The sequence below is a fragment of the Hydrogeniiclostridium mannosilyticum genome (assembly GCF_003268275.1).
Classification (GTDB): Bacteria; Bacillota; Clostridia; order Oscillospirales; family Acutalibacteraceae; genus Hydrogeniiclostridium; species Hydrogeniiclostridium mannosilyticum.
This window is the reverse complement of the sequence record NZ_QLYR01000001.1, coordinates 345,840-576,525: the sequence shown is the minus strand read 5'-3', so window position 1 is coordinate 576,525 and position 230,686 is coordinate 345,840. Positions and strand designations below refer to the sequence as shown.

General features: G+C 52.3%; 206 protein-coding genes, 3 tRNA genes and 1 pseudogene (2 of these 210 only partly in view). 161 read left to right on the top strand and 49 right to left on the bottom strand.

What is annotated here, in order from left to right; genetic code table 11:
* From DPQ25_RS02695 to DPQ25_RS02680, 4 genes are all read left to right on the top strand, one after another.
* On the top strand, positions 1–186 hold the final stretch of the coding sequence (locus DPQ25_RS02695; RefSeq protein ID WP_330409832.1) for an AAA family ATPase. 783 nt of this gene lie to the left of the window's left edge; only the last 186 of its 969 coding nucleotides appear in the window; its start codon lies off the left edge, out of view; it ends in the stop codon at positions 184–186.
* A complete protein-coding gene (locus DPQ25_RS02690) occupies positions 183–1,301 on the top strand; it encodes a DUF58 domain-containing protein (RefSeq protein WP_112331625.1) in 1,119 nt (372 codons plus the stop codon). Before DPQ25_RS02695 ends, DPQ25_RS02690 begins: the two co-directional genes overlap by 4 nt.
* Entirely contained in the window at positions 1,298–2,530 is a 1,233-nt protein-coding gene (locus DPQ25_RS02685; RefSeq protein ID WP_112331624.1) for a hypothetical protein, read from the top strand. The genes DPQ25_RS02690 and DPQ25_RS02685 overlap by 4 nt, the downstream gene beginning before the upstream one ends.
* A gap of 280 nt (positions 2,531–2,810) precedes the next feature.
* Positions 2,811–4,175 carry an MATE family efflux transporter gene (locus tag DPQ25_RS02680; RefSeq protein WP_112331623.1) on the top strand — a complete coding sequence of 455 codons (1,365 nt, stop codon included), beginning with the start codon at positions 2,811–2,813 and terminating at the stop codon, positions 4,173–4,175.
* Positions 4,176–4,228: 53 nt separating this feature from the next.
* Here DPQ25_RS02680 and dapA read toward each other — a convergent pair whose 3' ends face one another.
* Positions 4,229–5,194 (bottom strand): 4-hydroxy-tetrahydrodipicolinate synthase, encoded by a 966-nt coding sequence (dapA, locus tag DPQ25_RS02675; protein WP_112331622.1) that lies wholly within the window; start codon positions 5,192–5,194, stop codon positions 4,229–4,231.
* Positions 5,191–5,577 carry a hypothetical protein gene (locus DPQ25_RS02670; protein ID WP_112331621.1) on the bottom strand — a complete coding sequence of 129 codons (387 nt, stop codon included), beginning with the start codon at positions 5,575–5,577 and terminating at the stop codon, positions 5,191–5,193. Before DPQ25_RS02670 ends, dapA begins: the two co-directional genes overlap by 4 nt.
* 718 nt (positions 5,578–6,295) lie before the next feature.
* On the opposite strand from DPQ25_RS02670, the gene DPQ25_RS02660 reads away from it, so the two are divergent.
* The 5 genes from DPQ25_RS02660 to DPQ25_RS02640 all read left to right on the top strand — a co-directional run bounded on the left by DPQ25_RS02660 (position 6,296) and on the right by DPQ25_RS02640 (position 16,860).
* Complete coding sequence (locus DPQ25_RS02660) at positions 6,296–10,858, top strand: discoidin domain-containing protein (RefSeq protein WP_112331619.1); 4,563 nt, start codon at positions 6,296–6,298, stop codon at positions 10,856–10,858.
* Positions 10,859–11,009: 151 nt separating this feature from the next.
* The gene (locus DPQ25_RS02655; protein ID WP_112331618.1) at positions 11,010–12,311 is read left to right on the top strand and encodes a hypothetical protein; all 1,302 of its coding nucleotides are present in this window, start codon (positions 11,010–11,012) and stop codon (positions 12,309–12,311) included.
* A gap of 57 nt (positions 12,312–12,368) precedes the next feature.
* On the top strand, positions 12,369–13,106 hold the full coding sequence (locus DPQ25_RS02650; protein WP_112331617.1) for a tyrosine-protein phosphatase: 738 nt from the start codon (positions 12,369–12,371) through the stop codon (positions 13,104–13,106).
* Positions 13,107–13,122: 16 nt separating this feature from the next.
* Positions 13,123–15,354 carry a glycoside hydrolase family 95 protein gene (locus tag DPQ25_RS02645; RefSeq protein WP_177576802.1) on the top strand — a complete coding sequence of 744 codons (2,232 nt, stop codon included), beginning with the start codon at positions 13,123–13,125 and terminating at the stop codon, positions 15,352–15,354.
* Between the two features lie 39 nt (positions 15,355–15,393).
* The gene (locus tag DPQ25_RS02640) at positions 15,394–16,860 is read left to right on the top strand and encodes a sulfatase family protein (RefSeq protein ID WP_112331615.1); all 1,467 of its coding nucleotides are present in this window, start codon (positions 15,394–15,396) and stop codon (positions 16,858–16,860) included.
* A gap of 159 nt (positions 16,861–17,019) precedes the next feature.
* On the opposite strand, the gene ispE is transcribed toward DPQ25_RS02640, so the two are convergent.
* The 5 genes from ispE to DPQ25_RS02615 all read right to left on the bottom strand — a co-directional run bounded on the left by ispE (position 17,020) and on the right by DPQ25_RS02615 (position 22,247).
* Complete coding sequence (gene ispE, locus DPQ25_RS02635; protein ID WP_112331614.1) at positions 17,020–17,898, bottom strand: 4-(cytidine 5'-diphospho)-2-C-methyl-D-erythritol kinase; 879 nt, start codon at positions 17,896–17,898, stop codon at positions 17,020–17,022.
* An 18-nt stretch (positions 17,899–17,916) separates the two neighbouring features.
* On the bottom strand, positions 17,917–19,056 hold the full coding sequence (locus DPQ25_RS02630; RefSeq protein ID WP_112331613.1) for a DUF362 domain-containing protein: 1,140 nt from the start codon (positions 19,054–19,056) through the stop codon (positions 17,917–17,919).
* Positions 19,053–20,249 (bottom strand): pyridoxal phosphate-dependent aminotransferase, encoded by a 1,197-nt coding sequence (locus DPQ25_RS02625; RefSeq protein ID WP_112331612.1) that lies wholly within the window; start codon positions 20,247–20,249, stop codon positions 19,053–19,055. Before DPQ25_RS02625 ends, DPQ25_RS02630 begins: the two co-directional genes overlap by 4 nt.
* A complete protein-coding gene (locus DPQ25_RS02620; RefSeq protein WP_112332014.1) occupies positions 20,221–20,706 on the bottom strand; it encodes an Lrp/AsnC family transcriptional regulator in 486 nt (161 codons plus the stop codon). Before DPQ25_RS02620 ends, DPQ25_RS02625 begins: the two co-directional genes overlap by 29 nt.
* Before the next feature lie 143 nt (positions 20,707–20,849).
* A complete protein-coding gene (locus DPQ25_RS02615; RefSeq protein WP_112331611.1) occupies positions 20,850–22,247 on the bottom strand; it encodes an AI-2E family transporter in 1,398 nt (465 codons plus the stop codon).
* 288 nt (positions 22,248–22,535) lie between these two features.
* Between DPQ25_RS02615 and DPQ25_RS02610 the strand changes: the two genes are divergently transcribed.
* The 21 genes from DPQ25_RS02610 (at position 22,536) to DPQ25_RS02510 (ending at position 44,195) form a co-directional block, all read left to right on the top strand.
* Positions 22,536–23,867, top strand: coding sequence for an MATE family efflux transporter (locus DPQ25_RS02610; protein ID WP_112331610.1), 1,332 nt, complete (start codon positions 22,536–22,538; stop codon positions 23,865–23,867).
* A 253-nt stretch (positions 23,868–24,120) separates the two neighbouring features.
* Entirely contained in the window at positions 24,121–25,833 is a 1,713-nt protein-coding gene (locus tag DPQ25_RS02605; protein WP_242978194.1) for an alpha-L-rhamnosidase-related protein, read from the top strand.
* Positions 25,834–25,975: 142 nt separating this feature from the next.
* Entirely contained in the window at positions 25,976–27,859 is a 1,884-nt protein-coding gene (locus DPQ25_RS02600) for a beta-N-acetylhexosaminidase (RefSeq protein WP_112331609.1), read from the top strand.
* Between the two features lie 290 nt (positions 27,860–28,149).
* On the top strand, positions 28,150–29,619 hold the full coding sequence (locus DPQ25_RS02595) for a rhamnulokinase (protein WP_112331608.1): 1,470 nt from the start codon (positions 28,150–28,152) through the stop codon (positions 29,617–29,619).
* Between the two features lie 242 nt (positions 29,620–29,861).
* Positions 29,862–30,683 (top strand): class II aldolase/adducin family protein, encoded by an 822-nt coding sequence (locus DPQ25_RS02590; protein ID WP_112331607.1) that lies wholly within the window; start codon positions 29,862–29,864, stop codon positions 30,681–30,683.
* A 59-nt stretch (positions 30,684–30,742) separates the two neighbouring features.
* Complete coding sequence (locus DPQ25_RS02585; protein ID WP_112331606.1) at positions 30,743–32,410, top strand: propanediol/glycerol family dehydratase large subunit; 1,668 nt, start codon at positions 30,743–30,745, stop codon at positions 32,408–32,410.
* Positions 32,411–32,424: 14 nt separating this feature from the next.
* Positions 32,425–33,117, top strand: coding sequence for a propanediol/glycerol family dehydratase medium subunit (locus tag DPQ25_RS02580; RefSeq protein WP_112331605.1), 693 nt, complete (start codon positions 32,425–32,427; stop codon positions 33,115–33,117).
* The gene (locus tag DPQ25_RS02575) at positions 33,110–33,613 is read left to right on the top strand and encodes a diol dehydratase small subunit (RefSeq protein WP_112331604.1); all 504 of its coding nucleotides are present in this window, start codon (positions 33,110–33,112) and stop codon (positions 33,611–33,613) included. Before DPQ25_RS02580 ends, DPQ25_RS02575 begins: the two co-directional genes overlap by 8 nt.
* 97 nt (positions 33,614–33,710) lie before the next feature.
* Positions 33,711–35,525: a diol dehydratase reactivase subunit alpha gene (locus tag DPQ25_RS02570; RefSeq protein ID WP_112331603.1), complete on the top strand. Its 1,815-nt coding sequence runs from the start codon at positions 33,711–33,713 to the stop codon at positions 35,523–35,525.
* A gap of 41 nt (positions 35,526–35,566) precedes the next feature.
* A complete protein-coding gene (locus DPQ25_RS02565; protein ID WP_177576801.1) occupies positions 35,567–36,589 on the top strand; it encodes a cob(I)yrinic acid a,c-diamide adenosyltransferase in 1,023 nt (340 codons plus the stop codon).
* Positions 36,590–36,622: 33 nt separating this feature from the next.
* On the top strand, positions 36,623–38,065 hold the full coding sequence (locus DPQ25_RS02560) for an aldehyde dehydrogenase family protein (RefSeq protein ID WP_112331601.1): 1,443 nt from the start codon (positions 36,623–36,625) through the stop codon (positions 38,063–38,065).
* A gap of 36 nt (positions 38,066–38,101) precedes the next feature.
* The gene (locus tag DPQ25_RS02555; RefSeq protein ID WP_112331600.1) at positions 38,102–39,304 is read left to right on the top strand and encodes a zinc-dependent alcohol dehydrogenase; all 1,203 of its coding nucleotides are present in this window, start codon (positions 38,102–38,104) and stop codon (positions 39,302–39,304) included.
* A gap of 43 nt (positions 39,305–39,347) precedes the next feature.
* Positions 39,348–39,677, top strand: a complete 330-nt coding sequence (locus DPQ25_RS02550) for a BMC domain-containing protein (protein ID WP_112331599.1) — start codon at positions 39,348–39,350, stop codon at positions 39,675–39,677.
* 40 nt (positions 39,678–39,717) lie between these two features.
* On the top strand, positions 39,718–39,996 hold the full coding sequence (locus tag DPQ25_RS02545; protein WP_112332012.1) for a BMC domain-containing protein: 279 nt from the start codon (positions 39,718–39,720) through the stop codon (positions 39,994–39,996).
* Positions 39,997–40,056: 60 nt separating this feature from the next.
* Positions 40,057–40,335, top strand: a complete 279-nt coding sequence (locus DPQ25_RS02540; RefSeq protein WP_112332011.1) for a BMC domain-containing protein — start codon at positions 40,057–40,059, stop codon at positions 40,333–40,335.
* 55 nt (positions 40,336–40,390) lie between these two features.
* On the top strand, positions 40,391–40,678 hold the full coding sequence (locus DPQ25_RS02535; RefSeq protein WP_112331598.1) for a BMC domain-containing protein: 288 nt from the start codon (positions 40,391–40,393) through the stop codon (positions 40,676–40,678).
* 256 nt (positions 40,679–40,934) lie between these two features.
* Positions 40,935–41,207 (top strand): BMC domain-containing protein, encoded by a 273-nt coding sequence (locus tag DPQ25_RS02530; protein WP_112332010.1) that lies wholly within the window; start codon positions 40,935–40,937, stop codon positions 41,205–41,207.
* A 52-nt stretch (positions 41,208–41,259) separates the two neighbouring features.
* Positions 41,260–41,979: a phosphate propanoyltransferase gene (pduL, locus tag DPQ25_RS02525; protein WP_112331597.1), complete on the top strand. Its 720-nt coding sequence runs from the start codon at positions 41,260–41,262 to the stop codon at positions 41,977–41,979.
* A 20-nt stretch (positions 41,980–41,999) separates the two neighbouring features.
* The gene (locus DPQ25_RS02520) at positions 42,000–42,257 is read left to right on the top strand and encodes a EutN/CcmL family microcompartment protein (protein ID WP_112331596.1); all 258 of its coding nucleotides are present in this window, start codon (positions 42,000–42,002) and stop codon (positions 42,255–42,257) included.
* A 55-nt stretch (positions 42,258–42,312) separates the two neighbouring features.
* Complete coding sequence (locus tag DPQ25_RS02515; protein ID WP_112331595.1) at positions 42,313–43,638, top strand: 4Fe-4S dicluster domain-containing protein; 1,326 nt, start codon at positions 42,313–42,315, stop codon at positions 43,636–43,638.
* Positions 43,639–43,649: 11 nt separating this feature from the next.
* Positions 43,650–44,195: a BMC domain-containing protein gene (locus DPQ25_RS02510; protein WP_112331594.1), complete on the top strand. Its 546-nt coding sequence runs from the start codon at positions 43,650–43,652 to the stop codon at positions 44,193–44,195.
* Positions 44,196–44,773: 578 nt separating this feature from the next.
* On the opposite strand, the gene DPQ25_RS02505 is transcribed toward DPQ25_RS02510, so the two are convergent.
* On the bottom strand, positions 44,774–46,219 hold the full coding sequence (locus DPQ25_RS02505; protein ID WP_112331593.1) for a helix-turn-helix domain-containing protein: 1,446 nt from the start codon (positions 46,217–46,219) through the stop codon (positions 44,774–44,776).
* Positions 46,220–46,620: 401 nt separating this feature from the next.
* Between DPQ25_RS02505 and essC the strand changes: the two genes are divergently transcribed.
* The 18 genes from essC (at position 46,621) to DPQ25_RS02420 (ending at position 65,283) form a co-directional block, all read left to right on the top strand.
* Positions 46,621–51,159 (top strand): type VII secretion protein EssC, encoded by a 4,539-nt coding sequence (gene essC, locus DPQ25_RS02500; RefSeq protein ID WP_112331592.1) that lies wholly within the window; start codon positions 46,621–46,623, stop codon positions 51,157–51,159.
* Positions 51,152–51,418, top strand: coding sequence for a methyltransferase (locus tag DPQ25_RS02495; protein WP_112331591.1), 267 nt, complete (start codon positions 51,152–51,154; stop codon positions 51,416–51,418). The genes essC and DPQ25_RS02495 overlap by 8 nt, the downstream gene beginning before the upstream one ends.
* A 59-nt stretch (positions 51,419–51,477) precedes the next feature.
* Positions 51,478–51,780 carry a hypothetical protein gene (locus tag DPQ25_RS02490; RefSeq protein ID WP_112331590.1) on the top strand — a complete coding sequence of 101 codons (303 nt, stop codon included), beginning with the start codon at positions 51,478–51,480 and terminating at the stop codon, positions 51,778–51,780.
* A gap of 24 nt (positions 51,781–51,804) precedes the next feature.
* Positions 51,805–52,194 carry a hypothetical protein gene (locus DPQ25_RS02485; protein ID WP_112331589.1) on the top strand — a complete coding sequence of 130 codons (390 nt, stop codon included), beginning with the start codon at positions 51,805–51,807 and terminating at the stop codon, positions 52,192–52,194.
* A 1-nt stretch (position 52,195) separates the two neighbouring features.
* Complete coding sequence (locus DPQ25_RS02480) at positions 52,196–52,663, top strand: hypothetical protein (protein ID WP_112331588.1); 468 nt, start codon at positions 52,196–52,198, stop codon at positions 52,661–52,663.
* Positions 52,660–53,223: an FHA domain-containing protein gene (locus DPQ25_RS02475; protein ID WP_112331587.1), complete on the top strand. Its 564-nt coding sequence runs from the start codon at positions 52,660–52,662 to the stop codon at positions 53,221–53,223. The genes DPQ25_RS02480 and DPQ25_RS02475 overlap by 4 nt, the downstream gene beginning before the upstream one ends.
* 85 nt (positions 53,224–53,308) lie before the next feature.
* Positions 53,309–54,067, top strand: a complete 759-nt coding sequence (locus DPQ25_RS02470) for a hypothetical protein (protein ID WP_112331586.1) — start codon at positions 53,309–53,311, stop codon at positions 54,065–54,067.
* 63 nt (positions 54,068–54,130) lie between these two features.
* The gene (locus DPQ25_RS02465; protein ID WP_112331585.1) at positions 54,131–56,191 is read left to right on the top strand and encodes a serine/threonine-protein kinase; all 2,061 of its coding nucleotides are present in this window, start codon (positions 54,131–54,133) and stop codon (positions 56,189–56,191) included.
* Positions 56,192–56,204: 13 nt separating this feature from the next.
* Positions 56,205–56,372 (top strand): hypothetical protein, encoded by a 168-nt coding sequence (locus tag DPQ25_RS14575; protein WP_177576800.1) that lies wholly within the window; start codon positions 56,205–56,207, stop codon positions 56,370–56,372.
* 65 nt (positions 56,373–56,437) lie between these two features.
* Positions 56,438–58,591 carry a leucine-rich repeat domain-containing protein gene (locus DPQ25_RS02460; RefSeq protein ID WP_112331584.1) on the top strand — a complete coding sequence of 718 codons (2,154 nt, stop codon included), beginning with the start codon at positions 56,438–56,440 and terminating at the stop codon, positions 58,589–58,591.
* Positions 58,588–60,906: a vWA domain-containing protein gene (locus tag DPQ25_RS02455; RefSeq protein ID WP_112331583.1), complete on the top strand. Its 2,319-nt coding sequence runs from the start codon at positions 58,588–58,590 to the stop codon at positions 60,904–60,906. The genes DPQ25_RS02460 and DPQ25_RS02455 overlap by 4 nt, the downstream gene beginning before the upstream one ends.
* Positions 60,903–61,313, top strand: coding sequence for a zinc-ribbon domain-containing protein (locus DPQ25_RS02450; RefSeq protein ID WP_112331582.1), 411 nt, complete (start codon positions 60,903–60,905; stop codon positions 61,311–61,313). Before DPQ25_RS02455 ends, DPQ25_RS02450 begins: the two co-directional genes overlap by 4 nt.
* Before the next feature lie 314 nt (positions 61,314–61,627).
* Positions 61,628–61,930 carry a WXG100 family type VII secretion target gene (locus DPQ25_RS02445; RefSeq protein ID WP_112331581.1) on the top strand — a complete coding sequence of 101 codons (303 nt, stop codon included), beginning with the start codon at positions 61,628–61,630 and terminating at the stop codon, positions 61,928–61,930.
* Positions 61,931–61,947: 17 nt separating this feature from the next.
* Positions 61,948–62,250, top strand: coding sequence for a pore-forming ESAT-6 family protein (locus DPQ25_RS02440; RefSeq protein ID WP_112331580.1), 303 nt, complete (start codon positions 61,948–61,950; stop codon positions 62,248–62,250).
* Between the two features lie 150 nt (positions 62,251–62,400).
* Entirely contained in the window at positions 62,401–62,712 is a 312-nt protein-coding gene (locus tag DPQ25_RS02435) for a WXG100 family type VII secretion target (protein WP_112331579.1), read from the top strand.
* 53 nt (positions 62,713–62,765) lie between these two features.
* Positions 62,766–62,957, top strand: a complete 192-nt coding sequence (locus DPQ25_RS02430) for a hypothetical protein (RefSeq protein WP_146740512.1) — start codon at positions 62,766–62,768, stop codon at positions 62,955–62,957.
* 16 nt (positions 62,958–62,973) lie between these two features.
* Positions 62,974–63,633 carry a hypothetical protein gene (locus DPQ25_RS02425; RefSeq protein WP_112331577.1) on the top strand — a complete coding sequence of 220 codons (660 nt, stop codon included), beginning with the start codon at positions 62,974–62,976 and terminating at the stop codon, positions 63,631–63,633.
* Between the two features lie 6 nt (positions 63,634–63,639).
* Complete coding sequence (locus DPQ25_RS02420) at positions 63,640–65,283, top strand: Mbeg1-like protein (RefSeq protein WP_112331576.1); 1,644 nt, start codon at positions 63,640–63,642, stop codon at positions 65,281–65,283.
* Positions 65,284–65,375: 92 nt separating this feature from the next.
* Here DPQ25_RS02420 and DPQ25_RS02415 read toward each other — a convergent pair whose 3' ends face one another.
* Positions 65,376–66,443: a uroporphyrinogen decarboxylase family protein gene (locus DPQ25_RS02415; RefSeq protein ID WP_177576799.1), complete on the bottom strand. Its 1,068-nt coding sequence runs from the start codon at positions 66,441–66,443 to the stop codon at positions 65,376–65,378.
* Between the two features lie 107 nt (positions 66,444–66,550).
* Here DPQ25_RS02415 and DPQ25_RS15175 point away from each other — a divergent pair, with 107 nt between their 5' ends.
* From DPQ25_RS15175 to DPQ25_RS02390, 6 genes are all read left to right on the top strand, one after another.
* A complete protein-coding gene (locus DPQ25_RS15175) occupies positions 66,551–66,682 on the top strand; it encodes a hypothetical protein (protein ID WP_256556944.1) in 132 nt (43 codons plus the stop codon).
* On the top strand, positions 66,663–67,532 hold the full coding sequence (locus DPQ25_RS02410) for an AraC family transcriptional regulator (protein ID WP_112331574.1): 870 nt from the start codon (positions 66,663–66,665) through the stop codon (positions 67,530–67,532). The genes DPQ25_RS15175 and DPQ25_RS02410 overlap by 20 nt, the downstream gene beginning before the upstream one ends.
* A gap of 51 nt (positions 67,533–67,583) precedes the next feature.
* A complete protein-coding gene (locus DPQ25_RS02405; protein WP_112331573.1) occupies positions 67,584–68,525 on the top strand; it encodes a hypothetical protein in 942 nt (313 codons plus the stop codon).
* 111 nt (positions 68,526–68,636) lie between these two features.
* Entirely contained in the window at positions 68,637–70,778 is a 2,142-nt protein-coding gene (locus DPQ25_RS02400; RefSeq protein ID WP_112331572.1) for a hypothetical protein, read from the top strand.
* Between the two features lie 160 nt (positions 70,779–70,938).
* Complete coding sequence (locus tag DPQ25_RS02395) at positions 70,939–71,859, top strand: class I SAM-dependent methyltransferase (protein WP_112331571.1); 921 nt, start codon at positions 70,939–70,941, stop codon at positions 71,857–71,859.
* A gap of 126 nt (positions 71,860–71,985) precedes the next feature.
* Positions 71,986–72,936 carry an aldo/keto reductase gene (locus tag DPQ25_RS02390; protein ID WP_112331570.1) on the top strand — a complete coding sequence of 317 codons (951 nt, stop codon included), beginning with the start codon at positions 71,986–71,988 and terminating at the stop codon, positions 72,934–72,936.
* 131 nt (positions 72,937–73,067) lie between these two features.
* Here DPQ25_RS02390 and tpx read toward each other — a convergent pair whose 3' ends face one another.
* The 3 genes from tpx to DPQ25_RS02375 all read right to left on the bottom strand — a co-directional run bounded on the left by tpx (position 73,068) and on the right by DPQ25_RS02375 (position 76,639).
* The gene (gene tpx, locus DPQ25_RS02385; protein ID WP_112331569.1) at positions 73,068–73,574 is read right to left on the bottom strand and encodes a thiol peroxidase; all 507 of its coding nucleotides are present in this window, start codon (positions 73,572–73,574) and stop codon (positions 73,068–73,070) included.
* Positions 73,575–73,891: 317 nt separating this feature from the next.
* Positions 73,892–75,787: an ADP-ribosylglycohydrolase family protein gene (locus DPQ25_RS02380; RefSeq protein WP_112331568.1), complete on the bottom strand. Its 1,896-nt coding sequence runs from the start codon at positions 75,785–75,787 to the stop codon at positions 73,892–73,894.
* A gap of 273 nt (positions 75,788–76,060) precedes the next feature.
* Positions 76,061–76,639 (bottom strand): uracil-DNA glycosylase, encoded by a 579-nt coding sequence (locus DPQ25_RS02375; protein ID WP_112331567.1) that lies wholly within the window; start codon positions 76,637–76,639, stop codon positions 76,061–76,063.
* 266 nt (positions 76,640–76,905) lie between these two features.
* Here DPQ25_RS02375 and DPQ25_RS02370 point away from each other — a divergent pair, with 266 nt between their 5' ends.
* The 11 genes from DPQ25_RS02370 to DPQ25_RS02320 all read left to right on the top strand — a co-directional run bounded on the left by DPQ25_RS02370 (position 76,906) and on the right by DPQ25_RS02320 (position 89,621).
* The gene (locus DPQ25_RS02370; protein WP_112331566.1) at positions 76,906–77,475 is read left to right on the top strand and encodes a PduL/EutD family phosphate acyltransferase; all 570 of its coding nucleotides are present in this window, start codon (positions 76,906–76,908) and stop codon (positions 77,473–77,475) included.
* Between the two features lie 437 nt (positions 77,476–77,912).
* Entirely contained in the window at positions 77,913–78,575 is a 663-nt protein-coding gene (locus DPQ25_RS02365; protein ID WP_112331565.1) for a hypothetical protein, read from the top strand.
* Between the two features lie 251 nt (positions 78,576–78,826).
* Complete coding sequence (locus DPQ25_RS02360) at positions 78,827–80,239, top strand: undecaprenyl-phosphate glucose phosphotransferase (protein WP_112331564.1); 1,413 nt, start codon at positions 78,827–78,829, stop codon at positions 80,237–80,239.
* A 96-nt stretch (positions 80,240–80,335) separates the two neighbouring features.
* Complete coding sequence (locus DPQ25_RS02355; RefSeq protein WP_177576798.1) at positions 80,336–81,394, top strand: EpsG family protein; 1,059 nt, start codon at positions 80,336–80,338, stop codon at positions 81,392–81,394.
* A 37-nt stretch (positions 81,395–81,431) separates the two neighbouring features.
* On the top strand, positions 81,432–82,742 hold the full coding sequence (locus DPQ25_RS02350; protein ID WP_112331562.1) for a hypothetical protein: 1,311 nt from the start codon (positions 81,432–81,434) through the stop codon (positions 82,740–82,742).
* 13 nt (positions 82,743–82,755) lie between these two features.
* Positions 82,756–83,571: a glycosyltransferase family 2 protein gene (locus tag DPQ25_RS02345; protein ID WP_112331561.1), complete on the top strand. Its 816-nt coding sequence runs from the start codon at positions 82,756–82,758 to the stop codon at positions 83,569–83,571.
* A gap of 2 nt (positions 83,572–83,573) precedes the next feature.
* On the top strand, positions 83,574–84,347 hold the full coding sequence (locus DPQ25_RS02340; protein ID WP_177576797.1) for an ABC transporter permease: 774 nt from the start codon (positions 83,574–83,576) through the stop codon (positions 84,345–84,347).
* 13 nt (positions 84,348–84,360) lie between these two features.
* Positions 84,361–85,089, top strand: a complete 729-nt coding sequence (locus tag DPQ25_RS02335; RefSeq protein WP_112331559.1) for an ABC transporter ATP-binding protein — start codon at positions 84,361–84,363, stop codon at positions 85,087–85,089.
* Positions 85,076–86,239, top strand: coding sequence for a glycosyltransferase (locus DPQ25_RS02330; RefSeq protein WP_112331558.1), 1,164 nt, complete (start codon positions 85,076–85,078; stop codon positions 86,237–86,239). Before DPQ25_RS02335 ends, DPQ25_RS02330 begins: the two co-directional genes overlap by 14 nt.
* Positions 86,236–87,549: an Ig-like domain-containing protein gene (locus tag DPQ25_RS02325; protein WP_112331557.1), complete on the top strand. Its 1,314-nt coding sequence runs from the start codon at positions 86,236–86,238 to the stop codon at positions 87,547–87,549. The genes DPQ25_RS02330 and DPQ25_RS02325 overlap by 4 nt, the downstream gene beginning before the upstream one ends.
* Before the next feature lie 41 nt (positions 87,550–87,590).
* Positions 87,591–89,621, top strand: coding sequence for an HAD family hydrolase (locus tag DPQ25_RS02320; RefSeq protein ID WP_112331556.1), 2,031 nt, complete (start codon positions 87,591–87,593; stop codon positions 89,619–89,621).
* Positions 89,622–89,755: 134 nt separating this feature from the next.
* Here the strand turns inward: DPQ25_RS02320 and DPQ25_RS02315 are convergent, their stop codons facing one another.
* The 14 genes from DPQ25_RS02315 to deoD all read right to left on the bottom strand — a co-directional run bounded on the left by DPQ25_RS02315 (position 89,756) and on the right by deoD (position 107,808).
* A complete protein-coding gene (locus DPQ25_RS02315) occupies positions 89,756–92,074 on the bottom strand; it encodes a glycoside hydrolase family 2 protein (RefSeq protein ID WP_112331555.1) in 2,319 nt (772 codons plus the stop codon).
* Positions 92,075–92,308: 234 nt separating this feature from the next.
* Positions 92,309–92,716, bottom strand: coding sequence for a DUF4368 domain-containing protein (locus DPQ25_RS02310; protein WP_177576796.1), 408 nt, complete (start codon positions 92,714–92,716; stop codon positions 92,309–92,311).
* Positions 92,625–93,926, bottom strand: a complete 1,302-nt coding sequence (locus tag DPQ25_RS02305) for a recombinase family protein (RefSeq protein WP_112331554.1) — start codon at positions 93,924–93,926, stop codon at positions 92,625–92,627. The genes DPQ25_RS02310 and DPQ25_RS02305 overlap by 92 nt, the downstream gene beginning before the upstream one ends.
* 79 nt (positions 93,927–94,005) lie before the next feature.
* Entirely contained in the window at positions 94,006–94,185 is a 180-nt protein-coding gene (locus DPQ25_RS02300) for a hypothetical protein (protein ID WP_112331553.1), read from the bottom strand.
* Between the two features lie 190 nt (positions 94,186–94,375).
* The gene (locus DPQ25_RS02295; protein WP_112331552.1) at positions 94,376–96,067 is read right to left on the bottom strand and encodes an LPXTG cell wall anchor domain-containing protein; all 1,692 of its coding nucleotides are present in this window, start codon (positions 96,065–96,067) and stop codon (positions 94,376–94,378) included.
* 281 nt (positions 96,068–96,348) lie between these two features.
* Positions 96,349–96,945 carry a recombinase family protein gene (locus DPQ25_RS02290; RefSeq protein ID WP_242978193.1) on the bottom strand — a complete coding sequence of 199 codons (597 nt, stop codon included), beginning with the start codon at positions 96,943–96,945 and terminating at the stop codon, positions 96,349–96,351.
* A 197-nt stretch (positions 96,946–97,142) separates the two neighbouring features.
* Positions 97,143–98,114, bottom strand: coding sequence for a hypothetical protein (locus tag DPQ25_RS02285; protein WP_112331550.1), 972 nt, complete (start codon positions 98,112–98,114; stop codon positions 97,143–97,145).
* An 838-nt stretch (positions 98,115–98,952) separates the two neighbouring features.
* Entirely contained in the window at positions 98,953–99,351 is a 399-nt protein-coding gene (locus tag DPQ25_RS02280; RefSeq protein WP_177576795.1) for a zinc ribbon domain-containing protein, read from the bottom strand.
* Between the two features lie 94 nt (positions 99,352–99,445).
* On the bottom strand, positions 99,446–100,405 hold the full coding sequence (locus tag DPQ25_RS02275) for a uridine kinase family protein (protein ID WP_112331549.1): 960 nt from the start codon (positions 100,403–100,405) through the stop codon (positions 99,446–99,448).
* On the bottom strand, positions 100,368–101,873 hold the full coding sequence (hemZ, locus tag DPQ25_RS02270) for a coproporphyrinogen dehydrogenase HemZ (protein ID WP_112331548.1): 1,506 nt from the start codon (positions 101,871–101,873) through the stop codon (positions 100,368–100,370). Before hemZ ends, DPQ25_RS02275 begins: the two co-directional genes overlap by 38 nt.
* Positions 101,874–101,984: 111 nt before the next feature.
* Positions 101,985–102,614: an MBL fold metallo-hydrolase gene (locus DPQ25_RS02265; RefSeq protein ID WP_112331547.1), complete on the bottom strand. Its 630-nt coding sequence runs from the start codon at positions 102,612–102,614 to the stop codon at positions 101,985–101,987.
* 18 nt (positions 102,615–102,632) lie between these two features.
* Complete coding sequence (locus DPQ25_RS02260) at positions 102,633–104,813, bottom strand: RelA/SpoT family protein (protein ID WP_242978192.1); 2,181 nt, start codon at positions 104,811–104,813, stop codon at positions 102,633–102,635.
* A gap of 4 nt (positions 104,814–104,817) precedes the next feature.
* Positions 104,818–106,875 (bottom strand): single-stranded-DNA-specific exonuclease RecJ, encoded by a 2,058-nt coding sequence (gene recJ / locus DPQ25_RS02255; RefSeq protein ID WP_112331545.1) that lies wholly within the window; start codon positions 106,873–106,875, stop codon positions 104,818–104,820.
* Positions 106,876–107,067: 192 nt separating this feature from the next.
* A complete protein-coding gene (gene deoD / locus DPQ25_RS02250) occupies positions 107,068–107,808 on the bottom strand; it encodes a purine-nucleoside phosphorylase (RefSeq protein ID WP_112331544.1) in 741 nt (246 codons plus the stop codon).
* A 269-nt stretch (positions 107,809–108,077) separates the two neighbouring features.
* On the opposite strand from deoD, the gene DPQ25_RS02245 reads away from it, so the two are divergent.
* Positions 108,078–108,497 carry an Hsp20/alpha crystallin family protein gene (locus DPQ25_RS02245; protein ID WP_112331543.1) on the top strand — a complete coding sequence of 140 codons (420 nt, stop codon included), beginning with the start codon at positions 108,078–108,080 and terminating at the stop codon, positions 108,495–108,497.
* Between the two features lie 73 nt (positions 108,498–108,570).
* Here the strand turns inward: DPQ25_RS02245 and trmB are convergent, their stop codons facing one another.
* A complete protein-coding gene (gene trmB, locus DPQ25_RS02240; protein ID WP_112331542.1) occupies positions 108,571–109,230 on the bottom strand; it encodes a tRNA (guanosine(46)-N7)-methyltransferase TrmB in 660 nt (219 codons plus the stop codon).
* Between the two features lie 305 nt (positions 109,231–109,535).
* On the opposite strand from trmB, the gene DPQ25_RS02230 reads away from it, so the two are divergent.
* The 15 genes from DPQ25_RS02230 to DPQ25_RS02160 all read left to right on the top strand — a co-directional run bounded on the left by DPQ25_RS02230 (position 109,536) and on the right by DPQ25_RS02160 (position 120,458).
* Positions 109,536–110,618, top strand: coding sequence for an FAD:protein FMN transferase (locus DPQ25_RS02230; RefSeq protein ID WP_112331540.1), 1,083 nt, complete (start codon positions 109,536–109,538; stop codon positions 110,616–110,618).
* A gap of 3 nt (positions 110,619–110,621) precedes the next feature.
* Positions 110,622–111,008 carry a NusG domain II-containing protein gene (locus tag DPQ25_RS02225; protein ID WP_112331539.1) on the top strand — a complete coding sequence of 129 codons (387 nt, stop codon included), beginning with the start codon at positions 110,622–110,624 and terminating at the stop codon, positions 111,006–111,008.
* Between the two features lie 14 nt (positions 111,009–111,022).
* Positions 111,023–111,568: a Gx transporter family protein gene (locus tag DPQ25_RS02220; RefSeq protein ID WP_177576794.1), complete on the top strand. Its 546-nt coding sequence runs from the start codon at positions 111,023–111,025 to the stop codon at positions 111,566–111,568.
* 14 nt (positions 111,569–111,582) lie between these two features.
* A complete protein-coding gene (gene rsxC / locus DPQ25_RS02215) occupies positions 111,583–112,923 on the top strand; it encodes an electron transport complex subunit RsxC (RefSeq protein WP_112332008.1) in 1,341 nt (446 codons plus the stop codon).
* Complete coding sequence (locus tag DPQ25_RS02210) at positions 112,923–113,870, top strand: RnfABCDGE type electron transport complex subunit D (RefSeq protein WP_112331537.1); 948 nt, start codon at positions 112,923–112,925, stop codon at positions 113,868–113,870. Before rsxC ends, DPQ25_RS02210 begins: the two co-directional genes overlap by 1 nt.
* The gene (locus DPQ25_RS02205) at positions 113,867–114,421 is read left to right on the top strand and encodes an FMN-binding protein (RefSeq protein WP_112331536.1); all 555 of its coding nucleotides are present in this window, start codon (positions 113,867–113,869) and stop codon (positions 114,419–114,421) included. The genes DPQ25_RS02210 and DPQ25_RS02205 overlap by 4 nt, the downstream gene beginning before the upstream one ends.
* Position 114,422: 1 nt before the next feature.
* Positions 114,423–115,112 carry an electron transport complex subunit RsxE gene (gene rsxE, locus DPQ25_RS02200; RefSeq protein WP_112331535.1) on the top strand — a complete coding sequence of 230 codons (690 nt, stop codon included), beginning with the start codon at positions 114,423–114,425 and terminating at the stop codon, positions 115,110–115,112.
* The gene (locus DPQ25_RS02195) at positions 115,109–115,732 is read left to right on the top strand and encodes an electron transport complex protein RnfA (protein ID WP_112331534.1); all 624 of its coding nucleotides are present in this window, start codon (positions 115,109–115,111) and stop codon (positions 115,730–115,732) included. Before rsxE ends, DPQ25_RS02195 begins: the two co-directional genes overlap by 4 nt.
* Positions 115,733–115,744: 12 nt before the next feature.
* Positions 115,745–116,563 (top strand): RnfABCDGE type electron transport complex subunit B, encoded by an 819-nt coding sequence (locus DPQ25_RS02190; protein ID WP_112331533.1) that lies wholly within the window; start codon positions 115,745–115,747, stop codon positions 116,561–116,563.
* Positions 116,564–116,731: 168 nt separating this feature from the next.
* Complete coding sequence (rplU, locus tag DPQ25_RS02185; protein WP_112331532.1) at positions 116,732–117,040, top strand: 50S ribosomal protein L21; 309 nt, start codon at positions 116,732–116,734, stop codon at positions 117,038–117,040.
* Positions 117,040–117,360 carry a ribosomal-processing cysteine protease Prp gene (locus tag DPQ25_RS02180; RefSeq protein ID WP_112331531.1) on the top strand — a complete coding sequence of 107 codons (321 nt, stop codon included), beginning with the start codon at positions 117,040–117,042 and terminating at the stop codon, positions 117,358–117,360. The genes rplU and DPQ25_RS02180 overlap by 1 nt, the downstream gene beginning before the upstream one ends.
* 3 nt (positions 117,361–117,363) lie before the next feature.
* Positions 117,364–117,648, top strand: coding sequence for a 50S ribosomal protein L27 (gene rpmA / locus DPQ25_RS02175; RefSeq protein ID WP_112331530.1), 285 nt, complete (start codon positions 117,364–117,366; stop codon positions 117,646–117,648).
* 69 nt (positions 117,649–117,717) lie between these two features.
* Positions 117,718–118,989 carry a GTPase ObgE gene (gene obgE, locus DPQ25_RS02170; protein WP_112332007.1) on the top strand — a complete coding sequence of 424 codons (1,272 nt, stop codon included), beginning with the start codon at positions 117,718–117,720 and terminating at the stop codon, positions 118,987–118,989.
* Positions 118,990–119,117: 128 nt separating this feature from the next.
* Positions 119,118–119,504, top strand: a complete 387-nt coding sequence (locus tag DPQ25_RS02165) for a Mini-ribonuclease 3 (RefSeq protein ID WP_112331529.1) — start codon at positions 119,118–119,120, stop codon at positions 119,502–119,504.
* A 21-nt stretch (positions 119,505–119,525) separates the two neighbouring features.
* Complete coding sequence (locus DPQ25_RS02160; RefSeq protein WP_112331528.1) at positions 119,526–120,458, top strand: YitT family protein; 933 nt, start codon at positions 119,526–119,528, stop codon at positions 120,456–120,458.
* 100 nt (positions 120,459–120,558) lie between these two features.
* Here DPQ25_RS02160 and DPQ25_RS02155 read toward each other — a convergent pair whose 3' ends face one another.
* Positions 120,559–120,756, bottom strand: a complete 198-nt coding sequence (locus DPQ25_RS02155) for a hypothetical protein (RefSeq protein ID WP_112331527.1) — start codon at positions 120,754–120,756, stop codon at positions 120,559–120,561.
* A gap of 158 nt (positions 120,757–120,914) precedes the next feature.
* Between DPQ25_RS02155 and DPQ25_RS02150 the strand changes: the two genes are divergently transcribed.
* The 15 genes from DPQ25_RS02150 (at position 120,915) to DPQ25_RS02075 (ending at position 139,815) form a co-directional block, all read left to right on the top strand.
* Entirely contained in the window at positions 120,915–122,243 is a 1,329-nt protein-coding gene (locus DPQ25_RS02150; RefSeq protein ID WP_112332006.1) for an RsmB/NOP family class I SAM-dependent RNA methyltransferase, read from the top strand.
* A 111-nt stretch (positions 122,244–122,354) separates the two neighbouring features.
* Positions 122,355–123,425 (top strand): branched-chain amino acid aminotransferase, encoded by a 1,071-nt coding sequence (locus tag DPQ25_RS02145; protein ID WP_112331526.1) that lies wholly within the window; start codon positions 122,355–122,357, stop codon positions 123,423–123,425.
* A gap of 107 nt (positions 123,426–123,532) precedes the next feature.
* Complete coding sequence (locus DPQ25_RS02140; RefSeq protein ID WP_112331525.1) at positions 123,533–124,438, top strand: RluA family pseudouridine synthase; 906 nt, start codon at positions 123,533–123,535, stop codon at positions 124,436–124,438.
* Between the two features lie 118 nt (positions 124,439–124,556).
* A complete protein-coding gene (locus DPQ25_RS02135) occupies positions 124,557–125,363 on the top strand; it encodes a transporter substrate-binding domain-containing protein (protein WP_112331524.1) in 807 nt (268 codons plus the stop codon).
* 85 nt (positions 125,364–125,448) lie between these two features.
* A complete protein-coding gene (locus DPQ25_RS02130; RefSeq protein ID WP_112331523.1) occupies positions 125,449–126,159 on the top strand; it encodes an amino acid ABC transporter permease in 711 nt (236 codons plus the stop codon).
* A complete protein-coding gene (locus DPQ25_RS02125) occupies positions 126,146–126,880 on the top strand; it encodes an amino acid ABC transporter ATP-binding protein (protein WP_112331522.1) in 735 nt (244 codons plus the stop codon). The genes DPQ25_RS02130 and DPQ25_RS02125 overlap by 14 nt, the downstream gene beginning before the upstream one ends.
* A gap of 90 nt (positions 126,881–126,970) precedes the next feature.
* Complete coding sequence (locus DPQ25_RS02120; protein WP_112331521.1) at positions 126,971–127,489, top strand: zeta toxin family protein; 519 nt, start codon at positions 126,971–126,973, stop codon at positions 127,487–127,489.
* Between the two features lie 122 nt (positions 127,490–127,611).
* The gene (locus DPQ25_RS02115; RefSeq protein WP_112331520.1) at positions 127,612–128,502 is read left to right on the top strand and encodes a zinc dependent phospholipase C family protein; all 891 of its coding nucleotides are present in this window, start codon (positions 127,612–127,614) and stop codon (positions 128,500–128,502) included.
* A gap of 22 nt (positions 128,503–128,524) precedes the next feature.
* A complete protein-coding gene (locus DPQ25_RS02110; RefSeq protein ID WP_112331519.1) occupies positions 128,525–128,983 on the top strand; it encodes an S-ribosylhomocysteine lyase in 459 nt (152 codons plus the stop codon).
* 341 nt (positions 128,984–129,324) lie between these two features.
* The gene (locus DPQ25_RS02100) at positions 129,325–131,031 is read left to right on the top strand and encodes a M23 family metallopeptidase (RefSeq protein ID WP_112331517.1); all 1,707 of its coding nucleotides are present in this window, start codon (positions 129,325–129,327) and stop codon (positions 131,029–131,031) included.
* 250 nt (positions 131,032–131,281) lie between these two features.
* Complete coding sequence (locus tag DPQ25_RS02095; RefSeq protein ID WP_112331516.1) at positions 131,282–132,565, top strand: UDP-N-acetylglucosamine 1-carboxyvinyltransferase; 1,284 nt, start codon at positions 131,282–131,284, stop codon at positions 132,563–132,565.
* A gap of 61 nt (positions 132,566–132,626) precedes the next feature.
* The gene (locus tag DPQ25_RS02090; RefSeq protein WP_112331515.1) at positions 132,627–133,421 is read left to right on the top strand and encodes an MBL fold metallo-hydrolase; all 795 of its coding nucleotides are present in this window, start codon (positions 132,627–132,629) and stop codon (positions 133,419–133,421) included.
* Positions 133,422–133,429: 8 nt separating this feature from the next.
* Positions 133,430–133,915: a 23S rRNA (pseudouridine(1915)-N(3))-methyltransferase RlmH gene (rlmH, locus tag DPQ25_RS02085; protein WP_112331514.1), complete on the top strand. Its 486-nt coding sequence runs from the start codon at positions 133,430–133,432 to the stop codon at positions 133,913–133,915.
* 352 nt (positions 133,916–134,267) lie between these two features.
* The gene (locus DPQ25_RS02080; RefSeq protein ID WP_112331513.1) at positions 134,268–138,041 is read left to right on the top strand and encodes a glycoside hydrolase family 71/99 protein; all 3,774 of its coding nucleotides are present in this window, start codon (positions 134,268–134,270) and stop codon (positions 138,039–138,041) included.
* A gap of 397 nt (positions 138,042–138,438) precedes the next feature.
* Positions 138,439–139,815 (top strand): family 43 glycosylhydrolase, encoded by a 1,377-nt coding sequence (locus DPQ25_RS02075; protein WP_112331512.1) that lies wholly within the window; start codon positions 138,439–138,441, stop codon positions 139,813–139,815.
* Between the two features lie 73 nt (positions 139,816–139,888).
* On the opposite strand, the gene DPQ25_RS14570 is transcribed toward DPQ25_RS02075, so the two are convergent.
* Positions 139,889–140,047 carry a hypothetical protein gene (locus tag DPQ25_RS14570; protein WP_177576793.1) on the bottom strand — a complete coding sequence of 53 codons (159 nt, stop codon included), beginning with the start codon at positions 140,045–140,047 and terminating at the stop codon, positions 139,889–139,891.
* 332 nt (positions 140,048–140,379) lie between these two features.
* On the opposite strand from DPQ25_RS14570, the gene DPQ25_RS02070 reads away from it, so the two are divergent.
* Both DPQ25_RS02070 and DPQ25_RS02065 read left to right on the top strand, forming a co-directional pair.
* Positions 140,380–141,552 (top strand): NAD(P)-dependent malic enzyme, encoded by a 1,173-nt coding sequence (locus DPQ25_RS02070; protein ID WP_112331511.1) that lies wholly within the window; start codon positions 140,380–140,382, stop codon positions 141,550–141,552.
* 10 nt (positions 141,553–141,562) lie between these two features.
* Positions 141,563–142,447, top strand: a complete 885-nt coding sequence (locus DPQ25_RS02065) for a serine hydrolase domain-containing protein (protein ID WP_112331510.1) — start codon at positions 141,563–141,565, stop codon at positions 142,445–142,447.
* Positions 142,448–142,454: 7 nt separating this feature from the next.
* Here DPQ25_RS02065 and DPQ25_RS02060 read toward each other — a convergent pair whose 3' ends face one another.
* Entirely contained in the window at positions 142,455–143,093 is a 639-nt protein-coding gene (locus tag DPQ25_RS02060) for a Crp/Fnr family transcriptional regulator (protein ID WP_177576792.1), read from the bottom strand.
* A gap of 144 nt (positions 143,094–143,237) precedes the next feature.
* Here DPQ25_RS02060 and nrdD point away from each other — a divergent pair, with 144 nt between their 5' ends.
* The 4 genes from nrdD (at position 143,238) to DPQ25_RS02040 (ending at position 147,683) form a co-directional block, all read left to right on the top strand.
* Positions 143,238–145,397 carry an anaerobic ribonucleoside-triphosphate reductase gene (gene nrdD, locus DPQ25_RS02055; protein WP_112331508.1) on the top strand — a complete coding sequence of 720 codons (2,160 nt, stop codon included), beginning with the start codon at positions 143,238–143,240 and terminating at the stop codon, positions 145,395–145,397.
* 57 nt (positions 145,398–145,454) lie between these two features.
* The gene (locus DPQ25_RS02050) at positions 145,455–146,618 is read left to right on the top strand and encodes an FprA family A-type flavoprotein (protein ID WP_112331507.1); all 1,164 of its coding nucleotides are present in this window, start codon (positions 145,455–145,457) and stop codon (positions 146,616–146,618) included.
* Between the two features lie 24 nt (positions 146,619–146,642).
* The gene (gene nrdG / locus DPQ25_RS02045) at positions 146,643–147,170 is read left to right on the top strand and encodes an anaerobic ribonucleoside-triphosphate reductase activating protein (protein ID WP_112331506.1); all 528 of its coding nucleotides are present in this window, start codon (positions 146,643–146,645) and stop codon (positions 147,168–147,170) included.
* 177 nt (positions 147,171–147,347) lie between these two features.
* Complete coding sequence (locus tag DPQ25_RS02040; protein WP_112331505.1) at positions 147,348–147,683, top strand: HEAT repeat domain-containing protein; 336 nt, start codon at positions 147,348–147,350, stop codon at positions 147,681–147,683.
* Between the two features lie 116 nt (positions 147,684–147,799).
* On the opposite strand, the gene DPQ25_RS02035 is transcribed toward DPQ25_RS02040, so the two are convergent.
* Complete coding sequence (locus tag DPQ25_RS02035) at positions 147,800–148,759, bottom strand: RluA family pseudouridine synthase (RefSeq protein WP_112331504.1); 960 nt, start codon at positions 148,757–148,759, stop codon at positions 147,800–147,802.
* Positions 148,760–148,977: 218 nt separating this feature from the next.
* Between DPQ25_RS02035 and pyrE the strand changes: the two genes are divergently transcribed.
* Both pyrE and DPQ25_RS02025 read left to right on the top strand, forming a co-directional pair.
* Entirely contained in the window at positions 148,978–149,559 is a 582-nt protein-coding gene (pyrE, locus tag DPQ25_RS02030; RefSeq protein WP_112331503.1) for an orotate phosphoribosyltransferase, read from the top strand.
* Positions 149,559–150,272: a JAB domain-containing protein gene (locus tag DPQ25_RS02025; protein ID WP_112331502.1), complete on the top strand. Its 714-nt coding sequence runs from the start codon at positions 149,559–149,561 to the stop codon at positions 150,270–150,272. The genes pyrE and DPQ25_RS02025 overlap by 1 nt, the downstream gene beginning before the upstream one ends.
* Positions 150,273–150,327: 55 nt before the next feature.
* On the opposite strand, the gene DPQ25_RS02020 is transcribed toward DPQ25_RS02025, so the two are convergent.
* Entirely contained in the window at positions 150,328–151,476 is a 1,149-nt protein-coding gene (locus DPQ25_RS02020; RefSeq protein ID WP_112331501.1) for a Gfo/Idh/MocA family protein, read from the bottom strand.
* 184 nt (positions 151,477–151,660) lie between these two features.
* Between DPQ25_RS02020 and uxaC the strand changes: the two genes are divergently transcribed.
* The 6 genes from uxaC (at position 151,661) to DPQ25_RS01990 (ending at position 161,195) form a co-directional block, all read left to right on the top strand.
* A complete protein-coding gene (gene uxaC / locus DPQ25_RS02015; protein ID WP_330409836.1) occupies positions 151,661–153,067 on the top strand; it encodes a glucuronate isomerase in 1,407 nt (468 codons plus the stop codon).
* Positions 153,068–153,099: 32 nt separating this feature from the next.
* Positions 153,100–153,939: an MBL fold metallo-hydrolase gene (locus tag DPQ25_RS02010; protein ID WP_112331499.1), complete on the top strand. Its 840-nt coding sequence runs from the start codon at positions 153,100–153,102 to the stop codon at positions 153,937–153,939.
* 190 nt (positions 153,940–154,129) lie between these two features.
* Positions 154,130–156,934 carry a glycoside hydrolase family 38 N-terminal domain-containing protein gene (locus tag DPQ25_RS02005; protein WP_112331498.1) on the top strand — a complete coding sequence of 935 codons (2,805 nt, stop codon included), beginning with the start codon at positions 154,130–154,132 and terminating at the stop codon, positions 156,932–156,934.
* Between the two features lie 16 nt (positions 156,935–156,950).
* Positions 156,951–157,895 carry a carbohydrate kinase family protein gene (locus tag DPQ25_RS02000; RefSeq protein ID WP_112331497.1) on the top strand — a complete coding sequence of 315 codons (945 nt, stop codon included), beginning with the start codon at positions 156,951–156,953 and terminating at the stop codon, positions 157,893–157,895.
* A gap of 25 nt (positions 157,896–157,920) precedes the next feature.
* Positions 157,921–158,469 (top strand): D-lyxose/D-mannose family sugar isomerase, encoded by a 549-nt coding sequence (locus DPQ25_RS01995; RefSeq protein WP_112331496.1) that lies wholly within the window; start codon positions 157,921–157,923, stop codon positions 158,467–158,469.
* 62 nt (positions 158,470–158,531) lie between these two features.
* Positions 158,532–161,195: a glycoside hydrolase family 38 N-terminal domain-containing protein gene (locus DPQ25_RS01990; RefSeq protein ID WP_112331495.1), complete on the top strand. Its 2,664-nt coding sequence runs from the start codon at positions 158,532–158,534 to the stop codon at positions 161,193–161,195.
* Positions 161,196–161,619: 424 nt separating this feature from the next.
* Here the strand turns inward: DPQ25_RS01990 and DPQ25_RS01985 are convergent, their stop codons facing one another.
* The 3 genes from DPQ25_RS01985 to metF are packed head-to-tail and all read right to left on the bottom strand — an operon-like array spanning position 161,620 to position 165,565.
* Positions 161,620–163,980: a homocysteine S-methyltransferase family protein gene (locus DPQ25_RS01985; RefSeq protein WP_112331494.1), complete on the bottom strand. Its 2,361-nt coding sequence runs from the start codon at positions 163,978–163,980 to the stop codon at positions 161,620–161,622.
* The gene (locus DPQ25_RS01980; protein ID WP_177576791.1) at positions 163,974–164,669 is read right to left on the bottom strand and encodes a vitamin B12 dependent-methionine synthase activation domain-containing protein; all 696 of its coding nucleotides are present in this window, start codon (positions 164,667–164,669) and stop codon (positions 163,974–163,976) included. The genes DPQ25_RS01985 and DPQ25_RS01980 overlap by 7 nt, the downstream gene beginning before the upstream one ends.
* A 2-nt stretch (positions 164,670–164,671) precedes the next feature.
* Complete coding sequence (gene metF, locus DPQ25_RS01975) at positions 164,672–165,565, bottom strand: methylenetetrahydrofolate reductase [NAD(P)H] (protein ID WP_112331492.1); 894 nt, start codon at positions 165,563–165,565, stop codon at positions 164,672–164,674.
* Between the two features lie 359 nt (positions 165,566–165,924).
* Here metF and DPQ25_RS01970 point away from each other — a divergent pair, with 359 nt between their 5' ends.
* The 5 genes from DPQ25_RS01970 (at position 165,925) to ileS (ending at position 172,531) form a co-directional block, all read left to right on the top strand.
* The gene (locus tag DPQ25_RS01970) at positions 165,925–167,193 is read left to right on the top strand and encodes an aminoacetone oxidase family FAD-binding enzyme (RefSeq protein WP_112331491.1); all 1,269 of its coding nucleotides are present in this window, start codon (positions 165,925–165,927) and stop codon (positions 167,191–167,193) included.
* A complete protein-coding gene (locus tag DPQ25_RS01965) occupies positions 167,172–168,743 on the top strand; it encodes an NAD(P)/FAD-dependent oxidoreductase (protein WP_112331490.1) in 1,572 nt (523 codons plus the stop codon). Before DPQ25_RS01970 ends, DPQ25_RS01965 begins: the two co-directional genes overlap by 22 nt.
* Positions 168,744–168,892: 149 nt before the next feature.
* A tRNA-Gln gene (locus DPQ25_RS01960) sits at positions 168,893–168,966 on the top strand.
* A gap of 3 nt (positions 168,967–168,969) precedes the next feature.
* Positions 168,970–169,046: transfer RNA gene (locus DPQ25_RS01955), tRNA-Pro, on the top strand.
* 371 nt (positions 169,047–169,417) lie between these two features.
* Positions 169,418–172,531, top strand: a complete 3,114-nt coding sequence (gene ileS, locus DPQ25_RS01950) for an isoleucine--tRNA ligase (RefSeq protein WP_112331489.1) — start codon at positions 169,418–169,420, stop codon at positions 172,529–172,531.
* 178 nt (positions 172,532–172,709) lie between these two features.
* Here ileS and DPQ25_RS01945 read toward each other — a convergent pair whose 3' ends face one another.
* On the bottom strand, positions 172,710–173,828 hold the full coding sequence (locus tag DPQ25_RS01945; protein WP_112331488.1) for a uroporphyrinogen decarboxylase family protein: 1,119 nt from the start codon (positions 173,826–173,828) through the stop codon (positions 172,710–172,712).
* Positions 173,829–174,068: 240 nt separating this feature from the next.
* Between DPQ25_RS01945 and DPQ25_RS14565 the strand changes: the two genes are divergently transcribed.
* Positions 174,069–174,206: a hypothetical protein gene (locus DPQ25_RS14565; RefSeq protein WP_177576790.1), complete on the top strand. Its 138-nt coding sequence runs from the start codon at positions 174,069–174,071 to the stop codon at positions 174,204–174,206.
* A 21-nt stretch (positions 174,207–174,227) separates the two neighbouring features.
* On the opposite strand, the gene DPQ25_RS01940 is transcribed toward DPQ25_RS14565, so the two are convergent.
* The gene (locus tag DPQ25_RS01940; protein ID WP_112331487.1) at positions 174,228–174,476 is read right to left on the bottom strand and encodes a helix-turn-helix domain-containing protein; all 249 of its coding nucleotides are present in this window, start codon (positions 174,474–174,476) and stop codon (positions 174,228–174,230) included.
* 185 nt (positions 174,477–174,661) lie between these two features.
* Here DPQ25_RS01940 and DPQ25_RS01935 point away from each other — a divergent pair, with 185 nt between their 5' ends.
* Entirely contained in the window at positions 174,662–175,591 is a 930-nt protein-coding gene (locus tag DPQ25_RS01935) for a hypothetical protein (RefSeq protein WP_112331486.1), read from the top strand.
* 225 nt (positions 175,592–175,816) lie between these two features.
* Here DPQ25_RS01935 and DPQ25_RS01930 read toward each other — a convergent pair whose 3' ends face one another.
* Positions 175,817–176,833 (bottom strand): PhoH family protein, encoded by a 1,017-nt coding sequence (locus tag DPQ25_RS01930; RefSeq protein WP_112331485.1) that lies wholly within the window; start codon positions 176,831–176,833, stop codon positions 175,817–175,819.
* A 332-nt stretch (positions 176,834–177,165) separates the two neighbouring features.
* On the opposite strand from DPQ25_RS01930, the gene DPQ25_RS01920 reads away from it, so the two are divergent.
* The 18 genes from DPQ25_RS01920 to DPQ25_RS01835 all read left to right on the top strand — a co-directional run bounded on the left by DPQ25_RS01920 (position 177,166) and on the right by DPQ25_RS01835 (position 192,282).
* Positions 177,166–177,900 (top strand): TrmH family RNA methyltransferase, encoded by a 735-nt coding sequence (locus DPQ25_RS01920; RefSeq protein WP_112331483.1) that lies wholly within the window; start codon positions 177,166–177,168, stop codon positions 177,898–177,900.
* 391 nt (positions 177,901–178,291) lie between these two features.
* Positions 178,292–178,798: an rRNA maturation RNase YbeY gene (ybeY, locus tag DPQ25_RS01915; protein WP_112332005.1), complete on the top strand. Its 507-nt coding sequence runs from the start codon at positions 178,292–178,294 to the stop codon at positions 178,796–178,798.
* 3 nt (positions 178,799–178,801) lie between these two features.
* Positions 178,802–179,287: a diacylglycerol kinase family protein gene (locus DPQ25_RS01910; RefSeq protein WP_262510497.1), complete on the top strand. Its 486-nt coding sequence runs from the start codon at positions 178,802–178,804 to the stop codon at positions 179,285–179,287.
* A 63-nt stretch (positions 179,288–179,350) separates the two neighbouring features.
* Positions 179,351–180,292, top strand: a complete 942-nt coding sequence (gene era, locus DPQ25_RS01905) for a GTPase Era (protein WP_242978190.1) — start codon at positions 179,351–179,353, stop codon at positions 180,290–180,292.
* A gap of 235 nt (positions 180,293–180,527) precedes the next feature.
* Positions 180,528–181,286, top strand: a complete 759-nt coding sequence (recO, locus tag DPQ25_RS01900; RefSeq protein ID WP_112331482.1) for a DNA repair protein RecO — start codon at positions 180,528–180,530, stop codon at positions 181,284–181,286.
* A 76-nt stretch (positions 181,287–181,362) separates the two neighbouring features.
* Positions 181,363–183,723 carry an endonuclease MutS2 gene (locus DPQ25_RS01895; RefSeq protein WP_112332002.1) on the top strand — a complete coding sequence of 787 codons (2,361 nt, stop codon included), beginning with the start codon at positions 181,363–181,365 and terminating at the stop codon, positions 183,721–183,723.
* 11 nt (positions 183,724–183,734) lie between these two features.
* On the top strand, positions 183,735–184,424 hold the full coding sequence (locus DPQ25_RS01890; RefSeq protein ID WP_112331481.1) for a DUF2140 family protein: 690 nt from the start codon (positions 183,735–183,737) through the stop codon (positions 184,422–184,424).
* 111 nt (positions 184,425–184,535) lie between these two features.
* Positions 184,536–184,910, top strand: a complete 375-nt coding sequence (gene ylxM / locus DPQ25_RS01885) for a YlxM family DNA-binding protein (protein ID WP_112331480.1) — start codon at positions 184,536–184,538, stop codon at positions 184,908–184,910.
* A 39-nt stretch (positions 184,911–184,949) separates the two neighbouring features.
* Entirely contained in the window at positions 184,950–186,269 is a 1,320-nt protein-coding gene (ffh, locus tag DPQ25_RS01880) for a signal recognition particle protein (protein ID WP_112331479.1), read from the top strand.
* Between the two features lie 68 nt (positions 186,270–186,337).
* On the top strand, positions 186,338–186,580 hold the full coding sequence (gene rpsP / locus DPQ25_RS01875) for a 30S ribosomal protein S16 (protein WP_112331478.1): 243 nt from the start codon (positions 186,338–186,340) through the stop codon (positions 186,578–186,580).
* A 14-nt stretch (positions 186,581–186,594) separates the two neighbouring features.
* On the top strand, positions 186,595–186,828 hold the full coding sequence (locus tag DPQ25_RS01870; protein ID WP_112331477.1) for a KH domain-containing protein: 234 nt from the start codon (positions 186,595–186,597) through the stop codon (positions 186,826–186,828).
* A gap of 76 nt (positions 186,829–186,904) precedes the next feature.
* A complete protein-coding gene (gene rimM, locus DPQ25_RS01865; RefSeq protein ID WP_112331476.1) occupies positions 186,905–187,420 on the top strand; it encodes a ribosome maturation factor RimM in 516 nt (171 codons plus the stop codon).
* Complete coding sequence (trmD, locus tag DPQ25_RS01860) at positions 187,410–188,150, top strand: tRNA (guanosine(37)-N1)-methyltransferase TrmD (protein WP_112331475.1); 741 nt, start codon at positions 187,410–187,412, stop codon at positions 188,148–188,150. Before rimM ends, trmD begins: the two co-directional genes overlap by 11 nt.
* 265 nt (positions 188,151–188,415) lie before the next feature.
* Complete coding sequence (locus DPQ25_RS01855; RefSeq protein ID WP_112331474.1) at positions 188,416–188,679, top strand: HPr family phosphocarrier protein; 264 nt, start codon at positions 188,416–188,418, stop codon at positions 188,677–188,679.
* A 95-nt stretch (positions 188,680–188,774) separates the two neighbouring features.
* Complete coding sequence (gene uvrC / locus DPQ25_RS01850; RefSeq protein ID WP_112331473.1) at positions 188,775–190,634, top strand: excinuclease ABC subunit UvrC; 1,860 nt, start codon at positions 188,775–188,777, stop codon at positions 190,632–190,634.
* A gap of 134 nt (positions 190,635–190,768) precedes the next feature.
* Entirely contained in the window at positions 190,769–191,317 is a 549-nt protein-coding gene (gene rsmD, locus DPQ25_RS01845; protein ID WP_112331472.1) for a 16S rRNA (guanine(966)-N(2))-methyltransferase RsmD, read from the top strand.
* A complete protein-coding gene (gene coaD, locus DPQ25_RS01840; protein WP_112331471.1) occupies positions 191,318–191,821 on the top strand; it encodes a pantetheine-phosphate adenylyltransferase in 504 nt (167 codons plus the stop codon).
* On the top strand, positions 191,818–192,282 hold the full coding sequence (locus DPQ25_RS01835; RefSeq protein ID WP_112331470.1) for an SPFH domain-containing protein: 465 nt from the start codon (positions 191,818–191,820) through the stop codon (positions 192,280–192,282). The genes coaD and DPQ25_RS01835 overlap by 4 nt, the downstream gene beginning before the upstream one ends.
* Before the next feature lie 170 nt (positions 192,283–192,452).
* On the opposite strand, the gene DPQ25_RS01830 is transcribed toward DPQ25_RS01835, so the two are convergent.
* Positions 192,453–193,835: a YcxB family protein gene (locus tag DPQ25_RS01830; RefSeq protein WP_112331469.1), complete on the bottom strand. Its 1,383-nt coding sequence runs from the start codon at positions 193,833–193,835 to the stop codon at positions 192,453–192,455.
* Between the two features lie 434 nt (positions 193,836–194,269).
* Here DPQ25_RS01830 and DPQ25_RS01825 point away from each other — a divergent pair, with 434 nt between their 5' ends.
* The 10 genes from DPQ25_RS01825 to DPQ25_RS01780 all read left to right on the top strand — a co-directional run bounded on the left by DPQ25_RS01825 (position 194,270) and on the right by DPQ25_RS01780 (position 201,415).
* On the top strand, positions 194,270–195,910 hold the full coding sequence (locus tag DPQ25_RS01825) for a CPBP family intramembrane glutamic endopeptidase (RefSeq protein ID WP_177576789.1): 1,641 nt from the start codon (positions 194,270–194,272) through the stop codon (positions 195,908–195,910).
* A 14-nt stretch (positions 195,911–195,924) separates the two neighbouring features.
* A complete protein-coding gene (locus tag DPQ25_RS01820; RefSeq protein ID WP_112331467.1) occupies positions 195,925–196,440 on the top strand; it encodes a nucleoside deaminase in 516 nt (171 codons plus the stop codon).
* A 57-nt stretch (positions 196,441–196,497) separates the two neighbouring features.
* Positions 196,498–197,148: a hypothetical protein gene (locus tag DPQ25_RS01815; RefSeq protein ID WP_112331466.1), complete on the top strand. Its 651-nt coding sequence runs from the start codon at positions 196,498–196,500 to the stop codon at positions 197,146–197,148.
* Positions 197,149–197,290: 142 nt separating this feature from the next.
* Entirely contained in the window at positions 197,291–197,752 is a 462-nt protein-coding gene (locus DPQ25_RS01810) for a GNAT family N-acetyltransferase (RefSeq protein ID WP_112331465.1), read from the top strand.
* 168 nt (positions 197,753–197,920) lie between these two features.
* The gene (rpsU, locus tag DPQ25_RS01805) at positions 197,921–198,097 is read left to right on the top strand and encodes a 30S ribosomal protein S21 (protein ID WP_112331464.1); all 177 of its coding nucleotides are present in this window, start codon (positions 197,921–197,923) and stop codon (positions 198,095–198,097) included.
* A gap of 80 nt (positions 198,098–198,177) precedes the next feature.
* Positions 198,178–198,696 (top strand): YqeG family HAD IIIA-type phosphatase, encoded by a 519-nt coding sequence (locus DPQ25_RS01800; RefSeq protein ID WP_177576788.1) that lies wholly within the window; start codon positions 198,178–198,180, stop codon positions 198,694–198,696.
* Entirely contained in the window at positions 198,686–199,129 is a 444-nt protein-coding gene (aroQ, locus tag DPQ25_RS01795; RefSeq protein ID WP_112331462.1) for a type II 3-dehydroquinate dehydratase, read from the top strand. Before DPQ25_RS01800 ends, aroQ begins: the two co-directional genes overlap by 11 nt.
* Before the next feature lie 42 nt (positions 199,130–199,171).
* Complete coding sequence (locus DPQ25_RS01790) at positions 199,172–200,260, top strand: M24 family metallopeptidase (RefSeq protein ID WP_112331461.1); 1,089 nt, start codon at positions 199,172–199,174, stop codon at positions 200,258–200,260.
* A gap of 103 nt (positions 200,261–200,363) precedes the next feature.
* A complete protein-coding gene (efp, locus tag DPQ25_RS01785) occupies positions 200,364–200,921 on the top strand; it encodes an elongation factor P (RefSeq protein ID WP_112331460.1) in 558 nt (185 codons plus the stop codon).
* A 59-nt stretch (positions 200,922–200,980) separates the two neighbouring features.
* The gene (locus DPQ25_RS01780; RefSeq protein ID WP_112331459.1) at positions 200,981–201,415 is read left to right on the top strand and encodes a CD1247 N-terminal domain-containing protein; all 435 of its coding nucleotides are present in this window, start codon (positions 200,981–200,983) and stop codon (positions 201,413–201,415) included.
* Positions 201,416–201,718: 303 nt separating this feature from the next.
* Here the strand turns inward: DPQ25_RS01780 and DPQ25_RS01775 are convergent, their stop codons facing one another.
* A complete protein-coding gene (locus DPQ25_RS01775; protein WP_112331458.1) occupies positions 201,719–202,183 on the bottom strand; it encodes a DUF4358 domain-containing protein in 465 nt (154 codons plus the stop codon).
* Positions 202,184–202,211: 28 nt separating this feature from the next.
* Positions 202,212–203,093 (bottom strand): GDSL-type esterase/lipase family protein, encoded by an 882-nt coding sequence (locus tag DPQ25_RS01770; protein ID WP_112331457.1) that lies wholly within the window; start codon positions 203,091–203,093, stop codon positions 202,212–202,214.
* A 403-nt stretch (positions 203,094–203,496) separates the two neighbouring features.
* Here DPQ25_RS01770 and DPQ25_RS01765 point away from each other — a divergent pair, with 403 nt between their 5' ends.
* The 3 genes from DPQ25_RS01765 to DPQ25_RS01755 all read left to right on the top strand — a co-directional run bounded on the left by DPQ25_RS01765 (position 203,497) and on the right by DPQ25_RS01755 (position 206,988).
* On the top strand, positions 203,497–205,557 hold the full coding sequence (locus DPQ25_RS01765) for an RNA polymerase sigma factor (RefSeq protein ID WP_112331456.1): 2,061 nt from the start codon (positions 203,497–203,499) through the stop codon (positions 205,555–205,557).
* Positions 205,558–205,653: 96 nt separating this feature from the next.
* A complete protein-coding gene (locus DPQ25_RS01760) occupies positions 205,654–206,217 on the top strand; it encodes a zinc ribbon domain-containing protein (RefSeq protein WP_112331455.1) in 564 nt (187 codons plus the stop codon).
* 18 nt (positions 206,218–206,235) lie between these two features.
* Positions 206,236–206,988 (top strand): zinc ribbon domain-containing protein, encoded by a 753-nt coding sequence (locus DPQ25_RS01755; protein WP_112331454.1) that lies wholly within the window; start codon positions 206,236–206,238, stop codon positions 206,986–206,988.
* A gap of 212 nt (positions 206,989–207,200) precedes the next feature.
* On the opposite strand, the gene DPQ25_RS01750 is transcribed toward DPQ25_RS01755, so the two are convergent.
* Together DPQ25_RS01750 and coaBC are read right to left on the bottom strand one after the other, a co-directional pair.
* Positions 207,201–207,515 (bottom strand): DUF1540 domain-containing protein, encoded by a 315-nt coding sequence (locus DPQ25_RS01750; protein WP_112331453.1) that lies wholly within the window; start codon positions 207,513–207,515, stop codon positions 207,201–207,203.
* 60 nt (positions 207,516–207,575) lie between these two features.
* Positions 207,576–208,784 (bottom strand): bifunctional phosphopantothenoylcysteine decarboxylase/phosphopantothenate--cysteine ligase CoaBC, encoded by a 1,209-nt coding sequence (gene coaBC, locus DPQ25_RS01745; protein ID WP_112331452.1) that lies wholly within the window; start codon positions 208,782–208,784, stop codon positions 207,576–207,578.
* Positions 208,785–209,057: 273 nt separating this feature from the next.
* Between coaBC and DPQ25_RS01740 the strand changes: the two genes are divergently transcribed.
* Both DPQ25_RS01740 and DPQ25_RS01735 read left to right on the top strand, forming a co-directional pair.
* The gene (locus DPQ25_RS01740; protein ID WP_112331451.1) at positions 209,058–209,702 is read left to right on the top strand and encodes an ECF transporter S component; all 645 of its coding nucleotides are present in this window, start codon (positions 209,058–209,060) and stop codon (positions 209,700–209,702) included.
* An 84-nt stretch (positions 209,703–209,786) separates the two neighbouring features.
* Positions 209,787–210,560: a type III pantothenate kinase gene (locus tag DPQ25_RS01735; protein ID WP_112331450.1), complete on the top strand. Its 774-nt coding sequence runs from the start codon at positions 209,787–209,789 to the stop codon at positions 210,558–210,560.
* Positions 210,561–210,733: 173 nt separating this feature from the next.
* Here DPQ25_RS01735 and DPQ25_RS01730 read toward each other — a convergent pair whose 3' ends face one another.
* The gene (locus tag DPQ25_RS01730) at positions 210,734–211,699 is read right to left on the bottom strand and encodes an ATP-binding protein (protein WP_112331449.1); all 966 of its coding nucleotides are present in this window, start codon (positions 211,697–211,699) and stop codon (positions 210,734–210,736) included.
* A 5-nt stretch (positions 211,700–211,704) separates the two neighbouring features.
* Entirely contained in the window at positions 211,705–212,712 is a 1,008-nt protein-coding gene (locus DPQ25_RS01725) for a DnaD domain protein (protein WP_112331448.1), read from the bottom strand.
* A 521-nt stretch (positions 212,713–213,233) separates the two neighbouring features.
* Between DPQ25_RS01725 and DPQ25_RS01720 the strand changes: the two genes are divergently transcribed.
* Both DPQ25_RS01720 and asnA read left to right on the top strand, forming a co-directional pair.
* A tRNA-Gly gene (locus DPQ25_RS01720) sits at positions 213,234–213,309 on the top strand.
* Positions 213,310–213,422: 113 nt separating this feature from the next.
* On the top strand, positions 213,423–214,433 hold the full coding sequence (gene asnA, locus DPQ25_RS01715) for an aspartate--ammonia ligase (protein WP_242978188.1): 1,011 nt from the start codon (positions 213,423–213,425) through the stop codon (positions 214,431–214,433).
* A 64-nt stretch (positions 214,434–214,497) separates the two neighbouring features.
* On the opposite strand, the gene DPQ25_RS01710 is transcribed toward asnA, so the two are convergent.
* Positions 214,498–214,908 (bottom strand): BofC C-terminal domain-containing protein, encoded by a 411-nt coding sequence (locus tag DPQ25_RS01710; protein ID WP_112331446.1) that lies wholly within the window; start codon positions 214,906–214,908, stop codon positions 214,498–214,500.
* Between the two features lie 154 nt (positions 214,909–215,062).
* Here DPQ25_RS01710 and DPQ25_RS01705 point away from each other — a divergent pair, with 154 nt between their 5' ends.
* From DPQ25_RS01705 to DPQ25_RS01665, 9 genes and pseudogenes are all read left to right on the top strand, one after another.
* Positions 215,063–217,378: a transglycosylase domain-containing protein gene (locus DPQ25_RS01705; protein WP_177576787.1), complete on the top strand. Its 2,316-nt coding sequence runs from the start codon at positions 215,063–215,065 to the stop codon at positions 217,376–217,378.
* Between the two features lie 48 nt (positions 217,379–217,426).
* On the top strand, positions 217,427–218,671 hold the full coding sequence (locus tag DPQ25_RS01700) for a homoserine dehydrogenase (protein WP_112331444.1): 1,245 nt from the start codon (positions 217,427–217,429) through the stop codon (positions 218,669–218,671).
* 33 nt (positions 218,672–218,704) lie between these two features.
* Positions 218,705–219,601, top strand: coding sequence for a homoserine kinase (thrB, locus tag DPQ25_RS01695; RefSeq protein WP_112331443.1), 897 nt, complete (start codon positions 218,705–218,707; stop codon positions 219,599–219,601).
* Between the two features lie 176 nt (positions 219,602–219,777).
* Positions 219,778–220,998 (top strand): aspartate kinase, encoded by a 1,221-nt coding sequence (locus DPQ25_RS01690; protein WP_112331442.1) that lies wholly within the window; start codon positions 219,778–219,780, stop codon positions 220,996–220,998.
* Positions 220,999–221,189: 191 nt separating this feature from the next.
* Complete coding sequence (locus DPQ25_RS01685) at positions 221,190–221,705, top strand: AAA family ATPase (RefSeq protein WP_112331441.1); 516 nt, start codon at positions 221,190–221,192, stop codon at positions 221,703–221,705.
* 188 nt (positions 221,706–221,893) lie between these two features.
* Positions 221,894–223,628: pseudogene (locus DPQ25_RS01680) on the top strand (ABC transporter ATP-binding protein).
* Complete coding sequence (locus tag DPQ25_RS01675) at positions 223,625–225,373, top strand: ABC transporter ATP-binding protein (RefSeq protein WP_112331440.1); 1,749 nt, start codon at positions 223,625–223,627, stop codon at positions 225,371–225,373. Before DPQ25_RS01680 ends, DPQ25_RS01675 begins: the two are co-directional and overlap by 4 nt.
* A 319-nt stretch (positions 225,374–225,692) precedes the next feature.
* Complete coding sequence (locus DPQ25_RS01670; RefSeq protein WP_112331439.1) at positions 225,693–226,538, top strand: transketolase; 846 nt, start codon at positions 225,693–225,695, stop codon at positions 226,536–226,538.
* Positions 226,538–227,482, top strand: a complete 945-nt coding sequence (locus tag DPQ25_RS01665; protein WP_112331438.1) for a transketolase family protein — start codon at positions 226,538–226,540, stop codon at positions 227,480–227,482. Before DPQ25_RS01670 ends, DPQ25_RS01665 begins: the two co-directional genes overlap by 1 nt.
* A 125-nt stretch (positions 227,483–227,607) precedes the next feature.
* Here DPQ25_RS01665 and spo0A read toward each other — a convergent pair whose 3' ends face one another.
* From spo0A to DPQ25_RS01650, 3 genes are all read right to left on the bottom strand, one after another.
* The gene (gene spo0A, locus DPQ25_RS01660; protein WP_112331437.1) at positions 227,608–228,375 is read right to left on the bottom strand and encodes a sporulation transcription factor Spo0A; all 768 of its coding nucleotides are present in this window, start codon (positions 228,373–228,375) and stop codon (positions 227,608–227,610) included.
* 180 nt (positions 228,376–228,555) lie between these two features.
* Positions 228,556–229,791, bottom strand: coding sequence for a SpoIVB peptidase (spoIVB, locus tag DPQ25_RS01655; protein WP_112331436.1), 1,236 nt, complete (start codon positions 229,789–229,791; stop codon positions 228,556–228,558).
* A 166-nt stretch (positions 229,792–229,957) separates the two neighbouring features.
* Positions 229,958–230,686, bottom strand: the 3' portion of a protein-coding gene (locus tag DPQ25_RS01650) for a tetratricopeptide repeat-containing glycosyltransferase family 2 protein (RefSeq protein ID WP_112331435.1). It continues 348 nt past the right edge of the window; the window shows 729 of its 1,077 coding nt (coding positions 349–1,077); its start codon lies off the right edge, out of view; it ends in the stop codon at positions 229,958–229,960.

Here is a 230,686-nt window from a genome sequence, read left to right as displayed (position 1 = left end):
TTGGCCCTTGTGCGGGGGCGGGATTTTGTAACGCCGGAGGATATTAAGGAGCTGGCGGTCCCAGCCCTGGCGCATCGGCTGGTTTTGCAGGGAGGCGCTGCCGAGAGCGGCGAGGCTGAGCAGTTGGTTCGCTCCATCGTCGGAGAGCTTCCGGTGCCGACTGAGGATTGGGGAAAACGGTCGTGAGCGTTCTATTAGTAATTGCGGCGGCGCTCATCGTCCTGTTTTTTCAGCGCCTGATCTGGAAGCGTGTGTGGAACCGCGGGCTGCGGGTACAGGTTTCGTTTGACCAGCAGGCGGTGACGGAGGGGGAACAGTGCCGTTTGACAGAGGTTGTGACAAACAGGAAAATCCTTCCGTTACCTGCGTTAGAAATTAAGTTCCGGGTGAACCGGGAGCTTTGTTTTTTGGACAGTAAAAATACAAGCACGACAGACCTTTCCTACCGCAGCGATGTTTTCTGCATGCTGCCTTATCAAAGAATTACCCGGAAAATGGAGGTCGCCTGCAAGAGAAGAGGGTATTATACCATTTCAAAAATAGACCTGGTTCCCGCAAACCTGCTGCACCCGCAGCTTTTATCAGAGGGGCGGAGCTGTAGAGCGGAGCTTTATGTTTACCCGCAGCGAAGCGCCTTAAAGGGGCTGGAAATTCCCTTTAACCAAATGATGGGGCAGTGCCTGACACGGCGGTTTTTATATGAGGATCCGTTTGAGTTTCGTGGTATACGGGATTATGTACCGGCAGACGGCATGAAAAGGATCAACTGGGCCGCGACGGCAAAAACAGGAGAATTGAAGGTTAACCAATATCAGGACACCAGCCAGCAGCGCGTGACGCTGCTTTTAAACCTGGAAACAGAGGGAACCCATGTCTACCGTGCGCTGCAGGAAGAGAGCATCCGTATTGTCAGAAGTCTGACGGAATGGTTTTGTGCACGCGGAGTTCCGGTGCGCTTCCTCTCCAATGCACGGGATGCGGAGAGTGAGAACCCGGTTCAAAGCATGTTTGGCACCGGCAGCGCTCATGCGCTGCACTGTAAGCGCCTGCTGGCACGTATAGAATTGGGAAAGGGCCAGCAGGATTTCGCAAGGATGATGAGAAATTTTCAATTTGAACGCAGTGATTTTTGGGTTTTGATTTCCACAAGCCAGAATAAGCAATTACAGGCGGCGGCCCGGCAATGTGGAACCGGCGGCGGAACGCCTCAGTGGATTGTGCCACTGCACCCGGAGATGCAGCGGCGGCTTGAGCTGCCCGGTGTGAAGCAATATTATTTTGAAGTGGAGGCCCGCATATGAAAAAGCAAATGAGCTTTGCAGGCTTGCGGGTGCTAATAGAGGCAGCGGGGTGGGCTCTTCTGCTCTATGCCGTTCAGCTTTTACAGCTCGCGTTGTTTAAACAAACGGGGAAAAACCTGTTTTTGTCCTTTTGCCTGCTGCTTTTGCCAGCCCTTTTGTGCCGTCTGGCCTGGGCGGCCGGCAAAAAATTCTGGCAGTTTGTAGCGGGCTGGTGCGGTGCGGCTGTTTGTTCCATAGTGGCGGCTTTATTCCTGGGGGGATGGATGGCCGCATTTTGGAGCGGCATTGCCTGCCTGGCTATGCTGTTGCTGCGGCTGGCTCCGGGCCTGGAAAACTGCCTGGAACCCGGCTGGATTAAGCTGGGCCTGATGGCTGGAGTTTTTATTTTTCTCAGCGCATTGGAGGAAACGACCGCACGGTCGCTGTTTTACGGAGTATTCGCCTATGTATTGTTAAAATTTCTCTATGATTCTTTGAGTGCGACAGATGGCCTAATTTCGGATATGGCTGAGAAAGCCTATTTACCGCAAAAGCAGATTCGTGCGGTAGGCGGTGGAATGACGGCCCTTTATTTATTGCTAACGGCTGGTATTATGCTTTTATTTTCCCTAATTCCGGCAGGTGGTTTTCTGGCAGGACTGGGCGGGGCCCTGAAACGTTTTTTGCGCTGGTTGTTTTCCTTTTTTTCGTTTGGGGAGCAGCAGCCTGTCGAAATCCCCCCACCGGAAAATCATTTTTCACAGGGATCAGCCTTGATGGGGGAAAATGTAGAGGCGAGCTGGCTAGCGGTGCTGCTGCAACAAATTTTTCTGGCGCTTGCCGTGGTGGCGTTGGTTGCAATAATTATCGCGGTAATCGCTTATATTATTTACCGTTTTTATAAACATTTTTATGAGATTCCCGAGGGCCGTACAGAGCAGAGGGAGTTCGTTTTGCCGTTTATGAAAAAAGATGCGGCGGAACGCGAAAATATGCGGGCGCCAAAGGCAGCGGGCCGCGACCCCGCAGCACGTATAAGACGGGTTTATCGAAAAAAGCTCCATGCGAGGCTGCCGGCGAAGCAGAAGCTCTCGCCCGCGCTGACGCCGTCCGAGCAGGTCGAGCAGGCCCGGCTGGCTGATATTCCGGAGCGCGAAGGATTCCGGCGGTTATATGAAAAGGCGCGCTACAGCGCAGAGGTGTCGGAAGAAGAGGCGGAGAAAATGCGTTCCATGGCCGAAAGGTTATAAGAATAGAAGCCGTTGCATAAAAAGGCCATATGCGGATTTACAGTTGAATAAAAGCGATTTTCGTTATATAATAAAATAGTTTGAAGAAAGGGAAGAGGGCCAGGCGCCTTCAGGCCCTTTCTTTTTGTGAAGATAAAATTAGGGGCTGGCAGAGTTCCTGTAAAGAACCATTATCATCCCAAAGGTGAGCGCCCGGGGGCCCTCCTTGGAGGGCCGCCAGGGCGTTGTTTGGGCAGATTACTTTTAAGAAATTTGATGGCAGATATTGAGAAGGTAGGCTATGGTAAAGGATATGACGGCCGGCTCCCCGGCTAAGCTAATCGTCCGGTTTGCGCTGCCCCTAATGTTGGGCAACCTGTTTCAGCAGTTTTATTCAATGGTTGACGCTGTGATAGTGGGGCGCTATCTGGGCAAGAACCCGCTGGCAGCAGTGGGTTCCACAAGTTCGCTGAATTTTTTGATCATCGGCTTCTGTCTGGGTCTATGCGCAGGCTTTGCCATTCCGGTGGCACAGCGCTTCGGCGCGAAGGAAACGGACGAATTGCGCCGTTTTGTCGGCAATATCGTTTGGCTTGCGGTGGGCTTTTCGGTGCTGCTGGTGGCTTTGACCGTGGCGCTTTGCAGGCCCATGCTGCTGGCAATGAGCACGCCGCCGGATATTATTGACGATGCTTACCGGTATATCGTGATTATTTTTGCGGGGATTCCGGCGACCTTTTTCTATAATATCCTGGCCAGTCTGCTGCGGGCACTGGGCGACAGCAAAACACCGGTATTTTTTCTGGTTTTGGCAGCAGTGCTCAATATTGGGCTGGATTTACTTTTAGTGGTTGTCTTACCGCTCGGCGTATCCGGTGCGGCAATTGCGACGGTGGCATCTCAATTTATTGCGGGAGCAGCCTGCTTTGTTTTTATTGGCAAAAGATTTGAGCTTCTCCATATTAAAAGGGAGGATCTGAGGCCGCGCCCCGCTTATCTTGGGCGCTTGGCTGGCATGGGGATTCCCATGGGCCTGCAAACCTCGATTACGGCTATCGGCAGCATTCTGCTGCAAAGCTCGGTCAACGCACTGGGCTCTGTGGCAGTGGCGGCGGTTACGGCTGGATCGAAAATATCGATGCTTTTTACAACGGCCTACGAAGCAATGGGGGTGGCGATGTCCACTTATGGAGGGCAGAATATTGGAGCAGGCAAAATACGCCGGTTGGGGCCAGGACTGCGCTCGGCCATTGTAATGGGAATAATCTACGGCATAGCCGCCTTTATTGTGGTTTTGCTTTTTGGACGCCCGCTGGCCTCAATGTTCGTAGAGACCGCCGAGGCGCAGATTATTGACTATGCCTACCGGTATTTACTAATTACAGGGGCCTTTTACTGGATGGTGCCGTTTGTCAACATCCTGCGGTTTCTGCTTCAGGGCATTGGCTACAGTAAAGTGGCGGTCTTTGCCGGGGTTTGTGAGATGGCGGCCCGCAGCCTTGCGGGGCTGGTGGCGGTGCCGCTTTTTGGCTTTACAGCTGCGTGCCTCGCCGGTCCGTTCGCCTGGCTAATGGCGTCGGCTTTTCTGATTCCGGCAAGCGTTTGGGTGCTGGGGAATATAAAAAGAAGCTGCATGGAGGGGAACGGACAGCCGTTGCCGGAGTGAAAATGATTGAATAAAAAACAGGTAAGGGCCTTTGTGCTCTTACCTGTTTTTTGTTAGCGGTTTTTACGCCAGAGTAAGGTGTTTTTGGGACGGTGAATTGTTACAGAACCGGGACGGTATGGCAGGTCTGACGTGCAAAGCCCATACTTTACCAGTACCGCATGGAGATGCTCGGCGGCGGCAGCCTCCATATCACAGAGGGGAAGCCGGCAGGAGCCCACGTTATACCCCATATAGCAAAGCGCTTGCTTGACCGGAATGGGGTTGATGTCGCTGAATAGGGCCTCGATAAGCTCCAGATAATGAAGCTGCAGGCCGTCGCTTTTAGACGGGTCTCCATCAAAAAAGGCCTGACATAGCTGATGGGTTTCCTTTGGAACGAGATTGGAGAGTACAGAAATAACGCCTTTAGCGCCGAGTGCAAGTGCAGAAGTAACCTGGTCGTCGTTACCTGAATATAAATAGAGGTCATCACCACAGACAGAAGCAATCTTAGCCATTTGAGAAAAATTGCCGCTTGCTTCTTTTACGGCGATAATATTATCTATCCTGCTGAGCTGTTTGTAGGTTTCCACACTGATGTTGACGCCGGTGCGTGAGGGCACATTGTAGAGGATAATGGGGAGCTTTGACGCTGCTGCACAGGCCTCAAAGTGCAAGAGCAAACCGCGTTGCGAGGCTTTGTTATAATAGGGCGTCACATGCAGCAAGGCGTCCGCCCCGGCCCTTTCCGCTTCCTTGGATAGATGGACGGCATGGGCCGTGTTGTTACTGCCGGCTCCTGCTATAACGGGAATTCGGCCATGGACACGCTTAACAGCATAACGGATGAGTTCAATGTGCTCTTCATCCGTCAGGGTGGCGCTTTCCCCGGTGGTGCCGGCCACAACAATGGCATCGCTGCCCTGCTGAAGCTGTTGGTCCAGCAGCTCCCCGAAAAGTTCGTAATGAATGGAGAGGTCATCTTTCATAGGCGTAATAATGGCTGTACCACAGCCATTAAAAAGTACAGGCTTCATGCTTCCATCCTCCTTCTTTTTGCAGTTTGTTTTTGCGGCAAAGTGGCAGCGGTGGTCTCCAGCATGGGTAAAATCATCAGGCCGGGCTGTTCAAATTCAGCTTCAATAAAGCTTTTTTCACAGGGAATGTGGTTTTCCATCAGGCGGCGGGCGAGTCGCCAACCGCCGGCGGTGCTGCAGAGGATGGAGATATGGTTCTCACAGTGCTCAGCAACATACCGCATCAGCGCTTGTGCGCATTCTTCTTCAGCGTCCTCCTCGTACGCAGCAACAATGAGAAAATAATCGCAGAATATTTTCTCCAGTGCCTGAATCGGGGCATGGCCGTCCTCGATTAGTAAAACCGTAGGATTTTCTCGGTCGCCGAATTCCTGAATTTTCATTAGGTTTCAAACTCCTTTGCTATACCTGTAATTCATTTTGTCGATGGGATGCGTATTACCCCAAAGGCATTAGGAAAAGATGGAACACCGGCCTTTAGCGCCGCCCTTATTGGCCGGGTGTTGTTTTTGCCTTTCATAATACGGGATTGCTACCATTATAGAAGCTTACTCTGAAAAGGCAATAGGGAACGGCATTAAGATTAGCGCTTTTTCATTAAGATGAGATAAAGATTGCGAAAATGCTGCAATGGGTCCGCGCTAGGCTGCGGCTTATGAAGCAGTTACCGTTAGCCAGCCGTTTTTTGAAAATTCCGATTTAGAATTTATTTATAATATATAAATTTTTTTAATATAATTATAATAATATACAAATGAAGAACGGGATATTGCAAAACATCGCAATCAGATTTATACTATAACTGGAATTAATAATCATTTATCTATAAAAATGGAAAAATTCTTTCAAAAAATGTGAGCTTCCGGCAGCTTCGCCATTGTTCTTAATCTATAAAAAGAGTAAAGCAGTATTTGCCATACCCGGTACCGGCAATATATTGCCACTGTGTTTCTATATGGCTTCACGGCCAGGAACGAAAACGGATAGCCTCGGTCATCGCTCATTGCCATGGTACGGCGCTCTGTTTTGGCGCCGTTTATGGAATAATGCCCGAACAGCTCGCGGGGCTGTTCAAACATCTTATTTGATGAGGAGGATTCAATGAAAAAAATCAAGAAGGGGCTTTCATTGTTGTTGTGCGCACTGCTGGGGCTTTCATGCCTGGTTATGCCGGCTTCTGCGGCGCCTGCAAACAGTGCTGCTGAAAAACTCAGGTTCATTTCAGTAGAGGCATCCAGTACAGCATTGCCGGAAATGAGTGCAGACTGGCTGATTGACGGCGAGGTAGGCGTCGCGGAACGAACGAATTTCTGGTCGTCCGCACCGGTGCCCGAGAGGGAACCAGAGGAAGGCGAGTGCGCTTATGTGGACCTTCGCCTGGAGCAGAAGTCCAAGGTGAGCGAGGTCAAAATCGCGCCGCGTGCGTGGAACCTCTGCTACCCCACAGGGCTTACGTTTTACGGCTCTAATGATGGAAAGAGCTGGGAAGTAATAAAGGAATACACCGGGCTTCCCATGCTGGCGCAGGAAGGAACTACGCCGATCACCAATAAGGATCCGATCATTCAGACCTATACGTTTGACAATCCGGTTGAGATTTCCTATTTAAGAGTGATGGCCACGGCCTATACAAAGGATGACAGCGGCAGCGGTTTTTATTTTCAGATGAGCGAGGTCGAGGCGTATGGAGAACCGCTGGAGCAGCAGGTAGAACAGCTGACGATTACGGAGGCGTCGGGCAGCAACGATTGGCCGGGCCATACGGCGGACGTCCTTTATGACGGCGACCTGACAGAAGCGTTTTGGGCAAGCTACCCCAACCCGAACCCGCCGCTCAGCGAGAGCAACCCCAATTACATCACCCTGACGCTGAGCAAGCCGACCAAGACGGTGTCGGAGCTGGTTTTATATCCTCGCCTGGGTACAGCCTCCGATGGTACTACGCAGCCCTTCCATTTTCCGAAGGATTTTGAGATCCAGTATCTGGACGAACAGGAAGAGTGGCAGACAATCGACGCTTATCAGAATTATCAGGCTACGGTGGATCCGCAGAAATTTAGTTTTGATCCGGTTGCCACAAAACAGCTGCGCATCAAAATCACCGGCGTACCGGCCGTGGACCCGGAGGGTTCTACGGACCAGTATGCGAACCTGATGGAAATTAAAGCCTATGGCACCCGGTCCGCCGGCGGGGACATTCCCGTTGAGGAGGAGAAGGGCGTCAGCCCCATGGCGATTTTGACGGGTTCTGAGCGCGACAGTGACACGGCGGTTGGTAACCTGGTGGACACGAAGCTGACCAATTACTATTCGTCAGAGGTTTCCGCCAGTGAAACGCCGGCGCAGGAAGAGTTTGTCGCGTTTACCTACTCGAAGAAATACCGGGTACAGAAAATTTCGTTAAGCCCGCACTTTAACGACGATATTATTCCCGTCGCCTTTCCGAAGGACTTCAAATTCCAATATAAGGATGCGGCCGACGGGGAGTGGAAGGATATTCCGGGCGCGGCATATACCGGCTACGAGGCGGACTCTGAAATACAGAAATTCACCTTTGACCAGCCTGTAGATGCCTATGCGGTTCGTGTGCTGGCGACCAAGCTGGGCCAGAACGAGGCAGAGGAATACGCGCTTGAGCTCTCCGGCATGACGGTCATTGCCGAGAGCCTCCCCTCCGATGCAAAAATGAAGAAAAAGGTTGCCATCCTTTCCGGTGAGGCGTCCTCAACGGTGCCGCATGCGGACGGCAGTATGACGGCGGACCACGCGGTGGACGGCAACAAGGCCACCTTCTGGTCCTCGGCGCCTTGGAATCATGAGGGTTTAGAGTACCCGGTCACCTACACGGTTACGCTGAAGGAACAGTCGCAAATCGACCGCATCGTCCTGACTCAGCGGTCCGAAGGCGGCGTGCTGGTTCATTTCCCGAAGGCATTTACCCTCTCCTATTCCAAGGATGGAGAAAATTGGACCGATGTGGCTTCCCGTGAAGGCTATAAGGCTGTTGGCGAGGAACAGATCTTTGACCTGCCGCAGACTATTACCGCGAAGTACCTGCGTTTAAGCGTGGATGAGTTCGGCGGCACCTATTGCCAGATCGCGGAGTTTACGCCTTATGCCGACCTTTCTACGGATGGCGGAGAAGAAAAGGACTTTGGCGAGAAATATTATTTTAACAATGAGGCCGACGACTCCGCTTATAACGAAGGCGTTTCCAACAAGCCTTACGGCGACCGCACCGTGAAGGTCGGCAGCGAAGGCAGCATGGTGATTTTCGGCAATGTGGACTTTGGCGACGGCGACGGGCGTGCGCTCTCTGTCAAGGCTAACTACGCCGGCTACCACCGGAACTACGGCCTGCTTGAAACCGCAGGCGTTAACGCGCTCTATGACTGGGGCTGCTGGGAGGACGCTTCTCTGAAGATTTACCTGGATAACCTGGAGAGCGACCCGGTTGCTAAGTTCTACATTGACTATGGCGACAACCGTGTAGACGCGGTTTACAAGGAAATGATTGCCGCACTTTCCGGGGAGATTACCGGAAAGCATGATGTTATTGTCCAGTTTAGCGATGACGCCAGCACTTTCGAGTGGATTCAGCTTACGACAGAGCAGGCTGGCCCGAATGAAATTGAGCAGAGAAAAGCGGAATATGAGAAAAATATTCCGGATATGAGCAAGATTAAGGACCTGCAAAGCGACACTTGGGCGGGTACGGATATTCTCGGCCGTGTCCTTTCCACCAATGAGGGAACAGAAAGCACGGTCAACGAGGAAAAGACCGTTGGCATGTTCTTCTGGAACTGGAATTACGGCGACAACTTCATGGACGGACAGGACAGCCCGCTCTATGACGTTTCCAAATTCCAGGCCGGTGAAGGGGAGCTTGGCCCCATCCATAGCGCACAGCACTGGGGCGAGTCGGTTTACGGCCACTACAGTGCGCTGGATCCGTGGGTTATCCGCCGCCAGGGCGAGCTGCTCTCCGATGCGGGCGTCGATGTGATCTTCTTCGATTGCACCAACGGCACGCTGACCTGGCGGAGCGCCTACCTGAAGCTGATGGAAACCTGGAACCAGCTTCTGCAAGAGGGTGCCGATATGCCGAAGGTTTCGTTTGTACTGCCGTTCTCCATGGGCTCGGATAATGTCAAGAGCCTGGAGAACCTCTACGAACAGCTTTATGAGCCGGGCCTGTATAAGGACTGCTGGTATTACCTGGATGGGAAGCCGCTGGTACTGAATGGCGTAGTAAGCACAACGCCGGAGCATCTGAAGGACTTCTTCTCCTCTAAGCCGGTGATTGCGACCTATAACAATGCCGCGCCCGCAGAGGGAACGGACTCCCTCACCTGGCTGGAGCTCTACCCGCAGAATAAGTATGTGGACAGCCAAGGCCGTTCTTACATGTCCGTGGGCGTTTCCATGAACTGGAACGGCGATTCTATGCAGATTGCCCCCATGAACGGCGACCATATCATTGGGCGCAGCACTACCCGCAACGAGGATGGCACCTGGAACTATGGCCCGAAGGAAGCGACAGAGGTTTCACTGGAAGGCCGCAATTTCCAGCAGCAGTTTGACCGCGCCATAGAAGAGGATGCGGACTTTGTGTTCATCACCGGCTGGAATGAATGGCTGGCCGGCCGTTTCGAGGAATGGGGCGGTGTAAAGGATGCGATTGTCGACCAGTATGATGCCGAGCATAGCCGCGACATCGAGCCGTCAAAGGGCATCCTGAAGGATGCCTACTACATGCAGCTGGTTGAAAATATCCGCCGCTTTAAGGGGCAGGATCCCATCCCGCAGGAGGACACCAGCCGTACGGTTAAGGTGGACGGCAGCTTTGACGATTGGGCCGGCGCAATGGAGTACCTCACTTATGAAAACGACGTTGAGGACCGCGACTGTGTCGGACGCGGAAGCAACAGCTATGTCAACACCAGCGGCCGCAATGATATTACACGGGCGAAAACGGCGGTTGACGGTAAAAATGTTTATTTCTATGTGGAAACAGCCAGCGACATTACAGGCCTGAACGAGCAGAGCTTTATGCAGCTTTATATCAACGCTGACCGCGACGGCTCCACCGGCTGGGAGGGGTATGATTATATCCTGAACCGTGTTTCACCGACCGCCGACACCATGACGCTGGAGCGCCATACCGGCGAAGGCTATGGCTGGGAGAAATGCGCGGAGGTTTCCTATAAGATCAGCGGCAACCAAATGGAAATTGCGGTGCCGAAGAGTGTACTGGGCGTAGAAAACAGCCGTGTAAACCTGGAGTTCAAGTGGATGGACAATGTCATCTCCAATGACAATCCCGATATTATGGACGTTTACACGGAGGGTGATGCTGCTCCGGGTTCCCGTTTCAATTATGTCTTTAAGACAACAGAGGATATTGCCTATCCCACCGTTCCGGATGAGGGCGAGGGCTCTGGATCCTCGAATGAATCCGACAAACCCGAATCCACCCCTTCGACCCCGCAGACTCCTGAAAACGGTTCCTCCACAGGAACGGACGGTACTACGTCGGAGGAATCCGGCAACGTGCAGACCGGTTCCATGTCCACAATCAGCATTATTGTGGCGGAGGTCGCCCTGGCGGTTATATCCGGCGTTACCCTGCTGATGATATGCCGCAGAAGAAAAAGAGCCTAAACAAGGTTAAATATTCCTGATAATGCGCCCCTATCCAACGGATGGGGGCGTATTTCTTTTTGAGAACAGAGATGAATAATACTTTACTTTTATGAATCAAAATGCTATGATGGGCTCAATCGTTACTCTTGAATTTGAAGGGGGAGTTTTTGTGCAAAAGGTTCTGGAAAAGAGCTGTGAAAAAGTCATAATCGGCGCTTGGAGTGTGCCGCTTTCTCAGGTGCTTTCGGACGAAGGCTGCCGGCGGCTCAAGGACCTCGGGTTGGATTTTATCTATCTTGACATCGGCGCGCGCCATGAATATGCCCAGCAGGCGCTGGACCAGTGCCGTAAATACGGACTGGGGCTTTTTGCCTTTGATGCAAAGGCCGCCAACACGCCGATGGACCGCTACTGGTCGCTGCAGGACTCCGTTTCGGACTATGTGGCGCATCCCGCTCTGTGGGGAACCGTCCTGCGCGATGAACCAGGAATCTATGATTTGCCGCGCCTGGGCCTGCTTGCAAAAGCTTATCAAGCGTTCAGCGCTGAAAAAATGCCGGTTATTAATCTGTACCCTTCTTATGCCAGCGAAAAGCAGCTGAACGGCGTAACGTACAGGGAATATCTTCAGCGCTATGCCGCTGAGGTGGATGTGCCCTATTTGTCCTATGACCATTACCCGCTGTATGGGGACGGTACGAAGACGTGGGTGCAGGACCGCTACCTGTCGGATTTTGAAACGGCCTCGGACGTCTGCCGGCAATATAACCGCCAGCTGTGGTATTTTATCCAGACGTTGGGCTTTAATAAAATTGTGCGGGAGCCTAACGAGCAGGATATTCGCTGGCAGGTATACTGCGCGCTGTCCTTTGGCGCTCGTATGATTCAGCTCTTTACTTATGGATCGCCCGGGGATGAGAATGGCAGTACAGGCGACGAAGTTTTTGAGCTGGGCCTGATAGACCGCCAGGGGGAGAAAACTCCGCGCTATGAGATGGTGCGGCGCGTACTGCGGGAGCTGCGTCAAATAGAGCCGGCTTATCTTACCTGCCGCCATGCCGGCAATATGGTTTATACCGGCGCTGCCTGTGCCGGAGGGGTGGAGGAAGAGGTGGATATTACCTTCCCCGGCAAGGTGGTAAAGGTCAAACGGCAAAAAAACTATTTGGAGCTAGAGCATCCGCTTAGCTCTTTTGGCCCTATTCTCGGCCTGACGGGAGAGGGCCCGGTCATGGCGGGCTGCTTTACCAGGCAGCCCGACGGGCAAGCTGCAGGCCGGGAGCGCAGGGCTTTTACACTGGTGAACATGGTGGATCCCGGTGAGCGGAAGCGGAACAGGGCAACCGTTTCTTTTGCCGGGCCGGTGCGCCTGCGCATCTGGTCCTATGGCGAGCCGCGGGAGCTGGAGGTGGAAAAAGAGTGGTCCCCCGAGCTCGACTGCGGCCAGGGAATTTTTGTGGAAATACTGTAATACTTTTGCCGGATAGGAAAATCCACAGCGAAAATTTAGAAGAACAGGAGTCTCAGCATGAATATCAATACCGATTGCCACTTGCTTCCCATGGAGGGGGCGTATAATATCCGGGATTTGGGCGGCTACCCGGCCGAAAACGGCGGGGTGACGCGCAAAGGCCTTTTTTTCCGGGCGGATAACACGGCAAACCTAACCCCAAAGGACGTTGATTTGCTGCGGGAAAAGGGTGTTTCCCTTTCGATTGACCTGCGCTCCCCCAAGGAGACGCAGGACTGGCCCTCCAAGCTGAAGGGATGCGCGGGAATGCGTTACGAGAACATTGTGATGCTGGATGAAATCAGCTCTAACGGCTTTCGGGGCAATTTTCCCGCCTCCATGGCTGAAATGTACATCCGCAATCTCGACGGTGCGCGGGATTCCTTCGTTCAGGTATTTCGGCTTTTGATAGAAAACAGCGGTGCTGCTCTTTTTCATTGTACAGCCGGGAAGGATCGCACGGGAATGGTTTCCATGCTGCTGCTGGAGCTTGCCGGGGCGCCGGATGAGGTGATTGTGGCGGATTATGCCGCGACAGAGCGGTATATGCAGCCGGTATTTGCCAAGCTGGTGGAGCAAATGAAGGGGATCGGTGTAGATGTTCCAGACCATGCCCTTCGTTCCGAGCCGGACAGCATGTGGCGGCTTCTGGCGCACCTGCGCGCAAAATACGGCAGTGCGCGGCATTATCTGGAGGCTGGAGGAATCGCGCCAGCGGAGCTTTCGGCGCTGATTGCCCGATTTGTGGAGTACTGATATTGGAGTGAATATGTTGGATAATAAATTGTGGTACAGGAAGCCGGCGCAATATTGGGAAGAGGCCCTTCCGGTCGGCAATGGGCACATCGGTGCGATGGTATTCGGCGGTGTGGAGCGGGAGCGCATAGCCCTGAATGAGGACACCCTTTGGTCGGGCTACCCGAAGGATAAAAACAACCCGGAGGCTCGCCTCTATGCGCGTGAGGTGCAGCGCTGCCTTAAGGAAGGCCGTTTGGCGGAGGCGCATCAGCTTGCCAACGCGCATTTACTGGGGCAGTGGACGGAATGCTATCTTCCCTTCGGAGACCTCCTTTTTTCTTTTTCAAATAAAGATACAAAAGTACAGGATTACCGGCGAGACCTGGACCTTTCCAGCGGTGTGGCAACGGTAAAGTATAGCGCGGGGAAAGCGCAGTATGAACGGACGGTTTTCTGTTCCGCGCCGGATCGGGTGCTGGTCCTGCGTCTTACGGCAAAGAATGGCGCCATGAATGGAACCGTTACCTTTGGCTGCCAGCTTCAGCACCGGGTTTGGTGCGAGGAGGGGCGGCTTATCCTCAGTGGAATTTGCCCGGAGGTCTGCTACCCGAATTATTGTAAATATGTGGACGACGTGCGGTATGGAACCTTTGAGGAAACAAAGGCGATCCGCTTTGAAGGCCGTGTTGCGGCGTATGGAAAAGGGGTTTCTTACGAGGATCAAGAAATCGTGTTAAAAAATTGTAAGGAGTGCACGCTGCTGGTTTCGCTGGCAACCTCCTTCCAAGGCTTTAACCGCTTGCCGGATGGCGATGCACCGGCGCGGGCGGAAGAACGGCTGCGGGCCGCGGAGCAGTATTCCTTTGAGGCTCTGCTTTTGCGCCACCAGGAGGATTTCACGCCGCTGTTTGAGAGAGTGGAGCTGGACCTCGGTGGTGAAAGTCGGGCGGATTTGCCCACGGACGAGCGGCTGCAGGCCTTTGCAGACCATCCGGGGGACCATGCCCTGACCGTCCTGCTCTTTCAGTATGGACGGTATTTGCTGATATCCTCCTCGCGTCCGGGTTCGCAGGCCGCGAATTTACAGGGAATCTGGAATGAGCACCTGCATGCGCCCTGGAGCTCAAACTATACCATTAACATCAATACGGAAATGAATTATTGGCCGGTCCATACCGCGAACCTGTCGGAGTGCGACGCGCCGCTGCTGGATTTAATCGATCATATCGCGGTCAACGGCGAAAAGACAGCGCAGGCTCATTACGGCTGCGGCGGCTGGGTCTCTCATCACAACTCGGATTTATGGGCCCAGAGCGCACCGGTTGGCGATGTGGACCCGGACACCTATTGCATGCCGTTTGCCATCTGGCCGATGTCCAGCGGCTGGCTCTGTGAGCATCTGTGGGAGCATTACCGTTTTACCGGGGACAGGGATTATCTGAGAGATAAGGCATTGCCGGTAATGCTGAAGGCCTGTGCGTTTTATCTGGACTTTTTGACAGAGGGGCCGGATGGCTGCCTGGTGACGGCGCTGTCAAGCTCGCCGGAAAATACCTATTTGGCACAAGGCCGGCCGTATAACCTGGACCTGGCCCCGGCGATGGATATTGAAATTTTACAGGAGCTGTTCCATAATACACTTCAAGCGCTTGAGGAAAGCGGGCAAGACTGGGAGCGCCGGAAGGAGCTTGAAAGCGCGCTCAGGCGCCTGCCGCCCTTAAGGATCGGCAGGAATGGCGCGCTGCTTGAATGGCATGAGGAATATGGGGAGCAGGAGCCGCAGCATCGCCATGTTTCGCTGTTGTACGGGCTGTATCCGTCCGACCGTATTACGCCTGAAGAGACGCCCGAGCTGGCTGGGGCCTGCGAACAGGTTTTACTTAATCGGGGATTTGGCGGAACGGGCTGGAGCTTGGCGTGGAAGGTTTGCTTGTGGGCGCGCTTGGGGAATGGTAACAATGCCCTGCGCCTGATACAAAACCAGCTGAGCCCGGTTCCTGCAACCGAGCGGGACTGTATGAGCGGCGGCGGGAGCTACCCCAATTTGCTGGACGCGCATCCGCCCTTTCAAATTGACGGGAATTTTGGTATTACGGCGGGTATTGCCGAAATGCTGGTACAAAGCCATGGAAAGACGCTGAAGCTGCTGCCGGCGCTGCCGGACAGCTGGCCGGATGGCCATGTCCGCGGACTGAAAGTACGCGGCGGCTGGACTGTAGATCTGGAATGGAGAAACGGAAAGGTGACCAATTACACAATCCGCTGACATGGTTGGACTGTGCTGCGGAAAATGGGGGAATGAACAGTGGTAAAAAAACCGAATATACTGATCATGGTGACGGATCAACAGCGCGGCGACACAATTCATGCGTTGGGAAATGAGTGGATACAAACCCCAAATTTGGATCGCCTGTGTGCGGAAGGGACGGCGTTTACCAGCGCATATACGCCGTCGCCTGTTTGCGTGCCGGGGCGCTGCTGCTTGTATACGGGGCAGTATACGCATCATAACCGCTGCTATGACAACGGTTACCCGATGCCGGACAGCCGCTTTTTGATGGAGGAATTCCGGGATGCGGGGTACGTTACAGAGGGGGTCGGCAAAATGCATTTTGCGCCAGACCCCGGAGCGTTGCACGGCTTCCAGCATCGGTACCGCCAGGAAGAGCTGGTGGAGCATATTGAGGATGACGATTATCTTATCTATTTGCGCGACAAGGGGTACCGCCATGTTTTTGAGCCCTATGGCCAGCGCAGCGAGCTGTATTATATTCCGCAGCTATCCCAGCTCCCGGCGCAGGACCACCCGACGCAATGGGCTGGGGACCGCGCGGTGCGCTTTTTGCAGGAGCGTGAGAGGGGGCAGCCGTTCTTTTTAATGGCGAACTTCATCCACCCTCATCCGCCGTTTTCACCGCCGACGCCCTGGAATAAGCTTTACCGTACGGCGGATATGCCTGGTCCATTGTCTGTGGAAAAACCTGAGGAATGCCTCACCTATTACAATCATTTTCAAAATATCTACAAATACCGCTCGCGCGGGATCGACGAGAATTTAGTCCGGACACTCCGGGGTTTTTACTACGCCTGTATATCCTTTGTGGATTACCAGGTAGGCCGGATTTTATCCGAACTGGAGCACCAGGGTATTTTGGACGATACCATTATTGTCTACACGTCGGACCATGGCGAGATGCTGGGGGATTACAACTGCTTTGGCAAACGCAGCATGCTGAATTCGGCCAGCAGGGTTCCCATGCTTGTGCGTTATCCGGCGTTATTTGAGCGCGCAGCGGTATGCAGGCGGCCTGTGAGCCTGGTAGATGTGGCGCCCACTGTTTTAAACGCAGCGGAAATCCATTTCTCCATGGAGTTGGATGGGGAGGATATGGCTGGAGTGGCCCGGGGTAAAAGTTCCCGCCGCTACGTAATGGGCGCACTGGAGAAGGGCCCTAGGGGCCTGTATATGCTTACGGACGGCGCCTGCAAATATGTTTTCTCCGCGCCGGATGGCCAAGCATATTTCTTTGATGGCGCTGAAACGGAGAATAAGCTGGAAGCCTGCCGGGAGCAGGCCGAGGTTTTCAGGCGCGAGCTGATTTCCATCCTGAAGACAGCGCCGGATTGTGAAGCCGTGGATGGAGATGACTTCAGGCATTATCCGGTTCTGCATGCCGTTGACAGCGACAGTGCCCTGCTGTTCCAGGATAACCCCGCCTTCCGGGATCAGGAGTTTTGCCTGCCCGCGCCCTATCAATTCAGGAGAAGGTAGCAAACTGCGGTCCAGGCTACAGAGAATAAAATATTGAATTGGCTATATGAAAAATAATATATAGCTAAAATAGATGCTCTGTATTGATAGCGCTGGGCTTGTTTAAAGGCAACGCCCCGAACCTTTTTATAGGGTTCGGGGCGTTGCCTTTTACTGCTTTTAGGGAGTATTTATCTCTAGCTCAGGAAAACAGTAGGCGGGAACCGGACGGCAAACGCAGGCAAACAAATCTTTGGGAAGAAGTTCCCTTGCCGCGGCAGCCTGCGTCCCGGTCGCGAACAAGGCAAAAACGGCCGAACCGCTGCCCGTCATAGCTGCACCTAATGCGCCGGCCTTCCGCAGAAGCTCCTTTAAATGGGAGACCGCGGCAATGGGGAGAATATCCTCGAAGTCATTACCGAGGGCCCGCCCCAGGGCGGGCAGATCCGACCGCTTCAGAGCATCTATGACGCCGCCGGTATAGCCGCGCGGCGGGGAAGGGCGCTGATCGGCTCGGCGAAAAGCCTCCGCCGTGCCGACTCCAATCGCAGGCTTGCAGACCACAATGGAACAGCCGGGCATATCAGGCAGTGGTGAGAGACGCTCACCGGTTCCTTCGGCTAGCTGAGAGCCGCCGACAACACAATAAGGGACGTCGGCGCCGATTTTGCTGCCAATGTGGCACAGCTCCGCCACAGTCAGAGGGGCTTTGTAAAGCTGGTTCAGGCCGCGCAGTACAGCGGCGGCATCCGAGCTGCCGCCAGCCATACCTGCCTGGGATGGGATTCGTTTCTCAATGTGGATTTCCACCCCTGAACTCCGGCCGCCGGCCGCATGCAAAAAAGCCTCCGCGGCCCGGTATGCAATGTTCCCTTTGCCGGAGGGAATACCCGGGTCATCGCACAAGAGTGTGACCCCGGCTTCCCGCGGGATCAGGGTGACAGTGTCATGCAGTGAAACGGATTGCATGACCATGCGCAGGTCATGGTAGCCGTCACTGCGCCGTCCAAGGATATCCAGGCTCAGGTTGAGCTTTGCATAGGCTTTTTGCTGTAGCATCCGTCATTCGTCCAATCCTTACAATTTAAACAGCGGCATCCGCTTGATGTCTATGACGTGCTGCGGGCACATCTCGTGGCAGCAGTAGCAGCGGATGCAATGGCTGTAGTCGATCCGTGCGCGGCGATTCTCAAGCTTAATGGTATGCTGCGGGCAGCTTTCGGCGCATTTTCCGCAGCCGACACAATCCTTGGCGCGGATTCGCGGCGCAGGGGTAGCCAGCCGCGCCGCCAGCGGCTGGAGAAACCGCGGCAGATGTTCAATAAAGTTGGAAGTCTTCGATTCCGGCTGAACAAAATCCGGCGCGATAAAGGAGCGATAGTTTTCTCCGATGATTTCCAAGCCGTCTATATCTGCTGGGCAGAGACCCCGGCTGTGCGCTGCCTGCAAATAGGGAATGTCGGCTGTCTTCATGCCAACCAGGCCGGCGCACAGGACGTCCAGGTAAAAAGGGTCGCGTGCGGACAGCAGGGCGCCGACAAAACGGGGATTTCCGCCGCTGGGGCCGTTTCCCTCCATAGCCGTAATGGCATCGACAACGCATAAATGGGGCCGTACGCCGCAGCACAGGTCGACGAGCATCTCCGCAAACGGTGCCTTTTCTGGAAAACGGCAGTGCAGTTCCGGTTTCATCAGGCCCGGCACAACGCCGAACATATTTTTGACGGCGGCGCTCAGGCCCATCATACAGTGCGTTTTCAGCTTGCAGACGTCGACAATCAGGTCCGCATCCAGAATCGGCGCAATCACCTCAAAGGTTTTAGAGACCGCACCGCCGGGGGTTTTCAGCTCCCGGCTGGAGCAATCCTCATTCAGGGCAAAGCCATGGCTCTTCGCCGCATCGGAGTATCCGCACGCGTGGTAACTGGACCGTAGGGCCCCAGGGGTGTACAGGCCGCCCGGGCTTTCCGCCACCAGAACCTCCGCGCCCAGCTCCTGCAAACAGCTGGCCACTGCGGCAACGACAAGCGGGTGAGTGACTACGGCGGCCTCCGGTTTTGATTTCAAGACAAGGTTCGGTTTGATGACCGCTTTCATACCGGGTTTGACAAGCTCTGCTGCGTTCAGCTGCCGAAATTGCTCCTGAATGACCGCATAGATCCGGCGGCTGTCATATTCCTCACAGCTGTTGATGCAAACACGGTTTTCCAGGCTCATGCGTGAAGCTCCTTCAAAAAATGCTCGATGCGTTTGAGCGCCTCGGTAATGTGCTTGATGGAGTAGGAGTAGGAGACGCGTACAAAGCCCTCGCCGCAGGCGCCGAAGGCAGGGCCCGGCACAACGGCGACACGCTCGGAGTAGATTAGCTTTTCACAAAACGCTTCACTGTCCAGGCCTGTGGATCGGATGCAGGGGAAGACATAGAAAGCCCCTTCCGGCTCAAAGCAGGTCAGCCCCATGCGGTTAAAGCCGTCTACAATCAAGCGGCGGCGCAAGTCGTATTGTTCGCGCATGGAGGCAATGTCCCCATCCCCGTTTTTCATGGCCTCAATCGCGGCGTATTGCGCAGTGGAGGGAGCGCTCATAATGGCGTATTGATGCAGCTTTGTCATCTGGCCAATGATTTCAACGGGGCCAAGCGCATAGCCCAGCCGCCAGCCGGTCATGGCGAAAGCCTTGGAAAAGCCGTTGACAACGACGGTGCGCTCCTTCATGCCGTCAATTTCCGCAAAGCTGACATGGGGTTCACCGCCATAGGTCAGCTCGCTGTATATTTCATCGGAGAGCACCATCAGGTTGTGCTTTTTCACAACTGCGGCAATGGCCTCCAGGTCCTTCCGGCGCATGACGGCCCCGGTGGGGTTGTTGGGGAAGGGCAGAACAAGCAGCTTGGTCTTAGGGGTGATCTTGGCCTCCAGTGCCTCAGGCGTCAGGCGGAAACGGTCCTCTGCTTTCGTCTCGACAATTACGGGCGCCCCGCCCACCATCTGTGTCAGGGGGACATAACAGACAAAGCTCGGCTGCGGCACCAACACTTCCTCGCCGGGATTTATCAGGGCGCGGATGCAAAGGTCAATGGCCTCGCTGCCGCCGACGGTGACCAGAACCTGGTTGTCGGCCTTGTATTCCAGGTGATATTTTCTCAAAAACCAACGGGCGATTTCCTCGCGCAGCTCGGCGAAACCGCGGTTGGGGCTGTACCAGGTTTTACCACCCTCCAGGGAGCGGATGCCCTCCTGGCGCACATGCCAGGGGGTGGTAAAGTCGGGCTCGCCGATGGAGAGGGAAATAACATGGTCCATTTCGTTGGCAATATCAAAAAATTTACGGATGCCTGAAGGGGGAATTTGCTGAACCTTTTGGCTGAGTATGGAGGTATAATCAATCACCGAACATGCTCCTTCTTTCATCAATTTCATCTTCGGATTCCATCGCCAGCCCGCCGTCCTTGTAGCGCTTCAGGATAAAATGGGTAGCCGTGGATAAGACCGAATCCATAGGGGATAGCTTTCGGGCGACGAACATGGCAATTTCCTGCATGCTTCGGCCGTTAACGCAAACAGCCAGGTCAAAGCCGCCGGACATGAGGTAGACGCTCTCTACCTCCTCCAGCTGCATGATGCGGTCGGCAATGTCGTCAAAGCCCTTGTCCGGCTTAGGGCTGACCTTTAACTCGATTAACGCAGATGCATGGTTGGAGTCTACCTTTTCCCAATTGATCTGTGTTTGATAGCCGCGAATGATGCCGGCCTTTTCATAGGCTGCGATTTCCTCCTGCACCTGTGCTTCGGTTTTATTGAGCATGGCTGCCAGTTGCGCGCAGCTGAGCCTCGCGTTTTCGCTTAGCAGTGTAAGTAGTTGATCCAACATCCATCTTCCTTTCGTTTCAATTTAAACCGGATAAATTTACCGGGACCTGCCCGCGGCAAAAAAATAATCTCCGGAAAATTCCTCCGAAGATTATTTTACCACACTTTAACGGCGAAGTCACGGCTTTAGCCAAAACAGAATCAGTCTGTTTTGTCCTTTTCGGCGGAAACATGCTCCTCTGTGGGAGAACTGGCGGAGGGATCAGCCTCTACAGCTTCAGCGGAGACCCCCTCTGCGCCGTTTTCAGGGCCGACGGTATTGGTTGACCTTTTACGGCCAAATAGGGAGCGTACTTTACTAAACACCGGTTTGACAGGGGGCTTGGCTTCCTCTTCCTCCGCCGGCTCCCAATCCGGGTCGTTGCGCAGCACCTGTTCATTGGTAATTCCCTTCTGCTGCAAGCTTTTGGCGGTCTGGCGGCGCAGCAGGGAATAGAGCACCGAGCAGGTGGGAATGCCGAGCAGAATACCGGCCATGCCCATCATGTTCCCGCCGACCACAATCGCAAAAATAACCCAAATTCCAGGGAGGCCGACCGAGCTGCCGACAACGCGTGGGTAAATGACATTGCCCTCAAACTGCTGTAGCAGCACCAAGAAAATAATAAAGTACACACTGTACATCGGGTGGACCAAAAAAAGGATAAGCGCGCCGGTAAAGCAGCCAATGTAGGCGCCCATGATGGGGATCAGGCTTGCCAGCGCGACGATCGAGGCAATCAGCAGGGCGTAGGGCAGCTGAAGAATGGACATGCCGATGTAGCATAGGCAGCCCAAAATGAGGGACTCTGTCATTTGCCCCCGGACAAAGCTGGAGAAAATCCGGTTGGCAAGGGAAGAAACATTTAAAATAGCCTTGGCCTTGCCCAGGGGCAGGAAGGCATAAAGCATGCGTTTGAGTGTGAGAATAAACCTTTCCTTTTTCGACAGCATGTAAATAGAGAAGATGAAGCTCATTACCAGCGTTACCATCGCGTTGGCAAAGCCGACGGTGAGGTTGCCGAGCGAGCCCATCACCCCGGACATCACGCCGGTGACCTTGTCAATAATTGACGACCAGTCCAGCTTCAGGTCGTTCAGCTGCTGCTGCGTGATGTTAAAGTCCTGTAAATAAGAGGTGACGGTGTCATAGAGGGACTGCAAGTACCCCGGCACGGCGTCGGTAAGTACTTTTAGGGAATTGATAAGCTCCGGGATAATAAAGAAGGAGATGGCGCAGATCAGGCCGGCCAGAACCAGGAAGGAGAGCAGGATGCAGATAGGCCGGCGGACCCTTTCCCAAAACTTCAGCTTTTTCTTGTTGAGAAACGAGAACACATGAAGCTCAAAAAGCCTCAGGATAACATTCATAACGAAGGCAACGGCAATGCCCAGCAGGAAGGGCCCCAGCAGCCACAAAACATATCCGCCGACCTGCTGCAGCGCGCTTACGTTGAAAAGAACAAAGATTAAAACGATGATGTAGGTGACAATCAGCAGAATTTTCCGTACGACCTTTTGCATAAGCTTGGGGTTATCCAAAAATTCTTCAAGCTTCATAAAGTCCTCCTTGTTTAAAAGTTAGTTGTTCGGGTTAGCGAAAGGTTAGCCTTGTTATTAACCTCCGGCAGGTGGGAACGAGCCCATAAAACACCCTATTATAGTAAGGATAAGTTTACCATAGCTCAATTTCGCTGTTCTGTCAATTCTCTGCGCATATTTTTGTCTAAAAACATGCGCGGGATTAAGGTGCGGCGGGGCTTGCAGTCCGGCGGTAAAGGGCGTATAATGATGGCGCTTGTTAAACCTGGGTTCAATTTTAATGATAGGCCAAAGGAGTTCCTGAGCATGATGTTTTCCAGAAAGGCTGTTTATGCATTGGTACTGCCGCTGATGGTTGAGCAGCTTTTAGGCGTGACCATTGGCATGGCGGACACGGTGATGGTTTCAAGCTGCGGGGAAGCGGCGGTCTCGGGCGTGTCGTTAGTAGATTCCATCAATATTCTGCTGATCCAAATCTTTGCGGCGATGGCGACGGGCGGTGCGATTGTGTCTGCGCAGTATTTGGGCCGCCAGAACCGTGAGAAGGCGAATTTGTCCGCTAAACAGCTGTTTTTTATTGTGGCGGTTCTTTCGTGTTTTATTATGCTGCTTTGCCTGGCTCTGAATAACCCGCTGCTGCATTTGATTTTCGGTTCCGCTGAGGAGAGCGTCATGGCAAACTGCGAGACCTATTTTTTCTGGTCGGCCTTGTCCTACCCCTTTATTGGCCTGTATAATGCGGGGGCGGCGCTGTTCCGCTCCATGAACAATTCAAAAGTTTCGATGCTGACTTCACTGGGGATGAATACTATTAATGTAAGCGGCAATGCGCTGCTGATTTTCGGCTTTCAAATGGGCGTGACCGGTGCGGCAATCGCGACCTTGGTTTCCCGGGTAGTGGGGGCCGCGGTTATGCTATTGCTGCTGCTGAGGCCGCATAATGTGATTTATATTGACACCTTCCGGCGCTTCCGCCCCGATTGGAGAATGGTGCGGACTATTCTCGCCATCGGGATTCCAAGCGGCCTGGAAAATGGAATGTTTCAAATCGGTAAGATTTTAGTCCAGGGCCTGGTCGCCTCGTTGGGAACCATCGCGATTGCCTCCAACGCGGTGGCTGGGTCGGTAGCCGGTATTCCTCAGATTCCCGGTGCGGCAATTGGGCTTGGATTAATCACCATTGTCGGCCGCTGTGTGGGCGCCAATGAGTATGAACAGGCACGAAAATATATCATCCGGCTGACGGGTCTGGCCTATGTTGCCATGGCGGTTCTGTCTGTCGGCCTGATTTTGGCAGCACGCCCGGTTATTCAATGCTACGGGCTCTTGGGCGAAACCTCGGACCTGGCCTTTGAACTGCTGGTTGCAAACTGTCTTGCCAGCATAGTCCTGTGGCCTGCCAGCTTTGTGCTGCCGAACGGCCTGCGCGCCGCCAATGATGTGAAATTTACAATGACGGTTTCCGTGCTTTCCATGTGGATTTTCCGCATTGGCTTCAGCTACCTATTGGTCTATGGCTTTCAGATGGGGGTACTGGGCGTATGGGTCGCCATGTTCATTGACTGGGGCGTGCGGATCATCGCCTTTGTGGCGCGGTTCCTCAGCGGAAAATGGACAGCGAAAAAATTAGCCGATTAAACGGTGTGTGAACCCGAAGGCCGATCGATAAAATCAATATGGGCTGATCGGAACGAAAATAAACGGCCGGGCTCCGAAAGCCTGCGTTCTGCCGCTGCCAAGGCGGCGGGGCCTTTGATAATCCGTAGCAGCGCCGAAAAATATTTTATAATGAAAGAATAAAAGCATTGCTTCTGAAGAGACATTTCGCTATAATACAACTGCAACGGTTCATTTAAAATTAAAGTGTTAAGCAATTAAAGGAGTACGAACAATGGAAATGAAAAATGGTTCCCATATCGCGGATGTGTTTGACGAACAGATCTGTGAAAAGATGGAGGCGGATGACCGCAAGCGTTTTTATATTGCGCCGCAGAAGGTGTTGTGGCAGAGCGGCTCGGTAACCAACAGCCAGGCGCTTGTGGAGAACAGGGCCGCTCAAATTACCGTTGAGCCCAAGGACGGCTGCGTCCTGCACAGCACGGCGGAAAACTGCGCTTCTGTTTTGCTGGATTTTGGTGCTGAAATCCACGGCGGTATCAAAATTTTTACCTGGCTGGCCGGCAGCAAGCACCATGCAAATGTCCGGGTTCGCTTTGGCGAATCCGCCATGGAGGCCATGAGCGAGCTGGGCGGAGAGCAAAACGCCACCAATGACCACGCTGTACGCGACATGGTGGTAGATCTGCCGGATATGAGCATGATCAGCGTTGGTGAAACGGGCTTCCGGTTTGTGCGCATCGACCTGCTGGATCAGGACCAGGATCTGGTGCTGAAGGGGGTAAAGGGCGTCCTGGTTTATATGGACCTTCCCTACGTCGGCTCCTTCCGCTGCAATGATGAACTGCTGAACCGGATTTGGAAAACGGGCGCCTATACGGTGCATTTGAACATGCAGAATTATATTTGGGACGGCGTTAAGCGCGACCGCCTGGTCTGGATTGGCGATATGCATCCGGAAACCTCCACCATTCAGGCTGTTTTCGGGCAAAATGAGGCAGTGCCGAGGAGCCTTGATTTTGTCCGCGAGGGTACGCCGCTGCCAAACTGGATGAACGGCTACCCATCCTATTCTATGTGGTGGATGATCATTCAGCACGACTGGTATGTACATACGGGCGACATGGAGTTTCTGAAACGCCAGATGCCCTATTATAAGGGGCTGTATCAGCAGCTGAGCACCTTTATTGATGAAAGCGGTAAGGACTGCACGCCGGAGCCCCGGTTTGTAGACTGGCCGACCGCGGACAATAAGGAGGCTATCGACGCCGGCTTGCAGGCTCTCCATGTGATGGCGACCCGCAGCGCCAAACGGCTTTTTGAGGCCTGCGGCGAAGCGGAGCTTGCAAAGCAGTGTGAGGCCGACCTTGAAAAGCTGATGAAATTCCGCCCGGCGGGCTACGGCGGAGCCAAGCAGGCGCTTTCACTGATGGTGCTGGCAGGCCTTGCCTCTGCCAGTGAGGCGAACGAAGCCTGCCTTTCTCAGAACGGCGCGCACAGCATATCCACCTTTATGGGCTATTATATCCTGCGTGCCCGCGCCGCCGCCGGTGACATTGAGGGCTGCCTGGAAAATATCCGCGACTATTGGGGCGGCATGCTTTCGCTGGGGGCAACCACCTTCTGGGAGGACTTCGACATAGATTGGCTGGAGAATGCCGCCCGTATTGACGAGCTTACCCCTGCGGGGAAAGTAAATGTCCACGGCGCCTACGGCAAATACTGCTACATCGGCTACCGCCACAGCCTGTGCCATGGCTGGTCCTCCGGCCCGACACCCTGGATGCAGGAAACAATCCTTGGCGTGGAGGTACTGGAGCCCGGCTGCCGCAAGATCCGGGTTACACCGCGGCTTGGCAGCCTGGAGTGGGCAGAGGGTTCCTTCCCGACACCGTATGGCCCGGTGTTTGTCCGGCATGAGAAAAAAGCTGATGGTTCTGTAGAAAGCGATATCAAAGCGCCCGACGAGGTAGAGGTCGTTCGCTGAAGGGGAACCTTCTTTTCACATTGTTATCCCGCGTCCGCCCGGTCCGGCGGCCTTTAGTGAAACAGGCGCGGGGTGGGGGTGCGCTCATCGTCAGGGCAGGTTTGCTTTGGCGATGAATTTTAAATCAGGGGAGGAAGTATTGATGAAGATTTTGTATTCAGCCCAGGCGAAACAGCAGGAGGAACGGCTGCTTGCCGAGTTGCTGCCGGGCCTGGGGCTTGAGGGCGCGGTACTGTCGGAGCTGGAGCTGCGCCCGGGTGAAGCCCTTTCTGTGTCTTGCGACGGAAAGGCCGCCTCAATTACATACTGTCAGCTGAATGAACTGGCACGCGGCCTCGCCCTGCTGAGCGAGGCTGCGCGGAACGGTGCGGCGCTGTCGCTCACCGAAAAGCCGGTGTATAATACGCTGGGGGTTATGCTGGATTGTTCCCGAAACGGCGTGCTGAATATGGCGGCTTTTAAGCGTATGGCACGGATACTGGCCAAAATGGGCTATAACCAGATTCAGCTCTACACCGAGGACACCTACGAAATCAAGGAGTACCCTTATTTCGGTTACCTTCGCGGCCGCTACACCAAGGAGGAGTACCGCGCGATGGATGACTACGCGGCGGCGCTGGGCATTGAGCTGGTTCCAGCGATTCAGACGCTGGCGCATCTGGCCCAGGCCCTTAAATGGGCGGCTTTCAGCGATATTGTCGATTGCAATGATATTCTGCTGGCGGCCGAGGAAAAAACCTATGCGCTCATCGATGCTATGTTCCGCACACTGGCAGAGAACTTGACCAGCCGGAAGGTCAACATCGGTATGGATGAGGCTGAAATGGTCGGACTGGGCAAATATCTGCACAAGCACGGCTTTGAGGAGCGCAACGGCATCATGGTGCGCCATTTCAGCAGGGTGATGGAATTGGCCCGCAAATACGGCTTTAAGCCGATGATGTGGAGCGATATGTTCTTCAAGCTGGCAACCGGCGGCACCTATTATTGCAAGGAATGCGATTTTAAGGAAGAGGTGGCCAAGCAGATTCCGGATGACATCACGCTGCTTTATTGGGACTATTATTCGACAGACCCGGCGCTCTACGATGCAATGATTTTCAACCACCGCAAGCTGACCCAGAATGTCGCCTTTGCGGGCGGCGCTTGGAAGTGGTTCGGCTTCCAGCCTGGCAATGCGTTCAGCATGCACATCGGCCAGATGGCCCACAACAGCTGCCGCGACAACGGCGTCCGTGATGTAATCATCACGGCTTGGGGAGATGACGGGGCAGAGGCATCGCCGTTCTCCATTCTGCCGTCCCTGCAGTTCTGGGCGGAGCTGTGCTATGAGGACAGCTCGGACCACCTGGCTGAGCGTTTCCAGGCCTGTACGGGCGCCTCTTTTGAAGATTTTATGCTGCTGGAGAGCCCCATGGGGGTGCCGGGTAATCCGGAACTGAAAAAGGCGGTGTGTAATCCCTGTAAGGACCTGTTCTACCAGGATATTCTTTACGGCCTGTTTGACTGGCATGTGCTGCCCGATGCCTACGACGCGCATTTCGAACGCTGTGCACAGGCCTTGCGGTCTGCCGGTGCACGCAACCGGGAGTGGGCCGTGCTCTTTGAGGTGCAGTCTAAGTTTTGTGAGGTTCTTGCGGCAAAGGCTTCTGTGGGTGTGCGGATTCGCGCGGCCTATAGGGCAGGCGACCGTGCGGCGCTGCAGCGGTATGCGGAGGAGCTGCTTCCGGACCTGATCGCCCGCATTGATTGTTTTGCCGCGGCCTACCGGAAGCAGTGGTCGGCAGATAACAAGATTTTTGGCCTGGATGTATTTGACCTGCGGGTCGGCGGCTTGAAGCAGCGCATTCAGACGGCGGCCGAACGGCTGAGGGCCTGGCTGTCCGGCGAGATCGCCGCCCTGGAGGAGCTGGAGCAGGATATTCTGCCCTTCGACTGTGTGGAGGCGGAGGAGGACCGGGACGGGAGCCGCCATCTTGCCGTTGCGTACGGCTGGCGGGCCATAGCAACCCCCTCTGCTTTCTAAAGGTAATTTCGTTAAAAATGCCGGACGGTTAGCGTACCGTCCGGCATTTTTAACTGCTTTTTTGACATGCCGGCACATAGTTGAGCCGGGGCGGAACGGCTGAGAAAATTTATTTGCAGGAATCAGTTGCTTTTAAGGCGGGTTTTGGTTGCAGAAATAATCAAAAGCCGTTATAATATAGACAAATCAATGGCCGGGCTTCCGATTGAGAAAGGTGAGAAAGGAGGTGTCTCCTTCAAGCGTTTTTAGGCAGAACCGGTCGAGACAATATCAGAAAAGGAGATGGCACAGTGAGTAAGAAAGTGCTTGTATTCGATTTTGGCGCTTCCAGCGGCCGGGCGATGCTGGCGGATTTTGACGGAAGCCGGATTGAGCTGACGGAGGTACACCGCTTTGACAATAACCCCGTCATGGTGTGCGGAACCTTCTATTGGGATGTTCTGGGGCTGTTCCATGAGATTAAGCAGGGCATTACAAAGGCAAAGGCGCTGGGGGATTTTTCCACCATTGGTATTGACACCTGGGGCGTCGATTTTGGCCTGCTGGATAAAAAGGGAAATCTGCTACAGAACCCCATCCATTACCGCGACACCCGTACGGCGGGGATGATTGAAAAGGCGGCAAAAGTTGTCGGCAAAGCAGAGCTGTATAAGGCCAGCGGCATCCAGCTGCTGGAGCTGAACACCATTTATCAGCTGATGGCCCTTGTGGAGCAGGACCCGGAGCTTTTGGAACGGGCTGACTGCGCCCTGTTGATGCCGGATCTATTCTGCTATTTCCTGACGGGGAAAAAGACCTCGGAGTATTCCATGGCCTCCACTACGCAGATGCTCAACCCCTACACCCACCAGTGGGATAAGCCCATGCTCAAAAAGCTGGGCCTTCCGGAGAACCTCTTCCCTGAAGTGGAGCCTGCCGGCAAGGTACTGGGTAAGGTTTCTCCTGAAATTCAGGCGGAGCTCGGTTTGGGTGATGTGGACGTAATTTCCGTGGCGGAGCACGACACGGCCAGCGCGGTGGTGGCAACCCCGGCGACGGAAGACGATTTCATCTTTATTTCCTGCGGAACCTGGTCGCTGTTTGGCACCGAGCTGCAGGAGCCGGTCATCAGCGAAAAAAGCCAGGCCTACAACATCACAAACGAAGGCGGCTACCAGTACACTACCCGTTTCCTCAAGAACATTATCGGCCTGTGGCTGATTCAGGAGACTAGGCGGCAGTACCGCCGCGAAGGCAAGGAGTACAGCTACAATGACCTGGAAAAGTACGCAGTGGCCTCCAAGCCCTTCCAGTATTTTATTGACCCCGATGCGCAGGACTTTGTCGCACCCGGCAACATTCCGGAGCGCATCCGCGCTTACTGCCGTGCGACCGGCCAGGGCGAGCCGCAGACCGTCGGCGAGATCATGCGTTGTATCTATGAGAGCATCGCCATGAAATACCGCTATGTGTTTGACGAGATCAAGGATTGCACCGGGCGCGACTATCACTATATCCACATGCTGGGCGGCGGAACGAAGGACGGCCTCCTGTGCCGGATGACGGCTGCTTCCACCGGTGTGAAGATTGTGGCGGGCCCGATTGAGGCCACCGCAATGGGAAATGCCGCGGTACAGCTGATGACCACCGGCGAGATTGCAGACCTGAAGGCCGCGAGGGCGATCATCCGTAATTCCTTTGACACGATTGAGTACACCCCGGAGAACCACGAGGATTGGGAAGCCGCCTACGGGAAGTTCAAGAAGGTCATTGAGGGCTAAGCTTATCCCGCGCGTTTCGTAAAAAAATTACCCAAAGATGGGCGGAGCATTTTGGCTATTTTTCAAGAATATTCCTTTTGTAATATTTTTGATTACATTCGATTATTTGACAACAAATGAACGCGTTTTTATCAATTTAAGCGCCATTTATAGCTTAATCTGCTCATTTCTGATAAAATGAAGCTAAGAAATCGGAATCAATCAATCCCGATAATTCAAAAATGAAAAAGGAGTTATCAATTATGGCAACAGCATTTGAAATCAAAAAAGAACTGTGCGATATTGGCCGCCGTATTTATCAGAACGGTTTTGTCGCAGCAAATGACGGCAACTTTTCCGTAAAGATCAACGACAACGAGTTCTACTGCACCCCTACGGGCGTTTCCAAGGGCTTTATGACCCCGGATATGATCCTGAAGGTAGACGGCAAGGGCAACATGCTGGAGCCCAATGCAAAGTATAAGCCCTCCTCCGAGTTCAAAATGCATCTGCGTGTGTACCAGGAACGTCCGGATGTCAATGCCGTTGTGCATGCCCACCCGCCGATTGCCACCGCTCACGCTGTTTGCGGCATGGCGCTGGACACCTACATCATGCCTGAGGCCATCATCTCCCTGGGCACCGTTCCGCTGACCAAATACGGCACGCCCTCCACGATGGAGATTCCGGACGCGATTTCCGAGGCTTTCCAGAACCATGACGCAGTCCTGCTGCAGAACCATGGCGCTTTGAGCGTTGGCGTCAGCCTGATCAACGCCTACTTTAAGATGGAGACCCTGGAGTACTTCGCCAAGGTCAGCTACTATGCCAAACAACTGGGCGGCGGCCAGGAGCTTACCTGTGAGCAGATTGAGAAGCTGCTGGAAGTCCGTAAGCAGATGGGCGTTCCGGGCAGACACCCCGGCTGCAGCAGATGCGCGCACCGCGGAACACCGGAGTGCCATTGCCTGACCCCGGACCAGAAGGCTACCTGCCAGTGCCATTCCGAGGCTTCCGGCTCCAAGGCTGCCAGCGAGGACCTGGTCAATGAAATTACCAAGAAGGTTATTGCCGCTCTGAAATAAGCGCGCATATTTAAATTTTGCTTGCGTTGAAACCGCAAGCGGAAAGGCGAGGTTATTACATGCCGCAAAGCAATCGCTTTAAAGTTTTATCGGAACGTCCGGTGAATAAAGACTGTTTTATATTGGATGATCCGGAAATGGGATTTGTGGCTATGGATTCGCCTTATGATCCGAAACCGTCTATCAAAATCGAAAACGGCGTGATTGTGGAAATGGACCAAAAGCGCCGGGAAGAGTTCGATTTTGAGGATACCTTCATCGCCGACCATGCCATTGATTTAAGTATGGCGGAGGAAGTCATGGCGATGAACTCCCTGACGATCGCCAGAATGATGGTGGACATCAACGTCGGCAAGGAAAAGGTTGCCCGCCTGGTGGACGGCATGACGCCGGCTAAGCTCTGTGAGGTTGTGGGTAAGCTGAATGTTGTGGAAATGATGATGTCCATGCAGAAAATGCGTGAACGCCTTTTCCCGGCGAACCAGGCCCATGTGACCAATGTGGATGATAACCCGGTGCAGATTGCCTGCGATGCGGCGGAATCCGCCCTGCGCGGCTTTGCCGAAATGGAGACGACGGTCGGCGTAGCGCGCTATGCCCCGCTGTGCGCCATCGGCCTGCTGGTGGGTTCGCAGTACGGCCGCCCCGGCGTGCTTTCGCAGTGCGCGGTGGAAGAGGCTACGGAGCTTATGCTGGGTATGCTGGGCATCACCACCTACGCAGAAACGCTCTCTGTCTATGGTACCGAGAAAGTATTTATCGACGGGGACGACACCCCTTATTCCAAGGCGTTTCTGGCTTCGGCCTATGCTTCCAGAGGCATTAAGGTCCGTTGTACTTCGGGCACCGGATCGGAGGCGCTCATGGGCAATGCGGAGAAGAAATCCATGCTTTACCTGGAGGCCCGCTGCCTGCTTGTCATCAAGGGCGCTGGCGTTCAGGGGACGCAGAACGGATCCGTAAGCTGCATCGGCGTAGTCAGCTCGGTACCTTCCGGTATTCGGGCGGTCCTGGCTGAAAACCTGATTGCCGCCATGCTGGGCCTGGAATGTGCTTCCAGCAACGACCAGTCTTTCTCGCATTCGGACATTCGCCGTACGGCGCGTATGCTGATGCAAATGCTGCCGGGTACGGACTTTATCTTCTCCGGCTACAGCGCGACCCCGAACTATGACAACATGTTTGCAGGATCGAACTTTGAGGCCGATGATTTTGACGATTATAACGTACTGCAGCGTGACCTGAAGGTGGACGGCGGTTTGCGCCCGGTCACCGAGGAACAGGTTGTGGAGGTTCGTTATAAGGCGGCGAAAGCCATGCAGGCCTTGTTCGACGGACTCGGCTTTGAGCCGGTCACCGAGGAACAGGTGGAGCAGTGCGTTTACGCGCACGGCAGTAAGGACATTACCGCTAAGCGCCGGGTGGACGAGGATTTAAAGGCCGCCAAGCGTGTTGTCGAGGGCGAGGTCAACGGCCTGGATATTGTTCGGGTGTTGGCAAAGGCCGGCCATGAGGATGTGGCGAAATCCATTTTGGAAATGCTGAAGCAACGGGTCTCCGGTGACTACTTGCAGACAGCGGCGATTTTGGATCGCGATTTCCATGTACACAGTTCAATTAATGATCGAAATTGTTATAAAGGACCCGGCACGGGCTACCATGTTGAGGGTGAAACGTGGGAGAAGATCAAGGCAATTCCCCAGGCGTTCGACCCCGAAACATTTTAAAGGAGGGACGGAAGATGGCATATGATGAAAAGCTGGTTGCTGAGATTACCCGCAGGGTTGTCGAAGCGCTGGCAGGCAAAGAGCCCGCTGCTGCTTCCTCCAGCCCGGCAAACGCCGGTTCGGCAGCTCCTGCGGCCGCCGCTGCCTCCGAGGATGGTTTTACCATCCGAGAGATTGGCGAGGCGCAGGTAGGAACTTACCCGGACGAGGTTGTCATTGGGCTTGCACCCGCTTTTGGGACGGCTCAAAAGAAGACAATTGTCGGGGTTCCGCATTCCCAGGTGCTTCGTGAGATTGCCGCCGGTATAGAGGAGGAGGGGCTCAAACCCCGCTTCATCAAGGTGGTGGATATCTCCGACGTTTCCTTCATCGCCCGCCGGGCTGCTACCTACAGCGGTTCCGGGATTGGGATTGGGATTCAGTCCAAGGGAACCACGGTCATTCACCAGAAAGACCTATTCCCGCTTTCAAACCTGGAGCTTTTCCCCCAGGCGCCGCTGATTACATTGGAAATGTACCGTAAAATCGGCAAGAATGCCGCACGGTATGCTAAGGGCCAGTCCCCGGTGCCGATTGAGGCGGAAAATGATTGTATGGTACGCCCGGCCTTTCAAACGAAGGCGGCAATTCTTCATATTAAGGAAACGCGGGAAATTCGTCCCGGGCAGGCCCCGGTTCAACTGGAGGTGAAATGGCGGGATGAATGAGAGCATTGAAAGCATTGTCGCACGGATTGCGGCAGAACTGAAAAAAAATGAGCTTTCCGGCAAAAGCGCCGCCGCCTCCAAGGAATATGACCTGAGTGATTATCCAATGCTTGATAAACACCGGGATGAAATCCGGACGCCGACTGGAAAGGGCCTTAAGGACCTGACGCTGGAAAAGGTGCTCGACGGCAGTGTGAATATCAAGGATATTCGTATTTCAAGCGACATGCTGCACGCCCAGGCACAAATTGCCGCCAGCGCGGGAAAGCCGCAAATTGGTGAAAACTTGAAACGGGCAGCGGAAATGACGCAAATCCCGGATGATGAATTGATTAAGATGTACGATATGCTCCGCCCCAACCGCTCAACAAAGCAGCAGCTGGTTGAACTGGCGCAGAAACTGGAGCAGCAGTACCAGGCAACTATTTGTGCGCAGCTCGTCCGTGAAGCCACGGAGGTGTATGAGCGCAGGGGGATTCTGAAAAAAGCTGACTGAGCGCTGCGGTGTTTGGACGGGCGGTTATCCCGTGTACTGCGGAAGCTTCATCCGCCCGGCTTATTAACTGAAAAATGATTTGGAAGGAGGAGAGGAAATGGCGTTTCCCTCAAAAATCGTAGCCGGTATTGATATCGGCAACTCGACAACAGAGGCCATTCTGATGGACAAGGGTGCTGAAAAGCCTGTATTCCTTTCTTCTTCTATGACCGCGACCACCGGCGTAAAAGGGACCTTGAAAAATGTTGAGGGCTGTGTAACGGCTTTAAACGGCGCATTGTCCTCGGCGGGCCTGACTGCGCGAGAGGTTACGGAAATCCGTATTAATCAGGCGGCGCCGGTTATCAGCAATCTCTCCATGGACACCGTCAGTGAAACGGTGGTAATCGGATCCGCGATGATTGGCCATAACCCGGATACTCCCGGCGGAGAAGGCCTGGCGCTGGGGCTCACAGTCCCGATTGAAAGGCTTGCGGGCCACACCGAGGAAGTGGTCGCCATCATTGACGACTGCCCTTATTACAGGGCGGCTACGCTGCTGAACAAGGCTTTTGCGGACGGCGTTAAGGTGGTGGGGGCCATTGTCCGCAGTGACGATGGTGTTCTAATTGCGAATCGCTTGACCCGGATCATCCCGATTGTGGATGAAGTCAAGGGGATTTCCAAGGTGGAAAAGAACGTGCTTGCCGCCGTGGAGGTGGCTGGTAATGGCGAGAGCATCAAGACGCTTTCAAACCCTTATGGCATTGCCGGGCTCTTTCACCTGACGCCTCAGGAGACGAAGGACAGCATCCCGGTTGCGCGCAGCTTGACTGGCTGCCGCTCGGGGGTTGTGATCCGTGCTCAGGGTGCTCAGGTGAATGCGCGAAAAATACCCGCTGGAACTATTCGCCTTACCGGCGACAAGAAGACAGAGGAAATCAACGTCAATGACGGCGCGGATGCCATTATGGCCGCGCTTGAGCGGGTAGGTACCCTGATGGATGCAACCGGCGAGGAGGGAACAAATGTCGGCGGGCTGCTCAGCTCCATCAAACAGACGATGGCGGAGTTGACGGAGCAACAGGCTGAGGATATGCGGATTTCGGGAATCCTGGCGGCCGATACCTTTGCCGCCACGAAGGTGGAGGGAGCCCTGGCCGGTGAGCACACGATGGAAAACGTCGTGATGCTGGCAGCCATGGTAAAGACCTCCCATCTCCATATGAACCGCATTGCCAGAGAGCTGCAAACCAGGATGCAAATTCCGGTGGTGGTTTCCGGCAAAGAAGCGGAGATGGCGTTGAAGGGAGCATTGACTACCCCGGGGTCTCAGACGCCGCTGGCGATTCTCGATTTAGGCGGTGGATCCACGGATGCGGCGCTGATTGATTCCGCCGGCCATGTCACTTCCATCCACCATGCGGGTGCGGGCGAGATGGTGACGCGGATTATCAATCTGGAGCTCAACCTGGATGACCGTGACACAGCGGAGCTGATTAAAAAGTTTCCGTTGGCCAAGGTCGAGGGGCTGCTCTACCTGCGGTTTGAAGATTCAAGCGTCAAGTTTGTTTCTGAGCCGCTTCCGCCGCAGTTCTACTCCCGGATTGTCGTGGTAACGGATCAGGGACTGGTGCCGGTTCGTTCTGATAAAAAGCTGACCATTGACAAAATTGCCAATGTGCGGCGCATGGCCAAAAAGAAGGTCTTTTTGGCTAATGCACAGCGGGCGCTGAAAGCGGTTGCCCCAGATGGGGAAATCCGCAGAATTGGCTCCGTGGTATTGGTTGGCGGCAGCTCACAGGACTTTGAGATTGCGGACATTCTCTCCGAATATCTCAATAATTACCGAATTGCCGCGGGCAGAGCGAATTTGCTCGGTTTCTTGCCGCCGCACAGTGCGGTGGCGCTGGGCTTGGCCCTGTCGGATTGACGGCAGCAAATAATTTTATGCAAAGGAGGAATGTCCCGCTCATGGATAGCCGCAAAAATATCTATACAAAAACCGGGGACTCCGGCTTTGCAAGCACAATGAATCGTAAGATGATTCCCAAAAACAGCCCGATTTTCTGCGTGTTGGGTACAATTGATGAACTAAATTCAACGCTTGGCGTGGCAAGAGAGAAGATGCCGGAGGCCACCGGCGAAATAGTCCGCTCTCTGCAAAAGGACCTGATTGCCTTTTCCGCCGAGCTGGCGGGCGGCTCACGCTTTGCTACCAAGGAAAAGGTAGCTGCCTTGGAAGAGTCCATCGACACGATTATGAAGTCGGTTCCTGAAATTAAGGAGTTTATTACTCCAGGGGATACAGAGGCGGGCGCGGCGTTGGATGTTTCCAGAAGCGTTGCCCGCAGGGCGGAACGGGAGCTTGTTTCCAGCAAGCAAACCGGCGGCATCAGCCGTGAGGCGATGATGTGGATGAACCGGATCTCTGATTTCATCTACGCTTTGGCCCGTCTGATGGATGCGGAGCTTGCCAGCCAGCAAGGGCAGAAGCCGGTGGCTGTGCAGGCCGCGGCTGCACCGGCGGCGCCGATGCAGCTGACGGTAGGCAATGTGGCTCTCATGCCCGCCAATTCCGATTTTTTGGACTTCAGCTTGTGGCTTTGCCGGGCGGTGCTCGACAAAGCGAAGGAGATGCACCTGCCGGTAGTAACGGCGGCGTGCGACGCGGGTGGCAACCCCACCGCGCTGATGAGGGCGGACGGCGCTTATATCGCCAGTGTCGATATTGCACAGAGTAAGGCGTTTACCAGTGTGTCGGTACAAATGTCGACGGAGAAGCTGGGCGCCCTGTGCCAGCCGAACGGCCCGCTATACGGGATACAAAATACCAATCAAGGGCGGATTGTGATCTTCGGCGGAGGGATTCCCCTCTACCGCAACGGCGTACTGATTGGCGGCTTTGGTGTCAGCGGCGGCTCTGCAGAGCAGGACACCGGCCTGGCACATTATGCCGAGGAGATTTACAAAAAGCAGTTCGGAGTTTTAGACTGAAGACTGCAAAAAAATATAGGAGGTATGGTGACTTTGGATATCAGCAACAAGGAAATTGAAGAAATAGTCCGCAAGGTTGTTGCGAACATGTCCGGTGATGAGCAGGATGCCCAGCCGGCAACCGTCGCCACTGGTGTGGTAATCAACGGAAAAACCTATCACGGCGTATTTAACGATATGAACGAAGCAATTGAGGCTGCTTACCAGGCGCAGAGAAAGCTTCGCGATCTGTCCTTTGAGGAGCGTGAGAAGTTTATCACCGTTGCCCGCCGTCTGATTATGGAAGAGGCGGAGGAAATGGCAAAGCTGGGCGTTTCTGAAACCGGCATGGGCCGTGTGGAGCACAAGATCTTGAAACACCGCTATGTAGCCATGAAGACCCCCGGCACGGAGGATCTGGTGACGGAAGCTATTTCCGGCGATAAGGGCCTGATGCTGCTGGAGATGGCGCCCTACGGCGTCATCGGCGCAATGACCCCGAGTACGAACCCCAGCGAAACAGTGCTGTGCAACTCCATTGGCATGATTGCCGGCGGCAACACAGTGGTGTTTAACCCTCACCCGAATGCCCTGATGACTTCCCTTTATGCGGTGGATCTTATCAACCGGGCGGCTATTGAGGCCGGCCTGCCGCAGAACATGTGCTGCGCGGTGGCGAAGCCGACCATGGAGACCTCGGACATCATGGTCAAGCACCCCTACATCAAAATGCTGTGCTGCACGGGCGGCCCGGGCGTTGTCAAGGCGATGCTTTCCTCCGGCAAGAAGGCCATTGGCGCCGGCGCCGGCAACCCGCCGGTTATTGTTGACGAAACCGCCGACATTGCAAAGGCCGGTAAGGACATCATCGACGGCTGCACCTTCGATAATAACCTCCCCTGCATAGCGGAAAAAGAAGTCTTTGCGCTGGAGGCTATTGCCGACGAACTGATTCACCATATGATTCAAGCGGGCGCTTACCTCATCAGCCGCGAGCAGATGCTGGAGCTGGAGAAGGTTGTTTTGGTCGACGGCAAGAACGGCAAGAAGACGATTAACAAGAAATGGGTCGGCCGCGACGCAAAGCTTATCCTCAAGCAGATCGGCATCAATGTCGGCGATGAAATCCGCTGCGTGCTCTGTGAGGCCCAGGAGATGGATCACTTCGTACAGATCGAGCTGATGATGCCCATTCTGGCCGTTGTCCGTGTGCCGGATGTTGACACGGCGATTAAGATGGCCGTTAAGGCTGAGCACGGCAACCGCCACACCGCTCATATGCACTCCAAGAACATTGACAATCTCTCTAAATTTGCCAGAGAGGTTGAAACGACCATCTTTGTTAAGAATGCTCCTTCCTATGCAGGCATCGGTGTAGGCGGTGAAGGCCACTGCACCTTTACCATCGCCGGCCCGACAGGCGAGGGCCTGACCTCCGCCAGAAGCTTCACCAGAAAGAGAAGATGCGTCATGGTGGATTCTTTCCGTATAGTGTAATCAATTATTAATTTCAATATAGGAGGTTTCGTTGAGATGGAAATAAATGCAAATGAAATTGCAAGCATTGTCCGTTCGGTGCTTAACGGCATGGAAAACGGCGGGGCGGCCCCGGCCAAGGATCTTCCGCCGGTTCCTGCAACGGCGCGTGTTGCCATGCTGACAGCCCCCAAGCACTTTGAGGTTAAAGAGTTTCCGATCCCTGAGATCGGCGACGATGACATCCTCGTAAAGGTCGAGGGCGCGGGCATTTGCGGCACTGACGTACACGAGTGGAGAGGCGACCCGTTCGGCTACATCCCGCTGGTCCTGGGCCATGAAGGTACTGGTGAGATCGTCCGTCTGGGCAAGAATGTCAAGACCGACACGGCGGGTAAACCGATCAAGATCGGCGACAAGCTGGTTACTTCGGTCATCTCCTGCGGTGAGTGCAACATCTGCCGCCTGCATCCGGGTGAGACGGAGCTGTGCGATAAACAGGGCGTTTACGGCTTGATTCCGGATAATGAGAAAAACCACCTCTGCGGCTGGTTCTCTACCTACATGCACATCACAAAGGGCTCCACGTATTTTGTCGTAAACGATCTTACCTTGGACCAGCGCATGCTGCTGGAGCTTGCCGCCGTTACCACTCATGCCCTGGAGCAGGGAAAGAAGACCGGCCGGCTGAACTTTAATTCCAAGGTTTTGGTTCAGGGCTGCGGCCCTGTTGGCCTGATGATGATTGCTACACTGCGCACAATGGGTATCGACCGCATTATCGCAGTTGACGGCAACGAGAACCGTCTGAATTTTGCCCGTAAGCTCGGCGCAACGGACGTTGTCAACTTTAAGGAGCTGCCGGAGCTTGCACAGCGTGTACAGGCGGTAAAGGACATGACGGACGGCGTTGGCGCGGACTTTGCTTACCAGTGCACCGGCAATACTCATGCGGCTTCCGACGTTTACAAATACATCCGCCGCGGCGGCGGTCTGTGCGAAATGGGCTTCTTCGTCAATAATGGCGAGTGCACCATCAACCCGCACTTCGACCTGTGCAACAAGGAAATTATGCTGGTTGGCTCCTGGGATTACAGCGCTGCTGAGTACCCGATTGCCATGGCCTTCCTGCGTAGGGCCAAGGGTATGGGTATTCCGCTTGAGGAGCTCATTACACACCGTTATCCGCTCGACCAAATGAATGAAGCTTGTGAGATGAACGTATCACAGCAGGGCATTAAGATTTGCTACATGGCTTGATTTGGGATAGCGCTATACTTAAAATGAACTGTGAGGTGTAGCTATGGCGCTGGGTATGATTGAAGTCTTCGGCTTTGCGACAAGCATCATTGTTGCGGACGCCGCTGCCAAAGCTGGCAATGTGGAAGTCGTTGCTTTGGACAAGAACAAACCAGCAAATGGCGACGCAGCCGAGGTTCCCCTCATCATGGTGGTAAAGCTGCAGGGCGATGTTGCATCGGTGGAGCAGGCTGTGGAGGCGGGGAGCAACCTGGCTAAGCAGCGCGGGCTCTTCATTACCTCTTACATCATTGCCAATGAAGCGGAAGACACCAAGAAGATGGCAAAGATTAATGCTGTTGGTCGCGATAAGTTTAACATTCTGGAATATTGATTTATAAACTTTATAAATTTCATTTACAAAGGAGATTATGATCATGGTAGAAGCATTGGGTATGGTAGAAACAAGAGGCCTCGTGGCTTCCATTGAAGCAGCGGATGCGATGGTCAAGGCTGCTAACGTAGTATTGATTGGCACAGAGAAGATTGGTTCCGGGCTCGTAAGCGTCATGGTACGCGGCGACGTAGGCGCTGTAAACGCTGCTGTAGAGGCAGGCGGCACGGCGGCTGCCCGCTTGGGAGAGGTCATTGCCACCCATGTCATTCCGAGACCGCATTCGGATGTTGAGAAGATCCTGCCGGTTATTAAATAAGAAAATACAGCGAACGCTGTGGCAAGCAATTTGTCGTAAAGATTGATAAAGGAGATTACGATTATGGTAGAAGCATTGGGTATGGTAGAAACAAGAGGCCTCGTGGCTTCCATTGAAGCGGCGGATGCGATGGTCAAGGCTGCTAACGTAGTACTGATTGGCACAGAAAAGATTGGTTCCGGGCTCGTAAGCGTCATGGTACGCGGCGACGTAGGCGCTGTAAAGGCTGCTGTAGAAGCAGGCGGCACGGCGGCTGCTCGTCTGGGCGAGGTTATTGCCACCCATGTCATTCCGAGACCGCATTCGGATGTTGAGAAGATTCTGCCTGTCATTAAATAAGAAAGGACTATGGTTGTGCCTTCCGGCACACGTCTGAAAGGCACGGTGAATAGTAGTGGAAAAAGCGATTGCACTTCTTGAGGTGCAAGGTTTGACAGCAGCAATTGAAGGACTCGACGCCATGCTGAAGGCGGCGGATGTCAGGCTGATACACATTGAGCGCAGGCTGGGCGGCAGGCTGGTAACCATGGTGGTTGACGGCACGGTAGCCGACGTACAGGCTGCGGCCGAGGCAGGCAAGGAAGCAGCCTCGCATATTGGAAAGGTCAAGCTCAGTGAGGTATTGCCCCGCCCGCACCCCGAGGTGAAAAAGTTCCTTTATACGAATGTAAAGGAGGAATAACATGGATACGCCTAAAACGACGGACGGAGCGAAAGCCGGGGAGGGCAAAGCCCAGGAACCGAAGGTCGTTCAATCCGTTATTGGCGCTACGGATCCTCAGGTTTTGAATATGGTCGAGAAATCGGCTGCGTCAGCCAGAGCTCCGAGAAGCACCAGAAAAAAATCAGAAGCGCCTCGCAGAGAGGCTGTGAAAGCCCCCGCGGAGGTTTTGAAGCCAGATTCAAACGATAAAACAGAAAAGGAGAGTTCTCATATTATGGAAGCATTGGGTATGGTAGAGACCAGAGGTCTCGTAGCATCCATTGAGGCGGCCGATGCAATGGTTAAGGCTGCAAACGTTTCTCTTATTGGTACAGAAAAAATCGGTTCCGGACTCGTAAGCGTCATGGTACGCGGCGATGTAGGTGCTGTAAAGGCTGCTGTAGAAGCAGGCGGCACGGCAGCTGCTCGTCTGGGCGAGGTTATTGCCACTCATGTCATTCCGAGACCTCATTCGGATGTTGAGAAGATTCTGCCTGTTATCAAATAAAAAAGCGGCGATTGCCCAAATTTGAGGAATAATCGCTACGGAGGCGGAATAAATGGCAGTGGATGAAAGATTAATAGAACAAATTGTTAAACAGGTTATCGAATTGAAGAAGGAGACGGCTGCTGCGGCGCCTAAGACGGCTTGCGCTGCGGCGCCGGCTCCCGCCTCTCAGGCGTCTAAGGACGATTTTCCGTTGATTCCGGTCGGTGTTTCCGCGCGTCATATCCATCTGAGCAGAAAAGATATGGACACGCTGTTCGGGCCTGGTTCCGAGCTAACCCCGATGAAGGAATTGATGGGCGGCCAATTTGCGGCTAAAGAGCAGGTTACTCTGATTGGCCCTTCACTGCGGCCGATCGAGAAGGTGCGCGTTCTGGGGCCGCTGCGCAAGCAGACCCAGGTTGAGATCTCCGCCACAGATACCTTTGTTTTAAAGGTACATCCCCCGGTTCGCCCCTCCGGCGATATTGAGGGGACCCCCGGCCTGACCATTGTGGGGCCTAAGGGTGTGGTAAAGCTGGAGAAGGGCTGCATTATTGCCAACCGCCATATCCATATGTCGCCTGCGGATGCAGCGCGCTTTGGTGTGAAGGACGGCGAGTATGTCAATGTTCTCGCCGAAGGTGAGCGTAGAACGATGATGTACGGGGTGCAAATCCGTGTGGATCCCAGCTTTACGCTGGAAATGCACATTGATACGGATGACGCCAATGCCATTGGCTTTAAAGAAAAGGTCGTTACGCTGCTGAAGCGTGAAGATTGCCCAAGGTGACGGAAAGGAATTAGAGGTATATGGTTAGCGGTAAGGTAGTTGGCACCATTGTGTCGACCCGCAAGGTGGATACCTTAGTAGGTTCCAAATTTTTAGAAGTCCGTCTCTTTCGGAACGGCGAGGACACCGACGAATATTTGATTGCAATTGATACGGTGGGTGCGGGCATCGGCGAAAAGGTGCTGATTACCACGGGGAGCGGCGCGAGGCTGGCCTTAGACGACCCCAAAACACCGACGGATGCAGTCATTGTCGGCATCATTGATGAGACGCTTTGACGTCGAATCGATTTAGAATTTAGGTATAAACTGATTTTATGAAGGGGATCATCCGATGGAAGTAGAAGCACTCAGGGAAAAAATAAGAGCTGCTGGGGTCATCGGTGCGGGCGGCGCTGGTTTTCCAACGCACATGAAGCTTGCGCCGAACATCAACACAGTTCTGGTCAATGCATCGGAGTGTGAACCGCTGCTTTATACGGATTACACGATCCTGAAGGAGCACATCGGCTTAGTAGTCTCCGGTGCTGAAGAGGTCGCCAAGGCGCTGGGAGCTGGGCAGGTACTGCTGTGCATGAAAAAGCACACCGCCAGTCGCCTGCATATCAGCGACGGCCAGGGATTTGGCGATTTCACCCAGGTTAAGCAATTGCCGGATGTCTACCCGATGGGCGACGAAGTCATTATGATTTATCAGGCGCTCGGGCGGGTGGTTCCGCCTGGGCAGCTGCCCGCGAAGGTGGGCGTGGTGGTCATTAATGCGGAGACGGCTTATAATATTGCGCATGCAGTACAGGATATTCCTGTTACCGAAAAGTGGGTGACCATTGCCGGGGATATCCCCGCTCCGAAGGTTGTCACGGTTCCGGTGAACAGCAATGTCAGGGACGTACTTCAGGCGGCGGGCGTGGCGGTTCCGCCTTCGCACGTCGTGCTGGACGGCGGCCCGGCCATGGGCAATATCATCGACCCCGGCACAGCGAAGATTACAAAGAAGACCAAGTCCTTATTAATTCTGCCGGACGATATCCCGGCGGTTACATTTAAGACGGTAAGGACCGAACGGGTGCTCGTGAGAACGCCTTCGGCCTGCTGCCAGTGCTTCAGCTGTACGGAGATGTGCCCCAGGCATTTACTGGGGTATCCGCTTCAGCCGCATAAGACCCTGCGTTATATGGGAATGACAGAAGAGGCCGGTTTGGGTGATTTCTCAACCGCCTCGCTCTGTAGCGGCTGTGGTGTTTGCACCCTGATGGCCTGCTGCCAGGGGATTGCTCCTTCCATTTCAATGACAGAGATGAAGAAGAAGGTTGGCAAGGCTCGTTTGGGCTATCGCTCAGAAACCCCGACGGTTCCGTCGCCGGAGCGTGAAAACCGTATGATCCCGATTGAACGGTTTATGAGCCGGATAGGTGTGCTTCGGTTTAACCGGGTACCTGTTTGGGCAGGAGCGCTTCCGGTTGCGCAGCGGTCGTATGACCTGCTGCTGTCACAGCACGTCGGTAAGCCGTCTGTACCGTTGGTACAGGCAGGGGACTTGGTGACAGCGGGTCAAATGGTCGCAAAAGCAGACGACGGCATTTCCGCATCGCTGCACACGCCGGTTTCCGGTAGAGTGACAGCAGTTACGGAGAAAGCGATTACAGTTGAGAAAGGTTGAGGTGAAATAGGATGCAGTATTCAGTAGGTGTGATTGAGCTAAAAAGCGTTGCCAAAGGCATTCAGGCTGCTGACGACGCTCTGAAGTCGGCCGGGATCAGTCTTATTTCTGCTCAGCCGATTTGCCCTGGCAAGTTTGAGCTGATCATTACGGGTGAACTGGCTCAGGTCAACGCATCCATGGAAAAGGTGAGAGATACCTATACCTCTTACCTGATTGATTCGGTGTTGCTCGGCCGTATTGACCCCACCGTGGTAAAGGCGCTGTTAGGCGCCCAGCCGCAGGCGGAAAGAGGCGCGATCGGCACCATAGAGACTTTTTCGGTGGCGAGTGCCATCTTGGCGGCGGATACCGCCGTCAAGTCTGCCAAGGTAGATATTTTGGAACTGCGCGCTGCTCGCGGCGTCGGCGGTAAGGGTATTGTCTATTTTACCGGCGAGGTTGCGGATGTGACTGCGGCTGTTGAAGCTGGTTCGCGCTATGCAAAGGAACAGGGCTTGCTGGTTGGCAGCTCGGTAATCGGTTCTCCGCATGAGGAGCTGTGGAATTACCTATAATGTTTCTTGGGCATCAAGGGTTGGTGTTTTTATTCAGCCCCTGAAATAGCTTAAAAATACACCCTGTCATTCGGCGTAGGCTTGGATGTAAGGGTGTGTTTTTTGTTATCACGCTTCTTCAAATTTGCCGAGGGAGGCTGTATTATATTAGGCCCTAGTCCCCGGGCAACGGGAGGCAATAATACTTGTGCTAGAAAAAGAAAAACCGCTTGTGGTGTAGGTTTTTAACTACACCGCAAGCGGTTTTTTATAGCGGGGCATTGCCAAATGGTATGTCTGATGGAAGCCACCCTCTCCGGATTGGATGCAAATCGACGGCGATGACAGCGCCGCCGGTATAGGCTGCGTTCTGAAATCGATACATCTTGAACGGGCCCGCCCTTACTAAATAAACTTGATGAATTTTTCGACTATACAGCCGGCCTTCAGAGGCGGAAGTGTTTCGTCAAGCCCCAACCGTAGAAAAGATAGATAATGATGGTACTCCTTTTCAATTATTGGCGCTAAGCAAGGTTGCAGCCAGTCCGGTGCAGCAGACGCACGAAGCCCTGGTGGCTTTTCTTTGTTTACGGCAACGGTTAGCCGTTGAATACCTGCTTCAGCCGGCTGCGCAACAGCGACTCCGATTCTTCCTTTGAGTAGACAAGCCCGGTTTCCCTCAGGTATTCAAAAAAATCACAGAAGGAATAAGCTACGCTCTTTTCATGAAGCTGAAGAGTGGTAAATCCGTGCAGCGGGTGTAGACAGGTACAGGTGACCTGCTGGGAACCGGTAGACAGGAAACCCAGCTTATCCGAAAGGCGGAACTTAGCAGTTTTGATCAAATAAGGCGTATAGCTTCCGTTTTGGATGCAGACCATCATCCGGCGCAGGAGCTCTGCCCGGTAGGCTTTGGGCAGAGGAGCATAGCTTCCCTCGGGAAGTTCGGCGACAAGGCCGGTTTCCAGAAAGCGGTCCAGCCCCTCCGGGGCAAAAAAGGAGGTGTTTTTACGGGTGCCCTCCAGCAGTGTAATTTGTTTTTGGCGCTGTTCTAAAAATGAGAGCAATACCTCACCCTGAGCGTGGTCGCGGTAAATTTGCTTTTTGGCCATGTCCATGGTAAAGAAAAAGCCAAGACAGGGTTCGAATTGAAGGGAGTAGGTCATCTCCTGCCGGAGGGGGGCCCAGCTCTCTAAATTCCAGTAATGCTGCCGGGCATTGTGCTCTAATACGGGAAGGCACTCTGTACGGATTTCTTCAAACAGGCCGGTATAAAGAGAAATGGCGTCCGGTGTGCTGACAATAAGGGCGCGCTCTTCGTCTTGGGATATAGTAAGCGCCCAGCCTTTTCCAAGGAGAATCCATGGGAAAAGGGCGGTCTTTCCACTTTTGGCAGAGATGGACTCATAGTAAAAGTAGGGAGAGTAATGACAGGAGCTGAATAAAAAGGAGAGCGCTCTTTGCAGGCAGTGCAGATTATATTTATTCTCTTTTTGGTATTGCAGTTCACTGTCAAAGCAGACAATGTGCTCTATGGAAAGCAGCGGGCAGGTGCGGGCATACTGAAGCAGTACGTCCGTAGCAGTGCACTCCGGCTGAAGCACAGCCTTTATACAAGGGGCCTCAGTGCCCAGCTCTTCCTCAATCAGCAGGCGCAGGGTGTCGGCAACAGCGGCCTTCCCAGTGAGGGGGAGCACGTCGGGGCGTTGAAAGCCCGGCGGGGAAAAGTGACTGCGAAGCACGGGCGGCTGCTGGATAAAGCTACCGCTTTCTTCAATTAGGCGCTTAACCAGTACCCGGCGGTAGTAGGTGGGCTCTCCCATTTTGGAGATGGCGTAGGCCTCGGAGAGAATACGGTGCTGAGAAGGCGTGAGCATCAATACCTCGCTGAGCTGCTGTAAAACAGCGGGGTCGCCCGGAATTCGTTCGCCGGTCAGCATCTTTTGGATAAAGCTTCGCTCGACACCACTAAGCTTTGAAAGAGCGGCAATTTTCATATTGGACTTTTGAATGTATTCCTGTAGCTTCTCAGAAAAAACAGACATGTTACAGCAGCACCCTTTCAAATGATAAAGCCTCTTAACCGGCATGAAAATATCGGGTAATAGTAGCAGGGGAAGACCCCGCCGCGCGGGAAGCGCGGGAGGGGCAGCGCCCCGAAAGGGAGGCTTCCCAGCAACAAGCCGAAAGCTTGTTGCCATTATACCATTTTAAGGGGAGGATGAAAACACTTTCTCGCCTTTTTTAGACGGCATCGGCAGAAAAGCTGCCAAAACCATCCTTCTAAAAAAGCTGTCACAAACTTTGTCACAGTTTGCAATTATGCAGGAAAGACTTTATACTGAAAATCGGAGGAATAGGTTGCTCCTTTTGAACTGGTATCTTTATCTTAGTTGAAACCGGCGGAAAAACATGCGCTGCTGTTTTTATGAAAGGATTATAGGCTATGCTGCTGACACTGGTTGAACAGAATAAAATTGCAACGCTGACGCTCCCCTCAAGGGTCAGCGGCCGTTATTCCCTGGGCATCGTCACAGTGGAAGGAGTCAGTGGAAGCTGGCTGCTGCGGTCGGGGAGAAAGGTGCATCTAGACTTGGCTGGAAATCATTCCGGTACGGCGGCGCTGGAGGATGGCGGCGTCTATCCTTTGCGGGAGGCTGAAACCGGGCGTAAGCTGCTGCTCTTTGCCGACCCAGAAACAGACGACCGCCGGGTGTTTTCAAAATTTGCTGTTCCGCTGTCGTTTACCGTACAGGTCGGCCGTGACGCGGAAAATGACATTTGTTACCGCCTGCCCTACGTTTCGGGACGCCATGCCCGCCTGGAGGGGCGGGACGGCCGGATGTTTATAATAGATCTGGGCAGCGCCAACGGTACCTTTGTAAATGGAATCCGCATCGATAACCGGGAGGTCTTTCCAGGGGATATTATTTATATCAATGGGCTGAAAATTTTGCCGGGCAAGGGCTTTTTAGCCATGAACAACCCGGATGGCCTGGTCCGCTGCGGCGGAAGCCTGCAGCCGTTTATTCCTGAAACCATTCCGCCGCTTCCAGAGGAATGCGAAGAGGAAGAAACACAGGATTATACAGGCGTATTTTACCGCTCGCCCCGTTTTAAGCGGGATGTGGAAACGGCCCGTTTTACAATTGACCCGCCGCCCTCACCCCCGAGCAGGGATACCACGCCGATGATGCTGGTTTTGGGCCCCTCCATGACGATGGGCCTGGTTTCGCTTTCAACCGGATTTTTTACACTTTACAATGTTCTGAATGCCGGTGGGAGCATGCTCAGCGCAATGCCCTCTTTGGTCATGTCGGTGGGGATGCTGCTGGGTACGGTTTTATGGCCTGTTCTGACAAAGCTGTTTGAAAAGCGGAGCCGTCGTAAAAAGGAGGCGGAGCGCCGGCAGAAATACCGGGCTTATATTGAAGAGATGCGCCGTAGTATTGAGGAAGAGTGTGTGCGTCAACGGACGATTCTTGGGGAGAATATCGTGACGCTGGAGGATTGCATCGACCGCATCCGTAGCACCCGGCGTAATCTTTGGGAGCGTACCTACCGCCATAACGATTTCCTTATGCTGAGGCTGGGCATCGGTTCCCTGCCTATGGATGCGGAATTTCGTTTCCCGGAAAAGAAATTTACGTTGGAGGACGACCCTTTGCAGAGGGAGCTTTACGCATTGTGTACCGGGCCGCACGAGATCCCGTTTGTCCCCATTTCCCTCTCCCTGCGCGATACGCCCATTGTGGGCATCATCGGTGGGCGTGAGGAAGCCTGTGCTTACGTGCGCGGGCTTGTGCTGCAAATCAGCGCGCTGCATAGCTATGATGAGGTTAAAATGGTGTTCCTGTATGAGGAGAAGGAGACGGCTGTTTGGAGTTTTGCTAAATGGCTGCCCCACACTTGGGATGCGGAGCAAAGCGTGCATTTTATTGCTTCCAGCTCCGGTGATGCCAGGGAGGTTTCTGTTCTGCTGGAGCGGGAGTTCGCGGCGCGCGGCGCCTCTGAAGGCCGGGAGGATCCAATTCCCTGGTATGTGGTGTTTGCGTTGGATAGGCGGCTGGGCAGCCAGACAGAGCTGGTACGCCAGATCCTTCAAGAAAAGGAATGCCGGGGCTTTTCTCTGGTGGCGCTTTATGATGAGCTACGCTTTTTGCCGAAGGAATGCGCAAAGGTTGTGGAGCTCCATGGACAGGAGGCGCTTTTATATGACCAGGATGACCTTTACGGCAGGCAGCTGCCGTTCACACCGGATATTGCCATGGACGCCTCCTGCCGGGAGCTGGCCGTAAAGCTGGGCAATACCTTCCTGCATACGGCGGCTTCGAAAAAGGAGCTTCCCAGCATGCTGACTTTTCTGCGCATGTTTGGTGTGGGTAAGGCAGAGCACCTCAATGTGCTTACCCGCTGGAAGGAGCATGACCCTACCCGGACCTTGGCGACAGAGGTCGGCGTAGATGAAAACGGTAACCTGTTCACCCTGGATCTTCATGAAAAATTTCATGGGCCCCACGGCCTGGTTGCGGGTATGACGGGCTCCGGCAAAAGCGAGTTTATTATTACCTACATTCTTTCGTTGGCAGTGAATTACCACCCCAATGAGGTGGCCTTTATCCTTATTGACTACAAGGGCGGCGGCATGGCCAAGGCCTTTGAAAGGCTGCCGCATACAGTGGGCATCATCACAAACTTGGACGGGGCGGCGGTCAATCGTTCCTTGGTTTCTATTCAAAGCGAGCTCAAGCGGCGGCAGGCCATCTTTCAGTCGGTAAGTAAACGCATCGGCGTGAGCAATATTGATATTTATAAATATCAGAAGCTGTTTCGAGAAGGAACCGTGGCGGAGCCTTTGCAGCATTTATTTATTATTTCCGACGAGTTTGCAGAGCTAAAAACACAACAGCCTGATTTTATGCGGGAATTGGTTAGCGCGGCACGCATCGGCCGGAGTCTCGGCGTCCATCTAATCTTAGCCACGCAAAAGCCCAGCGGTGTGGTGGATGACCAAATCTGGAGCAACAGCCGTTTTCGTGTCTGTCTGAAGGTACAGGAAAAAAGCGATAGCATGGATATGCTCAAACGCCCGGATGCGGCAGAGCTGACTAAGACGGGGCGGTTTTACCTGCAGGTAGGGTACAACGAGGTGTTTGAGCTGGGCCAGTCTGCCTGGGCTGGAGCGCCCTATACGCCCAGCGACAGACCGGAGGCGGAGAAGGACCGCTCGGTCTCCATCCTAGACGGGGTGGGCCATGTCGTCCGGCAGGCGTCGCTCCAGCGGAAGCGCAGCGGCGCCGCTAAGCAGCTGGACACCATCGTTCAATATCTGGCGGAGTTGGCCACGGCGGAGGGGATCCATGCGCGGCCCATGTGGATGCCGCCGCTGGAGAAAATGATCGTTTTGGATGACCTACTGAACAAGTACGGCGCCGCGGCATCGATATCCGGCGAGGGATTGACCCCGGTGGTCGGCGAGGCGGATGACCCGGAGAACCAGCGGCAGTTCCCGCTGACGCTTCCGCTTTCTGCGGAGGGCAACGCCGTGGTCTATGGCGCTGCGGGCGGCGGCAAGACGACGTTTATCACCACCTTACTGTACGGCTTGTTGCGCACACACAGCGCCCGTACGCTCCATGTATATTTGCTTGACTTCGGTTCAGAAACGCTGAGGGCCTTCGTTAAGGCGCCCCAGGTGGGCGATGTCCTCTTTTCCTATGACACGGAAAAAATGCAGAACTTTTTCAAAATGCTTACTGAGGAGCTGGAGCATCGAAAGCGGGCTTGTGCCGAATTTGGCGGGGATCTGGCCTGCTATAACCGGTCTTCAGGGAAAAACCTGCCTTATATTCTCACGGTCATTCAAAATTACGCCGGTTTCTGTGAAACCTACGAGGAGCTGGAGCCTCAGGTGGCGCTTCTGTCCCGTGAAGGTTCTAAATACGGCATTTTGTTTGTCATTACTGCGGTGAACAGTAATGCGGTACGGTACAGGACCTTGCAAAACTTTCGCCAATTGTTTGTACTGCAAATGAACGACTCATCGGATTACAGCGGAATACTGGGCTCTACGGGTGGAGTCGTCCCGGGGCGCTGCAAGGGAAGGGGCTTGGTTAAAACAGATAAGGTGTACGAGTTTCAGACCGCGTCTGTGTCTGAAGGGGATACGGCGCTGACAGTGCGGGCTTTCTGCGAAGCCCTTGCCGAATGCAGCAGCGGCTCCCGGGCGCCGCGCGTGCCGATTCTGCCTGAGCGGGTAACGCCTGCCTTTGTAGCGGATGCTATTGATGGGGAGCAGCTCCGGTATCCTGTTGGGGTGGAGAAGGAATCTCTGCGCACGGCGGTTCTCGCCTTGAAGAGCAGGCCGGTACACTATGTCTTGTCGCAGTCCGGGTGTACAGCGTTTATGCAGGCGTTGGCAGAAGTAACCGCGGGCCGCCGGGAGCTCCGAGTCACGGTTTTGGATGGATCGGGAGCTATCCATGCGCCCGGTTCGGCGGCCTGCCACAGCAGTGGGGAGGCCCTGAATGCGGCGGTGGTGGAGTTGTTTGGCGAGCTGGTGCACCGTCATAACACGGCAAAGGATATTCGTGAGCAGGGTGGTGAACCGCCGGTATATGAGCCCAGGCTTTATTTGGTGAATGGCGTCAATGAGGTGTTTAGCCTGCTGACGGAAGACGGTAAGGATAAGCTGCATGTCCTGCTGGAAAAGTGCGAGGTGCCGTTGGCTGTGTTCTTTGTCATGGCTGAAACCGCTGCCGGAGTTTCCTCTTTCTCCTTCCGCCCCTGGTTTAAAAAACAGGCGGTTTTTAACACCGCTGTTTGGGTAGGCGATGGAATTTCGGATCAGTTCCAGCTCAAAGTACGGCCCGGCCGCCAGCTCTATGAGCATGTTGGGGATGAATTTGGCTATTTGGTGGAGGATGGCAGGCCAGCATTGATAAAGCTGCTGGCCACCGAGGAAGGAGGCGCCGAGGATGCATGAGGAAAGCCGGGATAAAATTTTTGTAGAGCTCTTCTTTCCGGCAGGGGAGAAAATCTATGAAGCGCGCCTTCCCCTGGATCTCCGTATACATGAGATTACACTCCTGCTTTCTAAGCTGATGGAGGAAATTGTACCCGGCAGCTATAAGGCACGCGGGCCTGCCGTACTGTGCGACCGAAAAAGCGGCAGTATTTTCAGTGGGGTGAAAACGCCGAGAGAACTGGGGTGGAAGAATGGCATACAGCTTTTACTGCTGTAAAAAGAGGAGTCTTAACGCTCCTGAGGCTTGTTGGTTAATTAGAAAAGGGGTGCAGGAATTTGAGCTTGGATGCAGCGGCTGTGCACAGGCAGGAGCAAGAGCTCTTGGCCTGCGCGGAAAGCCTTCGGTCGGCAAAGCATAAGGCGGAGCTCTTGAAAAGCGGGGTTCATCAGGCTTGGCGGTCGGAGGAAACCGCTTATCTGTCAGCGGCTATTGATAAGGTGATTGCAGAGCTTGACCAGGAAATCCGGCGGACGGAGCAATTGGCGGAGGAAATTTCAACGGCGTGCACCCGGCTGCGGGTAGAGGCCGAACTGCTCCGGGAAGATTTATTTCTGGAGGATGGGGAGGGACTGTTTTAAAAAGCAGAAAGGTGGTGTGGCCCAATGGCGGGGCTAAAGGTACAAACCGGCTGGGGGGATGAGCTGACGGCAGAGGCTTGCGCTTGCTTGCAGCATATAAAAGAGGCCGAGACGTTGCTGGCGGGTTTGAGTCCGGACCCGGCACTGACGGCGGATTCCAATTTTCGGGCGAAATATCAGAGCCTGTGTGAAGGCGTGAAAGCGTCGGAAATAAAAATGAAAAAGATCAGCATGTTTATAGAAACCAGCATGGAGCAATATGAAAGAATGGAAATGCAGTTAACAATGGAGGCACAGAATTTGGGGATTGGAACGCTGCTGACCGGTACGCCCCAGATGGAGCACTTAAAAAATTTATTTGAAGATAATGCGGGTGTTACGGCGGCGCTGAATAAGACGGTAAGGAGTGAGTAGGTTGGATTTACAGTACAGTATTAATGAAAACGGCGCTGTTTTTACTGTCAGGCTGGAACCAGGGATGATTCTTGAGCTTGAACGGCAGGAGGTACTCGGCCAGGTCAATGGGGTGGTGTTTTGCCAGGCGGTTATCCGGGAGGGACAGCGCTTTCTGGATTATCCGGTTTCGGGCTGCCGCCCGCTGGAAGCCGTTTGCAGGGAGGTTATGACAAAGGAAAAATTTTTGAATATTGAGAAAAGGTTGACAGAGGCCGGCTTAGCGGCGGAAGCGGCAGGAATTTCTCAACAGCTTGCAGTAGAACCGGAAACGGCTTTTATTTCTGAAGGGGGCGCCCGCCTCTGCTATGTGCCGGTCCAGGGGTTTGCGGCGCCGGACTTCGCTATCTGCTGTTGGAGGTTATTTACAGGAGCTCCTTTTCAGGCGAAGAGGACTGCGCTTATGCTCAGACAGTGGTCAACTTTTTGAGGAACAGTGAGCCCTTTTCACTTCGGGACTTTCACAACCTACTGACAGGCTTGGAGACCGATCTGCCTCCATCTGTTCAGCGCGGCCCGTCAGGGACTTCCTCAGAAAAAGGAGGGACTGTCTTAATCTCTGAGGCGGTTCAACTTCGCGAGCAGGCGAAAGCGGAGGAAGAGGCCCGGCAGGAAGCGGAAGCGAAAGCGGAGGAAGAGGCCCGGCGGGAAGCGGAAGCCAAAGCGGCAGAGGAGGTTCACAGGGAAGAGAAAAAAAACGCGCCTATGAATCTGCTCCATGAGAAAACAGGTGCTCGGATCCCCATTATGCGTCCGGTATTGAAAATCGGAAAAAAAGCAGGGCTTGTCGATTATTGTATAGAGGGGAATCCTTCTATCAGCCGGCGCCATGCGGACATTGTGTCGAGGGATGGCGGCTGTTATTTGGTGGATCGAGGGTCGTTGAATAAAAGCTACGTAAACGGCAGGATCGCGGAGCCTGATCAGGAAATTCCCTTGCACTCGGGCGATAAAATCAGCCTTGCAGATGAAATTTTTACGGTTGAGTAGCAGCGTGGCCATACAATGGGCTGCCGGTTTCTCTGATTTTCAGCGAGGCTTTTAATAAACAGGTAATGAATGAGGAGGCAATAAAATGTTCCATTTGTTAGCAAATTCTTACAATTATTTCAACGGCTTTTCCGGGGCTTACGGAGGCGCCCAAGGACCCGGATCCATCAGTACCATCTGTGGAATTATTGCGCTGGCAGTGGCGCTTGTGCTCTTTTTCGCCTTTTTGTCCCCGCGCAACGAGGGTAAATTTCACGGGTTTTTAGGCTGGCTTTATGAATTTTTGCATTTTCGCAAACTCATGCTGGAGTCGGTTCTGCGGATTATTTATATGGCGGTCGCCGTCTTTTTGTTCCTTTTTGGGTTGGCTTACATATTCGTTGGCCCCGGGAATATTGGCCAGAATTCATTGGCGGGCCTGGGCATTGCTGTTTTGGGCAATGTAATCGTGCGCCTGCTCTATGAACTGCTTATGCTGTTTGTGCTGATCTGCCGCAATGTAGCGGACATCAATCGCAAGCTGGGGAGCGGCACAAACAGTCGTACCCGCCCACAGCCACCGGTTCAAATGCCCGTCCCACCGCAGCCCCGGCAGACTCCTCCGCAGAACCAGCCTGCTCCGGCGCAGGCACAGGCGCCGCAAGCGCAGAGCCAGCCGGTTCAGCAGCAAGTGCCCGTGCAGCCGGCAGAACAGCCGCCCCGGCAGCCGGGCGTGTATATCCCACCGGTGCAGGACGCCGCGCCTTCTCCCAATACCGCGGTGGTTTTCTGCCGGAACTGCGGCAAACAATTCCATGCGGACCAGGGGGCCTGCCCTTACTGTGGAACTGAGCGCCGGCAATAGGCTGGGGTTCCGGCCCGTTAGTGAGCGGGAAAATAGTTTGCAGGAAAGGAATGGTTTATATACATGTTGAACCGCGGCGACATTCTGGACCATGTGTATCAAATTGTCGGTGAAATTGGTGCGGGTGGCACGGGCATCATTTATAAGGCCTATCATCTCCGTCTGAAGCGGTATGTGGTGGTCAAGAAAATCAAGGACGAGGTAGCGGCAAGGGTTCACGCCCGTGCGGAGGCAGACATCTTAAAACGCCTGAAGCATACCTATCTGCCCCAGGTCTATGATTTTCTGGAAATAGACGGCGGCATCTATACGGTGATCGATTTTATCGAAGGACAATCGCTCGATTATTATATTAAAAACGGATATAAAATACAGCAGCGCCAGCTCATCATCTGGGCCCGCCAGCTGTGTGAAGCGCTGGCGTACCTCCATGCACAGGCGCCGCCGATCATCCACAGTGACATCAAGCCCCAGAATATCATGATTACAACGCAGGGCAACGTATGCTTGATTGATTTTAATATTTCATTGGACGGGCAGGGGAGCAGCCAGATCAGCGGGCTCAGTGCCGGCTATGCGCCTCCGGAGCAATATTTAAACCTTGAGCCCCTGCCGCAGGGGGACTCATCGGGCGCTACCTACCGGTTCCGTATGCACTCGCCCCTGGATGCGCGCTCTGATATTTATAGCCTGGGAGCGACGCTGTACCATTTGATTTCCGGGGTAAAGCCCGAAAAATCGACGGGTCCCGTCACCCCGCTTGCACAGTGGAACCCGCCGTACAGTCAGGCGCTGCTGGACGTGGTTGCAAGGATGATGCGCCCCGACCCCAACGACCGCTATCAGTCTGCGGCGGATTTGCTGCGGGTCTTTCAAAACCTTCGTAAGCTTGATAGAGCCTACATCCGTCACCATACGGCACAGCATGTAACCACCATTGTGTTCGCCGTTCTGCTGACGGGCTCGCTGCTGCTTTCGTTTTTTGGCTACCGCAGGATGGGAGCAGAAAAAGAGGATCGGTATACGCAGTTGGTACTGCAAGGGGAGGCCGCAGGGGAAAGCGGCGATTATGAAGCCGCAGTCGCCCTGTATGACCAAGCGATTGAGTTGTTCAGCACCAAGCTTCCGGCCTATTACCAAAAGCTGTTGGCCTACGAGCGGCAGGGGGAATACCAGGCCTGCGTGCAGTATGGCAGGGCAGTTTTAACCAATCCCGGTCTGGAGCCGGAAATGGCTAACAACCCAGAGCAAGCTGCAGATTTGTATTTTATGCTCGGCAACGCTTGGTTTGAGCAGGAAAATTACGTAAAGGCCGCCCAATATTATCAGGAGGCGGTGGCCCGCAGTGCTGCAAACCCGGAATACTACCGCGATTATGCCATTTCCCTGGCGCGCATGCAGCAGACGGACGAAGCAAAGACCGTTCTGGAGGAGGCGGTGGCCTGTGGACTGGATACGGATTCCATCAACCTGGTGAAGGCGGAGCTGGACCTGTCCGCGGGGCAGTGGCAAAAAGCAGCCCAGGCATTTATGGAGGTTGTCCAATCCACTGCCAGTGAAACTCTTCGCCAGCGCGCCTATATTCTCTGTGCTAGGGCGTACCGGCTTGGGCAGAATCCGGAGCAGGAAATTGCTGTTTTGGAGGAGGCCCGGGGGACAGTGGCGCCGGAAAAAAGCGGACCGGTGCTTACCGCTCTGGCCAGCGCCTACATGCGCCGTGCCCAGACGGAGAAGGGGGATCTTCAGGCAGATTGTACGAGGGCGCTGGAGTGTTACCAGCTGGTGCTGAGCCAGGGGAACCACTCGGCTGCCGTAAGGCTGAATATGGCAGCGCTTTACCAAATGCTGGCGCAGTATGAAGAGGCAGAGGCTATTTTACTGGAGCTGCAGGCTGAATTGCCGGAGGATTATCGCCCCTATATGCGTTTGGCGATCCTGTATGGAACAGAGGAAAACAGTAAGGCGGAGGGGCAGCGGGATTTTACTAAGGTACAGGAAAATTATGAGAAAGCAGTGGCCTATTACCAGAAGGCAAAAAATGAGGGAATCAGTGACGCTGAGATGCAGGTGTTGGAGACCATGATGCAGCAGGTTATCGACGGCGGTTGGCTGTACCGGGATTAAAGGAGGCGGTGTGATGACGCTGGGTACATATATGTTCTATGGCGGTTTGGCCTGCTTTGGCCTTTGTCTCGTCGGCCTGGTTATCACAAAGGCTGTTTTAGCGGCAAAGGGTAAAAAATTAAAGGCCCGGTTTGATGAGGAGTACGGCTCACCGGAGACGCCCGGCAATAAAGGGGGCTGAAATGGCTGTTTTCAGCTTCAGCCCCCGAAAAGAATAAGTGCTAGAAAAAGCAAGGAGGGACTCTTTTGAAATATTGTATGCGATGCGGGTATGAAAATCAGGATACAGCCCGTTTCTGTCAAAACTGTGGGGCGCCGCTTTCTGCGGCAGAGCCCCCAGCGGGGGCGGCGCCCGACAGCGAAAAGACGGCGCTGCCGGCAACCCCTGCGCCGGAGGTAAGCGGACAAAATAATGAAACGGCCCAGCTTTCTCAACCGGTTGACAATACCGCGGGGCAGGGGGATGAGACCGTGCTGCTGAATGCCCCCGCGCCGGAGCCAGCAGACGAGGATCAGACTGTTTTGCTGAATCATACGGCGGCGCAAGGGGCCGCTAACAATATGATGGGGGCAGCTTCGCCCGAAACTGAGCCCGCCGCGGCGCTCCAGGAGGATGACGCAACGGTTTTACTGGCTTCTTCCCCGTTGGCAGAGCCGGCAGAGGGCGGAGATGAAACAGTCTTGCTGGGCGGTCCAAGCGGGGAGGCGGCTTACACACCGCCTCCCCAGCAGGAGATACCGGCAGCCGTACCGTCTTCGGACAGGACGCCGACGGAATACCTATTCGCCGGCGAGCCAACCCCTGCTGCCGGACAGTCGGAATATATTCCGCCGGTTCAGCAGGGTGGGCCCGTGCCCGCCGGCAATGCCGCGCCGCCCTTTATACCGCCGCAAAATCCAGCTGTGCAAAAGGCGGGAGAGCCTGGGAAAAAGAAAAGGCGTGGCTTGTGGATTACGCTTATTTGCGTATTGGCGGTTGTGGTATTAGGCGCAGTAACGGCGGGCTATTTTTGGCTGCAGGGCGGCAATACCGCTTCCCCGTTGCAGGAAGCGTTGCAGCTGGGCGAAAAATATCTGGAAGAGATGGACTATGAAAACGCGGTGGTGGCCTTTACCGAGGCAACGGCGATTGACCCCAGCAGCAAAGAGGCCTACCTTGGCTTGGCTCAGGCGCATACAGGGGCCCGGGAATACGATGAGGCGGAGGCCGCTTACAGGCAGCTGCTGGAGCTGGATGCCTCGAACGCAGAAGGGTACCGGGAGCTGGCCGAGCTGTATATCCGGCTGGAAAAGCTGGAAGAGGCCAAGCAGCTGCTGGAGGCCGCGGTAAATGCCACGGATGACGAGAATATTCAGAACCTTTATAATGAAACCATGCCGAAGGCACCCACCTTCTCTTTGCAGGAGGGGTCTTACAGCCAGCGGCAGGAGGTGGCTATCGCCACAGAGAAGGACACCCAGGTGGTCTACTATACCACGGACGGGACGGAGCCTACGCAGGATTCCCAGGTCTATCAGGAACCCATTATCCTGAAAAACGGCCGTACGACGCTGAAGGCCATTGCCGTCAGTAGCCGGGGCTATCAGAGCGAGACGGCATCGGCCGCTTACCGGATTGATGTGGAGCGTACAGAGATTGTTTTTGAAGACCGGATGATCGAAAGTGCCGTGCGGGAGGCGCTGGGGGTAGGCTATGGCACCCTGTACAATGAGGACGTGGAGCAGGTCACAGAGCTGAATATTGTGGGCTATAGTGTTTACCGCCCGGGAATGTCCGCGCTGTTTACAGAGGACAGTTATTCCGTTCAGACCGGCGGCTGGGGCTATAACAGCTCGAGCCTGGGCAGGCTTGAGACGCTGGACGACTTGAAGTACATGCCCTTCCTAAGGCGGCTGCATATTGCCTTCCAGGAGGAGGTGGACATCACCGGGGTCGCGGCGGCAAAACGGCTGGAGGAGCTCTCGCTGATCCATGTAGGGGTTCAGGATCTGGAACCGGTTGCCGGCTTGACGAATTTGCAGAAGCTGTGCGTAGGCTGGAATGAAATTTCCGACATCAGCCCGGTAGCCAATCTGAGTGCCTTGACCAGCTTAGGCATTTGGAACAATAGGGTTACGGATATCAGTGCCGTGCAAAATCTCAAGGCACTGACCTATCTGGATTTTTCGGGCAACCGTGTGCAGGATATTTCTGCGGTCGCCGGATTGAACAGCTTGTCCAGCCTGTGGATGTACAGCAACAGGGTTTCCGATTTTACATCTCTTGAAGGCCTGACAGAGCTGAAGGTATTGATGATTCGGGATAACCCGATTGCAGATAAGGCTTCCCTGCAAAAGGTGTTTCCCCGTTTGGGGCGCACCGATGTGGATGTGATAGACAGAGGAGGGGATGCACAATGACCCTGATGCAATGGATTTTAATCGGCATTGGCGGTGTGCTGTTTTTAACCGGGGCCATTCTTTTGCTGATTGGCATTATCAAGAAAAAGTCGCTGGTGCTGTGGAAACTTTTGCCCGGCGCAGTAATTCTCTGCGGGCTGGTACTCGCTGGCATGGTCGGGTTGAATTTTATGGGGCAGCAGCAGCTGACTCAGCGGGAAAATTATGTTGCCAGCCGTCTGATTGAGCTTGAAAGCTACGCCCCCGCCCAACTGGCCGCAGAGACGGCCCTGAACCGTAGCCCCAATGTACAGTCCGCCCAGCTGGCGGTTCTGAGCTTGGCCTTAGAGGGCCGGTACAGCCAGGGAGAGCAGGCGGCCTCCCGCTATAACAACCGCTTCGGCGATGCGACGCTGGAACAGCTGGAGGCGCTTTGCCAGGAAGCAGCCGGCGGACAAAATAAGCGTGCAGACCTGCTGCAAATCCTCAAACAAATTAAAGCGCAGCTGCGCCTCTCGGATAACGACAGGAGCAAGGCGGAAAGCGTTGTGAATATCCAGATGGCGGTCAGCACCGGCGAAGGGGCGGCCGTTGCGGCGGATCTGGAAAATTTAGCAGGCGAAACCGACCCGCTGTCACTGAAGGCCAGCGCACAGGCCCGTATGGCCGGAGGGGATCCGCAGGCGGCCTTCGAGCTGTTGGAACAGGCGGCGCTGAAGGACAATTCCTTCCCAGCCCGGGCGGCGCTGGCACAAATGGCTGCCAATGGCTATAAACGAACGACGGACGAACTGGGCAACACAACCGACAGCGAGCAGGCAGCCCTTGAACAACAGATGACGCAGAAATATGAGCAGATTGATAAGCTGCAGGAGCGCCTGTATGAGCAGGCCGGCGCCAATGAGCAGCAACGGCTGCAGCTGGAAAAGCAGATTTCAGACCTGGAAGAGGAGATAGAAGAGCTTTATCAGGAAAGCAGCTCCATTCCGGTGCGCCGGGCTGTAAACTATATATTATCTTCCAATCCATCAGAGGATGACCGGCTGGCCTATAACCTGACGCTGGCCCAGCTTTATTTTCGCTCGGGCGCTCTGGACACTGCCCGCACCTACCTGGAGGAGCTGTTTACAGAGGCTGCCGCCGGGGAAAACAGCGGCTACCTTTCTGTAGAGTGTGCAAACCTGCTGGAGGCCTACGATAATAATCTGAAGGGAGCTGCCGCGGAGAACACCGGGGCACAGGACGGCGCTGAGGAGCCGCCGGTATTAAATAATGACCCCGCTGCCGCTGTGCAGAAGCTGCTTTCTGCGATGACTCAGTATACCGCGCAAGGAGATGTCAGCTATACCGAAAATGCTGCGGGCGCAGACGGCGAGGAAAATATGAAAACGGTCGTGTTCAGCCAGTTTTTGCTGGAAACCCTGCAAGATATCCGCGCGGGCATCCACATCGGACGGATTGACACCTCCAATTACCCGGAAATTTCCGTTACGGTCAATATTTCTCGGAGTAAGAAAAACCAGGAAACCTATCAAAAAGAGGATTTCACAGTTAAAGAGCAGGGGGCGGAGGTTTCCGATTTTGAATTGGTTGATACTTCTGCCGAAAATGCCGGCAGCAATGTCTGTTTGGTAGTCGACCACAGCGGCAGTATGACGGGGACGAACCTGGAGCAGGCACAGCGGGCAGTCAGCAGCTTTATCCAGACGGCTGGGTCTAAAATGAAGACCGGGCTGGTGGCCTTTGACGATGTTGCCGAGATGCTCTGTCCAATGACGGAATCCACCGGCATGGTACAGCGGGCGGTGGATAATTTGACGGCTGATGGCGGCACCCATATTGCCAACGGCCTGGTGAGCGCAATGAATGCCTTGCAAAACCAGTCCGGCAACCGGGTCATCATCCTTTTATCCGACGGAGAGGACAGCGAGGAATCCGCGAATCAGATGGATTCGGTGATTAATCAGCTGACCCAGCAGGGGATTGTCGTCTATGCGGTGGGCTTTGATTTTGCGGACTCTGCCTACCTCAGCCGGATCTGTGAGGCGACCGGCGGGAAATTCCTGCGTTCGGAAAGCTCCGAGGATCTCGGAAGTGTTTACCAGACCATTGAAAAATTTTTGTCTCAGGATTATGTAATCCGTTTCACGGTGTCTGAAGAGGCCGCTGCTTATGACCGCAATATCCATGTGTCCATTGAAAACGGTGTGTTTGACGAGCGCGATTATTTTGTCGGCGTTTCTCCCGAAAAGATAGAGGAGGAAGCCAATCTGCCGCCGCAGTCCGACCTGTTCCAGCAGACAGGCGGATCCGGTAATAAGGAGGCTGTGGAATGAAAAAATCATTTTTTGCCGGACTGGGCATCAGCCTGCTGGCTGTAATTGTGCTGGCAGTGGCAGGCTATGCCGCCTTTATGACGGGCGGTACGCGGCTGCTGTATGAAAATTCTGTGTGGGGAGCCTATTGGCGCTACTACCCATGGGCTTTTCTGGCGGGCGGAGTGCTGTTGGTTCCCGGCCTGATTTGTCTAAAGGCGGGCTATGTTCCCAAGGCCAAACGCCCGCGGAAGGTGAAAACGGTCGTGCGCTATGCGTCTGTAACACCGCCTGCGCCGGGTTCTGTGTCGGCAGCTCCGGCGGACAGGGCTTGCCCTGCATGCGGCAAGTCAAATACGGCGGACGCGGCGCTTTGCAGCCAGTGCGGCGCCGGACTGGAAACCGGTGATTCGGCCGTGCAAAAATAATAAAGAAGGCCGCCTGGCAAAGCGCCGCGTTCAGCGTTTGCCGGACCGCTTGAAAAGAGCGAGAGCAACGGTGCTTTCGCTCTTTTTGACAATAGGGCCTACTTAAAGAGGGAAGCTAGGCTTTTATATGGCTGAAACGGTGAGTGCGACAAAAATTGTGCGGAGAAAAGAAAAAGAAAGAACGGCTTTTGCAAAAAGCCTGTCACTGTTTTTGTCACAGCTTGCAGCGCGCTTTTTCTTCCGTTATACTGATGACAGTGACAAAAAACACCCGCTCCGTCCAGGGCGGAGGAGAAAACAAGGAGGAATATCGAATGGCTGTTTCCATTACAGTCGACCCCCAAAAGCTGGAGGCCGCATCTCAGCAGATCAGTACGGAGGCCGCAGAGTATGAGTCTATTTACCGCAACCTTTTCACCGAGGTGGACAATATGAGCGCGGCTTGGCAGGGCGCCGATAATTTGGCCTTTACCAACCAGATTAAGGGCTTTACGGACAATTTTCAGGATATGAAGAAGCTGATGGACCAGTACAGCGAGTTTCTGAAGAGCGCCGCACAGATGTACCGGCAAACACAGGATGACCGTGTAGCCCAAGCAAAGAACCTGACAAACTGAGAGGAGGATGCAACATCATGGCAGTAGAAGGAATTAAAATTTCACTGGGGGAAGTCAGTGCAACCGCTGGTACCATCCGCACCTTGAACACCAGCCTGAACGACAAGCTCCTGGCCATACAGAAGCAAATGAACGACCTGGCTTCCACCTGGCAGAGCCCGGCGGGCGAAACCATCCGGGAAAAGTTCAATAACCTGGTTCCCGCTTTCGAAAACTATAAGCAGATTATTGAAGCCTATGCGAAATTCCTGGATAATACCGTTTCCAGTTACGAGGCGACGGAGACACAAATCCAGAACAACGCCAGCGCTTTTAAATAAAAGCAGGCAGTCCGGCAAAAGGGGCGGACCGTACGGGTCCACTTCGCCCCTTGAAAAGCAGCCCGCGGCAAGGGCTTGACCTGTGGCAAGGCCCGGTAAGGCTGCTTTTCAAAGGGCGAAAAAAGTGAAGCGAAAAGGAAGGTGCACCCGATGGCTTATTATCAATCAAATCCGGTGCGGGTTCATATTGCGCGGCTGCAGTCGGCGGCTAAGCAAATGCGTGTACAGGCAGGCGAATACAGGCGTACTGGAAAGCAGCTTTTCAGCACGGTTTCTTTAGCGCGCGGCTGGGAGGGATCGGATGCGGAGGCCTTTCGCAGCCAGCTGAAGGGATTTGAAGATGACGTGGAGAAAATGGCAAAGCTGATGGAAAGCTACTCGGAGTTTTTGGACAAGGCGGCGCAGGCATACCGGCAGGCGCAGGATACAGCCGTGCAGCAGGCCCGGAATCTATGGCGGTAGCGTGCCGGCTCAGAGAGATTTGGGGGTTTCCCGGAAAGGAATCAGGTTTTATTATGGATGCAAATGCGAAAGCCCTGCTGGCGGATATTCTCAGCGACCTGCGTTCGGTTTCCCGTCAGATGGATCAAGCAGCGCAGGAGCTTAAACAGATGCGGGGTGTGGGCACGGAGCTGTGTGCCTCCAGGCTGGAGGTGCTGGCGGATAAATATGAGAGAGCCCGGGCTGAGCTTGGAAAGCTCAGCTAATGGGAGGAGAATATCCATGAAATGGCTGAAACTACTGCCGGCTGTGCTGGCTATAATGATAGGAGTGACGGGTTGTATGGCAAACCACCCTTCCTTTAAGGATGAAGCGCTTTTGTATATGCAGGAAAAATACGGCGAGGCGTTCACCTGGGTTGAGCCGGTGGACGGACAGTTCGGCAATGCCCAAAAGAGCGGGCATGTTGCCTCTCCGGCGTTTCCGGGCGAGCGAATCCTGGTGACCGGAATCCCGGGAGAACGGGAAAGCTTTTCCGATAATTACATTGCCTATCTGCGTCAGGAGGAAGCCACCCGGCAGCTGCAGGCGATAGCCTCATCGGTCGATGCAGACTGGAAGGCGTTCTGTGAGCCGGAAGAGGTGGGCCTTTTTCTCAGCGGTGATGCAAGCGCCTTGGATTATCTTCAATCGGGCGGTATTTTGCTGAAGCTCTTCGTCAGCAGCGAGGAATGGCAGGAGACCCGGGACGCCCGTATGGAAGCATTCCGCGCGGCCCTGTGGTCTCATCAGATCAGTGCTAATATTACGGTAAATGTGCTGGAACCCGGACAGCTGGCGGAAATAAACGAGGCTTCCTATGGAGAATATCTGTACGGCGGCGGCGAGGGCCGTTTTGTGATGGACCAGCAGGGAAACTTTACCGTGGCGAAATGGAGGTAATGGCAGATGGACGCTACGCTCCGCTCGAAAGCCGAGATTTGTGCGCTTTTAAATGAGTTTCTTTACTTGGGGTTTAAGGATGCCGGTGAAAACGATACGCTGGCAGACATCATTGCGGCCATCGAATCTAACCCGAAAAAATATGAAAGCTTTATAAAAAAGGATGAGTTTACAATCCTGAAGGCCAACCTGGACCGCATCGGGGATTATCAAATCGGCAACCAGAGCTGGAATCTGTCTCAGTTCAACTCCGGCACCGGGGCCTGTACGTTTACAGACCCCGATTCGGGCAAAATATATGTGGTGTACCGCGGAACCGGCGACGGCGAATGGCTGGACAATGGCCTCGGCATGACGCAGGCCTCCACCCGCCAGCAGGAGGAGGCGGCCCGTTATTTCGACTATGTGGTGGAGCACAACGGCCTGAATGGCTCTGACGACATCACGGTAACCGGGCATTCTAAGGGCGGCAATAAGTCGCAGTATGTGACCGTCAATTCGGAGTATAAGGACTATATCGATCAGTGCATCTCCCTGGATGGACAGGGCTTTTCCCCGGAGGCCATCGCTGCTTTCAAGGAAAAGTACGGGGAGGAGGCCTACCAGGCATACCTGGAGAAAATGTATTCAATCTGCGGGGAAAACGACTATGTAAACCCCTTGGGGGTCAAAATTATTCTGGACGGGCACACCTACTACATAAAAACCCCGGCAACAGATGACAACTTTGTAGCCGGACATGATTTGAAATATTATTTTGCCCTATATGATGAAAACGGCAATCCTGTTTTTAAGGACGGGCAGCAGCAGTTCGGCAGCAGTATGAATCCGGAGGCGGAGCGAGGACTGCTCGCTCTCAATGCCGAGGAATTGTCGAAGGCGTTGATGCGGCTTCCGCCGGATAAACGCCAGGATGCGGCAATGGTAATTATGCAGCTGATGGAAGCGACAGAAGGCGAGAAGATCGGTCTTTATGGGGAGCAATGCACCATTGAAAACATTATCGGTTTTTTGAAGGACGGTGTGCCGGTTATCCTGTTTACCCTGCTTACCACCCCGGAAGGGCTGGAATTGCTGGCGCATTATGGCGGCGAACTGCTTCAAAAGGCCTACGAGGAGCTTGGACCGGTCAAATTTGCCGGCGTTGTGGCGGCGGTGGTGTTATTGGCGCCGCTGGCGGTCAAGCTGATAAAAGGAGCCTATGTGGTGCTTGCCTTTTTAGACGGCGTAATAGATTTCATAGACAAGATGGGGGATTTCCTGGCGGATATTGGGACCTTTATCAAGACCATCTGCAGCGAGGCCAAGGTGCTTTATGAAAGCTGGCTGATCGGCCGGAAAATTGATAATCCGGCGAAATCTTATGTACCGGGTGACGAAATCGCGGTCAATACCGGACGGATCCGGCAGATTATCGCAACGCTGAACCATGTACAAAACAAGATCACCCGCCTGGACAACGAATTGAATACCCTGCGGAGAAACCAGGAATGGTATGAGGTTTTTAAAAAGCTTAGAATCGGCGCGATTGATTTTCTTTATGTCGGTTATGACGATGATCTGAACCGCTGCATCACCTATTTGAACAACCTTGCGGCAAGTTTTGAGAGTATTGAACGAAGCCTGAATAATGCGGCCTGTGGGTATTAGAAGCTGAAAAGCGTGCGCTGCCAAAGCAAGAAGCCTGGAAAAAATCCAGGCTTCTTGCTGTTCCTTTTTTTCGGATTCGCGCGGCGGTAATATCAGTATCTGCCAATTTCCTTGATCAGGTCAATAATAGCTTGCATGTTCTCAAGGCTGACGGAGTTGGGGATGGAATGGTCGGAGGAGAAAATATAGCCGCCGTTTTCCTTCATCTCGGGGATCAGGCGGCGGATTTCTTCGCTGATGGCGTCCTTGTCGTCCCATAAAACCGCGTTGACGCCGCCGTGGAACACCAGGTCGCTGCCAAAGCGCCGCTTCAGTTCCAGGGGTTTCATACCGGCCTTTACCTCCAAGGGGTTCAAGGCATCCAGCCCAATTTCCACCAGCTCGGGGACAATGGGCATGATGTCCCCGCAGGAGTGCAGATGCGCCTTGATTCCATGGTTATGAGCCCAGTCGATGGCGCGCTTGTGGACCGGCTTCAACAGCTCCCGGTAAATGCCGAGGGAGAAAAATTGTGTGTTTTTATAGCCCATATCGTCCCACCAGAAAATACTGTCAAAATGATAACCAGCCTTCCACACCTGGTCGAATAGGGCTATACACATGTCCAGGTAGGTGTTGAACATATCTACGGCCCATTCCGGCTCCTCCAAAAGGGCGATGAGCAGAGTCTCGGTCCCGACGGTCCAGGAATGTGTTACATCAAAGCCAAACCAAAACGGCGCTTGAATCCAGCGGCCCTCGGCCCGCCATTTTGCATAATTTTCCTCCAGGTATTTCCAGTTGATCCGGTCGGGGGTGGGCTGCATCCGCTTTTTGGCTGCCGCCCAGCATTCCGGGTTGGTAATGGTAAAATCGAGAAATTCCGGCGTGGAGTCTTCCAGCTTGAAGTTTTTCAGCGTAACGCCCCAGGGCGTTGTGGAGATGATGTAATCGTCCGTTTCCTCCAGGACTCTTTCCTCATAACGGGGGGTGATGTCCACCCCGATTCGTTCAACCTTATCCACGCCGAAATAGTCGCGCCAATCCACACCGGCCGGCATTCCCTCACGCTGCCAGCGGCGGACAGTACCTGCCCAGGGCTCGTCTATAATGGGAATGCGGTCCGCTTCCCTGTGTTCAAACATCCGGGTGAACCGTTCGTGTGTCGTCATCTCTTTCATAAAGGCCATTCCTTTCTTCATCAGCAAGAAAAGCTTTTTTACATGCTGAAGTGCTGCCGCGTTTTTTAATAGAATAACGCCGGGCCGGGGAGAAGAAAAGAGGTTTTATGCGTGATGATACGATTTCATCATTTTCCGATACAAAAGCAAAATTTTCTTCCGCTTTGAATGCAGGTGTGATAAAATATAGAAAATTAGGGAGAGCTGGAGGAGGGGCCTATGGAACAGGAGCAAAATAACCGCTATGACCGGGACGGCGCCTTTGGCAAGGTCCGCCTAATGGCCCACGCGCCGAGCGTGTTGGCGCGCCGGCTGTTTTACTGTGTGCAGTCGGGCGGCTGGCACCTTTGCAACGACCAATACCATATTCAGCGCGGGCAGGGCATTCTGGACTGCCTGCTGATCTGTACGGTGTCCGGCAGGGGTACCCTGCGTTACGACGGAAGGGAATACAGCCTGCTGCCGGGTTCGGTGGCGCTGCTGGCGCCCAACCGGCCGCACGAATATTTTACACCGGACCGGAGCCGGTGGGAGTTTTATTGGCTGCACTTTTGCGGGGCGGGTTCAGAGGGGTTCGCGGAATACATCCGACAGAAAAACGGTGGTGTGATCTGCGGCCCGGTAGCGGCGGGCTGCTTAAACAATATCCAGCAGATTTTGGAATTAAAGTCGCAGCGGGATCTGGATTTTGAAACGATTGCTTCAGAATTGATTGCGGTGATGCTGCACCAAATGGTTTCAGTGGCGCCGGCGGAAATTGCCGGGCAGGATGAAGTAGTTGCCAAGGCGCTGGACTTTATTCATACGGGCTACCGGCAGCATATCGAATTGGAGGACTTGTGCCGGGCGGTTTTTGTCAGCCGTGCGCATTTAGCCCGGGTTTTTGAAAAGGCCACCGGGTATACGCCTTATGAATATCTTTTGAAATATCGTATTTCCAAGGCAAAGGAGCTACTGCTGAGCGGCTCGGCTTCTGTGGCGGAAATTGCCGTGCGGGTGGGATTTTCCTACCCGGGTAATTTTATCAGCGCGTTCCGCAGGCTGGAAGGGGTTACGCCTGCCAAATACCGCAGGCAATATTTAGCATAATAGCCGCGAAGGCATGAGAATGAATATAAAGAGAAACAAGGAGACAAAAGGATGGACAGAGTAACAGGGGCGGCAAGATCGTTTCCGATTTTTGGACAAACGCTGACGGTGCCGGAGAGCATGGATGTTTTTAACTCTTACAGGCTGATTTTTCAGAATATCGCTTTTAAACTGTGCGATGCCGCTGAAGGTGCCTACCATGCCAATATCCGCGACCTGGACAGCTTTTTAGAGCACTTTATCAAGATTTATGACTGTATGCTGAACCCCGTGGTAAAGGAAGCGTTTAATATATTGATTGCAGAAGGGGTTTGGACGGTAAATTATGAAGCCTTCCTTGAACAGCATGTTGCGGATTTTCACCTGGCGATTGACGATTATAATGCGGTCATTGACCGGTTTAACGCAGCCATAGAGGAGAACCAGAGAAAGGTGTCCAATATGATGGGCTATGTGCCCAACCTGACCGGCGGCGGTTTTGGGCTGACGGGCGCACTGAAGGGAATTGCCAAGGCGACGGCGTTCAACCTGGTCAGAGACGGCATAGAGGCAAGTGTGCTGCGAAATGCAGATGTCAAGCCCGTTCAGCGTGTGGAGCTCTACCGGCAAATTAACCCGGATGTTTTGCTGGATCATGTTTTTATAGATTATTGGCACGTGTTTCTGTCGCTTGTCTGGGCGCTGATTCAGAACGGCCAGGCAATTTGGTGGCCGACCGATCAAGCTTATCAGCAGGCCAATAATATTTTTCACAATTTAACGCATCCGAATTTTCCGCAGGATAGAATTTTGGCGGCGCTGTTGGATGTGATTAGGACGGACCCCTATGATGCCGAGTATTATAAATTTATGCTTTCGCGTTTTGGCTACACAGATGAGGTGGTAGCCATCAAAATTATTTTGGCTACAATAATTTATAATTCTGCCGGGCGCTTAGCAGCTGTACAGCAAGGCTGCTCACTGGGGCGGAGAAACGTTTTTTTATTTGCATAAACGGCTTGAAAAACATTTTTCTGTCTGTTATAATTTAGGCCGTTGAAAGGTGCCCCCGGCGTTTTTAGCGGGTACTAATTTAGAGGATAATTTGGGGAAGAGGGATTTTATATGGATTTTTTCAGCTTGCCGTTTAAAGGAAAGCTTATGGCGGGGGACTGCCTCTATTTTACCGGGGGTTACCACTCCATACCAAACGGCTGTACCCCTTGGGGAATATCGAAGGATTACTACAACCGCTTTATCGGCGACAAAATGGGCTGGCTTTGTATTGCTTATGAGGATGGCAGTGTGGACCGGGTTCCGCTTATTTTGGGTTATACACTGTGGTTCAGAAATATTTGGGAAGAGGATTGCGCACCGTTTAAATCACAGGAGGCGGAGCCGCATATGACGGCGCTTCTGCAGGATACGCTTTATCTGAAGGGCGCCTTTGAGGGGGAAGAAGCCTGTACACTGTGCGTACAGGCTAAAAAAGGAACTGCTGTGTGCGCAGTTACCGTGGAGAAAAATCCTGAAAAGGAGGGGACGCCCGTCTTTACAGGCGTTGCCGCGGCTTCCGGTCAAATGGACGCGTTCTTTCAAAATCATACGGTTCTGCAGGGCGACTTTTACCCGCAGACGGTACAGGCTAAGCTCGATGAGATGAACGCCGCGTTGCTAACCTTTGAAGAGGATTACGCGAATGCGCCGGTATTCGATTATCCGGAGCGCGACCCAGGCTTCCGGGTTCGCTTTTCCGGGAACAGCCTGGCGGAGATTGCCAGCGGCGTGGTTTACCACAACTATTTTAATTTAGTAGACCGCGTGGAGGAAAACGGCCTGTTTCCGGCGAGCTATACGGGGGCGCCCTCCTGGCGCTATGACGGGTTCGGCCCCTGGGTGCCTAACGCAAACTCCTATTGCGGGTGCTTTTACTCCCGGGATGCGGGCCGGGCGCTGATGACGGCAAACGCTTTCAGCGAAAATCCGCTTGTTTCAAAATCATTGTCATATGCCAACCAATGTATGCTGTATTTTCCGCAAAATCAGTTGAAAATTAACGGGAAGGATATTCCAGGACATTATACGGTTATTATGAATAAGCCGCTGGTGTACTCAAAGGAGCTGCGCTATATCGGTTGGGCGACGCGCTATACGGAGGACCGTTTCGGCGAGGACTGTGACAACCTTGGCAATCAGGAGACGGATGGACACGGCCTGATGATGATGGCCCATTATTGCGCCTGGGAAAATGCCTCGGATAAGGAGCGTTTTATCGGCGAGCATAGACAGGGAATAGAGGAAGCGATCCGTTGGATTGACTGGTGCCTGAAAAACCCGGGGGTTTCCTTTGCAGAGGACGGCCTGCTTTATGCGGAAAGCGAAGGCGGCATGGGTGATTATACCCTATACTGCAATGTGCCCTGCTGCTTGGGACTGTACGGCTATGCGAAAATAGCGGAGTACCACGGTTGGAAAGTTGAAGCGGAGCAATGGCGTGCCATGGCGGACCGGATGTACCAGGCGGTTATGGCAAAGCTCTCCGCTGGCGGAAAATGGGACCTGAGGCATCAGGGCTTCCACCATGATCCGGTCGTGGTGATGATGGCGGATATTTTCGGCTATGATCTGCGTGATATGCCGGTGGAGTGGCGGACGCTGTCCCAGCGTACCTATGAAGATGATATGGCCCGTTTCAGAGGAATCGTGATTGACGGCGAGGGTGGGGTTGGCTATAACAGCGCCATGATGACGCAGAACGCCTTGCTGCAGGATCGCGTAGTGGATTATTCCAGGCTGGTGGATAATTTGAGTAGAATTTGCTATGCGCCCAGGCTGCCGGAGCCCTATTTCGTACCCGAAGGAATCTCCTATTCAAACCGGCTGAAAGCCGTGCGCCGTCAGGGAGATCTAGCCAACCTGGTTCAGCAGGCGGAGGCATTGAAGACGTTCCTGATTGTTGCGGGCGTTTCTCCGCTGCGAAATGGCGTGCTTAAGCTTATGCCCAGACTGCCCGAGGGCTGGCAAGTAGACTTACAGAATTTTAAGGTGCAGAATTCGGTGCACCACATTAACCTTGCGGCAGCTTATCCGGAGAATGGCATCCAGCGGATCGACGTCGCGCTGGAAAAGGGCTTTGAGGGAAAGGTTCTGATCCGTTTTGGCCCCTTTGAGCGTGCAGAGAATATTACCGCAGTTCTGAATGGAGAGGTTGTCTCCGGGCCGCCCTACCGCTCGGGCGATGCCTATTGGCTGGATGCTGAACTGTAAATCCACATTTATTAAGCTTGTTGAGTTGGCTCCACCGAAATGACAACCGGCCGTTTCGGTGGAGCCGCTTATTTTATCCGGGGCGGTATAAAGGGGATTGACAGCTTTTAGAAAGTCTGTCATACTGGATGAAATATTTCCGAAGGCGAGGTGGCGTGCCATGTCAAAGCAGTCCGAGCTCCCCCAGCAGCAGATGGGCGACCAAGTTCATAGTAGAAAGGAGATTGCGATGAAAACGATTGATAAGGATGTGTTGGCAGGGTACAACGCCGGGGTGGAAAAAGGCCGCCTGCATACAGATTTAGGGCTGATTGAGTTTGAACGGACCAAGGAGCTGCTGCTGGAGACACTGCCCCCGGCCCCGGCGGTTATTTATGATATTGGTGGCGGTTACGGTGAATATGCGTGGTGGTTGGCTTCTCTGGGCTATCGGGTGCATCTGTTCGACCTTTCTGAGACAAACATCAGGCTGTCTGCAGAACTGGCAGACGAATATCCGGGTAGCAGTCTGTGCGCGGCAGAAGTGGCAGATGCAAGAAGCATCGCCCGCGGAACAGAGACGGCGGATGCGGTGCTGTTGATGGGTCCGCTTTACCACATTGTGGACGCACCAGAAAGAGCGGCAGCGTTAAACGAGTGCTGCCGGCTGCTAAAGCCCGGGGGCCGGCTGTATGCGGCTGCAATTACGCGTTTTGCCACACTTTTGTGGGCAACCACCGTGTTTCGCACCAAAAATAAATTGCTGGAGGAGGATGCCTTTTTCAGCATGGTCAAGCGGGAGCTAAAAGACGGGGAGCATATTCGGCCGGAGTACTCAGAATACCGGGGCATCGGGCGTTCCCACTTCCATGCACCGGAGGAGCTTGAAGAAGAGCTTGCCTGCGCAGGCTTTGGCGGGACGGTAGTCCACGGCGTAGTAGGAGCCGGCTGGCTGGCGCCTAACCTAGATGAGCTTTGGGCCGACGAGCATGCCCGGGAGGCTGTGATGCGCTCGGTCCGGCTTCTGGACACGGAAAAGGATGTCCGGGGCCTGAGCACACACCTGCTGGCAATTTCTCGAAAAAATTGGAAGGCGAAATAGGAGGCTGTGCCTCGATCCTCTTGTTTTTGCGGAAATACGGGCAGATTATGAATTTGCGCGCGGGAAAACCCTGACCGGTGGCGATAGGGGCCCGGGGCGTATGAAGTAAGGCTATGGAGGGCGGAAATGAGAACAAAGAAAATAGAGGGTCTGCAGGTGCCTGTTTCCCGTTTTATTTATGGAACGGCAACAGCGCGGATGACAGCGGGGGAAAATGCGGACGATATTTTGGATGCGGTACTAGAGTCAGGGATTACGACCTTTGACACTGCCCGTCTGTACGGGACCGCGGAAAGGGTTCTGGGCGGCTGGATTGAGCGGCGTGGTGTTCGCAGCCGGGTTAATGTTCTGACAAAAGGCTGTTACCAGAACGAGGAACGAGCTCGGGTCAGCCCCGCGGATATCCGGTCAGACCTGGAGGAATCCCTGGAGCAGCTGAAGCTGAAGTCGGTTGATATTTATCTGTTGCACCGCGATGACCCTTCCGTACCGGTTGAGACCCTTGTTGACTGCCTGAATGAGCTGAAAAGAGCTGGAAAATTTAAGCTTTTCGGCGGATCCAACTGGTCTGTAGAGAGGCTGGTGGCGGCTAACCGTTATGCCGCAGAGAACGGCCTGCAACCCTTTTCTATTTCAAGTCCCAGCTACAGCCTGGCGGAGATGATCCGTGACCCCTGGGGCGGCAGCGTGTGGCTGTCCGGCCCTTCACGGGAAGCGGACCGCCGGTGGTATGCGGAGAATCAGCTGCCGGTTTTTGCATATTCCAGTCTGGCCCGGGGATTCCTCTCCGGAAAGTACCGGACGTCTCAGAAGGAGGAGATTCACAGCACGCTTTCCTGGGCGCCGGTAGAAGAGTACTATTGCGAGGATAATGTGGAACGGCTTCGCCGGGCTGAATGCCTGGCCGAGAAAAAAGGCGCCACGGTTCCGGCTGTGGTGCTGGCCTGGGCGCTCCGGCAGCCGATGAATCTGTTTTGTATTTTAAGCCCTTCCTCCAGGCAGCATTTGGAGGCGCTTCTGTGCGCGTTCCAGCTTTCGCTCTCAGATGAGGAAGCTGCATGGCTGGATTTAATGTAAGGCCAGCCGCCGGCCCGCCTTAAAAATACGCCTGAAAATTCCAACGGATAAAAAAGCAGCGGGGTTACAGAAAAATGTAACCCCGCTGCTTTTGTTTGCTTGAGACAGCATGTCCTCTATAGAAGCGTTTATCAGCTCGGACGGCCGATCAGTTTTTTGACAGCGGAGAGGGCGGCATCGTAGTCCGGGTGGTTGGTTACCTCCGGCACATACTCCGCATAGGCGATCTTATTGCCAGCATCTACCACAAAAACGGCCCGGGTAAGCAACCCAAGCTCATTTATCCTTGTGGCAGTGGACCTGCCGAAGGAATGGTCCCGATAATCGGACAGCGTCCGCACTGCGTTTACCCCTGCGGCGCCGCACCATCTGGATTGGGCGAAAGGCAGGTCCAAGCTGACGGCATAGATGGAAACGCCGGGTAAATCGGCGGCGGCTTGGTTAAAACGCCGGACTTCCTGGTCGCATACCCCGGTATCAAGCGAGGGAACCGTCAAAAAAATACGGGTACCAGACAGCTTCCTAGAATCAACTTCTTTGAGGTCCTGATCGATCAGAACAAAGCCGGGCATGCGATCCCCTGCATGAAGAGGCGATCCGCAGAGCGTTAGTTGGGCGCCTTTAAAGGTAATAGTCATTTGCAACATCTTCCCCTTGTTTTTTGTTTTATTATGGGTGAAAAGTAGTCTTGTTATCCCCCTGCGTGTTCAAAAAGATAATCAGGGTAAGAAAAGGCGCACAAGGCTGCGGTTGGTTTCCGCCTGAATAGGGTTAAAGCGTTGCCAAGCAGAATTTTTCAAGCTGCTTTTGCGATAGAACCCGAAACGAACTGGCGGCCCGATACAATAAATCCTCCCAAACAGCTCGGGAGGATTTATAAATACAGGCCTGCTGTGCGGCAGCCATCCATTTTTAGGATCGTGTTCAATATGGCCGCGATAAGGCGGATAAGGCGTTATTCACCCAAAGAGGTAATGTTGCAGATAAAGCGGCCGCGGTCCTCCCAGTTCCGGCAGAAGACGCTGAACCGGAAGGCATCTGTGCGCGAAAGCTTGAAGATTATCCGGTTTTTACCCGCTTTTAGACTTGCGGGGGCGGTGCAGTTGAAAATAGTCCACGCATAGTACGCTTGATTATCCAGAACTAATTCGCCATTGACCCAAATTTTGGCGGGCGCGTTGCAGCCAAAATGGAAGTGGCCGTTGGGGACGGCATGTTCCAGTGTAAATTCGTGGACAAGATAAACGCAAGCCGGGCCGCGGTAGGTAACGGCAGGCTCCAGGTCAAACTCGGAACCATGAATATTTACCCACTCAAAATCTTGCGGGAGCTGCTGGAAGTCCTCCGGAAGATATTCGCGGTTGATGTTGACAAAGCCATTGAACATGGCATGGATGTCGCCGTCGCCATTAGGGAGCTTTTGCATCTTTTCTTCATAGGGATCCTCCGGGTATTGCGTGGTGTCATAATTATCCCAATAGGGGCCGAAAAGCTTCATGCGCATAGCGCCGAAGAGGCCGAAATCCCGGGAAACGCCGCAGCAGGTGGCCTGAAACAGGTTTTTCATTGGCAACGCGCAAAGAGTTTCCGGCGCCTTTATATTCAGGGTAAGAGTGGTTTCCGCCTGGGGGCATAGTGTCAGGGATACGCTGGAAAGGGAGCAAACCAGATAATCCGGCCCGCGGATCTCCAATACGCCGGAGACTTCCTCCGGCGTATGATTTTTGACTGTCAGCAACAGGACGCTTTCTTCACCGATGCCGATTACCGGGGAACCCTGGTAGCAAACCTCAATGGACAGCGGCTTCTGCAGGGTCTCGGGCAGAGAGGGGACGGCCTCCGCCGGAATGCCGGTGAGCTGTACATCCCACAAACCGGCCTCCCTGAAGGAAAGCCCGGCCGCACAGGTGGCCTTGGCAAACGCCTCAATGGTGGGGTAGCGGCAGTCAATATCCACCGTACCGACTACCAGCTCGTTGCCGATTTTGTCCTTCCAGAACTGCGGTGTCCGCTCAGCGCCGGCCATAATGCCTAGGATAGACAATGCTGTAGCAGCGGTGCAGTCGGTGTCATAGCCGCCGTTGACCGCATATAGCAGGGTTTTGGTGTAATCGCCTTCTCCATAGAGGAAGGCCAGCATGGTCAGGCCCAGGTTTACCACGCTGTAAGAGGCATCCATGGAGCCGAATTTGCGTACGAGGCGATTCCGAGCGGTTGCCCAGTCGGTTTGCTCCCGGTAGCAGGCCAATGCAAAATGGATGCTCTTGTATTGGCGGCAATCCGAGGGAATCTCCTTGAGGGCTATTTCGATCAGCGCTTCCCGGTCCGTCTCAAAAAAGGCGGCGGCCTCAATAACTGCATTAAAGATTTCGCCGTAAATACTTTCACTGCCATGGTCGACACTTCCGTCCATTTCGGCGTAGCGCTTAACCGTCCGGAAGGAACCGGGGGCCAGCAGCGCCCAGATTTCGCTGCGGATCGGACAGCCCATAGAGTTTAAGAAATAGCTGTTGTCGTAAGTGCCGGATACCGGCGGCAGAATACCAAGATTGATATTGCGGATGGACACCGCGTATTCATTTGCCAAACAGACATTGTACTTGGCAAACAGCGCGCCGAAGTCCTCCCGTGTCATACCGACGCCAATTTTTTCCAGTCCCTCCTGCAGCCAGAGAATTTGCAGGTCTAGGTCGTCGTTTGGCGGAATGACCTCCGGGAAGACATTATCAATGGTATAGTGCAGGATATTCTTGTTGTTTTCCGACAAGGCGCCGCAGGCGCCGCCGATGCACTTGCCAAGCCAACCGCCCAGAACCTTGTCGTAATAGGTTGAATAGTTTAATACGTTCATATCTCCACCTCCAGAGGTATTATCCTTGATATCAACTGTAAAATCAAGAGCAATCTGCAAAAGGATTCTTTTTTGTGCGGGAACGGCAAACCGGCCCACAATTTTTGTGCAGATTATCGGCTGTTCTTTTTGTCAAATAAAAGAGCTCCTTTACAGCACTGTTGCCAATGCCATAAAAGAGCTCTCAGCTATCCATGAAAATAAGGCGCCTGTAAAAATAGAGCGGACGAAATCACTCACTGCTGTATAGGAAGCTTTTCTTTGGAGAAGGCGTCAGGCTTCCTTCTCTACAAGGCCGAGCTCTTCCATTTTTTCACGGAGCTTGATGAAGTCGTCGAAGGCGCCGGGCTTACTGGAAGGGTTGCGGAGCAGGGCGGCGGGGTGGAGCGTTGCCATGAGCAGAGAGCCGTTTTTTTCAAAAAAGATTCCATGCTCTTTGGTAATTTTAAAGTCCGGGCGTATAATCTTCATTGCGGAAATACGGCCCAGGCAAACGATGATTTTCGGATGCATCAGCGCTGTTTGATTGCGGAGCCATTCAATACACTGCTCCTGCTCTTCCGGCAGGGGGTCGCGGTTCTGCGGCGGCCGGCATTTAACAATATTGGCAATGTAAAGATCCTTGTGGCGGCTGAGGCCGACGGCATCCAGCATACGGTCCAGCAATTGGCCGCTGCGGCCGACAAAGGGCTTTCCCTGCACGTCCTCCTGTTCACCGGGCCCTTCCCCAATAAAGAGTACCTTTGCCTCCCGGTTGCCCTCTCCAAAAACCACCTGTGTGCAGCCCTCGCGCAGGCTACATTTCCGGCAGCTTTTACAGGCTGCCTCCAAGTCTTCCCAATGCTCGTACATGCTCTGATTCCTTTCTTCTGCTTATAATAATTCTCTAAAGACAAAATTTCTGAAAATGGCTGAATTTCAGCCCTGTATGCCGGCAGCGTCCTTATTGCCGCAAGGCGTTCTGCTGTTGAAAGACGCCGAATGCCCGCAGAATATTTTAATTTATTATAGCATATTGCCCGGATAGAAAGAAGAGGCTTTTCAGTTGAATTTTCTAAAAAAAAGAGTACAATAAAATCAGTCAATTATTTTTTAATAAAATGGGAGATGTTTGATAGATGAAAATTATGGTAGAGACGTCTGCACGCCATATTCATTTGACGCAGCAGGATTTAGATACGTTGTTTGGCCCGGAATATGAGCTGACCCCGAAAAAAAGCTTATCTCAACCGGGACAGTTTGCCTGCGTAGAAAAAGTTGAGGTAGTGGGGCCAAAGGGAAGCATTAAGCTTTCAATCCTGGGGCCTGTCCGCAAGCGTACCCAGATAGAGCTGTCAAAAACGGATGCCAGGTCTATTGGAATAGATGCTCCCCTGCGGCTTTCCGGTGACATAGACGGCACCCCGGGCTGTAAGGTGATTGGCCCGAAGGGGGCCATCGAGCTGGCGGCAGGCGTGATTGTAGCCAAGCGCCACGCACATTTTACGCCGGAACAGGCAGTGGATTACGGTGTAACCAATGGTGAGCTGATTGGAATCCGCCTGAATTATAATGGGCGTTCACTGGTATTTGGTGACGTCGTGGCGCGTGTCAGCGCGACAGCGGGTTTAGCAGTCCACATCGATACGGATGAGGCCAACGCGGCAGGCTTAACGGGTACCGTTGATGGGGAGGTCGTCAAGTTCTAAGAAGTTTTTTAGGCCGCCGGTCGATCTAAAATCGACCGGCGGCCTTTTCCTGAATTCTCGGAGCAGTGAGCTTTGCTTGAAGCGCTTCCGGGAAATAAGCGGAAGGAAAAACAGCCTGCGTTGGAGAAAGGCTGCAATGTCCAATTTTGTAAATTTATGACGGTTTTAAAAATCGATTGAATAATTATACAAATATTTGAATATTAGGTATACTTAAAATAAATTTGCTGAATGTATGCATATTGTATGGACAGTCAGCAATTAAACGGTATATTTAGTTTTGGAAAAACAGAAATAGTATTTATTTTTTTGTATAATTTAGTTAAAAATTTCCAATGTATAGTAGTTGACTTGAAGCAGCAGTTGTGCTAGAATAAGCTACAGTCAGGGCGTCAATAGAGGCGCTTAATCATTTTTTGAGAAGGGAAATGAGAAAAATGAAGTTATCCAAAAAAATCCTTACGGGTGTTCTCGGTGTAGCTATAGTTGCCATGACCAGTGTTTCTGCGCTGGCGGTTGCTCCGGGCTATTCTGATTACGGCGCCAGCGACGAGAAGGACGTAGTTGCCGGCGAGACCCTGGAGCTGACGACTACTGCCAAGACAGGCGTAACCGTAGAGGTTGCTGCCGACGTGCTGCCCGAGGGCGTCAAAAAGGTGAAGATGGAAGTTGCTGCTGTTGACAACGCAAAGGTTGCAGACGCAATTGCCACTGCCGAGAAAGACGGCTTCAAGAATGTTGCTGTTCTGGACATCGTTTTGAAGGACCAGGATGGCAACCCGATCGAGAAGCTGAACGGCAAGGTCACCGTTACGGTTCCCGCAGCCGGCAACCAGAACGCTGTTCTCTACATTGCCGACGACAACAAGGTCAGCGATATGGGTGCAAAACTGAGCAATGGTTACCTCAGCTTTGAGACCGACCATTTCTCCTACTACGCTGCTGCCGAGAAGGTCAACGGCGCTGTGGACGGAGGAAGTGACAATGTTCAGACCGGTGAGAACAATAATGTAACAATTGCTGTTGTTGCGGTTATGTTTATTGCTGCTGCCGGCATTGTTGTGCTGAGCGTTAAGGCAAAGAAAGTCCGTGCAAAATAATTTTGTAGGGCTGACCCAATAATGAACTGATGAAAGCCTTTCCCTTTTTTCGGGAAAGGCTTTCACAATAATTACGTTAAAATTTAACGGTCTGCGCCAGGAAAAATTTCCTCAGTGCGTGGAACGCATAGAAACTCCGCGTACTGAAAAGAATATTTCTCCTTTACTGAAGGCGCTGGCCTTGAACAGGTATGTGAGATGCGTAAGGCTTATAGCGGTGGACTCAGCCTATCGAATGAAGGAGAGCGGGTATGATCCGTCAAAATCAAAAATTACTGAACAGTTTTAATATAGTCCTCGATTTCATTGTCGTCATAGCATCGCTATTCGCTTCATTTTGGCTTGCATTTCGCTATTTTAATCAGGGAAACAGCGTATTCCTGTTTGGCGATAACGCGGTGGCGTCTGCCGGCATGTATATTTTAATCAGCTTAATGTATCTGGCGCTCTACAGTGCCTTTCATCTTTACCGCTCCTACCGTAATATTCCTTTTTGGGTGCAGGCGACGGAGCTGGCAAAAGCCAATTTAGTGGCTTATATTATTTTAGTAGCCTTTTTTTGTGCATTTAGCTCCTTCGACAGGGTGCAAGTGGGCATTACCGTTTTTTTCTTTTTAAGCACCTTCCTTCAGGTGTTATACCGGGGAGCCTTGCGGGAATTTTTATGGTTTGTGCGTAAGAAGGGCTATAACAAGAAATTTTTAACCGTTCTGGGCTACAATGAGGCCACAGAGGGGTTTGTTAAAAGGATTCGCAATTCGCCGGAGTTCGGCTATGAGATATCCGGTTATTTGGCGGCTGAGCAGATGCCCGGGGCGGCGATCCCCTTTTTGGGTAAATCTTCTACGCTGGAATCCTATTTGCAAAAAAATATTGTCGATGAAGTTTTTATCATGCTGAAAGAGGGGGAAAATGTTTCATTTTTAAATGAAATTATGATTTTGGAAAAATATGGGGTTAAATTCTCAATTATCCCCAGTATTTTTGCAAAATTGCCTTCCCGGGTCTATGTGACGAGCTTTGACAATATGCCGGTGCTCGGTATGCGGAAAATACCGTTGGACAGCCTGCTGAACAGCTTTGTGAAGCGTGCCTTTGACGTTTTATTTTCATTGCTGTGCTTGGTTTTATTTAGCCCTCTGTTTTTAATTGCAGCCTTAATGGTTAAACTGACCTCCCCGGGGCCGGTAATATTCCGGCAAACGCGAGTGGGGATTAATAGAAAGCCCTTTGAGATGTATAAATTCCGTTCCATGCGGGTGGAGACGGAATCCATTGTTCGGATGGCCGGCGCTGAAGACGACCGCTGTACCTCTGTGGGGCATTTTCTGCGAAAATATAGCATTGATGAGCTGCCGCAGCTGGTCAATGTGTTGAAGGGCGATATGAGTTTGGTTGGCCCAAGGCCGGAAATCCCACATTTTGTCAACCAATTTATGGAGTATATCCCATCCTATATGATCAAACATTATGTAAAGCCCGGCATGACTGGCTGGGCCCAGGTAAACGGTTTGAGGGGCGGGGACACTTCTATTGAAGAGAGGATTCAGTTCGATATTGATTATATAGAGAACTGGAGCTTCTGGTTTGACATTCGTATTTTATTCCGGACGGCCTTCAAGCTGTGCGCCGGGAAAAAGCAGAACAAGGAGGATGTGAAATAATTGGCGCTTTATCTGCTTAATGTCGGTTTGATTTGTGTTTGGGGCCTGCTCTGTTTTGGAATTTTTAAGAACAAAAAAATAGGAAAGCTCTTGTTTTTGGCAATTTGTTTTACACAGCTGCTCCTGCTGGTCTGTTTTCGCTACCGTATTGGCTTTGACTACGACATGTATGCCCAGGGATTTGTGCTGATGGATATGGAGGGTTTTTCTTCTCTGAGTTATTTGGACTGGGAGATCGGCTTTATTGTGCTGACAAAGCTGATCGGCCTATTTACCAATAATATTCAGGTTTATATTGGCTTAATAGCGGTGTTCTGCCTGTTTTCCTGGGCATTCTTCATTTACCGCTATTCACCCAATGTGTGGCTTTCTACCTTTTTGTTCGTCAACATGTATCTGCTGTATTTAAATATGAATTTTCTGCGCCAGGCGGTTGCGATTGCTATTACCCTTTTTGCCTGGCCCTTCATTAAAAACAGAAAATTTTGGCCTTTCCTTGGCATTGTAGTCCTGGCTGCGTTGTTCCACACGACGGCGCTGATTCTGATCCCGGTCTATGCAGTGCTTCGAATACGGCCGGGAAGCGGCTTGTGGCTGCTATATGCGTACGGCTTGCTGTTCTTTTACATCTCTTCAGAGGGGATTATCAACCTGCTGACGCTGGTGTTCCATCAGGAGTATGCCAACTCCGTGTTTTTAGAGGGGATGTCCTCTCTATATGCATTGATCCCCTTGCTGCTGTTAGTTCTGGTTTATCTTTTCCGTAAGCCAATGCAGGAGGCAAATGAATATAACCGCTATTTAATCGGCTTTTTATTCTTTGCCGCTTTTTGTATGATGATGATGACCCGGCATGCAATTTTAGAGCGGATCTCCTATTACGCATATGCTTATTTTGTCCTGGCTTTACCAGAGCTGACGAGCGCGCTTCGTACCGCTTTCCCCCAGGGGAAAAAAGCCGCTCTCCCGGCGGGGGGCATGCTGAAAAGAGGCCGGCGCTATGGAAACTATACCCAGAGTGCGGGGCCCGGCTATCGTTATTGGGTGGTCATGGGGATTATTATAGTCCTTACCTCCGGCTACCATATCATTGGCCTGCTGGAAAATGTACATGGTGTGGTTCCCTACGCCAGCCTGTTTGGTACGGTGTTTTAGAGCCCTGTAAGCGGACAAGGATGGTGGAGTACAGAGGATGAATGCAAAGGAGATCAACCGGGCGATTGATGAAGCCGCCCGTTTGTTTGCGGGGGAGGCCTCGCCGCCGTGGCGGAGGGTAACGGCCTTTTACAGCGCCCCGCTCTTATACGGCTTTTGTAGCTGGGTCATGGAACAGGCCCACAAGAAAGGGCTGAAACGGCTGTATTTTTTGGCGCGGGACGGATATGCCATGCATAAGCTTTGCCGGATGATTGCCGGGAAAAGGGCCTATGACATTAAATGCAGCTACTTATATGCCTCCAGGCTGGCCTGGCGTGTACCAGGTTATCATTTAATCGGTGATGAAGCCTATGAAATGATTTTTATGCGGGCCTACAGGCTCACCCTGCGCGGCATATTTCAGCGTTTTCAGGCGAGCGAGGACGAGTGCGTTCAATGTGCCCGGCTGGCAGGCGCGTCTCCTGAGATGCTGGACAGGCCTATGGCTGTTCATGAATTGGAACGAGTCAAGGATGTTCTTTCCGGCAACCCACAGTTCCGGTCGCTGGTAGAGGAAAAATCAAAGGCAGCCTATGGACCTGCGATCTCTTATTTACGGCAGGAGGGCTTGCTGGACGGGGATCCGGTGGCGGTGGTAGATACGGGCTGGACGGGTTCTATCCAGCGCTCCCTGCGGCAGCTGCTGCGCAGTGCGGGTGGAAACGGCGGAATTTCCGGCTTCTACTTCGGCCTGTACCAGGAGCCCAAGGACCCCGCGGACGGCGATTATATGGCCTGGTATTTTTCCAGGCGTTCTCCGGTTCATGACCGGATTCTCTTTAACAATAATGTGCTGGAAAGCATGTGTGCTGCGCCGCATCCGATGACCTGCGGTTACCGGGAACAGCACAGCAGTATTATTCCAATATGGAAAAATACTGCCGGAAATGCACAGGGCTCCAGCAGGGCGGAAAGCCAATGCCGGTTGATGCTGGAGGTCGGTGAAGCGCTGGAGGGGCAAGTTCCTGCTGGCGATGGCGCCGTTTTGCTGCAATGCCTGAAACGACGGATGAAAAAACTTTGTGTTCATCCGTCGGCTGATGAGGCGCGTGCTTTTTCAGAGTGCCTCTTTTGTGACGACGCTTCCGAAAGCTACCTCACACCGCTGGTTAAAGATATTAGCCAGGAGGAAGCACGCGCTTATTTTGTCCCTCGCAGGCTGCTGAACAGAAACAGGAAAAGGGTTAAAAAAAGGGCGGACCTTTTCTGGCCCTATGGCTGCTTTGCGGTTTCCAATATCCGCTGGAAAGCGTGGTACCGATTCAATGTCTACCTTTGGGATGTAGCTTGGAGTTTTCGGAAATGAAGGGGGTGGCGGCTTGCGGTTTACGGTGATCACCGGTGTCTACAATGAAGGGCTGGATAGGCTGCAGGAGGCTGCGGATTCCGTTTTGTCACAAAGCTTACAAGATTTTGAGTGGATCATCTGCGATGATGGCTCAGAGCAGGCGGTTCATTCCTTCCTGGAAGAGCTCGCAGGCCGTGACCAGCGAATCCGGCTATTGACCAACCCGGTAAACCGGGGGCTCGCCTTTTCGTTAAACCGCTGCGTGAAGGCAGCCACAACAGCGCTTCTGCTGCGGCAGGACACAGATGACCGCTCTGCTCCGGGGCGGTTTGAACGCTTGGTTCCCTTCATGGAGCAGCATCCGCAGTATGCGTTGGTCTCCAGCAATATCACGCTGTTCGATGAAAAAGGCGCTTGGGGAAAAATGGCTTACCCAGAGTATCCGGAGAAGCGGGATTTTCTGTTTTGTCTGCCCTTTATGCACGGCGCGGTGGGTCTGCGCCGTGAGGCTTTGATTCGCCACGGAGGTTACTGCACCGGTAAAAGGACGAGGCGGTGCGAGGATCTGGAGCTTTTTTCACGCCTGTATGCGTTGGGCGAAAAAGGATACACCATTCAGGAAGAGCTCTATGAATACCGCGAGGACGCAGCCGCCGGACGAAAGAGAAAATACCGCTACCGTGTAGATGAGGCATGTATAAAATGGAGGGCCTTCCGTTCGTTGGGGCTGCTGCCGCGCGGAATCCCCTATGTCGTCAAGCCGCTGGCGGTAGGGCTTTTACCGCCGGCTCTTCTAAACAGGCTGAAGGACCGTTACTATAAACGCCGCCGGAATCAGGAGGAATGAGGATGCAGGCGATCAGAGAATTTATGAATTATTTCAGCTTCCTGTATGAGCTGTTTAAAAGAGACTTTAAAAAGAAGTATTATAAATCCGTGCTGGGTGTAGTTTGGACGCTGCTCAACCCGCTGCTGATGATGACTGTCATGACAATTGTTTTTTCCACCTTGTTCCGCCGCTCGATTGAATATTTCCCGGTTTATTACCTGTGCGGATATGTGATGATGAGTTTCAACAGCATGACCACGACGCAGTCGCTGAACTGCATATTGAACAACAGCGGACTGATTCGGAAAATCCACGTGCCGAACTATATGTTTTGCTTGGCTACGGTCGGGGTAAACGCCTTTACCATGGTGATTTCCCTTATCCCTATGTTTTTGATGATTCTTGTTACAGGCGCCCCCGTGACCCCCTATCTGCTCCTTATTCCGGTCCCGCTGATCCTGCTGCTGATATTTACCACGGGGCTTTCATTAGCGCTGAGCATAACAGGCGTATTCTTTCGCGACATGAAGCATTTATACTCCATTATCACAACGATTTGGATGTATGCGACGCCGACCTTTTACCCGATTTCCATCATCCCGCAGCAGTACCGTTTTATTTGGGACCTGAATCCGCTGTACCACTATATTACCATGATGCGGGACTTAGTGCTCTACAGGACGATACCGTCGCAGCAAACGCTTTTTATCGCAACCTGTTACAGCCTGCTGATGCTGGTGACGGGGATTTTGGTCTTTAAAAAATATCAGGACCGGATTTATACGCACCTATAAGGAGGGAACGAAAATGAAACCGATTATCACCGTGCAGGACGTTTCCATGATGTTCCGCCTTAGTAAGAACAAGGAGTACCGGTTGAAGGAGTATTTTTTGAACGCTGTGCGGGGGCACTTGGCTTTTGAGGAATTTTGGGCGCTGAAGCACATTTCGTTTGAACTGAGCAAGGGGGAATCGCTTGGCCTGGTGGGGGTTAACGGTTCCGGAAAGTCGACGCTCCTAAAGCTGATTGCAGGCATTATGCGGCCAACCTCGGGCATGATAAAAACCATCGGCACAATTGCGCCGTTGATTGAAATTAACGGCGGGTTTGACCGGACGCTGACCGCCCGGGAGAATATTTATTTAACGGGCGCCATGCATGGGCACACGCGCGCCTATATGAATAAACGTTTTGACGAAATTGTTGATTTTGCCGAGCTGGGGGCCTTTGTCGATGCACCTGTTGCCACCTATTCGTCCGGCATGCTTTCCAGGCTTGGTTTTGCCATCGCGACCCTTACAAACGCGGATATTGTTATTGCCGATGAGGTGCTGGCGGTTGGTGACGCAAAATTCAGGAAAAAATGCGAGGACCGCATGAAAAAAATGTTGGATGCAGGCACGACAATCTTGTTCGTTTCCCACTCCACTCCACAGGTGAAAAAGATTTGCCAGAAGGCCGTCTGGCTGGATAAGGGCGTTGTAAAGATGATGGGGACATCGGACGAGGTGTGCAAGGCTTATGAGCAGAGTTGAACAGGCTGGAAGCGGGAAGAAACTTCTGATGACAGCTTCTCGCGCGTCGCATATCACGCAGTTTCATCTGCCCTATTTACAATGGTTCCAGGAGCACGGCTGGCAGGTGGACGTGGCTGCGCAGGGCAGGCGGGACATCCCCTATAGCGACCATTACTATGAATTGCCCTTTTCGAAGAAGGATATTTCATTTCAAAACATAAAAACAGCCTTTTGGCTGGCAAAGCTGATTCGCCGGGAACGTTACAGCCTGGTTATTTCGCATGCGACACTTGCCGGCTTTATTACCAAGCTGGCGGTTGTGCTGTCCGGCTGCCGATCGGCGCGTTATATTGCGGTTTGCCATGGCTATTTGTTCAAGGAGGACGGAGGGCTGAAGAACCGTCTGTACTTTTTTTGTGAGAGGCTGTTCCGCGGGCGGGTGGACTGCTTGCTGACGATGAACCGGGCGGACGAGGAGCTGGCGAAAGCCAACCGGCTTTGCCGCCATATAGCCGCTATCCCCGGCATGGGAATCTGTCCGGAGGCATTGCCCCGTTTGAGTGCGGAGGAAAAAAAGCGGGAAAAGAGCCGGTTATACGGGGAATGGGACCTTTCGGACCGGCAGACTCTTCTACTTTGCGTCGGTGAATTTTCTGTCAGAAAAAACCAGCTACGTTTGATAGAGGCGTTTGCCAATGTGGCGGGGCGGTACCCACAGGCCCGGCTGCTGCTGGCCGGGGAGGGAGCGCTGCTGCCCGATTGCCGCCGTTTGGTACAAGAAAAGGGCCTGGAAAAGAAGGTGCTTTTTTTGGGCCAGCGCAGGGATGTCGCCGTTCTACTGCAATGCTGCTGTAACGCATTGGTAACGGCCAGCCGCTCTGAGGGGCTTCCTTTTACCGTAATGGAGGCGCTTTACTGCGGAAAGCCTGTTTTAGCCTCAGAAGTAAAAGGACACACCGATTTGATTCAAGACGGCGTGAACGGCTTTCTATTTTCGCCGGACGACCCTCTGGAGCCGGAAAAAACACTGTACAGATTTTTGGACGGCTTCCATTTCGAACAGGAAGCGCTCCGGCTGCCGAGGCTTTATCTAATTGACCATGCCTTGCCGCAGGTGCTTTCCTGTTACCTCGGGCATGAGGCATATGTAAAGGAGGAATCCGATTGAAGAAACGATTCGGCTGCCTTTTGGTACTGATGGCAGTTTTTATAGGAGAGCTCTTGTTTTTTCCGGCTGGACAGGCGGAGGCGGTGGTACTGGAAAGAAATGAACTGCTGCTTTGCCAAGGACAGTCTTACCAGTTCGTCCACGGGGCCCAATATAGCTATACGGTTGACGATGCCAGTGTAGTAACCGTGAGCGAGCAGGGGGTTGTGACAGCCGGCGTACCGGGGAGTACGGTGATAGAAGTTATCGATGGCAGCGGCGGACGGGCGGAATGCCAGGTGACTGTGCTTTCGGGGACCGGGCCAAATTCCCTGATGATTGAAACGGATAATATGGTGCTGAAGCCGGGAGAGGAGCGCTACTTATATACCCAGGTTATCCCGGACAACGCTCAGAATAACCGAATTACCTTTGAAAGCAGCGATCCGGGCGTGGCCTCGGTGAACAACCTGGGGCTTATTACGGCGCACCGCGAAGGTGTTACCACTGTAACGGCGCGGGGCCAGAGCTCTCTGGCGGAAAAAAGCTGCGTTGTGACGGTTTCTGCTGGTGGTGTACAAGCCGTTTATGCCTCGGGAACTGGAAAATTGCTGGATGAGGACGGATTACCGGCCGGCGGAGTGCCGGTAATCTTACAGGGGGAACAGAACTATTCCCTTACCACGGAAACGGACGGCTCCTTTAGCCTGGCAGATGCCCAGGTTCCGGTAGGCGCTTACGTATTTGTCGTGGAATGGAACAGCCGGCGCTACACCGGCAAGGTTGTTTTTCAGGCACGGGGCGAAACTAGTTTTACAGCGAAACTGTCGGGAAATACGATACAAATTGACTATCATGAGGTTCAGGAGACAGTCGGCGCCACAGCGGACCCTCAGGAAAATTCCACCTCGCGGGAAATGACCGGTTTGGTGCTGCCGGTTGAAAATATTATGATTGACCCGGACGAGACCTACCAGCTGCTTCCATCGGCTCTGCCGGAGGGGACGGCTTTACCGGCCGTGCTTTATCAGTCCTCCGACGAGCAGGTTGCTTCTGTTCGCCCCAATGGCGCGGTCCTTGGCGTCAATGGCGGGACGGCGACAATTACGGTGACGACAGGGGACGGCAGATTTACGGCGGCTTGTACGGTAAAGGTTTCCGAACGCGAGTCCAATGAATACAGTTGGCTGATTATTGCAGCCGAGGGCGCTGTCCTGGCTGTGGTTTTGATTTTATTCACGGTTGTTTACCGGCACTTTATCAAGCAGAAAATAAAATGGGAGCTGCGCCAGTTTAAAAGTGATTCGGTCAATAAAAATCCTAAAGACTAGTTGCCGGCACGGCTGAAAAAAGGATTGAAGGAGGGAAGCCTGTGGGCGCCTTAAAGAAAATAAAGGACTTCTTTTATAATATCCTGGTCAGGCGGGTTCCCGAAATTCAGCGTTATTATGAAAGCTATGTTGATGCCGACAAAGAACGCCACCGAAAAAAGAGGGGACAATCTTGGGCATTGCTGCTCAAATGCAATTTCCACTATTATTTCCGGCGGCGGTTACCAGAGACGGCCGCCGGCAGAACAGAGGCCAAACGGCTGCATACCGGGGGCAGCGAGTCGTCGCTTTCGCTCCGGGAGACACCTGAACAGCTTGCGGAAAAGCTACGGGACTATGATGTAATTTCCTTTGATTTATTTGATACGCTGGTTTACAGGCCGGTTGCACGTCCGGCAGACCTGTTTTATTTTGTCGGCGCCCGTTTGGAATATATGGGGTTTCATCAGCTGCGTGTTCAGGCTGAACGGCGGGCAAGAAACAGGAAATACCGGGAGCAGGGAACCTGGGAGGTTACCTTGCAGGAAATTTACCAATGCCTACAGGATGATATGGGGGCGGAGGCCTGGACAGCAATGGAAGCAGAGCTACAGACGGAGCTGTCGCTCTGCTTTGCCAACCCCTATATGAAGCGCCTGTATACTCGCCTGCGGGAGCAGGGGAAAACGGTGATTATTATTTCTGATATGTACCTGCCTGCAAAGGTGCTGCGGAATATTTTACACAATTGTGGATTTGTGGAGCCGGAGCAGCTGCTTGTCTCCTGTGAGTGGGGTAAAAGCAAGCATGAAGGGACTCTTTTTCAGTTGGCGAAGGAGCGTTTGGGTACTGAAAAAAGCTTTGCCCATGTCGGCGATAATTTCGGAGCGGATGTTGACGCGGCCCGGAAAAACGGCTTTTTCGCCGTATACTACCCCAATGCGCAGGAAAAGGGCTTGCGCTTCCGGCCGGACACGATGTCCCGCATGGTGGGGTCAGCTTACGCGGGGACGGTAAACACCTGGCTGCACAACGGCGCCTCGGTTTATTCACCCCAGTATGAATACGGTTATATAGTTGGGGGATTGCTGGTGCTTGGGTACTGTACCTTTATACACCGTTATGCGGCGGCGCATCAAATAGACAAGATCCTTTTTTTGGCCCGGGACGGCAAGCTCTTACACGAGGTATACCGGCGGCTTTACCCGGAGGCTCGCTGCGAATATGTTTATTGGTCCCGGCTGGCCTCCGTCAAGCTGGCGGCAGAGCGGTATAAGCGCACCTATTTTACCCGTTTTGTCGAACACAACAGTCATGGTAGAATGACCTTGCATGAACTGGTGGCGGGCATGGAGCTGGAGGCGCTGGAGGAGCGGCTGCAACAACAGCTATCCAGTTCTATGTCGGAAAGGCTGACCCCTCAGAATGCCGGGCAGGTGGTTCAGGCCCTGGAAAAACTTTGGCCGGAGGTGCTGGCATGCTATGAGCAGCAGCAACAGGCGGCCCGCCAGTATTGGCAGGGTGTTTTGCAGGGCTGCCGGAGGGCCTGTGCGGTGGATATCGGCTGGGCTGGAAGCGGTGCGGTCTTTTTGCGCTACTTGGTCCAGCATAAGTGGCAAATCCCTTGCGAAATTATCGGCCTGCTTGCGGGTACCGATACCTTTTACACCGCAGAGGCCGATGAGAGCGTTTCGTTTCTGCAAACAGAAAAGCTGGTGCCCTATTTATATTCAGAGGGGCTGAACCGTGAATTTTGGAGTACGCATAATCCGGGCAAGCGGCACAATGTGTATCTGGAAATGCTGTTGACTTCACGGGAGCCGAGCCTGAAGGGGTTTGCTTTGGATCCGGATGGAAGCGTCCGGCTGGATTTTTGTGCGCCGGACCCCGTAGACGGGCAGATGGTTGCTGAGATTCAACAGGGGGTGCTGGATTTTGTTGAAAACTATTGCAGGCATTTTGCCGCATATCCGGAGTTGTTTACAATCCCGGGGCACGACGCCTACCTTCCGTTCAGGCTGGCGCTGAATAGCGAGAAGGATTATTTCAAGCTGGTATTTCCGGACTTGGACTTTAAAGAGAATATATTGTAATGGTTGTTAGAGAAAATATTGGCTCGGCTTAAATAATCAGCCGGGCTTTATTACATGCAGAAGGCCGCCCAGGAGGCGTTGCAGATTAAAATAAAAAGCTGCCGTTTTACAGCCGGCAGCTTTCTTGTGGCGGTTTAGATATTTGGATAATACCGGTGGAGGAAATCACGGTAAAATGCCAGCTCAAAGGGAGGATTACCGGCCAGATAGTGGTTTTTACCGCTCCTGTCGCCACAGGTCCATTCCAGGGTATAAATTTTCTTTTCGCCCTGGCTATAGGGAAGAGACGTCACTGTTTTGACCTCGCCGTCAATGGATATGATCCCCTCGTAAACGGTCCGGTTATGGCCCATATAATCATTGATCCGGCAGAAAATATCCTGCCGTGCGCCGGTGTCATTGACCAGCTTGACTTCACAGCACCAGTTTTTAGGCTCGGCTACACTGAGCAAGATCGGCTGCTGGACCTGTTTGATATAATAATAGGCCAGTTTTTTATTGAAGTAGTAATCCACAACGGCATCTGAGAACTGCGGCCAGCCGTCTATGAGGTTCCACCAGATGATTCCGGTACGGTTGGGCTTTCCGGTGCGGAAGAGCTCTATAAAGAACTTGAAGGCTTCTGCCTGTGAGATTTGGCTTGCCAGGATAAAATCTTCTAAATTGTCGGGCAGCGTACCGAAAAGCTCGCGGATCTGCTTTGCCATCAGTTCAATGCGGTAGGCGTAACTGCCGCCCGTGCCCTTTTCCGGTGAAGCGGCATGGATCATCCAGGCATCGTTATTTTGCCATGGCCAGAGTTTATCCGCCGGGAGAAATTTTTCCAGCGAATCCCGGGAAGGACATCCGTGGTAGCCGATTTCACTGGCAAAGTTACAGAGAGAGCCCTTGTAAAATTCACTTTTAAAATAATCACGCGGTCCCCATAGATGGCGCTCGGTTAAATAAGTGTCGTCTACCAGCCTGGCAGCGTCAGGGCCGACATATGGGGAGCTTGGAAGGTAGGGGCGGGTGGGGTCTTCGGCATCGATTACATCCTGCAATACCTGGCGGGTGATTCGGTTGCGGTTCGGGTCCCTGGGAAAGGCGCCGTATTGAGTAAACTGATCGCATTCGTTATCACCGGACCAAAGCATAATGCTGGCATGGTGCCGCAACCGGCGGACAACGGCTTCCGCCTCGTGACGGATAACACGGCAAAACTCCTCGTCTGTTGGATGTAGGGCGCAGGCCATCATAAAGTCCTGCCAAATCAGGATGCCCAGCTCATCACAGCGTGTGTAGAGGTAATCATCCTCGTAAACGCCGCCTCCCCAGCAGCGAATGGCATTGCAGCCAGAGTCATCCAGCAGGTCCATAACAGCGGGCAGGCGTTGCCTGTCCCTGGAGTGGAAGGCATCGATTGGGACAAAGTTGGTGCCCAGGATAAAGATTTTCCTGCCGTTTACTTCAAAGTGGAATTTTCCGCTGAAGAAGGCATCGGTGAGCCCGGTGCGTTCTAAGTGAACGGTACGGATTCCGCTGCTGTGCCGGATGGTATCCAGCACGGCTCCGTCTTTCTTGATGGAAACCGTTATTTGATAAAGGTCGGGGGCGCCATACCCCTTTGGCCACCAAAAGCGGACGTTTTCGGCGGTAAAATCTAATTTTCCTGCGGTAAACCAAGGCCGTTCCGAGGCATAAAAGCTGCTGTCTCCACAGCGGCCGGTGACCTCGATTTCATAGCGGGAGAGGTCTGCATCTTGCGTTTTAAAGTCATAGAAAAGCTGGAGATGCGCGGTTTTTCGATCAAGGTCGATGCCGGCCGTCATCAGGTAGGCTTGGTTTAGGCGTATGGTCGGACGGTATTCCAGGCGTACCGGGCGGAAGATACCGGCGGAAACGATGCGCGGCATAATGTCCCAGCCAAACATATGGGGAGCCTTGCGCAGGCGTAGTGCCTCATAGTTGTATTTCAGGGCGGTGTTACCGGCTGAAATTTTATTTTTCCTGGCCTCTATACAGGCCGGGGCAATATGAACGACCAGCTCATTTTCACCTTCTCGGAGCAGAGACTGGGCCGGAAATTCCTGTGGGATAAACATATTGTCGCAGGATCCGGTTTTCTTTCCATTTAGATAGATTTCCGCAACTGTGTCAATGCCCTCAAAGACAAGCCAGGGTTCCGTGCCTTCTTCTGTAGAATAGTCAAATTTTCTGGCGTAGAACAGGTGCATATCCTCCATTTTTTCGCTCTCCAGAAGGTTTTCACCATAGAAAGGATCCGGCAACAGGCCGGCCTCCACCATATCCAGTTCAAAATTTCCCGGTACCTTTCCGGTTATGAGGGCGGTGTTAAATTGCGCTACTTCGGTGTAAGTGACAGGATGTGCTGAAGCGTGGAGATAATCCGCATGCTTCTGAAGCGCGAGCCGGTATGCGCCGCATAGGTCTATTTTTTTCCAGGTGTTCATTGCTTTCTCCCCTTAAATCGTCCGCAAGCAATACTATCCATGCTTGCTTTTTGGGATCAATATAGCATGTTTGGCTTTGCAAGTCAATGAATTTTCAGAGCGAGTTGGGGCTGGTTTTGTGAAAGGGCAGGGCCGGAAACGCTCTGCCTAATATAAAAAAGCCGGGGAATGGCCCCGGCAAGATAAGGAAGTAACGATTTTCGGTAGAGCAGGACACGCAAAACGTGTCCTGCTCTATTGTATTGTCCCAATGTAATTAAAGTGAATATCAATCTTCTGTGTGTAAAACTTCTTCTTGTAAGCGCCGTCGCGCTCATGCACCGTAATGTGGTGGACAAACTCCCGCAGGATTTCCGGCGTCAGCTCCGGCACCTCTAAATGCCGGTCAACAATGGCGAGGAAGTTCCCCACGCTGTCCAACTCGTCCTGCTGTCCGGCAAGCTCGGTTTCCAAGAGGGAAATATGCCCCTTCAAGGCTTCCTGCTCCGCCAGATACCGCCCGTTCAACTGCTTGAACTGTCCGTCTGTGAGTATGCCGGTTGCCAGCTTCTCAAAGGTGGCGGCTATCAGGTTGTCCAGCTCTGCTTGCCGGTTTTTCGCCTGTTCCAGCTCCTTCCGCTTTGCCGCCAGCTCCTTTTTCAACTGCCCGGATTTCTTCGCCGTCAGATGGGAGATAAAGGCTTCCCGGTCTTTTTGCACCGCAGCGCAGGCGCTGTATGGCTTTCAGTACCGTTTCCCGCAGGTACAGGGCTTTTACCGTGTGGGGCGTGCATGTTTCCTTGTGCCTGTGATACCGCCCGCACAGATAGCTGTACTGGCTCTCGTCCCAGCTCCCGCACCGGCAAAGGTAATGGGTGCTGCCGCAGTCGGCGCACTGTACCATGCCCGCCAGCATATCCATTTCCCCCAGCTTGGTGGGCCGCCGCTTGTTTTCCCGTACCCGCTGCACAATGTCCCACAGCTCCCGGTCAATAATCGGCTCGTGGGCGTTTTCTACCTTGTAGCGTTTTTCCTCCGGCACCTCTACCACAAGGTCGCTTTTGTAGGACGGCTTGTGCGTCTTGCAGCTTGTCTGTATGCCGATATAGTCCGGGTTTTCCAGTATATCCGCTACACTGCTTCCCGACCACCGATAGGGAAAGTCCGGGTTGCGGCTGGAATGGTTGCGTCCAAACTTGCGGTAGGCGTATTCTGTAGGCACAAGTATTCTTTCCTGTTCCAGCCGCTTTGCAATCTGCTCCGGCCCCATACCGGAGGCGCACAGGTTGAAGATATACCGCACCTGTTCCGCCGCCTCCGGGTCTGGAATGATTTTGAACCTGTCCGCCGGGTCTTTCTGGTAGCCGTAAGGCGGAATGGAAGCAATCCGCACGCCCTTTTCCGCCTTGTGCTGAATAACAGCGTTAATCTTCCGGCTGGTCTGCCGGGGATACCACTCGTTAAACAGGTTGGAGAACATGGCTAAATCCTCGTCGCTCTCCGTGTTGGTGGCGCTGTCATAGTTGTTGGTGATGGCGATAAAGCGCACCTCCAGCGCCGGGAACACGATTTCCAGCAGGTTATTGGCTTCCGACTGGTTGCGGTACAGGCGGGTCAGGTCGGTCACAATCAGCGTAGCGGCCTGCCCTTCCCGTATCATGGCAAGCACCCTCTGAAAGCCGGGGCGGTTGGTCTTTGTCCCGGAAATGCCGTCGTCATACAGAAACAGGACGTTTGAAAAGCCCTGTTTTGCCGCATAGTCCCGCAGCATTTCCTCCTGGTGCTGTATGCTCAGGCTGGTTCCTTCCCGCTTGTCCTCGTTGGATAACCGGCCATAGAGCAACGTATATTTTTCTGTTTGGTTTCCCTGCATGTTACGCTCCTTTCCAGCAGGGGAAACCTGTCATAAGGTAAAAATATCATACCACAGGACAGGGAAAAAGGGAAGGGCTTCAGCCCTTCCCCTTCTCCTGCCGCTCCATATCCGCTTCCATCAGGCGCAGCAGGCGGCTTTTCAGGTTGCCCGTCCCGGTGGTAGGAAGATACAGGCTGACTTGAAACGTCACGCCGCCCTTCTTGACCTCTATGGTCTTGTAAAGGTACTCCTGCAGCGCCTTCCCGTTGTGTTCCATCTGGCCTCCTTTCCGCCGGAGATTTCCCTTGCTTCTGCGAAAAGGCCCGTCCTGTGTTACCCTGTCAGGCTTCCGGCTGATTGATTGAAGGCTTTGCCTTCTACCATCAGTATGACGGAAGCTGGACAGGGATAAGAAAAACCGGAGTACAGATACCGAATATCCGTACCCCGGCTTTGTGGGTCAAAAACTATCTGCTGTGCTTTCTCTTTCTGCTGTAAACAATGGTGCCCGCCATTCCAGCGCCGGCCATGAGCATAACGGCAATCCAAACAACCATATTGCTGTTGTCTCCGGTCTGAGGAACGTCGGTAGTCGGTTTATCTTCCGGTTTGGTAGGTTGTTCTGTTGTTCCGGTTGCAGGAATTTCTACCGCGACCTTTGCATAGCCGCAGACAGTGCATTCTTCATGCTTGGAACCCTTTTCGTTCGCTGTGGCTTCCTTGTCAGTAATCCATGCAAAAGTATGAGCGGACTCATCTGCTTTAGCTCCGCAGGAGCATTCGTGCCAATGGTTTGTGCCGTCAGATTTCCATTCTGTTCCATAGCTATGCGTGTGAGTCAGCATTGGGATTTCCTCGGTTGCCTTATAATTGCAAACCGTGCAGCTTCTCTCTCTGGAGCCTTTCTCTGTCTCAGTAGCCTCTTTGGTTACAGTCCATTCGCCCCAAATATGCGCTGCGGTATCGGCCGCTTCTCCACAGCTGCATTCATGCCAATGGTTGTCCTTGTCAGACGACCAAGTTTCCCTGTAACTATGTACGTGAGCATTGATTGTCTCGCCAACTTGGACAGTTTCACCATTCACAGTAATTTTACTGCCGGTTTGGTTTTCTACCGTTACTTTATCCGGTACTGTAATCGTATCTCCCTGGAGAACAGTAATAGTATCTCCTTCTTTTGCTGAATCAGCCATGATTTGTGCGTCACCGCCAGCAGCGTACTGGGTAGTTCCATTGTTTGTGAGTCCTATCAGTGCTGTATTGTCAGCGACAAAAGCAGAAGGGTCTGCGGTATAGCTACCTCCGGCAATCGTAACCTGATCTTGCGGCGTTACATTGCTGCCGATCTTGCCTACAACATTGGGCGCATTAAAGGTTCCGCCGTTAGCTGAGATGGTTCCGGCTACCGTGTCGTCTCCTTCCACCACTAAAGCCATTTTTTCAGCATTAACGACAGCAGTAGATGTCTCTGGGAATGTAATGCTTCCTGTTGAGCCATCGCCCGCCTTTTTCGAGACAACCCCATAGGCACCATTAAAGGTTCCGCTATTTACGGTCACATCTCCGTATGCAATCAACGCGCCTGCACCATTTCCATCAAAGACGCCGCCGTTGATCACTGTTTCGGTAGACGCTGCTGCGCTAATTGCCGCATTATAGGCTGCGCTGTTTGCACCATTGCATTCAAACGTGCCGCCTTCAATGGTCAGCGAATATCCAGCATTTTGAACAGCCGCCAGATATTGCCCGCCATCGTATACAACCTTTCCGGTCCCTTTGCTGTCCCGGATAATTAGATTTCCCATATTGCTGATAACAATAGTTTTTCCAGACACGGTAAAGCCATTTAAATCCAAAATCATGGTAGGCTGCTTTGCCCCGGCTGCATCCCTGTAATTCCCAAATGTGATCGGGGACGTTGCCCCTTGTTGCAGGGTAATATTCTTTTGCAGGGTCACAGTGTAGGTTCCGTCTGTATTATTCGTAATAATTGCTGCATCAATGGCCCACGTGTCAATGTCACTTTGTGTAGTGTCACTTGTAAAGGTCATTCCAGTAGATACTTCTACTGTATCTCCTGCCGCAAACGCCATTGTCGGCATCATTGCCAGTACCATGACAACCGCCAACAAACTTGCCAGCCATTTTCTTTTTTTCATTGTTTGCTTCTTCCTTTCGTTTTATTGATTGATGATTTGCCAAAGAACTCAAACAGGCTCGTCCCGTTCACAACTCATCTCCTTCCCCTCATGTATGCATTCAGATTTTCCGCTTTGCAATCGTCTACTTTTGCAAAGTCAGTACATGCCTAAATATACATATTAAATCTACCAGAAAACACGCCGTTTTTCAATACCCGGTGGGGAAAATCCTTCGTTCGCTATACCTCTTTTTTCCCACTTTGCAAAAGTAGGCTTTTCCAAAGTTTCAGGCAGTTTATTTAATCGGCTTTTTCAAATTTGACCGCTTTCGCATAGAATGTGCCTTCCGGCATTCCGCAGGCTTCCGCCGCCTGCCGGAGTGTCATTTTTTTGCCCCTCCATGCCCTGTGTACCTCATAAAAGTTGCCCGGCAAAGGGACAGGCGGCCTGCCGAATTTAACGCCCCTTGCTTTCGCCGCCGCAATCCCTTCCGCCTGCCGTTTGCGTATGCTCTCCCGTTCGCTCTGGGCCACGAAAGATAAAATCTGCAATACCAAATCTGCAATAAACGTCCCCATCAGGTCTTTTCCCTGCCGGGTGTCCAAAAGCGGCATATCTAAAACGCAAATATCTATGCCTTTTTCCTGCGTCAATAACCGCCATTGCTCCTGTATCTCCCGGTAGTTGCGCCCCAAGCGGTCAATGCTCAGGATATACAGTAAATCGCCCTGTTTTACCCTCCGTACCAGCCGCTTGTATTTGGGCCGGTTAAAGTCTTTCCCCGATTGTTTATCCATGTAAATCCGGTTGTCCGGTATGCCTTTCCCATGCAGGGCTATGAGCTGCCTGTCCTCGTTCTGGTCTGTGCTGGAAACACGGATATATCCATATTCCAAAAAATCACCTCCCTTCCCACTTAATATGCAGGGAAGAGAGGCAAAAAACAAATGGAAACGGCCTGCACAGGAGAAAAAACGGAATTTCCAGCTTCCGGCGGTTTTATAGATGGTTATCCGCATGTAACCGCTGTTTTCTCCACACGCGGCTGTTTTTATTCCGATAGCTCCATTTCTCTTTCCCTACCGGCTGTTATTTACTTATCCAGATAGTGTCCGGCAATAACGGAAATCTGGTTATGACCTAATTGTCGGCTGACATACAGCATGACCTTTTTGTCGTAGACCACGCCCCGCCTGTCCTTCTTGCACCGATAGTAGGAAGGTACAAGCTGCCATGTTTTGACGCGGCTCCCGTCCGGCTTTTTGAGATAGGTTCCGTCTGGTTTCCGTACTGGCCTTAATTCCCAGATAGGCGGCAGGCTGCGGAAATCCCGGCCTTCCGTTTTCCGCAGCTTTTCCTGATAGCTGTGATACATGGCGTTTGCGTACTCCCTCCGGCACCCGTGTACGTCCATATGGGAGGGGACGGAAGCAAAGACGGGCTTTCCTGTGGGATTTCCCGCAAACTTCAAGACCGCTTCTTCTTTCCCCGGCAGCACGTCAATGTCCCGCACCTTGCCGCCCTTGCCTTTGACCCCGCAGACCGTCACGCTCCCGTCCTCGTTTTCCCGTATCTGCTCCGGTTTTACCGCCGCCAGTTCATGGCGGCGCAGGCCGGTCGCTCTTGCAAAGGCGAGAATATCCGCGTTGTTCTCTTTGGAAAAGCCATAGTCGCGGGCGGCCTCCTGCCTGCTCCGCTCAATGTCCTGCCGTTCCCGGTGGGGGAGGGTCACAGCAAAGTCCTGCGCCGTGCAGCCGTAGAGCTTGCACAGCGCCGCCCTTTGTGTGGCAAGGGTATAGGCGGACAAGCCCCGGTCAATCCCGCTTTGCAGGTAGCTTTCCACACAGGGCCGGGCGGCTTCCAGCGTCCGGCTCCCATACTCTGATTTTGCCCACTTTGCAAAAGCGCAGCTTTGTTTCATGTAGGTTTCAAAGGTGCGATAGGAGAAAATGCCAGCGGGGGAATGGGTTTGCTCCGCCTTCTTTGCTTCATGGCGTTTCTCTCCTATCCGCAGTTGGACTTGCAGCGCTTCCTGCACCTGCCGCACCATAGATTTTTGTTTCATACCGGCCTCCTTTCATATGGGCGCAGTTATCCCTTGAGAAAATAGCTGTTAGTTGGGCGTTTCGGCGAGATTTTTTTGACAGCTTCCCGGTGCTGTTTTCCCGATTTCACGGGCTTTGCGAGGCTTTTCACTCCGCTGCCGCTGGCAGCTCCGTTTACCCGTCGATTTTTTATCAAAAATCGAGCGTGTAATCGTTCTGCCTGTGTCTGCTCCACATACAGTGGGAGCCGCACAGCCTTGTCGGGCCTGCTGTGCTTCCTTCGAACCAGTTACCGCTATATCGCTCGGACAGGTCACTGCTTCTTCGAACCGTTTGCCGCCGTTATCCGTCTGGACGGGGCCGCTGCTCTTCGAACCCTTTAGCCGCCTCTTTATCGTCAAGGTAGGCCACTGCTTTTTTCACTCCCTTCGTCTTTTCATGCTACATCTTTAGTATGACGAATGCTGATAACTCTCAATAAACGCAGAAAAGCGGCGCCCCCAATTTATGGGAGCGCCGCCCGCAGTGGCCCGCCCGACGAAAGGTTCGAAGTTTCGTCAGGCGGCGAGGCTGGTTTTTCTGCTTTTCCCCGTCTGTTTCTCCGGTCTCTCCGTCCTTCTTCCGCGTTACTTGCTTCCCTCTTTGTTCTCCGCTGCTTGTTCCCTTCCGCAGTTTCCCGCCTCACTCTTAGTATGACAGAATTTGAACCGTTTGGACGCATAAAGATAGGACAGGCGTTTCCGCCTGTCCTTTTCCTTCCCTTATGCCGGTTCCCTCTGCCCTTATACTTCCTTTTCGGGCCGGAGAGATATTCCCCGGCTTTTTAAGTAGAAGGCCGCCTTCATTTATGCGGCGCTTTTATTTGCCTTCGCTGTTTTCATCGGCTGACGGCCCGTCATTGACAAGCCTGTTGCCGCATTTACTGCAAAAAATAGAATCCTGCGGGTTGATTGCACCACAGTTTCTACAGATTGTTTTTTTGCGCAGGGCAATTATCTGTTCGTTGACGGCATCGAGCTGTTCATACAGATCGTCAATTGCAGAAATGCATTCCGTCACCAGGTCACTGGTATCGTTTTCAGTTTTTTTAGCATCATAAATAACTCTTCCAAGCGATTCAAAGCGTTTGGAAATTTCGTTGTTTAAGTCCGCAGCAGTGATCCTGAGCTTGGATATATCAACGATTTCCCCGGCCTTTTTTCCGACAACAGAGACGGCTGATTTGGCGTTAATAACAACGTCTTCAAAAAGTCCCACAAAAATCACGCTCCCATCTATAGTTTGCACAATTATACCATCTTTTAAAAAGAAAAACAAGAGAAGAAGTATGAACAAAGCATGGCTACAGGGCTCATGCCGCCGGGTTTCCAATAAATTCCCACAGCACGGACTCAGGCGGCACAAGAGAAAAGGGGATGGGGGTGAAGAGTGCCAGTGCCTGCTGAAGCTGCCGGGCCCTTTGCTCGTGCTCGCTGCCCGGTGGAACAGTGGAAAGTAACGGCGTGAGCAGGCTGCGGAAAACGCAGGGCTCGTAGGAGTGGAAGGAATTGATGGTGAAGTCGGCCTCGCGCCGGTATGGCTTAATGTAGCGGTACTCGCCGGACATTACGGAGGGCCACATGGCAAGGGTGCCCACCGGCGGCATGCTGCGGAACTGGTGGTCGCGTACAATGCGGCGGATGAGACGAATGTCATTAGGCGTCAACAGGGCCTGCCCGCGGTCGCTGATTCCCTGCTTCACACTAATATATATCTTGGTCAGGTCCTGCCTGGGCAGTCGCTGGACAATCCGGGGGTTCAGGGCATGGATTCCCTCCACAACGGCGATGGCATCCGGCCTCAGCTCAATCGGGCGCGTCTCGGCAAGCGGGCGGTGGTGCGTAAAATCAAAAACCGGCAGGTTGCAGGCACCATGCTGCATTAGGCTCAGCAGGCAGTCGTTTAGCAGCTCAATATTCAGGGCATCTACGGTCTCATAATCTGGCTTTCCATCGGCATCCAACGGCGTATGCTCGTCGCCCAGGTAGAAATCGTCCAGGGAAATCAGCACAGCTTCCCGGCCTTTCTGCTGAAAACGCGCTACCAGCTGATGGGCGGTGGTGGTCTTGCTGCTGCTGGACGGCCCTGAGAGCATGATCGTATGGACGCGGTGCGGCAGGCAGCGTGCAAGAACAGCATTGGCAAGCTCGGCCAGGCTGTTCTGGTATTTTTCCTCCACACGTTGGATAAAGTCGCCTGGGAGCGCGGCATAGCGGTTGATTTGCTGAACCGTATCAGCGTAGTGTGCGTATTGCTCGATTGAATTTTTCATAGAGTTGATCTACCTGTTCTTTCCTGGCAATGATTTCATTAAAACGGTCTATATATTCATATGGATGCTTGAAGTTAAAAATACGTTCTAAATTTTCACTGTGAGGGTCCTTGACCTTTGTAACGGCTCCGGCCCCGCAGCCCAGGATAGTTTGAGATTCGTCCATAATAAAGACATTATACGGGCTTTCGGCGCCCGGCCGGGCCCACCCGACATTTTCAAGATTGCCAACCATACGGCTTTGCCGGTATAAATAGTAGGGCTCATATCCCCGGGCCGGAAGCCTCTGCTGCACATAGGCAAGCATACGGGCTGTTTCAGCGGCTCCGGCGCTTTCACCATTTTCCTCTTGGTAGATATGGGAGGAGCGCTTTAGTGCGAGTGTGTGTACGGTGATGCTCTCCGGGTTTAATGCAAGCACCTGGTCCAGTGTATGTCCGAAGCCTGCGGCGCTGTCCCCCGGCAGGCCGGCGATGAGATCCATATTGATATTCTGAAAACCGAGACGGCGCGCAAGGGCAAAGGCATCCAGGGTCTGCTGCGCGGTATGGCGGCGGCCGATAATTTTTAAAATCCGGTCGTCCAGGGTTTGTGGGTTTATGCTGATGCGCGTTACTTGATTCTGTGAAAGGGCCTTGAGCTTTTCCGGCGTGATGGTGTCGGGCCTGCCGGCCTCCACGGTAAATTCACGGCAGCCGGACAGGTCAAAGTGGGTATGCACGGCCTTTAGCAAGGTGTTTAGCTGCCCGGCTTCCAGCGTGGTCGGAGTCCCGCCGCCGAAATAGACGGTTTCCAAATGGAGGCCCAGCCGCCCAGCACACGCGCCAGCGGCGGCAATCTCTTGGCATAAAAGCTCCACATAGGCGGGAATCAGCTTCATCGTTTTTTCTACAGAGGAAGAAACAAAGGAGCAGTATGAGCAGCGGGTAGGGCAAAAGGGAATGGAAATGTACAGACTGAAAGCGTTTGGCTTGGAACGCTCAAGAATTTTCTGTTCATTTTTCATTGTAGCCAGACTAAGCTGTACCTTTTCTGGGGAGGCCAGGTAGATCTGTTGAAAATCAGCAGCGGCCTGGTCTTCGCCTGATTTTTCACACAGTGCGCGCAGCAGCTTGACAGGCCGGACCCCGGTAATAATGCCCCACTGAGGGCGGAAGCCTCTCAGCTGGGACAGTGCCTTAAAGAGCAGACGGCCCATGCAAAGCTCCTGTGCGCCGGAATCCGTGGCCTGGGGACCCTTCAGCGTCTCACAATAGCGCTGCTTTTCCCCGCCCGGCTCCCACAGCTCTACCGTGATGGCAGCGGTGCCGCTCTCCTGGCGCAGTGCTGTCAATACGGCAAGGGCGCCGGGGGTTTCCTGAAGTGGCGGCAGCTCTTTGCGCACTTCTATTTTTTCGTGGTGGAAAAATAAACGGCATAGGTTTTCCATCTCATAGTGGAAGGAATGGCCGTCAATAATTAAGATCACGTGATCACTCCTGAAAGGTCAAAGATAATAGGCTCCGGTGGCAGGACCGCCCAGCGGGCAATAAATAAATGAAATAACGAAAGCGGCATAAAAGCCGCTCTGCTCTGGTGATTAATTGTTCTGCATATAGGGATTAAAGCGCCGCTCCATATCCAAAGTGGTTTCGCCCTCGTGCCCGGGGTAAACCTGGAGGTTGCCTGGCAGATCCGCCAGCCGGCGCAGAGATCTGGCCATCGCGGCGGAATCTCCGGTGGGAAAATCAGTTCTGCCACAGCTCTGCTGAAACAGCGTGTCGCCGGAAAAAAGCGCATCCCCTACAAGGTAGCAATAGCTGCCAGCCGTGTGGCCCGGCGTATGGAGCGCCCGAATGGACAGGCCGCCCAGCGGGATGCTGTCGCCTTCGGAAATAAGAACGTCCGGGGTAATGACAGGCTGTGGAGCGGCGGACAGCATGCTGGACAGGCTGAGCGCAGGGTCGTGAAGAAATGCGGCGTCCTCTCTGCCAATATAGATTTTGGCGCCGGTCATCCGGTGTACCTGTGCCAGGCCGCCGGTGTGGTCGAAGTGGCCGTGGGTCAGCAGGATGGCCTTAATATTTTTTGAACCGGCCTGCCAGATGGCGTCGGCAAGCTCAGGGCTGAAAAATCCGGGGTCGATAACCGCGGTTTCACCGGTGGCATCGTCGGTGAGTAAATAGCAGTTGACGGGCAGCATGCCGCCCGTTATCCGTTTAATTTTCATTTAAACCGTCCTTTCTCGTCAGCTCCGGCGCACGGAGTAGACGCCCTCAATACCCGACAGCCGGGCGATAATGCTTTGTAGGTGCTCCAGCCCATGAATCGTGATGGTAGCGGTAATTACCGCGCCGCCGTCCTTGGTTTCACGGGAGTTTAGGGAGTGAATGGCAATATGCATGTTGAACAGCTGCTGGGTAACGTCTGCCAGCAAGCCCGAGCGGTCTGTCGCTATGATCTCAAGGGTGGATTTAAAATCCTCTTTTACCGTCCCTGCCCAATGGACGTTTACCCAGCGCTCCGGTTCGGCAGCCTCGCTGATTTTCCGCGGGACATTACTGCAGGAACGCTTGTGGATGGATACGCCGAAGCCACGGGTAATGAAGCCGATAATCTCATCACCGGGGAGCGGGTTGCAGCAGCGCGAAAATTTAATCAGGCAATTCTCCATCCCGTCGACAATCACACCTTCGGCAGCCTTTTTTGGCGCTTCAGGCACCGTGGGCAATTCGGGGAGCTCGGAGTCTTTTGCCTGGCGGTGCGTTTTTTGATATTCCTCCCGGACCTTTGGCATCAGCTTCCACAGCTGAATACCGCCGTACCCAATGGCGGCATAGACATCGTCGTCCGTTTGACAGCTTTGCTTTTTGCCAATTTGCTGCAAAAATGAGGAGAGCTCCTCTTCGGTAAAATCAATGTTGTTCCGCTTGAACTCACGTTCCAGCTCGGCCTTGCCTTCGGCGATGTTTTCATCCCTTTTTTCGCGCTTGAACCATTGCCGGATTTTATTGCGGGCCTCGCTGGTTTTAACTATTTTAAGCCAGTCGCGGCTGGGGCCGCGTCCAACCTCCTTGGTGGTGAGGATTTCAATGATCTCGCCGGTCTTGACTTTATAGTCAATGGGAACAATTTTCTTGTCAACCTTTGCGCCGACCATCCGGTTGCCGACGGCGCTGTGAATGGCATAGGCAAAATCGATGACAGTAGAACCCGAGGGCAGGTTGATGACCTCGCCCTTTGGCGTAAAGACAAAGACCTCCTCCGGGGCAAGGTCGGACTTAATAGTCCGTACAAGGTCCGTCGCGTCGCCGCTCTCCTTTTGATTTTCCAGCATCTGGCGGATCCAGGAGAGCCGCTGCTCCAGCGAGTCGCCCCTAGAGATGCCGAGCTTATATTTCCAGTGGGCGGCAATGCCGTATTCGGCGGTGTGGTGCATCTCCCAGGTACGGATCTGAACCTCGAAGGGGATGCCCTCCTTGCCGATAACTGTTGTGTGCAGCGACTGATACATATTGGGCTTAGGGGTGGAGATATAGTCTTTGAAACGGTTCGGCAGCGGGCGGTACATGTCGTGGATGATGCCCAGCACATTGTAGCAGTCGTTTACAGTGTCGACAATAACGCGGACCGCGTAGATGTCATAAATCTGGTCCATGTTTTTGCCTTGTATAAACATTTTGCGGTAAATTCCGTTTACGCTTTTTACACGCCCCTCCAGGTACACGTTAGGAATCAGCTGGGAGACGCGCTCACGAATATGGGCCTTGGTCTCTTCAATAAAGGCCTCGCGCTCATTGCGGTGAAGAGCCAGGCCGCTTTCAATTTCCTGGTAGGCGATGGGGTCCAGATAGCGCAGGGAAAGATCCTCAAGCTCCTCCTTGACGGCCCGGATGCCGAGCCGATGCGCGATGGGGGCATAAACCTCCATGTTCTCCAGGGCTTTGTCCCGCTGTGTTTGCGGTTTCCAGAAGCGCCCGGTTCGCATATTGTGCAGGCGGTCTGCCAGCTTGATGATGATGACGCGGATATCCTCGGCCATGGCGATAAGCATTTTACGGATGTTCTCGGCCTGCTGCTCTTCCCGGGAGGAATAGGGGATGCGCCCCAGCTTGGTAACGCCGTTGATAAGCTTGGCAATGTCCTCGCCGAAACCCCTGCTAATCTGCTCTAAGGTAATTGGTGTGTCCTCAACAACGTCGTGCAGAAGGCCGGCTGCAATGGACTCGGAATCCATGCCAAGCTCAACCAAAATACAGGCAACCGCAACGGGATGGCTGATATAGGAATCGCCGGAGAGGCGCTTTTGCCCGGAATGGCTGTCATCCGCCAGATGGTATGCCCGGTCGATTAATTCCATGTCGTAATCGCGCTCGCTGTTTTGCAGCAGCTTTTTCAGGTCTTCATAAGTCTGTAGAGCCTCCGCCATGTCGTCACTCCCCTTCCGTGGTTTCCGAAGCATTGGATATCTGATTTAAAATGTTGGATTGAAATAAATCCACCTTTTGGGCTGCCGGAAGAATGGAGGTTTCACAATACAGGCCGGATTGTACCCGGCGGATCAGCTTATGCTCCTGTAAAACGTCTAAGCAGATCAGCAGCCGTTCAGCGGAAAAGTGCGGCGGCATACGCGCCAGCAGTGCTTCGATGCCGCCGGAAAAAACCGGTATGCCGCGCAAATAACGGTATAATGCGGCAAAGTCCTCCCGGGCTGGCAGCAGGCGTTCTTTTTGCCTCTTTGAAAGCGGCGCACCGCTGCGTGCTCGCTCCCAAAGCGTACAACCGTCAAAAACAGCCTGAAGGTCCATCCCTGCCGGTTTATAGGCCCGTAGATGGATGGAGGTCCGCGGCGCGCCGTGGTAGTCCCGTTCCTCCAGCGTCACTGCCAGGTCCAGCAGGTCGCCGGCGCGGTACTCAAACTGTTCAACGGTGATATTGAATTTAACGCAGTGAATGATATAGTCATTCTGCATAAAGGTAAAGCGCAGGTGCTTTCCGCCGGATAGGGGTGTGATCTCCGTCAGCTTCATGTTCAGCACACCGATCAACGGCTGGGGATTTCCCTCGCCAAAGGGCTCAAGCAGCCGGAGGGCGCGGGGGATCTCCAGGCCGAGGTCCTGTGGGTTTAATACGCAGTCCACCGTTAGAGAGGGTAGGGCCCTGGGCTGTCCGGCGGCGTAGGCATTGATTGCCCGGCGGAATGCGGGGACAGCCTCCGTACATAGAGAAATGCCCGCGGCCATCGGATGGCCGCCGAATTTTGTCAGGAACCCCTTACAAGCGCATACGGCTTCGAAAAGTGAAAAGCCCTCGACGCTGCGCCCGGAGCCCTTTGCCTCATCTCCGGAGCAGGAAATGACCATACAGGGCTTGCCGTACCGGCCGGAAAGACGGGCGGCGACAATGCCGATGACCCCTGGGTTCCAGTCCGCGCCTTCAACGACAAGAATGGGTTCGTCCAGTCGTTGGGGTTCTTTTTCGAGCAGAGCAATGGCCTGTTCGCTGATATCACTTTCAATTTGCTTGCGGTACGTGTTATCCTGGTAAAGTTCCTCGGCAAGCGGGTAGGCCTCGTCGGCGTATTCGGAGAGCAGGAGCTGGACGGCTCTGGCGGGTGAACCGATTCTGCCCGCGGCATTGATGCAGGGAACAATGGAAAAGGCTACCCGCGTGGCAGTCAGCGTTTTCTCCTCCAGGCCGCACAGCTCTGCCAGCGCCCGAAGGCCGGGACGGTCGGGCTGTGCGAGCAGCTCCAGCCCCTGAATTACAAAGAGGCGGTTTTCACCTGTCAGGGGCACAATGTCCGCAATGGTGCCGATTGCCAGCAGGTCTGCGTAGCTGTCGAGCAGATCAATGCCGTTCCCTTCAACGGCGCCCTCCAGTGCGGTGACCAGCTTAAAGGCAACGCCGACACCGGAAAAGTCCTTATAAGACGAGGGGCAATCAGGCCTGTGCGGATTTACGACCGCACAGGCCTGTGGAAGCTCCGCCTGCGGGCGGTGGTGGTCGGTGATTACAACGTCAATGCCGAGTGCAGCGGCATGCCGAACCTCGGGAACCGAGGCGATGCCATTGTCAACGGTAATAATCAGGCGTACGCCTTCTGCTGCGAGCTGGTCAATGGCCTCGCAGTTCATGCCGTAGCCCTCGGTATCCCGTTCCGGGATATAATAGAGAACATCGGCGCCGCAGGTTTCAAGGTAGGAATACAGCAGGGCGGTTGCAGTAACGCCGTCGGCATCGTAGTCCCCGTAAACGGCGATCTTTTCAAAGGCCTCAATGGCATCCTGGATCCGTTGGACAGCCTTGTCCATATCGGCGAGGAGAAAAGGGTCGCTCAAGCCGGCATTGCCTGGAAACATGCTTTCCAGGCGTGCCGCATCGATGCCTCTTGCCGACAAAATACCGGCAAGAACCAAAGGAAGGCCGCTTTCCTCCGCCAATTTATTTGTGTTTGCCTGGTCATGGGGTAAAAAGTTCCAACGTTTCATAATAGCATACTGCTCCTTGTGCCTGCTGATTGCTGATATGGCTGCTGTTGATGAGCAGCTCCCCTGTAAAAATAACATTGCTAGAGAGATTGATAACGAAAAACCGGAACAAAATTCAGTCCGTAGGTTATAATATTTAATTGTAGCATTATTGCTGCGGTTATTCAATGTTTTTCTAGGGCAGCCAGGAATTTAGGCCTCGCTGGACAGCGTACAGCCGGCGGCAAGAAGCGCGAGCTCTACCATGGCCCGGAAGCCGGTTTCCCGTTCCTGTGCGGAGAGCGCTTCTCCCCTAAGCGGGCAGTCGGAGACGGTTAGAAGGGAAAGCGCGCTTTTGCCACAGCGGCTTGCATTCATGTATAAAGCGGCAGTTTCCATCTCTACGGCAAGAACACCCATCTTTTTCCATTGCAAAAGTGCGTGTTCATCATCGCCGTAGAAGAAATCAGAGGAGAGTACATTGCCGATCTGTACAGGAATTTTTAAGGTCCGCGCCGTGGTTACAGCCCTTTCCAGAAGGGGGAAGCTGGCAGTAGGGCAGAAAGAGCCCGGCAGATTGTACTGGCTGGCGTAGTTGGAATCTGTACTCGCGCCCAGGACGGCAATTACGTCCCGCAAGGCCACGGAGTCGCTGATTCCACCCGCACTGCCGATTCGAATGATGTTTTGCACGCCGTAAAAATGAAACAGCTCATAGGAATAAATACCCATAGAGGGCATCCCCATACCGCTGCCCATTACAGAGATCCGCTGCCCGCCGCAATAACCGGTATAACCAAGCATATTGCGTACGCGGTTAAAGCAAAAGGCCTCCCGCAGGTAATTTTCTGCAATCCATTTGGCACGGGCGGGGTCCCCGGGCATCAGTACGGTTTCGGCGATCTCCCCAGGACAGGCGCCGTTATGGGCGGTCGGGGCATTAAAAGCTGACATAATATTTTCCTCACTTTCGATGATGGTTGAGTTTATTAAGCAAATTTAGCACTTGGATAAAAAGAGTGCTAAAATTAAAGATTATGTCACAAATTTGTGCTTATTTATTCATAGGACGGCGATATACTAATAACTGTACAAAGGGTTTTAAAACCCCTTGCGTACAATCAATGAGGGCGGCGCTTCACAGCGGGCGCATATGGATCGCCTACAGCCCGTCATGCCTAATAATTGAATGCATCAAGTGATTTTCAGGAAGGAGCTTTGTAATGTTTGATTTAATGCCGTTTGAACGTAAAGACAACAGCCTTTTCCGGTATTTTGACGATTTTGACCGTTCGTTTTTTGGCGGCCTGCAAAACATGTGGCCATCCTGCCAGACGGATATTGTGGACCAGGGCGACCGTTATATCCTGCGCGTTGATTTGCCGGGATTTGAAAAGGAAGAGATTCACCTTGACGTGGAGGGCGGCCGCCTGACGCTTTCCGCGGAACACAAGGAGGAAAAAGAGGAAAAGGATCGTTTTGTTCGCCGGGAGCGCCGTTATGGCTCGGTAAGCCGCAGCTTTGACATCGCCAATATAGACGCAGAGAACATTAGGGCGAGCTATAAAAATGGAGTGCTGGAATTGAATATGCCGAAAAAAGCAGAACGACAGCCTCAACAGAAACCCATAGAAATTCACTGAGTTTTTATGATTAAAGGCCGGATGCCGATACAGGCATCCGGCCTTTGGCGTTTTGGAGGGCCGGCGGGCTTGTCTAGCCTATGGGGCATGCGCGCAGCGCTTTGATGGGAATACCCTTCTCCCGGAACATAAGCTCATGCTCCGTCTGAAAATTTTCCACACCGTCCAAGGGTTCAAGGGGCAGGTCATAGGTGAGCGCGGAAATCATAAACCCGCTATCCTTTACATATTGAATGGTGTCATGAAAAAGCCCGTCGTCGTCTGTTTTAAACCATAGCTCGCCGCCGGGTGAAAGCAGTTTTTTATATTCTGCTAGACGGGTGGGGTAGGTGAGCCGGCGCTTTTTATGGCGCGGGCGGGGCCACGGATTGCAGAAATTAATATATATGCGTTCGACGGTATCCCGCTCGTTCATAATGAGCGCCAGCCGTTCGATGTCAAAGGCGGTTAAGGCCACATTGTCAACGGGCGCACCGTCAAATGCGGATTCTATTTTTCTTTTTGCCGGTGCCAGTACAACATCTTTCAGGTCGATGCCCAAATAGTTGATACCAGGGTTTTGAGGAGCTGCTCCGGCAATGAAAAAGCCTTTGCCGCAACCGAGCTCCAGATGAAGCGGGTTGCCGTTGCCGAACCAGTCGTGCCATGCGCCGCGCTGCTGTTGGGGGTTGCGTATAAAAAAGGGGCAGGCATCCAGCTCGGGACCGGCCCACGGTTTATTTCTCATTCTCATGATTGACAGTGCTCCTTTATGAACAGTTTTGTTGAAATATAACGGTAGGCTTACAGGTAGAATCAAAAGGGTAAAAGAGAGGGAAAAGGAAGTGCCCGCCGCGCAGAAGGCGCGGGAGGGGCTGCGCCCCGAAAGGGAGCTTCCGCGCAACAAACTGAAGGTTTGTTGCCATTATACCACGCGCCCGTACACTGCCGCAAGTGCGGTTAAGCACGCGCGGGAGACGGCTTGTAATTTTGGGCGGTGGAAAGAAAAATTTTGCTTTTTTGAGAATTGTGCTATAATATATATTTCGGAGGGATGAGATGCAACGTCAAACAATCTATACAAATGTTACACATAAACGTCCCAGGCTGGTCATTGTACTCAGTGTTATTCTGGCGTTGACAGTCGTGGCCTTGGTGGTGCTTTGGGCCCGTTACGGCTACCGCGCAGCGCGCTTTGAAGCGACCAATTACGCGATGGGGACATATATCCAGCAAACGGTTTACGGCAGAAATGCGGAACAAGGGGCAGCCAATGCCGCGGCCGCGATTGGAGATTTGGAAAATTTGATTTCCTGGCGCGTGGAGGATTCTGACATTGCCAAGCTGAACGATCAGGCAGGCAGCCAGTGGACCACAATAGACCCGGTCACAACGGATTTGCTGGCACTGGCGCTGGAGGTCGCTGAAAAATCAGACGGTGCTTTTGACCCGACGATCCTGCCGGTGACCATGCTGTGGGATTTTGGCGGAGATAACCAGCACGTGCCGTCCCAGGAAGATTTGAACCGTTTTTTACCCTATGTCAATTACGAGGATTTACGGGTCGATGTGATGGAGTCATCCGCCTCCTTAAAATACCATTATATGGGGATTGACCTGGGCGCACTCGGCAAAGGCGCCGCTGCGGATGAAGCTGTTGCCGCTTATGAGGCCTCCGGTGTCGATGCAGCTGTGGTAGCTGTCGGCGGCAGTGTGGGCGTCTATGGAGAGAAAAAGGACGGCTCTTTATGGAGCATCGCGGTGCGCGACCCCAAGGCGGGCGACGAGGGCACTTCACTGGGCACCTTGGAGATCGCCTCGGGCTTTGTTTCTACTTCCGGCTCCTACGAGAAAACCTTTGAAGAGAATGGATCCGTCTACCATCATCTTCTGAATCCGAAAACCGGTATGCCGGAAAATAACGGCCTCGTTTCCGTGACGGTGACACATACAAGAGGCGCGGTCAGCGATGCGCTTTCGACAGCCTGCTTTATTATGGGTGAGGAAAAGGGCCGGGCGCTTCTGGAAGAATACGGGGCCGGCGGCATCTTTATTTATGAGGACGGCCGGGTTGTTGTGACGGAAAACCTGAAGGATGCGTTCCGTCTGACTGAAACTGCCACCTACCGCTTAGAGAGTTAAGCCATGGCTGTTTCAAAAAAGGCGGTGTGCAAGGGCGATGTTTTTCTTATAACTGCTTTACTTCTGTTAGCGCTGGGGCTGTTTCTTTGGTTTACGGCACTGCCTGTGCGGTCCGGGGCAACTGCAGTGGTGGAGATAGACGGGGACGAAGTGGCCCGGTATGAGCTGTCCCGGCAGACAGAGGAAAGAATCGTTGAACTGGGCGGGGCTTATCGGGTACAGCTTCGTCTAGCTCCAGGAGAAATTGCCTTTTACCATTCCGGCTGCCCGGATCAAACCTGTGTGCGCACGGGAACATTGCGCACACCCGGGCAGGTTGCGGTGTGCCTGCCGGCCCGGGTCAGCGTGCGGATTGTCGGTGAAGAACCGTATGATGGGATGACGGGGTAGAATGGAGGATGGCAATGCGGGAAAAGCCTTTTTCGCCGGCTGCGTCCAGAACCGCCTTGTACGGCCTGCTTGGCGCACTGGCACTGGTGCTGTCGGCGGCCGAAAATATGATTCCGCCCGTTCCGGTCTTACCGCCCGGTGCAAAGCTGGGGCTGTCCAACCTGGTAACAATGTTTGCGGTCAATGCATTAGGGTTGGCGCCCGCGCTTTTTATTACGCTTCTAAAGAGTCTGTTTGCGGGGCTTACCAGAGGGGTTCTTGCCTCGGTTATGAGTCTGGCGGGCGGGCTCGCCAGCACATTGGCCATGTGGCTTGTGTGCAGGCCGCGGCGGCAGCTGGCTGGCGCGGTTGGGTTCGGTGTGGTTGGCGCTGTAGCGCATAATTTCGGTCAATTCTGGGTGGCGTTTTTCTTAACGACCCCCGCGGTGGTATATTATATTCCCTGGCTGCTTTCATTCGGTGTTTTATCGGGTGTTCTGACCGGCCTGGTGTTCTGTGTCACAATGCCTTTATTACATAGATATTTTCCCGGGCCTAACGCCGGGAAAAACAGGAGGTAAGAAAAGTGGATGTGATGTTTCCGAGCAAACCGTTTCCGACACATGGCGGGGCGGAGGTTCCCCACTGCAAAAACACAGCTCAGATGGAGTCTGCGGTTTTGCCCTGCCCGGACCAGGTGGTGCTTCCCATGCAGCAGCACGTAGGCGCGCCCTGCAAGCCGCTCGTCAAGGTAGGGGACCCTGTCTTTCTCGGGCAGAAAATTGCCGACAGCGATGCCTTTATCAGTGCGCCGATTCACGCAAGCATCTCGGGCAAAGTCAGCGCGATTACCAAGGTGATGCTTCCGGGTGGCCAATTCACCGATGCGATTGTCATTGACTCGGACGGCGAAATGAAGCTGGATCCTGCGATTCAGCCGCCCAAGGTGGATGCCCCGGAGGAACTGGTCAACGCTGTCCATGAATCCGGCCTTGTCGGGCTTGGCGGCGCGGGTTTTCCTGCCTATGTGAAGCTGAAGGTGCCGAAGGACAAGCGTTTGGACACCCTGATTGTCAATGTTGCGGAGTGTGAGCCTTACATAACAGCCGATAACCGTGAGGCCATAGAAAATTCCTGGGCGGTGCTGTCCGGCGTTTATGCCATAAAGGATTTATTGAAGCTGGACCGCGTGATCATTGCGGTGGAGAATAATAAACCGGAGGTCATTGAAACCCTGCGTAAAATCGCCGAAAGTGAGGAGCGCGACCCGGAGAACCGGGTTCGCGTATTGCCGCTGAAAGCGAGTTACCCCCAGGGCGCGGAAAAGGTACTGGTAAAAGCATGCACCAACCGCGTGATTCCGCTGGGCAAGCTGCCTGCCGACGTAGGCTGTCTGGTTATGAACGTGACGTCGGTGGCCTTCCTGGCAAACTACCTGAAAACAGGTGTTCCGCTGGTGAAAAAACGTGTGACAATAGATGGATCGGCAGTGGAGTACCCGCAGAATGTCATTGTGCCAATCGGCACCAAAATCGCAGATGTCATTGCCTTTTGCGGGGGCTATAAAAAGCCGCCCAAGAAGATTTTAATGGGCGGCCCGATGATGGGCATTGCTTTGGCCAGCGACCAGCTGCCTGTTTTAAAGCAGAACAACGGTATTTTGGCCTTTGCCGAGGAGGATTCCCGCCTGCCGGAGCCGACGGCGTGTATCCGCTGCGGCCGCTGTGTAAAGGGGTGCCCGATGAACCTGGAGCCGACGCTGCTTGAAAAATATGCGGAGCTGAAGCGCCCGAAGGAGTTGACGGATCTCGGCATTATGTGCTGTATGGAGTGCGGTACATGCGTGTTTAACTGTCCGGCGCATCGCCCGCTTGTACAAGCCATCCGTATGGGCAAGGCGCTCGTTAAGAACAGCCAGAACGGAGGGAAAAAGTAATGGAGACAAATTTGATTGTATCCTCCTCGCCGCATATGAGGAGCGGCGCTTCGACACAGAAGATCATGCTGGACGTTATCATTGCGCTGACACCTGCGGCAATAGCCTCCTGCGTGATTTTCGGCTGGAGCGCGCTGCTGCTGATTGTACTCTGTGTGGCGACCTGTGTGCTCAGCGAATTTATCTGCCGCAAGGTCATGAAACGGGAAAATACCATCTCTGACCTGAGCGCGGTGGTCACTGGCATTTTGCTGGCGTTTAACCTGCCGCCGACGATTCACCCGCTCATTGCGGTATTCGGCGGTGTCGCCGCCATTGTGGTGGTCAAGCAGATGTTCGGCGGCATTGGGCAGAATTTTGTCAATCCCGCATTGACGGCAAGAATTATTCTGATGAGTTCGTTCCCTTCAAAGATGAGCACCTGGGCCTCTCCCTTTTACTACCTGGGCAGCTCCGATGCTATGACGACCGCCACACCGCTGAGCTTGTTGGCGCAGGGGCAGACGGACCAGCTCCCGAGCTACCTGAATATGCTTGCCGGCGTACGGGGCGGCTGCCTGGGCGAGACCTGCGCGGTGGCGCTGCTTGTCGGCGGGGTTTATCTGATTGCCAGAAAGGTCATCAGTCCAGTGATTCCGGTGTGTTACCTGGGAACGGCGGCACTGATTTCGTTGGTGGCGGGGCGCGATGTTTTGCTGGATCTGCTTTCCGGCGGCCTGCTGCTGGGCGCCATTTTCATGGCGACGGACTATGTTACCAGCCCCATCAATTTCAAGGGCCGCATCGTTTTTGCGGTAGGCTGCGGCGTCATTACTATGTTGATTCGCATGTTCGGCGCGCTGCCGGAGGGCGTCTCATTCTCCATTGTACTCATGAATATCCTGGTGCCGTTGATTGAGCGCGTCACGCGCCCGCGTCCGTTCGGAAAGGAGCGTGTGAAGCAATGAAGGTGAAGATTACAGCGAAAGAGGTCTTAAAGCCGGCCTTATCTCTGTTTGTTTTTTGCCTAGTTATGACGCTGCTGCTGGCGGGAACCAATTTGCTGACAAAGGACATGATTAAAGAGCAGGAGCTCAAAACAGAGGAAACTGCCAGAAAGGTGGTTTTTGCCTCAGCCGACAGCTTCGAGGCAAAGGATGGGTATTTTCTTGCCCTCAAGGACGGGGAAACCATTGGGTATATATTTACAACAGAGGCCGACAGCTACGGCGGTGCGCTGAAGGTGATGACCGGCATCAGTGAGGCGGGGAAGGTGACGGGGGTTTCCATCCTTTCCATCGATGATACGCCGGGCCTTGGCATGAACGCGAAAAATGAAAGTTTTCGCGGCCAGTATTTGCAGGACGTCCCGGCTGCCGGCTTCGAGGTGGTAACAGACGGCGGGGCCGGCGAGGGGGAAATCAACGCCCTTACGGGCGCCACCATTACCAGCAAGGCCGTGACAACTGCGGTTAATGAAGCTGTCAGTCAATTTAATAATTTAAAGGCGGGTGATTGAGATGGCAAAACAGGAAAAAACACTGCTGCAGGAGTTTACCAAGGGCATTATTAAGGAAAATCCTGTTTTGCGCCTGGTGCTCGGAACCTGTGCGACCCTGGCGGTCAGTACCGCGGCGAGCAACGCCATCGGCATGGGCCTGGCGACGACTTTCGTTCTGGTGTGTTCTAATGCCGTGATTTCCCTCTTGCGGAATGTAATTCCGGATAAGGTGCGCATCCCTTCCTATATCACGATTATCGCGGCGTTTGTGACCATTGTGCAGATGTTTATCAAGGCGTTTTCGCCGGAGCTGGACAGCGCGCTCGGCATCTACCTGCCGCTGATTGTAGTCAACTGCATTATTTTAGGGCGTGCGGAGATGTTTGCCAATAAGCACAGGGTGCTTCCCTCTATTGTGGATGGCCTTGGAATGGGCGTTGGCTTTACCGCGACACTGCTGGCCATGGGCATCATCCGGGAGCTCCTGGGCTCCGGCACTATTTTCGGCCTGCCGGTTACAGCCGGCTTCATGGACCCTATTCTCATCTTCATTCTGCCGCCGGGAGGGTTTTTCGTCTTTGGCCTGCTGATTGCCCTGGCCAATAAGCTCTCAGGTGAGGGAAAAAGGCCGGAGGAAATGGGTTGTGCGGGCTGCCCGCTGGCGGCAAATTGCTCAAAGCTGCAGGAAAAGGAGGCCGGTAAAAAATGAATGGCGATACAATTAAAGGCTTGGTTTCCATTTTTCTGGCCGCAATTTTGACAGAAAACTATATTTTGAATAAATTTTTGGGCATATGCCCTTTTCTGGGGGTTTCTAAAAAGCTGAATACAGCTGCCAGCATGAGCGCGGCGGTAACGCTGGTCATGGTGATTGCAACCGCGGCGACCTGGCCACTCTATTACGGCATCCTGGTGCCCAATGGCATAGAATATCTACAGACGATCGTATTTATTTTGATTATTGCGGCGCTTGTCCAGCTGATTGAAATTATTTTGAAACGTTATATGCCGCCGCTGTACAATGCACTTGGCATCTATCTGCCGCTGATTACCACAAACTGCGCGGTGCTCGGCGTTACCATGCTGGTCATTGACAAGCACACGGCAGCGCCGGATTCCTTTGGCTTTATACAGGCGTTGGTCAACGCTTTCGGTTCGGGCATAGGGTTCCTGGTGGCCATGGTAATTTTTGCCGGCGTACGGGAACGCCTTGAAACGGCTGATGTGCCCAAATGCCTGCGCGGGCTGCCGATTACACTGATTGCGGCCTCCCTGGTTGCTGTGTCCTTCCTCGGATTCCAGGGCCTGGTTGACGGGATGCTGGGTTAAGGAGGAAGAAAAATGAATGAAATTTTGATTCCTGTATTGTTGGTTGCGGGCATTGGCTTGGTTGCCGGGCTTGGGCTGGCGGTTGCTTCTATTGTAATGGCGGTGCCGAAGGATGAAAAGGCGGAAGAGATTTTGGCTGTGCTGCCGGGGGCAAACTGTGGAGCCTGCGGCTTTTCCGGCTGCTCCGGCTATGCGGCTGCCCTGGCAAAGGGAGAGGCAAAACCCGGATTGTGCGCCCCGGGTGGGGCGGATGTAGCCGCGGAAGTTTCCAAAATTCTGGGAGTTGAAGGGGCTGCGGTTGAGCGTCAGGTTGCTGTTGTCCACTGTATGGGCAGCTATGACTATACCAGCGACAAGATGGAATACCAGGGCATCCGCAGCTGTGCGGCCGCCGCTCTGCTGGCTGGCGGTGTAACGAGCTGCCGGTTTGGCTGTATGGGCATGGGCGACTGCGCCAGCGCCTGCCAATATGGGGCTATTGAGGTTTGCAACGGTGTTGCCAGGATTGACCCCGAGCGTTGTAAGGGCTGCTCCATGTGCATTAAGGCGTGCCCGAAACAGCTGATTTCCTTTGTGCCCTATAAGCCTCAGGCGGTGGTGCGCTGCAGCAGCTGCGATAAGGGCGCGGAGACGATGAAGGTCTGCAAGATTGGCTGTATTGGCTGTAAGAAATGCGAACGTATCTGTGAAAGCGATGCCATCCATGTGGTGGATTTTCATGCGGTGGTGGACCCGGAGAAATGCACTGCCTGCGGGAAGTGCGCGGAGGCGTGTCCGCGCCATTGCATTAGTATGATGAATACGGCAGCGGAGGCCCCTGAGACCGCATAAATTTTTGTTTGAAACTCCCCGGCTCGTACCGGGGAGTTTTTTGCACTCAAATATTGACAGGAATAAGGAAATATGGTAAACTAGTTAAGCCGCTTATTACGGGCTCTTTTAAGTGGGTAACCCGCCTGGTAGTAGCGAGTTCATAGAAAAGGTAGGAAAACAGGATTCATGTATGCAGTAATTGAAACCGGCGGCAAGCAGTACAAGGTACAGTACGGCGACGTCATTTTTGTTGAAAAGCTTGCAGCTGCTGAGGATGAGCAGGTTACATTCCAGGTTGTCGCGCTCGGCGGCGAGGATGGCCTGAAGGTTGGCACTCCTTATGTGGAGGGCGCTACGGTTACCGGTAAGGTTATGAAAAACGGTAAGGCGAAGAAAATTACGGTTTTCACCTACAAGCCGAAGAAGAACGCGAAGCGCAAAATGGGGCATCGCCAGCCGTATACGAAGGTTCAGATTGAGGCCATTAACGCTTAATGATAGCCGCTGATTTTATGACGGACCCCGGGGGCTTATTGCTGGGGTTCCGATTGAGCGGGCACTCGGGAAGCGCGGCGCAGGGTGAAGATATCATTTGCGCGGCCGTTTCTTCCGCGGCCTACATGGCAGCCAATACGGTTTCCGGCGTTATTCATGCGCAGGCGGAAATTTCTGCTTGCGACGGTTATATGCAGGTCAGGGTGGATGAACGTGCGGCCCCGCGTTGCCAGGATGTCCTGGAAGGCTTAAAACTTCATTTGCTGGGGCTGGAAGAACAGTACCCCAAAAACATTAAAGTAAGTTATGTGGAGGTGTAAACCATGCTGAAGATTAATATCCAGCTGTTTGCTCATAAAAAGGGAATGGGTTCTACGAAAAACGGTCGTGATTCCGAGTCTAAGCGCCTCGGTGTTAAGCGTGCAGACGGCCAGTTTGTTTTGGCAGGTAACATCCTGGTAAAACAGCGCGGTACCCACATTCATCCCGGTGAGAACGTCGGCAGGGGTTCTGACGATTCCCTGTTCGCGCTGGTAGACGGAAAAGTTTGCTTTGAGCGTATGGGCCGTGACCGCAAAAAGGTCAGTGTTTATACTGTAGAGCAGTAAGAGACAGGTCGTCTGAAACCCGGGCAGCATGCCCGGGTTTTTTTGATGAAGGGAGGATGTGTAGCGATGATCTTTATAGATCAGGCTAAAATTACCATCAAGGCCGGAAACGGCGGAAACGGCGCGGTTTCCTTCCGGCGGGAAAAATATGTGGCCTCTGGCGGACCTGACGGCGGCGACGGCGGCCGTGGCGGCAACATTGTTTTCCAGGTGGACGACAACCTTTCCACCTTGGCGGATTTTCGTTACCGGCGTAAGTATGAAGCTGCTAACGGAGAGGACGGCAAGGGGAAACGCTGTTTTGGCAGAAACGCGGAGGATCTGGTTATCCGGGTACCGAGAGGGACGCTGCTTAAAGAGGCGGCGAGCGGGCGCATCGTTGCAGATATTTCCGGTGACGAACCTCAAATTATCGCCCGAGGGGGCAAGGGGGGCTGGGGCAATGCGCATTTTGCCACACCGACCCGCCAGACGCCGCGCTTTGCCAAACCCGGTATTCCGGGCGAGGCGCTGGAATTGACCTTGGAGCTCAAGCTGCTGGCGGACGTGGGCTTGGTAGGCTACCCTAATGTGGGAAAATCCACCTTGGTTTCCGTGGTCAGCGAGGCTAAGCCCAATATTGCCAATTACCATTTCACCACCCTGACGCCTGTGCTGGGGGTAGTCCGGTTGGGGCCGGAACGCTCTTTTGTCATGGCCGACATTCCGGGCCTCATCGAAGGCGCGGGAGATGGCGTTGGCCTGGGGCACCAGTTCCTGCGCCATGTAGAACGCTGCCGGCTGCTGGTCCACATTGTAGATGTATCCGGCAGTGAGGGGCGCGACCCGAAGGATGATTTCCGCATTATCATGGAGGAACTAGGTAAGTTTAACGCGGAACTTGCCAGCCGCCCAATGCTGGTGGCGGGCAATAAGTGCGACCTTGCAACCGAGGAGCAGATAGAGGATTTCCGCGCTTTTGTGGAGCAGCAGGGCTATACGTTTTTCCCCATTATGGCAGCGATCCGCTACGATGTCGATCCGTTGCTCAACCGGATTTCTGAGCTTTTGTCTACGCTGCCGCCGATCCGCGCTTATGATCCGGAGCCTGTTCCACAGGTCGAGGCGGAGAAAATCGGCAAAAAAGAGGTGCAGATTACGGAACGCGACGGGGTTTATTTTGTCGAGGGCGAGTGGCTGCTGCATATACTGCATTCCGTCAATTTTGACGACTATGAGTCCCTGCAGTATTTTCAGCGGGTGCTGATTTCCACAGGTGTTATCGATGCGCTGCGCGCCGCGGGAGTACAGGAGGGCGACACGGTCAGCCTCTATGACCTGGAATTTGATTTTGTGGAGTAAGATCGGCCTGATTCCTTTGTTTACCACGATGTTTTAATTAAAGCGGAGCCTGGCTTTTGTATCTTAATAAAGCGAGCCGGAAAGAAAACTTTACCAGTTGTGTTAAAGTTCAAGAATGGGGGAAAACTATGGAAAGATTTTTAGGGGCTGAATGCGACCCCCGGCAAATGAGTCCGTTGACGCTGGCCTTCATTGGCGACGGCGTTTTTGAGGTATTTGTGCGGGAGTCGCTGGTGTGCAAGGCAAATTGCCCGGTTAAAAAGCTTCACAACCGGGCGGTTTCCATGGTTTGCTGTAAAGCCCAGGCAGAGGCCGCTCGCCTGCTGCTTCCGGTGATGACCGAGGAGGAAAAAGAGGTCTACATGCGCGGCAGAAATGCACACGTGAACCATGTCCCTAAAAATGCAGAGGTTGCTGATTATCATGCAGCGACGGCTGTGGAGGCTGTTTTCGGGTATCTCTACTTGAAAGGGGAGCTCGTTCGCCTGCGGCAGCTGTTTGATATGCTGGCATAGCATACGCGGAAGGAGTGTTATATGCGGGGAACGGCATCGGAAAAAAAGCCTGTTGCTTTTTTAAAGGATTTTTTGTTTTTTATTATTGGCGGCGCGCTATATGCGGCTTCGGTAAGGATATTTACAGCGCCAAATCAAATTGCGCCCGGTGGTGTTACGGGCCTTTCCACCGTTATAAACTATTTGATCGGTGTGCCGATTGGCACGCTTTCTTTTCTGCTGAACATCCCTATTTTTGTATGGGCGGTCATTGCGCTGGGCTTTAAAACGGTGGCGAAGACGATAGCGGCGACTTTTTTGATGTCCGCCGCTATTGATCTATTCAGTTTGCTTGTTCCAGGGACCTTTAGTCCCTATATGGGCAACCCGCTGCTGGCGGCAATTTGCGGCGGCCTGCTGGAGGGGGCCGGCCTGTCCATGGTGTTTTTGAGGGGAGGCACGACCGGTGGGTCGGACATGGTCGCGCGCCTTTTAGGCGCTAGGGTTCCTCATATTTCTATGGGCAAACTGATTTTTGCCGTTGACTGTGTGGTTATTTTAATTTCCGCCTTTGTCTATCGTAGTTTGGAAAGCGCGCTTTATGCCGGGATTACTATTTTTATTTCCTCGCGGGTTATTGACGCGATTCTGTATGGCACGGATGCCGGAACCGGAAAATTTATTCTGATTATCTCTGAAAAGAATGAGGAGATCGCGCGGGACATCCTAGGGAATATTGAGCGCGGCGTTACACGGCTGCAAGCGAAAGGCGGCTATAGCGGGCGTAACGGCGAGGTGCTCCTCTGTGCGGTTCGGCGGTATGAGGTTGCAGGGGTAAAGGAAATTATTCATGCCCATGACCCGGCTGCGTTTGTAATTGTCGGAGAGGCCGGTGAAATTCGCGGCGAGGGGTTTCGCCGCATTAACGCTGCCGCAAAGGGAAGAAAGAAAAAATCTACCCGGGCAAAACGATAGCACTTCCCCGCCTTTTATGCACTCTGTTTTTCTCAAAAAGAAAGAAGGCAGGAGCCTTTGTTTTATAAAACAAAAGCGCCTGCCTTCTGTTTAGGCTTTTTTAGTTCTGGGAGTTTCTGTGGCAGTTCTCAGCGTTGTTAGCTCCATTAGAAGCGTTGGAGGAATTGCTGTTGCTGTAAGAATTGCTCTTCTTGTTGGAAGCGTTGGAATTATTGGCCTTATTTGTGCTGTTGTTGGCGTTATTTGCCTTGTTGGTGCCGTTGCAGTTATTCGCCTGATTGTTTGTTCTGTTATCCAAATTTCTCACCCCCTTCGTTGCTAGTATGGGTTAATGGATTTGAATTTATTCAGAATTTTTTGGCGGTTTAGCCCAATATGTACCTTGCGGCAGCCTGTCTTACGGATACGGTAAGAGCATAGGCAAAAAAATCAATGAAATTAAAGGCAGCTGAGAATATGAAAAAATTACCAGTTGAATTTTTAACCCGTATGAAGAGGCTTTTGGGCAGCGAATACCCTGCCTTTGAGCGGAGTTATGAGCAGCCGCCGTTTCGGGGGCTTCGTTGGAATCCGCTGAAGTGCGGGCGGGAACGGTTTGAGGCTCTTTTGGACAGGCCGCTTCAGCGGGCCCCATTTTCTCCTTTTACCTATTATGTGCCTGAAACAATGGATCGGCTGGGGCACTCTTATCTGCACCATGCGGGCGCCTTTTATGTGCAGGAGCCCTCCGCTGCCTCCGCAGTGACGGTACTGGACCCCAGGCCCGGTGAACGGGTGTTGGATTTGTGCGCGGCCCCGGGGGGCAAGTCGGCTCAGATTGCGGCCTGCCTGGCGGGAACCGGCCTGCTGTGGAGTAATGAAGTTATTCGCAAGCGGGCGGCGATCCTGCTATCCAATATCGAACGCATGGGTGTGCGCAACGCGGTGGTGTCCTCCTGCGAGGTGGAGCGCCTGTGCGGCAGGTTATATGCGTTTTTTGATAAGATTCTAGTAGATGCCCCCTGTTCCGGTGAAGGAATGTTCCGGCGTGAGGGGGAGGCTGCCGCGGAGTGGAGTCCGGAGCATGTACAGGCCTGTGCCCGCCGCCAGCAGGAAATATTGAACCATGCGGTTCAAGCGCTGCGGCCCGGTGGACGGCTGGTGTATTCCACTTGCACTTTTTCACCGGAAGAAAACGAGGGCGTCGTCGAGGCTTTTTTAGGCGCTCATCCGGATTTTGAGCTGGAGGACTGCGGAGTCCATTGGGGGCGTCCGGCCTTGGGTGGAAAGGCGAGGCGTATTTATCCGATGGATGGTGGCGAGGGGCATTTTGTGGCCGCGCTACGCCGCGTGAATACTGCGGAAACGAGCCCGCCGCAAGGACAGGCAGCCTGGGGGCAGCCCTCGCAGGCTGTCCGGGAATTTTGCCGGGAGGTTTACCGGTTTGCCGGCCTGCAGCCGATGCTGAAAGCCGGCGAACAGTTTTATCTGCTGCCGGAGGGAGTTCCAGGCCTGGATGGCCTGGGGGTTCTGCGGGCCGGGTTCCCGGTCTGTGAAGAAAAGAAGGGCCGTTTAGAGCCCTGCCATGCCGCCTTTATGGCGGCCAAGCCGGAGGAATTGGTCCAGCTTGTACCGCTTGAGCCTGGGGAGTGTGCCGGACGCTTCCTGCGCGGGGAAGAAATAGAGCTGCCGCCCACTATGAAGGGATGGTGCGGCGTAACGATCGCGGACATGACCGTTGGCTTTGGCAAGGCCAGCGGTGGGCGGCTGAAGAACCGCTATCCAAAAGGGCTGCGGAACCATTGAGCGCATACCGGCGGTTTTTCTAAAAAAATGCAACCGTCATCAGCCTTTGCCTTGAATTTTTGGATGGAAAATGATAAGATTAGTTTATTCTTAGGAAAGAGGGCATTCATCATGCAGGAAATCAAAGTAGAATTAACGAAGAATCCCAAGGAAAAACCGGCGCCCGGGGCCCCACTGCCCTTTGGTACGATTTTTACGGACCATATGTTTATTATGGATTATGATTTGGGACAGGGCTGGCATGATCCGCGAATTGTTCCATACGGCCCCATTGAGATGGAGCCCTCCGCAATGTGCTTGCACTACGGGCAGTCTGTTTTTGAAGGAATGAAGGCTTACCGTGCGGTGGATGGCCGTATTCTGCTGTTTCGCCCCGATAAAAATATGGCGCGGCTCAATGTCTCAAACGACCGCCTCTGCATTCCGCAGATCGATGAAAAGTTTGCGGAGAAGGCAATTGAAAAGCTGGTTTCCATTGACCGGGATTGGGTTCCCTCCGGTGAGGGGGCTTCGCTTTATATTCGTCCGTTTATCATCGGTGTGGACCCGCATGTCGGCGTGCATCCGGCTCACCACTTGATGTTTATGGTGATATGCTGTCCGGTAGGCGCTTATTACCCGGAAGGGCTGAACCCGGTTAAGATTTATGTCGAGAAAAACTATGTGCGCGCGGTGCGCGGCGGCATGGGTTATACCAAGACGGCAGGCAACTATGCAGCCTCTCTGAAAGCGCAGGACGAAGCGGAAAAGCAGGACTATACCCAGGTGCTTTGGCTGGACGGCGTGGAACGCAAATATATTGAAGAAGTCGGCACGATGAATGTTTTCTTTGTCATTGATGACGAGGTGGTTACACCGGAACTGCAGGGCTCCATCCTCTCTGGAATTACAAGAATGTCCTGCATCGATATGATGCGGCATTGGGGGATGAAGGTTACCGAGCGCAAAATCTCCATTGATGAGGTGGCGCGGGCAGCGCAGGAGGGTCGCTTAAAGGAGGCCTTTGGCAGCGGTACCGCGGCGGTTATTTCTCCGATTGGCCACTTGAAATGGGGCGATGTGGTGATGGAGATCAACAAGGGGGAGATCGGCCCGGTTTCTCAAAAGCTCTACGATACATTGACCGGAATCCAGTGGGGGAAGGTCAAAGATGAGTTTGGATGGACGGTAGAGGTTCAGTAAGCGTCAACAGGGTCTGAACGTTTTTAATTCAGCAGGCGGGTCTGCTCGTAGCGAGGAGAATTGCCTGCTGTTTTTATGGGCCGTCGAGACTGAAGGAGGGGGACTTGTTGAGAATTTTAGAGTTTACGGTACCGCCTTCCTATGAGAGCGTGAAGCTGCGGGGGTTCCTGCGGGGCTATTGTGCGCTGTCGGCACGCCTGTTAACCGCTCTGAAGCAAGTGCCCGGCGGCATTCAGGTAAACGGCCTGCATGCGAGGGTTTTGCAAATTTTGCACACAGGAGACTGTGTCAGGCTTTGCCTGCCGAAGGATGGCAAGATTCCCGACCCGGTTCCGGCGCCCCTGGCTGTTGTCTATGAGGATGCAGACCTGCTTGTCATAAACAAGCAGGCGGGGCTTCCCATGTACGCGCGGCCGGGCCACGATGCCAGCCTTTGCGGCGCCATAGGCTCCTACTGCCGTACAACGGGCGAGCGGTTTGCCTTTCGGCCGGTTTACCGGATAGATAAGGACACGACAGGGCTTGTCGTCTTGGCTAAAAATGCATATGCAGCGGCCTGCCTGGCGGGAAATATAGAAAAAACCTACTATGCGGTATGTGAGGGCTGCATGCGGGGAGCGGGTAGTATTACCGCCTCCATTCGCGTCAAGCCGGGGCACACTGTCCAGCGAGAGGCTTGTGATGCAGGAGCAGGCGAGCAGGCGGTTACTCATTGGCGGGCCCTGGCAGATGACGGCCGGTTCACTCTGCTGGCTTGCAGACTCGAAACCGGGCGTACGCATCAGATCCGGGTGCATTTTTCTTCTTCGGGGCACCCGTTGGCGGGGGATGACTTTTACGGCGGCCGTACAGAATGGATAGGCAGACAAGCCCTGCATTGCGGCAGGATGAAGCTAACCCACCCGGTAACCGGGCGGGAATTGGAGATTATCGGCTCCTTTCCCGACGATTTTAAGGAGCTTTTGAAGAAAATGGGTGTAAAAAACATCCAAACGCTTGCAGCGAATGATTAGAAATTCAGACAGGATAGATAAATTCAATAAAGTTGTATATTTATGCTTGATATTTGAATAAATATGCGATATAATACAGTCAACTCAAACGGAAGATTGCTATCAGGAGGAATCTAATATGAAAATGGGTAAAAAAATTGCGGCACTGTTTTTGGCCGCGGCTATGGCCGCAGGTTTGACAGCCTGCTCCGGCGGCAATACCGCCAGCGGCACGCAGTCCGGCGATGCAGCCGGGGGCGGAACGGTTATCATGTCGACCAATGCGGGGTTTGAGCCTTTCGAGTATATGGAAGGCGACGAGTATAAGGGCATCGATATTGAAATCGCCAATAAAATTGCTGAAAAGATGGGTAAGACCCTGGAAATTCACAATGTTGAGTTCAAGACGGTTATTACAGAGGTTCAGTCTGGAAAAGCTCAGTTTGCGGCAGCTGGCATCAGCATCACCGATGAGCGGAAGGAACAGGTTGACTTCTCAGATACTTATTTTGTGGCGACACAGTCCATCATTGTTTTGAAGGACAGTGATATTAAGAGCCGTACGGACTTGGAGGGCAAAAAGGTCGGCGTGCAGGAAGGCACGACGGGTGATGAGTTCTGCAAGAACGAGGATGGCTCAAGCGACATCCAGGTTGGCGAGACCGTTCGCTACAACACTGGTATGGAAGCGGTAGCAGACCTGATCAAGGGCCGTATCGACGCGGTTGTCATCGACGACTTCCCGGCGACCAAGCTGGTTGAGCGCAACAGCGACAACGTGGTAAAGCTGGAGGACGCGCTGACCCAGGAGGATTACGCCATCGCTGTAAAGAAGGGTGACACCGAGACGCTGAAGGTTATCAACGAAGTCCTGAAGGAAATGAAGGAAAACGGCGAGCTGGATGCTTTGATTGACCAGTACAGGAGCGTTCTTGAGGGCGAATAATCTACGGCAGAGGAATAAAGAAAAAGTAGGACGGCTTGCCGCCCTGCTTTTCCGTTTATATTGATGTAAGAAATGAGGGAAGGCCATGCTCGAGTTTTTCGAGGGCTTCGGCAATGAGTTTTTTACAAACTTTATAAAATATGACCGCTGGAAAACCATACTCAGCGGCTTGGGCAATACGGTGCTGATTACGCTGGCCGCCATATTGATCGGCCTGGCGATTGGTACCATTATTGCACTGATTAAGGTGTCTTATACCAACAGTGCAAAGCCCAATATTTTGCTTAAAATACTGAATGCCGTTGCAACCTTGTATTTAACCATTATCCGCGGAACGCCGGTTTTGGTTCAGCTGTTGATTCTGTACTACTCCATTCTATCCTCCGGTACCAGCTCCTTGACGGCGGCAATGATTGGCTTTGGCATCAATTCCGGCGCTTATGTGGCAGAGGTCATCCGCGGCGGTATTCAGTCTGTGGATAGAGGGCAGATGGAGGCCGGGCGCTCGCTGGGATTACCCTACAGAACCACCATGATCAAAATTATTTTTCCACAGGCCCTGAAAAATATTTTGCCGCCGATTGGCAATGAGTTTATTGCGCTGTTAAAAGAGACCTCGGTGGCCGGTTACATCGGCGTGGCTGAGCTGGTAAAGAGCGGGGATTCCATCCGCAACACGACCTACAGCAGTTACCCGCTTTATGCCGAGGCTGTTATTTACTTAGTAATCGTCATCATTCTGACCTTCCTGCTGGGCGTTTTGGAGAGGAGGCTGCGTAAGAGTGATAAGCGTTAAGAATTTAAAGAAAACCTTCCATACGGTGGATGGAGACATTGAGGTCCTCAAGGGGATCAATCAGGAGATCGATAAAGGGGAAAAGGTGGTTGTCGTAGGCCCCTCCGGCTCGGGAAAGTCGACATTTCTGCGCTGTCTGAATTTACTGGAGGTCCCTACCAGCGGCGAAATCTGGTTTGAAGGTGAGAACCTGACAGACAAAAAATGCGATGCAGACCGGCTGCGGCGTAAAATGGGTATGGTGTTTCAGCATTTTAACCTGTTCCCACATCTTACCGTTATGCAGAACATCACCCTGGCCCCGGTTCAGCTGAAGCTGCTGAGTAAGGAAGCCGCGGAAAAGAAGGCGATGGAACTGCTTCAGCGCGTAGGGCTTTCAGACCGGGCGCAGGCCTACCCGGCCCAGCTTTCCGGCGGCCAGAAGCAGCGCATTGCCATTGTGCGTGCATTGGCCATGGAGCCCGACGTTATGCTGTTTGACGAGCCGACCAGCGCCCTGGACCCGGAGATGGTGGGCGAGGTTTTGCAGGTTATGAAGGAGCTTGCCAATGGCGGCATGACCATGGTAGTGGTTACGCATGAGATGGGCTTTGCCCGTGAGGTGGCAACCCGGATTTTATTCATGGATGACGGAAAGGTACTGGAGGAGGCCGACCCGGACACCTTCTTTGCCCATCCTAAAAATCCACGTTTGCAGGACTTCCTTTCGAAAGTACTTTAAATGAATGATTTTTTGTTAAGGTAAGTGCGTTCACTTTTCACCGGCTGGGTTCTAAGTGGTTTCAGCATTACTATAGGAGGGATAGCCAGGATGTCAAAGCTGATTATTCTAAGAGGCAATTCCGGCAGCGGTAAGACTTCTGTAGCAAAGGCGCTTCAGGACAAGCTTGGGCCCAACACGATGCTGCTTTCTCACGATATGATTCGCATGCAGATCCTGCATGTGTGGGGCCAGGAGGGAAAGGAGAAATCGCTGCCCTTGATGGTAAACCTGCTGAAATATGGCAGACAGCATTCAGCGGTTACCATATTGGAGGGAATTCTGGATTCCGTCCAGTACCATGGGCTGTTTCAAACAGCTCTGGAGGAATATGGCGCCAATATCTTTGCCTATTTTTATGAGCTATCTTTTGAAGAAACGCTGCGCAGGCACAGGACTAAACCAAATCGGTTTGATTTTGGTGAGACGGAAATGCGTGGATGGTGGAGAGAGCGGGATTATCTTACCATCATTGCTGAAACCGTTTTGAAAGAGGATTTGAGCCTGGAAGATGCGGTTGAGATGATTTACCGCCGTGTTACTGCCGGTTCTTTGGGTGAAACAACATAAGTGAAGGCATCGCCGTCCGAAAAATTTATTTTCGGCGGCGATCTCTTTCTATAGCGGCAGACGACATATGCAGGGGAACGGATTGTGTCGGCCGTATTATATTTTTATTAAGGGGGGATAAGATGCCGGCGGCTATTACGCATTATTTACATGCCCGGCGGGTATGGGAGGCCTGGAGGAAAAAGGATTCGGCATTGGTTTTGAATGAGCACGCTTTTATATGGGGCGCCCAGGGGCCGGATTTTCTTTTTAGCCACCGCTATCTGCCGTGGCAAAAGGGTGAGAGCCTGGAGCCGCTTGGCGGCAGGCTGCACGAGGAGCCTCCGTCCAGAACACTGGAGGCCCTATGGCGGAATATACCGTCTGGGGAGCATGCTGAGCTGCTGCGTTCCTATGTCTACGGCTTTGTCTGCCATTATGTTTTAGATCGGAGATGCCACCCTTTTATTGAGTGGGAAGCCCGGGCTCTCCTGGCAAAGGAGCCGGAGCAAACGGAGGATATTTTTCATAATCAGGTGGAGTCTGCCCTGGATGTGATTACGCTCCGCTACGAGAAGGGCGCTCTGCCGACGGAATTTTCCCTAAAGAAAACGGTACCCGGCGATGTGCCGGTGCAGCATGGCATTGCCGCTCTCTACCGGGCAGTATTGGCAGAGCTCTTCGGCCTGAACAAGACGGAGGCCCAGTTGTTCCAGGCAACGCAGGACTGCCGGAAAATTTTTGGCCTTTTAACAGACAGAACAGGGCTGAAAAAAAGTTTGGTCGAGCGTTTTGAACGGCGGAAAAAGAGGCGGGTAATCTCCTGCCATATGCGGGGGATGCTCGAAGAGGATGTGGATTATGCCAATTTGCAGCAGGCGGAGTGGCATTGGCCGCCGGAAGACGGCCCTGTAAAGACAGCGAGCTTTTTTGAGCTTTATGAAAGCGCGGTGCCGGAGGCGCTCGCCATGATAGAACAACTGCCGGGCTGCACTGATTTTGAACGGCTGACTCAGAATATCCCTTTTGATTAAAGATGGAAGGAAGAAAACAGCTATGGAGAGAATTGCCAGTTTTTGCGTCAATCATAATAAGCTATTGCCGGGGATTTATCTGTCGCGGATTGACCATGACGTCGTGACCTATGATATTCGCTTGTGCAGGCCCAACTGCCCGCCCTTTTTGCCCAACCCCACCATGCATACCATCGAGCATCTGTTTGCAACGTTTGCACGTAATTCGGCGGAAAAAGACCATGTCATTTATTTTGGCCCGATGGGCTGCCGCACAGGTTTTTATTTTTTGGTAACCGGGCTTTCCCATGAGCAGGCCATTGCCCTGATTCAGGAGATTTTTGGCAAAATTGCTGCCTACGCGGGCCCCGTACCGGGGACGACTCCGGAGGAGTGTGGCAATTACCTGGAGCACGACTTGGCGGATGCGACTCGTCAGGCAAGGAAATTTATAGGAATTATTGAGCACTGGATTCCTGAACAATTACAATATCAGAATTAAATAGTTTAAATACGAGATAAATTGACGTATTTATTAAATAAAAGCTAAAATCCGGTCGAAGAAATTTTTTGGCCGGATTTTTGCGTTTATTTTTTGCGGGGATGAACAGGCGTGAAGGCCTAAAATAAAACGGACAGATATGTCAAATCCGGCGCCTAAATCACGGCTGGAAAATGAGCTGGCGGCACAATGTTGGACGGGCGTTTTAAGTTTATACACATAATCCTCTTCCATAGGTTAAAACAGAAGAAACGGCGCTTGCAAAATACAAAAAAATGTTTTATAATAATTTAAGTTTGGTTACAAAATTGTAACCAGTCTTTTTAAAGGAGTTATTTGGCATGAAAAGACAGGAGAAAATGAAACAGGAAGGACAAAATAACGGGGGCGCTCGTTTGACGCGGCTCTCGCGTTTTCTCTATATTGTCGGGGTGCAGTCGGTTCGCGTTTTGAAAAAACTGGGCCGCTGGCTCAAAAAAAAGCTGCGCCCCTTATGGATGTTTATAGGCCTTTGGCTGAACCGCCTCACCGGACGTTGGATCGCCGGGCTTAAGGCTGAATCCAGGGCGCTCGGTGAAGGGCTAAAAATTGCAAGGGCCCGTCTGCAAAAGGCTCGCTCCTTCGGACTTTTGCAAATGATGGAAGAGTTTTTCAGCGTTGTGAGTAAAAGCATGGTTCGCCACCGCAAGGTGTTTTGGGCAATCATCAATGTGGCAGCGCCGGCGGCAGCCGTGATAGCCCTGTTTTTTACCGTTCAGTACTGGAGCGGCCTGGAGTTTGGGCTGCTGCTGAGTTACGGCGACGAGCAGGTTGGCGTTATACAGGACGAAAGCACATTCGATGCTGCGACAGATATGGTCAATGCGCGCATGGTTCATGCAGCGCCTCAGGATGCGGAGGCCGCGGTTTCTTTGACCCCGGTTTTCTCCCTTGTAGCCGCAGACAAAAGCGCCTACACCAGTGCGGCGGCTGTCTGCGATGCTATTATTGAGCAGTCGGACGGCATTATTGCAGAGGGGACGGGCTTGTCTGTCGATGGAAAAATTGTCGGCGTAGTGAAGAGCAGCGCGGATTTAAACCACATCTTGAACGAAATTTTGGAGGAGGCCAAGCAGGGCGATTCCAAGGCCGAGGCGCAGTTTGCACAGCATATTGAGACAACGACCGGCCTATTCCCGACGTCGGCCTTTATCAGCAGCAATGAGCTCAGCGCAATGCTTCAGGGGACCGGCCTCTCTCCGAGAGCTTATAAGGTTCAAGAGAACGACTCCATTGACAACATCGCTGAGAGCTTTGCCTTATCTCAGACGGAGCTGCGTACCATTAATCCGAGTTTAACAGAGGAGGAGCTGCAGCCGGGCAATATATTAATGGTTAACATTCCAAAGAAGATGCTCGAGGTAGAGGTGACAAAATTAGAAACCTATGAGGAGGAAATCCCCTATTCCACGGTCACGGAAAATGACGATTCCCAGTACACCGATTACACGGCGGTGCGCGTTCAGGGGGTAAACGGCGTCAAGGAGCAGACGGATCGCGTTACCTATATCGACGGCGAAGAGGTGAACCGGGAAAAGGTTTCCGAGGTGGTTGTCAGTGAGCCCACCGATAAAGTGGTGGTAACGGGTACGAAGAAACGGCCTACCGGATATGAGCCGGGAATAGGCAGCGGGCTTTTGATTTGGCCTACACCGTCCCTTCGTATAATTACTACCTATTATGAATACCGTTGGGGAAGCTTTCACACCGGGCTTGACATTTCCGGCGGTGCGGCGGCTGGAAAGCCCATTGTTGCTGCCGACGGCGGTGTTGTTACAACGGCTGGCTATCACAGCAGCTATGGAAACTATATTATTATCAACCATGGAAACGGCATGACAACCTTATATGCCCACAGCAGCCGGCTGCTGGTGTCTGTGGGGGATAAGGTGGCAAAGGGCCAGACCATTGCATTGGTCGGCAGCACCGGCAACTCAACTGGTGCGCATCTGCATTTTGAGGTCCGGGTCAACGGCGCCTTGCAAAACCCGCTTCAGTATGTAGGGTAATGGGATAATTTTCCAGCATGTATATGGAGCTTTTCCCGCTTGCGATAGGGGATGCCTGCCGCATTAAGCTGTTGACTTTTATGCGGGTTTGTATTATGCTTTATAGAGCTATCTTGCATAAGAGCGCCACGATTTTTTTGCTAATATCACGGATTTTATTCGTTTTATAAAATTTGTTCTCTGAATAAATATTTCATGTTTTTTTGTTATAATAGTAACGTGTGATTGATATAGATTGGAGCGTGTAGCATTGGATAAATTTGTAATCAATGGCGGTAACCGGCTTCATGGGGAAGTAAGCATCAGCGGTGCGAAAAACGCGGCCCTGGCCATCGTCTGCGGGTCTGTTTTGTGCGACGGCATCTGCCGTATTGAGAATATACCGGATATTACAGATGTGGCTTCCATTGTCCGTATTTTGGATGATATGGGTGCGAAGGTGCGTACTGTAAACCGTTCGACCATTGAAATTGATCCAACCACCATAAAAACGCATGTGGCGCCGTATGAGCTGGTACGGCAGTCGCGTGGTTCCAGCTACCTGATGGGGGCTTTGCTCGGGCGTTTTTCTCATGCGGTGGTCGGCATGCCCGGCGGCTGCAATTTTGGTGTCCGTCCAATCGATCAGCACCTGAAGGGCTTTACCGCACTGGGGGCTAAATACAGCTTAGAGGGCGGAATGGTTGATATTTTCGCCGAGAAATTAAAGGGCAACAGCATTTATCTGGATATTATTTCCGTGGGTGCTACCATCAATATTATTTTGGCAGCCGTTCGGGCCCAGGGCACAACGGTCATTGAAAATGCCGCGAAGGAGCCGCATGTTGTCGATGTGGCGAACTTCCTGAACTCGATGGGGGCGGATATCCGCGGCGCTGGAACGGATGTAATTAAAATTCACGGCTGCAGCTATTTGGGCGGAACCACCTATTCCATTATTCCAGACCAGATAGAGGCAGGCACCTACATGGTGGCGGCCGCAGCGACCGGCGGGGACGTTCTCATCCGCAATGTGATCCCCAAGCATTTGGAGTCTATTTCCGCCAAGCTGGAGGAGATGGGCGTAACCGTGGAGGAATACGATGACTCCATCCGGGTGGTCCGTAGCGGCACGCTGAATAAGTGCAATATCAAGACAATGCCGCACCCCGGTTTTCCCACGGATATGCAACCGCAGATTACAACACTGCTCTCAATCGCTCAGGGGACAAGCATTGTCAATGAAAGTATTTTTGACAACCGTTTTCGCTATGTTGAGGAGCTTAAGCGAATGGGCGCGCAGATTTCGGTAGACGGGCATCTGGCGGTTATTGAGGGTGTGGAGCATCTCAACGGCGCGCCGGTGAAGGCTACCGACCTTCGCGCAGGTGTTGCCATGTTGATTGCCGGCTTATGCGCGCATGGGGTGACGCAAATTGAGGATATTTTTCACATTGAACGCGGCTATGAATGCATTGTGGAAAAAATGCAGGCATTAGGGGCGGATATAAAACGGCTCAGTGTTCCGGAACCTGCAATCCCGCGTGCTATATAATACAGGGCTTTTGAGAGGGGAATAGGTTCCCCTTTTTTCTTTGTTAGGAGGGTTTGCTTTAGTGGCTCGTTTTTGCCCGCTCTTTAGTGGGAGCAGCGGAAATTCATATTATATTGGTTCCGGCGATTATGGTATTTTGGTTGATGCCGGTAAAAGTGCAAAGCAGCTGACCACAATGCTGGATATTTGTGGGATTCCGCTTCGGGCGGTTCAGGCGGTTTTTATTACACATGAACATTCCGACCATATCAACGGCGTCCGCGTGTTTGCCTCCAAGAATCGCCTGCCGGTATTCGCCTCCCCGGGAACGCTTGCAGAGATGGAACGCATGGGCTGCTTAAATGGGGTGGCAAAGGCGGTCCCCTTTCCGGGCGGCGGTGTCGAGTGCGCCGGTATGTACATAAAAGCATTTCGGACTTCCCATGACAGTGCTGAAAGCATAGGGTACCGAATTACGACGGAGGACGGCAGGACGCTTTCTGTGGCGACGGACCTCGGGTTTATGTCCGACTCTGTACGGCAGGCGGTACAGGGGTCGGATTTGGTGGTGCTGGAATCCAACCACGATGTCGGCATGCTTCAAAACGGCCCCTATCCTTACCCGCTGAAGCGGCGTATTCTGTCGGATACAGGCCATTTGAGCAATGAATCCTGCGCGCAGGAGCTCTGCGGCCTGCTGAAAAACGGCACGGCACGTTTTTTTCTGGCGCATTTGAGTAAGGAGAACAACACGCCCGATTTGGCATATCAGACTGCGCTGTGCTCGCTGACAATGAATGGCTTTCAGAGTGGGGTGGACTTTCAGCTGTCGGTTGCCCCCAGAGAGAACACGGCGGGAAAGGTAACGATTTTTTAATTCCGCTTATGATCAAGGTTACAGTTTTATGTATAGGAAAATTAAAGGAGCGCTACTGGCGCGAGGCCTGCGATGAATATGCGAAACGCCTTTCCGCGTGGTGTAAATTTACAATTATAGAACTCCCGGAGAGCCGTTTGCCCGAAAACCCTGCCCCGGCCCAAATTGAACGAGCCTTGGAAGAGGAAGGGGAACGGCTTTTGTCCCGGGCCGGTAATGCGGAGGCTTACAAGGCCGCGTTATGTATTGAGGGGAAGCTGGACTCCTCGGAGGGGCTGGCGGAGGATATTGCGGCAGCGGCACTGGCAGGGAAAAGCGAGCTGGTGTTTTTCATCGGCAGTTCCTATGGCTTGAGTCCCGGGGTGAAGGCGTCGGCACAGAAGCGGCTTTCCATGTCGCCCATGACTTTCCCGCATCAGCTGGCCCGCGTTATGCTGTGCGAACAAATTTATCGGGCGTTTCAGATCAATAGAAACGGTAAATACCACAAATAATAACATTTTTTTCAGTGTACGCCATATTTTGTTGACTTTTCTCAGCAGAAAAATCAATAAAATATGGAATTTTTTTCTATTTAAAAAGCTTGACAAATTTATGATATAAGTGTACATTATTTTTTGATGATAATCCCACTTGTAATGAAAAGCAGCTTTTAGGGGGAGGCAATTTATTCATCATAAGCTATAAAAATTCTGTGGGATCGATGTTCCGCAGAATGAACGTTGATTTTGGGTGGGGTTTTAGAACGGCGTTCCAAATCGTTGGAACAATCAAAGGAGGGGATGGCGGCAAAATATAGCTTTGGAGTTGTTAGAGGCAGGAATTAGATTTAACGGGGGGAATACAGTGAAAAGGTTCAAAAAAATGAGCAAGGCTTTATCGCTTTGCCTTACGCTTGCATTGTTATTCGGTATGGTGCCGCTGTCATCGGCCTCGGCGTTGACAGACGATTTTATATTGTTTGACTTTACCGAAAAGGAAATTATGAAAGAAAGCAAGGAGGCGGAAGAAGGCATTTTCTGGACGGCGCCGACCGATGCGGATGGGCACCAGACCTTCCGCTTTGTAGAAAATGCCGAGGACGGCTCAGGCTCATATTATGAGTTTACCAATGCGGACGGGAAGGATGACCCTTTCTTTATGGGCACGTTGGGGGACCGCTCTTTTAGTTCTGACTATAAATTTGTAAAAATGATGTACAGAACGGAAAGCAAAGGCACTACCAGCCTTTATTTCTGGGGTTCGGACGAAACGCCGCTGGGCGGCAATACCTCGGAGAGCTTTACCAAGGTGTGCGACGGTAAATGGAACACGGTTGTCACCGAAATTGTCAATAAGACTTGGTCGGGAACAATTGAGATGTTCCGCTTGAATACAGTAAAAAATACGTCCAAGCAAGGCGACACATTTGACCTGAAATATATTGCGTTCTTTAAGACGCGCGAAGAGGCAGAAGCCTATGAATTTGTCAAGGGCGCAAACTTTGTCATCGACAAATCCGTTTACAATATTGGCGATCAGATTGACGTTTCATACCTGGATACGGCAGACGGCGACTGGTTCGGCATTTTCAAGCAGGGTGAGGACCCCGCAACGGCGGAGCCTATCCTGCGCAAAGAGGCCGGCGCGGCGGATAAGGTTCAGAGCTTTACCTTTGAGGGCGACGCTGCTAAGCTGCCGCTGGGGGATTATGTAATTTGTCTGCTGAATGCGCAAAAGCAGGTTCTGCGCCAGCGGCCACTCAGTGTAATTCAGATGGCCGATTATAGTAAGTTGGAGGAAATTCTTGAGCAGGTCGTGGATCATTCCTATTATACGGACGATACGATCGTTGCTTTTGAGGAAGCCCTGGCCAAAGTAGAGTATGACCGGCCAGCCGACGAGCAGGAAAAAATTGACGGACAGATTGCGGCGGTAGAAAGCGCCTTTAAGCTGTTGAAATTAAAAGAGGCCGACTACTGGGATGTCAATTCTGCGCTGGATAAAATTCCCGGTGATCTGACGGTTTATACCTCAGAAAGCGTGGCTGAGCTCAGGCAGGCCCAACAGGCGATTTATTGGAATAAGAGAATAACAGAACAGGATACGGTTGACGGGTATGCAGAGGCTATTTATGCTGCTATTGACAACCTTGTACGCAAGGATGGTGCAATATCCACCAGCAAAAATTTCTCGAAGGTAAATGGTTCATTGGCTGGCGTGGACGACCTGGACCGTGAGCTACCGATGAACGACACCGTTCCCAATAGCAGAGAAGGCGATCGTTTCGTCGGCGTGTTCTATTTCCTCTGGCAAGGCCAGCATGGAACAGGCGGCCCCTATGACAACAGTAAGATCGAAAAGGTAGAGGGCGCCGTGGAGTCAGAGGAAAATTGGTTAAAGGCTGGCGGAGGCCCTGTGGGTGCCCACCACTTCTGGGGGGAGCCCCTCTTTGGTTATTACACCTCGGACGATGAGTGGGTTATGCGCAAGCACGTCCAGATGCTCACCGACGCGGACGTAGACTTCCTGGTGTTCGACACAACGAATGCGGTTACTTATACTGCTCAGGCACTCAAGCTGATGAAAATCCTAGATGAATACCAAAAGCAGGGTTGGGATGTGCCGCAGGTTGTATTTTATACCAATTCCTCCTCCGGCGACACCATGAAACGCATTTATAATGAAATTTATAAGGCACATCCGGAGTATGAAAAGCTTTGGTTTAATTGGGACGGTAAGCCGTTGATTATCGGGAATGAATCCGACGCAAACAAGACCATCAAAAAATTCTTCCGCATCAAGGCTAACCAATGGCCGAATGAATCCAGAAAGGATGACGGTTTCCCTTGGATGGAATTCAGCCGCTCTCTGACGGATAGCTCTGTTTACGGACTGAATGGCAGACGTGAAGTCATGAACGTGTCCATTGCGCAGCACAGCACCACCACACGCTTCAGCGCGACAGCTTGGTACGGTGCCAACGACCGTACCAGAAGCTGGCATGACGGCGCCAACGACATTTCGGACGGTGCCGTCAATATGGGCTATAACTTCGCGGAGCAGTGGGAGTATGCCATTTCCAAGGATCCGGAGATGATTTTTGTCACCGGCTGGAACGAATGGGTGGCACAGCGTCAACCGACGGCTTTGAAGGATGAACCGATTTTCTTTGTGGACTGTGCAAACCAGAACAATAGCCGTGACGCAGAGCCTATGAAGGGCGGATATGGCGATAACTACTATATGCAGATGATGGATTATATCCGTCAGTATAAGGGCACGGATCCAAAGGTTGATGTTGGAGAAAACCAGACCATTGATGTGAACGGCAGCTTTGACCAATGGAACAGCGCCAAAATTACCGCAAATTATGAGGACTATGTAGGCGATACGGCAGACCGCGATGCGAAGGGGTTTGGTGAGCTTGAGTACAAGAACACCACCGGACGCAATGACATTCAAAACATGAAGGTCGCAAGAGATTTTGACAACCTCTATTTCTATGTTGACACGGTTGACGACATTACTAAACCGGCAGGAGACCACTGGATGACCCTGTTCTTGAACACCGGCAGTGAAAAGCATGCAAACTGGAAGGGCTATGATTATGTACTGAACCGTGTAGCCCCGGAAGGCGGCAAGGCTGTTCTGGAAAAATATGACGGGGAGAACTGGGCCAAGGTTGCTACAGTAGACATGAAGGTCGAAGGCAACCAACTGATGGTTGCGGTTCCGCGCGATTTGCTGGATGTTGGTACTGACCTAGTCGACGCGCTGGATCTGCAGTTTAAGTGGGCGGACAATTATCAGGAAGAACAAGATATTTGGACCTTCTATGAGGATGGCGATGTTGCTCCCTATGGACGCCTGAACTATGTGTTCAGCGGCGCGGATGAGGCTCAGGAAGAGCAGGAGACCGTCGAAGTGCCCGCCACAGAGGAAGGCTCTGTCCATAATGACAAGCTCGAGGTTGCCGCAAAGAGAGCTGCTCAGAGCGAAGTTACCAATAAGGTTGTCACAGAGGTCGATGCTGAAAACCCGGGCACAGTGGAAGCAAGAGTGTTTGCGGCGCTGAAGGGTGTTGACAAGGAGCTTGTAATCAACGCGAATTCCGCAGAGGGCCTGGCGTATTCCTGGTATTTCAATGGCCTGGATATTACAGATGACAGCATTGATGTAGCGCTGAAGGTAACCGTAAATGCTGGGAACACTGCTATTACGGATCAGCTGCCGGATAAGGATAATTCGGTTATTGTTTCGTTTGAGCATCAGGGCAAGCTGCCGGGCAAGGCCAACGTAACGGTTTTGGTTGGCGAAAAATATGCCGGAAAAACGCTCTATGCTTACCGCTACGATGCAGAAAAGAACCAATTTGTTAAGATGGACCCGGTAGCGGTTGATGAGAATGGTTATGCTGTTCTGCCCATTACCGAGGGCGCCGATTACGTCTTAACGGTTGAGAAGCTTGAACAACTGGTTCCCCCCGAGTCTGACCCAGACTCGAAGCCTGAAGAAGGCGGGGAAAATCATCAGACCGGCGAAAGCGCGGCGTTACCGGTAGCGGTTCTGGCGCTTGGTTTAGCCGGTGGGCTGTCCGCTTATCTGCTTGTCCGCAGAAAGAGGCTGGCGGCAAAGTAATCCGTGCGCGGCAGAAGCTAACGGCTGAAAAACCGGCACGGTTAGCACGGCTCATTATTTAGGAAGGCCCGGTATTTATCTGTTTGAAAGACAGTGAATACCGGGCCTTTTTGCGGTTAAATATACAGCCGCCGCCTTCCCCTTTGGCAGCCTTCAAATATTCTTGATAAAGTTTGCTAAATAGAGACTTTCAGGCATTGACAAGCATTTTACAAAACGGTACAATAGCAGCAAATTCCAGGAAAGCCTTCAAGACATTCCGAATGGCTCTGACAGAAAAAAGGAACCAGGCTGCGGGGCTCTGCATATGGCGCCGCAGTATGATTTGCCGGAATACCGCGGGGGTCAGGGTGGGGATGCTTCAAGCGGCTTTCTAAAATGGTGAGGAGGCAGCAAGGTGTACCGTTTGTTTTATAAACCGGAGGACGCGGTGTCGGGGGATTATATCCCTTTCTTCTGGGAGGGAACCTTCCATCTGTTCTATTTAAAGGATTGGCGTAATGCGGAAAAATACGGGGAAGGAATCCCCTGGTTTAAGGTGAAAACCCAGGATTTCTATCATTTTGAGGATGCGGGGGAGATGATTCCGCGGGGCGGCAGGGAAGATCAGGATCTCTGTGTGTTTACCGGCAGTGTAATTGCCGCCCAAGGAAAATTTCATATTTTTTATACCGGAAACACTCCCTATCTGGAGGAAAAGGGCGGTGTCCAGCAGGCCGTGATGCACGCGGTAAGCGACGACCTGGAACATTGGACAAAGGCGCCGGAGGACACCCTCATCCCGGCAAAGCAGTATGACCATCACCATTTCCGGGACCCCTTTGTCTACTATGATGAAGCGAAGAAAAATTATGTTATGCTTACGGTAAGCCGCAAAAATGGGGAAGAGCTTTACGCGGGCTTTACCGCTCGCTATGTGTCCGAGGACCTGAAAACCTGGCGTGATGACGGCGTTTTCTGGGCGCCAAACCTTTACCATACTCATGAATGCCCAGATTATTTTAAAATGGGTGATTGGTGGTACCTCGTTTTTTCAGAGTATTCCGACCAATATGCCACGCGTTATGTCATGGCGCCAACGCCCAACGGCCCTTGGCATATGCCGGGCGACGATGTTTTTGATGGCCGGGCATTTTATGCGGCTAAGACGGCCTCCGACGGAGCCGGTCGTTATTTGTTCGGCTGGCTGCCGACGCGGGAGGGAAATAAGGATGAAGGAAACTGGCAATGGGGCGGCAATCTAGTGGTGCACCAGCTGGTTCAGCAGAGAGACGGGACTCTTGGCTGCAAATTGCCGGAAAGCTTGAACTTTATCTGGCAGACGGCAGCAGAGTACCCGGGGGCCGCCGAGCTTCAAAATGTGGAGGGCAGGCAGGCCCTGAGGCTGTTTGCCCCACAGTGTGGCGCCTACCGGGTGGATTTGACTCTTCGTTTCAAGGAAGGAACGCGGCAGTTTGGGGTTTATTTGGGCCAAGATGAAAAAAGCAAAGCCGGTTATAAATATGAGTTTTTGCCGGAGGAAGGGCTTTTGGAGTTTAGAAAAATGGCATGGATTTCCAATGAAAAAGGGCTTAACCGTGCTGTTTGTATTGAAGCGGAAAAAGAGCTTCGCTTGACGCTGCTGGTAGACGGCGACGCCTGCGTACTGTACGTCAACGACACCTATGCGCTCTGTGCCCGTATGTATGAGCCCAAGGGCAAGGACATAGCCTTGTTTGTGGCGGGCGGGCAGGTTCGTCTGCTGTCTGCGAGGCTGTTGGAGCTGAAAGCATAAAAATACCGTAAAAGCCTCCAGCGGTAGGATAACGCCTACAACTGGGGGCTTTTATAATCAGTCCACAGAATTATTACTCCTCATGGGTTTCAGATAGCTGTAAATATTTTTTAATGGCTTCAATGTCATCGTGAATTGACTGGAGCTTACGGTATATCAAGACCTGGTTGTCGTCAATATTATAGAGGAGGTCGAGTATGTTGGAGAGCTGCTCCTGACTGTCTTTGTCCATTATTTATTCTTCCTTTCGACGCAATTTTTGAAATTTCTATATTTTTTCATATAAATTGTTTGCTGATTTATGCTGCTTATATATAGAATAGAGAAAATAATGGAATTGGTCAATAGCAAATATCAAAAAATATCGCCAGATCCGCGGCTGATTTTAAAGCCGATCCCATTCATAAAGGGAACAAGAGCCTGTTGCTCCCGAGATATTCTGATCTTGCAAGGAAAAAGAAGGAAAGGTATAATAATAAACAGAGGCTCCACATTCCTCCAAGTACATGCAGCTGGGAGTGGCTTGGATAGCACTAATTTACAATACAGAAAGAGGAAATGGATATGGATTATGCGGCCGAATCATTGCGCTTACATAAAGAATGGCAGGGTAAAATAGAAGTGGTTTGCCGGGCGCCCCTGGAGACGCGCGACGACCTTTCTCTGGCCTACACACCGGGGGTGGCGCAGCCTTGCCTGGAAATTCAAAAGAACCCGGATAAGAGCTACGAGCTGACACGCCGTTCCAATTTAGTTGCGGTAGTGACGGACGGTACGGCGGTTTTAGGGCTGGGCGACATCGGACCGGAGGCCGGTATGCCGGTAATGGAGGGAAAGTGTGCCCTGTTGAAGGCATTTGGCGGTGTAGACGCGATTCCGCTGTGCATTCGTTCAAAGGAAGTGGATGATATTGTCCGCACGGTTTCGCTGCTGGCCGGCAGCTTTGGCGGAATCAATTTGGAGGATATCTCCGCCCCGCGTTGCTTTGAGGTGGAACGCCGCTTGAAGAAGTGCTGTGATATTCCGGTCTTTCACGACGATCAGCACGGTACAGCCATTGTGGTGGCTGCGGCCTTTTTAAATGCCTGCCGGCTGACGGGGCGAAAGCCGGGGGAAGTAAGAGCGGTTATCAATGGCGCTGGCGCCGCCGGTACGGCGATTGCTATGTTCTTAATGAAAATGGGCGTAGGGGAAATGATTATGTGCGACAGGGCGGGAACATTGGTAGATGGAGCGGCCGGGCTGAGCAAGGCCCACCAGGAGCTGGCGGCCATCACAAATCCCCGCCGGGTTTCCGGCCCACTCGCTGCCGCGGTTCAGGGTGCGGATCTCTTTGTGGGGGTGTCTGCTCCGGGCGTCTTAAGCGCGGAAATGGTGCGGTCGATGAATAGGGACCCGATGGTTTTTGCCATGGCAAACCCTGTGCCGGAAATTCTGCCTGGCGAGGCCAAAGCGGCCGGAGCGGCGATTGTCGGAACCGGACGCAGCGATTACCCGAACCAAATCAATAATGTTTTGGCGTTTCCCGGTATTTTCCGGGGGGCGCTGGACGCCCGCGCCACAGACATCAACGACGATATGCAGCAGGCGGCGGCGCGGGCCATAGCCGATTATGTGCCGGCGAATGAACTGACGGTGGATTACATTTTGCCGAGCGCCTTGGATAAAGGAGTTGCCTCGGCGGTTGCCCATGCGGTTGCCGAAGCGGCGCGCAGCTCCGGTGTAGCGCGGGTGTGAGGAGAAACAGATGTTTTTTTCCGAACTGTTAAAGCTCATTGAGCAGGAGGAAATCCCGGTTTATACGGTTTCGCATTATCGGGCTGGGGAGACAGAAACCCGCTGCATACATCCGGCCAACTGCTGTAATAATATTTATTCCGTCTCTAAAAATTTCACTGCAACCGCGGTAGGCATGCTGTACGACAGGGGGCTGCTGCCGCTTGATACATCCGTTTATGAGCTCTTCCACCAGGATTATCCGGCGGATTGCGGGGAAGATTGGAAGGCTGTTACGGTTGCGCATGTATTGGCACAGACAATTGGAATTGCCTCCGGTTTTCTGGATATTGATGTGGAGGATATTCGCCAATATCCCACCGGTGATTTCCTGCGAATGGTACTCCGAGCGCCGCTTGTTTACCGCCCTGGTGAAAAGATGGTATACAGTGACTCCAATTACTATTTGGCGTCCCGAATTGTCGCCGCGGTTTCCGGGAAAAAATTACAGGACTTTCTGCTTGAAAATTTGTTTAATCCATTGTGCTTTCAAGGGACCGGCTGGGCAACGTGCCCGCGGGGCCATGCGATGGGCGCAACAGGATTATTTATCCGAACTGAGGAGATGCTGCGTTTTGGTGCACTTTATTTAAACGGAGGAATGTGGGAAGGACGCCGGTTGCTTTCCGAGGATTGGGTTGCCAAAGCTACGGCAAGCCAGGTTGGCCTGGAATCCGGTTCAAGCTATGGTTACAGTTTTTGGCGGTTAGGGGGAGAAAGCAGCGCTTACCACTGCGCGGGGATGTATGGTCAGGTTATTTATGTAGACCCGAGAGATCGATGCGTATTTGCCTGGCAGGCTTATGACCCCGCTGATCGCTCAGGGAAGCTCGTTGCAGCGTTATACGCGCGGTAAGGAGGCGTTAGCGGCATAAGCGTACCGTTCGGCCTTCGGTTTCAATGAGATGTTCTTCCCGCATCTTCCTTAGCTCGCGCATCATAGCGCTTCGGTCGGCACAGATATATTCGGCAAGTGCGCTGTATGACATGGGCAGCAGGCAGACTGTGCCGCGGCTTTGCTGACTGAGAATATCAAAGTAGGCTAGGAGGCGTTTGCGAACGGAGCGCTGGCTCAAAATATTGATGTGGATTGCCTGTGCCTGCGCCTTGCTTGCCGCTATTTGCAGCAGGTTGCTTAAAAAAAGGCTATGGTGCGGGCAGGCCTTCTCACAGCGTTGAGTCAGGCGCCGGCGGTCAATCAGGAGCGCGGACGCCCTCTCATGCGCTTCTACATAGTAGGCCATGCGGCCGGTGGGCAGTAAAAATACCTCGCCGAATACATCGTTTTCGGCAAGTAGCTCCAACGTGGTTTGCTGGCCGTCGGCATCGATGCAAAACAGGGTTGCGGAGCCGCTCAGCAGAATGCCGAGGCGTTGCGAAGCAGGGGTATAGGTCAGGATGGTCTCGCCCGCGGCATAGGTGCGCTGCTGTGGCTGGAAACAGAGCAGCAGCGCCTGCTTTTCACTTGCGGATATCCCTTGAAATATGCTTGTTTTAGACATGGACATCCTCCTATATATAGTTGAATGAATATTGATTAAATACCTCATTTTGTATTATATTTTATTTTTGTTGCAAATGCAACAGTAATAAAGCTGCTTTTGTAGTAGAATAAATTTAAGATTATAAAAAGGGGAATTTGCGGTATGAAAATTATTAAGCGAAATGGCTCTGAAGCGGCTTTTGATATTTCTAAAATTATTGTTGCAATCACCAAGGCTAATAACGCGGACGAAAGCAGTAGGGAACTGGCAAAGGAGCAGATTCTGACAATTGCTGATTCGGTCGAAAAGCAGTGCCAACAGATGAACCGGGCCCCGTCTGTGGAGGAGATTCAGGACCTTGTGGAAAATCAGATTATGGCGCAGGGGGCTTTCGAGGTTGCAAAACGGTATATCAAGTACCGCTACAACCGTACCTTGGTGCGCAAGTCCAATACGACGGATAATCAGATTTTAAGCCTGATTGAGTGCAATAACGAAGAGGCTAAGCAGGAAAATGCCAATAAAAACCCCACGGTCAACAGCGTTCAGCGCGATTACATGGCGGGCGAGGTGAGCCGTGATATTACCCGGCGTATTCTGCTGCCGCAGGAGATTACCGATGCACACGAAAAGGGCATCATCCATTTTCATGACACCGACTATTATGCCCAGCATATGCATAACTGTGATTTGGTCAACCTGGAGGACATGCTGCAAAACGGTACGGTGATTACCGGCACGTTGATAGAAAAGCCGCATAGCTTTTCTACGGCCTGCAATATTGCCACGCAGATTGTGGCGCAGGTGGCGAGCAACCAGTATGGCGGCCAGAGCATTAGCCTGACGCATTTAGCGCCCTTTGTACAGATTTCCAGGGAGAAGGTGCGGGCGCAGGTTTTGGCAGAGGTCGAGGAACTGGGCGCTACGGTGGATGAAGAGGCGGTTTCTCGTATTGTAGAGCGGCGCCTGCGGGATGAAATCAAGCGCGGCGTTCAGACCATCCAATATCAGGTCGTTACCCTGATGACCACCAACGGGCAGGCGCCTTTTATTACCGTGTTTATGTACCTGAACGAGGCTAAAAACGAGCAGGAAAAGCGCGACCTTGCGCTGATTATTGAGGAGACGCTGCTGCAGCGCTATGAAGGCGTTAAAAACGAGAAGGGCGTTTGGGTAACGCCGGCTTTTCCGAAGCTGATTTACGTGTTGGAGGAGGATAATATTACTCCCGGCACAGAATACTATTACTTGACGGAATTGGCTGCGAAATGTACGGCAAAGCGCCTGGTGCCGGATTATATCTCCGAAAAGAAGATGAAAGAGCTGAAGGAAGGCAACTGCTTCCCTGTCATGGGCTGCCGCAGTGCCCTGAGCCCCTGGAAGGATGAAAACGGCAGCTATAAATTTTATGGGCGGTTCAATCAGGGGGTTGTTACGCTGAACCTGGTGGATGTGGCGCTGTCCTCCGGCGGGGATATGGAGCGTTTCTGGAAAATTTTTGACGAGCGCCTGGATCTGTGCTACCGTGCGCTGATGTGCCGCCATGAGCGCCTGAAAGGGACGCTTTCCGATGCGGCGCCCATTCTCTGGCAATATGGCGCAATTGCCCGCTTGAAAAAAGGCGAGCCAATTGATAAACTATTATATGGCGGCTATTCCACTATTTCGCTGGGGTATGCCGGCCTGTGTGAATGTGTGCGCTATATGACCGGAAAATCCCATACAGACCCCAGCGCAACGCCTTTCGCCCTGGAAGTAATGAAATATATGAATGCGGCCTGTGAGCGCTGGAAGGCGGAAACCACCATTGGCTTCGGCCTTTATGGAACCCCGCTTGAAAGCACCACTTACAAGTTTGCCAAGTGCCTGCAAAAGAGATTCGGCATTATTGAGGGCGTGACGGATAAGGCTTATATCACCAACAGCTACCATGTTCATGTCACTGAGCCGATCGATGCTTTTTCAAAGCTGGCGTTTGAGGCACAGTTCCAGGCCCTTTCTACCGGCGGCGCCATCAGCTATGTTGAGGTGCCCAATATGCAGAATAACCTGGAGGCGGTGTTGCAGGTGATTCGGTTTATTTATGACAACATCATGTACGCCGAGCTCAACACAAAGAGCGACTTTTGCCAGGTATGCGGTTTTGACGGTGAAATTCAAATTGTTGAGGACGATGGAAAGCTGGTGTGGAAATGCCCCAATTGCGGCAACCAGGACCAGGATAAAATGAATGTTGCGCGCCGGACGTGCGGCTACATCGGTACCCAGTTCTGGAACCAGGGGCGTACACAGGAGATTAAGGAACGGGTTTTGCATCTGTAATAAAACCGGCGAAAGCCGGGTTTTAGATATCGTAAAAAGTAAAAGGAGAGTGCTTCTATGAGAGACACTATGATTTCGGAGTCGGTCAAATACATCGGTGTGGACGACAAAACCATCGACCTGTTTGAAAGCCAATATCTGGTTCCCCATGGAATTTCATATAATTCATATGTGATTTTGGATGAATCAGTGGTGGTCATGGACACGGCGGATCACCGGGTTTCACGCGAATGGATGGAAAATTTGGAGTCTGCATTGAACGGACGGGTTCCGGACTATCTGGTGGTTTCTCATATGGAGCCGGACCATGCGGCGAATATTCAGGCCTTAGCTGAAAAATATCCGCAGATGAAGATTGTTGCAAGCGCAAAGGCAATTACCATGCTTGGCCAGTTTTTTACGCTGGATTGGTCCGGCCGCACGGTCGTAGCCAAAGAGGGCGACACGCTTGCGCTTGGTAGACACACATTGCAATTTTTTATGGCGCCCATGGTGCATTGGCCGGAGGTAATGGTTACCTATGAGCAGCATGAAAAAATTCTGTTTTCGGCTGACGGCTTTGGTAAATTCGGCACCCTGGATACGGACGAGGACTGGACGGACGAAGCCCGGCGCTACTATATCAACATTGTCGGTAAATATGGCGCACAGGTACAGGCGCTGCTCAAAAAGGCATCGGCACTGGATATCAAGATGATTTGCCCGCTCCATGGCCCGATTTTAAAGGAAAATTTGGGCTTTTACTTGGAGAAATACAATATTTGGAGCAGCTATACAGCAGAGGATGAGGGTGTATTGGTGGCTTATGCTTCCATTCACGGCAATACGAAAAACGCCGCGAAGCTGCTGGTTGAAAAGCTGAAGGCCAGGGGGGTTCAGCATATCGCTGTTGCGGACCTGTCACGGGACGACATGGCCCAAGCCGTCAGCGATGCCTTCCGCTATAGCCGTATGATTGTGGCGGCGTCCAGCTATGATGCGGGCGTTTTTCCGTGTATGGAGACATTTCTGCGTAAGCTGAAGGCTAAGGCCTACCAAAGCCGCCGGGTTGCAATTGTGGAAAACGGCAGCTGGGCGCCTACTGCGGCGAAATGTATGCGGGCAATTCTGGAGGAAATGAAAAATATTCAAATCTGCGGCCAAACGGTTACGATCAAATCTGCCGTAAAGCCGGAAACGCTCAAGGCCTTTGACGTTATGCTGGACGAATTGCTGGCTTAATCAAGACAGGGAGAAGGGAAGCCGTTGTACTACGGAGAAATTAAAAAGACGGATATTGCAAACGGAATCGGTGTCAGAGTTTCCTTATTTGTATCCGGCTGTACCCGCCATTGCAGAAATTGCTTTAATCCGGAGACCTGGGCTTTTGACTACGGCAGGCCTTTTACCGGGGAAACAGAGGCGGAAATATTGGCGGCGTTACAGCCGCCGTTTATCAATGGCCTTACTGTTTTAGGCGGCGAGCCCTTTGAGCCGCAGAACCAAGCGGCCCTTCTACCCTTTTTAAAAAAGGTGCGGAGCGCCTACCCAGGCAAAACAATTTGGTGCTACACCGGGGGGACTCTGGAACAGGACCTTGCCCCTGGGGGAAGGAATTACTGCGCTTACACCGATGCATTGCTTCACCAGCTTGACGTGTTAGTGGATGGGGCCTTTATAGAGGAACTGAAAGACATTACGTTGCAGTTTCGCGGTTCCTCGAATCAGCGGTTGATAGATATGAAAAAAACATGTGCTTCAGAAAAAATTGTATTATGGGCACAGGATAAATAAGACGGTTAAGAACCGGAGATGATGATAAATATCATTGTCTCCGGTTTTTTGTGAACAAAATGCTTTGTTTTGTAGCAAAAATTGATAAGTTTACATAATATTCATAAAATAAATTGTTTTTATATATAAATATAAATTATTGTTAATATATAAAATAAATTGAAAGAGGGGTTTGTTATGTCGGATGTAATGCTAAAAGCAGAAAAATTAGTTGAAAAGAAGAAATGGGAGAAATTAAAGAATAAGTTTTTATATGGCAGCGACGAGACGCGCCTTGCGCTTGCGGCGGCCTGTGGGGCCTCAGACACGGATGAGGCCTGTAATATTTTGATCTCGCTGCTGCATGATGAGAATGCACAGGTTCAACTGACGGCGGTTAAATCCCTGGGAAAAATCGGGGACGACCATGCAACCGCCCAGCTGCAGTGGTTGCTCTCACAGACCAGTGAGGATAAAAAGGAGCTTATTGCGGCAATTCACGATGCCATTAAGCACGTAAAAAACAAACAATAGAAGCGTTTATGCAGTCAATTTTTAAAATGCCGGGGTTTAGGGCAATACAAACATGCGGGCCTATTTTTGCAGGCCCGCATGTTTGTATTATTGAGTATTGATTTTTTAACACGGGTTTATTTCCATTGCCGGAATGAATCCAGAAACCAAATGTTTTCCGCCTGAAATTCTTTTTGGTTGAGGTAAGAAAGAATGCCGGCATCTGTGTGAAAATCAAAACGCAATCTGTAGGAGTAAAGTGCTTGGTAACGGAAACCAATCTTTTTATTGACAGCGTTGGCACCGTATTTTCCGTCACCGGCCAGCGGGTGGCCAACCGCAGCCATATGTGCCCGGATTTGATGGGTACGCCCGGTCAGCAGATCAATCTCAAGCAGTGAAAAATGCTCTTTTTCCGTCAGAACACGATACCGTGTGCGGATAGTCCTGGCCCCTGGTTGAGGCGCTTCCGAGATGTAAACACGGTTTTGCGATTCGTTCTTTTGCAAATAGGCGGTTAGGGTTTCTTCCTTTTGGGGCATATGCCCGCAGACAATGCAGAGATATTGCTTGAGCAATTCTCGTTCACGCAGCTTTTGATTTAAAATCCGCAGGGTTGCCGCGTTTTTGGCCGCCATAACGATGCCGCCAGTGTTGCGGTCAATCCGGTTTACCAGAGCCGGTGCGAAGGACTGCTCGTCCTCGGGCTTGTACTCTCCGCGCTCATATAGGTAATGCTGGACCCTGGCAATCAGAGAATCAAAATGGTAGGTTTCGTCCGGATGGACAATCAGTCCGGGTTTTTTGTCCAGCAGAAGCAGGTTGCTGTCCTCATAGAGAATGTTCAGCTTTACAGGCGCTTTTAAAAAATCGTATTCCTGTGGTTCCTGTTGAAAAAACTCGTCTTTTAGATAAAGCGCAAGCAGGTCGCCAGCCTGTAAACGCGTTGAAATTTCGCAGCGCTTGCCGTTGAGCTTAATGTCTTTTTTGCGAATGCTTTTATAAAGCATGGCTTGCGGCAGGTTTGGGAAAGTCTTGGTCAAAAACTTATCAATACGCTGACCGGCATCATTTTCCCGTATTATCACTTGCTTCATGGCTTGTTCCCCTGTCTAATTAATTCGTTTCCCACTGGACCGGGCCGCCTACCCTGGCATTAAAACCGGTGTTATAGGTTAATGATATTATTATAACATATTTTAAGAAAAGTTGCAGAGGCTGAAAAAGGGAGGGGCTTGCCGATCCGTGGGAGATACAGTATAATAAAAGAAATATAAGCTGGAATTTTTAGAACTCAGAAAGGGAGCGTATTTAAATGATCAGTGAAGAACGCGTAATTGAGGTTTTGAAGGAAGCAGGGGTTTTGCTGGAAGGGCATTTTAAGCTGACCTCCGGCCGCCACAGCAATAAATATTTGCAGTGCGCCAAGGTGTTCCGAAACACCAAATACAGCGAAGAGCTCTGTGCGGCGCTGGCAGAGTATTATGCGGACTGCGGTGTGGAGGTTGTCATTGGGCCGGCGATGGGCGCGGTTCAAATGGCCTATGAGGTAAGCCGCAGCTTGCACTGTGAAAACTTCTTTACAGAGCGCGATGAAGCGGGGAAAATGGCGCTTCGCCGCGGATTTGAGGTAAAACCGGGACAGAAGGTACTGCTGGTTGAGGATGTTGTTACCACCGGCGGTTCCGTGCGCGAGGTTATTGAGCTGGTAAAACAGGCTGGCGGGGACATTGTCGGCGTCGGTTCCATAGTGGACCGCACCGGCGGAAAAATTGATTTTGGCGTTCCCTTCCATGCGGTAATATCCATGGAGGTTGAGAGCTGGGAGCCGGACGAGTGCCCCCTGTGCAAGGCCGGAATGCCTGCGCCGGTCAAGCCTGGCAGCCGCAAAATCTAATGGAAAAAACCAAAGAGAAAACAGGTGCGGTCCATGCGGGGCACCGCCAGCGGATGAAACGGCGCTTTCTGAAGACAGGATTGGATGACTTTCAGCCTCATGAGGTATTAGAGCTGCTGCTTTTTTACGCTATTCCGCAAAAGGACACCAATGCTCTGGCTCACCGGCTTTTGCATAAATTTGGTTCGCTTTCCGCGGTCATAGACGCCCCTCTGGAGGAGCTTGAGGCGGTGGAGGGGATAGGCGAGTCGGCCGCCGTCTTTTTAAAGCTGCTCCCGCAGCTTTTGCGCCGGTATGAGCAGGATTTGAAAAACAGTACGAAACGGCTGTGCGGCTATGAAGCCATCGGGGAATATTTAACGGCGCGCTTTGTAGGAAGAAAAACAGAGGTGGTCGTTCTGCTGCTGATGGACAGCAAGGGTAAAATCCTGTTCTGTGATGTTGTCAATGAGGGCACAGCCGTGACGGCGAATATTTACATTAAAGAAATTGTAACGCTCGCCGTTCGGTATGGAGCGGTGACAGCGGTGCTTGCGCATAACCACCCCAGCGGGGAATGTACGCCTTCCAGGCAGGATATTGAAACTACTCAATGGGTGTTTGCTGCCCTAGAAAATGTAGAGGTTCGCTTGTTGGACCATGTAATTGTTAGCGGCCAGGACTATTTGTCCCTGGCGCAAGTCGGCCTGTTGCCGGAACTCTTTGGAGCATAATAGAGCGGAATCCCCCGTCTGATTTTCAGGCGGGGGATTCTTGATAGAAGCTTACTTACCGCAAGGAAATATGCTGCTCTTCATAGGGCATGTTTTTACGAAAGTGGGGGATGTCGATGGCACGCCCGCCGTTGGTCACGGAAAGCTCCGACAGCAGTCCCACAGCCGTCCATTCACAAGCCTGGTAAACGTCAATTGCCGGCTTTGTACCGTAGCGGATAGCGTTGATGAAATCCTCGACAATAAAGAAGTCCCCGCCTTCATGCCCGGCTTTTTTTTGCTCCTCCGTCGCATTTTTGTAGCGCTCCGGCAGCAGGCTGTTAAAGTCGGATAGCGGGCGCCACTGCCGGTCGTCCTTGTTTTCGTCGTGGTTATAGTCCTCCAGCCAGACCTTACAAACATCGCCGAGGCCGCGGGGAGTCTCCACTACGCCCTTGGTTCCCTGAAGCTGGTAGAATGTCATGTTATGCGGGCGGGGGGAGATACAGTCTACCCGGATGCGTGCCAGCTTTCCGCTTGCCATTTGACACATGGTAATGGTAGTGTCCTCTTGGCGGAGGTCCATGGCGACATGGCGCCCGCTGGTAAACGTGGATATGCTGGAGATCCGTTCGCCCTCAAACCACTGCATCACCGGCCCGATGCTGTGTGTGGGGTAGAAGGCGCCGTGTTTTCCCAGCTGCCAGTATTTGCGCCAGGAGGTTTTGCCGCTCTGATGGATATCATAGTGGTAGGTAGTCATGCTTTTTACATCGTGCAGGTATTCCCCTTCCGCATAGTAGGGAGTGCCGAACATGCCTTTTTGCACCATTGCCCGGATCAACTGGTTATAGGGGGTATAGCAGTAATTCTCGGCGTACATGTATACTTTTCCGGAGGCCTCGACATTTTCAATCAGCCACCAAAGCTCATCCATGGTCACACCCGCGGTTACCTCGCTGAAAACGTGCTTTCCGGCCTCCAATGCGGCAATGGCCTGGGGGACGTGGCATTGCATAGGGGTGGAAATAATGACGGCGTCAATATCGGTTTCCAGCATATCGTCAAATACCCGGAAGCGGTTGGGGATATGGTGCTCCTCTGCCATTTGGTTCAGAACATCTTCGTCGAGGTCACAAATGGCGGAAACCTCGACATCGGGGATTGCACGCAGGCCGAGCAGATTTGACAGGCCGCGCGCGCCTGCAATTCCTACTTTAATCATATAAACACGATCCTTTCAATCTGAAAAATAATTGTTTCAGTCAAAAAATAGATTGATTCTTTCTGTGCGATATTAGCATACATAAATTGATTTTGTTTTTCAAGAGGAAAATTACTTTTTTTTCATAAAAGATTGTGGTAAGATAGCCTTAAAATTAAGCGATCTTATTTTATTGTTAACAGGGGTGGTTTCATTGAAAAAGTTTATGGGAAAAAATTTTATTCTATCAAGCGATACTGCGGAGAAGCTGTTTCACCAATATGCGGAGCAAATGCCGGTAATCGACTATCATTGTCACATTAATCCGCAAGAGATTGTTGACGACCGTGTTTACAAAAATATCACACAGGCTTGGTTGGAGGGCGACCATTATAAGTGGCGCTTAATGCGTGCGATTGGAGCGCCCGAGGAAGAGGTTACAGGAAGTGCGCCGGAGCGCGTGAAGTTCCAGCGCTTTGTGGAGGCGTTGGAGCATGCGCCGGGCAACCCGTTATACCATTGGTCACACATGGAGTTGCAGCGTTATATGGGGTATGACGGCGTCTTAAGCGCAGAGACGGCGGAAGAGGTTTGGAAGCTCTGCGAGGAACAGCTCAAAGATTTAAGCGTGCGTAAGATTATTAAAAATTCCAAGGTAGAGGTGATAGTCACTACGGACGATCCGATCGCGGACCTGGAGGCTCATCGGAAAATACGGGCAGAGCATTTGTGCTCGGCGAAGGTTTTGCCCTCCTGGCGGCCGGACCAGGCTATGGCCGTGGAACGAAAGAGCTTCTCCGGCTATATGAAGTCATTGGGCGAGGCAGCCGGTGTGGAAATTAAAGGCCTGGATAGCCTGAAGGCGGCGCTGCTGAGCAGGCTGGAGTATTTTCAGGCCGCAGGCTGTGTGGGAAGTGACCATGGCCTTTCTCTGGTTTCTTTTTTGCCCTCGGATGATAAGACAATAGATTGCATTTTGAAAAAAGGGCTTGCGGGAGAAACAGTCAGCGGGGAGGAAGCTGAGCGCTACCATTTTGCCCTGTTGGTGTTTTTAGCGCAGGAATACGCAAAGCGCGGTTGGGTGATGGAAATGCACTTGGGACCGTTACGCAGTGTAAGTACAAAGAATTTCCGTGAACTGGGACCGGACACGGGCTTCGACTGCATTGACGGTTATGGGGCGGGCGTCAGCGGCCTGGTAGGGTTCCTGGATTATCTCCAGGAGCGGGGGGCGCTGCCGAAGACAGTGCTGTTTTCGCTTAATCCCAACGATAACGCTCTGTTGGATGCCGCTGTGGGCTGTTTTACAGAAGCGGGCGTGCCTGGGAAAATACAGCATGGAGCGGCCTGGTGGTTTAACGACACGAAGTTGGGAATGGAGCAGCATTTGAAATCACTGGCGAGCATTTCGGCGCTGGGGACCTTTATTGGCATGCTGACCGACTCTCGCAGCTACCTTTCCTATACCCGGCATGAATATTTCCGCCGCATCCTCTGCAATGTGCTGGGAGCCTGGGTGGAACGCGGCGAGTTCCCCAACGACCTGGGGATGCTCTCTAGGCTGGTACAGAACATCTCTTATTATAACGCCAAGAATTATTTCGGCTTTTAAACAACAGCCGAATAAAATAGGAGGAAACGACCATGCAGCTGAAATTTTTAGGAACGGCGGCAGCAGAGGGGTGGCCGGCGATTTTTTGCCAGTGTGAGGCCTGCAAAACGGCTCGACAGCGGGGCGGCAGAAATATCCGCACTCGGTCTCAGAGCATTGTGGACAGGAGACTGCTGATTGACATGCCTGCCGACACCTATATGCATGTCCTGCAAAACAATCTGGATTTTTCCAAGGTGGAGCATGTGCTGGTCACCCATTCTCACCCGGATCATTTATACCCGGAGGAATTTCTGCTGCGGCGGACGGATTTTGTCCATTTAATGGACAGTGTGCCAAAGCTGTATATTTATGGAAACCAGGCTGTAACAGAGCAGTTAAAAAAAGCGATGGCTGCCTGTGATGCCCCCGATTCGACGCTGGCCGGGGTGCTGGAACCGGTCGAGGTGGCCCTTTTTACACCGTTCCGGGCGGGAGAATATACGGTGACGGCCTTGGCCTGCGACCATATGGCCGGACTGGAGACCGCCCACATTTATTTGATTGAGAAGGATGGCAAGACGTTGCTGTATGCCCATGATACCGGCGAACTGCTGGAGGCGACCTGGGAGTACCTCGCCGGCCGGCATCTGGATGCGGTGAGCTTTGACTGCACCTTTGTGGCGAAGGATTGCAAGCGCGGCCATATGGGATTGCCCAACGCGGTTTTTATGAAAGAGCGGATGCTGGAGCAGGGGATAGCCGACAGAAAGACCTGTTTTGCGGTAAATCATTTTTCACACAATGGTGGAATGTGCTATGAGGAGTTCGCCCCGCTTGCGGAAAAGCATGGCTTTACCGTCTCGTATGACGGCCTGGAAATTGAGTTCTGAGATTTTGTTGAACCCTGTGGAGGAGCTGTGCCGCCCCCGCAGGGTTCTTTTTAGCGATGGGGCAGGCCGTTAAAATCGGGCAATAAACTCCAGAAAAACCATCATTTTTTTCTTTACTTTTTTATGAAATCTGCTATACTTATGGCAGTTTTAAGGGCGCTTAGCGTCTATTTTAGGGAGGGAATCAGTTGTGGAAAAAATAAACCGTGTGAAGCGTTATAATGCGCTTTACCAACAATCCCGGCACAGCAAGTGGGAAAAAAGAATCCTGGCTGAGCTCGGCTATTTACTGGAGCTCTCAAAGGTACAGGGCGGAAAGTACGACGAGCTTCTGCTGGCTCAGATTGACCGCCTGTATGAGGAGTTTGAGGAGCGGGGGAGCATCTCGAACCAGACGGCGCTTGCGGCTGAGCAGGCGCTGCTCGGCCTACAGGCCGAGGCTAAAAAATATAAAATTACCTGTGCGGCCCATGCCCACATTGATATGAACTGGATGTGGGGCTTTCAGGAAACTGTAACCGTCACGGTAGATACCTTCCGCACCATGCTGGCCTTAATGGAGGAGTACCCCGATTTTACTTTCTCACAGTCGCAGGCGTCGGTTTACCATATTATTGAAGAGTATTACCCGGAGCTGCTGGAAAAAATCAAGCAGCGCGTTCAGGAAGGGCGTTGGGAGCTGACGGCCTCCACCTGGGTGGAAAATGATAAAAACATGTCCGGCGCCGAGGCAATGGCCCGCCATATCCTCTATACAAAGCGGTACCTGAACCAGCTGTTTGGGGTGCCAGAGGATTCATTGACGCTGGATTTTGAACCCGATACCTTTGGGCACAATCAAAATATGCCCGAGGTGCTGCGCAATGGCGGCATCCGTTATTATTACCACTGCCGCGGCCTGGAAGGGCCTAGCATCTATCGCTGGCAGGCGCCTTCCGGTGCGGAGGTTCTGGTGGTTCGTGAGTATGAGTGGTACAATGGGGAAATCGACGAGGGACTGATCCTCGGGGTTCCGTCCTATTGCTCGGAAAATCAGGTGCAAGGCATGCTGAAGGTCTACGGCGTCGGCGACCACGGCGGCGGCCCCACACGCCGGGACCTGGATGCAATGATTGAAATGTCGCACTGGCCGTTGGCGCCACAGCTTGTATTTGGCACCATCAAGGGCTATTTTGAGGAAATTGAGGCCGGTAAAGCGGCATTCCCACTGCTTAAAGGTGAATTGAACTATGTATTTACCGGCTGCTATACCTCTCAGTCGAGAATTAAGCGCGCTAATCATATAGCAGAGGACCGCGCGTATGATGCCGAGGCCCTGGATGCCTGCGCTGCCGGGCTGCCAGGTTACCGCACGGCGAACTCTTTCGAAAAGGCATGGCGGAAGCTGCTGTTCAACCAATTCCATGATATTCTTCCGGGATCGGGCGTTATTGAGACAAGGGAATTTGCCATGGGCGAATTTCAACGAGTGATGGCTGGCGTAGGCGCCAACAGCAGCCATGCGATGGAGGCCCTTTGCGCTGCCATAGATACCTCGGCGTTAGCCGGGGAGCAGGATGATGTGCTGACGGCCGGCGCAGGGTTTGCCGTCGCCGATGAAAACGGCTTCAGCTTTACGCAGTCCGGGCATCACGGCGGCAGTGTGCGGGTGTTTACCATTTTCAATACAACGCCGTATGAGCGGGAGGAAACTGCCGAGCTCACCGTATGGGATTGGCAGGGCGACCCGGCGCACACCTATGTGACGGACTCCCAGGGCAGGGAGGCACCCAGCCAGGTCGTTGAAAAGGGGACGCATTATTGGGGGCATGTGTATACAAAAATTCGTGTCGTGGCAGCTGTTCCCGCCATGGGGTATGCGGTCTATGCGGTCAGAGAACGCGCTGCCGAAAATATTGCCATCCCGCATGATCCTTCTACACGCTGCGATTTTATCACGGATGAAAACCTGGTACTGGAAAATGATTGTGTCCGCGCCGTGTTCTGCCCGCGCACCATGAGCCTGCTTTCCTATGTACGCAAGGAAACGGGGACCGAATTGCTCTCAGCGGAAAAAACGTCCGGTTATTTCCGCTATATTGTGGAGAACACCGGAGACGGCATGACCTCCTGGCGAGTGGGCAAATACCGTACCGTGGAAAATCTGAATGAAAAATACGGCGTTTCCATCCTTGCACAGGAGACGGGGCCGGTTCACCAGTCGGTTGTATATATGTTGTCCTTTCTGCATTCAACCCTGAAGGTGAAGGTGTCTCTTGAACGCCATTCCGCACTGCTGCGCTATGACGTTCAGGCGGATTGGCACGAGATTGGCAACCCCAAAGACGGCATTCCTCAGCTTGGCTTTGCCGTGCCGGTGGCCGGCGCGGTAAAGCAGTACCGCGGGGATATTCCCTTCGGGGTATTAGATCGCGCGCCGCTGCGGCAGGATGTGCCGTACGGAAGCTTTATTTGCGCGGTGCCGGAGCAGGGGGCGGAGACAGTAGCGCTGTTGAGCGACTGCAAATATGGCTACCGTGGTGCAGACGACACATTATATGCCGACCTAATTCGCGGATCCTATGACCCGGACCCCTATCCGGAGTACGGCGTCCACCACATGAGCCTTGCCGTTGCCGCCTGCGCCGGAGCGGCTGCCGGGGAGCAGCTTGAACAGAGCATGCGCTTCCGCCACCCGCTTTATGCGTATTCTACATCGGCGCATTCGGGTGCTCTACCGCCGGTTCATTCATTCCTTCGCATTGAGGGCGGTGCGCAGGCGTGTGGGCTTAAGCAGGCGGAAAGCGGCGGCGGGCTGGTTTTGCGTCTCTATAACCCATACCAGGAGGCATGCAGCGTAAAGCTTTGTGCAGATAGCCTGCGGCAGGCGCAGTTTGTCGATTTTATGGAAAAAGCGGTACAGACAGACCGTACACTGACGACGGACTCCGGCTGTGCGGCCTTTACCATGAACGCGGGGGAGATCTGCTCCGTTTATTTGCAGATGAAATCATAAATCGGAGGAAACGGTATTGAAAAAGGTTTTATGTATTGGCAGTGTCACAACGGATGTGATCGTCAATCCGGCGGATTCTGTTCCGCCGGCGGGGACGTTGCGTGCAGTCGATTCAGTAACCACACATGTGGGGGGCTGCGCCTCCAATGCGGCGATAGATTTGGCAAAGCTGGGGGTTCCGGTGGCGCTTTCCTGTAAGGTGGGATCCGACAGCTTCGGTGAGTTTGTCAGAGGAACTGCTGCCGCGGCGGGCGTGGATGTGCGCGGCGTAGTGAGCGACCCCAGCGTTTCCACAACGGTTTCAATCGTTTGTGTCGGCTCCAGCGGGGAGCGCAGCTTTCTATACTGCCCAGGTTCGACCTCTGCTTTTCAGAAGGAGGATCTTCAGGAAGAGGTTTGGTCGGACTGCGACATTATATTTGTTGCAGGAGCTATGCTTTTGAGCTCGTTTGACGGAAAAAGCTGTGCAGCGTTCTTCCGAGAAATGCGCGCGGCAGGAAAATTTACCGTAATGGATACCGCTTGGGATTTTGAGGACAAATGGCTGCCCAAAATTGCGGAGGCGATTCCATGCCTGGATCTCTTCATGCCGAGCTATGACGAGGCGGTCAAGCTCAGCGGCAAAAAGGAGCTTTCTGAAATTGCCGACTTTTTCTTTGAGATCGGCGCTGGTTCGGTCGTTATTAAAACAGGAGCAGACGGCGCTTATATCTGTGAGTCCAGAGAAAAGCGCTACAGCCTGCCGACCTACCGCACGGTCAAGCCGAAGGATACGACTGGTGCGGGCGACTCCTTCTGCGCGGGCTTCTTAGCGGGTCTGGCGCAGGGGTGGTCCTATGAAGAAAGCGGCAGGTTCGCCAACGCTGTGGGCACACATTGTATTATGGAGATCGGAGCTTCCACAGGAATCCGTTCCATTGCGGAGATTCTCAGCTTTATGGAACGCACGCCGTTGGATTAATATTTAGAAAAGAGGTTGATTATAGATGAAAAAAGAGATCTATGAAGAGGCCAGAAGAAAGGCGCTGTCCTTCTATCAGAAGGCCCATATCGTCTTGACTCCCAAGGAGGAGGCGGGGCTGGAGGTTGCGGATTTTGGCTTGAACGAACTGGAAAGCACAGGGCTTGAATTGGTGGTCTATGTGAATACAGACCGCTGCTGCGCCAAGGAAATGGTGCTTTTTCCGCGCCAAACCTGCCCGGAGCACCGTCATGCGCCGGTACCCGAAATTCAATATGAGGGAAAGGAAGAAACCTTCCGCTGCCGGTACGGTACGGTCTATCTTTATGTGGAGGGCGAGCCCGTCCAAAATCCGGCATGCCGCCCCCCGGAGGGGAGCGAGGCTTATTATACCGTTTGGCATGAAATTGTCCTAAAGGAGGGCGAACAATATACTATGTACCCCAACACCCGGCACTGGTTTCAGGCGGGAGACGAGGGGGCCGTTATCTCGGAGTTCAGCACAAAGAGCTATGATGAATATGACATCTTTACCGATCCGCGTATCAAGCGCTTGCCGTCGGTGGAGGATTAAGCTGTGGCCAACTACGGACCGTAGGCTGATTTGTTGATATTAATAACAGAGGAGTTATCCCCATGAGTAATCAGAAAAAAGTTGTACATATTGTCCCCAGCACCCATTGGGACCGGGAATGGTACCTGCCCTTCCGGCGCTATCAGCCCCGGCTGGTTCGCTTGCTGCAAAAGGTAATGAAGCTGACAGATTCCCCTGCCTACAAGGATTTTTTGCTGGACGGCCAGAGCATTATGCTGGAGGATTATTTGGAGGTTCTGCCGGAGGACAGAGAACGTTTGAAAGAAAAGGTGTCCAGCGGAAAAATTGTTCCCGGGCCCTGGTACACGGTGCCGGATATGGTCATTCCCTGCGGCGAATCACTGGTGAAAAATCTTGAAATCGGGCGCAATCTCAGCCGCTCCTTTGGGGGCGGGCAAAGGGTCGGTTATAGCCCGGACTCCTTTGGCCCCTGCTCGCAGCTGCCCCAGCTGTACCGGCTGTTTGGGTACCGTTACGCTATGTTTTCACGTGGACAGCGTTTTCCCGAGGGAGTGGACCCTGCCCCGTGCTTTTATTGGGAGGCCCCTGATGGCAGCCGGGTTTTGACTTTGCAGGAGGCCTACAGCACAGGTTTAGGCCTGCTTGTACCCAGTGTTTGGAGAAGCTTTGACCGGCAGCTGGCGGATGCGGAGCATTGCCGGCAGGTATTCCAGCTGTTGATGGAAGGACAGGATCGCCAGGGCTGCGGGGAAAATCGGTTGCTGATTGTGGGTATTGACCATTTTGAGCCTGTGGAAGGGCTGGAGAATGTTATCAGCATGCTTCAGAAAGCTTTCCCGGACTATGAGATCCACCACAGCACCCTAGAGGATTATTTCAAGGCCCTGGAACAGGAGCAGGGGGCTTACCGCCCGACTGCCTATGGCGAGCAGCGCGGTGCTTTTAAAAATCATTATAACCTGAGTAACACACTTTCAACACGTATTGATATTAAGCAGAAAAACCGTGAGGTGGAAAACAGGCTGGTGTCGTTCTGCCAGCCGCTGTATGCGCAAAATAGGGCGGTTGCCGGTTTTGACGCGCTGGACACGAGGCCGCTTATGGAAAGGGCGTGGAAGCTGCTGACCGCATCGCATGCGCACGACTCTATTTGCGGCTGTAACTGTGACGAGACCAACGATGATGTGCTGCATCGGCTGACCGAGGCCGGCCAGTTAGCGCGGGAAGTGGAGAAGCTGGAGCAGACCGTATTGGGCAGTCGGATCCGGAAGGGGCCGTCGGCCGCGGCAATCGTAGTCTATAACCCGCTCCCGTTTTCCAGAAGCGAGTGGATCTACGGAAAGGCGGCCGTACCTTACCAGATCTCTGCACAGCAGTTGGTCACCGCCGGTGGAAGGCCGGTCGAGGGCGCGGCTGTCCGCCAAACCTTCCAGAAGCGCCGCGATATTGAAACCATGAAAAAGGACGAATACGAGGAAATTTTAGCGGATACGACACGCTGCCCGCTCGGCGACATGACGGAAAAGGATTATTATACAGGCGTGGAGTATGCGTTTTATGCGGAAAATATCCCGGCAGGCGGCTACCGGGCCTATTATTTAACATCCGGCGGGGCACAATCGCCGGCGCCTGTGCAGGCCGTGTCAGCGGGGAAAAATGAGATTGAAAATGATTGCTACCGCGTAACGGCAAACAAGAACGGAACGATAGATGTAACCGTGAAAAAAACCGGGAAGGTTTTTACAAACCTGCACTGGTTTGAGGATGATGGGGACGTCGGAGACAGCTATACATACAGCCCATCCGGCGCTCACAGCGATACCCGCGGGCTGAAGGCGGAAATTGAGGCTTCAGCCGATGGGCATAAGGCCGGAATGACGATTCGGCTGGCTTACGGGGAGAGCGGTGCGCGGGTTCGTATTGTCTCCAAGCTGACATTGGCTGAGAAAAGCGATGTGATTGACTTTGAGACCACGGTACATAATGAGTCGGTAAACCATCGTATTCGGGCGATATTCGCCTGGCCGGGCCAGTACGCAAACAGCTGCTCTGACACAGCCTTTGATTTGGCGGCCCGTCCGGTTTATGAGCGGGACCTTGACAACCCGGCACAGATTTTGACACACCCGCTGCGCAATATGGTTTGCCTGCCTGGAACGGACACCCCGGTTGTTTTCTCACGCGGTCCCCAGGAGTACGAGGCTTATCAGGCCGGTGACAGCACACACCTGGCGCTCACGCTGTTGCGTTCGGTCGATAAGGTCTACCGGACGGACTGCCTTACACGCGATGAGTCCGCCTGCGGCGTCGGGGTTCGTTGGCTGACGGAAAAGAGCGGTATGTTGGGCGTCTATACACAGTCGTATGGTTTATATATTCAGCAGGATCCGGCAGAAGCCAATGCGCTGCTGAACCGTTCGCTGGCATACCAGCTTCCACTCTCATCCTTCGGCGCCTATACAGCGGGCACTGAGGAAGCGGAGCAGGCGTTTATTCAGGTGGAGGGCGCTGTGTTTTCTACCGCTTATGCGGAAGGGCCGGAGAAGAAGACGTTGTTTGTCCGCGTTTATAACGCCGGTACAACGGATAGTAATTGCAAGGTTACGCTGAACCGGACTTTCCATGCGGCGGAGAAGGTCGATTTAACGGGTGCTAGAACCGAGGCTGTTTCCATTGAGCAGAACACGGTGGCTTTCCACGCTAAGGGCGGTGAAATTGTTACACTGAAAATCCTTTGCGATTAAAGTATTTCGGTAAGAGAACGTTCGGCGGATAAAATATGAAGGGGCGGACAGCATGGTGCTTGTCCGTCCCTTCTCAATGGCGCTCCGCTGGCTACACGAATATGGTCTTTTGCTTAAATCAAAAAATGATATTATTTTTTAAATGCGAATTTTTTTAACGTATATTGTAAAATAATGAATTTTAGGCCACGGATCCAAAGAGGCATACCATATGCCATCATAGGATTACAGCATTTTTTAGAATCGGGAGAATCCTTGTTTTATATTATCATATAGCTGGTTTTAAATAGCACAGACAAAAGATATAAAATAGGCAAATACATTATAACTATACCAAGTCATGAAATTGTTCTTGACGTGGTAAAATAAAAGGCTCTGAACAGCTTATTGCTGTCCAGAGCTTCATTTTATGAAAAAGCAAGTATTATCCTAAAACAATTTTAGCAATATCCGCGCTGGCCTTCGCATCCTTAGCATAGTAGTCCGCGCCGATTTCCTTAGCATAGCTTTCTGTCAGCACCGCGCCGCCGACCATGATGGTACAATTGGTCTCGCGCCGCAGCGCCTGTATGGTCAGTGCCATATTGGCCACGGTGGTGGTCATCAGCGCAGAAAGCCCGACAAGCTTCGCCCCGGAGCGGTTGACCTCTAAAACAACGGTTTCCGGTGGGACATCGCGGCCAAGATCGATAATATCATAGCCGTAATTTTCCAAAATCACTTTGACAATATTCTTTCCAATATCGTGAATGTCGCCCTTCACGGTAGCGAGAATAATTTTTCCCTTGGAAATAGCCTGGCCCTGGCGATTCCCGGCAAGATTTTTTTTGATTTCATCAAAGCCGGCCTGAGCGGCGGTAGCAGCTTGGATCAGCTGAGGAAGGAAGAGCTTTCCGGTCTCAAAGTCATTGCCGACCTGGTCCAATGCGGGAATCAGTAAATCATTGACAATGTGCATAGGGTCCTGTGTTTTCAATAATTCCTGTGTGGCTGTGCGGGCGTAGTCTTTCAAACCGTCCCGGACCGCCTGCTCAAGGGAGGGGTAGCCGGTGGCATTGGGAGCGGCCGACGGGCTTTTTTCGGGATTGGCGGCGTGGCGTTCGAGGTAGCGCCCCGCGCCGGTGTCCCGGTTATAGAGCACGTTGAAGGCATCCACAGCATTCATCATGGCGCGGTTGTTGGGGTTGATGATGGGAAGGTCCAAACCATGGGCCAGGGCCAACGTAAGAAAGGCGGTATTGATAATCTCACGTTCCGGCAGGCCGAAGGAGATGTTGGAAACGCCCAGAACGGTTTTGACACCCAAGCGCTCCTTCACCATCTGGACGGCCCGCAGCGTTTCCCGGACCTCGGCCTGCTGTACCGAGGCGGTCAGCGTTAGGCAGTCGATATACAGGTCCTCCTGTGGAATACCGTACTGCCGGGCGGCCTCTACAATTCTTTCGGCAATTTTAAAACGCTCCTCCGCCTGGTTTGGGATGCCCTTTTCATCGAGCGTCAGGCCGATGACGGCAGCGCCGTATTTTTTAACGAGGGGTAAGATTTTATCCAGAACAGAGCGCTCCCCGTTTACAGAGTTGACCAGCGCCTTGCCGCTGTAAAGCCGCAGCCCGCGCTCCAGCACGGCAGGGCTGCTGCTGTCCAGCTGAAGCGGGGCATCCACAACGCCTTGCAGCTCGCGTACGGTTTCAGACATCATGTCCACTTCGTCGATACCGGGCAGGCCGACGTTTACATCGAGAATTTCGGCGCCGGCATTTACCTGCTCAATCGCTTGGGTGAGGATATAGTCGATGTTCCGGTTGCGAAGCGCTTCTTTAAAGAGCTTTTTGCCGGTGGGATTGATACGCTCGCCGACAACGCGGACACCGTCCACAACAACGGCTTTTGTCGCGCTGCACAGGGCCGCCTGCCTGCGGCTGTGCCGCAGCACGGGCGCCCGCCCTTTATAGCTTTCGGCAAGCAGGCGGATATACGCAGGCGTAGTGCCGCAGCATCCGCCGATGATAGTGGCGCCGAGCTCCAGAAAGCCCTCCATACGGGTGCAGAAGTCCTCTGCGCTGATGTCATAAGCGTTCGAGTTCAGGTTCGGAAGACCCGCGTTCGGCTTGACAATAATGGGCAGGCTGGTCCACTGAACAAGCTCCTGGACGAGGGGCAGAATCTCGTCCGGCCCCAGGGAACAGTTGATGCCCAGCGCGTCGGCGCCCAGGCCCTCCAATGTCAAGGCCATGGAGGCCAGTCCGGTTCCGGTAAAGGTATGCCCGTTTGCTTCAAAGCTCATGGTACAGAATACAGGGAGCCGTGTGTTTTCTTTGGCGGCCAGTACAGCAGCCTTCATTTCTAATAAATCCGTGATGGTTTCGCAGACAATTAAGTCGGCCCCGGCTCTTTCACCAATAGTCATCATCTCGCGGAAAATATCGTACGCCTCTTCCATTTTCAAGCTGCCGTTGGGCTCCAGCAGAGCGCCGATAGGTCCGCAGGAAAGCGCAACCATGGTTTCAGATCCTTTCGCCGCGGCCCGGGCGTTTTGTACGCCGGCGGTGATGAGCGCTTCAACGCTATGACTGCAGTGCTGAAGCTTACGGCGGTTTGCGCCGAAGGTATTAGAGTAAATGATATCAGCCCCTGCCTCTACATATTGGCGGTGGATGGACTGAATCAGTTCCGGCTGCGTCAGGTTAAGCGCCTCGGGCACTTTTCCAAGTTCGGCGCCGCTGGCCTGCAGCATGGTGCCCATGGCGCCGTCCAACAGGATGATTTTATTCAATAAATTCAACATTGGTCACCTCTTTTTCGGAATGCACAGCGGTCCCGGTTTGGGCAGGCGTCACATTTGTTGCGCTTTTCCCCCGGCCTTGACAAGGGCCCGTCCGGCAGGGCGGTAACGCCAATAATAGCGGTCACGGATTTGCTGGGCGTCATCAGCAGGCTGTCGGTCAGCGAAAGGCCAATCTTTCGGGAGGCATCCATTATGCGAATTAAATCCTGCTGGGTCTCAAGCGGTAAGTCGCCATAGCCGGGACTGAAGCGCCAGGTTATGCCCTTGCCTCGCCCGGCGCATAGGCTGGCAATCTCTGCCTCTGCAGCATCGGCGACCTTTTCAATGGCCTCGGTAGCGCAGGCGTCATAAATCACCGCCTCCTCCGGCTTTTGCAGGAAACTCAGGCGTATTTTCTTTTCAATGGCGAAGCCAAGCGTCGCGCAGAGAATATAGACTTCTCCACAGCCGGACAGATGGCGGCAGATGTCCTTGCCCTGGAGGGTAAGGCCCGTGCGGCCGATTTCAACCAGATTTTCACCCGGAATAATGGGGAAACAGCGATAAAAATAAAGCGGTTGGATGATATGCAGTGTTTGCTCCATACAGTGCCGGAGCGTATTTTCCAGGGAAGACGGAATTTCCGTTCCGCGGTAGCCAAGGTAGCGCAGTACCTCCCGGCGGTCTAGCTGCAATGGTGTCAAAGGCATGGTCATGCCTCGTTGGCGCTGTTTTTAGCGGCAATAATGGATTCGACGGCGGTGCTGATACGGGTAGCTGTTTGGACATTATTCATGGTGTAAAGATGAATGCCCTGCACGCCGTTTTCGAGCAGGTCCATGATTTGCTCCGTCGCATAAAAGAGGCCCGCATCCCGAAGCGCCGCAGGATTGTCGCTGTACCGGTTGATGATGGTCGCCAGCTTTGTGGGGATACTGGCGCCGCACATACTGATGGTACGCTCGATTTGATTTTTATTGACAATCGGCATAATTCCAGCCTGAATGGGGACTGTAATGCCCGCCTGGCGCACCTTGTTTATAAATTCATAGAAACGCTGGTTGTCAAAAAAGAGCTGAGTGATCAAATGGGTGACGCCGCTGTCGATTTTATACTTCAGATTTTCAATGTCCGCCTCCAGGCTTTGGCTTTCATAGTGGCATTCCGGGTAACAGGCGCCAACTAGGTTGAAGGAGGCATCGTAGCTCTTAATAAAGGCGGCAAGATCGCTGGCGTGCACAAAGTCGCTCCGGTTTTCTTCACCGGCCGGCAGATCCCCGCGCAGCGCAAGAATATTCTGCACGCCATTTTCCTTTAATGTATTGAGGGTCTCGATGATCTTATCCTTGCGGGCATTGACGCAGGTTAAATGAGAAACAGGCTCAATGTGGTAATTGCTGCGTATGAGCGAGGCGATTTCACAGGTTTTGCTCTGCTGAACGGCGCTGCCGCCCGCGCCATAGGTAACGCTGATAAAATCCGCCGGAAGGCCCCGCAGGCCTAACAGAGTATTGTAAATGACATGTACGGGGTTGTCCTTTTTCGGCGGAAAAACCTCCAAGGAGAACACAACCTTTTTTACACGAAACAGCGTCGATAAATCCATAGCAGCACATCCTTTTATTTTGATATGGCATAGGCGCCGTCTCGGTTTGTTCAAGGCGCTTATGCTTTTATCAAATCATAATTCATTCTTAATAATTATTATAGCAAATTTTTTTCTAAAGGTCTAACAAAACCTTGTAATCTCTACTTATTTTGTCGGATTAGCAGGAGAACCGGGCGTAATCGTCTTGTTTTTAAGTCCTAATCCATAAAAGCCGCGGTGATTTTGGCGGGGTGGCATGGCGTTTACCATGCTGCTTGGTTTAATTTCCTGAAATAGCCGTAGGGCTTGACAACCGGGGGAGGTACGTTATAATGCAAAGTAGGAAAAGTAGAAACCGTACGGCGGGAAAGGATTGAATGATGGCGGAATCGGTTTATGATATTGCGGTGGTCGGCGGCGGCGCTTCCGGTATGATGGCTGCTGTGGAGGCAGCGCGTGCAGGCGCGCGGGTTGTGCTGCTGGAGGCTCAGCAGCGCGCGGGCAGAAAGCTGCTTGCCAGCGGGAACGGCCGCTGCAATTTAACAAATCGCCTGCTTACCGCTCAAAATTATCATGGAGATGCCGGGACGGCCGCTCACGTGTGGGAACGCTGGACACCGGAGCTGGTTATTAGAGAGTTTCGCCGGTTTGGGCTGCTTTGCCGCGAGCTCGAGGAGGGGCGCGTTTACCCTTATAGCTTGCAGGCTTCAACCGTACAGAAGCTACTGCTTCGTCTGTTGGAAAATACAGGTGCGGAGCTTCGCTGCGGCTTTTTGGCGGAAAATATCACCAGGAAGGAGAAGGGGTTCACAATAGCCTCGCCTTCGGAGAGGCTACGGGCGCAAAGAGTCATCATTGCCGCTGGCGGAAAGGCCGCCCCTCAGTTAGGAGGCGGAGAAAGCGGTTATGAACTGGCCCGGGCGCTTGGGCACACGGTTACACCGCTGTTTCCGGCACTGGTTCAGCTGGCGGTACCCAGGGCACGCGTAAAAGCGCTGAAGGGGGCCCGGGCACTGGCTGCCGCGTCTCTGCTGGTTGACGGCAGAGTGCGTAAAACGGTGCGCGGAGAGGTGCTGTTTGCGGAAGCCGCCCTGTCGGGCATCTGTATTTTTGAGCTGTCCCGGGTTTATGGCGCCCTGTCGGAGCAGGAGCAAAAAAATGCCTGTGTAAGGCTGGATCTTATGCCTGAATATGAGATTGGTGATATTAAACAGCTGCTGAAGGGCGCCAGGGGCACGGCTTTTCATGGTGCAGAGGCCGCGGAGGGGCTTCTTAACCGTTTAATTGCGCAGGAGCTCGCCCGCAGGGTTTTGCCAAAACAGCAGGGAACGACGGAACAGGAGCTGAACCCCCGGCAGCTTTCACAACTGGCCGCGGCAGTCAAGCAGTTCGATTTTCCAGTGACAGGCACGTTGGGCTGGGAACATGCACAGGTTACGGCGGGCGGGATCCCACTGGCGGAGATCAATGAAAATACGATGGAGTCCCGCTGCTGTCCCGGCGTCTATTTTACGGGAGAAATTCTTAATATAGATGGGGATTGCGGCGGTTTTAACCTGCATTGGGCCTGGAGTACGGGCATCATTGCCGGGAGGGCGGCGGCGCTGAAGAACAGGGAGGACGTATGTACCGAATCACAGAAATAGCATTGCCTTTAGACGGACAGGAGCAGGAGCTCCGCGCCTTGGCGGCAAAGAGGCTGCATGTGGAACCGGAGCGGGTTTGCGCTCTGTCGCTGGTTAAAAAGTCGGTGGACGCACGGAAGAAAAACGACGTCCGCTTTATTTGTACGGTCGAGTGTGAGGTTTCCGGGCCAAAGCCGCGAGTTAAGGACCCGCGGGTCAAAGCCTGTGAGCCGGTTGTTTATCAGCTGCCCGAATTTAGACCCCTGCAGAGCCGCCCGGTGATTGCCGGCGCCGGTCCCGCGGGCTTGTTTGCCGCGCTTATTTTGGCCCAGGCCGGGCAGCGGCCTATCCTGATTGAGCGGGGCGCCGACGTTGACGCACGGACACAGCAGGTGGAGCGTTTCTGGCGTTCGGGGGTGCTCGATTCTAATACCAACGTACAGTTTGGCGAAGGTGGAGCCGGCGCCTTCTCGGATGGTAAGCTGAACACGGGCATAAAAGATCCCCGCATGCACAAGGTGCTGCAGGAGTTCGTCAATGCAGGCGCCCCGCGTGAAATATGCTGGGAGGCTCTGCCGCATGTAGGGACGGACCGTCTTTGCGAAGTGGTAAAAAATTTAAGGGCATCCATTATTTCCCTGGGGGGAGAAGTGTGGTTTCACACCTGTCTGACGGATTTGCGCATATCGGACGGTGTGCTGAAGGCTGTTCAGCTGAATGGGGGGCAGTGGCTTGACACAAATTGCTTGATTCTGGCGGTGGGGCACAGCGCCCGGGACACCTTTCGCTGGTTAAACCAGGCGGGAATCCCGATGGAGCAAAAAGCTTTTTCGCTGGGGGCCCGTATAGAGCATCTGCAGGCGGAAATTGACCGTGCCCAATATGGCGGCTTTGCAGGCCATCCTGCATTGGGGGCGGCGCCCTATAAGCTGGCGGTGCACTTAGAGAATGGACGGGGCGTGTACACGTTCTGCATGTGTCCCGGCGGTCAGGTGGTTGCTGCGGCCAGCGAAGAGGGGCGGGTGGTCACCAATGGCATGAGCTACTATGCACGGGACGGGATAAACGCGAATGCCGCGCTGCTGGTCGGGATCGGGCCGGCGGATTTTGACTCCGAGCATCCGCTGGCAGGTATGTTTCTGCAAGAAAAAATTGAAGAGCAGGCATTCCGGGTTGCGGGCGGCGGCTACCGAGCGCCGGTCCAGCGGGTAGGGGACTTTATGCAGCGCCGGGTCAGCACCAGCTTTGGAGCGGTGCTTCCGACCTATCGGCCGGGGGTGGCGTTTGCCAGCCTGGATGCTATTCTTCCGCAAGAGGTTGCCGGGGCGATGCGGCAGGGGCTTTTGAAGATGAACGCCCGGCTGCGGGGCTTTGCACATCCGGATGCATTGCTGACGGGCCCGGAAACGCGCAGCTCGTCACCCGTGCGCTTTTTACGGGGAGCGGATTGCCAGAGCCTTGGCTGCAGGGGGCTTTACCCCTGCGGCGAGGGAGCAGGCTGGGCGGGCGGCATCACCTCGGCCGCCGTCGACGGAATCCGCTGCGCCGAGGCGGTGCTAAGAAACGCATAAGCCAAAAAATAGGCGGAAAAAGGGGAGTGCTGAACACGTGGGGAAGGAATTGTAAAAACTATTCTAAAAAATTTGCAAAAGATGATTGACAAACAAAAATAATTTGCTATAATTATTATTGCTGTTTGATGATTCGCAGCTGAAAATAATGCGGAATTGTGTAAAGGTAGCACGACAGACTCTGACTCTGTTTGTGAGGGTTCGAATCCTTCTTCCGCAGCCATATCGAGGTGTGGCTCAGCTTGGTAGAGCGCTACGTTCGGGACGTAGAGGCCGCTGGTTCGAATCCAGTCACCTCGACCACTGCGCAGATAATTGCGGCAAGCCCCACTGCTTCGGTTTTACTGGAGCTTTGAGGTTTTTTGTTTATTTAGCTTTTATTACAATTTGAATTTTTACAAAAGCTTTGACGGAGACAAGTAGGCTTCAGAAGAAAATTCAAGCGAGCCGGGGCAGGTGGAAGCCCGGTATGAGTAAGCTGCGCCGAATATCACTCTGGAGCTGCGGGCTGAACGCTTTTGAGTAAGCCTCGCCGGAATCCCGCCGTTATGGGGACGCATATTTTTGTATGTAGTAATAGGTGGTATAACGAAGTCAAGCCTTCGTCCTGTTCTAAGGACGAAGGCTTTTATTTTACCGGAAATTAAGCAGGCATGAACGGAGGTTGACAATCAATGTACGAAAAGGTTTCTACAAGCATGAACCTGGTTGAACGCGAAAAAGAGACGGAAAAGTTTTGGCATGACCATCACATTTTTGAAAAAAGCTTGGAACAGACCAAGAACGGAAGAACCTATACCTTCTACGACGGTCCTCCCACGGCCAATGGCAAGCCGCACATCGGCCATGTGCTGACGCGCGTAATTAAAGATCTAATCCCGCGCTACCAAACCATGAAGGGCTGCCAGGTGCCGCGAAAGGCTGGTTGGGACACCCATGGCCTGCCGGTGGAGCTGGAGGTGGAAAAGCTTCTGCACATCAATGGAAAAGAGCAGATTGAAGGCTACGGCCTGGAGCCTTTCATTGAAAAGTGCAAGGAAAGTGTTTGGAAATATAAGGGGATGTGGGAGGATTTCTCCCGCACCGTCGGCTTCTGGGCGGATATGGAGAACCCCTATGTCACCTATGACAATCATTTTATTGAATCCGAGTGGTGGGCCCTGAAGACCATTTGGGATAAAGGGCTGCTGTACAAGGGCTTTAAAATTGTGCCCTACTGCCCGCGCTGCGGGACGCCGCTCTCCAGTCATGAAGTGGCGCAGGGGTATAAGGATGTCAAGGAACGTTCGGCAATAGCGAAGTTTAAACTGAAGGACGAGGATGCGTATTTTTTGGCCTGGACGACCACCCCGTGGACGCTGCCGTCCAATGTGGCGTTGTGCGTGAACCCGGATGAGGCTTATGTGAAGGTCGCCTTTAAGGGCGAGGTTTACTATATGGCCGAGCAGCTGGTTCCCACGGTTTTAGGAGAGGAAGCGCAGGTTCTGGCGGCCTTTGTGGGCAAGGACCTGGAATACAAGGAGTATGAGCCGCTGTTCCGTTTTGTTGAGCCCAAGGAAAAATGCTGGTATGTGACCTGCGACGGCTATGTCACACTGACGGATGGTACCGGTGTGGTGCATATTGCTCCCGCCTTCGGCGAGGATGACGCAAAGGTCGGCCGCAAGTACGGCCTGCCCTTTGTACAGCTGGTGGACGGCAAAGGCGAGATGACGAAAGAAACACTCTGGCCCGGGGTCTTTTGCAAGGATGCCGATAAGGAGGTGCTGAAGAATTTGGATGAGCGGGGGCTTCTCTTCTCCGCCCCCAAGTTTGAGCACAGCTATCCTTTCTGCTGGCGCTGCGATACTCCGTTGATCTACTACGCCCGTGAATCGTGGTATATTAAAATGACAGCGGTCAAGGATGACTTGATCCGCAACAACAACACGGTTCATTGGATGCCGGAGAGCATTGGCAAGGGCCGTTTTGGCGATTGGCTTGAGAATGTGCAGGATTGGGCCGTCAGCCGTAACCGCTATTGGGGTACGCCGCTCAATGTCTGGGAGTGCGCGTGCGGGCATCGCCATGCGGTCGGCAGCATCGCGGAGCTCAAGGAGATGTCGCCCAACTGTCCGGATGATATTGAGCTGCACCGCCCTTATGTGGATGCAGTGACCATCACCTGCCCGGTGTGCGGCAAGCAGATGAAGCGTGTGCCGGAGGTCATTGACTGCTGGTTCGATTCCGGCTCCATGCCGTTCGCTCAGCATCATTATCCCTTTGAGAATAAGGAGTTATTTGAAAAGCAATTTCCGGCCGATTTTATCTCTGAAGCCGTTGACCAGACAAGGGGCTGGTTTTATTCGCTGATGGCGATTTCGACGCTGCTTTTCAACAAGGCGCCTTTCCGTAATGTCATTGTGCTGGGACATGTGCAGGATGAAAACGGACAGAAAATGTCAAAGTCGAAGGGCAACGCGGTTGACCCCTTCGAGGCGCTGGAAACTTATGGCGCAGATGCAATCCGTTGGTATTTCTACAGCAACTCCGCACCGTGGCTGCCGAACCGCTTCCACGCGAAAGCCGTTTTGGAAGGGCAGCGGAAGTTTCTTTCCACACTGTGGAATACCTATGCGTTCTTTGTGCTCTATGCCAATATCGATGAATTTGACGCGACGAAGTATTCGTTGGAGGCGGAAAAGCTGACGGTCATGGACCGCTGGTTGCTCTCTAAACTGAATAGCCTGATTACGGAGCTGGACGGACACCTGAGCAACTACCGGATCCCAGAGGCGGCCCGCTGCTTGCAGGATTTTGTGGATGAGCTGAGTAACTGGTATGTGCGGCGCAACCGGGAGCGCTTCTGGGTTCAAGGGATGACGGATGACAAGGTGTGCGCGTATATGACGCTTTATACTGCGCTGGTTACGGTAGCAAAGCTCGCAGCGCCGATGATCCCCTTCATGAGTGAGGAGATTTACCGCAATCTGGTTTGCAGCATCGATTCTTCTGCGCCGGAAAGCGTGCATCTTTGCAGCTACCCGGTAGCGGACGATAAATTCAAGAATGCGGAGCTGGAGGCCAACATGGATGAGGTGCTGCAGATTGTGACGCTGGGCCGTGCGGTTCGGAACGCAGCCAGCCTGAAAAACCGCCAGCCGCTGGCAGAGATTTTTGTTCACGCAGAGCATCATAAGCTTGACGGCCTCTACAGGGAAATTGTCACAGACGAGCTCAATATTAAAAAGTTCAGCTTTACAGAGGACTTGTCCGCATTTACCTCTTATATTTTTAAACCGCAGCTGAGAACGCTAGGGCAAAAGTACGGCAAAAAAATCGGCGAGATCCGTACAAAGCTCAGTGAACTGAACGGAAATGCGGCAAAAAAGGAATTGGATGAAAAAGGCTTTATTACGCTGGCCCTTTCCGACGGCGACATCCGTCTGGCCGAAGAGGACCTGCTGGTTGAAACCGCGCCGTCAAAGGATTTTGCTTCTATGACAGACCGCGGCATCACGGTTGTGCTCGACACCCGTCTGACCCCAGAATTGGTCGAAGAGGGCTTTGAACGCGAGATTATCAGTAAAATACAATCCATGCGCAAAGAGGCGGATTTCAATGTGATGGACCATATCATCGTTTACCAGCAGGGAAGCGAGCGGGTAGCGGAGATTATGAGAAAGTATCAGGCTTCCATTCAGCATGACGTATTGGCGGATGCTGTTTGCTATGGTGAGATGGACGGCTTTACCATGGAATGGAATGTGAATGGCGAGAAAACAACCTTTGGCGTAAAGGTCTGCTGACTCTAAATAACAACAAGCGGGGTGTGCCTTCAGGCACACCCCGCTTGTTGTTATTTTATTTGTAAAACCGCTAGTTTTAACGAGTGTTTTACCCCTTTGTCCACTTCAGAGGGGTTCCTGTGCTAAAGCAAAAAAGCCCGCCGGAGAGTATGCGCTCCGGCGGGCTTTTAAGACCAATTTATTTGGTAAAAACTTCATGCATGCGTTTGCAATAGTACTGAACGTTTTCCCATTTGGCATCCGGCGCAATTCGATGATCCGGGCAGGGAATATAGCCGCCAAGTGCGACCAGCGGACGCAGGCGTTCGATTTCCTCGTCAATTGCCTCAAAGTCCTTGGCAAAAACCGTTTTGTTCATGCCCCCAACGCCACGCAGGCCCTTGCCATATTTTTCACGCCAAGGAGCAATGCTGGCGTTCCAGGTGCCGACCTCAATCGGGAACATCGTATTGACGCCGTTTTCAAACCAGATTGGAATCAGGCTGTCGATCATACCGTCGCAGTCCAGAGAAACAATGTCAACACCATAGTTCTTGAGAAGGCCGGTAATGCGCTTGTAGTGGGGGCCAACCAATTCCTCAAACACAGAGGGGATGACCAGCGGACCGTTTTTAAAGCAAATATCCTCCCAGAAGTGGGCAAAGTCAAAGTGTACGCCGGTTTTCAGAATATTTTCAGCAACCTGATAGCAGAGGTTGGCATTGTCGTCAATAATCTCCTTGTAAAGTTCCTCGTCATCGGCGTAGAGGTAGGAAATCCCTTCCACACCGCACCAATTGCGGATATTGCCGAACAAGCTGCCAATATGGATGCCGAGCATATTTTCGGAGTGCTCACGGTTCTTCAGCGTTTCGAGATAATTAAAATCAATACGCTCATCGCTGTATTGCAGGCGGGGCTTATAGTGTTCTTCATAGCTGGCGCGATCCTTAAGCAGGTGGTCAACCTCAGAGGGAATGGAGGCAACATGCGGCTTTACCAGTTCAATAACGCCCTCATGATTAACCACTTTTTGTAGGCCGTTGGGCAGCTCCTCTAAAACTTTGGGTTCAAAACCGGGACGTAAGGCGCTGTTTCCGCCAAAGCAGGTGGACCAGTTTGCGTCAAAACCAAGCTTTTTAGCAATAGAGAGGTCGGCAGCGTTGCCGTCGGCCCAATTTTTGGCCTCTTCCCAGGTGATATGGCCTTCCTCAGCCCATTTTTCCAACGTCTCAGCCCAATAGCCAAAATGAAGGATGGGGAGCCGCTCGTAGGGTTCATAATGAAGTACAGCGAGCGTGTTTTCGCGGATGTTCATGTAAATTTCCTCCTGTGTGATAAAACTGACCTGTAATCAGGGCGTTTTTCTCAAAAAATCCTGATGATATAAATAAGAAAACCTTTTTTTACTATACTTTAAAAAGGGTTGAAAGGATTGGATTTTATTGTTTTTAATTGGAGTTTTTTGTACAAGTTCTAAAGTACAGACCATTCAAGCAGGACCTTTATGGACGAATAAAAGACGCGATTTGCGGAATAATATGGATGAGGTGAGAACATGGAGGATTATATTTTTTCAGAGCTTTCTGCTGCCGAGCTGGAGAAGCTGCTTGAGACAGAACGCCGCTTTCAAGAAGAAAGCGGACGAGAAATGATCTTACTAGCATGTGAAAAATCAAAACCAGAGCAGCAATAAAACAAAAACGCAGCTTGTTCTCTAGCTGCGTTTATTTTTTTCACGGGATTCCATTTCCGCCTCGACCTGTGCCATCAGGTCACTGGCCTTCATATCAAGAGCCTCGCTAATGCGGAAAAAAGTCTCAAGGGTGGGTTTGCGCTGCCCGCGCTCAATAGCGCTCAAATGCGTGCGGCCAATGCCGGCGAAACTGCTGAGAACCTCTTGAGACAGCCGCTTTTGCTCCCTCAGATGTTGAATGACATATCCGACAATTTCCGCATCCAGCATGGTATAATCTCCTGACTCTGATTCTAAAGATTATTGTAATAAAAAATAGAAAGAGCAATGAATACATTTGTTGTCAAATAAGCGCGGCTGTGCTATACTATTATTTGCTTATGTTAATGGTTTAATACGGTAAAGGAACATATTTGCCGCAGAAGAAAACGCATGGAGTAAGGGAGGAACAGGAGATGTCGCTTAGCGGCTTGCTGAAGGGCTGCGGAGAAAGAGAGCGGGCTTTCCAGGAAATACTCAGGTCTTTCCTGCCGGAGCCAAAGCAATTTTATACGGCATCCGGCCATAAGGCATTTTCCAAAGAATATCAATTAAGGGCGCCTGCCGCTCAAGCCCTGGAGCGAAGGGATGTGGCCTTTGTAGGGACGGCGTTTACCAATTTGGCGGAGGTTATGGTTGCGAGAGCAGTTGAGCGCGGTAAAAGGGCGGTTTTATCGTTTCCGTTGGCCTTCAAGGGGTTGGAGCTGGCGACGGAAAAGCTCGGCAGCGCGGAGGTGGTTAAACAGCAGCTGAAAGATTTTTTCACCGCGTCGGTTCTAAAAGTGGAACGGTTTGTCAAGGGGGGAGAGAGCATAGAAAAAATCTTACCCGCTTGTTATTATTTATCTAAGCTGGAGCAGCTGTCGGGGTTATATCAGGACGTATGGCCTAAAAACATCCCGGCTTACCTAAAGGCCCGGGAACAGCGTGAGCTTGTCACTGACCTGGAGCGTCTGTGCGGCGTGTTTAACCATGTGTTTATCCAGTCTGGGCTGGCTGGGGGGAAAAGCAGGGCGGTGTTCAGGCCAAGCCTCGGTCGCTTGTCGGACGAACTGGGCGGGGCCGGGGTGAGCTTTTACCTGGACGGGACACTCTATTACATGAAAACCTCCCAGACATACGGGTACCGCTGGCGGGAGATTGCGCAGGCTGTGAGCGGCTATTTGCTTTATTTGCTGGACTGTGGACAAGCCCGGCCTGCACATGCCCTTGGGGAGCTCCGCGTGGAAAGACTGGCCTTTTACCAGGCCCGTTTTGGCGAAATTGAATATTTGGACCTCAGCAGGCTGGATTCACTTGCGATCGAGACAGCGGCGCAAAATCTCAAGGCCTTTTTTACAAAATAAAAGACGGGCTTTTTTAAGCCCGTCTTTTATTTTGTTCGGAGGGGAAGGCTTGGCGTATGACGGTTTCGATTTTCCGGGTCTCAGAAAATGGCGGAAAGCCACATTTTACCCGCAGGCCTAAAATAAAAGGCCGCCCGCGCAGGGCAGCCTGGAACAAAGTTAAAGCATTATGCGGAGTGAACGGCGCTTTTTCAGTGGCGGTTAATATCGGACGGCAGCGAGGCCTCAACCGCCCTGTTTACCGGGATAATGGAGACGGACAGATTTCTCCCGGTGGCCGGTTTGTTTTTCCTCGTCCTTTTCGAAAGCCTTGACAATTTCCCGCACCAGGCGGTGGCGGACAACATCGCGGTTATTTAAGTGAATAACCGCGATTCCATCGATTCCTTTCAGCAGGGAGGCACAGCGCTCCAGCCCGGAATTGCTCTGCCTTGGCAGGTCAATCTGTGTGACGTCGCCGGTAAGAATAATTTTTGAACCCTCTCCGAGCCGGGTCAACGCCATTTTCAGCGTTGGCAGCGAGGCGTTTTGCGCCTCATCTATAATGACTATCGCGGAGTTTAAGGTGCGGCCGCGCATGTAGGCCAGCGGAGCTATTTCGATTACGCGGTTTTCCATGTAGCGCTGTACCTGTTCATGCCCCAAAATTTCGTCCAGGGCATCATACAGCGGCCGCAGATAGGGGTCCACCTTGCTCTGGAGGTCGCCGGGCAAAAAGCCGAGGCGCTCCTCGCCAGCCTCAATAGCGGGGCGGCTCATAATGATGCGGTCCACTTCCTTCCGGCGCAGTGCAGAAACCGCCGCCGCTACAGCTAAATAGGTTTTACCGGTGCCCGCCGGGCCGATGCAGATGGCGACGGTATTCTCCTGCAAGGCCTTCACATAATTCTTTTGTCCGATAGTCTTGCATTTAATCGGCTGGCCCTTATGCGTAATGGCGACGACGTTTGTCATGGCCTTGAGCGTGTCGTCCATACCGCCGTAGCGGGCGAGGTCTATGATGCGGCATACGGTCGACTCGTTTATATTTTCGCCGTTGTCAGACAGCTTTTTAAGCGCCTCCAGCGTGTCCACCGCCAGCTTTACGCTGTCGGTTGTCTCTCCCTTCACTTCAATTACGGAATCACGCGCATTTATATTTACTGAAAATGCAGTTTCAATGGCTTTTACATTGACATCATAGGTTCCAAAAACGCTGAGCTGCTGAGATATAGAGGTAAATTCAACGGTTCCTGTCTGCAAAAAGAACGACCTCGCTTTCTTTTAGTAGGGTAAGGTTTTTGACATGCTGCAAGCTGCGAACTCCAATGCGTACCCCGCTGAGCGGCTATTACAGCCCAGAGGTTTGTTGTTATTATAGCACGGCTGTTTTTATTAATAAAGCGGCAGACGGAATTTTATTTGCGGTTTACTGTATTCGCACTGGAGCCAAAGCTGGCATCTGTGTTATAATGGCAACAAACCGGAGGCCCCTTGCACAAGAAATATTTTTATTGCCGGGCCCATTTTAATTTAGTCCCGCAAGCTGAATGAAGTGTAATTTTGCTGTAGGGCTTTGAAATTAGGAGGATAAAATGAATAGGGATGTTCCGCTGAAAAAATATCAGAAGAAAATGGAATACTCCTACACGCTGGGGGCGTTTCCAACGGTTGAGCTGCTGAAAAACCAGCCCGGCCAGGCCTTGAAGGTTCTGCTGCATTCAAACTTGACAAGCGTTTCTGAACGTGAGTTGGTGACAAGGCTATGCGCGGAAAACCAGATCCCGATTGAAAATGGAGATAAGGCGATTGCGCGGATCAGTGATAAAGAGAACTGCATGGTCGCCGGTGTTTTTAAAAAATATGCCGCATGCCTGAATGAGAAGGCCAACCATATCGTGTTGGTGAATCCAAGCGATATGGGAAATGCAGGAACAATCATCAGAACCTGCCTGGGCTTTGGCGTAACCGAAATTGCCATTGTTGGCCAGGGGGTGGACGTGTTCCACCCCAAGGTTGCCAGGGCCTCTATGGGGGCGCTCTTTCAGGTTCATATCCAATATTTCCAGGATTTTGGGGCATATTATAATATTTATCATAATGAAAAACGCAGCTTCTACCCGTTTATGCTCAAGGGCGCCACAGATCTCAGCCGCCTGGAGCGCGCTCAAGACGGTTTGTTTTCTCTCATTTTCGGCAATGAGGCCTCTGGACTGGACGATGCCTACCTTGAGGTCGGTAAAAGCGTTTTCATCCGCCATAGTAATAAGATTGACTCCTTGAACCTGTTAATGGCGGTGGGGATTGCATTGTTTGAGTTTACGCGCTGACAGCCGTTAAACGCTGATTTTGCTAGGGGATTTTGTCGAATGTCATCCATGCCTGGTACGATAAATCTGGCTATACTGGCCTTTTTATAATTTTAAATTTTGTGGTATTTTAACCGAATTTATAAAAAATACTAGACAAAGCGGACAAAAAAGACATATAATAAAAAAGAACGTGAAAGAATTAACATTTAATCTGCCGGTGCAGGGCAGTCGGAATTAGAAAATTGATTTTTGAGTGGCGTTCGCTGGGTTTAGCCGGTTGCGTGTTTTTGCGCAAAACAGCACGCTTCGGTTGGAATAATCGAATTTTGCAGAGAGCATGAAATTTAAGATTGCCGCCTTCCCATTATTAGTATGGGAAGGGTGGGTCTTGGAAAGGGTTGGTAAAAGAATGGAAAAAATCAGAGTGATTATCGACAATAAGCAGAAGGCCGTTAAAATTCCCACAGGGCTGAGGATGCTGGTCAGACGTTGCTGCAATGCGGTGCTGAAGCTGGAAGGCTTTCGCTATTCGGCGGAGATCAGCGTAACCTTTGTGGATAATGAGCAGATTCATGAGTTGAACCGCCAGTACAGGGGAAAGGATGCGCCGACAGATGTTCTCTCGTTCCCCATGGGTGAAAACGGCGTTTATGATGAGAATCATGCCACTGGGGCTAAGATTTTGGGCGATATTGTTATCTCCATGGAAAAGGCGGTTGAGCAGGCGCGGCGCTATGGGCACAGCTTGGAGCGTGAGGTCGGCTATTTAACGGCGCATTCCATGCTGCACCTGCTGGGCTACGACCATGAAAAATCCGGGATGGACCGCGTTCGTATGCGGGAAAAGGAAGAATGGGTAATGACCCAGCTGGGGCTGCCGGGTACCAGCAGCTATGTGCTGGAAGACGAGGAGTAGGGCTTGCGCTTTTTAAAAGGCTTTTTATATGCCTTTCAGGGAATTGCATATTGTATAAGTCATGAGCGGAATATGCGGATTCATACGGTGGCGCTGCTGTATGTTTCTGCTTTTTCGTTGTTTTTTCAGCTGTCACGTGTTGAATATGCGGTTTTGTTTTTGACATTTGCACTGGTGATGATGGCAGAAATGGTCAATACGGCAATAGAACGCCTTTGCGACAAAACGGCGAAGGAGTACCACCCGCTCATTAAACATGCAAAGGATATGGCGGCCGGCGCGGTATTGGTGTGCGCTGTTTTTGCCGTGGGGGTGGCAGTCTGTTTGTTTGGAGATGCAACGGTGTACCCGGTTATTTGGAGCTGGTTTTTGAGCCGCCCCTGGGCTTTTGTTTTGTTTTTGGTCTTTTCTTTGCTCAGTGTGGTGTATATTATAGCGGGCCCTCCGCGCATACGGGATTTTCTGAAGGGGAAAAAGAAAAGGCGGTAACAACAGCGAGGCCCGGCGGCCGGGGGGAGTTGCACGGCGCTCGAAATGCAGAAAGGATATGAAATGCAGAATTCTATGATAGTAGATCTTCAAAATAAACGGTCGGCGTTTATTGCAATTGTGGGACGCCCCAATGTGGGCAAGTCCTCCCTGCTGAATGCGATGATTGGACAGAAAGTTGCCATTGTGAGCAGCAAGCCCCAAACAACACGGACCAGGATTATGGGCGTGTTGACGGAGGGGGCGGATCAGCTTGTCTTTATTGATACGCCGGGCCTGCACAAGCCGCGCAGCCGCCTGGGCGAATATATGGTCCGTTCTGTGCGGGAATCCATCGCGGGTGTAGACGCGTGCCTTTTAGTAGTTGAGGCGGGCAAGAAGACCTCCCCGGCGGACCTGGAGCTAATCGCAAAATTTAAGGAAACTCAAATGCCGGCGGTTTTGGCAGTGAATAAGATTGATTTGCTGCCGGATAAAAGCCTTTTGATGGAACAGCTGGCGGAGCTCTCCAAGTTATACGAGTTTGCGGCGATTGTCCCGGTCTCTGCGGTTGATGGAAACGGCGTCCGCAGCGACCTGCTGCCGGAGCTGCTCAAGCAGTGTATGCCGGGCGGGCATTTTTTTGAAAGCGACACACTGACCGACCAGCCGGAGCGGGTCCTGGCCGGGGAGATTATTCGTGAAAAGCTGCTGCGGCTTTTAGACAAGGAAATTCCGCATGGGACGGCTGTCGCCGTGGAGCGTATGCGGGAGCGCGAGGACGGCAGCGGCATTCTGGATATTTCCGCCGTGATATTTTGTGAAAAGCAGAACCACAAGGCTATCATCATTGGCAAGGGCGGTTCCATGCTCAAAAAAATCGGCAGTTATGCCCGTGAGGACATGGAACGCTTTTTCGGCGTGAAAATTAATTTACAAATTTGGGTTAAGGTCAAAGAGGACTGGAAAAACCGGGATGCTGTCCTGCATAGTCTCGGATATGACCAGACCGGCTTTGACGATTAACCATCAGGATTTTTACTTTTTGCAAATATTTCCCTCACATAGAGCCCCCTTTCACGCAAATACTGTTATTAGCTTAAATGTTGCTGAAAGGAGCGTCGGGAATTTATGGACGAGGAGACAGCTTGGGCCTGCTTTATGAGAACAGGCAGCGTGAGGGATTACCTGGTTTACAGTCAAAGCAAACGTTCCGGCCGGGCCGATCAGGCAGCCCGGCAGACGGAGCAGGAGGAAACGGATGCAGTTCAATACGGAGGGCCTTGTTCTCAACGAAATGAATGTGGGTGAGACGGACCGGCTTGTTACAGTGCTGACCAAAAAAGAAGGGGTCCTGCGTGCTTTTGCCAAGCAGGCAAACCGGACTTCCAGCGGCAAACTGGCCGCAACGAGGCTGTTTTGTTATTCCCGCCTGTCTGTGTACAAGGGGCGGGATAAATACATAATTGATGACGCGAAGCCCATTGAAGTTTTTTTTGAGCTGCGTAAAAACCTGGAAGGTTTAACTTTGGCGCAGTATTTTTGCGAGCTGTCAATTTCCATGGCGCCAAGGGAGGCGCCCGCCGGTGATTTTCTGCGCCTTTTGCTCAACACCCTCCACTTTTTGTGTAAGGGAACACGACCCTTGCTGCTGCTTAAATCAGTAGTGGAGCTGCGCCTGCTTTCGTTGACGGGGTATATGCCCAACCTGGTCGGCTGTGAGGAATGCGGCTGCTATGAGGCGGAAGAAATGCTTTTCTACCCGCGGCACGGCATGCTGCTTTGCGGCGATTGCGCGCGCGGCGTACAAAAGGATGGCGGCGGCATCCCGCTGTCACAGGGTGTTTTGACAGCGATGCGCCATATTGTTTATGTAGACTTTGAGAAGCTGTTTTCTTTTTCTTTGCCGGAGGACGGCTTGAAGCAGCTTGCCAAAGCCAGCGAGCGGTATCTGTTGGCTACGCTGGGGCGCGGCTTTCAGACATTAGACTTTTTTCACCAGATGCTTTCGGAAGCGTAAACGGCTGCCGCTGGGGAGTAAGCGTTCATTTATAATGTGATTGTTGTATTTTGAGGGATGAATCATGGAGCATGCTATGCAGCGCAATATCCATGCGCTTGAACTGGATAAAATTTTACAGATGCTGGCGGAAGAGGTTTCCTGTGAGGATGCAAAGAAATTGGCCCTACGCTTGGAGCCTTCCTCGTCTTTGACGGGGGTCCGCTGTCTTTTAGAAGAAACCGATGCCGCCTATGTTTTGATGGCCCGCTTTGGCTCGCCGTCCTTCAGCGGTTTAAAGAACATCGCCAATGCGCTGCGCCGCGCGGAGGCCGGCGGCGTGCTGACGATGCCGGAGCTTCTGCGGGTGGCGCAGGTCCTGCGGACGCTGCGCGGCGTTACCGAGTGGCGCTCGAAGAGCGAAGGGGCTCCAAGTCCGCTGGATGTCCGCTTTGAAACCATATTCCCCAACCGTTATTTGGAGGAAAAAATCTTTACCGCGATTGCCTCGGAGGAGGAAATGGCAGACAGCGCCTCAAACGAGCTGGCCGCCATACGCCGGAAAATCAGGTCTGCGTCTTCACGCGCCCGTGAACAGCTGGATAAGCTCGTACGTTCCCCGGTCTATCAAAAATATTTGCAGGATCCAATCGTTACCATGCGCGGCGGGCGTTTTGTAGTGCCGGTACGTGCGGAGTGCCGGTCGGAAATTCCGGGCCTGGTCCACGACACCTCTGCCAGCGGCGCGACGATCTTTGTGGAACCGATGGCGGCTGTTGAGGCCAATAATGAAATTCGGGTCTTGCTTTCACAGGAAAAGGCCGAAATCGACCGGATTTTGGGCGAGCTTTCTTCAGAAGCAGGAAGCTTTGCCGGGTCGATTCTGAAAAGCTATCAGGCTGCTGTGGAACTGAGCCTGATTTTCGCCAAGGCGAATTTGGGCTATAAAATGAAGGCTTCTCTTCCTGAGGTGAACGATGAGGGAAAAATCGAGCTCAAACGTGCGCGCCACCCGCTGATTGCCAAAGAGAAGGTGGTGGCGACCGATATTGAACTGGGAATGCGGTTTGACACCTTGGTCATCACCGGACCCAATACGGGCGGTAAAACGGTTTCGCTGAAGACCATCGGCCTTTTAAGCCTGATGGCTGCCTGTGGGTTCCTGCTTCCGGTTGCGGACGGCAGCCGGGTGTCTGTTTTTGACCGGATTCTTTCCGATATTGGCGATGAACAGAGCATAGAGCAGTCGCTGTCAACCTTCTCGGCACACATGACCAATATTATTGAGATCATGAAGGAAGCGGATGGCAGGACCTTGGTGCTGTTGGATGAACTGGGAGCGGGCACGGACCCTGTAGAGGGTGCGGCACTGGCAACGGCTATTCTGGAGTCGTTGCGCATGAAAGGCTCTTTGCTTGCGGCGACAACACATTATGCAGAGCTGAAAGCTTATGCGCTACAGACTCCTGGGGTTGAAAATGCATGCTGTGAGTTTGATGTGGCGACGCTGCGCCCGACCTACCGGCTGTTAATCGGGGTTCCCGGACGCTCCAACGCCTTTGCCATCTCGTTGCGCCTGGGGATGGAGGAGCCGGTGGTCGAACGTGCCAAGGCGTTGGTATCGACGGAGAGCCTTCGCTTTGAGGATGTGGTCGAGCAGCTGGAGGCCAGCAGGCAACATATGGAGAGCAACCGTCAAGCCGCGGAGAAGGAACGGCTGTCCGCCGCATCGGCAAACCAAGAGGCCCAGCGGCTGCGCGAGCGGATACAAGCGGAGGCAGACCGCGAGCTGGAAAAGGCGCGCCAAAAGGCGGCGGAGCTGGTTGCAAGAACCCGGGGACAAATGGACGCCTTGCTCGAGGAAATGGAAGAGATGAAACGCGCCGTTAACAAGGGGATTACCGCGGAGCAGAAAGCCCGGCTCCGGGCGGGCCTGAAGGCCATGGAAAACACTGCGGATCCCATTCATAAAAAGGAGGCGGAGCATTACGTTTTGCCTCGTCCGCTTCAAGTTGGCGACAATGTGCTGATCTATGATATTGATAAAAAGGCGACGGTGGTGGAACTCCCTGAGAAGGGGGATTCGGCGGTCGTTCAGGCCGGAATTATCCGAACGCGTGTGCCACTAGAAAATCTGAGGCTGCTGAAGCAGGAAAAAAGCCGGATTCCTAAGGCGCGGGTCACAAAGGACATCGGCCGGCAGCCGTCCGGCCGTTCTCTGCTGGAACTGGATATTCGCGGTCAAACAACAGGCGAGGCCCTGATGGAGGTGGATCGTTTTATTGACGGCGCCGTACTCTCCGGGGTCCATCAGGTTACTATTATTCATGGCAAAGGGACCGGCGCTCTGCGCGCCGCCGTGCAGGCGCATCTCAGAAGCCATCCGGCGGTGAAGAGCTACCGGTTGGGGGTGTTTGGAGAGGGCGAGAACGGCGTGACCATTGCAGAGCTGAAATAAGGGGGAATAAAATGCGTGAGACTGCTCGGAAAAAGAAAAAAGCAGGGTGGATAATCGGCGGTATCCTGGCGTTTTTATTCGCGGCATTGGCGGTTCTGGCAGTCCTCGCCCTCAGTGACCCCAAAAAGGACCAGGCGTTTCATCAGGGCGCAACACAGCGAGCGACCGTTCAGGCCCTGGCGCAGGGGACCCTTACCGGCCAGCCGGTTGCACTCAGTGAAGAACAACTCAACGACTTGCTGCCATCGGATTTGGCAGCATATTTGTCGACGGACTCCCTTACTGTCAAGGCGGTTCATGTTTCCTTGACAGAGGATTCCTTACTGGAGGTATACTTGCCGGTGCGGCTTCAGGGAATTGACCTGGCGGTGACCATGCAGGTGAACCCTGTCTGCGAGGCCGGTAAGATCCAGCTGCAAATTAAAAGCCTTCGGGTAGGGTACCTGCCTGTTCCCACGGATTGGGTGTTGAATATGGCGCGGGAAAAGCTGCCGGCAAAGATCACCGTGGACGGCAGCACTATCTCCATACCGGCGCAGGTTCAGCTGCTACAGACCCAGAGCGGGGAGACGGCGTTGACCCTGAAAGTAACGCAACTGACGGTTTCTGGAGCGGATAAAGTTTTTTATCTGAAGGTGGAAGCCGATATGGACGGGCTGAAGGATTATCTGTCTGGAATCTTGGACAACTGGCTGAACTGATTAAAATTTTATAATCTTTAAAACCGCCCTTGACAAGAGGGCGGTTTTATTGTATAATCAGCAAATGTAAAGTAAATTGCTTTACATTTGCTGAGGGGAGGGAAAATCCAGGTGGCTAAGAATTTGGAAATCTCTTTTTTGCTGGATTTTTATGGGGATTTGCTGACCTCGAAGCAGCGTGAAGTTATTGAATATTATTATAACGACGACCTCTCCTTGGCGGAAATCGCCGATAATGAGGGAATCACCCGGCAGGGAGTGCGGGATTCCATTAAGCGTGCGGAGGCGCAGCTGTTGGAAATGGAGCAGCGCTTGGGCCTTGCCAAGCGTTTTCGTGAGATGAACACGGGCCTGGAGCGGGTAATTGAGCTGACGAAAGAAATCTTGGAGTATAACGTGCATTATTCCTGTTCGCCTCAGCTGGACTCAAAAGCGCGGGAGATTCTGTCCATTGCGGATCGGTTGGTTGAAGAGAGCGATGGTTGATCAGGCGGATCGATAAAAAGCGGAAAGGCGGTAGATCTTTTGGCATTTGAAGGGCTTGCGGATAAACTCTCTGCGGCGTTTAAGCGCTTAAAATCAAAGGGCAAACTGAGTGAGCCGGATATCAAAGAGGCTATGCGGGAGATTCGGCTGGCCTTATTGGAGGCGGACGTCAACTATAAGGTGGCGAAGGAGTTTACCGCTAAGGTGAGTGAACGCGCCGTCGGCCAAGACGTAATGGAAAGCCTGACGCCTGCCCAGATGGTCGTTAAGATCGTCAACGAAGAGCTGACCGCTCTAATGGGCAGCGATGCCGCACGGCTGGCAACGGCCTCCACGCCACCGACGGTCATCATGTTGTGCGGCCTGCAGGGCGCCGGTAAGACGACACACGGCGGAAAGCTCGCCCTGATGCTGAAAAAGCAGGGCCACCGCCCGCTGTTGGTGGCGGCGGATATTTACCGTCCGGCCGCGATTAAGCAGCTGCAGGTAGTCGGCGAAAAGGCCGGCGTCCCTGTTTTTGAACAGGGAACGGAAAAACCGGTGAAGATCTGCCGGGCTGCTGTGAAGCATGCGAAGGACTACGGTAATGATATCGTACTGATTGATACGGCCGGCCGCCTGCAAATTGATGAAGTGCTGATGGATGAATTGAAGGAGATCAAGGCCGCGGTTCAGCCGCAGGAGATCCTGCTGGTTGTTGATGCTATGACGGGCCAAGAGGCTGTCAATGTGTCGAAAACCTTTGACGATCTGCTGGAGATTACAGGCGTCATTTTAACGAAGCTGGACGGAGATACCCGCGGCGGCGCGGCGCTATCCGTGCGTTCTGTCACTGGCAAGCCGATTAAATTTGTCGGCGTCGGTGAAAAGCAGGAGGATCTGGAGGTTTTTCACCCGGATCGCATGGCTTCCCGGATTTTGGGCATGGGCGATGTGCTGACCCTGATTGAAGAAGCACAGAGCAAAATTGACCAGAAGGAAGCGGAGAAGCTCTCTAAAAAAATGCTGGAGAATAAGCTCGATTTTAATGACCTGCTGGCGCAATTTCAGCAGGTAAAGAAGATGGGGCCGCTCAAAAATGTACTCAGCAAGTTTCCAGGGATGGACAAACAGCTCAAGGATGTAGACATTGACGACCGCATTATGGATCGCACGGCGGCAATCATCCTCTCCATGACGAAGGAGGAGCGTGAAAAGCCCGCACTGATCAACCCCTCGCGCAAAAGAAGGATCGCGGCCGGCAGCGGCATGAAGGTCGAAGATGTCAACCGCCTGCTGAAGCAGCTGGATCAGATGCAGAAGATGATGAAGCAAATGGGCGGCAAGAGCATGAAACGGCGTATGCGTATGCCGTTCTGAAGATGCTTTCACCCGGTTATTCCGGTGAAATAGATATTATGGAATAAATTCATTTGGAGGTGAATGATATGGCAGTAAAAATTAGACTGCGTAGAATGGGTGCGAAAAAAGCTCCCTTCTACCGCATTGTTGTTGCAGATTCCCGCTTCCCCCGCGATGGCCGTTTCATTGAGGAAATCGGTACTTATGACCCTATGCAGGACCCTTCCGTCGTTAAGGTAGATGCCGAGAAGGCTAAGAAGTGGATTGCCAACGGCGCGCAGCCCACTGACACGGTAAAGGTGCTGTTTAAGAAACACGGAGTTCTGTAATTCGGAGGAAACACATGAAGGATTTATTGGTCGTGATCGCCCAGGGCCTCGTAGAAGATCCTGCCGCTGTGCGGGTGGATGAGGACGAGCCCCTGGAGGACGGAACGGTAGTGTACCATCTCCATGTTGCCGAAAACGACATGGGGCGGGTCATCGGCAAACAGGGTCGCATCGCAAAAGCGATTCGTGTTGTCATGCGTGCCGCGGCGACCCGGGTCAATGGGAAAGTTTCAGTCGAGATTGATTGATTTGCGAGTACCAAAGGGCGGACGGAGACGTCCGCTCTTTTCTTATAGAGACAGAGGTTAAAAAGGAGCGTTTGACATGTTAAAGCCTTTTTTAGAGGCTGGGCGCATCGTCGGCACGCATGGTGTGCGCGGCGAGCTGAGGCTTGAACCTTGGTGTGATACGGCAGCGTTTTTATCCGGCTTCAAAACCCTGTATTGGCAGGAAGGGCGTACGCCGGCTCAGGTAGAGTCTGCCCGGCCTCACAAAAGCCTGCTGCTGCTAAAGCTGGCGGGAGTGGATACAGTGGAGCAGGCAGAGGCCCTGCGCGGGCGTGTCGTTTATATTGCGCGTACAGACGCCCGACTTCCGGAAGGTCAATATTTTCAGCAGGATTTATTGGGCTGCGAGGTGGTGGACGCGGATACGCAACAGGTTTACGGTAAGCTTACCGATATTTTTTCCACCGGAGCCAATGATGTCTACCAGGTGACCGATGCAGCGGGAAAAAATTATTTGCTGCCGGCTGTCCGCCAGGTGGTGACGGCGGTGGACATCACTGCGGGCAGGGTTGAAATCCGCCCAATAAGGGGGATTTTCGACGATGCGGATTGATCTGCTGACGCTGTTCCCAGATATGTGCGAGACGGTAATGGCTGAGAGCATCGTGGGCCGCGCCAGAAAGAAGGGGGCGCTGCAGGTTTGCTGCCACCAAATACGGGATTACGCGCGGGATAAACACCACAGTGTGGATGACACGCTCTTTGGCGGCGGCATGGGCATGCTGCTGCTGGCGGAGCCGATAGCGGCGGCTTTTGATGATGTGCTGGAACGGGTTGGGAGAAAACCGCATACTATTTATATGTCGCCGCAGGGAAAAACACTGACGCAGAAGCGTGTATGTGAGCTGGCTCAGGAAGAGAATCTGGTAATTCTGTGCGGCCATTATGAAGGGGTTGACGAACGCGTGCTGGACGCTTATGTGGACGAGGAAATCTCCATCGGCAATTTCGTTCTGACAGGCGGGGAATTGCCGGCGTTAATGCTGGCGGATGCGGTCAGCCGGATGATTCCCGGTGTTCTTTCCGCAGATGAATGCTTTGAAGAAGAGAGCCATTACGCGGGGCTGCTGGAATATCCACAGTACACGCGCCCTGCTGTATGGCGTGGACGGGAAGTGCCCGAGGTGCTCCTCTCTGGTCATCATGCTAATATCCGTAAATGGCGCCGCGAGCAATCCCTGCTGCGAACAGCCCGGAAGCGCCCGGAACTGCTGCGGGATGCAGTGCTGGACGACAAAGACCTGAAATTTTTAGAACAAAACGGATTCATCAAACAAGTATAGTGAAAATGCTGTTTTTTGTCGGCTAACCGTGGGGTTGGTACGGTATCAACTGGCATAGGTTATAAAAAGTTTTCAACAATATTGGCAGCTTGCACAAAGAGGCTCGCTCTATTTTTCTCTTAATTCAGTTAGTAATCCAAAGTTTATGCAAAATAGTTGACGGATGTTAGAATTGTGATATAATAGCGTTGAATTTAATTGTTAAAGAACTATGAAAACAGAAATCGTATAGCTATGATATTGATGAGCTAGGAGTGGATTTTAAATGTGTGTTAAAGAAGTATTGGTACAGAATCAGGTCGGGTTACATGCGCGTCCGGCAACCTTTTTCATTCAGCGGGCCAACGAATTTAAGTCTTCCATTTGGGTTGAAAAGGAAGAGCGCCGCGTAAATGCGAAAAGCCTGCTGGGGGTTCTTTCCCTTGGCATTGTCGGCGGAACAGATATCCGCATTATTGCGGATGGCGCCGATGAGGAGCAGGCGGTCAACAGCCTGGTAGACCTTGTTAAGTCAGGATTTGCCGAGTGATTTTTAAGCAATAGTGAGTGTTTTGGGCGCTTCCGTACGGCTATGAGTACAGAAGGCGCCCTTCTTTTTATTTGTAAGGCTGGTAGGAGGCGGAAATGGACGAGCATCAAGAACACATTAAGCGGCTTAGAAGAAAGGCAATGAAGCTTCCGCTGCATCCCGGCGTGTATATTATGCACGATCGGTCGGGAAAGATTATTTATATCGGAAAAGCGAAGGCTTTGAAAAACCGCGTCAGCCAATATTTCGGCAGTGAGAAAAATCACGACAGCAAGGTGCGGCAGATGGTTGCCCATGTAGAGGATTTTGAGTATATCTTGACCGACAGCGAGTTTGAGGCGTTGGTTTTGGAGTGCAGCCTGATTAAACAGCATATGCCGAAATATAATATTCTCCTGAAAGACGACAAGGGGTACCATTACATCCGGGTGACCCGCGGGCCCTGGCCTAAAATATCGGAGGCCAGGCAGTTGGCTGACGACGGCGCCGATTACCTGGGGCCGTTTGTCAGTTCGTGGGTCGTGCGTGAGAGCATTGACGAGGCGCAGAAAATCTTTGGCCTGCCAACCTGTAACCGGCGCTTTCCCCAGGATATTGGTAAGGGGCGGCCGTGCCTGAATTTCTACATTAAGCAGTGCTGTGCGCCGTGCAGGGGAAAGGTCTCCCAAAAGGATTACCGCGAGCTGGTTAATGACGCGCTGGATTTCTTGAAAGGCGGCAGCAGCGACTGTGTCCAGGGCCTGACAAAGAGAATGGAGGAAGCGGCTGAAAGCCTGGATTTTGAACGTGCAGCCCGTATTCGGGATCGCCTGGAGGCTATCCGCCGTCTTGGCAAAAAGCAAAAGGTGGTTGCGGTAAAGGTGCCGGAGCAGGATGTGGTTGCTTTGGCCGTAGGGCCCAGCGGCGGCTGTTTTGAGGTGTTTCGGTTCCAGGATGGGCGTCTGTGCGACCGGGAAACATTTTTGCTGCAGGAGGTTGGATCGGCCAAGACGGCCCGTATGGAGTTTATTGAGCAGTACTATTCCATGCGGGATCGCATCCCCCGGCGTGTATGCCTGGATGGGCCGGCAAGCAATATGGAGCTTTTGTCGCAATGGCTTTCCCATAAGGCGGGCAGAAAGGTTGAGGTTATGGTTCCCAAAAAGGGGGAATCGGCCCAAATGGTGGAGATGTGCCGGAATAACGCAGCGGAACAGCTGGCGCAGAAGACGGGGCGGACGGGCCGTGAGGCTTCCGCGCTGGACGAGCTGGCCCGCCTGCTGGGCTTGGAACATCCGCCGAGTTATATCGAGTCCTATGACATCAGCAACCTGGCAGGGGGCGAAAATGTCGCGGGCATGGTGGTGTTTGAAAATGGGCGCCCGCTGAAAAGCGCTTACCGTAAATTTAAGATCAAGACCGTGCTAGGCCAGGATGACTACGGATCCATGCAGGAGGTTTTGACCCGGCGCTTTCAAGAGTATCAGGATCACAAGGGCGAAGAGGGGTTTGGACATTTACCGGACTTGATTCTGCTGGACGGCGGCAAGGGGCAGGTCGGCGCGGTGCAGCCAGTGTTGGAGGCCTATGGGCTTCGGATCCCGCTTTTCGGTATGGTAAAGGACGACAAGCACCGCACCCGGGCAATTACGGGCGACGGTGGGGAAATTGCCATTAATTCAAATCGGTCCGCTTTTACGCTGGTCAGTTCCATTCAGGAGGAGGTTCACCGTTTTGCCATTGGGTTCCACAGACAGACGCGCAAGAAAAAGATGATCGGCTCCTCCTTGACGGAGATTCCCGGAGTGGGCCCCGCACGGGTACGGGCGCTGTTAAAGCAGTTTAAAACGGTTTCGGCCATCCAGGCCGCACAGTTAGAGGAGCTGGAGGCGACGCCATCTATCAGTAAACCGGTCGCAAAGACGATTTACGACTATTTTCATCTGGAACCCGGCCCCGCGCAAGAAGAAAGTTGACAAGAGTTCCCGATCATGGGATAATATCTATAAATAGCTTTACTGCCTTACAGCGGGAAATTGCTGTTTTTCACTTCCCATAAGGGGCGGTAGCGAATTTATTGGGGGCATCGCCCCATTAGGGAGGGCCAAACATGCGCGTTATTACAGGAACCGCACGGGGCAAGCGCCTGACGACGCTGGAAGGGGACCAGGTAAGGCCAACCTCCGACCGTGTTAAGGAGGGCCTGTTCAATATTATTCAGTTCGATATAGAGGGCCGTCGTGTTTTAGATTTATTTGCGGGCTCCGGCCAGCTGGCGGTTGAAGCGCTGAGCAGGGGGGCGGCCCAGGCGGTTTTGGTGGATAAAAGCCGCAAGGCCCTTCAGGTAGCAGAGGAAAATTTAAAATCCACGGGCCTTACCAGCCGTGCGCAGGCCGTACAAATGGAGGCGCTGGCCTACCTATCCACAGCTAGGGAACGCTTTGATATTGTTTTTTTGGATCCGCCTTATCGATTGGGCCTGTTGCAGGAGGCGTTACCCCTGGCAGGGGAGAAGCTGAACCGTGGCGGCGTGGTAATTTGTGAGCATCCGTTGGATGATCTACTGCCGGAAACCGCCGGAAACCTGCTGAGAAGGCGGGCCTATCGGTATGGGAAAATCATCTTGTCTGTTTACCGCTTAAAATTGGAGGATGAATAAATGCAGTCCTTAAAAGTAGCGATTTGCCCCGGCAGCTTTGACCCGGTCACCTTGGGGCATATGGATATTATCAACCGGGCGCGGCGAATTTTTGACCATGTCATTGTGGCGGTGATGTTGAACCCCGCCAAAAATACCATGTTTACAGTGGAAGAGCGCATCGAGCTGTTGCGCAAATGCACCGTGGACATGGCCGATGTTGAGGTGGTAGGCTTTGAGGGGCTGCTTGCAGATTATGCTAAAATCCGTGATGCAACGGCAATTGTCAAGGGGCTGCGGGCCGTTTCAGACTTTGAGTACGAGTTTCAAATGGCCTTAACCAATAAAAAGCTGAATAATGAATTGGAAACGGTTTTTTTGACCACACGGGCAGAGAATATGTATTTGAGCTCCAGTATTGTAAAGGACATCGCAAGCTTTGGCGGTGATATTTCTAATTTTGTTCCCGATTGTATCTTAGCGGATATCAAGGACAGATTGTATAAGGGAGGTCGCAGAAGTTGAACACAGAGGATTTGATCGACGAATTATATGCAATGGTGGAAAAAGCTTGGAGCCTTCCGCTGAGCCATGGCCGGGCTGTTTTGGACGGTGATGAAGTAAAGAAGATCCTGGACGAAATTAAGCAGGCGCTGCCGCAGGAAATACGTCAGGCAAAGGCCATTGTAGCGGATCGCTCGCAAATTATCAGCGACGCACGCCAGGAGGCGGAAACCATTGTCCGTTTGGCGGAAGAGCGTAAAAAGGCTATGATTAACCAGCATGAAATTGTAAAGCAGGCACAGCAAAAGTCCAATGATATGATTAGTCAGACGCAGGCTAAAATTCGCGAGATGCGCAAGGCTTCCAATGATTATATAGATGATCTGATGAAACGCACGGATGATGCGTTGGCGGCAAATCTGGCGGAGCTGCGCAAGACGCGTCAGAATATTAAGGCCTCACAGCGGTCCGGCCAAAATTAAAGCCGGTTTTAGCAGCGAAGCTTCCCCTCTTTATACTTCCATTTCATCAAAGAGGGGGCTTTATTGTTCTCTAAATGAAGAGCCTAAATATCCCCCCTCAGAAAGGTTTTAAAGTCCTTCTGAGGGGGGATGTTTTAAATATTTTTACAGCTGGGAACAGTTTTTAGGGCCTAAAACCGATGGAAGCCATGGCCCAGCTTTCTTTTTAGAAATTCACGGAAGTGGATGGAATCGCCCTGTTCAAAATTATTTTTGTTGAGGTAATAAGCCTGCTCCTCGCCAAAATAAAGATAGAAGAAGTCACGTGTCTCGTAGGCGGAGGTGATTTGAAAATAGGGGTAGGCATTAGCGGCTTGCATGCCGCCTACACGGAAATTCTCCTCGCGGAAGGTATAACGGTTGATTCGGATATGAGCCTTGCGGTAGGAATTAAGATTGTTGCGCGTCATCTTTATCGGCACCCAGATAATCCAGCCAATCAGAGCAAGGCCAATCAGCAACAACAGGAAGGAAATTAGCCCCTCCACATAGCTGGAGAAAAAGCCGGCCAAGCAAATAATGGATAGGCATAAGGCAATAAATGGCATAGAGGTCTTTTTACGGAGATAGTGAAAGACGGTAAACTTACGGATGGCATCGTCTGTGTATTCCGTTACATTGAGAAACAGTGTCTCAAGCTGCTGGGGCGGTTCGCCTGCTTCTTGACGCCGCTTTTCGTCATCCAGCTGTTCCTGGCGGTATTGGGAGATGCGGTCTGCGAGCTCCATGCGGCGGCGCTTCATGCTGCGGTTATAAAATACCTGGCAGGTGCCGACAACAACAATCAACGCGGTAAAACCGATGATGGAATACCAGAGCCAATCCGGCACGTTTTCAACGGAAGGCATGGGCTTTACCTCACTAAAGACAATGCTGTCAGTAATGTCTTTTACAAGGGCTTTTGCGCGGTCGCTGACCTGGCCTCCGTTTTTGTAGGTGTTAATGGCAATGGAATATCCGTTTACAATGGTTCCATAGCTTACCTGGGAGTTGAGGCCGTTTTGTTCGGAGTTGACAGAGACCTCCATATAAAAGAAGGGAACGTCGCTGTGCGGATATTTTTCCAGCTTGTAGTCAATTTTTTCGGTATCCGGCCCGGAGGGCTTCATGGAATCAAGCACTTGCTGGAAACCGGCGTCATCCAGGGCGCCTAAATTATAGATGTTCTGCGTGGAATCCGAGCTCTTTTTATTGATCGTAATATTGATGGAACGATCCTTGGAGATTAGCTGCATGCAGGTGCCATATTGGTTAAATTCCTCCTTGAGCTGAGTGGGGTCCTCAATCCCGGCCTCCTCCAAGACGGGGTCCTCCAGTAGAAAACCCTTGTAGATTATGTACATGTCCTCAGGGAGTTCAATTGAGATGCCAGCATCTGGAACCTCCAGGCGCCCGTCCGTGCCGGATTGGGCGGACGATAGTCCAGAGCTGGCTTCTTCAGCGGCGAGAACACCGGTTCCCGCGGTACTGACCAACAAAAGACAAACAAGGCAAAGAGAAATGAGACGTTTCACTTTTGGCTTACTCCTGTTCTGTTGTTATATTTTGGCTGTCCGCTCGAGATTGCGGCGGTTCGGACAGACAAAACCGTCTATGACGGTAAAAAATAAATTTAGGTTTATTATACAACAAACGTGCGGAGGAATCCACCTTTTTTTCAACAAATTGGGCATAGGCCTTCTTGCGGCCCGGGTTTCAGCTTATTTAAGAGTTCCTCAGCCGTATTGCGTACGGATAAGAATGCCCGTCCGCTCGTGGGCGCCATGCTGTTATTTTTCATTTCCTTTTTTTCAGGGGTATGTTATAATGGCTACAATACAGCAGATTTTATCCATTAAACGCAAAATCGGTTTTCACAAAGCCAACTTTAAAAAATTCGATAGAAAGAGGAGCATGAAATTTATCAGGCATGCTCTTGGTTGAAAGTGACGAAAGGGAGGAGATCTTCATGGACGAACCCTTGATTCCGCAGGAAAGGGCGGAGCAGGCGCCTGCTGCGCAGCAAACGGCAGAGCCGGGCAAAAATCTGCCGCCAAGGCCGGGCGGCAATCCGGCTCCTATGTCCAATATACCCGGTCAGCCGCAGCAAGCTCCGGTGAATGCATGGGGCGGCCGGCCTAATCCACAGGGCCAGTACGCCCCGCAGCAGGGAGGGCCTTCATCGTTTTATTCCCCTGAGGCGCAAGCGGGCGGACAGTGGGGGAATCCACAGGGGTCGCCGCCAGGGCAGCAGACTCAATGGAGCCAGTCGCGGGGGGCATACCCCACCTCTCCACCCATTCAGGAGCAGGGGCCTTTACAGCAGGGCTGGGGCCCTGTGCCGCCTCAGGGGCCTGTGTCGCCCCAGGGTTCCGTGCCGCCCCAGATTCATCGCCAGGAACAAATCTACGTGAACCAGGGCGCCGGTCGTGGCTGGCCGCCCCCGCCGCAACCGCTCAATCAGCCAGTTCAGGGCCGGAATGCGATGCCGCAGGCTCCTCAATATCAGACGCCGCAGACCACTCCGTATTTCCGGGGCCCGGCTAACCAGGGATGGCAGCCTGTACGGCAGCCGACGGTACAGGCGCCCTATGCGGCTCCGGATTGGAGCGTCTGCCGGACACTGCTTGACACACAGGAGAGAAAGCATCGCCGCAAGCTGTTTCGCAGCTCCTGCAACCAGATCGGCTGGACAATCCTTTCCTGCCTTCTATTATTGACGGCGATTATTTCCATGCTGACCACCGTAGTTCTGGTTTTTCATCTTTACCCGGCGGGAATGGGGGCCGGCGCATGGATGGAGACGGCCAGCTTTTTTTTCATAGAGTCCATCGCTTATATTTTGGCTTTTCTGATTCCTACCCTATTGTTGCTTTTATTGAAGCGTGTGCCAATGTCGAGTGTTTTTCCCAGCAAGCGGGTTTCATTCCCTGTTGCGGCCGCTACAGTGGCGATTGGTTTTGGCATATGCATATTGGCAAATTTTCCCGCTGCGTGGATAACGGCGATTTTTCAGCGCTTCGGGCTTTCGCAGGAGATGCCGGGTTATGAAGTCAACCAGGATATTCTGGCACAGGTGCTCTTTTTCATCGGCGTAGCGGTTATCCCCCCGCTGGTGGAGGAGTTTCTCTTTAGGGGGGCTGTTTTGCACCTGCTGCGTAGGGGAGGGGATGGCTTTGCCATCGTTCTTTCCGCGGCCCTTTTTGCTTTGCTTCACGGTAATTTTATCCAGGCGGTTTTTGCTTTTATCTGTGGCCTGGTTCTCGCTTATACGGTTGTCCGTACGGGGAATATCTGGCTTGCAATCATCATCCATTTTCTCAATAACAGCTGGAGTGTTGTAAATCAGATTTTATACAGCTCGGGGCTGGAAACAGCGGCTGACCTCGTTTATTCCGTCTGCCTCTTTGTTATACCGGTTCTGGGTGTTGTCGGCATCATTTTTCTGGCGGTAAAGGGCAAGCTGCTGCTTCCTGCCTCCGGTCAGAAGACGGGCGTTATGCCGGTGTCGGACCGTCTTAACGCATTCCTTTTTAACCCGGGGATGATTGTTTTTCTGGCATACTCCATTTTCTCTTGCGTGAGCATGTTGGTTTACACCACTGATTAAGGAGTTTTAGTATAATGGAGCAGCTGGAAAAAGATGAAAAATATATGCGGCTGGCACTGGCACTGGCACATGAGGCGGCGCTGGCCGGCGAGGTCCCCGTGGGTGCGGTAGTAACCCGTGGGGATGAGGTCGTTGCCTGTGGCAGGAACCGGCGCGAGCAGGATAAAAACGCCCTGTGCCACGCGGAGCTGGAGGCCATTGATGCGGCCTGCCGTAAGCTGGGGGGGTGGCGGTTGTGGGAGTGTACCTTGTATGTGACGCTGGAGCCATGCCCCATGTGTACGGGCGCGGTAATCAACGCCCGGCTCAAGCGGCTGGTATTTGGCGCTTACGACCCAAAGGCTGGCTCATGCGGTTCGGTCGCCAACCTTTTTACACTGCCTTATAACCACCATCCGCTTGTTGTCCCGGGCATTCTGGCTGAGGATTGCGCGGCAGAGCTCAAGCGTTTTTTTAAGGATTTAAGGAAGCAAAGGGCTGCCGGCAATGTTGCTGCCTGGAAAAAGCCGGGAATTTCGCGGTTTGATTGAGAGCGGCAAGCTTTATTTTGCTTATGCGGGGCTTTCCCTAAAAATGGAGGTGATTCCATGCCTCAGGCGCTCAATCGCTTTCGAACCCCGAAGGCTCCTGCCCCGAGGCTTTATCAGCTATTGCGCACCGCAGGGGTGTTTTTGTTGGGACTGGTGCTGGGGCTTTTGGCAAAATGGCTGGATACCATTCCACACGATGGCAGTTTAAAGAGCTTGCTGCTGGCGCAGACGGGCCAATTCCTTTCAAGACTGGGTGCATGGGCGTTTATCGCGCTGCTGCTTGCCGTTTTCAGCGCCGGTCCGCTGCGGGCCAGCCTAAATGTGTCGGGCTTCTTCGCCGGGATGCTGCTGGGGTATTATTGGTACACCACCGTGCTCTTTGGCTTTTTTCCACGGCGGTATGCCACGGTGTGGATTATCATAGCCGCGGCGGCATCGGCGTTGGCTTGGTTGATTTGGTATGCGCGGGGCTCCGGGTGGTTTCCGGCATTCATTTCTGCAATTATAATAGGCTTCTTTATAACACAGGCATTTTCGCTCGGAATGTGGTATGTGGATCTGCGGGAGTTTCCCGAACTGTTTCTTCTTTTTGCCTCAAGCGCAGTACTGTACCGGGAACCGAAGCAATTCTTATACGCTGTGCTGGGAGGGGTTCTGTTCGCGCCGGTTTTGTCCGCTCTTTTTCCCTACGTGTTCGGAGGATTGTAGCGGCGGGTAGTATTTACCGGCCTGTGCCGGGGAGGCGCTCTTTCCCGGGCGGTTTGCAAAATTTAAGAATACAAATTCCGGCTTGTTTTTCCCCTTTAAAATATGTTATAGTGGAACAGGTAGCTCAGGAGGGACGGCAGCGTTGAAAATCAAGTATAGAAAAGCAGGGGCGGGGGATGTCGAGGTTCTGTCCCGGCTGCGTGTCGATATGCTTTCGGCGGATAACGGCCTGTCGGAAGCGCTGCAGAGCGCTCTTTATCAGCAGACGAAGGAGTACCTTCTTTCGGGCCTAAAAGGTCAAACCTTTTCTTCCTATATTGCAGAGGCGGACGGTGTAGTCGTTGCAATGGGCGGTATTTGTTATTTTGATTTGCCGCCGACTGAGTTTTGTCTTACCGGTAAAACGGCTTACGTGAGCAATATGTATACGCTGCCGGCATATCGAAAAAACGGCATTGCCGGCAAAATAGTGAAACTGCTGATGGAAGAGGCGGAAGGCAGCGGCGTTGAGCGGGTACTGCTCAAGCCTACCGCGCAGGGAAAACCGCTTTATCAGGAATACGGTTTCCAGCAATGGAAAGATGCAATGGTGTATTTCTTTTAAAAGGGCGGCGGCTTGCCGGGGCAAATAGGTTTTGGGCACAGATATTTCGCGTGTTTAAAATTTATTCACATCAGAGTCCTTGACAGAATCACTAAGAGTATGTATAATTATTCTTATGTAATACTATTTACTGTTACCCCTGCCTTTTGGCGGATGGGAGGGAAATAAATGGCTGAAATTAGAATTAAAGACAATGAGTCTTTGGACAGTGCTTTAAGGCGCTTTAAAAAGCAATGTGCTAGATCGGGAGTAATTGCCGAGGTTCGAAAGAGAGAAGCTTATGAAAAGCCTTCTGTCCGGCGCAAGAAGAAGTCTGAAGCAGCCCGTAAGCGTAAGTTTAAGTAAGGCTTGCACAAAAGAATCATTGACAGGGAAAGCGGGCCAGGCGCCCGCTTTTTTGTATGAAGAGAAATGGAGGGGCGCTCATGCCGCTTTTATGGCCGACGGTATCAGTTCATAAAATAACGGATATTAAAGCAGAGCAGCTCCATGCAATGGGAATAAAGGCTTTGATTTTAGATGCGGATGATACGCTTTCCGGCCATGGGGAACAGGTGCTGTTTCCGGGCGTTGAAACATGGTTGGCGTCCATGAAAGCATCGGGTTGCGCTATGCTGATTGCTTCCAATAATTTTAAAGAACGCGTTGAACCCTTTGCAAAAAAATTAGGGTTGCCGTTTATCTCTCTATCTTTAAAACCGCTGCCGGTAGGCCTTTTGCGCGCGGTTCACCGCTTAGGGACCAAAAGGAGCGAAACAGCGATGGTAGGGGACCAGCTCTTTACCGATATTTTGGGGGCAAATTTAATAGGGCTGCGCTCTTTTTTGGTGACGCCGGAGTCCATGGAGGCCCGTTTTGGCTTCAGGAGAAGGCTGGAGGTTTCTATTCGTAAAAAAATTGGTTATGGAGTATTGGGAGGTAAGGAAAAGCTAAATGGAAAATAACAGGATTTTATTTTTGTTGGGCCCCAATTTAAATTTGGTCGGCGTACGTGAGAAGGGAATCTATGGCAGCGAGAACGCAGATGATATTTACGGGCAGGTGACAGAAAGAGCCAAGGAGCTGGGCTTTTCCTGCGATGTTTTTCAAAGCAACCATGAGGGGGACCTGATTGATAAGGTGCATGAGGCAAGGGCCAAGTACGCAGGCATCCTACTCAATGCGGGGGCGCTGACGCATTACAGCTATGCCTTGCGGGACGCTATAGCGGGCGTGCCGGTTCCTGTTGTTGAAACGCATATGAGCAACATTCACGCTAGGGAGGAATTTCGTAAAGTTTCGGTGATTGCCCCCGTGTGTAAGGGGCAGATCTCCGGCTTTGGCAAGGTCAGCTATTTTCTGGGCCTGGAAGCTCTGAAAAGCCTGCTCGAGCAGTAGAAAGCAGATTCACAGATTATGGTGATGCAAAGGGGAGATTTTATGACTACAATTGAACGGTTTATGTCCCTTTTACCGCAGGAGGCTGCCGGACGTCAGGTTGATGCGGCGCTGATTACTTCTGAAAGCAACCGTTTTTACCTGACAGGCTTCTCTTCAACGTCAAGTGCGGTTTTGGTATTCCGAGACGCCTGCTATTTTTTGACGGATTTCCGTTATGCCGAAGCGGCAGAGCGTGTCATTCCCGCTCCGTGTAAGGTTGTCTGTATTAAAAAGATGGGAGAAAGCCTTCAGGCATTGTTGAAACAACACAGGGCACGGGGTGTTTTACTGGAAAACGAAAGGCTTTTTTTAAGCCAGGCCCGTTTATACGAAGAGCTTTTTGCCGGTGTAGGCGCGGCGGCAATTGAGGATGATACGGCGGACCGGATTCTTGCAGAGATGCGTTCCATTAAGACGCCGGAAGAGCTCGAAAAGATCAAAGCGGCGCAAAAAATTACAGATGCGGCCTTCACCTATATCCTGGGTAAAATACGGCCCGGCGTAACCGAGCGCGAAATCGCACTGGAGCTGGAATTTTATATGAGGCGGCAGGGCGCGGACGGCGTGGCGTTTGACCTTATTGTCGTCGCCGGTGAAAACGGATCGCTGTGCCATGGCGTTCCTTCCGGCCGTACCATAAGCCGGGGCGATTTTGTGACGATGGACACCGGCGTACTGCTCAATGGCTACCGCTCCGACATGACGCGTACGGTGGCGGTAGGGGAAGCCAGCGCAGAGCAGAAGCATGCCTACGACATGGTTTTGAAGGCTCAGCTTGCCGCGCTGGAGGCTATAAAGCCGGGGATTCCCTGCAGCCAGGTGGACCGCGCCGCACGAAATATCTTAGAGGCTGAATATAAGGGGGCCTTTGAGCATGCCACCGGCCACGGCGTTGGGGTTGATATTCACGAGCGGCCTCGTTTTTCCGCAAGTGATGAAACCATTACACGCCCGGGCATGGTGGTCACAGTGGAACCGGGCATCTATTTAAAGGGAAAATTCGGCCTGAGAATTGAGGACATGATTGTAGTTACGCAGGACGGCTGCGAAAATTTGACGCATTCCCTAAAAGATCTGATCATTTTATAGGAAAGGCTTATTGTATTTTCATGGATTTACAAAATCTGCTTGAAATATGGCCTGAAATATAATACACTAGATATAGAATAGGAAAATTATTGGAGGATGCAATATGATATCTGCAGGAGATTTTAGAAATGGTGTTACATTTGAAATGGATGGAAATGTTGTTTCTATCATCGAATTTCAGCATGTAAAGCCAGGAAAAGGCGCGGCCTTTGTCCGTACAAAGATCAGAAACGTCATCACAGGGGCTGTAACGGAAAAGACATTTAACCCCAACGACAAGTATCCTACGGCTTTTATTGACCGCCGCGATATGCAGTATCTGTACAGCGATGGCGATCTCTACTATTTTATGGATAATGAGACGTTTGAGCAGATTCCGATCAACCAAAGCGTTCTGGGCGACAACTTCAAGTTTGTAAAGGAAAATATGGAGTGCAAGGTTCTGTCCTATAAGGGCAATGTTTTCGGGGTGGAGCCGCCGAATTTTGTTGAGCTTGAGGTTACAAAGACAGATCCCGGCGTCAGAGGCGACACGGCCACCAACGTGACCAAGCCGGCTGTTTTGGAAACAGGAGCTGAAATTAAGGTCCCGCTGTTCATCAATGAGGGCGAGATGATCCGCATAGACACCCGCACGGGCGAGTATATGGAGCGGGCGTAAGCTTTAAACAATAGTCAATCCATTATGGATGATGCTGAAAAGAAAAGGGGGTAAGACGGATGTCTAATTTGGAAAAAGTGTCTTATATTCGCGGCCTTGCAGAGGGCTTGGAGTTGGACGGCTCCAAAAAGGAAGTTAAGGTGCTGAATGCTGTGATCGATCTGCTTGACGACATGGCGAAATCAATGGCCAGAACAGAAGAGGCGCTCAATGAAACCAGGGATCAGCTGGATGAGGTCGATGAGGACCTGGGGTTGCTGGAAGATGATTTTTATGGCGACGAGGCTCTTGACGACGAGGATGACGATGACGAAGAAGAGTGCTATTATGAAGTGACTTGTCCAAATTGTAATGAGACGATTTGCCTTTCTGAGGATATCATCTGCGATGGCCAGATCGAGTGCCCGAATTGCGGGAAGCTGCTGGAGTTTGACCTGGACGACGATGAGTGCGATTGCGGCTGCGGCTGTGAAGATTGCCAGGACAAGGACTAAACCAGCTCTGCTTGCTAAGCCGTGCTGATTTGGAGGACGTGCCTTGTTTGAGATGAAGCTGTCCTAAGAGGCCTTTTAGGCTGCACGCAGAAGTAAGCCCTTGATAAATGAAAAGGAAAAGAGACCCCCGGCCTGCTGAAGCAGGCCGGGGGTTGATTTATCAGGTGGGGGTTGCGAGGTGTTTGCTGAGAGAAATTGAATTTACCGGCAGGCAAGGCATATTGGGAGAACTTATTATTATTGGAACAGAGTTTCTTTATAACAAACACCCCCTTGAAGCAAATCAGCTTCAAGGGGGTGCTTTTATTGAAATGCCTTGTTATAAATTTCCTTTAAATCATCACCCTGAGGTGAAACAATAAGGCTGATATAATTGCCGTTTTGTTCCACCTTGCTCTTCTTTAAAACAGCGTATTCCTCCGGCTGATAGGTCTTCATGGTGTTTTCTTTTTCCTGGTAACGGGCATCAATTTTTTCCTTGATGGATTTCGCGGCATCCGCATCAATGCCCTCAATCAGGATAATTTCGTCGCCCTTGATTCCGGTGGAATCGATATAAACGGCGAACTGCTTCACCTGGGAGGCTTCAATCCCATAATAGGACATCAGGTCGCTTTCATCCAAGTCCATCATATCCTTGTTCTCCATAATGGCTTTCATATCCTCCATTACCTTCGGGAGGTCTGCCGTTTTCTGCGAGGAGGAACAGGCGGTTACGCCAAGCATTACCAGTAGGGTCATACATAAACAGAGAAGTTTTTTTGCCATTGCAATCGTGCTCCTTTCTGAATGAGGGTTATTGAGCGGTATGCGTGTACAGGTAATCTACCCAAACCTGACAACCCTCGTCGGTAAAGTGGATCCCCATATTGTCCGGGTCGCTGCAATAGCTTTGAATTAGATTACCCTCGCTGTCAGAAACAACGCTTGCAACATCGACAAAGTAATAACCCTGCTCTGCACACAATGCCGCCAGCTTTTCGTTGTAAGCGGCCATATTGGTATTGTTCAGTTTATGAGTAGAAATATTCTTAGCCTTTACAAGCGGGGTGGCGCTTTGAATGTAGATTTTAGCATCCGGCGTTTTCTCCAGGATGGTAGTGATGAGCTTTTGCATATTTTCCACAGCGCCGTCTACGCCGTAAGGCGCCAAGTCGTTCATCCCGAGCATAATATAGACCTTTTTGGCGCCGCTTTTGGCCACCGAATCCGCCAAGGACAATTTTTCGCCGTTATACATGGGATGAATGGACTCGTCGGAAACCGGCTGCAGGGCATTTCCACTGCCCATACTGCCCGCGGTGAGGAACTGTGCCTTGCCCATAAAGTTAGCGTTGGACTTGCGCTGCTCAGAGGCATAGCGGTTGAGCTTCAAGCTGACGGAATCACCAATAAAGACGGCATCATCAAAGTAACTGTCTTCAACACGGGTACTCTCGACAAGGGTTCCGGGCGGTGTCTCGACAGGGGATTCGCTGGGTTCTGCGGCCTCAGAGGAAACATCGGAGCCGGCCTCAGAGGAAGCCGGGCTTGTAGATTCGGGCGCAGCGCTTGCGGAGCTAGCCGTACTGGAAGGCGTTTCTGTAACAGAAGAGGCTTCGGGTGTGCTTGAGCAAGCCGTACAAAACAGCATAACTGCCATAATGGCAGCGACGGCAGCAAATCGAGATTTTTTCATATGATAAATGTTCGCTCCTTATCTGTGTTTTTCGACCTCTAGTATAACATACCTGGCCTGATATCTCAAGATTCTGTTAAAAAAAGGCGGTAAAGTGTAAGAAAAATAAATTCGCTGGAATGAGCGTGTTCCTTTTGCTTCTAAGATTTGATATAATACGGTGTAAATTTTGTTTTAGAGAGATGAAAAATGTCTAAAAAATAAATTTATAAAATATAAAACCTTTTTCGAAGCTCGCCTGTCATAGTTATGCAAGGGAGGTGAGATGAACGAAAAAAAGCAGTGCTACGCAATGGTTTGTACGTTTGTTTAAGAGGGAAATAGATGAATATACGGAGAACCAGCGGCAAAAAGAAAAAATATTTAGGCGCATTAAAAAAGGATTGGGAAAGGGGAAGAGAAAATGGACTATAGGCAAGCAGTAGGACTTGCTAAAAAAGGGAAGGAAGAGGGCTTTCAGTTTTTATATGAAAATACTTATAAAAATAAATATTATTTAGCGCTGAAATACCTAAAGAATGAACAAGAAGCGCAGGACGTGCTGCAAGAGGCATATATAAAGGCTTTTGCCCGCTTAGATCAGCTGGAAAAACCGGAAGCGTTCCCAAGCTGGCTGGGAACTATTATTGGTAATTTGGCTAAAAATAAACTGCAACAGAAAAATCCGTTATTGTTTTCAGATGTAGCGGTTCATACCGAAGACGAATCCTTTGAATATAAAATTGAAGATGAGCGTACAAGCTATCAGCCGGAATTAGCATACAGCAGGCAGGAAACCCAGCAACTGGTACATGAAATGATCAGTGCGCTTTCTGAGGAACAGAGAGTGTGTATTTTGATGTACGAGATAGAGGGGATCTCCATTAAAGAAATAGCAGCGGCTTTGGATTGTTCAGTTAACACGGTAAAATCCCGCTTAAGCTATGGGCGGAAAAATTTAAAGAAAAAAGCCGAAGAACTGCAAAAGAAGGGGTACAGGCTATATGGCTGCCCGGCGCTTCCGTTGCTGCTTTCGCTGCTTCGCAGGGAAGAGTCCAGCCTATCTGCAGACGGGTTGTTGGAAGCAGCGCAAAGCCAGGCCGCCCAGCCAATTTTATCCCATGCAGGAACCGGACAGGTTCCGGGGGCTAACACGGCAGCCGTTTCACAGAAGGTGCTGGAAGGTGGAAAGAGCGTTGCGGCCGGAATGGCAAAAAAAGGGCTTCTCTATACCATAGCCGGAAAAGTGACAGCGGCGGTGGTGGGGGTTGCCGTAGCCGGTGGCGTAGCAGGAGCCGCTTATTATCTCGGAACACAGGGGGATAAGCCGGTCTCAAAACCAGAGATGGAAGTGAGCTCGGTTATCAGCGTCAGTCAAGTGCAGGTATCACAGTCGCCGGAGGAACCACAAGTCCTGAAACTGGCAGATGAGGATTATCCGGGCTTAATCGCCGGTAATTTGACCAAGGCTGAAGTAGAATATGTCCTATCCTATGGGCCAGCAGAGATTTCGGCTCAGGGACTTGAGCAAAAGGACTATGTCAATGCCCTGAACGCTCTTTGCCAGGGCCCTGGAGGAAGCGGAATGGGCTCGGCGGATCAGAAAAGTTTAATAGAAAGCTATGGGTATGACAGCCGGTATCGTTCAGTGTACTCCGTAACAGATATAAACCGCTTATTCTTATCATTTGCAGATTATCAATTTACTGAGAAAAATCATGGCGCGAATGAATGGAACATCCAAGTTGAGGACGAAAAACTGTATTTCTTTCCTTCTACAATAAATTTTACAGCAGAAACGAAGATCACAGCTGCGGAATATACCGGTGAAGAAATGATTTTGTATTTTACCTATGACTGTTCCTTTTATGATATGGGGCAGACCAAGAAAACCCATGCCAGCAAAAAAGCGACGCTTCACCCCAATGCGGAAGGTAAATTTCAGATTGTAAGAATTGAAGAATCGGAAAAGAAATCCGAACAGGAAACAAGTTTATCCTCTTCGGTCGAAGGACAAAGCGTTGATGAAGTGTACGCCGGTGTGCTGGATTCCATAAAAAATAAGGAATCCGGGTACCGGTTTACAAATGGGCTGGATTATACAGGCAAGATCAAATATTTTTACCAGGATATTAATCAGGATGGGATAAAGGATTTAATTGTTGGAGCGGAATGTAGTCAAGATGTTTTTATGAAAATGGACTGTAAGTTTTATAGCTGCCAAAAGGAAAATGGCGGCTATCGGCTGATTGAAATACCAGATTCCCAGCTTGTAACAGACTTGTATTTGCCACAGGATGGGTACGGGCTGTTAAGCCTAGATTTGGCCCGAATGTCGGGTATGTACGAATGTAACCGGATTAGCATCGAAAATAACGTCCTCAACCGGACGCACTTGCCGGCGTATAGTTTTCAATTGGGGGATTCCGATGAGAAAAACTTTCGAGAGGAAAACCCGAATGTTAAATGGATTGACTTAGTATGAACTGAAGCTAAGGCGCGGAAGCGTTTATTAACGGGCTCCTCCCTCTTTTAAGGAGATAAATAATAAATTATCAGAATAATATTAGGAGGAATACGAATGTACTACTGTGCCAAATGCGGATCAAAAATTAAGGAGGGCGCGTCATTTTGTGGACAATGCGGAGCAGATCTAAAAAATTGCCTACCGGTACAAGAGACGGCGCATGACGAAGCGAAAACAAATATGCGGCAGGAAGATTTTACCGAACCGGGACGGGCAACAGGAAAAGCGGGAAATACAAGCCCAGAGCTTTATGGAACACAGGCCGGTCAAAACGCGGGGCAGCCAATCAAGCAGTATGCACAGCCTCAATCACAGCCTCAGCCGGTGGCTCAGGGAATGGGAAATCCGCCGTTTTACAATAACCATACTATTCCGATTAAAAACTATGATCCGTCTAAAGACTATACCCCGATTAGCATGTGGGGGTATTTTGGGTACCAGCTCTTGTTTGCCATACCGCTCATTGGTTTTATATTGATTCTTGTTTTTTCATTTTGGGGGACAAGAAATATCAATCTGAGAAACTATGCACGTTCTACTTTTTGTCTTTTTATTGTATTGGTTACCGTAATATTGTTAATAACGCTGATGATTGCTTTAGCTTCAGCTTCAATTTAATGAGAGGATGGAAGAAAAATGTTTTGTTTAAAATGCGGCGCAGATATTGAAGAAGGTACTTTGTTCTGCACACAATGCGGCGCGCCGGTAGAAAACCAGCCCTCGGCCGGACAGGCGCAGCGTGCACAGCCGGCTACACCGGCACAATATACAAATCAGCAATATCAAGGCATGCCTTCAAGCGTGGGAGCCGTTGCCGCTGTGAAAATAAAGCGTAAGAAAACAGGTATTATTATCGGGATTGCAGCGGCTGCTGCCGTTTTGGTAATAGCCATTATTTTTGCCGTTGCCGTTTTGTCCGGCGGCAGAGGTTACAAAGAAACTGTCGGCCAATATCTGAGAGCGAATGTGAACGCTGAGGTAAAAGAATACATAGAGCTGATACCCGATCAAGCAGTCGCTACGCTTATGTCACAGAATGGCTACGGCAGCAGCGAGAGAAGTGAATTTATTAAAGAAGGTCAGGAGAATTTGGACCGAGCGCTAGAAAGAACCTTGGGTGAAAATTGGAAATTGAAGTTCTCCTATAAAGATTTTAAGTACGATATTGAGGACATTGAAGGAATTTCCGGAGAAGATTTAGAGGAGATCCGGAGAAATTATAGAAGGATGGCTATTGATGTATCAGAAGCAATGGCTGTTGAGATCAAAAGTACGTTTAAAGGTATAGAAAGCGAAGGAACGCAGAATATTACTTTAATTAAAGTGGGAAATTCTTGGTATATTGATTTTATCGAGATGAATGTAGGCGCATTTTGGGGATTGAACTAGATGATCCCAATCGTTTACGGCATGCCTTGAGCCTCGGGAGGCAAAAGGCCGGCTTTACCGTTGGGGCGGACGATAGGCAAACGGCGGCAGCCGGAACGGGCAATAAGGCCGGTGTCTTACCGTTAAAAAAACAGCGAAGCCCTTTGAAAAACAGAAATGGGAAAAGAAATGAGGCACAGGATGCATCCTGTACCTCATTTCCAACGGCGGTTTTATTTCATGCGGAAGCTGGCGCACTCCGTTTCGTCCTTGCAGTTGGCGTTGCAGCCACAGACGGAGATTGCGCTGGCGGTGCATTTGCTGGAGGAATTATATACGCAGTTGTCTGCGGTGCAGGCAACATCCAGCGCCTGGTTGGGGTTATTACACCCACAGGAGTTGGATGCGCCTCTTTTTTCCTCGAACGATGCACAGCAGGTTTGGTCGCAGCCGCAGGCGCAGGGGCCCTCTACCTTAATATCAGGGCGGCAGCAGCAGTTTTCGCTGTTATAAGAGCAGCTTTTAACATCACATTGTAAATTTGTCATTTTGGCACCTCTCATTCCACCGGTTTCAGCCGGCGAAAATTATTTTGTGCCAACGGCGCCTCAGTTATTCATTGAGGCGCCTCGCTCCTGTAAAATATAGTCGAGAATTTGATTAGCGACCTCTTCTTTTGACATGCATGGCAGCTCGGTTATATGCTGCCTGGTAATAATGGTCACAATATTTGTGTCGCCCGCGAAGCCCGCCCCGTCAACCTTAAGATTGTTGGCGACAATCATATCCGCATTTTTCCTTTTTAACTTTTTTTGAGAATTTTCGAGCATATTGGCAGTCTCCATGGAAAAGCCGCAGAGATATTGCCCGCTTTTTTTATGTTCTCCCAAATAGAGGAGAATATCGTCCGTCCGGCTGAGTTCAAGCCCGGTGCTGCCGTCAGCTTTTTTGATTTTGTCATTGTGGTACCGGCTGGGGCGGTAATCCGCGACAGCAGCGGCCTTAATGATAATATCCTGCTCCTTCTGCCGCGCGGCCACGGCCTCAAACATATCCTTCGCGCTGACGACATCGACGGTTTCAGTGAACAAGGGTTTTTCCAAAGCCGTCGGGCCGCTGACCAGAGTTACTTTGGCGCCGCGCTTGGCAGCCTCGCAGGCAAGCGCATACCCCATTTTACCAGAGGAGTGGTTGGTGAGGTAACGGACGGGATCCAGCGCTTCCTGGGTAGGGCCGGCCGTAACCAGCAGGCGAAGCCCCGCCATATCTTTCGGGCGCTCAATCAGCTGGCGGACGTAATCGATCAAAATACCGGGCTCCGGCATTTTTCCGGCGCCGGTGTCGCCGCAGGCCAGCCGCCCGCAAGCGGGTTCAACAACCGTGTAGCCGTATTTTTTTAACAAGGCAAGGTTGTCCTGAGTAACGGGCGCCTCGTACATAGCGGTATTCATGGCAGGGGACACTACTTTGGGGCAGCGGCAAGCCAGTATAGTGGTGGTCAGCATATCGTCCGCAAGGCCATGCGCCAGCTTGGCAATAACATTGGCCGAAGCCGGTGCGACAAGGCATAGATCCGCCCTTTTTGCCAGAGAGACATGCTCAACCTGAAATTCAAAATTCCGGTCGAAGGTATCGACCGGACATTTATTGCCGGTGAGTGTCTCAAACGTGATAGGGTTGATAAACTGTGTCGCGTTTTTTGTCATCAGCACATGGACATCTGCGCCTAATTTAACCAAGCCGCTGGCAGCATAGGCCGCTTTATAGGCGGCAATACTCCCAGTGACACCGAGCAAAACGGTTTTTCCCTTTAGCATGTGCCATTCTCCTTTTCTTTTATCCGCAGACGGCCGGTTGGTCATGGATGTTTTGCAGCCGGAGCTTTAACAGCATGGTTTTTTCCGGCCTTGTAATGCTGTGATTAATTATAATTTTAGTATACCGAAGTTTTTTTTTGTTGTAAAGGGAGGATGAAAATTTGTTAAATAATTGTCAGATTGTGGTTGCAAGCCCGGGCTGCGCGTATTATAATAAAGACAAATAATGCATTGTATCCCAACGGTAGGGAACAGTAGCAGGAGGTAATAAAAATGAATAAAAGAGTTGTTAGGTACCGTGACTTTGTGCTGCTGGCGCTGTTTACAGCCATCATTTTCGTGCTGGGAATGACGCCGCTGGGGATGATCCCGCTCGGCCTGATTAAAGCGACGAGCGTTCACATCCCGGTCATTATCGGCGCATTGGTTCTTGGGCCGAAATACGGCGCTGTTTTGGGCGGCGTGTTCGGGCTGGTGAGTCTAATTAGCAACACGGTACAGCCCGCGGCGCTTTCTTTCGCCTTTTCTCCGGTGATTCCGGTTTATGGAACATCGAGTGGCAGCTGGCTCAGTTTGATTATCTGCTTTGTACCCCGGGTTTTGGTCGGCGTCCTCCCTTATTATGTGTTTAAGCTGGTGCAAAAATTATTTCAGAACCACGATAAGGCGGAGTACCTGTCCTGTGGAATTGCGGGCGTAGTAGGCGCTGTTGTCAATACCGGCCTGGTTATGTCGTTGATTTACTTCCTTTTTAAGGACGCATATGCCACGATGAAGGAAGTTCCCGTTGATGCTGTGGCGGGCGTGATTATGGGGGTTGTGCTGACGAACGGTGTGGCTGAGGCAATTATAGCGGGCGTGCTGGTTTCGGTAATCGGCAAGGTGCTGCTGAATTTAAAACGTAAGCAAAAGGCCTGAGTGTGCCGGGGCATGCATTTGGAGCGCTGTTTAGCAGCAGCGTAAAAAAGCCTTGAGAAAATCGATAAAGTAGGAGATCATTCCATGGTTATAGCCATCGACGTAGGAAATACCAACATTGTTTTGGGGTGCCTAGACCCTGACAGCGAAAAAATTTATTTTACGGCGCGGTTGTCTTCCGACCGCTTTAAGACAAGCGACGAGTATGCTTCTTTAATGAGAAACATGTTTATTTTAAACCATGTAGAAATCAAAGACTTAAAGGGCAGTATTATTTCCTCTGTGGTTCCGGCCTTGACGGTAACCATGAAAGAGGCAATTGTCAAGATTTGCGGCATAGAGTCGTTGGTCGTGGGCTCGGGGATTAAGACGGGGCTGAATATTTTGATGGACAACCCGGCACAGCTCGGCAGCGACCTGGTGGTCGATGCGGTGGCAGCTTCGGCGGAATATCCAAAGCCGATTATGATTTTCGATATGGGAACGGCAACCACGCTTTCCGTTGTGGATGCGAAGGGCAATTATACCGGCGGAATGATTATTCCCGGTGTTTTGCTGACGTTGGAGGCGCTTTCCAGCCGGACCTCTCAGCTGCCGCATATCAACTTGGAATCCCCAAAGAAAATTGTGGGAAAGAATACGATCGATTGCATGAAGAGCGGTATTGTTTATGGAAATGCCGCTATGCTGGATGGGATTATTGAAAGAGTAACAGAGGAGCTGGGCGAAGAACCCACCGTGGTGGCGACCGGAGGCCTGGCCTGCAATATTGTCAAGCACTGCAAGAAGAAAATAGTCTGTGACGACAGCCTGATTCTCAAGGGGCTGCGAATTATCTACAATAAAAATAAGGCCTGAGCAGGTTGGTTCCGGCAGGCTGCCGAAACCGCTAGCAAAAATACGCCGGAGCTGCGAGCAGCAGCTCCGGCGTATTTAACCTTTAAGGGATATGTTTTTTCTCAGAACGTTGGTGGCAGGCTGAATAATCGAACAACTCGGAAAAGGTGTTCCTTTACGATCCAGTGTTGATATTACGAATGGCCCAGCAGCCGTTTTTTCTGCCGGATATCCTCCCCCTGAAACAGAACACGCTTATAATCGGCCATAATCCTGGAGGCAAAACGGTCGGTATAGGCCGCGCCAAGCTGCTCCATAGTCAGATTTGTGCTGATGATTGTCGGCCTCGACGTCATTTGGCGGGTATTCACAATGTTGTATATCTCAGCAATGGAGAAAGAGGTTCTGAATTCGGTGCCGAGATCGTCCAGAATCAGCAAATCGCACTCAATTAAGCTCTGCCGGGTGTCTGCATCGTCGCTGCGTCCAAAGTGCTCTTGCTCCAAACGGTTGATGATATTGTTGACAGAGCCGTAAACGACGCCGTATCCTTTTTTGATAACGCCGCCGGCAATCGCCAGGGAAAGGTGAGTTTTTCCCAGACCGGTCCCGCCCATAAAAATAAGATTAGGAGACCGTGGAGAGAACAGCTCGGCGTATTCAATACAATTGTGAAAAACACGCTCCATTTTTTCCCGGTAAGCTTCTGGGTAATATTTGGTGGAAAACTGCTCAAATGAGCACAATGCCAGGGGGCTGGAGGCATTCAGCTCCCGATAAGCCTCCGAGCGTAGCTCCTGCTTCATGCAGGAGCACATTCGCCCGTCGATATAGCCGCTGTCACTGCATTTGACACAGGTATAGTGCGGCTCAAGGTAGTTGCCGGGCAGATGCGCACTGCTCAGCAGGCCGCTTAGCTCCGCTTGCAGCGCCTGATTTTCCTGTTTTAAACGGGAGAGCTGATCCCTGACATTTCCGCCCTTTAGGACGGCGCGTGCAGTGGTAATGCCAGTCTTTGCCAGTGCCTGCTCAATTTGCTCAGCACGAGGGTAGGCTGTAAAAAAATTGAAGCGCCGTTGTTCGGCTTCCTGTTCGGCCTTTCTTTTCCGTTCTCTCAAGATGGCAGCCGTCCGCTCATAGACCTGTTTGTTATAGCCCATTTCAGTTACCTCCATGTAAGATCATCGAACACACCGGATTTCTCAAAGCTGTCGATGTCATAGGTGACTTGCTTCTGCGGCTGCTGAGCTGCTTTTTCTGTCTGCTCCTGCCGGGCCTGCTCCAGAGAACGAACGCCTTTTTGCTGCCAGTTTTCCAAAATTTTATTGATATAGCGCAGATTAACCTTTCCGGTCTGGTCGACGCAGCGTTCATAAGCTTCATGTAGAAGCTCGGCGGGAAACTTCCACTCCGTCACCCAGCGGTTCGCATATTCAATTTCTCTTTGTGTAGGCGAACGCCTTTCAATAGAAAGCGCCTGCTCCACAGTGTGCCAGGCCTGCTGACGCTCGTCCAGCAGGCGCAGTTTCGCTTCAGCCTGCTCGTGTGTAAAAATTTCCTCGTCGGCCCAATTGATAGCTACTTTTTCGATATAACGCAAATTGCCCTTGCCGATGCCGACCGCATATTGAATGAGCATGATGATGACGTCGACGGGCAGGCCATAGTCGTCATGGAGCATCAGCAGGGTAGCGGATTCTCCATTATTGATGAGGCGTCCAAGTATTTGCTGGGCTTCCTCCATGAGAAAGCGGATTTCATCGCTCTCCAGCATCCGCCTGGCAACAAAAGCGTTGTCGGCCTTCTGCGGGCGCGAGAGCATCTTTACCGGCGGCTTGGGCGCGGCGGGAGGAACGGCTGCAGGTACCGCAGGGGATTCCGCCTGTGCTGCCGTAAGGTGGGAGGTTGGAGCCGTTGGAATATATTCGTCCTCATTCTGTTCTATAAGGAGGCCGCATTCCTGCCAATATAGCATGGCATCAGAGACATCGGCACGCTGAATGTGGAGCGCCGTAGCGATGGCCTCGTCATTAATGGGCTGATCATTATGGCGCAGCGCCCACAGCAGGACCTTCAGCTGAACGGCGCCGGCTAATTTTAAATGCTTGTCAACCAGCTCGCAGGGGACCGCAAACACGGAATACCATGAGGCCGGGTTTATATGATAATTCAACTTTTTCACTCCCATAGTAAAAGTATAAACATTGTTCATTCACGGTTTTTTGCGCCATCAAGCAATAGCGCAGGGGCTGCGCCCCGAAAGAAGGCTTTCGAGCAGCAACCAGTAGGCCTGTAAATTGAGGCGTTGTAAAACGGGAAAGGGAAGCCGCCGCCGCGCGGAAAGCACGGGAGGGGCTGCGCCCCGAGAGAAAGCTTTCGAGCAGCAACCAGTAGGCCTATAAATTGAGGTGTTGTAAAACGGGAAAGGGAAGCCGCCGCCGCGCGGAAAGCGCGGGAGGGGCTGTGCCCCGAAAGAAGGCTTCCCAGCAACAAGCCAAAGGCTTGTTGCCATTATACCATATACAATAGGGAAAAGAAAGCGGTAGGAACATCGGAAAAAATAGTCGAACGGCCGGCAACTGGGCGAGTGCATATTAAAGATAAGGACAGAGCGCCTGTAAAAAAAATATAATTTCATTCTTGACATCTAAAAGGGAGTATAATATAATATATAAGCACTTAAAAATGCGCTATGCGAACGTAGCTCATCTGGTAGAGCGCCACCTTGCCAAGGTGGAGGTAGCGAGTTCGAGCCTCGTCGTTCGCTCCATGTTGAGACCATATGCCGGGCCTGTTCCGGTGTGTGGTTTTTGTTTTTTCAGTTGATTTATGCGCTCCGGCGGCTCCGTCCGCTGCGGGCCCGCCGAGGAAAGGGTGACAAATTTGGAGGGAAAGACCTATATTCCCCAGGGCTATCATTCTGTGTTGAATTTAAAGGAAACACAATATGCCATAGAGACGGTAAAGCATACTTTTCAGACAAAATTGGCCAATGCGCTGCACCTGGTTCGTGTAAGCGCACCGTTGTTTGTAGACCCGGATACCGGCCTGAATGATGATTTAAATGGTGTGGAACGCCCGGTTTCCTTTGATATTCCGGTTGTAGGGGTTCGGGCCCAGGTTGTGCATTCCCTGGCAAAGTGGAAGCGTATGGCCCTGTGGCGTTACGGCTTTCAGCCCGGCGAGGGGCTTTACACGGATATGAATGCGATTCGCCGCGATGAAGAGACAGATAACCTGCATTCCATTTATGTGGATCAATGGGACTGGGAAAAGGTAATTACGGCGGAAGACCGCACGCCTGACTATTTGAAAATGACGGTGAACCGGATTGCCGGCGCGGTCTATGACACACTGTGTGTGCTGCAGCAGTCCTTTCCGCAGCTGCATACCAGCCTGTGCAGAACGGTGAGCTTTATAACAGCTCAAGAGCTGGAAGACCTGTACCCGCAGCTTACGCCTAAGGAGCGGGAAAACACCTATGTAAAGGCGCACCCTACGACCTTTCTTATGCAGATTGGCGGCCAGCTGCGCTCCGGTCAAAAGCATGACGGCAGGGCGCCGGATTACGATGATTGGCAGCTGAACGGGGACCTGCTCTTTTGGGACGAGGTACTAGGCAAAGCAATGGAGATTTCCTCAATGGGCATTCGGGTCGATGCCATGGCTATGGATCGTCAGCTGCGGGAATCCGGCTGTGACGGGCGGCGGGCGCTTTTATTCCATCGGATGCTGCTGTCAGGGGAGCTGCCCTTGACAATTGGGGGCGGTATTGGACAATCCAGACTTTGCATGCTGTTATTGGGCAAGGCACATATCGGGGAGGTTCAGTCCTCGCTGTGGGATGCGGGTACCTTGGAAACCTGCCGGGCAGCAGGCGTTGAAATCCTTTAAATAAAAAAGAAGGGCTGGCCTCTGGCGGGAAAGAGGCCAGCCCTTCTATATTCACAATGCTGCTTTAGCTTTCGTAGTCTTCAATAATACGGTTTAATTCGTTCTGGTCGCTGGCGGGAATCCCTTCTTTTAGCAGCTTCTGGTCTGCTTCCGGCAGATCGGCGACAGCGACTTTGATTTCCTGAAAGGGATTGCTGCTGCCCTGTTCAAACACACCGATATGCCCTTGATATTCTTTGACAAGATAAAGCGATGAAATCATACTGCTTTCGCTGGATTGCACAGAAATCATACTGCTTTCTTGACTTGAAAGCGTATTTGGGGTAGAATTATAAAATGTATTTGAAGTGGCAGTACTGCTGGTTTCAGGTTCCATAGAGCTGTTCCGGGCAACAAGTATAAAGATGGCGGTCAGAAAGCACACTAGGGCTACAGCCAGCAGAATGTAGGTTCTTTTATTCATAGCGTTTACCATGCCTTTCTGTTTTCCTTTGCGGAAACATTACATTGTTTTTGATTCTTTTTCATTATTCTTTGTTAAATTTGGAAAAATTATACATGACTGTACAATTAATGCGAATAATTGTTTTATAGCGCCCTTCATGAAGTTTAATAAAAGGTGGCAGATCATGAGAAAAACGGATTTAAATAAATATGCCAATGGACAGACGAACCCCCAAAACCAGGCTGCTCTGACCTTCAGGGCGGTGGGAAAGGCAATCTGGAAGCTGCTTGTGACGGCTTTTGTGGTGGCATTTATTACGGGGATTATTGTTTCGGTTTCACTGTTTTCCTATGTCATGAGCATGAAGGATTCAAAAATTGAATACGACCTGATGGATTTGAAGCTCAATTACACCTCGTTCATTTATGTTAATGGCGAAAACGATGACAGCGGGAATCCGGTTCAGTATCAAAGCCTTTACAGCGGTGAAAACCGCGTTTGGGTGAATTATTCGGACATCCCGCAGGCAATGAAGGATGCAATGATTGCTATTGAGGATAAACGTTTTGAAGACCATAACGGTGTGGACTGGATACGGACAATAGGCGCCGTTTATAATCTTGTCACCCATTCGAAAGGTTCCTATGGCGGCTCTACCATTACGCAGCAGCTGATTAAAAATCTGACGGGTGAAAATGATGTCAGCCTGTCACGTAAGGTAAAGGAAATTTTCCGTGCGCTTAACCTTGAAAAGGAATATTCGAAAGAGCAGATTTTAGAGGTCTATCTGAATGTCGTCGACTTCGGCAGTGGCTGCAAGGGCGTTCAGAGTGCGGCTAACCTCTATTTTGGCAAGGATATACAGGATTGCGACATTGCCGAGTGTGCGGCAATCGCGGGAATCACCCAAAACCCCACGGCATATACGCCACTTGTTTATCCAGAGGCCAACCAAAGACGTCAGAGAATTGTGCTGGACCAGATGCTGGATCAGGAAAAAATTACGCAGGAAGAGTACGATGCGGCCTATGAAAAATCGGGCCACATGGAATTTGTGGGCCGTACGAGTGAAAATGTGGTGGACTCCGTTCCCATTTGGGATTGGTACACCGAACAGGTTTTCAAGGATGTTCGCAGAGACCTGATGGAGAAATACGAGTGTACCCAGGCGGAAGCATCCGATATGATCTACCACAATGGGCTTCGCATTTACTCGGCGCAAAATACAGAGCTGCAGACGATTGCGGAGGAGGCTTTGTCCGACCGTTCCATTTTTACACAGGATCCCGGCGCACAGGGCGGATTCTTGGCAATGGACTACAATGGCCGGGTGTTGGCGACTGTTGGACGGGTAGGCGCTAAATATTTGAACCTTGGCACCAGCTATGCGACGGAGACGAACCGTCAGCCCGGTTCGTCGCTTAAGCCGCTGGTGGATTATGCCCCCGGCTTGGAAGCGAAAGTGATTAACTATTCGACAATTTTGGATGACAACCCTGTGGACGGCTATCTTAACGGGGACGGCAGCCCCGGCCCTAACAACTATGATCCTGTCTTCGAAGGAGACGTCACGGTAAAGAGAGCGTTGCAGGTTTCTAAAAACCCGCCCGCGGTAAGAGTTCTTCTCTCAGTGGGGATTCAAAATGCCGTTTCCTTCCTGGAGGACAAACTGAATTTCTCCCCGATAGCAACGGATATGCAGGTGCCCTCTATGGCAATCGGCGGCAGCTTCGGCACCAATATCCGGGAGATGGTAGGGGGCTTTCAGATTTTCGGCAACGGCGGCAAATTCTATGAGCCCTACACCTACTACTATGTTACAGACCATGACGGAAACGTGATCCTCGACAACAGGGAGACGGCCCCGGTTCAGGCCATTAGCTCCGTCAATGCAAGCATCATGTACCGCCTTTTGGAAAATGTCATTCAGGCAGGCACCGGACGGCTGGCCGCACTGGACGGCTGGCAGGTTTACGGTAAAACTGGAACCACTCAGGACCGCAAGGACCTCTGGTTTATTGGCGGAACGCCTTATGCCGTTGGCGGCGTTTGGACGGGTTATGCCAGCTATAAGCGGCAAATGGACGATGAAGATATCGCTAAGAAAATTTGGAAAAATATTATGAGCCAGTATCTGTCTAATAAGGAAGCCAAGCAGTTTACCTTGGACCCCGATATGATTTCCGCAAAGTTCTGCGTGGAGACCGGAAAGCTGGAAAATCCGGGAGTTTGCAGCGAGACGGAGCTCGGTTGGTATTCGCGGGATAATCTGCCCTCTATTTGTGACGGCGAGCATGAGGGGGCGGAGTCTTCGGAACCGGTTTCCAGTGAGGCTTCTTCTGAGCCGCCGCGCGTATCCTCCTCAGAGACAACGCAATCCGGGCCGGTGGTTGTTCCCTCGAGTTCCGCTGAGTCTTCAGAGCCGGCCTCCTCGGAAAATGAGCAGAGCTCCAGCGAGGCGGATTCCAATAGTTCCTCGCATAACAAGCCGTCCGATTAAGAAGCTGAGTCAAGAATATCAATATAGAGATAAAAAGGAGTCGTCACTATGTTAAATATTGCGGTTATGGGTTATGGTGTCGTTGGCTCCGGTGTGGTAGAAGTTCTGACAAACCATGCGGAGAAAATCGCCAAAAAGGCAAAGGAAGAAATCAACATTAAGTATATTTTGGACCTGCGGGAGTTCCCCGGGAACCCTCTTGAGGCCCGCTTTACCAAATCTTTCGACGATATTGTCAATGATGATGAGGTAAAGATTGTTGTTGAGGTTATGGGCGGTTTGCATCCTGCATACGAATATACGAAGCGCTGCCTGGAGGCGGGTAAGAGTGTGGTGACCTCCAATAAGGAGCTGGTTGCCATGAAGGGCGCCGAGCTGCTGGCGCTGGCACAGCAGAAAAACCTGAATTATTTGTTTGAGGCAAGCGTCGGCGGAGGTATTCCAATTATCCGTCCGCTGAGCCAATGCCTTGCCGCCAATGATGTGATAGAAATTGCCGGTATTCTCAATGGGACGACAAATTTTATCCTGACAAAAATGATTCGGGAGCAAATGTCCTTTGAGGCAGCGCTGGCGCTGGCGCAACAGCTCGGCTATGCAGAGCGGAACCCGGCGGCCGACGTGGAGGGGCATGACTCCTGCCGTAAAATTTGCATCTTGGCATCCCTGGCTTACGGGAAGCATGTTTACCCGGACCAGGTACATACGGAGGGCATCACAAAGCTGACGCTCGAAGACGTGGAGTATGCGGAGTCCTGGGGCGGCGTGATTAAGCTGATTGGCCGCGTTAAACGCGATGAGAAAAAGAAACTGCAAATTATCGTCTGCCCGATGTTTATTCCCCGGGAAAGCCAGCTTGCCAATGTAGACGATGTCTTTAATGGTATTTTGGTTCGCGGGGATTCCACGGGTGATGTTGTGTTTTACGGCAAGGGAGCCGGCAAACTGCCGACGGCAAGCGCTGTGGTAGCCGATGTAATCGATTGTGTTAAGCACATCGGAGCCCGTAAATATTTATTCTGGAGTGACGGCAGCAGCGATTATGTTGAAGATTATATGCTGGACACGGTCAGCATGTATGTGCGGGTTCGTATCGACAACGTGGATTTGGCCTACCATAATGCCAGCCGTGTGCTCGGCGGCATTACGCGCCTTTCCCGCAAGGATGCCCCCGCCGGCGAACTGGCTTTCATCACCGAAAGCATGCCGGAAAAGGATATTCATAAGAAGCTTGACGCCCTGAAGGAATTAGGTGTTGAAGCCGTAAGTATGATTCGCATCGGCGATGTTTGATTTGGTTTAAGCAAGGCAGGGGGAACGGCTAAAATGATACGGGTTCAGGTACCGGCGACAAGCGCTAATCTGGGGTCAGGCTTTGACTCTCTTGGTATTGCGCTCTCCATGCATAACAGGGTGTGGATGGAGGAGTCGGATGTGGTTGATATTTCCAGCAGGGACTCGACCGTCATTCCGACCGATGAACATAATTTGATTTACTGGGCGGCAAAGCGGCTTTATGAGCAGTGCGGGCGGAAGCTGCCGGGGCTCCGGCTGGTGCAGGAGAACAATATCCCCATGGCCCGCGGACTGGGCAGCAGCTCGTCCTGCATAGTGGCGGGAATTTTAGGCGCCAACCGTTTGCTGGGCACTCCTTTCTCACAAAAGGATCTTGTGAATTTTGCGGCAAAGATAGAAGGCCACCCAGACAATACGACGCCGGCGATTGAGGGCGGCCTGGTGGCGTCTGCCATCGAGGGGGAGCGGGTTTACAGCGTAAGCGTACCGGTTTCAGATAAAATTCGCTTTGCGGTGTTTATTCCGCCGTTTGAGCTGAAGACAGAAAAGGCGCGTGCAGTGCTGCCCGCTCAATACTCCAGGTCGGATGCGGTATATAATCTGTCGCGCTCGGCTTTGATGACGGCTTCATTGTTTTCCGGCAGCCTGGAAAATCTTCGTGTCGCGGTGGGAGACCGCATCCACCAGCCATACCGTTCCGGCTTGATTGAAGGCCTGGACAGCGTATTCCGCATGAGCTATGAGTTAGGGTCCCTGGGAACTTATGTCAGTGGTGCGGGCCCCACAATTATTGCAATGATTCATGCCGGGGATGCGGACAGCTTCCTGCACTATGCTTCCTCACACCTGGAGGAACGGGGGATTTCCGGTTGGCAGGTACTTGTTTTGGACACGGATGCAAACGGAGCCAGCGTTTCAATCGAATGATTTTAACCCAATGCAAAATATTCTGAAGGAGTTATGAAACCCTGGCATTCTTTCAGGCAATAGCTGAATGGTGTAGGTTATTTTTTAGGATTTAGTTTACCCACATTGTAAATGACCTTGGCGGACTTTTTAAAGAATTATATATTTGCGACAGATTGATAATTGGAGGAAGCTTTATGGCATTAATTGTGCAGAAGTTTGGCGGTAGTTCCGTAGCCAATGCAGAGCGGGTTTTTAATGTGGCGGATATTGTCACCAAGACCTATGCGGAAGGGAATAGTGTAGTGGTTGTTGTCTCGGCGCAGGGGGACACCACCGACGATTTGATTGAAAAGGCACAGGAGATTAATCCGCAGGCCTCAAAGCGGGAGATGGATATGCTGCTGACCGCAGGGGAGCAGATATCGGCTTCCCTGTTGGCTATGGCGATTGAAAAGCTGGGCTATCCGGTCGTTTCGCTGCTGGGCTGGCAGGCGGGTTTCCACACAAGTTCGGCTTATGGCAGCGCTCGGATTAAACGGGTTATTCCGGACCGTATTAAGAAAGAACTGGATAAGAAGAATATTGTGATTGTAACCGGCTTTCAGGGCATTAACCGCTACGACGATATGACAACGCTGGGCCGTGGTGGTTCCGATACCAGCGCGGTAGCGATTGCAGCGGTGATGAATGCGGATCTTTGCCAGATTTATACGGATGTTGAGGGCGTGTTTACCGCCGACCCGCGCAAGGTGAAAAATGCCAGAAAGCTGAGCGTAATCTCCTACGACGAGATGCTGGAGCTGGCTTCCTTGGGCGCTCAGGTTTTGAACAACCGCTCGGTGGAAATGGCAAAAAAATATAATATTCAGCTGGAGGTGCTTTCCAGCTTGACCAGAGCTAAGGGAACAATTGTTAAGGAGGCTAAGCAAATGGAAAAGATGATGATCAGCGGTGTTGCAAAGGACGAGAAGGTCGCCCGGATTTCGATTATAGGGGTACCGGATAAGCCGGGCCTGGCATTTAAAATCTTTTCTAAGCTGGCAGCAAAAAATGTTAATGTGGATATTATTTTACAATCCATTGGGCGCAATGGCACAAAGGACATCAGCTTTACCGTTGACCAGCAAAATCTGAAGGATACCATCGAGCTGCTCTCCGCCTATGTAGAGCTCATTGGCGCCAGCAGTGTTGTTTATGACGAGAACGTGGCAAAGGTTTCAGTTGTCGGTGCAGGCATGGAAACACATCCTGGCGTTGCAGCGGATATGTTCGAGGCCCTGTATGAAGCGAATATCAATATTACCATGATTTCGACCAGTGAAATCAAGATTTCGGTTTTGATCAGCAAGGAAGATGCAGATAAGGCAGTTGCTGTTATTCACGACAAATTTTTCAGTGAGGCCATTCATGCCTAACGCATTAGATAGTAAGGCCTGCATGTAAGCATGGCCTCCATAACAATATTTTAAGCTGGCGCCATCTGAAAGGGTTGCGCCAGCTTTTGGTTCATTGAAAACGGGGCCGCTTCTGCTTGTTGCTATAATTGTGGCAGCGTTTTGGCAGCGTGCTGCCATCGGGACTTAAAAACGGGGAGCTAGTGAAAAACGTGGGGACAAGGATTATCGTTTGTGGTTTAAATGGCACAGGAAAAAGTACGCTTGGCAAAGCGCTGTCAAAAAAATTAGGATTTCATTTTGTTGATGTAGAAGACTTGTATTTCCCCGAAACCGGTATGGATGACCGGTACGCCTTTTCCCGCACGAGGGAAGAAGTGAACAGACTTCTCATAAGCCGGTTCCAAACCTATGAAGATATTGTTTTTTCTGCGGTAAAAGGGGACTATGGCGGGGTAATGTTTGATTATTGTATAATACTGGCCGCCCCTAAGGAGGTCAGATTGCAACGCGTAAAGCAGCGCTCCTTTGCGAGCTTTGGCGGCAGGGTTTTACCCGGCGGGGATTTATACGAGCGGGAAAAGTCTTTTTGGGGCTTGGTTCAGTCAAGGCAAGAGTACTTTGTTGAAAATTGGGCGGCAACCTTACGCTGCCCAATTATAAGGGTCAATACTGAAAGAAGCATCGGCGAAAATGTTTCTTTTTTAGCGGCTCAAATATCCTGTTAAGATTTTATTTGTAGACCAGCGTCATAACCCCATACAGGTTCTTTATCAGGTACCTGTATGGGCAGGCCGTTTTTGTTTTAGGGCCACGGTAAGAAGAGTATAGTTATGGGGGATCTTGAAAAAATATTGATATTGCATGAAATCCGCGGTACAATGAAAAAGAATAACGGCTGGAAGGATTGAGTTTTTTGCATAAGCTGGCGAGATTTTTAAAGAGGTACAGGGTTCAGGTAATTTTAGGGCCTGTTTTTAAGTTGACGGAGGCGGTGCTTGAGCTGATCGTACCTATTATTACCGCCATGATTATTGACAATGGCGTAAAAAAAGGGGATGTCGCCTATGTGTGGCGCATGGGCGGCGTGCTTTTGCTTTTAGGGGCGGTGGGTCTCTGCTGTGCTTTGGTGTGCCAGAAGATGGCCTCTATTGCCTCACAGGGCTTTGGCACCGTTTTGCGCAATGAGGTGTACCGCCATATCAACAGCCTTTCCCATGCGGAGATCGACCAGCTGGGGACCCCATCTCTCATTACACGGATTACCAATGATGTAAATCAACTGCAATATGCGGTGGCCATGCTCATCCGCTTGGTAATACGGGCTCCTTTCCTGGCAATTGGCGCGATTGTAATGGCAATGATCCTGGACTTTCAGATGGGACTTATTTTTTTGCTTGCAACACCCTTGATCGCCTTGGTGCTTTATCTGGTTATGAGCCGTTCGGTGCCCTTTTTTAAGGTTATGCAGAAAAAACTGGATAAAATTTCTTTGATTTCCCGTGAGGGCCTTTCCGGTGTTCGGGTAATTCGCGCTTTCTCCAAGCAACAGAATGAGGAAAAGCGGTTTAATGTGGCGGCAGACGATCAGGCGCGGACAGCAGTGCAGGTCGGCAAGCTTTCCGCATTGCTCAACCCATTGACTTATACCATTATGAATTTTGCCATTATTGCAATTATCTGGTTTGGCGGCATGCGTGTGGATGGCGGAAGCTTGGAGCAGGGGGAGATCATTGCGCTGGTTAACTACATGACCCAGACGCTGTTGGCTTTGATTGTTGTTGCCAATCTGGTAGTCACCTTCACAAAGGCATCGGCGTCCGCTGCGCGTGTAAATGAGGTACTGGCTCTGCAGCCCTCGGTATCGGATGCGGGCAACCAACCGGTTCAACCCGATTTGACCGCACCGAAAATACGGTTTCGGCAGGTATCCTTCTCCTATGACGGGTCGGACAAATATGCTTTAAAAAACCTCAGTGTGGATATTCAAAAGGGAGAGACGGTAGGCATTATCGGCGGAACTGGTTCTGGAAAATCCACGCTGGTTCAGCTGATTCCACGTTTTTATGATGCCACAAAGGGGGAGGTCCTGGTAGATGGCATCGATGTGAGGGCGTATCCTTTTCAGCAGCTGAGAAAAGAAATCGGCATGGTGCCGCAGGAAGCCGTGCTGTTTTCAGGAACAATTGAAAGCAATCTGCGTTGGGCGAAGCAAGAGGCCAGCGGTGAAGAACTAAGAAAGGCTCTGCGCGTGGCCCAGGCGTTGGATTTTGTAGAAAAACTGCCCGATGGGCTGAGAAGTCCAGTCAATCAAGGCGGAAAAATTTTCAGGGGGGCAAAAGCAGCGCCTGACAATTGCACGGGCTCTGGTGGGCGACCCACAAATATTAATTTTAGACGACAGTTCCTCGGCGCTTGACTTTGCAACGGATGCCGCGCTGCGGCGTGCGATTCGCCAGGAGACACAGAATATGACCGTGCTCATTGTGACCCAGCGCGCCAGTGCCATCAAGCAGGCAGATAAAATTATTGTGTTGGATGACGGCGCTGTTGTGGGAATTGGAAATCATCGGGATTTGCTGGAAAGCTGTGAGGTTTATCGGGAGATCTGTCTTTCTCAGCTGAATAAAGAGGAGGTGGAGTCCGCATGAGCAAAACCGTTTTGCGCCGCTTACTCTCTTATGTAAGGCCCTATACCGGCTATGTGCTGGGTGCGCTGGTCAGTGCCGTTATCAATGTTTCCCTTACTTTATACGGCCCGATTTTGATCGGGCGTGCAGTGGATAAAATTGTCTCACAGGGCGCTGTAGATTTTGCTGGAATCATTCCAATCATCATCACTTTTGCTGTCACTATTATAGTGAGTGCCGTTTTTCAATGGCTGCTGGCTTATTGTACCAATAAAATGACCTATAAAACGGTACGCGACCTGCGAATGCAGGCATACCGAAAGATAAACCGCCTGCCGCTGAAATATATTGACGGACACGCGCATGGGGATATGATTAGCCGGATTGTCAATGATGTCGACCAGGTTTCAGATGGTCTGCTGCAGGGGGTTACTCAGCTGTTTACAGGGGTTGTTACCATTGTGGGGACCTTTATCTTCATGCTGACAATCAGTCCGGTCATCACCGTGGTGGTGGTACTGGTAACGCCATTATCCCTTTTTGTTGCCGCCTTTATTGCCAGGATATCCCACCGTCAGTTTGTGGAGCAGCAGGCTACACAAGGCGAGCTTTCCGGCTATATTGAGGAGACGATTGGCGGCCAGAAAATTGTGAAGACCTTTTGTTATGAGCAGGAAAGCGAGGCGGCATTTGCTCAGATTAACGTCAGGCTGTACCGTTGCGGGGTTAAGGCTCAGTTTTATTCTTCATTGTCCAACCCCAGTACACGGTTTGTCAACAGCATTGTGTCCGCTGCCGTTGCGGTTATTGGCTCTGTTTGTGCGATTACAGGCCGTCCGGGCCCTTTGACGATCGGCCAGATTACAAGCTTCCTCTCCTATGCACAGCAGTATACCAAGCCTTTTAATGAGGTAACTGCCGTTATTACACAGATTCAGACGGCGTTTGCATCAGCTCAGCGGCTGTTTGCACTTCTGGATGAACCGGAGGAGGTTCCTGATTCCCCGCAGGCGGTTATTCCCGCTGACTGTGAGGGTAATGTTGCTGTCGAGCATCTTTTCTTTTCCTACCGTCCGGAGACAGAACTGATTCGTGACTGGAACGTTTCTGTGCACAAGGGCGACCGTGTAGCGATAGTGGGGCCGACAGGCTGCGGAAAAACAACCATTATCAACTTGCTTATGCGCTTTTATGATGCCAACCACGGGGAAATCCGAGTAGACGGTATTGATATTCGTAAAATGAGTCGTGCCGGATTGCGCAGTATGTATGGAATGGTGCTACAGGAAAGCTGGTTGTTCCATGGGACCATTCGTGAAAATATTGCCTATGGGCGGCCGCAGGCAACGCAGGAAGAGGTAGAGGCGGCCGCAAGGGCCGCACATGCGCATTCGTTTATTATGCGGCTGCCGGACGGCTACGATACGGTAATCGCAGAGGACGGCGGAAACATCTCCCAGGGACAGCGGCAGCTGCTGTGTATAGCACGCGTGATGCTCGTTGACCCGCCGATGCTGATTCTGGACGAGGCGACGAGTAATATAGACACCCGTACCGAGGTGCATATACAAAAGGCCTTTAACCGAATGATGGAGGGGCGGACGAGCTTTATTGTGGCGCATCGCCTGTCTACTATTAAAGAGGCGGATTTGATTTTGGTGATGAACCAGGGGCAAATTATTGAGCAGGGTACTCATGAACAACTTTTGCACAAAAACGGTTTCTATGCAAAGCTCTATAATAGTCAGTTTGCACTTCCAGCTTGATTTGTGCGGTTTGTATGAAATCACAGTTTGCAATTTGTTGAAGTTTATGCTATAATGGCTACAAACCGAAGGTTTGTAGCGGAGAAATTTCCTTTCGGGGCACAGCCCCTCCCGCGCGGTCGCGCGGCGTAAATTTTCTGAGCGGCGAGCGTGCAATAACGAGAAGGCTCAGGAAGTGCTGCGGGTATAATGGTTACAAACCAAAGGTTTGTAGCGGAGAAATTTCCCTCAAATATTTTTCATCTGTAAGTTTAAGGCTCTTTCCACAAAGGAAAAAGCCTTTTATAAAGTTCAAAATAATATTAGGAGGTCTGCTTGAATGAATAGCAGTGAGAAGAAAAGCCTTCAAATCTCGGCCTGTAAGATCAGGCTGGGAGCGGTAGAGGGTGTCTATCATGCAAAGTCCGGCCATCCGGGCGGCTCTCTTTCCGCGGCGGATTTGTACGCTTATCTTTATTTTCAGGAACTGAATATCGACCCTGAAAATCCGAAATGGGCGGATCGCGACCGCTTCGTACTCTCTAAGGGGCATTGCTGCCCGGGTTTATACGCAGCCTTGGCGGAGCGTGGCTATTTCAGCGCGGACGAGCTCCAAAAGCTGCGTCACATCGGCGCAATGCTGCAAGGCCACCCTGATATGAAGGGAACGCCGGGCATCGACATGAGCACGGGATCCCTGGGGCAGGGAATTTCCGCCGCCTGCGGAATCGCAAAAGCGGGAAAAATGGACGGAAAGGCTTACCGTGTTTATGCTATGCTGGGCGACGGTGAAATTGAAGAGGGCCAGGTTTGGGAGGCCGCTATGTTTGCGGCACACCATAAGCTGGATAACCTTTGCCTGATTGTGGACAGTAACGGGCTTCAGATCGACGGGCCTGTTGCCGAGGTTGCCGGGCCAGAGCCGATTGATGAGAAATTCCGTGCCTTTGGTTTTGATGTTCAGACCATTGACGGAAATAATTTCGACGACATTGAGCGGGCGTTTGTCCATGCAAAAACTGTGCAGGGGAAGCCGTCCGTTATTATTGCAAAGACGGTGAAGGGTAAGGGCGTTTCTTATATGGAAAACCAGGTTGGCTGGCATGGAAAAGCCCCGAATGCAGAGCAGTATGAGCAGGCCATGCAGGAACTGAAGACAGCCCTAGCTGGATTGGAGGCGGAATAATGGCTGAAATTGTAACAAAGGCTACCCGTGAAAGCTTTGGTGAGGCAATTACGGAATTGGCGGAAAAATATCCTGAAATTGTTGTGCTGGACGCCGATCTGGCGGCGGCAACAAAGACGGAAATTTTTAAAAAGGCTTATCCCAACCGTTTTATAGATTGTGGTATAGCGGAATGCAATATGATCGGGGTGGCTGCCGGATTGGCAACCTGCGGTAAAATTCCCTTTGCTGCTTCGTTTGCCATGTTTTCGGCTGGCCGTGCCTTTGAGCAAATCCGCAATTCGGTGGGGTACCCGCACTTAAACGTTAAAATCGTCGGTTCTCATGCAGGAATTTCCGTCGGAGAGGACGGAGCGACCCATCAATGTAATGAGGACATTGCCTTGATGCGGACCATTCCGGGTATGGTTGTTCTGAACCCGGCAGATCATTATGAGATGAAGGCGGCCGTTGAGGCGGCCGTAAAATATCAGGGGCCTGTTTATATCCGTTTGGGGCGGCTGGCGGTAGCGAGCGTTCATAATAATGACGATTACCAGTTTGAAATTGGGAAAGCAATCCAGCTTTGCGAAGGAACAGATGCCACGGTTATTGCAACCGGCCTGATGGTCGGAGAAGCAGTAAAAGCCGCCGCCGCCTTGAAAGAGAAGGGGATTCATGTCCGGGTAATTGACATGCATACCGTTAAGCCGATTGACCGCGAGGCAGTCGTTCGCGCCGCAAAGGAGACGGGCAAGCTGATCACGGTGGAAGAGCACAATATTGTCGGCGGCCTGGGCGAAGCTGTATGCAGCGTTGTCTGCGAGGAATACCCGGTTCCGGTTACGAGAATCGGTGTAGAGGATTGCTATGGACATTCCGGCCCGGCCAAAGATTTACTGAAGGAATTTGGCCTGAGCGCTGAACACATTGCCGGGGTTGCGGAAAAGGTGGTTCGTGCTTAATTAAATTAAAATAAAAAGATGCCTTTAAAAACAAGGCATCTTTTTTATTCATTATAATAGGGTTTCTCCGTCTGGATAGGCGGAGGAAACCCATTTTATTGATAAGATTAAGGAGCGGTAATGGATTAGGCGCTCTTCATGTGGAGGCGAAGACGGTCGCTGATCATAGCGATAAATTCAGAGTTGGTCGGCTTGCCGCGGGTATTGTGGATGGTATAACCAAAATAGGTGTTCAAAACATCCACGTCGCCACGGTCCCAAGCAACCTCAATTGCGTGGCGGATGGCGCGTTCCACGCGTGAGCTGGTCGTGTTGTACCTTTTGGCCACGCTGGGGTAGAGCTGCTTTGTAACGGCGTTGATAATCTCCGGGGTTTCTATAGACATGATAATCGAATCTCGCAAATAATGATAGCCCTTGATATGGGCGGGTACGCCGATTTGATGCAGAATTTCTGTAACCTGGATTTCGAGGGACTGCGTATTGTCTATAGTCTGCTCACGGTATTTGCTGCCTACCGTGTAGCCGGCAATACGGAAAATACGCTGTGCCAGGTCCGTGGGATTAAAGGGATATACCGCTAAATAGGAGGCGCCGGCGTTCATAACCTCTCGCTCCAAAACGGGACTCATTGTGCTGGAAACAATAACAAAAAATGGTTTATTTACCATGCGATCGGAGCAGGATTTCATCACGCCAAAAGCATCTATATGCGGCATAAATAGATCAGCTAAGACAACATCAGGGTGTAATAACTCTATTTTTTCCAGTAGTTTTGCGCCGTCTTTTGGCACATAAACGACTTCCATGCCGGATTGCTCCAAAGCTCTGCCATAATCCCGAATAAATTCTACTTCGTCATTGGATACCAATAGTTTCAAACGCTTATCCATTTAAATTCCTCCTAATTTTCGGTGCTTTCAAATATTACCATAAAATGGTATAAATGGCAATAGCTATTTTGAAATTTTTTTATTTTTTAGGGGGAATATTATTTTTAAGCAGAGAAACCCATCGGTTTGACGGAGCCTGTTTTCTTCAAAAATGCCATATGCCTGGCGCTTTTTCCGTTATTATGCTGCGTCCTTGGAAACTGCTTGAGGATTGACGATTTGTGAAACATTGAGCATGTTTTCCGCAAAAATGCCATATCCCCTGGTAGGGTCGTTGACAAATACGTGGGTGACGGCTCCTACAAGCTTGCCGTTTTGTAAAATAGGGCTGCCGCTCATGCCCTGCACGATGCCCCCAGTTGCCTTTAAAAGCTCAGGGTCCGTGACATGCAGCACCATGTTTTTGGTTTCGCTTTGGTTTCGCAGATCGATGCTTTCAATTTCCGCGTCGTAATATTGGGGGCCGTCCTCATTAATAGTTGTTAGTATTTGTACCTTGCCGGTGGTGATGTCCTGCTTCATGGCCATTGTGACGCTTGTGCCTTCGAAGGTCTTCTCCAGGTTGCCATAAACACCGGCCTGTACGTTTGCACAAAGACTGCCTATGGCGGTGTCGTTCGAAAAATAACCTCTGAGTTCTCCGGGTAGGCCTTTTTCTCCCTTGGCAATTCCGCAAATAGTGACCGGTAATATATCACCGGAACGAAGGGGCATGACCTCCCCGGTGTCGGTGTCGCAGATCGCGTGGCCAAGGCCGCCGAAGCTCCCGGTTTCAGGGTCATAGAAAGTCATGGTACCAATTCCGGCCGTGCTGTCTCGAACCCACAGCCCGGCTTTATACAAATTGTCGGTTTCACAGGTTACCGGGTGAAGCGTAGCGGTAAATACCCGGCCGTTTCTTTCTAGCTCTAATTCCAGGGCTTTGCCGTCGCTTTTTTCAACCAATGCGGCTACTTCTTCATTTTGGTTGACATCTTTACCGTTGATTTTTTGAATGATATCGCCAGTTTTAATGCCGGCGCAGGTTGCAGGGTTGACCATGCCGTCCTGGGTGGGAATGTCGGCTGTGCCGACTACGATTACACCGTTTGTAAAAAGGCGGATTCCGAAGGGTGTGCCGCAGGGAATTAATTCCTTTTCACCGGTAACAGCAATATCAACACTTTTGATGGGAAAGGTGTTCCAAAGCATGAGGTCGGCCTTAAATTGATTTTCGCTGTCTGCGGTAAGAGAAGTAGCCTGCATATCCTTTTCTTTTATATTGGTTGAAATAATATTATTTTTCCAATGCAGGTCTTGGCCTCTTGTGATTTGGTAGGAATCCGCCGTATAGGCATCGGCTATGCCGGAACTGACCGTTAGGGCTAAACAGGCGGTTACAATGCTCCAGGCCGCGAATTTTCCAATGGTCTTCATTTTTTCACCTCCTTTCGCCGCCGTATCTACTTTGCCTCCAGGAGGATGCTTTTATGTTGACAGTTATTCTTTATACCGTTAGATTTTGTCATGAATGAGCCGTAGGCGCCCATTTTTAGAAGGATTATGGATAAAACTGGTAAGTTAAATTTTATGTGTAAAGCCTTCAGCGCTGATTTAAATTAGAAAAATAAATGCGGTTCTGACGGCACGCTTCGGAGTCCGGCTTATAGGCGGCGGCCTTTTCATTATACGCCGCCGCCTTGTCATGCTCACCCAGGCGGTCAAAGCATACGCATAGTTGAATGGAAGGGAGATATCCGTAGCAGTCTGGCTCGACAAATGCACCGCAGTCCTCGTTTTTAGTCCGGGTTAGGGCAATGGAATACCAGAAGGCGGCGGTGCGGTAGTGTTCCTGTTCAAAAAAGTGCCGCCCGATATCGCAGCAAATTTCAGCACGCGGTTCATCATAAGCAAAGCTCCGCAGCAGAGCAAGTAAGGCCTCCGGCGCTTGGCCCAGCTTATAGAGGCAGCGGGCAAGCTGGCGGCAGGACTCGATTTTATTTTCAATCCAGCTCTCCGGGCTGTCTATGACCTGTAAGAAGGCTTGTTTAGCTTCTTCATAGCGCCGGTGCCAGTAGAGCTCGCGGCCGTAATAGAACTGCTGGCGCATATCCAGGGAATGGCCGCTCCTGCGCAATTTTTCAAAAATGTTGATATTTCTGTCTGGGTCTGTGGGGTGGACCTTCTGGTGGCAAACAGCGATATCAGTGTATAGAATATTTCCGCAGGGCGTTATGGCCTCATGGATGGCGCCCTGCCAACTGTAGCCCTTGTTGTTTTTGATCAAGCGTTCACGGTTATAGGAAAATGTGGGGTTGCCGTTTTTGTCAAA

Coding starts and splice junctions, on each gene's coding strand:
- DPQ25_RS02425 (WP_112331577.1), top strand. CDS start 62,974: ATGAAATGGCTGAAACTACTGCCGGCTGTGCTGGCTATAATGATAGGA.
- DPQ25_RS01670 (WP_112331439.1), top strand. CDS start 225,693: ATGAATAGCAGTGAGAAGAAAAGCCTTCAAATCTCGGCCTGTAAGATC.
- DPQ25_RS02100 (WP_112331517.1), top strand. CDS start 129,325: ATGAAAAGACAGGAGAAAATGAAACAGGAAGGACAAAATAACGGGGGC.
- DPQ25_RS01705 (WP_177576787.1), top strand. CDS start 215,063: ATGAGAAAAACGGATTTAAATAAATATGCCAATGGACAGACGAACCCC.
- rimM (WP_112331476.1), top strand. CDS start 186,905: ATGTTAAAGCCTTTTTTAGAGGCTGGGCGCATCGTCGGCACGCATGGT.
- DPQ25_RS01870 (WP_112331477.1), top strand. CDS start 186,595: ATGAAGGATTTATTGGTCGTGATCGCCCAGGGCCTCGTAGAAGATCCT.
- DPQ25_RS02225 (WP_112331539.1), top strand. CDS start 110,622: ATGGCTGTTTCAAAAAAGGCGGTGTGCAAGGGCGATGTTTTTCTTATA.
- DPQ25_RS02580 (WP_112331605.1), top strand. CDS start 32,425: ATGGCATATGATGAAAAGCTGGTTGCTGAGATTACCCGCAGGGTTGTC.
- dapA (WP_112331622.1), bottom strand. CDS start 5,194: ATGAAGCCTGTACTTTTTAATGGCTGTGGTACAGCCATTATTACGCCT.
- DPQ25_RS01970 (WP_112331491.1), top strand. CDS start 165,925: ATGATGGCGGAATCGGTTTATGATATTGCGGTGGTCGGCGGCGGCGCT.
- DPQ25_RS01855 (WP_112331474.1), top strand. CDS start 188,416: ATGTGTGTTAAAGAAGTATTGGTACAGAATCAGGTCGGGTTACATGCG.
- DPQ25_RS02510 (WP_112331594.1), top strand. CDS start 43,650: ATGCAGTATTCAGTAGGTGTGATTGAGCTAAAAAGCGTTGCCAAAGGC.
- DPQ25_RS01995 (WP_112331496.1), top strand. CDS start 157,921: ATGAAAAAAGAGATCTATGAAGAGGCCAGAAGAAAGGCGCTGTCCTTC.
- DPQ25_RS02440 (WP_112331580.1), top strand. CDS start 61,948: ATGGCAGTAGAAGGAATTAAAATTTCACTGGGGGAAGTCAGTGCAACC.
- DPQ25_RS02365 (WP_112331565.1), top strand. CDS start 77,913: ATGAAGTTATCCAAAAAAATCCTTACGGGTGTTCTCGGTGTAGCTATA.
- ispE (WP_112331614.1), bottom strand. CDS start 17,898: ATGCTACAGCAAAAAGCCTATGCAAAGCTCAACCTGAGCCTGGATATC.
- rplU (WP_112331532.1), top strand. CDS start 116,732: ATGTATGCAGTAATTGAAACCGGCGGCAAGCAGTACAAGGTACAGTAC.
- DPQ25_RS02120 (WP_112331521.1), top strand. CDS start 126,971: ATGTCAAAGCTGATTATTCTAAGAGGCAATTCCGGCAGCGGTAAGACT.
- DPQ25_RS02115 (WP_112331520.1), top strand. CDS start 127,612: ATGCCGGCGGCTATTACGCATTATTTACATGCCCGGCGGGTATGGGAG.
- DPQ25_RS02035 (WP_112331504.1), bottom strand. CDS start 148,759: ATGAAGCAAGTGATAATACGGGAAAATGATGCCGGTCAGCGTATTGAT.
- DPQ25_RS01980 (WP_177576791.1), bottom strand. CDS start 164,669: ATGCCTTTGACACCATTGCAGCTAGACCGCCGGGAGGTACTGCGCTAC.
- trmD (WP_112331475.1), top strand. CDS start 187,410: ATGCGGATTGATCTGCTGACGCTGTTCCCAGATATGTGCGAGACGGTA.
- efp (WP_112331460.1), top strand. CDS start 200,364: ATGATATCTGCAGGAGATTTTAGAAATGGTGTTACATTTGAAATGGAT.
- DPQ25_RS01825 (WP_177576789.1), top strand. CDS start 194,270: ATGGACGAACCCTTGATTCCGCAGGAAAGGGCGGAGCAGGCGCCTGCT.
- DPQ25_RS02615 (WP_112331611.1), bottom strand. CDS start 22,247: ATGAAGCTTGAAGAATTTTTGGATAACCCCAAGCTTATGCAAAAGGTC.
- metF (WP_112331492.1), bottom strand. CDS start 165,565: ATGGATTTATCGACGCTGTTTCGTGTAAAAAAGGTTGTGTTCTCCTTG.
- DPQ25_RS02570 (WP_112331603.1), top strand. CDS start 33,711: ATGGCGTTTCCCTCAAAAATCGTAGCCGGTATTGATATCGGCAACTCG.
- nrdD (WP_112331508.1), top strand. CDS start 143,238: ATGAAAATTATTAAGCGAAATGGCTCTGAAGCGGCTTTTGATATTTCT.
- DPQ25_RS02555 (WP_112331600.1), top strand. CDS start 38,102: ATGGAAATAAATGCAAATGAAATTGCAAGCATTGTCCGTTCGGTGCTT.
- DPQ25_RS02600 (WP_112331609.1), top strand. CDS start 25,976: ATGAAGATTTTGTATTCAGCCCAGGCGAAACAGCAGGAGGAACGGCTG.
- DPQ25_RS02135 (WP_112331524.1), top strand. CDS start 124,557: ATGAAAATGGGTAAAAAAATTGCGGCACTGTTTTTGGCCGCGGCTATG.
- DPQ25_RS02670 (WP_112331621.1), bottom strand. CDS start 5,577: ATGAAAATTCAGGAATTCGGCGACCGAGAAAATCCTACGGTTTTACTA.
- DPQ25_RS02360 (WP_112331564.1), top strand. CDS start 78,827: ATGATCCGTCAAAATCAAAAATTACTGAACAGTTTTAATATAGTCCTC.
- DPQ25_RS02380 (WP_112331568.1), bottom strand. CDS start 75,787: ATGAACGTATTAAACTATTCAACCTATTACGACAAGGTTCTGGGCGGT.
- DPQ25_RS02070 (WP_112331511.1), top strand. CDS start 140,380: ATGGATTATGCGGCCGAATCATTGCGCTTACATAAAGAATGGCAGGGT.
- DPQ25_RS01775 (WP_112331458.1), bottom strand. CDS start 202,183: ATGGCAAAAAAACTTCTCTGTTTATGTATGACCCTACTGGTAATGCTT.
- DPQ25_RS01920 (WP_112331483.1), top strand. CDS start 177,166: ATGAATAGGGATGTTCCGCTGAAAAAATATCAGAAGAAAATGGAATAC.
- DPQ25_RS01730 (WP_112331449.1), bottom strand. CDS start 211,699: ATGGGCTATAACAAACAGGTCTATGAGCGGACGGCTGCCATCTTGAGA.
- rpsP (WP_112331478.1), top strand. CDS start 186,338: ATGGCAGTAAAAATTAGACTGCGTAGAATGGGTGCGAAAAAAGCTCCC.
- DPQ25_RS02450 (WP_112331582.1), top strand. CDS start 60,903: ATGAAAAAATCATTTTTTGCCGGACTGGGCATCAGCCTGCTGGCTGTA.
- DPQ25_RS02065 (WP_112331510.1), top strand. CDS start 141,563: ATGTTTTTTTCCGAACTGTTAAAGCTCATTGAGCAGGAGGAAATCCCG.
- DPQ25_RS02400 (WP_112331572.1), top strand. CDS start 68,637: ATGGATTTTTTCAGCTTGCCGTTTAAAGGAAAGCTTATGGCGGGGGAC.
- DPQ25_RS02680 (WP_112331623.1), top strand. CDS start 2,811: ATGGTAAAGGATATGACGGCCGGCTCCCCGGCTAAGCTAATCGTCCGG.
- DPQ25_RS01755 (WP_112331454.1), top strand. CDS start 206,236: ATGTTTTGTTTAAAATGCGGCGCAGATATTGAAGAAGGTACTTTGTTC.
- DPQ25_RS01710 (WP_112331446.1), bottom strand. CDS start 214,908: ATGGTAAACGCTATGAATAAAAGAACCTACATTCTGCTGGCTGTAGCC.
- DPQ25_RS02370 (WP_112331566.1), top strand. CDS start 76,906: ATGAAAATTATGGTAGAGACGTCTGCACGCCATATTCATTTGACGCAG.
- DPQ25_RS02330 (WP_112331558.1), top strand. CDS start 85,076: ATGAGCAGAGTTGAACAGGCTGGAAGCGGGAAGAAACTTCTGATGACA.
- spo0A (WP_112331437.1), bottom strand. CDS start 228,375: ATGGATAAGCGTTTGAAACTATTGGTATCCAATGACGAAGTAGAATTT.
- DPQ25_RS02230 (WP_112331540.1), top strand. CDS start 109,536: ATGCAACGTCAAACAATCTATACAAATGTTACACATAAACGTCCCAGG.
- thrB (WP_112331443.1), top strand. CDS start 218,705: ATGATACGGGTTCAGGTACCGGCGACAAGCGCTAATCTGGGGTCAGGC.
- DPQ25_RS01770 (WP_112331457.1), bottom strand. CDS start 203,093: ATGAAAAAATCTCGATTTGCTGCCGTCGCTGCCATTATGGCAGTTATG.
- DPQ25_RS01690 (WP_112331442.1), top strand. CDS start 219,778: ATGGCATTAATTGTGCAGAAGTTTGGCGGTAGTTCCGTAGCCAATGCA.
- recO (WP_112331482.1), top strand. CDS start 180,528: ATGCAGTTCAATACGGAGGGCCTTGTTCTCAACGAAATGAATGTGGGT.
- DPQ25_RS01940 (WP_112331487.1), bottom strand. CDS start 174,476: ATGCTGGATGCGGAAATTGTCGGATATGTCATTCAACATCTGAGGGAG.
- rsmD (WP_112331472.1), top strand. CDS start 190,769: ATGCGCGTTATTACAGGAACCGCACGGGGCAAGCGCCTGACGACGCTG.
- DPQ25_RS01820 (WP_112331467.1), top strand. CDS start 195,925: ATGGAGCAGCTGGAAAAAGATGAAAAATATATGCGGCTGGCACTGGCA.
- aroQ (WP_112331462.1), top strand. CDS start 198,686: ATGGAAAATAACAGGATTTTATTTTTGTTGGGCCCCAATTTAAATTTG.
- DPQ25_RS02430 (WP_146740512.1), top strand. CDS start 62,766: ATGGATGCAAATGCGAAAGCCCTGCTGGCGGATATTCTCAGCGACCTG.
- DPQ25_RS02275 (WP_112331549.1), bottom strand. CDS start 100,405: ATGAAAAATTCAATCGAGCAATACGCACACTACGCTGATACGGTTCAG.
- DPQ25_RS01800 (WP_177576788.1), top strand. CDS start 198,178: ATGCCGCTTTTATGGCCGACGGTATCAGTTCATAAAATAACGGATATT.
- DPQ25_RS02530 (WP_112332010.1), top strand. CDS start 40,935: ATGGAAGCATTGGGTATGGTAGAGACCAGAGGTCTCGTAGCATCCATT.
- DPQ25_RS01935 (WP_112331486.1), top strand. CDS start 174,662: ATGTCGCTTAGCGGCTTGCTGAAGGGCTGCGGAGAAAGAGAGCGGGCT.
- DPQ25_RS01895 (WP_112332002.1), top strand. CDS start 181,363: ATGCAGCGCAATATCCATGCGCTTGAACTGGATAAAATTTTACAGATG.
- DPQ25_RS02220 (WP_177576794.1), top strand. CDS start 111,023: ATGCGGGAAAAGCCTTTTTCGCCGGCTGCGTCCAGAACCGCCTTGTAC.
- DPQ25_RS14565 (WP_177576790.1), top strand. CDS start 174,069: ATGGAGGATTATATTTTTTCAGAGCTTTCTGCTGCCGAGCTGGAGAAG.
- DPQ25_RS02295 (WP_112331552.1), bottom strand. CDS start 96,067: ATGAAAAAAAGAAAATGGCTGGCAAGTTTGTTGGCGGTTGTCATGGTA.
- DPQ25_RS02515 (WP_112331595.1), top strand. CDS start 42,313: ATGGAAGTAGAAGCACTCAGGGAAAAAATAAGAGCTGCTGGGGTCATC.
- DPQ25_RS02585 (WP_112331606.1), top strand. CDS start 30,743: ATGCCGCAAAGCAATCGCTTTAAAGTTTTATCGGAACGTCCGGTGAAT.
- DPQ25_RS02165 (WP_112331529.1), top strand. CDS start 119,118: ATGGAAAGATTTTTAGGGGCTGAATGCGACCCCCGGCAAATGAGTCCG.
- DPQ25_RS02550 (WP_112331599.1), top strand. CDS start 39,348: ATGGCGCTGGGTATGATTGAAGTCTTCGGCTTTGCGACAAGCATCATT.
- DPQ25_RS02190 (WP_112331533.1), top strand. CDS start 115,745: ATGAATGAAATTTTGATTCCTGTATTGTTGGTTGCGGGCATTGGCTTG.
- DPQ25_RS02315 (WP_112331555.1), bottom strand. CDS start 92,074: ATGAACACCTGGAAAAAAATAGACCTATGCGGCGCATACCGGCTCGCG.
- DPQ25_RS01945 (WP_112331488.1), bottom strand. CDS start 173,828: ATGAACATCCGCGAAAACACGCTCGCTGTACTTCATTATGAACCCTAC.
- rlmH (WP_112331514.1), top strand. CDS start 133,430: ATGATCAAGGTTACAGTTTTATGTATAGGAAAATTAAAGGAGCGCTAC.
- DPQ25_RS02445 (WP_112331581.1), top strand. CDS start 61,628: ATGGCTGTTTCCATTACAGTCGACCCCCAAAAGCTGGAGGCCGCATCT.
- DPQ25_RS02420 (WP_112331576.1), top strand. CDS start 63,640: ATGGACGCTACGCTCCGCTCGAAAGCCGAGATTTGTGCGCTTTTAAAT.
- rpsU (WP_112331464.1), top strand. CDS start 197,921: ATGGCTGAAATTAGAATTAAAGACAATGAGTCTTTGGACAGTGCTTTA.
- DPQ25_RS02410 (WP_112331574.1), top strand. CDS start 66,663: ATGGAACAGGAGCAAAATAACCGCTATGACCGGGACGGCGCCTTTGGC.
- DPQ25_RS02335 (WP_112331559.1), top strand. CDS start 84,361: ATGAAACCGATTATCACCGTGCAGGACGTTTCCATGATGTTCCGCCTT.
- DPQ25_RS01675 (WP_112331440.1), top strand. CDS start 223,625: ATGAGCAAAACCGTTTTGCGCCGCTTACTCTCTTATGTAAGGCCCTAT.
- DPQ25_RS01760 (WP_112331455.1), top strand. CDS start 205,654: ATGTACTACTGTGCCAAATGCGGATCAAAAATTAAGGAGGGCGCGTCA.
- DPQ25_RS02520 (WP_112331596.1), top strand. CDS start 42,000: ATGGTTAGCGGTAAGGTAGTTGGCACCATTGTGTCGACCCGCAAGGTG.
- DPQ25_RS02415 (WP_177576799.1), bottom strand. CDS start 66,443: ATGAAAGAGATGACGACACACGAACGGTTCACCCGGATGTTTGAACAC.
- DPQ25_RS02050 (WP_112331507.1), top strand. CDS start 145,455: ATGAGAGACACTATGATTTCGGAGTCGGTCAAATACATCGGTGTGGAC.
- DPQ25_RS02260 (WP_242978192.1), bottom strand. CDS start 104,813: ATGGCGGAGGCTCTACAGACTTATGAAGACCTGAAAAAGCTGCTGCAA.
- DPQ25_RS02465 (WP_112331585.1), top strand. CDS start 54,131: ATGTTGAACCGCGGCGACATTCTGGACCATGTGTATCAAATTGTCGGT.
- DPQ25_RS02040 (WP_112331505.1), top strand. CDS start 147,348: ATGTCGGATGTAATGCTAAAAGCAGAAAAATTAGTTGAAAAGAAGAAA.
- tpx (WP_112331569.1), bottom strand. CDS start 73,574: ATGACTATTACCTTTAAAGGCGCCCAACTAACGCTCTGCGGATCGCCT.
- DPQ25_RS01780 (WP_112331459.1), top strand. CDS start 200,981: ATGTCTAATTTGGAAAAAGTGTCTTATATTCGCGGCCTTGCAGAGGGC.
- DPQ25_RS01765 (WP_112331456.1), top strand. CDS start 203,497: ATGGACTATAGGCAAGCAGTAGGACTTGCTAAAAAAGGGAAGGAAGAG.
- DPQ25_RS02060 (WP_177576792.1), bottom strand. CDS start 143,093: ATGTCTAAAACAAGCATATTTCAAGGGATATCCGCAAGTGAAAAGCAG.
- DPQ25_RS02110 (WP_112331519.1), top strand. CDS start 128,525: ATGGAGAGAATTGCCAGTTTTTGCGTCAATCATAATAAGCTATTGCCG.
- DPQ25_RS02145 (WP_112331526.1), top strand. CDS start 122,355: ATGCAGGAAATCAAAGTAGAATTAACGAAGAATCCCAAGGAAAAACCG.
- DPQ25_RS02590 (WP_112331607.1), top strand. CDS start 29,862: ATGGCAACAGCATTTGAAATCAAAAAAGAACTGTGCGATATTGGCCGC.
- DPQ25_RS02495 (WP_112331591.1), top strand. CDS start 51,152: ATGCATGAGGAAAGCCGGGATAAAATTTTTGTAGAGCTCTTCTTTCCG.
- rsxC (WP_112332008.1), top strand. CDS start 111,583: ATGTTTCCGAGCAAACCGTTTCCGACACATGGCGGGGCGGAGGTTCCC.
- DPQ25_RS02575 (WP_112331604.1), top strand. CDS start 33,110: ATGAATGAGAGCATTGAAAGCATTGTCGCACGGATTGCGGCAGAACTG.
- DPQ25_RS01735 (WP_112331450.1), top strand. CDS start 209,787: ATGGTTATAGCCATCGACGTAGGAAATACCAACATTGTTTTGGGGTGC.
- spoIVB (WP_112331436.1), bottom strand. CDS start 229,791: ATGAAGACCATTGGAAAATTCGCGGCCTGGAGCATTGTAACCGCCTGT.
- DPQ25_RS02025 (WP_112331502.1), top strand. CDS start 149,559: ATGGAAAAAACCAAAGAGAAAACAGGTGCGGTCCATGCGGGGCACCGC.
- DPQ25_RS02505 (WP_112331593.1), bottom strand. CDS start 46,219: ATGTCTGTTTTTTCTGAGAAGCTACAGGAATACATTCAAAAGTCCAAT.
- rpmA (WP_112331530.1), top strand. CDS start 117,364: ATGCTGAAGATTAATATCCAGCTGTTTGCTCATAAAAAGGGAATGGGT.
- DPQ25_RS02150 (WP_112332006.1), top strand. CDS start 120,915: ATGAAAAAATTACCAGTTGAATTTTTAACCCGTATGAAGAGGCTTTTG.
- DPQ25_RS02210 (WP_112331537.1), top strand. CDS start 112,923: ATGGAGACAAATTTGATTGTATCCTCCTCGCCGCATATGAGGAGCGGC.
- DPQ25_RS01815 (WP_112331466.1), top strand. CDS start 196,498: ATGCCTCAGGCGCTCAATCGCTTTCGAACCCCGAAGGCTCCTGCCCCG.
- DPQ25_RS02485 (WP_112331589.1), top strand. CDS start 51,805: ATGGCGGGGCTAAAGGTACAAACCGGCTGGGGGGATGAGCTGACGGCA.
- rsxE (WP_112331535.1), top strand. CDS start 114,423: ATGGCAAAACAGGAAAAAACACTGCTGCAGGAGTTTACCAAGGGCATT.
- DPQ25_RS02610 (WP_112331610.1), top strand. CDS start 22,536: ATGATGTTTTCCAGAAAGGCTGTTTATGCATTGGTACTGCCGCTGATG.
- coaD (WP_112331471.1), top strand. CDS start 191,318: ATGCAGTCCTTAAAAGTAGCGATTTGCCCCGGCAGCTTTGACCCGGTC.
- DPQ25_RS02390 (WP_112331570.1), top strand. CDS start 71,986: ATGAGAACAAAGAAAATAGAGGGTCTGCAGGTGCCTGTTTCCCGTTTT.
- DPQ25_RS02630 (WP_112331613.1), bottom strand. CDS start 19,056: ATGAGCCTGGAAAACCGTGTTTGCATCAACAGCTGTGAGGAATATGAC.
- DPQ25_RS02180 (WP_112331531.1), top strand. CDS start 117,040: ATGATAGCCGCTGATTTTATGACGGACCCCGGGGGCTTATTGCTGGGG.
- DPQ25_RS02300 (WP_112331553.1), bottom strand. CDS start 94,185: ATGGAACACAACGGGAAGGCGCTGCAGGAGTACCTTTACAAGACCATA.
- DPQ25_RS02195 (WP_112331534.1), top strand. CDS start 115,109: ATGAATGGCGATACAATTAAAGGCTTGGTTTCCATTTTTCTGGCCGCA.
- DPQ25_RS01790 (WP_112331461.1), top strand. CDS start 199,172: ATGACTACAATTGAACGGTTTATGTCCCTTTTACCGCAGGAGGCTGCC.
- DPQ25_RS01890 (WP_112331481.1), top strand. CDS start 183,735: ATGCGTGAGACTGCTCGGAAAAAGAAAAAAGCAGGGTGGATAATCGGC.
- DPQ25_RS01700 (WP_112331444.1), top strand. CDS start 217,427: ATGTTAAATATTGCGGTTATGGGTTATGGTGTCGTTGGCTCCGGTGTG.
- DPQ25_RS01750 (WP_112331453.1), bottom strand. CDS start 207,515: ATGACAAATTTACAATGTGATGTTAAAAGCTGCTCTTATAACAGCGAA.
- DPQ25_RS02455 (WP_112331583.1), top strand. CDS start 58,588: ATGACCCTGATGCAATGGATTTTAATCGGCATTGGCGGTGTGCTGTTT.
- pduL (WP_112331597.1), top strand. CDS start 41,260: ATGGCAGTGGATGAAAGATTAATAGAACAAATTGTTAAACAGGTTATC.
- ileS (WP_112331489.1), top strand. CDS start 169,418: ATGTACGAAAAGGTTTCTACAAGCATGAACCTGGTTGAACGCGAAAAA.
- DPQ25_RS02605 (WP_242978194.1), top strand. CDS start 24,121: ATGGAAATGAAAAATGGTTCCCATATCGCGGATGTGTTTGACGAACAG.
- DPQ25_RS02350 (WP_112331562.1), top strand. CDS start 81,432: ATGAATGCAAAGGAGATCAACCGGGCGATTGATGAAGCCGCCCGTTTG.
- DPQ25_RS02130 (WP_112331523.1), top strand. CDS start 125,449: ATGCTCGAGTTTTTCGAGGGCTTCGGCAATGAGTTTTTTACAAACTTT.
- DPQ25_RS01740 (WP_112331451.1), top strand. CDS start 209,058: ATGAATAAAAGAGTTGTTAGGTACCGTGACTTTGTGCTGCTGGCGCTG.
- uvrC (WP_112331473.1), top strand. CDS start 188,775: ATGGACGAGCATCAAGAACACATTAAGCGGCTTAGAAGAAAGGCAATG.
- DPQ25_RS02405 (WP_112331573.1), top strand. CDS start 67,584: ATGGACAGAGTAACAGGGGCGGCAAGATCGTTTCCGATTTTTGGACAA.
- DPQ25_RS15175 (WP_256556944.1), top strand. CDS start 66,551: ATGCGTGATGATACGATTTCATCATTTTCCGATACAAAAGCAAAATTT.
- essC (WP_112331592.1), top strand. CDS start 46,621: ATGCTGCTGACACTGGTTGAACAGAATAAAATTGCAACGCTGACGCTC.
- DPQ25_RS02340 (WP_177576797.1), top strand. CDS start 83,574: ATGCAGGCGATCAGAGAATTTATGAATTATTTCAGCTTCCTGTATGAG.
- coaBC (WP_112331452.1), bottom strand. CDS start 208,784: ATGCTAAAGGGAAAAACCGTTTTGCTCGGTGTCACTGGGAGTATTGCC.
- recJ (WP_112331545.1), bottom strand. CDS start 106,875: ATGAAACGTTGGAACTTTTTACCCCATGACCAGGCAAACACAAATAAA.
- deoD (WP_112331544.1), bottom strand. CDS start 107,808: ATGTCAGCTTTTAATGCCCCGACCGCCCATAACGGCGCCTGTCCTGGG.
- DPQ25_RS02265 (WP_112331547.1), bottom strand. CDS start 102,614: ATGAAAATTAAACGGATAACGGGCGGCATGCTGCCCGTCAACTGCTAT.
- DPQ25_RS01985 (WP_112331494.1), bottom strand. CDS start 163,980: ATGTTGAATTTATTGAATAAAATCATCCTGTTGGACGGCGCCATGGGC.
- DPQ25_RS01665 (WP_112331438.1), top strand. CDS start 226,538: ATGGCTGAAATTGTAACAAAGGCTACCCGTGAAAGCTTTGGTGAGGCA.
- DPQ25_RS02020 (WP_112331501.1), bottom strand. CDS start 151,476: ATGATTAAAGTAGGAATTGCAGGCGCGCGCGGCCTGTCAAATCTGCTC.
- DPQ25_RS02010 (WP_112331499.1), top strand. CDS start 153,100: ATGCAGCTGAAATTTTTAGGAACGGCGGCAGCAGAGGGGTGGCCGGCG.
- DPQ25_RS02660 (WP_112331619.1), top strand. CDS start 6,296: ATGAAAAAAATCAAGAAGGGGCTTTCATTGTTGTTGTGCGCACTGCTG.
- DPQ25_RS01965 (WP_112331490.1), top strand. CDS start 167,172: ATGTACCGAATCACAGAAATAGCATTGCCTTTAGACGGACAGGAGCAG.
- DPQ25_RS02285 (WP_112331550.1), bottom strand. CDS start 98,114: ATGAAACAAAAATCTATGGTGCGGCAGGTGCAGGAAGCGCTGCAAGTC.
- DPQ25_RS02205 (WP_112331536.1), top strand. CDS start 113,867: ATGAAGGTGAAGATTACAGCGAAAGAGGTCTTAAAGCCGGCCTTATCT.
- DPQ25_RS02470 (WP_112331586.1), top strand. CDS start 53,309: ATGTTCCATTTGTTAGCAAATTCTTACAATTATTTCAACGGCTTTTCC.
- DPQ25_RS02375 (WP_112331567.1), bottom strand. CDS start 76,639: ATGTACGAGCATTGGGAAGACTTGGAGGCAGCCTGTAAAAGCTGCCGG.
- DPQ25_RS01990 (WP_112331495.1), top strand. CDS start 158,532: ATGAGTAATCAGAAAAAAGTTGTACATATTGTCCCCAGCACCCATTGG.
- DPQ25_RS02305 (WP_112331554.1), bottom strand. CDS start 93,926: ATGCAGGGAAACCAAACAGAAAAATATACGTTGCTCTATGGCCGGTTA.
- DPQ25_RS02160 (WP_112331528.1), top strand. CDS start 119,526: ATGCGGGGAACGGCATCGGAAAAAAAGCCTGTTGCTTTTTTAAAGGAT.
- DPQ25_RS02565 (WP_177576801.1), top strand. CDS start 35,567: ATGGATAGCCGCAAAAATATCTATACAAAAACCGGGGACTCCGGCTTT.
- ybeY (WP_112332005.1), top strand. CDS start 178,292: ATGGAAAAAATCAGAGTGATTATCGACAATAAGCAGAAGGCCGTTAAA.
- DPQ25_RS02685 (WP_112331624.1), top strand. CDS start 1,298: ATGAAAAAGCAAATGAGCTTTGCAGGCTTGCGGGTGCTAATAGAGGCA.
- era (WP_242978190.1), top strand. CDS start 179,351: ATGCAGAATTCTATGATAGTAGATCTTCAAAATAAACGGTCGGCGTTT.
- trmB (WP_112331542.1), bottom strand. CDS start 109,230: ATGAGAATGAGAAATAAACCGTGGGCCGGTCCCGAGCTGGATGCCTGC.
- DPQ25_RS02245 (WP_112331543.1), top strand. CDS start 108,078: ATGTTTGATTTAATGCCGTTTGAACGTAAAGACAACAGCCTTTTCCGG.
- DPQ25_RS02395 (WP_112331571.1), top strand. CDS start 70,939: ATGTCAAAGCAGTCCGAGCTCCCCCAGCAGCAGATGGGCGACCAAGTT.
- DPQ25_RS02435 (WP_112331579.1), top strand. CDS start 62,401: ATGGCTTATTATCAATCAAATCCGGTGCGGGTTCATATTGCGCGGCTG.
- DPQ25_RS14575 (WP_177576800.1), top strand. CDS start 56,205: ATGACGCTGGGTACATATATGTTCTATGGCGGTTTGGCCTGCTTTGGC.
- DPQ25_RS02650 (WP_112331617.1), top strand. CDS start 12,369: ATGAATATCAATACCGATTGCCACTTGCTTCCCATGGAGGGGGCGTAT.
- DPQ25_RS02625 (WP_112331612.1), bottom strand. CDS start 20,249: ATGAAAGAAGGAGCATGTTCGGTGATTGATTATACCTCCATACTCAGC.
- pyrE (WP_112331503.1), top strand. CDS start 148,978: ATGATCAGTGAAGAACGCGTAATTGAGGTTTTGAAGGAAGCAGGGGTT.
- DPQ25_RS14570 (WP_177576793.1), bottom strand. CDS start 140,047: ATGGACAAAGACAGTCAGGAGCAGCTCTCCAACATACTCGACCTCCTC.